Raw genomic sequence first — 221,303 nt, forward strand, 5'->3', positions numbered from 1 at the left:
CCATGGGTTTCTCGGCCCTGGTCGAAGGGCTCAACATGCTGACGCGGCGGAAGAAGAAATCCGGCGGCGGGCATTGAGGCTGGACTGCAGGGTTGAAGTCGGACTTGGTGGCTGGATAGCTGCGACGAACCGGTGCAGCCGATGTCGCAAGTTGCGGCGAACGCCGTGTCTGGACGAATTGAGCCGATTTATCTATAAGCCGGCCATTCCGACAAAGAGCGCCGTATGCCTTCGCAGGCATGCGAGAGACGTTCTGAGATTTAAATTCGAGCATGCAGAGGACGAGGCAGGAACGCGTCGCCTCGGAATGCTCTAGCCGAAGACGACAGGGGTGCCATGGCTGGCCATTCACAGTTCAAGAACATCATGCACCGCAAGGGCCGCCAGGACGCGGTGCGGTCGAAAATGTTTTCCAAGCTGGCGCGCGAAATCACCGTCGCCGCCAAGAGCGGGACGCCCGACCCGTCGATGAACCCGCGCCTGCGCCTGGCGATCCAGAACGCCAAGGCGGTGTCGATGCCGAAAGACAACATCCAGCGCGCCATCAACAAGGCGTCGATGGGCGATGCCGAGAATTACGAAGCGGTGCGCTATGAGGGCTATGGGCCTGGCGGCGTGGCGCTGATCGTCGAGGCGCTGACCGACAACCGCAACCGTTCGGCCTCGAACGTGCGCGCCGCCTTCACCAAGGCTGGCGGGGCGCTCGGCGAAACCGGCTCGGTGTCGTTCATGTGGAACCGCGCCGGCGAGATCTACTATCCAGCCTCCGCCGGCAGTGCCGACAAGGTCATGGACGCGGCGATCGAGGCCGGCGCCGATGACGTCGAGTCCGACGAGGAAGGCCACACCATCTACTGTGCCTTCGAGAGCATGGGCGAAGTGTCGAAGGCGCTGGAAGCCTCGCTTGGCGAGGCCGAATCGGTGAAGCCGATCTGGCAGCCGCAGAACAATGTCCCGGTCGACGAGGAGCGCGCGCAGTCGCTGATGAAGCTGGTCGCCACGCTCGAGGACGATGACGACGTGCAGAGCGTCTACGCCAACTTCGAAGTCGACGACGAGACCATGGCCAAGCTCAGCGCGGCATGATCGAATCTCGAAGATGAGCGAACTCCCCGCCATCCGCATCACCTATTGCACGCAGTGCCAGTGGCTGTTGCGTGCCGGCTGGATGGCGCAGGAACTGCTTTCCACTTTCGGCACGGATCTAGGCGAAGTGACGCTGGTGCCGGGCACCGGCGGCATCTTCACCATTTCCTGCAACGACGTGCTGGTCTGGGATCGCAAGCGCGACGGAGGTTTCCCGGAGGCAGCAAAACTCAAGCAGCTGGTTCGAGATGTGATCGATCCGGACCGCGACCTCGGCCACTCCGATCGCAAGGGTCACACCTCAAAAGACCACACGCAAAAAGACCCCGCCTGAGCGAGGTCCTTTGCATTTGCGAAGTGCCATCTTCAGAGCAACGCGAAGATGAAGCAGGCCATCGAAACGATGGCGGTGATGGTGCGGACGTGGTTCCACATCACCCATTGGTTCAGATGGTTCGCCCACACGGCGGCGCCGTTGGCGCTGGCCGGGTCGACGGCGGCGAGCGCATCGTTGAGCGGCACATTGAAGACCATGGTCACGATCGGGTTGCCGATCACGTAGATCACCGCACCGGCAAGCAACCAGTACGAGCCGGACTGGCTCCAGCCCATGATGGCGGCGGCGATAAGCACCAGACAGAGCAGGCCGGTGCCGAACAGCGCCGTCATGAAGGTCGGCGTGATCACCGTGATGTTGATCGAATTCATCGCCGCAATGCCTTGCGGGACGGGCAGTCGGGCAAGCGCCGCCATGACGAAGTTGGAGAAGGCGAAGAACACGCCGCCGACGACGCCCGAACCGATTGCGGCAATGATGGTGAGGGTGGGAAGAAGCTTGGTCATCTCAGTTGCTCCAGATGCCGGTTACGGCGGTTTCATTTGCGTAGGCGGAAAAGTCTTTCGGCGCGCGGCCGAGCACACGCTGGACGCCATCGGTCAAAGTCTCGTTGCGGCCGTCAAGCACTTCGGTGAACAGCTCGTTGAGCAGCCACGTGATTTCAGGCGGCAGTTCATATGCGGCCATCGCGGTGGTGAATTCGTCATGCGAGACCTTGACGAAACGGATGTCGCGCCCGGCCGCCTTGGCGATCTCGGCGACCGCGTCGGCGAAGGTCAGCAGCCGCGGCCCGGTCAGCTCGTAGAGCTGGCCGACATGGCCTTGTTCGGTCAGCGCGACAAAGGCAGCGTCGGCAATGTCGTCGGCATCGATGAAGGGCTCACCGACAGTGCCGACCGGGAGCGCAACTTCGCCCCCGAGCAAGGACTCGATGAGAAAGCCTTCGCTGAAGTTCTGCGAAAACCAGGCACAGCGCAGGATCGTCCAGTCGGCGCCAGAGGCCTTGACCATCTCTTCGGCGCGCTGGGCCTCCGTCTCGCCGCGTCCGGAGAGCAGCACCAGGCGGGTGATGCCGCTGGCTACGGCAAGCCTGGCGAAGGCGCCGACGGTATCGGCGGCACCCGGCACGGCGATGTCGGGATAGTAGCTGATGTAGATGGCGCTCACGCCTTGCATGGCGGGACCCCAGGTCGCCGGAACCTCCCAGTCGAAGCGTGGGCTGCCCGAGCGCGAGCCGATGCGCACGGGAACGCCCTGTGTGGTCAGGCGCTCGGCGAGGCGACGGCCGGTCTTGCCGGTGCCGCCGAGGATCAGGATTGGTTTCGATGTCGTGTCAGTCATTGTGGTCTTTCCTCTGTCTGAAAACATGAGCAATCCTCACATTTGCAAAACGTGATAAACCCTCGTATTTTGTGAGTCAAGCCGTTTGTCGGCATTTTTTCGAGACCGGAGACAGTCATGGAAGACACGGCAGCGCCCGCACCCGCCCAGGAACAGGTCGCATCGCCGCGGCGGGCGCCGACGCAGCAACGCAGCCGCGAGCGGGTCGAGCGGATGCTGGCCGCTGCCTCGGCGCTGATTGCCGAGCAGGGCAGCGACGCCATGCGCATGGGTGAGGTGGCGGAACGGGCCGAGGTGTCGATCGGCTCGCTCTACCAGTTCTTTCCCGACAAGCGAGCGATCGTCTGGGCGCTGGCCGAGCGCTATACCGCCGAAAGCCAGGCCTGCATCTCATCGGCACTCAAGGATGTCGGCGACGCCGAAGGCCTGCGGCAGGCGTTTTCGGAGCTGGTCGATATCTACTACCAGCTGTTCCTGGCCGAACCTGTGATGCGCGACATATGGTCGGGCACCCAGGCCGACAAGGCGCTGCGCCAGCTCGAGCTCGCAGACAGCCGGGCGAATGCGGAATTCCTGACCGCGGTCCTCAAGCGGCTGCAACCCGGCGCCGATCCGGTGGCGCTGGAGACGACGGCGTTTCTGGTCTGGCAGATGGGCGAAGCCGCGGTGCGACTGGCGATCTCGGTCGATCGGCAGGAGGGCGACAGGCTGGTCGAAGCCTATAAGCGCATGGCGCTGAGGGAGTTGCTGGAAGGGTAGGAGACAGCGCTCCTCTCCCCGTCTCTATACGGGGAGAGGATGCCGGCAGGCAGGTGAGGGGCAGAGCAAGCTTAGAAAATTTTACTTCGCTTTACCGTGGCAAGCCGCCGAATATCCCAAGCTGGCTATTTTGCTGATGGCCAATCTGCCGACGCTGGCGCTGCCCCTCATCCGCCTGCCGGCACCTTCTCTCCGTATAGTGACGGGGAGAAGGGAGCTGTCACGACAACAAAAAACCCGCCACAAGGGCGGGTTTTTGATGTGATAGCCGATAGGCTTAGAGGCCGAAACCTTCGAAGCGCTTCTTGAACTTCGACAGGCGGCCGCCGCGGTCGAGCAGGGTCTGCTGGCCGCCGGTCCAGGCCGGGTGCGTGGTCGGGTCGATATCGAGGTTCATCGTATCGCCTTCCTTGCCCCAGGTCGAACGGGTCATGTATTCGGTGCCATCGGTCATGACGACCTTGATGGTGTGGTAGTCGGGATGGATGTCGGCCTTCATTGTCGTGCTTCCTGGCTTGTGGCGCTGCCGACGGGCCCGTGGCCTGCGTCGATGCGCCCCTTTTTAAAACTCGAAGCCGCAGCTATTGAAAAGCCACGGCTTCTAAAACGGTCGGCGAGCCTATACATCAGCCGGAATTGAATCACAAGGCCGTGGAAGGCGCATATTGAAAGCGCTCACCTGGAAGCGGCCAGAGGAAACGGTCATGGCGGATATCAGCGGCGAGCAAGACGGGCGCAGACGCTCGCTCGGACCGCTCAGGCGCCTCTATCCCTACATCAGCCGCTACCGCAAGCTGGTCATCGGCGCCGTCATCTCGTTGGCCATCGCGGCGGCGACGACGCTCACCCTGCCGCTCGCCGTGCGGCGCATGATCGACCACGGGTTTTCCGCGTCCAGCACCACCTTCATCGCCGAGTATTTCGCCGCTTTGGTGGTGATGGCAGCCCTTTTGGCGGCGGCATCGGCCGGCCGCTACTATTTCGTCATCACGCTCGGCGAGCGGGTCGTTGCCGATATCCGCAGCGATGTGTTTTCGCATGTCACGACGCTGTCGCCTTCCTTTTTCGACACTGCCCAGTCGGGCGAGATCGTTTCGCGGCTCGCCGCCGACACGACGCAGGTCAAATCCGCTGTCGGCGCCACCGCCTCGGTGGCGCTGCGCAACGTCATCCTCGGCCTCGGCGCGGTGGCGATGATGGTCGTCACTAGTCCGAAACTGTCCAGCCTGGTCATCGCAGCCATTCCGGTGATCGTGCTGCCGCTGGTCGCCTTCGGCCGTTCGGTCCGGCGCCGGTCGCGCCAGGCGCAGGACACGCTGGCGCAAGCGACCGCCTATGCCAGCGAACAGATCGGCGCGGTACGCACGCTGCAGGCTTTCACCAACGAGACGCTGGTCACCGGTCGGTTTTCGGCCGCGGTGGAAGCCGCCTTCCAGGCGGCGCGCTCGTCGATTTTCGCGCGCTCTTTCCTCACCTTCTTTGCCATCTTCATGATCTTTTCCTCGGTCGTGGCGGTGCTGTGGTTCGGCTCGCGCGACGTGCTTGCCGGCACGATGTCGCCCGGCACGCTCGGCCAGTTCCTGCTCTATTCGGTGTTTGCCGCCGGCGCGCTGGGCGCGCTGTCGGAAGTCTGGGGCGAGCTTGCCCAGGCGGCGGGTGCGGCCGAAAGGCTGACCGAAATCCTGGACGAAACGCCGGCGATACTGGCGCCGGCCAATCCGCTGCCGCTGCCTGCCAAGGCGAAAGGCGCGATCAGCTTCGACGATGTCTCCTTCTCCTATCCGGCAAGGCCCGACCGCGCCGCGGTTCATGGCTTGAGTTTTCAGGTCAAGCCGGGCGAGACGGTGGCGATCGTCGGGCCCTCGGGCGCCGGAAAAAGCACGGTGTTTTCGCTGATCCTGCGTTTTTACGACCCCGAGACCGGCCGCATTGCCATTGACGGTGTCGATGTGCGCGAGGCCGATCCGGCCGATGTCAGGGAACGCATCGCCATCGTGCCGCAGGATGTCACCATTTTTGCGGCGAGTGCGCGCGACAATATCGGCTTTGGCCGGCCGGGCGCCACGAATGCCGAGATCGAGACGGCCGCCAGGGACGCGCTGGCCGACGAATTCATCCTCAAGCTCGACAAAGGCTATGACAGTCAGGTCGGCGAGCGCGGCGTGACCTTGTCCGGCGGCCAGCGCCAGCGCGTGGCGATCGCCCGCGCCATCCTGCGCGACGCGCCGATCCTGTTGCTCGACGAGGCGACCTCGGCGCTCGACGCCGAAAGCGAAACGCTGGTGCAGAAGGCGCTGGAACGGTTGATGCAGGGCCGCACCACCATCGTCATCGCCCACCGGCTGGCAACGGTGCTGAAGGCCGACCGCATCCTGGTCATGGATGGCGGCCGCATCGTCGAGGAAGGCACGCATCAGAGCCTGGTCGCCAAGGGCGGCATCTATGCGCGGCTGGCCAAGCTGCAGTTCGAAACCGGAGCAAGCGCGTTCAGGGGTGCGGCGGAGTAATTGTTGCTACACCGATGGTGATCTAGGTGCGGGCAGGCTGGCGCCGGCCGCGCCGGACGGCGATGAACACCGGGACACCGACGAACAAGGTCAACAGGAACATGCTGGCGATGACCTGTCGCTGTTGCGTGCCCGGATCGCTGACCTTCACTTCGGCGGGCGGCGGATCGACGTAGGTAAAGTCATACTCCCACTGAACGTCCTTGGAGATGTCCTCGACGGATTTCAGATAATCCGTAATCGCGTTGGCGGGAACTTCGCTTGCCAGCGTCTGCAAGTTCCATTCCACCCGGAATTCGGTCGGTGTGTTGCTCCACGACGTCTTCAGCGACACATAGGGCGTCACGATGTTCTTTATTTCCTCGCCGGAAAACCTGGCCTTGAGGTTGCGCACGGTTACGCTGTGACGACGGTAATACGGAGTGCCGAGCGATATCGGGCCGCGGCGGCCGACGATGGTCGGGGTCGGGAGGTAGTTGCCGAGATCCGCCGCCTGGATGGGAAAATTCTTGGCAAGATCGTTGGCGGCAAGCGCCTGCGCCGGCAGTGAGTAGCTCTCTTTCACGCTGACGATGTTGCCGTCGCGTCGATCCAGGATTTCCAGCTTTCCGGTGCTTTGAATGCCTGGATACTGCTTGCTGTAATATTTCAGGTAGTTGTCCGCCATCTCGGTCAGCGACTGGCCAGCCAGCCTGTTGCGCATCGAGTCGGCGTCGGCGCCTTCGTACATGGAAAAGACCGTCAGCGACAGCGGATCGCCCGGCTTCTCGGGAAAGTCGAATTCTTCGGCGACCTGGATCGATGGGCTGATCAACTCCGGGGTTGGCATCTTCTCCAATCCGCCGGTGCTGGAAAGCGGCAGCGCGAACCCATAATCGGCCTGCGCAAGATTGTATGCCTTGCCGCCCTGGAGGTCGTTGGTGGCATCCAGCCAGTATGTCTTGGTTCCGATCTTCGCCTTGACGATGGCATGGTCGAAATCGCGCAGCGCCGGCAGGTGCTGGTCCAGAGCTCGCCCATGGTCGAGATCGGCCAGGGCGACTTCGGCAGAAATGCCAAGTCGCACAAGCGACGAGGCAAGCAGCAATGCCTTGTCCTTGCAATCGCCAAACCCGCTTTGCAGCACAGTCGCCGGATCGCGCGGAATGTAGGATCCCGCACCGATCGACAGGCTGACATAACGGATCTGGTCCTGCACCAACCGTGTCGCCTGGATCATCCGGTCTTCGGCCACGGGATGCTTGACGGCGATGTCGTCGAGCTTGGCTGCGAAGTCGGTGGGAAAATCGGTCACCGGCCTGTAGTGGGGCGCAATGGCGTCGACGACGCTGTGCCAGTCTGCGGTCGAGGCCACGTCGACGGAGCCCCAGGCCGGATACTGCACCGGCAGGTTGTCCTCGACCTTGACCGGCTTCGGATTGCGGATCTCCCACACATAGACCGTGTCCGATCCCGATGACGAGATCGCCGGCTTGAGTTCCGTTCCCCTTGGCTTGATCTGAAGCGGCTGACTGGCGGGCCAGGTGATGTTTGCGCGGATAAGCGCCACCGGCTCTTCCCACTCGGTCGAAAAGCTGAAGAAGAAAAGATCCTTGCCGACGAGCGGCGTGATTTCGTAGGTCGTCGCATAGTCGACAATGTCACCGACACGTACATCTTCGACGTTGACATGGGCCGTCAGCCAGCCGTCGTACAGGCCTTTCTCGGCGTCCTTCTCCTGCCTGAAAATATCGAATTTCGTGCTTGCCAACCGGTCGATCACGGCGCCGTCGCGGATGATGCGCAAATGGTTCAAGGTGACTTTGTGCCGCGACGGATCGAACTGCAGGTTGATCCCGGCGCCCTGCTCAAGGCCGGGCCGGTCGACGATCTTGTAGACCGTGCGGGAGTACTGGTCGTAGCCGCCGGTGCGGTGGACGATCTGGTCGTCCGAGAGCAGCCACGAGATGCCGTTCCTGATCTGGTCGGATCGGGTGGCGTCAGCCGAGGGAACATCGATCAGCCTGGTCCAGGCCGGCGCCGGTCCGATAAGGACCACGTCGTCGGACAGGGCCGGAGAACTCAAGCTGACCAGAAACAGGGCGAAAGCAATGAGCCGCCAGCAAGACTTGATCACACGAAAATCAATACAGACCGACATTCCAGTTTCGCCAGCGCCCCAAAGAGCCCCTTTTGTCAGAGGCTTTCCGGCAGAAGTAAAGACCATGCCCTATGTTTTTGGATGCCGTGTCGGCCGAAATGGCTCAGGCCCCGTACCGCTGCTGCAGGTGACGGGTGAAATGCGCGGCATTCAGTTTTTCGCCGGTGGCGCGTTCGAGCAGTTGCGGCGTCGACCAGCGCGAGCCCTGCGACCAGATCTTGTCGCGGCGCCAGCCGTTGATGGCGGCGAAGTTTCCTTTTGCTAGGTCGTCGTCGGCGGAAGGATGCTCGCTGGTCAGCGCCGCCCATTGCTGCGCCGCCATCATGGCGCCCAGCGTGTAGGACGGGAAATAGCCGAAGGCCGCACCTGGCCAATGCACGTCCTGCATCGGCCCGTCGGCCGGATTGTCTATGGTCGACAGGCCAAGATACCCCCGCATCTTGGCGTCCCACGCCTCGGGCAGGTCGGCGGCCTGCAGCCGCCCCGAGACAAGCTCCTGCTCCAGCTCGTAGCGCAGGATGACATGCAGCGGATAGGTGACCTCGTCGGCGTCGACGCGGATCAGGCCGCGTTCGACCCGGTGCACATGCGGCAGGATGTCGTCGAGCGACCAGGCCTCGCCGAGATGCTTTTCAATGACCGGCAGCGCCCAGCGCCAGAATTCGGGGTTGCGGCCGATCTGCTTTTCGACGAACAGGCTCTGGCTTTCGTGCACGGCCATGCCGCGCGCCTTGCCCAGCGGCCAGTGCGCCCAAGCCTTCGGCAGGTTCTGCTCGTAGAGCGCGTGGCCGGTCTCGTGCAGCACGCCCATCAGCGCCGACAGGAAATCCGAGGTCTTGTAGCGGGTGGCGATGCGCACGTCGCTCGGCACGCCGCCGCAGAAGGGATGATGCGACACCGACAGCGAGCCATGGGTGAGGTCGAAGCCGACTGCCGCCATCATAGCGAGGCCAAGCTCGCGCTGCCGGTCGATCGCATAGCTGCCCGAAAGCGGCTTCAGCGGGCGTTTGGCCAGCCGCGTTTCCTGCACGGCCAGCGCCTCAGGCACGAAGCCTTTCAGGAACGTCTTCAGCTCGGTGAACACCGGCGTGATGTCGGCGGCGCGGTTGCCGGGATCGTATTGCTCCATCAGCGCGTCGTAGGGATCGAGGCCGAGCGCGTCGGCGCGCAGCGCAGCCTCCTCGCGCACCAGCGCCACCACGCCTTCCAGCGCCGGCAGGAAGCCTGCCCAGTCGTTCTTAGCACGCAGGTCACGCCAGAGCTGCTCGGAACGCATGCGCGCCACCGTCTGGCGCTCGACGAACTCGACCGGCAGGCAGGTCAGATTGGTGTATTGCCGGCGCAGTTCCCGGACCGCCGCCTGCTGCTCCTCGTTCAACGCCTCCTGGTCGGCGGCGGCGAGCCAGTCGGCGATATCCGGCGCCGTTGCCCTCGCATGCAGCATGCCGGCAAGCGAAGACATGGCCTCGGCGCGCTTCTCGCCGCCACCGACGGCCATGTGGGTCGCTTCGTCGGCGCCGAGGATGGCGAGCGCATGTTCCAGCGCTTCGAGCTTGTGGCCGAGATCATCAAGTTTCTGAAAGGACATGGCAGGTTCCGCGTTTTGGACGGCGGGAAAAGATACCAATGCGCCAGGCTTGGCAACCCTCAAAGGTTGCTCTCGCCGATGCAGCTTGCACAGGTCAGGGCGTGCATGGAATGCTGGCAAGCGGCGCAACACCGCCATGAGGGGAGAGCAAGATGATCGCCAACATACTGGTTGGGCTGGTGGCGCTGATCCACCTCTATATCGTCTATCTGGAGATGGTGGCGTGGGACACGCCGCGTGGCCACAAGGCGTTCAACCTCAAGCCGGACTTTGCCAGTGCCTCGAAGGTGCTGGCCGCCAATCAAGGGCTTTACAACGGCTTCCTTGCCGCCGGGCTGATCTGGGGACTATATCTCGGCGCGGCCGGATTCCAGATCAAGGTGTTCTTCCTGCTTTGCGTTGCCATCGCCGGCCTCTACGGCGCGGCGACTGCCAGCAGGAAGATCCTGTATATTCAAACCGTGCCGGCAGTGCTGGCGCTCGCGGCGCTGTGGCTTGGCTGGTGACAAAAAGGACGCCCTTGGGATCGGTCCCGAGGGCGTCCAGACAGCCCTTCCTCATTCTTGGAATATCAAGAGCGGACCTCAGCCGTTCGGATAATTCCCGCCGTCAGAGCCGTCACCCATCATGAAGCCGCTGCCGGTGTCGGACATCAACGCCTGGTCGACATTGTCGAGGCGGCGTAGCAGATCGCGGTATTTCGCAGCCGGGATCCTGCCATGATCCGCGGCGGCCGTCCGCTCGGCGGCCTGGCTGATATGGGCGGCCCGCATGTGCAGCCTCTGCGCCTCGGCCGCCGTGATCGTGTTGGCATGCCTTGCATCGGTGATGCCCTGTTCGACGCCCTGCACCTGCTCGATCAGGCCGGTCACGCGCGGGCCGGTCATGTCGGTTGGTTCGCTGGCGTCGAGGGCGCCCTTGTGATGTCCGGCGGCATAGGCGCCGGCGAGCGGAACGGCGATCAGAAGTGTCGTGAGGGCTGCAGTCCTGAGAGTCTTCAAAGAACGCATGATGTGCGTCTCCTCCTGCTTTGGAAGGGGCAAGCGCTTTCGCTCCGCCTTCCGGACGCGGGCCGTCGGGTTCCGTCGCGTCGCGATGGGAGGCATCGCCGGCGGTTCCCGGCCCTGCGCGGCAAATTAGGAGGCCTAAGATGCGAAGTGTAATTAAAAAAAGATAATGTTTTCAGGCCTTGCCGAGGCTGTCTTGCGCCCTAGAGTTGAGCCGGCGAACAAATTCGCGTGACTAAAAATCACCGTTCGGTGAGCTTCAGTTCAATGCGGCGGTTCTTGTTGCGGGCGTCTTCGGTGTCGGCGGGGTCGAGCGGCTGGAATTCGCCGAAGCCGGCGGCGACCAGCCGGTTGGCGGGCACGCCGTTCTCGATCAGGAATTTCACCACCGAGGTCGAGCGCGCTGTCGACAATTCCCAATTGTCGCGGTAGCGGCCGGCGCCGGATAGCGGCTTGTTGTCGGTGTGGCCATCGACGCGCAGCACCCAGTTGATCTCCGGCGGGATTTCCTTTTGCAATTCGATGATGGCATCGGCGAGCTTCTTCATCTCGACCTTGCCGGCGTCGTTGATCTCTTCGGATCCGGTCGGGAACAGCACTTCCGACTGGAAGACGAAACGGTCGCCGACGATACGGATGTTTTCGCGGTCAGCGAGGATTTCGCGCAGGCGGCCGAAGAAGTCGGAGCGGTAGCGGTTCAGCTCCTGCACGCGCTGCGCCAGCGCGACATTCAGCCGACGGCCGAGATCGGCGATCTTGGTGTTGGAATCGCGGTCGCGCGTTTCAGAGACGTTGAGGGCGTCCTCGAGCGCGCCGATCTGCTTGCGCAGTGCCGCGATCTGCTGGTTGAGGATCTCGACCTGGCTCAGCGCCTGCTGGCTGATCTGGCGCTGGTTATCGAGTTCGCCCCCCAGTTGAGCCGCACGCTGGTTGGCGGCGTCGCCGGCGCCCGCACCTTGCGCCAGCAATTGCTCCAGCCGGCTCTTTTCCGCCACCGCCGCCGACAGCGACGCCTGCAGATTGGCCAGCGAATCATCCTTGTCCTGGGCACTCGAACGCTCGAGCGCCAGAAGCTGCGTCAGTTCGTTGATCTGCGAGTTGAGGCGTGTGAGCGCCGTATCCTTGCCGGAGAGCTCGCGGCCGAGCAGGAACTGCGCCAGCACGAAGACGGTGAGCAGGAACATGATGGCGAGCAGTAGCGTCGACAGAGCGTCGACGAAGCCCGGCCAATAGTCGATGCGGCGGTCGGTGCGCCGGCCCCTGGCAAGCGCCATGCTAGTGGACCCCAGGCTTCTTCAGCGCGTCGGCGATCTTTTCCAGCGTGTTGCGCATCGCCTTCTGCTCGTCCGACTGGGCTTCGACCCAGTCGCGCATGATCTGCTGCTCGGAGCGCATGTTCTTGACCAGGCCGGAAATGCCGTCGGCGAGATTGGCCATCGCGGTGGCGACACGCGGATTGGAGCCGCCGCCGTTTTCCTGCATGCTGCGCAGCCGTTCCGACAGAAGGCGGATCTCGTCGGAAGGCTCGCTCTTGGCCGGATCGGCAACAACGATGTCGGACGAGAGATCAGTGACCGAGGACAACCAGTTTTCAAGTTCGGTGTAGAAGCGGGTCTGGGCGCGGCCAGCCTGCAGGTCGAGGAAGCCGAGCACCAGCGAACCGGAAAGGCCGAACAACGAGGACGAGAAGGCGGTGCCCATGCCGGCCAGCGGCGCCGAAAGACCCTGCTTCAGCGAATCGAGCACGGCGGCGGCGTCGCCGGTGCCGGGATCGAGCGATTCGATGGTTTCGCGGATCGAGCCGATGGTGTTGAGCAGGCCCCAGAAGGTGCCGAGCAGGCCGAGGAACACCAGCAGGCCGACGAGGTAGCGCGAGGTGTCGCGGCTTTCGTCAAGGCGGGTGGCGATCGAATCCAGCATGGTGCGCATCGAGGAGGTCGAGAAGGCGACCGTCGAGGAGCGGCCGATCATCGCCTTCATCGGCGCCAGCAGCACCGGTTCGGTGGTTTCGGAACCGGCGCGGAAGGAATTGACCCAGCGCACTTCGCGAAACAGCCGCCCTACCTGGGCGAAGGCAAGCAGGATGCCGACCACAAGCACGCCGATGATCAGGCCGTTGAGGCCCGGATTGCTGCCGAAGGCGGTGGAAATCTGGCGGGTGAGGATGGCGGCGATGAAGGCGACGATGACCAGGAAGATGACCATGGTCAGGAGGAAAACCTGCGGGCTGGACAGTTTGTGCGGATCGTACATCAGGACATCAGAACGCCTGCCCACGCCGAAGGATCTGAGAAAAGCCATCCGTGCCCCGTTTTCCGATGCTCTTTATCTACCTCGACGCAATTCCGAACGGGAAACCGCTCACGCTTTCCCTGGAATTGCTCCAGTGCCGCCGATCACGTAATTCGCGACTCTAAACGGAATTGTGACCAAATTGAATGGCGCTTGGCAATATTGCCCGACAGATCGGGCGGCGCTCCGCCTTTCAGAGGCGGTTGATGACCAGGCAGTCGACCATCGCGGCAAGATGCAGCCCGGCGCCGGTGATGACAAAGCCGTGCCAGACGGCATTGTGGAAGCGCAGCCCCTTCCAGGCGAAGAAGATGACGCCGCAGGAATAGACGATGCCGCCGGCGACGATCAGCGCGATCGACGTCGTTGGCAATGTCGCGACCAGCGGCTTGACCAGGACGATGCCGCTCCAGCCGATGGCGAGATAGAAGACGATGGCCAGCCGGTCGAAGCGGCCGGGCAGGAACACTTTGATGGCGATGCCGGTTACGGCCGCGGTCCAGACGAGAACGATCATCGACACAGCCAGCAGCGAGCCGTCGAGCTGGGCCAGAAAGGGCGTGTAGGTCGCGGCGATCAGGAGGTAGATCGCTGCATGGTCGAAGCGCCGCAAGATCCATTTCGCCGGCGACGTCACCGGCCACAGATTGTAGGTCAGCGATACCGACAGCACGGTGAGCAGCGACACCACAAAGAAAGCGGCGGCGATGTATTCGCCGGGACCGGCATGGAAGGCGGCAAGCGCCAGCAGTGCCGAGCCGGCCGCTATCGCCAGCACGATGCCGACCGCATGGACGATGCCATCGGCGATCATCTCCGCACGCGAATAGTGCCAGCGCCCGACAAAGGGGATCTCAATTGGCAATTCCGGCGGGGAAAGCGGTGGCATGCTCGTCATCGAAAATCCTGCGTCAGCCCTTATCTGGGCCGTCGCCGCGCAGTATTTCAAGCTTTGGTTGCGGTTTTACGACTGCGGCGCTTCAGCGCGCTGCCCCAGCATGCCCAGTGATCAGCGTGCAGAAATCGGCTTCTTCACAGCCTTGAGCAGCGCGCGCTGAATGACCTCGTTGCCGGCAACGACCGAGCCGTTGTCCAGCATGTCCTGGCCGCCATCCATGTCGGAGACGAAGCCGCCGGCTTCGCGGATCAGGAGCAGGCCGGCGGCGATGTCCCAGGCCGACAGGCCGGTTTCCCAGAAGCCGTCCATGCGCCCGGCGGCGACATAAGCGAGATCGAGCGCGGCGGAACCCAGGCGGCGCACGCCCGAGACCTCGGCCATCACATTGCGCAGCTCGACCAGAAAATTGCCGTGCTGGCCGCGGCCGAGATGCGGCATGCCGCAGCCGATAACGCAGTCGGTGAGCTTGCTGCGGCCGGCAACGCGCAGCCGGCGGTCGTTCATGAAGGCGCCGCCGCCGCGCTCGGCGGTGTAGAGCTCGTCCATTGCCGGATTGTAGACGACAGCGGCGACGAGCTGGCCCTGGCGCTCCAGAGCGATCGAGATGGAAAAGATCGGGATGCCGTGCAGGAAATTGGTGGTGCCGTCGAGCGGGTCGACGATCCAGCGGTGCTGGTCGTCGTCGCCTTCGACCGCGCCGCGCTCTTCCATCAGGAAGGCATAGCCCGGCCGCGCCTTCGACAGTTCGGCAAACAGGATGTCCTCGGCCTTGCGGTCGGCCTGGCTGACATAGTCGCCCGGTCCCTTCATCGACACCTGCAGGTTCTGCACCTCGCCGAAGTCGCGCGACAGCGAGCGGCCGGCCTTCATGGCGGCCTGGACCATGACATTGAGAAGTGCTGAGCGTGCCATAGTGTTTTTTCCCTGCTGCTGCGCCTTAGGTCAGTCTGCGCGGCGCATGTAGGTGAGTTCGTTGGTGTCGACGACGATACGTTCGCCGGCGCCGATGAACGGCGGCACCAGGACGCGGATGCCGTTTTCCAGCACCGCCGGCTTGTAGGAAGACGCCGCCGTCTGGCCCTTCACCACCGGGTCGGCCTCGGTGATGGTCAGCGTCACCTGGTCGGGCAGCGAAATGCCGATCGGCCTGTCCTCATAGAGCTGGACCGTCACCATCATGCCGTCCTGCAGGAAGGCGGCGCGGTCGCCGACGAAATCCTTCGCCAGTTCGAGCTGCTCGTAGCTCTGCGTGTCCATGAAGACCAGCGCGTCGTCCTGTGCATAGAGGAAGGAAAAATCCTTGAGGTCGAGCCGGATCTGCTCGACGGTCTCGGCCGAGCGGAAGCGCTCGTTGAGCTTGGTGCCGTTGATCAGGTTCTTCAGTTCGACCTGGTTGTAGGCGCCGCCCTTGCCAGGCTTTACGGTGTTGGTCTTGACCGCCACCCAGAGGCCGCCATCGTGCTCGATGACATAGCCGGGACGGATTTCGTTGCCATTGATCTTGGCCATGATGATGTTGATCCGGGAATGAGATGGTCGCTGGACAAGCGATTTCGGGCTCCCAAGACCACAAATCACCCGAAGAGGCAAGGGAGCGGGCAGGTTGGCGCCGACCGAAAGGCATCGATGCGCACGTCGGGTACTGGATACGGCGCCGACGCTGGCACGATCAGCCCGGCTGATTGACAACCGAACCGACCGCGTCGGCGATGGCCTGGGCGACCTTCGCCAGCCGATGGATATGCGGCGAGCGCAGGACGACAACCTGCATGGACAGGTCGAGGCTCTTCGTCTCGACAAGTGTAACGCCCTTCGGCAGCTGTTTGCCGAAAAGGCGCATCGGCATCAGGCCAACACCATGGCCGCGGCGCACCCATTCCAGCTGCATGGCCGGATCCTGGATTTCGGCGGCAATGGATAGTCTGCGGCCGTCATCGCCAAGAGCAGCAAGCAGACGCTGGCGCGCATCACAGGGCGCAGGGCTCAAAATCCAGGCTGCAATTTTGAGGTCGGGTATCTGCTCCGCCTGCTCGTTCGTCACGATGCCGAGACGTTCGGTGCCGATGCAGGCATCGTCGTGCTCGCCGCCGCCCGCGCGCAGCACGATGGCGAGGTCGAATTGTCCGCGATCGAACTGATCGACCAGTTCGGCGCTCCAGCCGGTCCTGAGCCGCAACGACACTTTCGGGAAGAGCGCCGCGGCGTCGGCGATGGCTTCCGCGACGTCGCGGTCGGAGAGGCCATGGGCGAGGCCAAGGCGAAGCAGTCCTTCCGGCTCGGCTTTGCCGGCCAAGGCTTTCAGCGCCTCCACCGAAGCGAGGATGTCGCGGCCGCGCGCCAGCACTTCTTGCCCCGCCGGGGTCAGTCGCGGCGGCTTCTGCCGGCGGTCGAGCAGCGTCGTGCCAAGCATGTCTTCCAGCCGCTGGATCTGCCTCGTCACAGCCGACTGCGTCAGCGGCAGGCGCCGGGCGACCTTCTGGATAGATCCCTCCTCGGCAAACAGGGCAAGCGTGCGCAGTTCCTCAAGCATCATCGAAACCATGTTTTGTAAGCATAATCATTGTTAAGATTATGAATTTGAAATCATGGCTCTGGCAAGCGATTTCCTTTGAAGAGCAAAGGAGAGCGACATGAAGGCAATCGAACTGCAGAGCCCGGGCGGCATCGACAATCTCAGACTGGTCGAACGGCCAATGCCCGAACCCGGCCGCCAGGAGATGATCATCAGGGTCAAGGCGACGGCGCTCAACTACCGCGACGTCGAGATCGCGCGCGGCAGCTATCACACAACATTCCCGCTGCCGCTGGTACCGCTTTCCGACGGCGTCGGCGAGGTCGTTGCGCTTGGCTCCGAGGTCAGCCGCTTCAAGGTCGGCGACCGGGTCTGCGGCACGTTCTGGCAGCGCTGGGTCGGCGGCAGCTTCGCCATGGCCGAAGCCTCGTACCAGCGCGGCGGTCCGATCGACGGCTTGCTCAGCGAATTCGCCCGGCTGGACGAACAGGCGGCTGTCATCGCCCCGGCGCACCTCAGCGATGTCGAGGCGGCGACATTGCCTTGCGCTGCCGTCACCGCCTGGCATGCGTTGTTCACCGAAGGCAAGCTCAAGCCGGGCGAAACCGTGCTCAGCCTCGGCACGGGCGGCGTGTCGCTGTTTGCCGTGCAGTTCGCGAGAGCCGCCGGAGCGCGCGTCATCGTTACCTCGAGCAGCGATGAGAAACTTGCGCGGGCGAAAGAGCTCGGCGCGCATGACGGCGTCAACTACCGCACCAATCCGGACTGGTCGTCGGCCGTGCTGGCGCTGACCGATGGCCGGGGCGCCGATCACATCATCGAAGTCGGCGGTCCGCAAAGTTTCGCGCAGTCGCTGAAGGCGTCGGCGCGCGGCGCCCAGATCAATGTCATAGGCTATCTCGGCGGCAGCGAAGGGGCGATCAATCCGCTCGACATCTTCCGCCGCCAGGTGAAAGCACGCGGCATACCGGTCGGCTCGCGCGAATCCTTCGAAGCGATGAACCGGGCGCTCGCGGTCAATCGGCTGCGGCCGGTGATCGACCGGGTCTTTCCCTGGGCGGAGGCGGCCGAGGCCTTTCGTCATCTCGAACATGGCTCGCCCTTCGGCAAGGTCGTGCTCGATCATCTTAGTTGAAGTCGCCCGTCAGGGCAGGCGGTTGGCCTTCTGCAAAGCCTGCTTGGTCTGGTCGTCGGTCAGCCCTTGCAGGAAATCGTCCATCTCCGGATCGATAAGGCCGGCGCGGCGGGCGACAACATACCAGGCCCCGGCCAGGATCAGGTCGGGATCGGTGCCGATGCCGCCCATGTAAAGCTTTGCCAGACGGTTCTGGGCGGCGACGTTGCCGCCTTCCGCTGCCTGCTTCATCCAGTTGAAGCCGGATTTCAGGTCGCGAACACCACCGCGGCCTTCGATCATCCAGGCGGCAAGATCGATCTGCGCGGTGTCGTAGTTCTGCCTTGCGGCCTGCGCCAGCAGGCGGCGTGCCTGGGCATCGTCGTGCGGCTTGCCGCCGACGCCATTGGCATAGACTTGCGCCATCGCATACTGGGCGTCGGCAAGGCCGGTCGCCGCGGCGCGCTCATAATACGGCACGGCTCTGGCAATGCCGGCATCACCCGGATCCTGCTGAACCAGCAGCTGCGCGAAGTTGAACTGCGCCAGGCGATTGCCGGCTTCGGCGGCGGCCTGCATCAGGGCGTAGGCTCCCTTCTCGTCCTTCTTGACGTAGCGGCCGTCGAGCAGCATCAGCGCGTACTGGAACTGCGATTCCGGGATGCCCTGTTCGGCGGCCTGCGCATACCATTTGGCGGCCTCCGCCGGGTTGAGCGGCACACCCAGCCCGCGCGACAGGATCTCGGCCACCAGCGTTTGTGCCGCCGGGTCGCCATTCTGCGCCCGTACCAACGCCAGATTGTAGGCGGTCTTGTAGAGGCCGCGCTGGAAAGCGCCATAGGCCGGGTCCGCCGGCTTGGTGCCGAAACGCTCGGGATTGATGGCGTCGGCCGACGGCAGCGGCGCGGTCGTCGCGGGCTGCGGCAGCGGGGTGTCGATCGGCTTGTCGACATGAACGCCGGAATTCGTGGTGCCGGCCTTTTGGGCATCTGCCTTTGCGGCGCCCGCATCAGCGGCGCCCGTAGCCGGCGCGCTGATGTCGGGTGTGCCGGTATCGGGTGCGCTGGCATCGGGCCTGGGCTGCGGCAGCGGAACGGGCTCCGCCGCCATCGCTGCCCCGCTCACCAAGGCCGCAACGAGAACCGCGATCGGAAGTCCGGGTCGGCGCACGTCAGTCCTCGAAGCGCGGCGCGGTTTGGTCGAGCAGCGCATTGGCGGCAGCGACCGCCGCCTTCGGATCGGCGCCATCGGCGAAGACGGCGCTGGACAGCGCCACGAATTCGGCGCCGGTGTCCGCCACCGCCTCGACCGAGGCGAGTTCCGACCCCGCCATGACGATGCAGGGGATCTGGATCATGTCGGCCCACCAGCGGCCGAGCGACAGATTGCGCGGATGCGGCTCCGGCTTGTTGTCGTAGCCGAAGCGGCCGAAGAAGATGTAATCGGGCCTGGTTTCACCGAGCTCCAGCGCGTCGTCGCGGGTCTTGGCGCCGCCGGCGCCGACCATCATCTTGCCCTGGAAGTGTTCGATGGTCTCGGCGAGTGCGTCCTTGGAGACCTCGACATGAATGCCGTCGGCCTGGACGCGGCCGGCAATGCGGGTGTCGCCGGCGATGATGACGGCGATGCCGGCCGCCTGCGCCACCGGCACGATCTGTTCGGCAAAGGCCTGGAAGGCAGCCTCGTCCATGCCGTTTTCAGGCAAGATCAGCGAAGCGACGTCGCCGCCCTCGAATGAGGCTGCAATGCGCCCGGCCGGCGCGTCCTTGGGCGCGATCAGCACGATGCGGCAGCGGTTGGGGGGTGTTGCGTCGTTCATTGGCTTTCGATCCGGGAATTCGCCTATGCCGGGCGAAGATGGTTGCATTGCGGCATAGAGCAAAGCGCCCGCCTTGAACAGGCGGGCGGGGATCGATGCGGCGGCTTGGTTTACGACCGCCGGCCAGCGGCCGGTTTGCGGCTCATTTGACGGCTTGGGGACTTTCGGCCGGCGATTTGGCCTTCCACAAAGTCCAGCCGAGATTCATCCCCGCGGCGGCGATCAGGATGGCGGCGGCGCCGACCAGCTGAGCCGGATGCAGCCGGTGGCCGAAAGCAACGACATCGACCAGGATCGCCACGACCGGATAGATGAAGGACAGCGACCCCTGCAGATGCGTCGGCAGTTTCTGGATAGCGCCATACATCAATATGTACACCAGGCCGGTGTGGACGACGCCAAGTGTGACCAGCATGGCCCAGCTCCAGCTATCGGCGGGCAAATGGGCGAGGTTGGCAAAGGGCGCCAGCATGACGACGCCGACGCAGACCTGGATCAGCGCGATCAGGTGCGGTGGAGTGCCCTTGAGCTTCTTGGCGACGATGGCCGCGACAGCCCAGAAGAAGGCAGCACCAAGCGCCATGCCGATGCCGGTGACATAATCGGTGCCGACGATGCCGGAACCTGCATCAGGCCCTGTCTGCACGATCAACAGCATGCCGGCGAAGGCGATGCCGAGCCAGGTCAGCTTGGTCAGGGTCAGCCGCTCGCCGAAGAACAACGCGCCGAAGCCGACCAGCATAAAGGGCTGGGTGTTGTAGACCGCCGTGGCGATCGAGATCGAGGCGCGGGAGAAGGCGCTGAACAGCAACAGCCAGTTGATGACGATGGCCGCGCCGCCGAGTGCGGCGATGGCAACAATGCGAAGCGTCAGCCTGCCGCGCAGCAGCCCGAGTGCTGCGCAAGTGACGAGCAGCGCCACCGCACCGAAGGCGCAGCGCCAGAACACCACGTCCATGACCGGCTGGCCCGACATGACGACGAACCAGCCGATCGTGCCGATGATGGTCATCGCCGCCGTCATTTCGATCGTGCCGCGCACCGTGCTGTCCATGACAATACCTCTGATATCTGTTGATGCTTGATAATCTCATGCGATCCTGAGGGTTTATATGATTTATGAAAGGTGATATGTAGGCGTGACCTAATTTATTAAGGCGATCTCTGCCTTTTGCGAGGAAACGAAAAATGCTGGACGAGCTGGACAGAAAGCTTCTCGATATACTGGTCAAGGATTCCCGGACCTCGTTGAAGGATCTGGCGCAGCAGGTCGGGCTGTCGTCGCCAAGCGTGTCCGAGCGGCTGCGGCGGCTCGAGGAGCGCGGGGTCATCCGCGCCTTCACCGTCGAGATCGATCCGGAGGCGCTGGGTTTTCCGCTGCAAGCGATCGTGCGGGTGCGGCCGCTGCCGGGCAAGCTGCATATCGTGCAGCAACTGATCGAAGAGATCCCCGAATTCGGCGAGTGCGACAAGGTCACAGGCGACGACTGTTTCGTGGCACGGCTTTATGTGCGTTCGATGAGCGAGCTCGACAAGCTTCTCGACCGCATCGCCGACAAGGCGGAAACCAGCACCGCCATCATCAAGGCGCAGCCGATCCGGCGCCGCCCACCGCCGCTCGGGTAAACGGCGCTTGGAGCAATTCCAGGAAAAGTGTGTAGCGGTTTTCCCGGGAAAAGCGCGAAGCGCTTTCCCTTGGGAATCGCGTCCAAACCAAGAGTCTAAAGCTCCAGCTTGTAGCCGATGTGGCTGGCCTTGAAGCCGAGCCGGTCATAGAAGCGGTGCGCGTCGTGGCGGCTCTTGTTGGTGGTCAGCTGGACAATTTTGCAGCCGCGTGCGCGGCATTGTTCGACGGCCCATTCCAGCAGGCGCTGCCCCAGCCGTTCGCCGCGCCGGTCGGCGGCGACGCGCACGGCCTCGATCTGGCCTCGCCAGGCGCCCTGCAGCGACAGCCCGGCAAGGTAGCTGATCTGCAGGGTGCCGATCACCTTGCCGTCGTCCGTCATCACGGCGAGAAACTGGTTGGGGTCGGCGGTCACAGCCGCAAAGGCATCGCGATAGGCTTTGGCCAGCGGCTCGCTGGCGTCTTCACGGCTGCGGCCGAGCGGATCATCGGCGAGCATGGCGACAATGGCCGGCAGGTCGGCTGCTTCGGCGCGGCGGATGTGGGGTTCGCTCATTGTCAAAAACCTGGGGTCAAAACCTGGTGCATCGGGAATGGCGCCCTTATGCATCGGCGGCGATCTTGCCGCAAATCCCGAACGGTCAAGTTACGGACAGTTGATGGCCGCTGCCGGAATTTTCGCTGTCGCGGCACACGGGTTTCTGGGCTATTGCAGGTCATCGTCTTCCCTCCAGCCTCCTTCATCCATTTCATGTCAGGTCTGCTCGCCGATCCGTGGTTCTATGCCGCCGCCATTCCGGCGGTCATCCTCGTCGGCCTGTCGAAAGGCGGCTTCGGCGGCGCCGTTGGCTTTGTCGGCGTGCCGCTGATGGCGCTGGCCATGCCGCCGGTGCAGGCGGCCGCCATCCTGCTGCCGATCCTGTGCCTGATGGACATCGTTTCGGTGTGGACATGGTGGGGCGTCTATGACCGCAAGATGCTGGTCGACATGATGCCGGGCGCTGTGATCGGCATCGGGCTAGGCTGGCTGACGGCGGCGCTGGTCACCGAAGAGATGGTGCGGCTCATCGTCGGCGCGGTCGCGCTGATCTTCGTGCTGCGCTGGCTTTATCAGCAGTTTCGCCACGGCTCCGACCATGCAGCAGCCCCCAACCGCATCGCCGCCGCCTTCTGGGGCACCGTCGCCGGCTTCACCAGCTTCGTCGCCCATGTCGGCGGACCGCCCTTCCAGGTCTATGCGCTGCCGATCCGGCTCGACCCGAAAGTGCTGTCAGGGACATCGGCGATCTTCTTTGCCGCCACCAATGCGCTCAAGCTGATCCCCTATTTCGCGCTCGGCCAGTTCGACACCGCCAATCTGACGGCGTCGGCCGTGCTGATGCCGCTGGCGCCGCTGGCCACCATTGCCGGCGCCTGGCTGGTGCGGCGCATGCGGCCGGAGATCTTTTATCCCTTCACCTACGCGACCGTGGCCGTGGTCGCGGTCAAGCTGCTGTGGGACGGGATCGCCGGCCTGCTGTAAAGCAGCGCGAGGCGGCCGTACGGTCGCCTACATAGTCTCGGGTGCTAGACAGCGCTCGGCACGAGGCGGCGACTGCCGCCAAAGGCCAGTGCGGCGCCGGCTATGACAACCAAAATCATGCCGGCGAGAATGCCGATGTCGTGCTCGGTCGGCTTGAGCACCATGTCCGCGACCACGACCAGCATCACTGCATAGTCGAAGCGTGCCACGCTCGTCATGCGCTGGCCCATGGCAAGGACAGCAGGTGACATGCCCTCCTTGGCGATCACGGCTCCCATGCGCTCGCCGATTGGTTTGAAGACGAACATACCGATCGAAAAGGTCGTGGCGTAGCCGACGAGGCCGATGACAATCCACAGATCTGCGAATCCCACCCAGAAGCTGCACATGATCAGGCCGAAGATCAGCGTCAGCATCGACATCGGTGCGAAAAACCTGCCGCCCAGCTGTCCGCTGGCACGGATCGCCTGCAACTTTTCCTCGATGTTGCCGGCACGCTCGGCAAGCATGCCGAGCAGGAACAGCACGAACCCGCCTCCGACCCACAAGGTGGCCGTAACGATGTGGAAGAACTTGACGATCGAATACCAGTCCATTGCCGCTCCTTTTGCGTCGTTCCAGGGCAAACGCTGGTTGCGCGTCTGCTTCCAAAAGAGGGCGGATTATCGCCGTACAGGTATCCAGGAGATGCCGCATGGATGCCGGTTTATTGCGGCGGCGCGATCACCGGATTTGCCGCCAGCCTGCAGAATACTAGGCATTTGCCGGATAGACGCCGTTTCAACATCGGCTGGTTTGGCGGCATGATTCTGAAACCTGCCGGGACTAAGCCGCTCGCGTCCGGCGTTTCATTCTGGCCGCGCGCGATCGGACCAAGTCTGCGGCAACCAACGAGGGTATCCTATGCAAGGCGTAGCACGAAACTTCTTCACCCTGGCCGTCATCTACGCGCTGTGCGGCATGGCCCTGGGCCTGCATATGGCGATCACCAATGACCACGGCCAGATGCCGACCCATGCGCACACCATGGTGGCGGGCTGGCTGATGTCGGCGGTGTTCGCCTTCTTCTACCATTTGTTCCCGGCCGTCGGACAAAAGACGATTGCCGTCGTGCATTTCTGGCTGACGGCAATCAGTGGCATCGCGCTGATGATCGGGCTTTATTTTGAACTTGCCGGCCATCCGGAAATCGAGCCGGTGCTGGCCTCTTCCTCGATGGGTTTTTATGCGGGAATGCTGCTCTTCGCCTTTATTTCCTTGCCGGCGATCTGGAAGAAGGCTTGAGCAAGCCGACGATCAGGTTCCCCAGGCCGTTGTGCTGATACGGCACAGAAGGGCAGCGGTCGATCAAGAAATATCCGCTCTGTTAAGGGTTCATTAAGCTTTACAGGTGTTTACTATGTCAATCCAGTTATCTGGATTCTTACCGAGTGGTTGGAGCCACTTCGTTTGACGCCTCCCTGTTAAACTCCTGAGAGCCGCCTTATCCGCGGCTCTTTTTTTGTCCGCATTTTGGGTCGTAAGTTTCAGGTCGATTCGACCTGAAATCATCCGACTCTAGCGCCCATACGCCGGCGTTAACCGTTTGTTAAACATGTGCTTGCCTTCACCGATGGCGAAGCGCATTTTCAAGCCTCAGTCATCTAGGGTGCCGGCGTGACGGCGAAGAAGCCGAATCAGCCGACGGGGCAGTGCAGGGGCGTATCGATGAACGAGCCTTCGAAGGGCATCGCGAAAACCATCAAGCTGGCGGAACGCCGGGTTTTCTCCCAATCCTTCAAACCGCTTTACCAGGAAGGCATGGGCCTGGTCGAGCAAGCGGCAGAATATCTCGACGGCAAGGGCCGGGCCGAGGCGAAGAAGCTGTCAAGGTTGGCGGCGACGCTCTATGCCGCCGAATCGATGCGGCTGACCACCAGGCTGATGCAGGTTGCCTCGTGGCTGCTTTTGCAGCGGGCGGCGAACTCCGGCGAGATGACCCGCGACCAGGTCGCTTCGGAAAAATCCAAGGTGCGCCTCGACACCGCGTCGGCGCATGACGAAGCGGCCGGCTGGAACGAACTGCCGAAGGATTTCCTCGACCTCGTCACCCGTTCGCTGCGCCTGCAGGCACTGGTGCGCCGCATGGATGAGGAGATCTACGGCGGTGCGTTCGCCGAGGCGCCGTCGGCCGTCCGCCGCGCCAATCCGGTCTCAGACCAGATCACGCTGCTCAACACGGCTTTCGCCCGGGGTTAAACGCCTCTCGTTTCCGGTTTGTTCACATTTCGCTGGCATCGCTGTCCGCCGGAGGTAGACTCGGGCGCATGGGGCAAGCGATTCGCATCATCGGTATTGATCCGGGGCTGAGGCGTACCGGCTGGGGCATCGTCGAAAGCCTCGGCAATTCGTTGCGCTTTATCGGCTCCGGCACCGTACGCTCCGACGACAAGGCGGCGCTGGCGACACGGCTTTGTCAGTTGCATGACGGGCTGGCCGAGATCCTGCACGCCGCTATGCCGCATGAGGCGGCCGTCGAACAGACCTTCGTCAACAAGGATGCGGTGGCGACGCTGAAGCTCGGCCAGGCGCGCGGCATTGCCATGCTGGTGCCGGCGCGCGCCGGCCTTGTCGTCGCCGAATACGCCCCCAATGCCGTCAAGAAGGCGGTGATCGGCGTCGGCCATGGCGACAAGAAGCAGATCCACATGATGGTCAAGGTGCTGTTGCCGAAAGCCACTTTCGACACCGAACATGCCGCCGACGCACTGGCCATCGCCATCTGCCACGCGCATCACCGGCAAAGCGTGGCCTACAGGATGGCGGCGTTGGCATCATGAAAGGCTATTGAGCATGATAGGCAAGCTCAAGGGCACGCTTGACGAGATCGACGAGGATTTCTGCCTCGTCGACGTGCATGGCGTCGGCTATGTCGCCTATTGCTCGGCGCGCACGCTGGCGTCGCTGCCGTCGCCCGGCGAGGCCGTGGTGCTATTCATCGAGACTTATGTCCGCGAAGACATGATCCGGCTCTACGGCTTCCAGTCGGTGCTTGAGCGCGAATGGTTTCGGCTGTTGATGAACAATGTGCAAGGCGTCGGCGCCAAGGTGGCGCTGGCCATCCTGTCGACACTGGCGCCGGCCGACCTCGCCAATGCGATCGCGCTGCGCGACATTGCCATGGTCAGCCGCGCCCCCGGCGTCGGCAAGAAGGTGGCCGAGCGCATCGTCACCGAATTGAAGAACAAGGCGCCGGCCTATGCCGGAACCGCCTCCGGCACGATCGGCCTGAAGCAGGAGCTCGGCGAAGGCGTGGCGCCCGCGCCCATCACCGACGCCGTCTCGGCGCTGGTCAATCTCGGCTATTCGCGCGACACGGCAGCCAATGCGGTGGCGGCGGCGCTGAAGACGGCAGGCGAGGATGCGGATGCCTCAAAGCTCATTCGTTTCGGGCTGAAGGAACTGGCACGGTGAGCAGTTGCTTGTCCCGTCCTTTGCCCTGCGCGAGGAAGGCGGCATGAGCCTTTCCCCCCGTCTCATTGCCCCGGAAAAGCGCGGCGAGGATGCCGAGCAGACCTTGCGGCCGCAGACGCTTGCCGATTTCGTCGGCCAGGCAGCGGTCAGGGCCAATCTCAAAGTGTTCATCGAGGCTGCCAAGGGTCGCAGCGAGGCGCTTGACCATGTGCTGTTCGTCGGGCCGCCGGGACTTGGCAAGACGACGCTGGCGCAGATCATGGCGCGCGAGCTCGGCGTCAATTTCCGCTCGACCTCAGGCCCGGTCATCGCCAAGGCCGGCGATCTCGCGGCACTTCTGACCAATCTCGAAGACCGCGACGTGCTGTTCATCGACGAGATCCACCGGCTCAATCCGGCAGTGGAGGAAATTCTCTATCCGGCGATGGAGGATTTCCAGCTCGACCTGATCATCGGCGAAGGTCCGGCGGCGCGCTCGGTCAAGATCGACCTTGCGCGCTTCACGCTGGTCGCCGCCACCACGCGGCTCGGCCTTTTGACCAATCCGTTGCGCGACCGTTTCGGCATTCCGGTGCGGCTCAATTTCTATTCGGTCGAGGAGCTGGAGCAGATCGTGCGCCGCGGCGCACGCATCCTGCAAATGCCGCTCGGCGACGATGGGGCGCAGGAGATCGCGCGTCGCGCCCGCGGCACGCCGCGCATCGCCGGCCGGCTGCTGCGCCGGGTGCGCGATTTCGCCTCCGTTGCCGGCGACGGTCATGTCGACAGGCAGATTGCCGACGAAGCCTTGACCCGGCTGGAGGTCGACGCGCTCGGCCTCGACGCGCTCGACCGCCGCTATCTCTCGATGATCGCCCGCAATTTCGGCGGCGGTCCGGTCGGCATCGAGACCATCGCCGCCGGCCTGTCCGAGCCGCGCGACGCCATCGAGGACATTATCGAGCCCTATCTGATCCAGCAGGGTTTCATCCAGCGCACRCCGCGCGGCCGCGTGCTGACTGCCAATGCCTGGCGCCATCTCGGCCTCGATGCGCCGAAGGACCTGGCGCAGCAGCAGATCAACCTGTTCCAGGAAGAGTAACGGAGATTTGTCCTCCGGAACGGCTTGTCTGCGCAGAATCTCCTCAAGCCTGCCAGCGTGAAGGCGCATTCCTGGATTTTATCGAGCGCAAATGTCGGCGCGAACTGCTCCGATCAAGCGCCGGAGCCAGGAAAGTGATCACCAGACGCGGGTTCCTGAAATTCGTCGGGGGTTCGTTCCTCTCGCTGGCTTCGCTCAGCGCCTATGCGGTCGGCATCGAGCCGATGCTGCTGACGCATGTGAAGCGCTACCAGCTGACGCCGCCGCATTGGCCTGCGGGATTGAAACTGCGCGTCGCGGTGCTTTCCGACATCCACGCCTGCCATCCCTGGATGACGCCGGAGCGGATCGCGTCGGTTGCCGCCGAGGCGAATGCGCTCGAGCCGGATGTGATCCTCATGCTTGGCGACTATCCGGCTGGCACTCGCATGGTGACGGGCTGGGTGGATGCGGCCGAATGGGCGCCGGCACTTTCCGGCCTCACGGCGCCGCTCGGCGTCTGGTCGATCCTCGGCAACCATGACTGGTGGGAAGACCGCACGGCCCAAAAGGCTGGCGCCGGGCCGACGATTTCACGCAAGGCGCTGGAGGCCGTCGGCATTCCGGTGCTTGAAAACGATGTCGTGCGCCTGGAAAAGGACGGGCACGGCTTCTGGCTTGCCGGTCTTGCCGATCAGTTGGCGTTGCTTCCCGGCCGGGCCTGGGGCCGGAGCCGTGGCAAGGGCCTGGACGATCTCGACGGCACGCTGGCGAAGGTCAGCGACCAGGCGCCGATCATTCTGCTCGCACACGAGCCCGACATTTTCCCGAAAGTGCCATGGCGGGTTTCGCTGACGCTGTCGGGCCACACCCATGGCGGGCAGGTCCGGCTGTTCGGCTATTCGCCGGTGGTACCGTCCCGCTTCGGCAATCGTTTCGCCTATGGCCATGTCGTCGAGAATGACCGCAATTTGATTGTGTCGGGCGGGCTTGGCTTCAGCATTGCGCCGGTTCGCTTCGGCATGCGGCCGGAGATTCTGCAGATCGATCTGGGTTCAGCCTAGCGCCCGCTCTGCTAGGGAAGCGACCGGATCGCATCCATCACGGCAGGCTCGGCTTTTTCGCCGTTGAAGGCATCGACGATGCCGAAGGCGCCGCCAAAACTCCACACCGACCATGAGAAGCCGTGCGCCTCGGCACGCGCGATCATGTCCTTGACGTAAGCCGCGCGGTACTGCGGCGGCATCACATAGGGGTTGCCGTATTCCTGGCGGATCATGCCGAACTCGCCCAGCGTGATGTTTTCCGGCTTGATGCTGTTGGCCTTGGCCCATGCCTCGACCTTTTCGAACGGCGCATCCATGACGCCGAGCAGCTTCTCGTCCGTGTCCATGCTGGCCACCTGCTCGTCGAGATAGGCGAGCAGGCCATTGCGCCTGGTCCACGGCGCCTCAGCCTTCATCTTGGCGCGGATCGCGTCCAGCTTTGCATCGAGTTCGGCACGCGGCAGGGCGGTCAGCGGGTAGGGCAGGCCGGTGACGTACGGAATAAAATCGCCGGCCCAGGTCGCGCCCTGATGGGTCAGCAGGAACGGGTCGTAGGAGTGGAACGTCCAGATGATGTTGTCGTCCGGGATCGTCTTCGGGTCGATCTTCACCAGCGAGGCCGCATTGGAATAGCAGGCGCCGGTGAGGATCAGCGTCAGCCTGGTGGCTGAGGCGCGCGCGGCGGCGAACAGCTTCTGCTGACGCTCCGGCCAGAGGCTGGTGCCATCGCTGTCGCAGTCGACGATCGGCTCGTTCATCGGCTCGAAGGCGACCTGCGTCGGGTCCTCGGTGGCAAGCGTATGCGCCATCTTGCGGATGACCTCGACATAGGCGTCGAAGGCGGCGGGATCTTCCATCACCTGGCCCATGCCGACCGTGCGGCCGCCGCCGGCGGGGATCAGATGCATGTCGACGATTACTTTCAGGCCGGCGCGGTTGATCATGCGGGCCGAGTCCCGCACGCTGGCATAAAGGTCGTCGCGCAACGCCAGCGTCTGGTCCGACATGAACGGCGAGGGGTCGACCGGCATGCGCAGGAAGTCGAAGCCGGCGGCTTTCAGCGCCTTGAGGTCATCTTCGTTGAGGAACTTGCGCCATTCCGGAAAGGGGAGGATGGCTTGTCGGTCATTCCATTTGTCTTCGCCGACCCAGGTCGTCCACTGGTCGAGGTTGAGGCCGCGTTTCATCGAAAAGCTCGCGGCGTGGCCGGGTAGTGCGGACGCCGCCAGCACCAGCAGCGCTGCCATCAAGGTCTTGATCATCGCCTTCAACAGTGCCATCCGATTCGCTGCGCTGGTGATTTTGGCAGGACAGGTGCCCCGCCGGGGGCAAAAAGGAAAGCGCGATGGACGATCATGGTGAATCGGCGGCACTCATTGCCGGGCTTTCCGGCGCGCTGACGGAATTCGGCCATCGGCTGATGGCGCGGGTCTATTATGCCGACACCGACTTCTCCGGCGTCGTCTACCACGCGCGCTATCTCGAATTCTTCGAGCGCGGCCGCTCGGACTATCTCAGGCTCGCCGGCGTCCACCACACCGAACTCCACCAAGGCAAGCATGGCGAGCGCATCGTCTGGGTGGTGCGGCGCATGGAGATCGACTTCCGCGCGCCCGCCCGCATGGACGACATCCTGACCATCGACACGTCAACGCAAGAGATTTCCGGCGCCCGCATCATAATGGCGCAGCAGCTGAAACGCCGGGCAGAGGTGCTGGTCGAGGCAAAGGTCGAGGCGGCGATCATCGGCGAGAGTGGCAGGCCGAAACGCTTCCCGAAAGAATGGATCGCAGCTTTTATGCCTAGGGCAAACGGGTAAGGATTGCCTGTCGCCGGCCGCCCGAGCCGCGTTTGAGTGCGCCTACCGGACAAGAAGCATGGCTGCCGGCGTCCCAAGGCGCGGCAATGCGCCGCGCCATATTTCCTAACCCATCCTTAACCATAACGGTTCATGAAGAGATTGGTGAAGATTGGAAGAATCCGCGCGCCTTCCTTTCACCAATATTTGCCCTGAAAAGGCCGCTAACGGTGCATTTTGGGGTAATCCGCAAGCCTAGCGCGAACGGACCACAAGGAATGCCCATGGGCCAGCCGCCAGCGATGCCCGGAAAATCTTAAGGACTTGAACGATGGAAAATATCGCACTCGCCGACCCGGCAGCGCATTTGTCGATTTGGGCGCTGTTCATGCAGGCCGGCTGGGTGGTCAAGCTGGTCATGATCGGTCTGCTCTGCGCTTCGATCTGGACCTGGGCGATCATCGTCGACAAGCTGGTCAGCTATGCCCGCATGCGGCTGTCGCTCAACCGCTTCGAACAGGTATTCTGGTCGGGTCAGTCGCTGGAGGAGCTTTACCGCACCCTCGCCGATCGCAAGACCACTGGCATGGGCGCGATTTTTGTTGCCGCCATGCGCGAATGGAAGAAGAGCTTCGAGAAGGGCGCCAAATCGCCGCTCGGCCTGCAGACCCGTATCGACAAGGCCATGGATCTGGCGCTGACGCGCGAGATGGAGCGGCTGGAGGGACGGCTTGGCTTCCTCGCCACCACGGGTTCGGCTGCACCCTTCATCGGCCTGTTCGGCACCGTCATCGGCATCATGACTTCTTTCCAGGCCATTGCCGCTTCCAAGAACACCAGCCTTTCGGTGGTTGCCCCCGGCATCGCCGAGGCGCTGCTGGCAACGGCCATCGGCCTGCTCGCCGCCATCCCGGCTGTTATCGCCTACAACAAGCTGTCATCGGACGCGAACAAGATCGCGGTGCGCATGGAAGGGTTCTCGGACGAGTTCTCCGCCATACTCTCGCGCCAAATCGATGAAAAAGTAGCGCCGAAGGCCTGAGGAGCAGCAAGATGGGTATGTCCGTAGGCATCTCGGGACGCGGCGGGCGCGGCCACAGGCGGCGCGGCCGCCATCACGCGCTGATATCGGAAATCAACGTCACGCCGATGGTCGACGTGATGCTGGTGCTGCTGATCATCTTCATGGTCGCCGCACCCTTGCTGACGGTCGGGGTGCCGATCGACCTGCCGGACACGCAGGCCAAGGCGATGAACGCCGACACGCAACCGATCACTGTCTCGATCAACGCCGCGGGCCAGATTTATCTGCAAGAGACCGAAATCCCGATCGAAGAACTGGTGGCCAAGCTGCAAGCGATCTCCAAGACGGGCTATGAGGAGCGCATTTTCATCCGCGGCGACAAGTCGACCGACTATGGCACCGCCATGAAGGTGATGGCTCGCATTTCGGCCGCTGGTTACAAGAACATCGGCCTCGTCTCGCTCCAGGAACAGGAACAGTAGCGCCAAGATGCGGACCGGCCTCACCACATCGGTGATCTTGCATACGGTAGCGTTGGCCTTTGGGCTGTTCACGCTGTCGTCGCCGCCTGCCATGCCCGCGTCCGATGCTGAATCGGTCTCGGTCGCTATCGTGCCGGTGGAGGCCGTCGCCCAGACGCTGCGGGGCGACAAGAAAGCAGTGATGCGCGAAAAGCCGGCGCCGACCCCGACCAAGCGGCCCGATATCATGCCAGCGGCACAAAAGATTGGCGAGAACAGCGTCGATACCGACAAACCGGTGACGGACGAGGCCAAGCCGAAGCCGGTGGACCTGGCGTCGGCCCCGCCGCCGGCGCCGACACCGACCGAGAAGCCGAAGACCGAGGACGTGCCGAAGCCGAAGGAAGAGCCGAAGCCGACACCGGCAACGGAAGTGGCTCCGGTGCCGCAGCCGAAGGAAGAGGTCAAGCCCGAGCCGGTCAAGCAGGCGGAACCGAAGCCGACCCCGGTCAAGGAGCCGGCGCCAGCGCCTCAACCGGACACGACCGCCGCCATCGCGACGAAGCCCGAGGTCAAGCCCGACGCGGTCGCCGACGCCATATCGGAACAGCAGCCTCCCGAGGAGGCGCAGCTCCCGAATTCCGCACCTGCGCCCGAAGCGCGGCCGAAGCCGCAGCCGGCGCAGGCTGAAAGCGCCAAGGCGCCTGACCGCAAGGATGCCGACAAACCGGTCAAGGAGGCCTCGTCCAAGCCGAAATCGGATGAAAAGCAGTTCAACGCCGACGAGATTGACAAGCTTCTCCGTGACAAACAGAAGCCGTCCGGCGGTGGCGCCAAGGGCTCGACCCAGCAGGCGTCGCTGGGCGCCGACAAGGACCAGGGCCAGAAGCTTTCGCAGAGCGAGATGGGCGTATTGTCCGATCAACTTGGCAATTGCTGGTCCATTCCTGCAGGTGTCGAGGGTTCGGAAAACTTCGTGGCCGTGATCGTGTTCAATCTGGATGCCTCCGGCAAGCTTGAAGGCCGTCCCACCGTTGAAAAGTCGAGCGGAAACCAACAGTTCGACGAGAGTGCGGTGCGTGCCGTCCAGAAAGCAAACATGGCCGGCCTGCAACTTCCAGCCGGCAAGCAGGATATCTGGGCCCAGGTTCGGGTCACTTTCGATCCCAGGGAGATGCTAGGGCTCTAGGCCCAGCGTCAACAGAAGTTAAGAGAAGCGAGAAGACATGAAATCCATCCTCAAGCCGCTCCTGACGATTGCAGCCATGGCGCTGGGCATGACTGCCGTTGCCACTTTGCCGGCGCGAGCACTCGTCGAGATCAACGTCAACAAGGGCAATGTCGAGCCGTTGCCGATCGCCATCACCGATTTTCAAGGTGAGATTGGCGCTCAGATTTCCGATATCGTCAGCGCAGATCTGAAACGCTCCGGCCTGTTCGCGCCGATAGACAAGAGCGCCTTCATCGAGAAAATCGCCAATCCGGATGCGCAGCCGCGCTTCGACGACTGGAAGGTCATCAACGCGCAGGCCCTGGTTACCGGCAGCGTCGGCAAGGAAGCGGATGGCCGTATCCGCGCCCAGTACCGGTTGTGGGATACCTTTGCCGGCCAGCAGATGTCGGGCGAACAGTTCTTCGCCAACGACGCCAACACCAGGCGCGTCGCCCACATCATCGCCGACGCGATCTATGAGCGGCTGACCGGAGAGAAAGGCTATTTCGACACACGCGTCGTCTTCATTGACGAATCCGGCGCCAAGAATGCGCGCAAGAAGCGGCTCGCCATCATGGACCAGGATGGCGCCAACGTCCGCTATCTCTCGGACGGCAAGTCGATCGTGCTGACGCCGCGTTTCTCGCCGAACCGGCAGGAAATCACCTATATGTCGTACGAAAGCGGCCAGCCGCGGGTCTATCTGCTGCAGATCGAGACCGGGCAGCGCGAACTGGTCGGCAACTTTCCCGGCATGACCTTTGCGCCGCGCTTCTCGCCTGATGGCCAGAAGGTGATCATGAGCCTGCTGCGCGATGACGGTAATTCCAACATCTTCGCCATGGATCTGCGCAGCCGCTCGACGACCCGGCTGACCAACTCAACGGCCATCGACACCTCGCCCTCCTATTCGCCGGACGGCAGCAAGGTGGTGTTCACCTCCGACCGTGGCGGTCGCGCGCAGATCTACGTGATGGGCGCCGACGGTTCGGGCCAGACCCGCATCTCGTTCGGCGACGGCGTCTATTCGACGCCGGTGTGGTCGCCACGCGGCGACCTCGTCGCCTTCACCAAGCAGACCGGCGGCGAATTCCAGATCGGCGTGATGAAGACCGACGGCTCGGGCGAGCGCATTCTGTCCTCCGGCTTCCAGCAGGAAGGACCGACCTGGGCGCCCAATGGCCGCGTGCTGATGTTCTTCCGCGACTCCGCCGGTGGCCCAAAACTGGTTTCGGTCGACCTCACCGGCCGCAACGAACAGTCGATCCCGACCGCAAATTTCGCTTCGGACCCGGCTTGGTCGCCGCTGCTGGAGTAACCACGTTTCAGCCGAGCCACCGCTCGCTTCGTTGCAACTTGGCAACAGTGCCCTAAAAGCCCCGTTTCGGGGCTTTTTTCACGCCAAAGTCGCCTTTTGGCCGCATTTCCGCCTACGGTCCGCGACCATTGTGGCATGAGGCTATTCGGCTGCGGACGGGCGGCTGAAACCAAATTTTAACCGTGTTTCTTGAATGCCGGTTAACCCAAACGTGGTTACTGGGTGATCAACGAAATCACTCGAAATACGAAGGAGAGGCGGCATGGGCCGTATCGCAGCACTTACCAGAAACCCGGCGATGATTGCGCTGATCGCGATGCTCGCCATCACCGGTTGCGCCTCGAAGAAGACCCCGAACAGCGCCGCCGACCTCGGTCTCAATGGCGCGGGTGCCGCAACGCCCGGCTCGGCGCAGGACTTCACCGTCAACATTGGCGACCGCATCTTCTTCGATACCGACTCGTCCTCGATCCGCGCCGATGCGCAGACGACGCTGTCGCGCCAGGCGCAGTGGCTCAACCAGTACAAGCAGTATGCCATCGTCGTCGAAGGCCACGCCGATGAGCGCGGCACGCGTGAATACAATTTGGCGCTCGGCGCCCGCCGCGCCGCCGCCACCCGCGACTTCCTGGTCGCCAGGGGCGTTTCGGCAAGCCGCCTGAAGACGATTTCCTACGGCAAGGAGCGCCCGGTCGCGGTCTGCGACGACATCTCCTGCTGGTCGCAGAATCGCCGCGCGGTCACCACGCTCTCCGGCGCCGGTTCCTGATGGCGACGCTTTAGTCGCATAATTGCAACACCTGCATGCGAAAGGCGGCCAATGGCCGCCTTTTTCAGTTCTGGTCCCGGAAACAAAATCCGGAAACAAAATTTGGCCGAAGTCTCGCCTCCTGCTAAGAGCCGAGGGCGCTTGGCTGGTCCCACAGTGATTGGAAGGCGCGAACAGACTCACGAATTACACGGCGAGAGGCACATGCATTTCAGATCGGTCTTGAGCGGCACGCTTGCGCTGCTGCTCGTATCAGGCTTCGCGGCTACTGCGAGCGGCACCGGACAACCCGCCGATAGCGGCTTTTCCTTCCATCTGCCGACGCTCGGCATTTTCGGCAAGAAGGAGAAGCCGGAGCAGCAACAGATCGCGCAGCAGCAGGACGGCACCACCGCTGCCAGCCTTGAGGAACAGCTGCGGCAGATGAACGGCAAGATCGAGGAACTCAATTTCCAGGTCCTGCAGATGCAGGAGCAGATGCGCAAGCAGCAGGAAGACAATGAGTTCCGCTTCCAGCAACTGGAAGGCGGCTCCAGCGGTCAGCCGCCGGCGCAGAAGAAATCAGAAGCTGCGCCGCAGGATGGCGATACCGGCAACAGCGTTGCCGAGGCCCCGGCAACGCAGGCGCCGGCCGACTCGGGTGCACAATCGGATGGCGGCCAGAGCGTCGGCGAAGTCATCGTCGAATCGCAGACCGGCGATCCCGGCAAGGTGATCACCGGCACTCCGCCAAAGACCTTCGGCACCATCACTGTCGACAAGAACGGCAATGTGGTCGACGCCGGCGGCAACACGCAGGCGATCGCGCCGGCGGAAGGTGCGGCGCCCGCCGCCGAGGCGCCGGCGACTGGCCCCAAGACCGGCAAGTCCAACGGCACGGTTGTGGCGGCGCTGCCTTCCACCAACGATCCGGAAGAAATCTACCGCAACTCCTACCAGTTCATCCTGTCGGGCGACTACAGCACCGCCGAGCAGGGTTTTCGCGACCACATCGCCCGCTTCCCGAAGGACGCCAAGGCGGCGGACGCGCATTACTGGCTGGGCGAATCCCTGCTCGGCCAGCAAAAGTATCATGACGCGGCCGAGGTTTTCCTCTCTGCCAGCAAGGACTATCCAAAGGCAAAGAAGGCGCCCGACATGCTTTTGAAGCTCGGGGTCTCGCTGGTCGGCCTCAAGCAGAAGGATGTCGCCTGCGCCACCTTCGGCGAGATCGGCAAGCGCTATCCCGATATTTCGGCCGCGCTCAAGGAACGCGTCAAACAGGAGAGGGCGCTGGCGGCGTGCTAGTCTTCCCCTTGCATGTCGGCGTCCGGGGACCAGTTTTGGGCGACATGCATTGATGCTCGATACTGAGCCTGACGTTTCGGACTTTTCAACGATCGACTTTTCCAACGGCGCTGTTGCGGCCGTGTCCGGCGGCAGCGACTCCACCGCCCTCCTTCTTCTCCTCAAAGCTCACCTCGACCGCAGCGCCCCGACAGCCAGGCTGCTGGCGGTGACGATCGACCACGGTCTGCGCCCGGAAGCGGCGACGGAAGCACGCGCCGTTGCAAAGCTCTGTGCCGAGCGCGGCATTGCGCACCGCACGCTCAACTGGTCCGGCGCCAAGCCGTCGACCGGCCTGCCCGCCGCGGCGCGCGAGGCACGCTACCGGCTGCTGGCCGAGGCCGCGCAGGCGCAAGGCATCGGTGTGATCGTGACCGGCCACACAGCGGACGATCAGGCCGAGACCGTGCTGATGCGAGCCGCGCGGAATGATGGCCACGAGCTTGGTGAAACGGCAGGCCGAGGCCTCGCCGGCATGGCGCCGGCAACCCTTTATGACTGGCGGATCTGGATCGCGCGGCCGCTGCTCGGTGTACGGCGCGCGGCATTGCGCGCCTTCCTGCGGCGCGAACATGTCGGCTGGGCGGAGGATCCGACCAACACGGATGCGCATTTCGAACGGCCGCGCATTCGCACCGTGCTTGGCGAAGACCCGAGCGGGCAGCGTTTTGCCGAGACGATCGGCCTGGCCAGGCGTGCAGCAGCCGAGCGCGAACAACTCGGCCGCCGCGCCGCCGCGCTGATCGGTGAATTTGCCAGCCGGCCGGCGAAGGGTCTCATCTGTCTCGATCCCGGATTGATCAAAGCCGACGATACGCGAGCGGCGGTCTATGCGCTGCGTGTTCTGCTGGCGGCGACCGGCGGCGTCGCCTTGTTGCCGGACCAGGCACGCAGCGAAGCGCTGTTCGAGCAAATGCGGGCCGGACCGCTTTGCGCCACATTGTCGCGGACGGTCGTCGATAGCAGGCGCACCGGCATCTTCCTGTACCGTGAATCGCGCGACCTGCCGCCCGCCGCACCGTTGGCGGCCGGACTCTGGGACGGTCGCAGGCGGGTCGCCGAACCAGAAGCGATCACATTGGGCGACAGGTCTGGGGCATTTTTGATCGCGCCGCTCGGCGCTGCCGCCGCCGCCAAAGCGATTGCCGGGAATGGCGCGCCGCCGAGCCTTGTCCGCGCCGCTTTGGCTGCGGAACCGGCGCTGTGGCGCGGCGGCGAATGCCTTGGTTTTGCAGGGGATGGAACAGCGGCGCCGGCAATCGCCCTCAGCCCGGCCGTGGCGCCTTTTGCACGCTTCCTGCCTTGCTTCGATCTGGTGCTGGCCGGGGCCGTCGCCGAACTGACCGGCGCGCCGCCCGTCCCGGCCTTGCCTTCCAGCCGCCACAGTGCCGGTTGATGGTGGCGTGAAAGCTTAACCCAGACGTGCTGTTATGCTTGGCAAGGGGAGGCGCTCTCCCTATGTTAGGCCCAAGTTTCCTCTCATACGCGTGCCCCACCAGGTACCAACGGGACAATTGATGAATCCGAATTATCGCAATCTCGCGCTCTGGGCGATCATAGCGGTCTTGCTCATTGCTCTCTTCAATCTGTTCCAGACGCCGCAGACGCGCGGAGCCTCGCAAGACGTTCCCTATTCGCAGTTCCTGCAGGAGGTCGCGGCCGGTCGGGTCAAGACTGTGGTCATCTCCGGCGCCCGCATCTCCGGCACCTACGCCGACAACGCCAACGGCTTCCAGACCTATTCGCCTGGCGATCCGCAGTTGGTCTCGCGACTGCAGGACAAGAACGTCACCATCAACGCACGTCCTGAATCGGACGGTTCCACGTCGCTGTTCAGCTATCTCATCTCCTACCTGCCGATGATCCTGATCCTCGGCGTGTGGATATTCTTCATGCGCCAGATGCAGTCCGGCTCCGGGCGCGCCATGGGCTTCGGCAAGTCGAAGGCCAAGCTTCTGACCGAGGCGCATGGCCGTGTCACCTTCCAGGATGTCGCCGGCGTCGACGAGGCCAAGGAAGATCTGGAGGAGATCGTCGAGTTCCTGCGCGATCCGCAGAAGTTCCAGCGCCTGGGCGGCAAGATTCCGCGCGGCGTGCTGCTCGTCGGCCCTCCCGGCACCGGCAAGACGCTGCTGGCCCGCTCGGTCGCCGGCGAAGCCAACGTGCCCTTCTTCACCATTTCGGGTTCGGACTTCGTCGAGATGTTCGTCGGCGTCGGCGCGTCCCGTGTCCGTGACATGTTCGACCAGGCCAAGAAGAACGCGCCCTGCATCATCTTCATCGACGAAATCGACGCCGTCGGCCGCCATCGCGGCGCCGGGCTCGGCGGCGGCAATGACGAGCGCGAGCAGACGCTGAACCAACTGCTGGTCGAGATGGACGGCTTCGAATCCAACGAGAGCATCATCCTGATCGCCGCCACCAACCGGCCGGACGTGCTCGATCCGGCGCTGTTGCGTCCGGGTCGTTTCGATCGCCAGGTGGTGGTGCCGAACCCTGACATTGTCGGCCGCGAGAAGATCCTCAAGGTGCATGTGCGCAACGTGCCGCTGGCGCCCAATGTCGACCTCAAGGTGGTCGCGCGCGGCACGCCCGGTTTCTCCGGCGCCGATCTGATGAACCTGGTCAACGAATCCGCTCTGATGGCGGCGCGCCGCAACAAGCGCCTCGTCACCATGGCCGAATTCGAGGACGCCAAGGACAAGATCATGATGGGCGCCGAGCGCCGCTCGTCAGCCATGACCCAGGCCGAGAAGGAGCTCACCGCCTACCACGAGGCCGGCCACGCCATCATGGCGCTCAACGTGCCGTCCGCCGATCCGCTGCACAAGGCGACCATCATCCCGCGCGGCCGTGCGCTCGGCATGGTCATGCAGCTGCCGGAAGGCGACCGCTATTCGATGAGCTACAAGTACATGGTCTCGCGGCTTGCCATCATGATGGGCGGCCGCGTCGCCGAGGAGTTCAAGTTCGGCAAGGAGAACATCACTTCGGGCGCTTCCTCCGACATCGAGCAGGCGACCAAGCTGGCTCGCGCAATGGTCACGCGCTGGGGCTTCTCCGACAAGCTCGGCCATGTCGCCTATGGCGACAACCAGGAAGAGGTCTTCCTCGGCCACTCGGTGGCGCGCACACAGAACATCTCGGAAGAGACCGCGCAGATCATCGACGCGGAAGTGCGCCGGCTGATCGACGAGGCCTATGTCTCGGCAAAGTCCATCCTGACCAAGAAGAAGAAGGAATGGATCGCCCTGGCGCAGGGCCTGCTCGAATACGAGACGCTTTCGGGCGAAGAGATCAAGCAGTTGATCGCCGGGCAGAAGCCGGCGCGCGATCTGGGGGATGATACCCCGACAAGCCGCGGCTCGGCCGTGCCGAAGTCCGGCCGCCGCAAGAAGGGGCCGGAGCCCGAAGGCGGCATGGAGCCTCAGCCTTCGAGCTGAGGTACGGCCCGGACACTGATCGAGAAAACGCCGCGGTCTGACCGCGGCGTTTTTGGTTTCTTGGCGCAAGAGTTCCCGGCCGGGCAGACGTCGCATCCATTCGCTTGACTCCTTTCACAGTCGGTATTGATTTAGCCGGCTGTCGTCGGGTCAACCGACGCGGGTGCGTGGGAGGTGATCATGGGCAAGAAGGACAAGCGGGCCAGAAATGCGCCGGTTGGAGGCGAGGTCCATCTCGACGCGGTTGAGGGCGAGGCAAAGGAAGCAGCCTGGAAATTGCCGAACGGCGATGCCGGCACGGGCGAGAAAAAGAAGAAGAAGGCCAAGCACGCCGACGCAAAAAAAACCTACCGCTACGTCGACGAACTTGTCCGGCTGCAATTCGAACTGATCAAGTTGCAGGACTGGGTCCAGAAGGAAGGGTTGAAGGTCGTCGTGATTTTTGAAGGCCGCGACGCGGCCGGCAAGGGCGGTGTCATCAAACGCATCACCGAAAGCCTCAATCCTCGCATCTGCCGCGTCGTGGCTTTGGGCACGCCGACCGAGCGCGAACGCAGCCAATGGTATTTCCAGCGCTATGTCCAGCACCTGCCCGGCAAGGGTGAGATCGTGCTGTTCGACCGCTCCTGGTACAACCGCGCCGGTGTCGAGCGCGTCATGGGCTTCTGCACCGACAACGAATACAGCGAGTTCCTGCGCTCCTGCCCCCTGTTCGAGGAAATGCTGATCAAGTCCGGTATCATTCTGATCAAATACTGGTTCTCGGTTGGGGACGACGAACAGGAACGCCGCTTCAAGGAGCGTATCGACAATCCGATCAAGCGCTGGAAGCTGTCGCCCATGGACCTCAAGTCGCGCGAACACTGGGTCGAATATTCGCGGGCCAAGGACATGATGCAGAAATTCACCGATACCGATCAGTCGCCGTGGAACATTGTCGATGCCGACAACAAGAAGAAGGCAAGGCTCAATTGCATCAGTCATCTGCTGACGCGGATTCCATATAAGGAGATCCGACCGGCAAAGATAAAGCTGAGCCCGCGTCAGAAAGACGACGGCTATATCCGTCCGCCCAAGACCAGCCAGCACTGGGTACCGACCGTCTACTGATCCTGCACAAAGAAAACCCCGCGAACCTGGACAGGGCCGCGGGGTCCTTTATTAGCTCGAAGCTTGGGAAATCAGCTCTTCAGCTTGGCGTTGCAGAGGCTGTAATAGCCGCCGCCCTTCTGGATCCAGCGAAGGCCGTTCAACGTACCTGCGTCCTTGTTGCCGTGGTAACCCTGCAGGCAGGTCTTCATCCGCGCCTTCGCGGGCTTTTCGGTCTTGAACTCGGCGGCGAGGGTGGTCGGGAATGTCACGCCCGCCGGTGCTACAGCGGGGGCGACCGCCGCGCTGGTTTCCTTCTTCGGCTGCGGCTCGGTTTTGACCGTATCCGCGCTGGCACTCTCCGCAGCTGACGTCGCGCACTTCTCTGTGCGGAAAGCGGTCCAATCCATGCCGTTCAGAGTGCCGCCTTCCTTGGCTGTGCGATAGGCCTCGCCGCATTCCTTCATCGTCAGTGCGCTTGCAGGGGCGACGCTCCAAGCAACCCATGCTGTCACAGCCAATGCCGCCAATTTCAATCTGGACATAAGACCCTCCTGGTTGACAAAAAGTTCGATGTCCTTTTGTATACTGTTTGTTCCGTATATGTTCAACTGGAATCTTTGCGAACCACCGATAAGTCTGGCGGTGGGCAGTGTGGGCGAATAGATGACGCCGACAGCTTCCGCCATATGTAGACGCGAGCGAAGCCGGGCGTCTTCGAGCGCAACAAAAAGGCCCGCGCATGTTGCGATGCGCGGGCCTTTGTCTCGAGAATATGGCTACGCGATCAGCTCTTCAGCTTGGCATTGCAGAGGCTGTAGAAGCCGCCGCCCTTCTGGATCCACTTCAGGCCTTTCAACGCATTGGCGTCCTTGAGAGCATAGTACTGCTCGAGGCAAGTATGCATGCGGGCCTTGCCGGGGGTTTCGCTGGCATATTTCTTGGAGATCGCGGTCGGGAACTTCACGCCCTTGGGAGCAACGATGGTCGGGGCTTCCGGATCGGCCTTGTAGCTCGCCTCGCTCGGAGCCGGCACGGTGTCGTCGTCATCTGCGCCTGCGCCGCATTCGGCCTTGCGGAAGTCGTTCCACTTCTTGCCGCCCAGCGTGTTGGCGGACTTGGCCGCCTGATACTTGGCGCTGCAATCGGCCATGCTCAGGCCCTTGCCGCTGCTGTCGGCAGCCGCCTTGGTCGTTGCCTTGGCCGGTTGTACTGCCGCGGATGCGCCGGCGGCGCATTCGGTCTTGCGGAAGTCGTTCCATTTCGCGCCGTTGAGCGTGCCGGCAGCTTTGGCGGCCTGGTATTTGGCGCTGCATTCCTTGGCCGTCAGGCCCTTGGCGCCATCGTCGGCCGCGGCTGCTGCCTTGGTCGTGGCCTTGGCCGGTTCTACCGCCGCGGATGCGCCGGCGGCGCATTCGGCTTTGCGGAAGTCATTCCACTTCGCGCCGTTGAGCGTGCCCGCGGCCTTTGCCGCCTGGTATTTGGCGCTGCATTCCTTGGCCGTCAGGCCCTTGGCGCCGTCGTCGGCGGCAGCGGCGGCCTTGGTCGTGTCCGCCTTGGCCGCGGCGGCCTTCTTGGCCGGCTTGGCGGTCTCGGTGGTGGCGGCCGCGTCAGTTCCACATTCGGCCTTGCGGAATTGGTTCCAGGTCTGTCCGTTCAGCGTGCCGCCGTCCTTGGCGGCATTATACTTGGTACTGCACTCGGCCATGGTCAGCGCGTTGGCAGGCGCCGCCATGAACAAGGTTGCGACGGCAAGACCCGTCAAGGTTGCAAGTTTATGGATGAGCATGGCGTTTCTCCCGTTGCTGCCGCCGATGGTGTCCCTTTGGTGAATCAATAGCTCTCAACGCTAGGCTGCGCCAGATGCTAACCCGCGCCGATACCCCCGGAAAGCGCGTGCTCTCGACAAGGTGATGAAATCATTGCGATCTGCGGCCTCCAACAGCAGGGGTTTGCCGGATCACTGCGCCGAGCGGCCCAGTGTGACTGCTATTTTGCGGCAAGACCGTGTCATCATGTTAGGTTGTGGAAACACTTGAACAGATCGGTACAATGATTTTCTAAGGATTGGTAACATACGATCATACATTGTGATGATTTGTGGTGCCCAAATTTGTGGCATTACGGGCAGCTGAAAAACCGACGGGGATTCTGGCTAGCATGGCAGGGCACTATTTCGGCACCGACGGCATTCGTGGGCGCGCAAACAAATTTCCGATGACGGCTGAGATCGCGATGCGGGTCGGCATGGCCGCCGGCCTGTCGTTCCAGCGCGGCAGCCACCGCCACCGCGTGGTGCTCGGCAAGGACACGCGGCTGTCCGGCTACATGATCGAGAATGCGATGGTGGCCGGCCTTTGTGCCGCCGGTATGGATGTGTTCCTGCTCGGCCCGATTCCGACGCCGGCGGTGGCCATGCTGGTGCGCTCGCTGCGCGCCGATATCGGCGTCATGATCTCGGCCTCGCACAATCCTTACTTCGACAACGGCATCAAGCTGTTTGGGCCTGACGGCTACAAGCTCTCCGACGAGATCGAGGAGCGCATCGAGAGCATGCTCGACAAGGACATCGAACTGGCGCTGGCCGATTCCGACGGGCTTGGCCGCGCCAAGCGTGTCGACGGCGTGCATGACCGCTACATCGAATTTGCCAAGCGCACGCTGCCACGCTCGATGTCGCTGTCGGGTCTCAGGATCGTCGTCGATTGCGCAAATGGTGCCGCCTACAAGGTGGCGCCGGCCGCCCTTTGGGAATTGGGCGCCGAGGTCATTGCCATCAATGTCGAGCCGAACGGCTTCAACATCAACAAGGAATGCGGCTCGACCCATCCGGCCGGCCTGCAGAAGAAGGTGCATGAAGTGCGCGCCGACATCGGCATCGCGCTGGACGGCGACGCCGACCGCGTCGTCATTGTCGACGAGAACGGAACGATCGTCGATGGCGACCAGATTATGGCGCTGATTGCCGAGTCCTGGCACCAGAGCGGGCGGCTCGCCGGCGGCGGCGTCGTCTCGACGGTGATGTCCAATCTCGGCCTCGAACGCTTCTTGAGCGACATCAAGCTGCAGTTGCACCGCACCAAGGTCGGCGACCGTTACGTCGTCGAGCATATGCGCGCGCATGGGTTGAATGTCGGCGGCGAGCAATCGGGCCACATCGTGCTGTCCGATTTCTCGACCACTGGCGACGGGCTTGTCTCGGCGCTGCAGGTTCTCGCCTGCATCAAGCGGCAGAACCGGCCGGTCAGCGAATTGTCGAAGAAGTTCGAGCCGGTGCCGCAGCTGCTGAAGAATGTCCGCATCGCCGGCGGCAAGCCGCTCGAGGAAGCCCCGGTCAAGGCGGCGATCGAAGATGCGCGCAACCGTCTCGGCAAGGCCGGGCGACTGGTCATCCGGCCCTCCGGCACCGAGCCGCTGATCCGCGTCATGGCCGAGGGCGACGATCCGCAACTGGTCGAAGCCGTGGTCAACGACATCGTCGACATCATTTCGGAAACGCGCAGCGCCGCCTGATCGCGCGCCACCTCCAGCGGCAGGTGCGAACTGCCGGCTCAAAGACTTTCAAGGCCCGCCTCCAGGCGGGCCTTTTGTTTCGGCCAGGTGGCGCGGCGTGATGCCGGCAGAGACTGTTTGCTAAAATATCGAGAATTCGTGGTTAATCGACAGGGTTAAATGCCTTTTAACTTTTGCAATTCATTATCCACAACTGAGGTCAATGATATTCGGGCGGGCTGGACTTTCCCGACGGTTCTCAGGGGTGACAAGCATGTTCAATACAGGAAAAAAGGCTCTCCTAGCCACACTGCTCGCAGGTGTGGCCGGGCCGGTATTCGCCGCTGATCTGGCGGAGCCGCAAGTCGAGGAAGCACCGCCGCAGGCAGTCTACGAGCAGCCGGCAGAGGTCGGTGGCTGGTACATCCGTGGCGATCTCGACTACCACAAGTCGGATCTGCGCGGCGTCAACTATACGACTTATACCATCGATCCCGTGACCAACCTTATCACGCCTGGCGAAAGAAGTTTTGATTCCGCCAAGCTCAAGGCCGGTTTCTCGCTCGGCGCCGGCGTCGGTTACAAGATCAACGAACACTTCCGTACCGATCTGACGGCCGACTACTGGTTCAAGTCGAAATTCAACGGCTCAACCTCGGATATCAACGGGACTTCGGTCGAGGTGTCGAGGATGAGCGCCTTGCTGCTGCTCGCCAACGCCTATGTCGATATCGGCACTTGGCACGGCGTGACGCCCTATGTCGGCGCCGGTATCGGCGGCGCGCATATCAAGTGGGATACGGTCCACGATCCGAATACCACCGAGACCAATCCCGGCTCGTCCAACTGGCGCTTCGCCTATGCGCTCATGGCCGGCGCTTCCTATTGCCTTACCGACAAAATCATCCTCGATGCGGGCTATCGCTTCTCCCATATCCAGGGCGGCCGCATGTTCGAATGGGATGCAAGCAGTTCCGGCCCAGGCCACGATCGTGGCTTCAATACGCACGAAGTGCGCGGTGGCTTGCGCTACCAGTTCGGCGGCACCAATGGGTGCGCCGCGCCCGTGGTGGCCTATCAGCCCGAGCCGGAGCCGATCTACACCAAGTAGTCGCTTCGAAATCCTGGAATTCGCGAACCGCCCGGCCATGCCGGGCGGTTTTCGTTTGCCGATTGCGGTGCATTTCAATCGGCCTGGTTGCTGAAGAAAGCCTATCGAAATCAATTCGGTAACGTGGCGTTATCCTTAACCCGCACTTAACCACTATGGTTAACAATGCCTACTGAAACGGCGCTTGCAATCAAATGACGTGCGCCAATTTCAGGAGCCGGGGACCCATGAATTTCAAATTGCTGACAGTGCCGGCGCTCGCCGCACTCATGCTTGCTCCGCTGACGCAGGCGCAGGCCGCCGACTACGATCCGCCGGTCTATGTCGACCAGGCGCCGGACTATCAACCGGTCGAGGTCGGCTCGGGCTGGTATCTGCGTGGCGACGTCTCCTATCTGGCGCAGAAGAGCTACCAGGATCAGGATTTCACCTTTGCGCCGGCGAGCTTCAGTGAAAAGCAGGATCCGGCCTTTGCCAGCATCGGCTTCGGCTATCATTTCAACGACTATCTGCGTGCCGACATCAATTTCGGCTATCTGCCGGGCAACAAGGTTGGCATCCACTACGACGATAGCGCGATCGTGGTAGTGCCGGCCACGGCAACGGTGGCGTCGGCATCCCTGGAGAATTATTCCCTGTCGGGGATGGTCAATGGCTATGTCGATCTTGGCACCTATGTCGGGATCACGCCCTATCTGGGCGCCGGCATCGGGCTGGTCCGCAGCAAATACAAGCTGTCGGCGAGCTACTTCACCGACAATCTCGACCCTACGGATGACTTCGAGCGGAGCGACAACAAGACTCAATATGCCTTGGCCTATACGCTGGATGCGGGCCTGGCCTATCAGGTGACCAAGAATGTTTCCGTCGATCTCGGCTATCAGTACTTTTCGGCGCCGGATGCCGAATATGTCACGGCCGCAAGCCTGAACTCCTATCCGGTCCGCAAGGGGATCAGCAATCATCAGGTCAAACTCGGGCTGCGCTACGACCTCTGGTAGGCTGGCCACAGACATCAAGCCCGACGGCGGATCTCTTCGATCCGCCGTTTGCGTTTGAGCTCACGACATCCTGATCGCGGATTTGCCAGTATCTTGTCAGCGACAAAAACTTTCCTCTTGACGCCTGATGGCTGAACGCATATCGCCGTCCGTGGGCCACCCCTCCCCAACGAGGGGCCACTATCTGGAAGGATAGACCACGATGACGACGCATACGAAGCCCGGACTCCGTCCGGCAAACCCCAATTTCTCCTCAGGTCCCTGCGCAAAGCGCCCCGGCTGGTCGGTCGAGGCGCTGAAGAATGCCGCGCTCGGCCGTTCCCACCGCGCCAAGATCGGCAAGACCAAGCTCGAACAGGCGATCGAGCTGACGCGGGAAATTCTCCAGGTTCCGGCGGACTACCGCATCGGCATTGTGCCGGCGTCGGACACCGGCGCCGTCGAGATGGCGCTGTGGTCGCTGCTTGGCGAGCGCGGCGTCGACATGGTCGCCTGGGAAAGCTTTGGCTCGGGCTGGGTGACCGATGTCGTCAAGCAGCTGAAGCTCGCCGATACCAGAAAGATCGAAGCGGGTTATGGCGAGTTGCCTGATCTGGCCAAGATCGATTTCGACCGCGACGTAGTCTTTACCTGGAACGGCACGACTTCAGGCGTGCGGGTGCCGAATGGCGATTTCATTCCGGCCGACCGCAAAGGCTTGACCATCTGCGACGCGACTTCGGCCGCCTTCGCCCAGAGGCTCGATTTCCAGAAGCTGGATGTCGTCACCTTCTCCTGGCAGAAAGTGCTGGGCGGCGAGGGCGCGCATGGCATGCTGATCCTCAGCCCGCGCGCCGTCGAGCGGCTGGAAACCTACAAGCCGGCGTGGCCGCTGCCGAAGATCTTCCGCCTGACCTCGGGCGGCAAGCTGATCGAAGGCATCTTCAAGGGCGAGACCATCAACACGCCGTCGATGCTGTGCGTCGAGGATTATCTCGATGCGCTTCATTGGGCGAAGTCGATCGGCGGCCTCGACGCGCTGATTGCCAGAGCGGATGCCAATGCCGCGGTGCTCGACGGCTTTGTCGACAAGTCCGCATGGCTAGGCCATCTCGCGGTCGATGCGGCGACACGGTCCAACACCTCCGTGTGTCTGTCCTTCACCGACCCAGATGTTGCGGCGCTCGATGCCGATGGACAGGCGGCTTTTGCGAAAGCGATCGTCTCTGTGCTCGACAAGGAAGGCGTCGCCTACGACATCGGCTCCTATCGCGACGCACTGCCCGGCCTGCGCATCTGGTGCGGCGCGACTGTCGAGACGTCCGATCTCGAAGCGCTGCTGCCCTGGCTCGACTGGGCCTTCGCCACGCAGAAGGCGTCGCTGAAGGCCGCGGCCTGAGATTGCATGGCGGCCTGCGGGCCGCCATTTCCCCGACAATCCATTTCAAGGAGGCCGCAATGGCGCCCCGCGTTCTCGTCTCAGACAAACTTTCCACCACCGCCGTGCAGATCTTTAGGGATCGCGGCATCGAGGTCGACTATTTGCCCGATCTCGGCAAGGACAAGGAAAAGCTGCTCGAAGTCATCGACCAGTATGATGGCCTTGCCATCCGTTCGGCTACCAAGGTCACGGAAAAGCTGATCAACGCCGCGACAAAGCTCAAGGTCGTCGGTCGCGCCGGCATCGGTGTCGACAATGTCGACATCCCGGCAGCAAGCCGCAAGGGCATCATCGTGATGAACACGCCCTTCGGCAATTCGATCACCACGGCCGAGCATGCTGTCGCGATGATCTTCGCGCTTGCCCGCCAGATCCCCGAAGCCAATGCCTCGACCCATGCCGGCAAGTGGGAAAAGAACCGCTTCATGGGCGTCGAGATCACAGGCAAAACGCTGGGCGTCGTCGGCTGCGGCAATATCGGTTCGATCGTCGCCACGCGCGGCGTCGGATTGAAGATGCATGTCGTCGCCTTCGACCCGTTCCTGTCGGACAGCCGCGCCGAGGAACTCGGTGTCGAGAAGGTCGAGCTCGACGAGCTGTTCGCTCGTGCTGACTTCATCACACTGCACACGCCGCTGACCGACAAGACGCGCAACATCATCGACGCGGCGGCGATCGCCAAGATGAAGAACGGCGTGCGCATCATCAACTGCGCCCGTGGCGGGCTGATCGTCGAGGCCGATCTGGTCGCGGCGCTGAAGAGCGGCAAGGTGGCCGGCGCCGGCGTCGACGTGTTCGAGGTCGAACCGGCGGAGAACAATGCGCTGTTCGGCATGGAGAATGTGGTGGCGACGCCGCATCTCGGCGCCTCGACGGCGGAAGCGCAGGAAAACGTCGCGCTGCAGGTGGCCGAGCAGATGGCCGACTATCTGATCAAGGGCGCGGTTTCGAACGCCATCAACATGCCCTCGATCACGGCCGAGGAAGCGCCGCGCCTCAAACCCTTCGTCAAGCTCGCCGAAGTGCTCGGCGCCTTCGTCGGCCAGGTCACCGAGGATCCGATCAAGGAGGTCGAGATCCTGTTCGACGGCTCGACCGCGACGATGAACACACGCGCGCTGATCAGTGCGACGCTCGCCGGACTGATCCGGCCGCAGGTCGCCGACGTCAACATGGTGTCGGCGCCGATCATGGTGAAGGAACGCGGCATCATCGTCGCCGAAGTCAAGCGCGACAAATCGGGCGTGTTCGACGGCTACATCAAGCTGACGGTGAAGACCGAGCACATGACGCGCTCGATCGCCGGCACCTGCTTCTCCGACGGTAAGCCGCGCTTCATCCAGATCAAGGGCATCAATCTCGACGCCGAGGTCGGCCAGCACATGCTCTACACAACCAATGCCGATGCGCCCGGCATTATCGGCCTGCTCGGCACGGTGTGCGGCGAGAATGGCGTCAACATCGCCAACTTCCAGCTTGGCCGCAACCGGCCAGGCGGCGACGCCATCGCGCTGCTCTATCTCGATGCGCCGTTCCCGGAGAATGTGCTGGAACAGGTCAAGGCGCACAAGTCGATCGACTCGGCCAAACGGCTGCAGTTCGACGTCAACGCGATGTGATCCTGACCTTGGGATTGAGGGGCGCGGCTTTGTCCGCGCCTTTTCGTTCAGACCGGCTGCAAGTCCGCTATTTTGCGCCCGCTATATTCGGCGAGCGAAATGCCGCCCAATACCAGGACGAGTGCCAGCGCCTGGTAGAGCTGGAATGTCTCGCCGACAATCAGCACTGAAAGCAGTGTGCCGAAGATCGGTACCAGGTTGATGAACAGGCCGGCGCGGTTGGCGCCGATAAGTTCGTTGCCCTTGATGTAGAGGATCTGCGAGATGACCGAGGCGCCGATCGCGGTATAGACGATGACCAGCCAGCCGCTGATATCGGGGACGATGACCTTGCCGGCCGCGACCTCCCACAGGAAGAAGGGCAGCGAGGTGATGAGTGCCGCGACCGCCAGAGACAACATCAGGCTCTGCCAGCGCATCACCGGCTTCAGCCGCAGCCCGACCGAATAACCGCTGTAGAGGATGACGGCGACCAGCATGATGGCGTCGCCGAAATTAAGCTCCAGCGTTAGCAGCCGGCGCGGGTCGCCATGGCAGGCGGTCAAGATCACACCCGCTATGGTTAGCACGACGCCGGCAATCTGCGCCCAGCTCACGCGCAGGCGGAAGAAGATGAAATTGGCTGTCATGATCAGGACCGGCATCGCCGCCTGTTCGATCGAGACATTGATCGCCGTCGTATAGTTGAGCGCCGTGTAGAAAATGGTGTTGAACAGGGTGAAGCCGCTGGCCCCCAGTGCAGCCAGGACGAACCAGTGTTTGCGCACCACCGGCCAGTCCTCCTTTATCGTGCGCCACCCGATCGGCAGCAGGATCGCAACCGCCAGCACCCAGCGCAGGAAGACCAGCGTCATCGGCGAGACATGTTCGACCGCCAGCTTGCCGGCGACGGAATTGCCGCCCCATAGCAAGGTGGTAACCAGCAGGAACAGATAGGCGCGTCGGTGCATTGCAGGATTCCGGCCGCCGGAGGTGCGGTGTTTGCCGGCCTATGGCCCCCGCCTGCCCAAGTAAATGATGTCAAAGCCGAAAATTGTTGTGCCTCAGGGCGTTTTCGGCGGCAAAGAAAGGTCGCGCTTGCGAGGTCTTGACGCTATAGAGGCCTGTCGTTTCGAACCATATCCAGGCCGCCAGGGCGGCATCTCAAGGGAAAAGAAACATGGCCAATGTGGTGGTCGTCGGCTCGCAATGGGGCGACGAAGGCAAGGGCAAGATCGTCGACTGGTTGTCGGAGCGCGCCGACGTGGTCGTGCGCTTCCAGGGTGGCCACAATGCCGGCCATACGCTGGTCGTCGATGGCAAGGTCTACAAACTGTCGCTGCTGCCGTCGGGCGTGGTGCGGCAAGGCAAGCTGTCGATCATCGGCAATGGCGTCGTCTTCGACCCGCACGCCTTTGTCGCGGAAGTGGCAAAACTCAAGGCGCAAGGCGTCGAGGTGACGCCGGACCGCCTGAAAATAGCCGAAAACACCGCGCTTATCCTGTCGTTGCACCGGGAGCTGGACGGATTCCGCGAGGACGCCGCCTCCAATTCCGGCACAAAAATTGGCACGACCCGTCGTGGCATCGGCCCCGCCTATGAGGACAAGGTGGGCCGGCGCGCGGTCAGGGTGATGGATCTGGCGGATTTGGAAACGCTTCCCCTCAAAGTCGACAGGCTGCTGACGCATCACAATGCGCTGCGTCGCGGGCTTGGCCATGGTGAAGTCACGCATGAAGCGATCATGACCGAGCTGACCTCGGTCGCCGACGAGATCCTGCCCTATATGGACCGCGTCTGGAAAATCCTCGACGACAAGCGCCGCGCCGGCGAGCGCATCCTGTTCGAGGGCGCGCAAGGCACGCTGCTCGACATCGACCACGGCACCTATCCGTTCGTCACTTCGTCCAACACCGTCGCCGGCCAGGCCGCCGCCGGCTCGGGCGTCGGCCCTGGCGCCATCGGCTATGTCCTGGGCATCACCAAAGCCTATACGACGCGTGTCGGCGAAGGCCCGTTTCCGACCGAACAGAAGAACGAGATCGGCGAATTCCTCGGCACGCGCGGACACGAATTCGGCGTCGTCACCGGGCGCAAGCGCCGCTGCGGCTGGTTCGACGCCGTGCTGGTGCGCCAGGCCGTCGCCGTCAACGGCATCAAGGGCATCGCGCTGACCAAGCTCGACGTGCTCGACGGGCTGGACGAGATCAAGGTCTGCACCGGTTACCGCCTCGATGGCGAGGCGATCGACTATCTGCCGGCCAGCCAGGGCGCGCAGGCGCGCGTCGAACCGGTCTACGAGACGCTCGAGGGCTGGAAAGGCACCACTGCCGGGGCGCGCAGCTGGAACGACCTTCCGGCGCAAGCCGTCAAATATGTCCGTTACATCGAGGAGCTCATCGGCGCACCCGTCGCGCTCCTTTCCACCAGCCCGGAACGGGACGACACAATACTTGTGACCGATCCGTTTCAAGACTAGTTTTCTGAAGCCTTTCCGGGCATCGCGGCCGATTTGCGGGGGCCGGCGCGGAAACAAACTACAGGTCGACTGAAGCATGGCAGATTTCGTTGCTGTTCTGAAAAAGGCGCTCGACAAATATGGCGAGCCGGCGCTCGACGTGCGCACGCGGACCTACGACGGCGCCCGTGCGGCGCTGGTCAAGAAGCTTGCGGATTTTTCGCCGCCGCTGTCCGCCGACGTCATCGCCAAGCAGAAACGCTCCCTGGAAGACGCCATCTCAAGTGTCGAGCGGGACTATGCCAAGGCGACGCCGGCATCCGATCCGCTGGCCGAGCTCGAGCACATCTTCTCCTCCATCGACCGCAACAAGAACCAGTCCAGCCATGTAAAGCCGCCCGCTACGCCTGCACCCGCGCCGGCATGGCAGCCAGCGAAACCTGCGCCGTCGGCGCCGGTTGCCCGGACGGAGCCGAGCTGGCAGCGGCCCGCGCCGACACCGCCGCCGCCCGCTGCGCGTGCCGAAACCGTCAACGATCCGGCTGCGGAGCTGGACGCCGACGACGACAGCGCCGATGTGTTTGCCAATGACGAGCAGCCGGCTGCGGACACCTTCCAGCGCCTGCGCCCGGCCGAGCGCAAGCGCAGCTATGGCGGGCTGATCGCCGCTGTCGTCGCGCTGCTGGTGGTCGCCGGCGGCGGCTATGGCATCTGGCTGAACAAGGATGCATTCGGCTCGATGCTCGGCTTTGGCGGCACCAAGACTGTCTCGACCGAACCGCTGGTCAAGCCGGCACCGGCAAAGCCCGCGGCCGAAGCGCCCGCACCGGCTGCCGCCGGCGAGGGAACGAAATTCACGCAGCGCCTGACGCCCGAAGGCGGCGAGACCGACCCCGGTCCCGCGGCCGGTCAAAGCGGCATTGGCGAGGGCGAGTCCGTCGCGGCGCTGACCACGCCGCCGCCTCCGGCTCCGGCCCCTGCTCCGGCGCCGGCGCCTGCAGCCCCGGCGCCCGGCGATACCGCAGCCACGGCGGCGCCCGCTACGCCGGCGCCTGACGCTTCGGCCACGCCACCGGCAACGCCGCCAGCCGATGGCGCCGCCCCGTCGGCCAATGCGGCGGCACCGGCTGATGCCGCGGCCACGCCGCCTGCGCCCGCAACCGGCACTCCGCCGGCGGCGCCGACGGCCGCAACGCCCGAGCCGACCGTTGCGGTCGGCCAGAAGGCGATCTTCTATGAAGAACGCACCTCGACCGCGCAGGGCTCGGCCGAACCCGGCAGCATCGTCTGGTCGCTGGTGCAGGAATCGCCCGGCGGCGACCTGCCGCCCGAACCGGCAATCCGCGCCGAGGCGACCATTCCCGGCAAGGACATCCAGCTGCGCATGACCATCCGCCGCAACACCGACCAGACGCTGCCGGCCAGCCACATCATCGAGATGATCTTCCTGACGCCCGAGGGCTTTGACGGCGGTGGCGTCGACAACATCCTGCGCGTTGCCATGAAGAGCTCGGAGCAGGACGCCGGCAGCCCGCTGATCGGCATCCCGGCCAAAATCGCCGACGGGTTCTTCCTGGTGGCGCTCAACGACACCAAAGCCGACGAGGATGCCAATCTGACCTTGCTCAGGGGCCAGGACTGGATCGACGTGCCGGTGGTCTACAAGACCGGGCGCCGGGCGCTGCTGACTATGGAAAAGGGCATCCCGGGCGAGAAGGTGTTCGACGAGGCGCTGAAGGCCTGGCAGGCGAAGACGGCTGGCTGATAGGCAACGTTAAAGCTGTCCTGCTCTTTCCCCGAGCGGCGAGCGGGCCTAGCTCAGAACGGGCGATGCTTGGCTAGCGGCAGCCCGTTTCGCCTGACGTAGTCGTTCCAGCTTTCGATGGCATCCTTGTTTTCTTCTTGCCATCGGCGTGTCTTTTCCGCAGCGATCGCCTTCGTAAGGCCGGTCTCGGCGGCGCGACCGATGTCGATCCCCAAGGCCCTCGCTTCTTCGATCAATCGGAGGTCAATGGAAAGTTTGAGCGATTTTCGCGACGACTGAGCATCAGCCATTTGAACAGCCCTATCCATACCTACGGACAAGAGCATGGCAACGCGCTTGCAAGGCTGCAAGCCTAGCCTTCCATCTCCTCGCGCAGCATCTCCAGTTCCAACCACTCTTCCTCCAACGCGGCCAGCGTGGCGCGCTCCTTGTCGAGGGCGGCGATGGTCTTCTGGAACGAGACCGGGTCGCGCTCGTAATAGGCGGGGTCGGCGATGTTGTTTTCCAGCCGCGAGATCGAGGCCGTCACCGCCTCGATCTTCTTGGGGAGCGATTCCAGTGCGAATTTCTGCTTGAACGACAGTTTCTTTGCAGGCCCTTTAGGTGCTGCCGTTTCGGCTTTGGGTGCAGCCGGCGTGTCGCCGGCTTCGGCCTTGGCGCGGGCCTTGCGGTCGTCGAGCCTTGTGCCGCCGCGCTGCGCCAGCATGTCGGAATAGCCGCCGGCATATTCGATCCAGCGGCCGCCGCCGTCGGGCGCAATCACGCTGGTCACCGTGCGGTCGAGGAAATCGCGGTCGTGGCTGACCAAGATGACGGTGCCGGCAAAGCCGGCAACCAATTCCTGCAGCAGTTCCAGCGTCTCCATGTCGAGATCATTGGTCGGCTCATCAAGCACCAGAAGGTTCGCCGGCCGCGCCAGCACGCGGGCCAGGATCAGCCGCGCCCGCTCGCCGCCGGACAGCTCACGCACGGGCGTGCGCGCCTGTTCGGGCTTGAACAGGAAATCCTTCATGTAGGAGACGACATGGCGCTGCTCGCCATTGATGACGAGGTTCTCGCCGCGTCCGTCGGTGAGATATTGCGCCAGCGTCTCCTGGGGATCGACCGCCTCGCGCTTCTGGTCGAGCGTGGCGATCTCCAGATTGGTGCCGAGCCGCACCGAGCCGGCATCGGGCTTCAACTCACCGGTCAGCATTTTCAACAGCGTCGTCTTGCCGGCGCCGTTCGGCCCGACCAGGCCGACGCGGTCGCCACGCTGGATGCGGGTCGAAAAGCCCTTGACGACGGTGAGGTCGCCGAAGCTCTTCTCGATGTTCTTGGCCTCGATCACCAGCTTGCCGGATTCGGCGGCGTCGCTGGCCACCATGGTGGCCGAGCCTTCGGCGCCGCGATGGCCGCGAAAACGCTGGCGCATGGTCTGCAATTCGCCGAGCCGGCGCATGTTGCGCTTGCGTCGCGCCGTCACGCCATAGCGCAGCCAGTGTTCCTCGCGCACGATCTGGCGGCCGAGCTTGTGCTGCTCGCGTTCTTCCTCTTCCAGCACCAGGTCGCGCCATTCCTCGAAATGGCCAAAGCCCTTGTCGAGGCGGCGGGTCTGGCCGCGGTCGAGCCAGACGGTGGCGCGCGACACGCGCTCGAGGAAGCGGCGGTCATGCGAGATGACGATCAGCGCCGACGAGGTGCGGACAAGCTCCTCTTCCAGCCATTCGATGACGGACAGATCGAGATGGTTGGTCGGCTCATCAAGCAGCAGAATATCAGGCTCCGGCGCCATGACGCGGGCAAGTGCTGCGCGCCGCGCCTCGCCGCCGGAGAGGTCGTTGGGGCTTTCCGTGCCGGCAAGGCCGAGATGCTCCATCAGATAGGTGGCGCGGTAGGGATCGTCGGCCGGCCCGAGCCCCGCCTCGACATAGGCGCGCACATTGGCAAAGCCCTCCATGTCGGGCATTTGCGGGAGATAACGCACCGTCGCCGAAGGCTGGCGGAAGACCTCGCCGTCCTGCGGCTCGATCAGCCCGGCGGCAATCTTGAGCAGCGTCGACTTGCCGGAACCGTTGCGACCAACGAGTGCAATCTTGTCGCCGGCTGATGCCGTGAGTTCGGCGCCGTCGAGCAACGGTGCGCCGCCGAAGGTCAGTCTTATCCCGTCGAGATTGAGAAGGGGCGGGGCCATATCAGCTTTCAGGCAAGGGGAAGGGGTGAGCGAGCAGCAGCGCGCGGCCGTGGCCGAGCGCGATTTCGAGCCGGCCTTTCACTTCGTTGGAGATGGTCAGCGACGAGCCGAAGGTGACCTCGACATGGTCGAGCGGCCATTTGGCGCCGGAAACGGTCAGGCCCGAGAGATCGGAGAAGCCGAGCACCGAAAACAGCGTGCCGTCGGCATAGTCGAAGCCGGCCTTGCCGGGCAGGAGGGGGACGCCTTCCTGCGCGCCGCTGGTCAACAGCACTTTTGTGCCGGCCTCGGCCAGACGCAGGCTGAGCGCCAGATGCAGGAAGGCGTGGTCGGCGCGTTTGCCGCCGAAAGCCCCGGCCAGAACCAGGCTGGTGGCGCCGCGGTCCAGTGCAGCGGCGATGGCCAGTTCGCCGTCGGTCTTGTCCTTTTCCGGCGGAAATATCTGGCGCGGCACGGCGGCGAGATCGGCGGGCAGGTCCGCCGGCACGGAATCGAAATCGCCCACCCATAGCTCCGGCATCAGGCCGAGCATCCGGGCATGACCGATGCCGGCGTCGGCGGCGATGATGCGCGAACCCTCGACCTGGCGGTCGAGCCGCGGCGTGCGGACGAGATCGCCGCCTAGCAGGATGGTGAATGTGCTCATATCCGGTGGCCCTTACCAGCCCCGCCGGCGAAACGGAAGGCCGAGAGCCACCACCGCCGGCAAAGTTCCGCTTGCGTGGCACCTTGGCCGGGCCTATGTGTCGAGGCGCTCTAACGGGGTGCCGGACGCGATCTTCGCGGACCGGCTGAGAGGCAGTCTCGCCAACCCGCTGAACCTGATCCGGTTTGTACCGGCGGAGGGATTAGACGCTTCGGACAGACCGACGCCTCAATTCCTTTCAACACGAACGAAGGAGGCGCCGATGCGCATGATTTTGTCCCGTCTTGTCCCAGCCCTGGGTGTTGCTGTTTCGCTTTTGGCAAGCCCTGCGTCCGCGCAGGACAAACTCACCGTCTATACCTATGAGAGTTTCACCGCCGACTGGGGCCCGGGTCCTGCGGTGAAGAAGGAGTTCGAGGCCGAATGCGGCTGCAGCGTCGACTTCGTCTCGGTTGCCGATGGCGTCGCGCTGCTCAACCGCGTCAAGCTCGAAGGGGCCTCGACCAAGGCCGATATCGTGCTTGGTCTCGACACCAACCTCACCGCCGAGGCCAAGGCCTCCGGCCTGTTTGTCCCGCATGGCGCGGTGGCTGAAAACAGCGTGCCGGGCGGCTGGAGCGACGATGTTTTCGTGCCCTTCGACTATGGCTATTTCGCCGTCGTCTACGACACTGAGAAGCTGAAGACCCCGCCGAAGAGCCTGAAGGAATTGGTCGAAGGCGCTGCTGCCGACAAGATCGTCATCCAGGATCCGCGCACGTCGACGCCGGGTCTTGGCCTGCTGCTGTGGGTCAAGTCGGTCTATGGCGACAAGGCGCCGGAGGCATGGGCGAAGCTCAAGCCTAAGGTACTGACCGTGACGCCGGGCTGGAGCGAGGCCTATGGCCTGTTCACCAAGGGTGAGGCGCCCATGGTGCTGTCCTACACGACGTCGCCGGCCTACCACATGGTGGCCGAGAACACCGAGCGCTATCAGGCGGCGTCCTTCGAGGAAGGCGAGTATCTGCAGATCGAGGTCGCCGGCATCACCACCACGGGCGCGAAAAACCCGCTGGCGGCAAGGTTCCTGGCCTTCATGACCGGGCCGAAATTCCAGGACGTCATTCCCGAGACCAACTGGATGTTCCCGGCAGGCAAGACCGACAAGCCGCTCAACCCGGCGTTTGATAAGCTGGTGAAGCCGGCGAAGACGCTGCTGTTTTCCCCGGAAGAAGTTGCGGCCAATCGCAAGGCCTGGGTGGATGAGTGGCTGGCGGTGATGAGCAAGTGAGCGCCCTCTTCACCCTCCCCCTTGTGGGGAGGGTCGATCCGCGAAGCGGAGCGGGGTGGGGGTAGCGACGTTGAACCCAGCCTCACCCCCACCCCGGCTCGCGGACACCGCTTCGCGGCATCCGCGCTCCGACCCTCCCCACAAGGGGGAGGGTGGAACGCGCGCATCCTCTGATCCCCGCGTCACCGCCAGCATTGTCGCGCTCGCGGCGATCGCGCTGCTGATCGGTGGCGCCTTTGCCGGGCTCGTCCGCGAAGGCGCGCACGATCTCGCCGGCGCCGTATCCGCCTTCGATCTCTATCTCCTGCGCGTCGTCCGCTTCACGCTCTGGCAGGCCGTGCTTTCGACGCTGCTTTCCGTCGTGCCGGCGCTCTTCGTCGCCCGCGCTTTGTCACGGCATCCGCGCTTCTTTGGCCGCGGTTTCATCCTGCAACTGTTTACCGTGCCGCTGGCACTGCCGGCCATTGTCGCGGCGCTGAGCATACTGGCGCTCTATGGCCGGGCCGGCTACTTCACCGCGGTCGGTGGCCAAAGCTGGCCCGATGTCTATGGCCTGTCGGGCATTCTCGTCGCGCATGTCTTCTTCAACCTGCCGCTGGCGACGCGGCTGTTCCTTGAGGCGCTCGGCACGGTGCCGGCCGATCAATGGCGGCTGGCAAGCCAGCTCGGCATGGGGGCCAGACCAGCCTTCCGGTTGATCGAATGGCCGGTGCTGCGGGCAGCACTGCCGGGCGTCGCCGGCCTTGTCTTCATGCTTTGCATCACCTCCTTCACCATTGTGCTGATCCTCGGCGGCGGGCCGGCGGCGACGACGCTGGAGGTCGCCATCTACCAAGCGCTGCGCTTCGATTTCGATCCCGCGCGGGCTGTCACACTGACATTGCTGCAGATTGCGCTGACCTTCGCCGTCGTGCTGGCGCTAACGCGGCTTGGCGCCAATGTGACCGGCGACGCCAACCTGCCGGTGGCGCCGCGCCGCTATCTCTCGGCCGGCCCGGTCGAAACGGCGTTCAATGCCATCCTGATCGTGCTCGCCTTGCTGTTCGTCGCCGGGCCGATGGCCGCCATCGTCACTTCGGGCCTTGGCGCCGATCTGAGCCGGCTGGCAGGCGAGAGCGCGGTGCGCCAGGCGACGCTGACCAGTGCCGTCCTGGGCCTGCTGGCGGCGCTGCTTTCGGTGGCGCTGTCGCTGTCGCTGATCATGGCGCGTCGGGCGCTGTCCCTGCGCCGCCATGGCGGCGCTCGCCCGCTTCTCGAGCACGCCATGGACACCGGCGCCGGTTTTGTACTCGTCGTGCCGCCCATCGTCATCGGTGCCGGCTGGTTTCTCTTGCTGCGCACCGTCAGCGATGTCTTTGCCATCGCGCCCATCATGGTCGTCACCGTCAACGCGGTGATGGCGATGCCCTTTGCCATCCGCGCCATGCGCCCCGCCTATGACGCGGCGAGCGAACGCCATGAAAAACTGTGCGCGCAGCTCGGCATTTCGGGCTGGAGCCGGCTGCGTCTGATCGACTGGCCGTCGCTGCGGCGGCCCCTGGCCACCGGCTTTGCCTTCGCCATGGCGTTGTCGCTCGGCGATCTCGGCGTCATCGCGCTGTTCGGCAGCGATTCGGTGCAGACATTGCCTTATCTCTTGCTGGCGCGCATGGGCAGCTACCGCACAGCCGACGCCGCCGGACTCGCTTTGCTGCTCGGGGCGGTCTGCCTCGCCCTGGTGGTCGCGGCGGACTGGTTGGGACGAGGAGAAAGATCGTGAATTCCGCCAACAAAGGCGCGGCCGTGCGGTTGGACAAGGTTGCGTTCAGCTATGGCGAGACGCCGTTCCTGTTCGATGTCGAATTCACTGCCTCGAAGATCACCGCCATCATGGGCGCCAGCGGTTCGGGAAAATCGACGCTCCTCAATCTGGTGGCCGGCTTCGAGACGCCGCAATCCGGCAGCGTGCTGATCGGCGGCGTCGATGTTGGCGCTTCCGCGCCTTCGGCGCGGCCGGTCTCGATGGTGTTCCAGGAGAACAACCTCTTTGCCCATCTCTCGGTGGAAAAGAACGTCGGGCTCGGCCGCTCACCGTCGCTTAGCCTGACGCAAACCGATCGCGCGGCAATCGCCGAGGCGCTCGAGCGTGTCGGCCTCGCCGGCAAGGAAAAGCGGCTGCCGCGCGAGCTCTCCGGCGGCGAAAGGCAGCGCGTGGCGCTCGCCCGCGTGCTGGTGCGCGACCGGCCGGTGCTGTTGCTCGACGAGCCGTTCGCTTCGCTCGGACCCGCGCTGCGCGACGACATGCTCGACCTGGTGGCCGGCGTCCATGCCGAGCGCGCGATGACGGTGCTGTTCGTCACCCATCAGCCGGAAGACGCGCGCCGCATCGGCGAGCAGATGGTTTTTCTGGACAATGGCAGGGTTGCCGCCACGGGATCTGCCGCCGATTTTTTCGAGGGCACTGGCCCTGAAGCGTTTCGGCGCTATATCGGCGCAAGTTCGGGCGGATCACGCGATATTGCCCGGAAGCGGACATAATTTACGACCAAACCGGCTACAGGTGATGTGGCGCTTGCTTGCCATGGTCCAGCTGATGTGGCTAGGTCCGCCCAGTACTGGTCCGGCACGAGCCGTGATTTGCCCCCTACAGCGCCGCATCCATCCGGATGCGCAAAAACGCTGTAGGTTTTTTGATTTGTGCAGGATTGCCACCGAAAATTCGATTTTCGCTGGCGCGGACCCCTGGGTCCAGGTCATGCGCCAAGAGCTGAAGGGACGCCGTGCTGTCGACCGGCACTGACACTTTGAGACGCAGACCGCTGGCGCGCTTCCTGGCGCTGGCCGGCCTTGCCGTGGCGCTGGCCAGTTGCCAGATGTTCACGCCTCCGGAAGTGCAGGAATCCGGCTTCCAGCCGTCCGACAAGCCGATCACGGTCGACAATGTCGCCGCCAACAGCAAGCTCGCCGAACTGGCGAAGGCGCAGCACCCGCGCATCCTTGCCACCTATGGCGGCGAATATTCCGATCCCAAGCTCGAGCGCATGGTGGCCAAGGTTGTCGGCAGCCTGACCGTGGTGTCGGCCAATCCGACCCAGACCTATCGCATCACCATCCTCAATTCGCCCAACGTCAACGCCTTCGCGCTGCCGGGCGGCTATCTTTACGTCACTCGCGGCCTCCTGGCGCTGGCCAATGATTCGGCCGAGCTCGCCGCCGTCATCGCGCATGAGATGGGCCACGTAACCGCCAACCATGGCCTGCAGCGCCAGCAGCTCGAGGCCGAGGAAGGCCTGGCGACCAAGGTGGTCTCCGATGTGCTCGGCGACAGCCCGACCGCCAAGGCGGCCTTGATCCGCGGCAAGCTCAGGCTGGCGCAGTTCTCGCGCAACCAGGAGCTGGAGGCCGACGCCATCGGCATCAAGTCGATCGGCGAAGCCGGCTACGATCCCTATGCCGCCGGCCGCTTCCTGCAGTCGATGTCTGCCTATACGGATTTCCGCTCGATATCAGGCGCCACCGATGCCAGCCTCGACTTCCTGGCCACGCACCCCAACACGCCGCAGCGCATCGACCTCGCGCAGCGCCACGCCCGCCAGTTCGGCGCGCCGGGCGTCGGCACGCGCGACCGTGACTCCTTCCTGGCCGGCATTGACGGCCTGCTGTACGGCGACACGCCGGAAGAAGGCTATGTGCGCGGCCAGACCTTCCTGCATCCGGGGCTCGGCGTATCGTTCACCGTGCCGGACGGTTTCATCATCGACAATACGGCTGCGGCGGTGACGGCGACCGGCCCGGGCGATATGGCGGTCCGCTTCGACGGCGTGTCGATCGACAAGGACCGTGCGCTGACCGACTATATCAAAAGCGGCTGGGTGGCCGGTCTCGACGACACCAGCGTGCGCCAGGAGACGATCAACGGCAATGAGGCGGCGACCGCGCATGCCGGCGCCGACGGCTGGCAGTTCGACATTGCGGTGATCCGTGCCGGTGGTCAGGTCTACCGGCTGCTAACGGCGGCGCCGTCGGCCAGCACGACACTCGACCCGGTGGCGCGCTCGGTCAGCGGCTCGTTCCGCATCCTGAGTGCGGCCGAAAAGGCGGCGCTGAAGCCGTTGCACATCCGCGTTGTCACAGTTCAGGCAGGCCAGACCATGGGCTCACTGTCGGCACAGATGGTCGGCGTCGACCGCAAGCTCGATCTGTTCAGGGTGCTCAACGCGATGTCGCCGGGCGCCTCGGTTTCGGCCGGCGACAAGGTCAAGATCGTCACCGACAAGTAAGAATCGGGCCGGCAGGCGGCGCTACAGCTCGCAGCCGGTCTGGTCGGCCACCGATGACCGCCGCCGTCAGCCAGGGCTGCCGCCGCCGCCTTGTCCGCCACTACCGCCGCCGCCGCCCCGCCAGGGCGCAATGAATGGACCGGTTTCGCTCGGCACCGGTCCGAGCAGTTTCGGGAGGGGCTCCCTTCTCGGCCTGGCGACCTTGGGCGGCTTCGTGCGAATGACCTTTGTTTTGATGATCGTTTGCGTTTCGGGCTTGCAGGCTGCGATCGCCAAGGCATTGCGCCCGGCAGGACCGAGAATGCTCATCGTATAGATGTTCTGGCGTTCGATACCGGCCCTGAGGAAGGCCACGGCACGGGCCGAGTCGGCGGGCACGCCATTGCGACCGTCCTTGAAGATCACGGCGAGATCGTTCATGGCATTGCTATGCCCCATCGCCGCCGCCTTGAGCAGCAGGTCCAATCCCTTGCCGGTATCGCGCTTCACGCCGAGGCCATTGAACAAGGCTCGTCCCCACGCCGTCATCGCGTAAGGGTCGCCCTTGGCGGACGCTTCTGAATAGAGGCCATTGGCTTTCGTGGAATCCGCAGTCGTTCCTATTCCGGACGAGGCGATGCGGCCGAGTTCGAAGACGGCCCTGACATGTCCCCTGTCGGCAGCCAACTGGATCGCCTTGCTGGCTTCGTCGACCTTGCCTGACGCCAGCAAGGCACGCCCCAACTCGTAGTGGAAGCGGGCGATGTCGGGGTAGGCCTTCACCGCCGCCTGGCAAAGCTCGACCGCGTTGCCGCCGATCTCGTTGGGCAGCAGTCCTGGGACCACGCCTTGCAGGTCGAGGGGTTCGCCTGCCGCCTGGTCGCAAGGGTCGACCTCTGGCGACAGCGTCATCGTCGCTCGCTTCGACGAATTGTTGGCTCGGATTTCGAAGCCGATCTTGATGGCAGCTGTCGAGCCGACCTGCGGCTCATAACGCAGATCACCGACTTCATTGGCCATCAGGCTCGATTGCGGCGACAGGATGCGGTCCGGCAGCGACAGCGTTCCCGTTGCCGGATAGCTGGCGAGCTTCAGGCTGATGCCTGGATCCTTTGCCGGCAGATCCAGCTTCAGCGGCACCGGGCCTATTCCGACCGGAACCTTGACATCGCGATCCCCGATCGCCTCGGCGGCGCCGGAAATATGGATGCCGCGCTCCAGCACCCGCTGCTTCTGCTCATCCTTGAGCGAGGCGATGATCTGCTTGCCGTCGGCGCCCTCATCGCTCTTGACCCGCAGCACCAGAACGCCTTTGGATTCGCCGCCCCAGTCGTCATGCGTGGCGTAGGCCAGCGTGTCCACTTGTTCCTGCGCGCCGACGCCCTTGGGGACTTCCATCTTCAGACGCGGCAGATCCTTGCTCTGGATCGGCTGCCCCACTTCGACAGCTTTGCCATCCAGCGTCAGCCGGCCGAGCGTCGGCGGGCTTTCAATGCTGACGGTAACCGCGCCGCCTTCCACGTCGACAGGCTGCGGCAGGTCCAGCGCGACAGGACCGACGCCGGACGGCACGATTTTCTCCAGCACTGGCGGCAGCGAGGGCCGGGTCACACGACGCATCAGCACGACGTCGTCGATCAGCGAGGAGTTTTCCCACGGAACCTGCTTGCCATCCGTGGCCTTGACGACATCACGGCGCACCGCGGCCATGACCGTCCGTATCTCCTGGTTCGGCGCCAGCGCCCGGCGCGAGAATGCCGACGAGAAGGGGCTGAGATCGCCGGACCCGTCATAGGCGATTGCTCCAGGTTCCGTGGCAAAGGCGATCAACGTGTTCTGCGAGCTTTTGACTTGCGCGAGGCCGGTGCCGCCGGTGGCGATCAATTGGTCGCGCAGCCAATAGTCCTTGCGTGGAAACGGATTGTTGCGGCAGGCATCGAGAATGATCACCTGGATCTTGGATTTCGAGCGCAGCTGCTCAAGCACATCATCCAGCTTCACGGCCTGGACCTCGATGTCGGCTGCATCCTTGAGCGAGGCATCGACCGGGATCAGAAAATTCTCGCCGCCGATCTGGAAGCCGTGGCCGGAGTAGTAGACGACGGCCAGATCGGCGTCGTTCGCGGCCGCGAGATAGTTGCGGAACTGCTCCTCGAACTGAAGTCTGGTGACGTCCTTGGCAAGGAATACATTGAAGCCAGCCTGCCGAAAAGTGTTCGACACATCGTCGACGTCGTTGTCAGGATTCTTGAGAGCGGGAATGTTCCGGTACTCGGAATTGCCGATGACAAAGGCAACCCGTCGATCGGCGCGAGCATCGAATGTCGTCAGGCCCACGAGGACCAAGGCCGCAAGGATCGCATAGCATCGCAACATGACAAACCTCCATCCGCTATGACCTGTTCGGTCGCAGGAACGCAGCGGCCGGTCTGTAAAACGGGTCACAATCTACAAATATATTGTAGAGGAATGCCGCCATGACGGCGATACATTATTACTTAATCAAATTCTTACTTATCACCTTTCAGGAACATCGCAGGTGCGTTCAGGCTGCCTGCGTCTGAAATTCCGGGTTCTGCTTGACCAGCGCGACCTTCAGCTTTTCCATCGCGCGGGCCTCGATCTGGCGGACACGCTCCTTGGAAATGCCGAGCGTCTCGCCGAGTGCTTCCAGTGTCGCGCCATCGTCGCTCAGCCGGCGTTCCTCGATGATCCTGAGTTCACGGGCATTGAGCGCGCCGAGCGCTGCCTTCAACCAGAGCAGACGGCGTTCGAAATCGATGGTGTCGCTGGCGACTTCGTCCGGCAGCGGATCGTCCGAGACCAGGAAGTCCATGCGCTCGGTGGTGCCGGTATCGTCGGCGAGTGGCGCGTTGAGCGAGGAGTCAGGCGCCGAAAGCCTGGAATCCATCATCGCCACATCGGCTTCGGAGACGCCGAGCGCTACCGACACTTCGCGGTAGAGCGTGGCATTGGAGATCGGCTCGGCGCCATTGGCCAGCCGGGCGCGCAAGCGCCGCAGATTGAAGAACAGCGCCTTTTGTGCCGAAGACGTGCCGCCGCGCACGATCGACCAGTTGCGCAGGATGTAGTCCTGCATCGAGGCACGGATCCACCAGGTCGCATAGGTCGAGAAGCGCACCTCGCGCTCCGGCTCGAAGCGCGCCGCCGCTTCCAGCAGCCCGACATGGCCCTCCTGGACCAGATCGCCGAGCGGCAGTCCGTAGTGGCGGAATTTCGAAGCCATCGAGATGACCAGCCGCATATGCGCGACGGTGATCTGGTGCAGCGCCTGCTGGTCCTGGTCTTCCTTCCAGCGCAAGGCGAGAACATGTTCCTCATCGCGCTCGAGATAAGGGGCTTTCATCGCCGCGCGGACCATGGTCCGTCCTGCCGTGTCTTCGATCATGCCGCGCTCCTGCTCTCGGACATTTTCGGCCGGCCTGGCGGCCGCAATCTCTGATTTGGCGCAGTCGGGGGTTCTTGAAATGGAAACGCCGCGCCCTACAACACGGCATGAACGTGCCACACCGGGGATTGGTTCCGCCGCCGATGGCGGTTGTTTTGTGCCGTCCGAAGGGGTGTGCCGACACCGCTGGGTGAGGCGATTGGCATGGATCAGATCTGCTTTGAGAATCTGATTTCTGGATTGCCGTATTTTTGAAATCTGGTTCCTTATTTTGCAGCGCTCTATCTGTCAGGTTCCGGCTCTCACAAGCGCCGGACATCGGCCAAGGACGGGATCACAGAAAAATGAAATGGCTCAATTCGCTCATCGTCGCCGGAACGTTGCAGGTTCTGGCTGTCACATCCGGCCATGCCGGCGCCAATTTCGACCAGATCAAGCCGGCCGGCACCATCAAGGTGGGCACGGAAGGAACCTATGCGCCCTTCACCTATCATGACGATTCCGGCGCATTGGTCGGCTTCGACGTCGAGATCGCCAAGGCGATCGGCGACAAGCTTGGTGTGAAAGTCGAGTTCCTCGAAGGCAAATGGGACGGGCTGATCGCCGGGCTCGACGCCAACCGCTACGACGCCGTCATCAACGAGGTCGGCATCACCGACGCACGCAAGGCCAAGTACGACTTCTCCGATCCTTACATCGCCTCCAAGGCGGTGCTGATCGTGCGCGGCGACGACACCGCCATCAAGACCTTCGCCGATCTCAAGGGCAAGAAGGCGGCGCAGTCGCTGACCTCCAATTTCGGCAAGCTCGCCGAAACCAATGGCGCCGAACTTGTCGGCACCGACGGCTTCGACCAGTCGATCCAGCTTTTGCTCACCGGCCGCGCCGACGCCACCATCAATGACAGCCTGTCCTTCCTCGACTTCAAGAAGCACAAGCCAGACGCCAATGTGAAGATCGCCGCGCAGGAAGAAAACGCCGACTATTCCGGCGTCATCGTGCGCAAGGGCGATCCGGAACTGGTGGCCGCGATCAACAAGGCGCTGGCCGACATCAAGGCCGACGGCACCTACAAGAAGATCGCCGACACCTATTTCGGCCAGGACGTTTCGCAGTAACGAAGGCCTCCCGGCGATCGCCGGCGGCAATGACACAACAGCGGCGGGCCGTCTTTGACGGCTCGCCGTTTTTCGCATGATATGAGAAGCACATGATCGCACTGCCGGTCCTGCCGGCGGTCTGTGAGCGAAGGAGCCGTTCGTGCCGCACTGGCTATACCTGATGCTGGACTCGTTGCCGACGCTGCTGTGGGCGGCGCTGATCTTCACCGTACCGCTGACGCTGCTGTCGTTCGCGCTCGGCCTGTTCGTCGGCCTGGTTGTTGCGCTGGTGCGGCTGTTCGGGCCGAAGCCGCTGGTCGCCGTCGTCCGCTTCTATGTCTGGATCTTTCGCGGCACGCCGCTTCTGGTGCAGCTGTTCTTGATCTTTTACGGCCTGCCGTCGGTCGGAATATTGCTCGATGCGTTTCCGGCGGCGCTGATCGGCTTCACCCTCAACATCGGCGCCTACAGTTCGGAAATCATCCGCGCCGTGATCGGCTCGGTGCCGAAGGGACAGTGGGAAGCCGCCTATTCGATCGGCATGACCTGGAGCCAGGCGATGCGGCGCACCATCCTGCCGCAAGCCGGCCGCGTCGCGGTGCCGCCGCTGTCCAACACCTTCATCTCGCTGGTCAAGGATACGTCGTTGGCCGCGGCCATCACCGTGCCGGAGATGTTCCAGGCGGCGCAGCGCATCGTCGCCACCACCTATGAGCCGCTGATCCTCTATGTCGAGGCGGCAATCCTCTATCTGGCGATGAGCTCGGTGCTGTCGGCATTGCAGACGCGGCTTGAAACGCGGCTCAACCGCTATGGCGGCTTCCTGGAGGCGCGCTCATGATCGGCCTCACCGACATCGAAAAGCGCTTCGGCGACAATCTCGTGCTGAAGGGTGTGACGGTCACCATCGCCGAGGGCAGCGTCACCGCGCTGGTCGGCCCGTCCGGCGGGGGAAAAAGCACGCTGCTGCGCTGTATCAACCTCCTGGAAATCCCGACCTCCGGCACGGTGCGCATCGGCGACGAGACGCTGGAATTCCGTCCCGGCATCAAGATCCCCAGCCGAGATATCCAGCGCTTGCGGCTGCAGACCGGCATGGTTTTCCAGAATTTCCAGCTGTTCCCGCACCGCACCGCCATCGAGAACGTCATGGAGGGGCTGGTGACGGTGCTGAAATGGCCAACGGCAAAGGCGCGCGAACGGGCGTTGGCGCTGCTCGAGAAGGTCGGCATGGCGCACAAGGCCGATGCCTGGCCGGCGACGCTGTCGGGCGGCCAGCAGCAGCGCGTGGCGATCGCCCGCGCGCTGGCGCCGTCGCCAAAGGTGCTGCTCTGCGACGAACCGACTTCGGCGCTCGATCCGGAACTGGCTCAGGAAGTGGTCGACGTGCTGGGAAAACTCGCCAGCGAAGGCACGACCATGGTGATGGCCACGCATGACCTCAGGCTCGCCTCCAAGATCGCGCAGGAGGTGGTATTCCTCGACGCCGGTGTCGTCGTCGAGAAGGGGCCGTCCGCTGTGGTGTTCTCCAACCCGGAGCGCGAACGGACGAAACGTTTTATCGCGACGCTGAAGCAGGAAGCTGAAAAAGAGGCCGGCGGCTGAGCTCTCTACCTCCCCCTTGTGGGGAGGTCGGACCGTAGGTCCGGGTGGGGGCCGGTGCGGCACCTCAGGCTCGAAAACAAAAAACCCGGCACAAGGCCGGGTTTTTCATGAATTCGACGGTGAAAGCGATCAGGCAGCTTCTTCCTGTTCGGCTTCCTCATTGTCGGCCTTGGCGCCGCGCTTAGGGCCCTTGTTGAGGTTGACCTCGATCAGGCGCACGGCTTCGGTTTCCGACATGCGGTTGACCGCGGCGATCTCACGAGCCATGCGATCGAGTGCCGCCTCATAGAGCTGACGCTCGGAATAGGACTGCTCCGGCTGGTTGTCGGCGCGGTAGAGGTCGCGCACGACTTCCGAGATCGAGATCAGGTCGCCCGAATTGATCTTGGCATCATATTCCTGGGCGCGGCGCGACCACATGGTGCGCTTGACGCGGGCGCGGCCCTGCACGACCTTCAGCGCGCGCTCGACATAATCCTCTTCCGACAGCTTGCGCATGCCGATGGAGGTCGCCTTGGCGACCGGCACTTTCAGCCGCATCTTGTCCTTCTGGAAGTCGATGACGAACAGTTCCAGCTTGTGGCCAGCTACTTCCTGCTCGTCGATCGAGACGATCTGGCCGACGCCGTGCGCCGGATAGACGATGTACTCGCCGGTCTTGAAACCGTGACGTGCCGCGCTGGACTTCTTCTGCGGGGTGATCGTTGCCATTACGCCCTGAACTCCTTGTTGTGGTACCGGCGGCCTGCCGGTCCGAACGCCTGCGACCGGGGACTCCGATCGTTAGCCGCACAACAGATGAACCCATCGGAAAAAGCCGGGACCGGCACACCGCCTGCATAGCGACTGCCTGGCCCAGATTGCTCTGGTCCGATTGGGGATTTCACCTTTCGATGATTTTGGGCGCTTGCGCCATAAATCGACGTTGTGTCACCGGCATGTTTCAGTCTGTGTAACACAAAAAGTCGGAAGAATCAAGGTTTTGCTGCAAACGCGAAGGTCGAGCGCCGTCGCCGCCTGTCAAGGCAGTTAATGTATCATCGGCGTTACGCAGCGTTATGACGGCCGATCGGCCCTCTCAGTCAGTCGCCTTCGCCGGGTTCGGCGGAGAAATACTTCTCGAACTTGCCGGCCTCGCCGTCGAAGGTCTTGGCGTCTGCCGGAGGCTCCTTCTTGGCGGTGATGTTGGGCCATTTCTCGGCGTATTCGGTGTTGACCTGCAGCCATTTGTCGAGACCCGGCTCAGTATCGGGCTTGATTGCATCGGCCGGGCATTCCGGTTCGCAGACGCCGCAGTCGATGCACTCGTCGGGATGTATGACGAGCATGTTCTCGCCTTCGTAGAAACAGTCGACCGGACAGACCTCGATGCAGTCCATGTACTTGCATTTGATGCAGTTGTCGGTCACGACATAGGTCATTGGTCGGCTCCGGGACGTCCCGTTCTTGTCAGGCTTTTTTGGTGAGGTAACGCCTTTGCCTGCCGCTTGCAAGGGCGGCCATGCCTGGCGGGACCGGCGCTTCCGAAATGGAATTCCGGAACGCCGGCGTGGCGAGGGCGGCAGATCTTCTCAGTCCTCGCCAAACAGCCGGTCGGTTTGCCTGCGTTCTTTCTTGGTCGGCCGGCCGCTGCCGGCCTCGCGCAACGCGGGAATGGCATCGGGAACAGCCTCGCCTTTCGGCGCCGGCGGCGGGGACATGTCCTCGTAGAGCGTGCGGGCTTCTTCGGCCGGCCCACGCCGCACGCCTGTAGCCAGCACCTTCCAGACAGAGATGCGGCGATCAAGTGTGATGGTCAAAACGTCGCCAGGCTTGACCAGATCCGAGGCCTGCGCTGCTTTGTCGCTGTTGATGCGGACGCGTCCGGCGACCACCAGCTTGGCGGCCAGCGAGCGCGATTTCACCGCGCGCGAAAAGAACAGCCATTTGTCGATGCGCTGACGACCTTCAGCAACCATCGCAGCGCGCCTGAGCCTACTTCTTCAGCTGATCGCGCAAGGCGGCGAGCTTGGCGAAGGGCGAATCCGGATCGAAGCGTACCGGACGCTCCTCGCGCGGCTTGGGCTGGAAGGCCGGCTTGCCGCCTTGCGGACCGCCCTTGCCTTCCGGCCTGCCGCCCTTCCAGTCGGGGCGACCTTCGCGGGGACGCTCGCCTTGCGGCTTGCCGTCGCGGCGCTGTTCGCCTTCGGCCTGCGGCTTGGGCTTGAACTTCGAGCGGTCGAAACGCGGCTTGGCGGCACCGTCGCGCTGCTCGCGCCGGCCCTGATAGGCCGGCCGCTCGCCCGTTGCGGGCTGTCCGCCGGCATCGGCAGGCGCGTCGGTGCGGGCAGCCTGGCCGTTGCGCGGGCGATTGCGGTTTTCGTGACGATGGCGTGGGCGCTGCTCGAAACGGCCCTGCCGCCACAACAATATCGGCTTCGGCTCCTCGGCCTCTGGCGCGGCTTCGCCGGCAGCAGGTTCCGCCACGGTGGCTGCTTCGGCTGGAGCCTCTTCGCCTGCAACTGAGGTTTCGGCGACTGGTTCTGGCGATGCGGCCTCGACGGCCTCGGCTTCCGCCTCGGCCGGTGCAGGCTGAACTTCGGCAGCTTCCGCGCCTTGCTCAGCTGCGGGTTCCGCGGGTGTTTCAGCCGCGGCTTCCGCCACCGGTGGTGTTTCTTCCGTAACTTCGGCAGGCGCCTCCGGCTGGGCGTCCGCAACAGCCTCCGCTGTGACTTCGGCGACGGGCTCCTCAGCCGTAGCCTCAGTGACGGCAGCCGCATCCGGCTCGTCGGTCGGCGCTTCGGCGACAGCATCCGTTGCGGCGGCTTCCGCCGCCTTGGCCTGCTCGGCTTTTGCAGCCGCGTCCGCAGCCAGCTTGGCCGCAGCGGCTTCCCGCGCGGCATTGTCCTGCGCTTCCAGCCGCGCCTTTACCTCTGCCGGCGGCTTCGGCTCGGCGCGGTAGCCGAGACCCTTCAGAATCTCTTCCATATCGTCCGCGGTGGCGCCGAGGATCGACATCATCGGCGGCGTCACCATGAAGGACTGGCCGTCATAGGCGCCATCCGGGCGCTGGCCGAGGCCGGGTTTCCAGTTGGTCGCCGGGCGGATCAGGTCGGCCAGCCGTTCCAGAATGTCGATGCGTACGGCACGGCGGCCGAGATTGCGGTAGCCGGCGAGCTTGTAGAAGGTCTTGTCGAAGGCCGGGTCGATGACCACCGAGGTGCGGCCAGAGGCCAGCGCGTGCACCACGTCGCCAAAGCCGGGCTTGTCCTTGCCGTCGTTCTTCAGCGCCCACAAAAGCGTGATCAGGCCGGCGGGCGCCGGCTTGATCAGCGCCGGCACGAAAACATGGTAGGCGCCGAAGCGCACGCCGAGCCGACGCAAGGCCGCGCGGCCCTCCTGGTCGAGCGACTTCATCTCCTCGGCGATGTCGCGGCGGTTGATGAGGCCGAAATGCTCAACGAGCTGGAAGGCGATGCCGCGGCCGATGCCGGTGATCTGCTCGGCATTCTTCAAGTCGACCAGCGGCTTCAGCAGCGACTCGATCTGGAAATTGACGAAGCGCTCGGCGCGCGCGGCGACCTTGTCGCGGGCGGGGCCGGTCAGTTGCTCGTCGGCCAGCAGCACGAGCCGAGGCTTCAGCGCATCCTCGCCTCCAACCAGCGTGCCGATCGGCGCGCCGATCCAGCGCAGCGTGCCGTCGGAGCCGAGCGCGAGGTCGCCATTGGCGCAGGCGCCGAAACGTTCGGCGCGCGCCTCGAACTCGGCGGCCAGTGCTTTTTGCGCCGCGGTGCGCACGGCCTTGGCGTCTTCGCCGCCGGCGCTCTGGTCGGCGGTAAAGCGGAACCCTTGCAACTCACCTACATGATGGCCTTCGACAAGGACGGTTCCGGTAGGACTGATTTCGGCTTCAGGCATTGTATTTTCTCTAAGGCGCCGCATGAGGACGGAAGTCCTGCGGTCTACAAACCGTTTCGTCAACCGCTCATGCAGCGCATCCGACAATCTGTCTTCGATTTCGCGCGTCTTTTCCTGCCAGTGTGCCTGATCGGCCAGCCATCCCGGCCGGTTGGACACGAATGTCCAGGTGCGGATCTGGGCAATGCGATGCGACAGCGTATCGATATCGCCTTCGGTGGTGTCGGCCCGGCGCACCTGCTCGGCCATGTAGTTCTCGTCGACATGGCCGTGTTTGGCGAGGTCGGTGTAGATCGAGGCGATCAGATCGGAATGCTGGGCCGGCGCGATCTTGCGGTAGTCGGGCAGCGCGCAAGCTTCCCACAGCAGCGCCACGCGTTTGGGGTTGGTGGCGAGAGCGCGGATGCCCTCGTCGCGGGAGAGATGTTCGAGCGCCTGCGCATCGACTGCCGGCAGCGCACGCGTCAGGCCTTCGACCGGCGCGTTGGTCTCGATCGAGCGTTTTAGCGCGTCGAGGCTGGCGAAGTCGAAATGCGCGGTGCGCCATTGCAGCACCTTCACCGGGTCGAATTCATGGCCTTCGATGCGCTTGACCAGTTCCTCGTCCAACGGATCGACCTGGCCGGTGACGCCAAAAGTGCCGTCGCGCAGATGGCGTCCGGCGCGGCCCGCGATCTGGCCGAGTTCGGCGGCCGTCAGATTGCGGTACTGGTAGCCGTCGAATTTGCGGTTCTGGGCGAAGGCGACATGGTCGAGGTCGAGATTGAGACCCATGCCGATGGCGTCGGTGGCGACGAGGTAATCGACATCGCCCGCCTGGAACATCGCCACCTGGGCATTGCGGGTGCGTGGGCTGAGCGCGCCGAGCACGACCGCGGCACCACCCTGCTGGCGGCGGATCAGTTCGCCGATGGCGTAGACCTCGTCGGCGGAGAAGGCGACGATGGCGGTGCGACGCGGCAAACGGGTCAGCTTCTTCGAACCGGCATAGGCGAGATGCGACAGCCGTGGCCGCGTCACCACCGAGACGCCCTTCAGCAGGCGCTGCAGAATGCCATGCATGGTGGCAGCGCCGAGCAGCAGCGTTTCCTGGCGGCCGCGCAGGTGCAGGATGCGGTCGGTGAAGATATGGCCGCGTTCGAGGTCGCCGGCGAGTTGCACCTCGTCGATGGCGACGAAGGCAGCATCCGTCTCGCGCGGCATCGCCTCGACGGTGCAGACCGAATATTTCGCGCCGGGCGGCTGGATCTTTTCCTCACCGGTGATCAGCGCCACCTTGTGGGCGCCGACCTTTTCGCAGACGCGGGCGTAGACTTCTCGCGCCAGAAGGCGGAGCGGCAGGCCGATGATGCCGCTCTCATGCGCGACCATGCGCTCGATGGCGAGATGGGTCTTGCCGGTGTTGGTCGGCCCAAGCACGGCGGTCACGTCGCGGCCCGACAGGATCAGCGGCTCGGTATGTTTCGGCTGGATGTTCATCGGCCTGGAAATGAGGCTTTCTGCATCGTGTTGTCGGGAGCGCACCTTAACTGGCGCGTATGACAGGCGACACATAGGGATTTCAGCCGCGAAGCGAAAGCGGAATGTTCCGGGCGTCAGTTGCGGAGTCTTCTTCGCAGACCGGATTCGCTCCCGATTAACAGTTGGAACGAGTCTGGAACGAATCGGAGACGAATCAGTGACTCCTGCAGATTCAGCTTTTGTTCACGGCTACATATGGGTTTTGCGACCGGGAGTCGCACCACATGCTGAATCGCTGAAACTGGCCCGATTCATGCAGGGCGAGCTTTGCCATTAACCTTTGCCGGCGAAGCCTCGTCGCGCTCCAATGGGTCTCTGCCAAGATTATGAAATTATTGACTTTTCTTAATCGGGCTTAACCATATGGCAGAGCTTTTCGGCCTTCGCCATTAACGTTCCGGTCAAAGCCGGAACAAATCGGCGACGAATCAGCGAAGTCGGGACTTTCCCGTTTTGTTCACCCCAACATGTTGTGTTATCCACAGCTTGTCCACCGACAATTCACAGCTTGTGAAGCGGGTTTCGCACAGACCGAGCGGAGGCCGTTAATCTTTGCGTGCCGGAATGGGGCAGCGCCTCACCCCCAGGCTCTCCGAGCATGCCGGCCGGCGATGGAAAAACGGGTCCGTTCAAGGGCCCGTTTTTCTCTCAGCCGAAATATTGGTCTCAAACGAAGTACTGGCCGCCATTGGCGGTGATGGTCGAGCCGGTGATGAAGCCGGCGTCTTCGGAAGCGAGGAAGACGACGCAGCGCGCGATCTCTTCCGGCTCGCCGAGTCGGCCGACCGGGATTTGCGGGATGATGCGTTCGTTGAGTACCTTCTCGTCGATCGCCTTGACCATCTCGGTGGCGATGTAGCCGGGGCAGATGACGTTGACGGTGATGCCCGCGCGTGCGCCTTCCTGGGCGAGCGCCTTGGAGAAGCCGATGTCGCCGGCCTTGGCGGCGGAATAATTGACCTGGCCGGCCTGGCCTTTCTGACCGTTGATCGAGGAGATGGTGATGACGCGGCCGAACTTGCGGTCGCGCATGCCGCCCCACAGCGGATGCGTCATGTTGAAGACGCCGGAGAGGTTGGTGTCGATGACCTCTTTCCACTGCTCGCGCGTCAGCTTGTGGAACATGGCGTCGCGGGTGATGCCGGCATTGTTGACCAGCACCGAGACGGGGCCGAGATCGGCCTCGACCTGTTTGATCCCGGCAGCACAGGCGTCGTAGTCGGCGACGGACCATTTGTAGGTCTTTATGCCGGTCTCGGCGCTGAATTTCGCCGCAGCCTCGTCATTGCCGGCATAGTTGGCGGCAACGGTGTAACCCGCATTCTTCAGGCCGATCGAAATCGCGGCGCCGATGCCGCGCGATCCACCGGTGACGAGCGCTACTTTGGTCATGAAAGTTCTTCCTCCCTTTGGTCGGAAGAGCGAATAGGGAGTAGCGAATAGCGAGTAGGGATTTGATGTCCCGCCGCGCTGCTCCGTTCTACCCTATTCGCTACTCCCTATTCGCTACTCACTTCTTTTTTAGAGCGCTTCCACGCACAAGGCGACGCCCATGCCGCCGCCGATGCAGAGCGTGGCGAGGCCCTTCTTGGCGCCGCGGCGGCGCATCTCGAAAACCAGCGTGTTGAAGACGCGCGCGCCCGACGCACCGATCGGATGGCCGATGGCGATGGCACCGCCATTGACGTTGACGATCGAGGTATCCCAGCCCATGCCTTTGTTGACGGCGCAGGCCTGCGCGGCGAAGGCTTCATTGGCCTCGACAAGGTCGAGGTCCTTGACCGACCAGCCGGCTTTTTCCAGAGCCCGCTTCGAAGCCGGGATAGGTCCGGTGCCCATGATTGCCGGATCGACGCCGGCGGTCGCCCAGGACGCGATGCGCACCAGCGGGGTGATGCCGCGCCGCGATGCCTCGGCCTCGGTCATCAGCAGCGCGCCTGCGGCGCCGTCATTGATGCCGGACGCGTTGGCGGCGGTCACCGTGCCGTCCTTGTCGAAGGCCGGCTTCAGCTTGGTCATGGCGTCGATTGTGGCGCCGTGGCGAATGTACTCGTCCTGGTCGACGACGGTGTCGCCCTTCCTGCCCTTGATGGTGAAGGCGACGATCTCGTCCTTGAACTTGCCGGCCTTCTGCGCGGCCTCGGCCTTGTTTTGCGAGGCCAGCGCGAACTGGTCCTGGTCGTCGCGGGTGATCTGGAACTGGCGGGCGACGTTCTCGGCGGTGTTGCCCATGTGGTAGCCGTTGAAGGCGTCCCACAGGCCGTCCTTGATCATGGTGTCGATCATCTTGTAGTCGCCCATCTTGACGCCAGCGCGCAGATGCTCGGCGTGCGGCGACAGCGACATCGATTCCTGGCCGCCGGCGATGATCACCTTGGCGTCGCCGGTGGCGATCTGCTGCATGCCGAGCGCGATGGCGCGCAGACCCGAGCCGCAAACCTGGTTGAGGCCCCAGGCGGTGGTCTCCTTGGGCAGGCCGGCGTTGATCGACGCCTGGCGGGCGGGGTTCTGGCCCTGGGCTGCCGTCAGGACCTGGCCGAGAATGACCTCGTCGACTTCGCCCGGTTCGACGCCGGCGCGCGACAAAAGCTCCTTGATGACGACGGCGCCAAGCTCATGCGCCGGGGTGGCGGCGAAGGCGCCGTTGAAGGAGCCGACAGCGGTGCGCGCGGCGCTGGCGACGACGATTGAATTGGCAGCGGACATTTTTCTCTCCAGACTTCGAGGTCGTATTCTTGGGTGTTTGTTGGGACTTTTCTTGCCCGTTCCACACCCCAAGTCAAACCGGAAATGGGCATGCCGGCCATGCGCCGCAAGCAGGGCACGCGCGCCCGGCGCGATCGCCCGGCCTTTGCTGCGCAGCATATTTGGCCCGCCATGCAGCAATAAATGATGCCGCACTGCACAAAGCGCTTGGAATTATGGAGCTTTTGCGCATATCCTTAAAAATGGCGCAATCGTTACCGGCGGCTTACTCAGGCGCGCCGGTGTCCCCGGGAGGATGCTGATGGCCGCGAAAGACGACCCAATCATTATCAAGAAATATGCCAACCGCCGTCTCTACAACACCGGCACCAGCACCTATGTGACGCTCGAGGATCTGGCCGAGATGGTCAAGAAGGGCGAGGAGTTCACGGTCCAGGACGCCAAGACGGGCGACGACATCACCCATCCGGTGCTGACCCAGATCATCTTCGAGCTGGAGAACAAGGACGGGCAGAACATGCTGCCGATCCCGTTCCTGCGCCAGCTGATCGCCTTCTATGGCGACCAGATGCAGATGATCGTGCCGAGCTTCCTCGAACAGTCGATGATCGCCTTCTCCAAGGAACAGGAGCGCTTCCGCGAGCAGATGAAGGGCGCGATCGGCAAGTCGCCGCTCGACGTGATGAAGATCGCCACGCCGATCAAGGCGCTGGAAGAACAGACACGGCGCAACATGGAAATGTTCCAGAACGCCATGCGCCTGTTCACGCCGTTCCCGTCAGCCACCTCGAATGGCGCTGCCGCCGCTGCGCCGGAGCCGGCCCGCAAGGAGGCGCCGGAAAAGAGCGGCGACGACCTTCAGGAATTGAAGGAACAGATCGCCGCCATGCAGCGCAAGCTCGACACCATGTCGTAAGCGACCGCCGCATGGTCGACCGCCTCGATTGGTTGAGGCGGTCTTGCCGTCACGGGTCAATTTTCAGCTGCCAGGGTTCCCAGATTTCGTCGGGCTGCCCGCCGAGCGAGCGGTAGAATGCCTTCGCCGGCAGGTTGGATTTCAGCACCGTCCACTTGATGGCGGAGGCGCTAATGTCGGCGGCGTATTGGCGAAGGTGTTCTACAAGCGCATGGCCGACCGCCATGCCTCGAGCCGCCTCGGCGACGTAGAGTTCCTTCAGCCAGACAACCGGCTTCAGATCGTAAGTCCAGGGGATGATGTAGTGGACGGCGATGCCGGCGATGACGTCCTCTCGCTCCGCCACGAGCACACCGAACCGGGGCGACGGCCCCAGCCCGTGCTCGATGAGGTCCGCTTCGGTGAGGCGGAACTTGTCGTCATAGCCCTCGAAGACGGCCAGCGCCCGCATAAGCGCGAGCACCGCGTCAACATCCTGCCGTCCGAACGGACGGACCATAATCGCCGCCATCTGCATGCTTTCGCTTGTCTGCAAGGTCGACCATATCGCGTACACGCTCCCGCGCCAGCCTGGTCTTGAATCAAGCGTCATGCCTGTAAAACACCGGGCTCCTTGCCCGACGCGAAGGGGCTGCCTTCGTCCTGCCAGCCGGTGATGCCGCCGATCATGATCTTCACGGGACGGCCGAGGCTGGCCAGCTTGAAGGCCGCCCGATCCGCGCCATTGCAATGGGGTCCCGCGCAATAGACGACGAACAGCGTCTCTGCCGGCCACTGCGCCATCCGCTCGGCCGATATCTCGCGGTGCGGCAGATGCAGCGCGCCCGGCACATGGCGGCGTTCATAGGCGTCCGGCGAACCGACCACATGCAGGAGGACAAAATCCTGCTCGCCGCTGCGCAGCGCCGCTGCGACGTCCGAGCAATCGGTCTCGACGGAAAGCCGGCGCAGGAAATGGTCCCGGGCGATGTCCGACGATGCCGTCGGAATGTCTGTCACGTAGCTCATGTCTGATCTCCATTGCTGATGCGACGGAGAGATAAAGCACCGGGCAGGGTGATTGCAGCTGGCAGCTTTGCCATATATCGTCAAGATCATGCCAAATATGCCTGCCGTCCATCCGCGTCCTGCCAACCCGCTCGTCGTTGCCGTTGCCTATGACGGCTTGTGCACGTTCGAGTTCGGCGTGGCGGTTGAAGTCTTTGCCTTGCCCCGGCCGGAAATGGGCGAGGATTGGTACCGCTTTGCCGTTGCCGGAATCGACGCGGGTGAAATGCGGGCCCTGGGTGGTGTGCGCATCGTCGCCGATGGTGGGGTCGAGCTGATCGGCCAGGCCGGCACGGTGATCGTGCCTGGATGGCGCGGCTCGGAGGCGCCGGTGCCGCCGGCGCTGATCGAGGCGCTTCTGAAAACGCACGAGAGAGGCGCCCGAATTCTTTCGATTTGCTCGGGCGTGTTCGTGCTTGCCGCCGCAGGCCTGCTTGCCGGCAAAAGGGCGACCACGCATTGGCGCTACAGCGAGAAGCTGACGGAGCTGTACCCCGACATCACCGTGGTTCCTGACGTCCTCTACATCGATGAGGGAAATGTGCTGACATCGGCTGGCAGTGCCGCGGGCATCGACCTTTGCCTGCATCTGGTCCGGCGCGATTTCGGCACCAAAGCCGCGAATATGGTGGCGCGACGTCTGGTCGTGCCGCCGCATCGCGACGGCGGCCAGGCGCAGTATGTCGAGAGTTCCGTTCCCGAGCCGCATGAGCGCAGCCGGCTTGGGCCGCTGATCGACAGAATGCGTGCCAATATTTCCGCCGACTATTCCGTCGCAACTCTGGCCGAACTGGCCGGGATGAGCGAGCGGACATTTCTGCGCCGGTTCGCCGCCGCGACCGGCGTCACGCCGGCACGCTGGCTGCTTTCGGAACGGCTGTCACGGGCGCGCACGCTGCTGGAAGACACCGCCATGCCGATCGAGCTGATCGCCGAGACCGCCGGCTTTGGCGCGGCCGGCACGTTGCGGCATCATTTCCGCCAGCAGTTTTCCACGACCCCCGTCGCGTATCGCGCGCGGTTCGGGACCAATGCCAAGTCGACCTGACGCCGGTCAAACCAATGCGCTATCAGGTCAACGACCCCTCATAGCGGCCGCGCGGCCTGATGATGCTGCCGCTCATGATCTGCTCGACCATATGCGCGGCCCAGCCGACGCTGCGGCCAAGCGCGAACAGCTGGAATGGTGCATCGCGCGGCAAGCCAAAACTGCGTGTCAGCGCAGCCAGGGCGAAGTCGATGTTCGGGTGCGTGCCGGTCGCGGCGATCGCGGCCTTTTCCAACTGTTGCAGCGTCTCGTCGACAGGGATGACTGCCAGAAGTGCTGCGGCTCGCGGGTCGCCTTCGGGATAGAGCGGGTGGCCGAATGCCGGCAAGGGCCGGTCATGGCCAAGCCAGCGCCGGACCGCCGCCTCGGCGCCGTGCCGTGCCGCATCCTCCGCCAGTTGCATCACCGCTTCGCCGGCGCCGCCGTGGCGCGGGCCGGTCAGCGTCGCCAGGCCCGCCAACAGGCAGGCGGCAGGCGAAGCCCCGGTCGAGGCCGCGACCCGGGCAGTGAAGGTCGACGCGTTGAGTTCATGATCGGCGAGCAGGACGAGGGCGCTGCGGATCGCCTCCGCGCCGGCATCACCCACCGACCAGCCCTGCGCCAGACGCCGATGGGCAGGTGCTGTGCCGCCCGCGGCGCCCAGTGCCTGCGCCAGCGCCCCTATTGTGTGCGCAGCCTCAGTGCACAGCGAGGCGGCGTTGCGTCCAAGCGAAGGCCGTCCCTGGCCCGCCAGCATGGAAAGCTGTGCAAAAGCGGCAGCGCGACCGGCTGAATGAGGTGGCTCAGACGACGGAGCCTTGAACGCCACCGGTTCAGCCGAAGCCCAGAGCACGGCGGCGGTTTCCTCCAACGTCGCCGATTTGGCGAGCGCAACGGCATCCTGACCGCGATAGATGAGGCGACCATGCAGAACGGTCGAAATCGCCGTTGCGATCGACGGTTCGCCCCAGGCGATCGCGCTCTCGGCGATGGCCGACGGACTGCGTCCGCGCGCCCGGCGCGTAGCCAAAGCTGCAATGTCGTCGGCGCGGTACTGGCTGCGGCGCGGATCGGTCTCGTCCGGCCGCATGCCGATGCGGCCACGGCTGACATAGGCGTAGAGGGTTTGTGGCCGGACTTTCAGCCTTTCCAACGCCTCTTCCCGCGACAACCATTCGGACATTTTGAGCCTGATATTGATTATATTGATCAAGATTGATTAGGGCGCGGTTCGACCCTTATCTCTTGTGGAGGAAAGCTGCAAGGAGATGAGACATGGCAAACGGGCTCGATGATGTGGTTGCGGCGGAGACCGTGCTCTCCGATGTCGATGGCCTTGGCGGCCGTCTGACGATCCGCGGTCATTCGCTACCGGAACTGGCGGGACGTTGGCGCTACGCGCAAGTGGTGCGCCTGCTGCTGGATGGCTTCTTCGATGACCTTCCCGGCGATGCCGAACTGGCGGCACGACTGGGCGAGGCGCGCGTCGAGGTGTTCGAGCGGCTCAAGCCTTCGCTGCCGCTTTTGGCGCCGCTCGAGATCTACAGCGCCATGCGCGCCGGCATGGCGCTGCTGCCGGACGGCGAGAGCCTGACGGACGCGTTGCGGCTGATCGCGGCGCCCGCGGTGCTGACGCCAGCCCTGCTGCGCTTCAAGCGCGGCGAGCAGCCGATCACGCCCGACGCCAAGGCCGATCATGCCGCCGACATGCTGCGGATGCTCAAGGGGTCGGTCCCGTCGCCGGCTTTGGCGAAAGCGCTCGACACCTACCTAGTCACCGTCTGCGACCACGGTCTCAACGCCTCGACCTTCGCTACCCGCGTCGTCGCTTCGACGCAGGCCGGGCTGACATCTTCTATCCTGGCCGGGCTCGGCGCGCTCAAGGGGCCGCTGCACGGCGGCGCGCCCGGTCCGGTGATTGAGATGCTCGATGCCATCCAGGCGCATGGCGATGCCGCCGCCTGGCTGCGCGATGAAATCCAGCAGGGCAGGCGCATCATGGGCTTTGGCCATCGCATCTACCGCGTGCGCGATCCGCGCGCCGATGTGCTGAAAACTGTCGTGCGGCAGCTCGGCAGCGAGGGCGAGACCGGCCAACGGCTGGCTTTCGCCGAGAAGGTCGAGCAGACGGCGCTCGAGGTGCTTCGCATCGCCAAGCCACAGCGCTCGCTGCAGACCAATGTCGAGTTCTACACCGCGCTGGTGCTGGAAGCGGCGGGTTTTCCGCCGCAGGCCTTCAGCAATGTCTTCGCCGCCGGGCGCGTCGCCGGCTGGATCGCGCATGCGCGCGAACAGCAGACGACAGGACGGCTGATCCGTCCGCAGTCGCGCTATGTCGGGCCAGTGCCGAAGCTTGTTGCCTGAGGTTCCAGGGCTGTTTCGGAAGAGCATGGCCTCTCCGCCTCACGGCGGAGGGGCTTTTTCTTCATGACCAAAATTTCATGTGATCACGCGACCGTGTTCGTGTTCTTGCCTCGGTCGTCACTTATATGCTGCACTGCAACATAAGCCGGCTGCAGTCGAACCCGCCCGATCCTCGCGCGGATGAGGCAGCAGCGACCAAACCGATACAGGAACGCCATGACGAAAAACGGCAAGGCGGAGGAAACCAAGAAGATCAACATCGCGCTGCAGGGCGGCGGCTCGCACGGGGCTTTCTCCTGGGGCGTGCTCGACCGGCTGCTGGAGGATGGCCGGCTCGACATTTCGGCGGTATCCGGCACCAGCGCCGGCGCCATGAATGCGGTGGCGCTGGCCGACGGCTTTGTGCGCGGTGGCGTCGAAGGAGCACGCAAGAAGCTCGACGATTTCTGGCGCGCGGTGGCGGCGAAGGGCCGCTTCAGTCCGGTGCAGCGCATGCCATGGGACGTCGCCTGGGGCAATTGGTCGATCGAAAACACGCCGGGCTATTTCTTCTTCGACACCATGTCGCGGGTGTTTTCGCCCTATGTCGCCAACCCGCTCGGCCTGAACCCGCTGCGCGACGTGGTCGAGCAGGAGATCGATTTCGCCAATGTCCACGCCTGCAAGTCGATGGAGCTGTTCATCTCGGCGACCAATGTCGAGACCGGACAGCTGCGGGTCTTTTCCGATGGCGAGATCGACCTCGACACGGTGATGGCCTCGGCCTGCCTGCCCCAACTGTTCCGCGCCGTCGAGATCAAGGGCGTGCCCTACTGGGATGGCGGCTATGGCGGCAATCCGGCGCTGTATCCGTTCTTCAAGACGGCGGCGACCGAGGACGTGCTGCTGGTGCAGATCAATCCGGTGGTGCGCGAAGGCACGCCGAAAAGCGCCAATGAAATCCAGAACCGCATCGACGAGATCACCTTCAATGCCGGGCTGCTCAACGAATTCCGCTCGATCGCCTTCGTCAAGGAACTGATCGCCGCCGGCCGCCTGCCGCGTGGCGAATACCGCGACATTCGCATGCACCGCATCGACGCCGACGAGGCGTTCAAGGATCTGTCGGCATCGTCGAAGGTCAATGCCGAATGGGCGTTCCTGAGCTATCTCAGAGACCTTGGCCGCACGGCCGCCAGCGACTGGCTGGAGGAGAATTACGACGCCGTCGCCAAGCGGCCGACGCTCGATCTTTCCGGCGAGCTCGACGACGGCTTCAAGCCGGTGCGCGGCCCGGCGCCGGGACGGCGGGTCAAGGAATTTCTCGCGGCGCGCAAGAAGCCGGAAGCGGAGCGCCGGCGGGCCTGAGCTTTTTCGCCGAAGACGGGGTGTGCTCGCACACCCTGTCTGATGCGGACATCAGGCGTCGGCAACGTCCCTCGGCTCAGCTCTCGGCGCCAGTCGCCAGTCGGTTTCCCGGTGTAGCGCAACCTTTGCGTGCGACGGTATACAAAATCATACTGACGCCTGCTGCCATCTGCTGGGCAGCGGCTGAGGGCGCGCCTACATCTGAGCGCGAAAAACTAGTGCTGACGCAGGATGGTGTCGGCGCTCAAAACGCCTTTGAAAACAGGCTGGCCTCTCGCATCCACGCAGCGCTGGACATTGTGTCGGCGTATCGCAAGGTAGCAGGCTGTTCGGTTCACATCCGTTGCAGAACCTGCCGGCGCTTTCGGCATTTGTTCTGTCCGGACGATCGACGCTTTGGCAATCCGGACTTGAGTCGCATGCCTTGCCACTTTGCAAGCAATTCCAAGGCATTACTTAAATTGAACGTAGCCGGAGGTGTTGGTCTTTCGCCAACAGGAATTGGTACGGCTTCTCGGCCGAGGCCTGTGTCCGGGTCAGAAATCTGGCGCAACTGTTGGCCAAGGCGCTGTGCCGCTTTCCGCCGGGGGATATGGCTCGCCGATAGGGCCATCAGGGAAGATCAGCCTATCACGGAAAGATCGTAAGCCGGCTGCGGTCCGACCGCGTGACAGGACGCTGACAAATCGTTTCCCGCTAGCCACACTCCGCAATGCTCCTGCAACTTTTCGACTGTATTGCGGTGCAACTTTGCTGTAGAAGCGCGGCTTCGCCGTTCACGGCAAATTGAAGACGGCCTAGCGCGCACCCATATCGGCGACGCGCCCGAGTTGGAAGACACGGAAGCTCCTACAAGACGGTTTGGCCGAATCCCACAGTGGAAAAACGATGATGCCGAAAATCAGGTTTCACAAGCTTGCCGCTATTGTCGTGCTCATCGGCTTTGCCGCCTGGATGGGAACGGGTGCGTTCTCGTCCGTCGGCAGCGCCGCTGTCGAAGGTGCAGCCAAGGCAGGCGATCCGGCCAAGCCCGGCGATCAGGCCAAGGCGCCGGATGCAGCCAAGCCTAAAACCGCAGAGGCAGAGCCCAAAGCGCCGCTGCGCACCGTTGCGGTGGTGACGCCGCCGCGCAAGACCTATGCTCGCGCCATCCGCATTTCCGGCCTGACCGAGGCCGACAAGCGCGCAGTGCTCGCCACGCGCGTCGCTGGTGTCATCGAAAAGCTGCCGGTGAAGCAGGGCGATCACGTCAAGACCGGCGACCTGGTGCTGATGCTGGCGGCGGAAGAAAAGATCTCGATGGTCGACAACGCCAAGCAGTTGGTCGTGCAGCGCCAGGCCGAACTGGAGGCCTCGCTGAAGCTGATGAAGACCGGCAACTTGCCCAAGCTGCAGCTCGACACCGCGCGCTCGAACCTGACCGCAGCGCAGTCGCAGTTGGAGACGGCGCAGGCCGAACTCGACCGCAATCTGGTCAAGGCGCCTTTCGATGGCGTCATTGACCGGGTGCCGGTGGAACTCGGCAGTTCCGTCATGCAGGGCGGCGAAGTCGCCACCATCCTCAAGCTCGATCCGGTCATTGCGCGCGGCGAAATCAGCGAGCGCGATCTTGGCTACCTCAAGCTCGGCGACAAGGCCGCCGTGCGCCTCGTCAGCGGCCAGACCGTCGAAGGCACCGTGCGCTACATCAGCCGCGACGCCTCGTCGGCAACCCGCACCTTCCGCATCGAGATCGCCATCCCGAATGGCGACGGCTCGGTACCGGCCGGCATGACGGCTGAGATTTCGCTCAGCGCGCAGCCGACCGACGCCGTCATGTTGCCGCGCTCGGTGGTGACGCTGAGCGACAAGGGCGACCTCGGCATCCGCGCCGTCGACAAGGATAACAAGGTGGTGTTCTTCCCGATCGACCTGGTCGACGACTCGCCGAGAGGCCTGGTGCTTGGCGGTATTCCCGCCGATGCCCGCGTCATCGTCGCCGGCCAGGAACTGGTCAAGGAAGGCGATGTGGTCAAGCCGGTCGAGGCCGACCAGGCGATCATCCAGAAATTGTTGGGCGAGGCCGGCACGCAGTAGCGCCGGAATGGCCCCGGGCGGGGACAACCGGCTGCAATGCGGCTCCTGAAATCTTGAGAACAGGCGTTAGCCATGGATATCGTCAAACTCGCGATCAACAATGCCCGGTTGACCATTTCGGCCCTGCTCTTCCTGCTGGTCGCCGGGTGGGTCGCGTATCAGTCGACACCGAAGGAAGCGGAACCCGACGTTCCGATTCCGATGATGTATGTCAGCCTGATCTATCAGGGCATTTCGCCTGAGGATTCCGAGCGCCTTCTGCTGCGGCCGATGGAAAGCAAGCTGAAGAGCCTGAAGGGCCTCAAGGAAATGCGCTCGGCCGCCTTCCAGGGCGGCGGCTATGTGCTGGTCGAGTTCCAGCCGCAGACCAATCTGGCGACCGCACTGCAGGACACGCGCTCCAAGGTGCAGGACGGCAAGGCCGACCTGCCGCAGGCGGCCGAAGAGCCTGTCGTCACCGAGGTCAACATCTCCGAATTCCCGGTGCTGGTGGTGACGCTGTCGGGCGAACTGCCCGAGCGCGTGCTGACGGCTGCGGCGCGCGAATTGCGCGACCGCATCGAAGAAGTGCCCGGCGTTCTCGAAGGCTCGCTGCAAGGTTCGCGCGACGACCTCGTCGAAGTCGTCATCGATCCGATGAAACTGTCGTCCTACGGCCTGCAGCTCGATCAGCTGATCGGCGCGGTAGGGGCTTCCAACAGCCTGGTCGCCGCCGGTAACATAGAGGGCTCGGAAGGCAAATACGCGGTCAAGGTGCCATCGCTGATCGAGACGCCCGAGGATGTGGCGTCGCTGCCGGTGGTCGCCGGACCCAATGCCGTGGTGCAGGCCAAGGACATCGCCACGGTGCGTTCGACCTTCGCCGATGCCACGACGATCACCCGCCTTAACGGCAAGCCGGCCATCGCCATCGAAGTCAAGAAGCGCATCGGCGCCAATCTGATCGACACGCTGGCCAAGGTGCGGGAGGTGTCCGACGCCTTCGTCAAGACGATGCCGGAAGGCATGAACGTCACCTACACGCAGGACAAGTCGGTCTTCGTCAACCAGCTTCTGGGTGACCTGCAGAACCATGTGATGATCGCCGTCATCCTGGTGTTCATCGTCATCCTCTATGCGCTGTCTGGCCGCGCCTCGCTGCTGATCGGACTTGCCATTCCGTCATCCTTCCTGATCGGCATCCTGCTGCTTGCGATGATGGGCTACACGATCAACATGATCGTGCTGTTCAGCCTCATCCTGGCGGTCGGCATGCTGGTGGACGACGCCATCATCGTCACCGAGTTCGCCGAACGGCGCATGGGCGAAGGCATGCCGAAGGCGGAAGCCTTCGCGCTGGCCGCCAAGCGAATGGCCGGTCCGGTCATCGCCGCGACCATGACCCGCATCGCGGCCTTCTCGCCGCTCTTGTTCTGGCCCGGCATTATCGGCGACTTCATGAAATACATGCCGATCACGCTGATCGTCACGCTGTCGGCCTCGATGCTCTATGCGCTGGTGTTCGCGCCGACGCTAGGCGCGCTCTTCGCCAAGGCGCCTGAGCATCATGAGGAAAACCGCGACGGCTGGTATATGGCGCTGGTCAAGCAAGCGGTGCGCTTCCCCGTCACCGTGCTGGTGCTCACCGCCGTGCTTTTGACCGGCATCGTCTTCGCCTATTCGAAATATGGCGCCGGCGTTGAGTTCTTCCCCAGCGTCGAGCCCGATTACGGCCTGCTCTATGTGCACGCCCGCGGCAATCTCTCGCTGGACGAAATGGACACCGCAACCAAGATCGCGGAAAACCGGCTGCTCGGCTGGCCCGGCGTGAAGTCGGTCTACACTCGCGTCGGCAAGACGCAAGGCGGCGGCCAGGATGTGCCGGAAGATGTCGTCGGCGTCATCCAGTATGAGTTCATCGACTGGCGCGAGCGCAAATCGGCGAACCAGATTCTGGATGAGTTGCGCGCCGTCATGGCCGGCATTCCCGGCGTCGATGTCGAGGTGCGCGTGCCGGAGGCCGGTCCGCCCACCGGCAAGGCGATCCAGCTTCGGCTTTCGGCCGTCGATCCCAAGGGGCTCGACGACCAGGCCCGCGCCGTTGCGGCCCGCATCGCCAAGGTGCCGGGCGTCATCGACATCTCCGACGGCCTGCCGCCGCCCGGCGTTGACTGGGCGCTCGAGGTCGACCGCGCCAAGGCGGCGCAGTACGGCATCAGCCCGACTGCTGTGGGCACGGTGGTGCAATTGGTGACCAACGGGTTGAAGCTGTCGGAATACCGGCCAGCCGGCGCCGACGATGCGGTTGACATCAGGCTGCGCCTGCCGGAGGACCGCCGTACGCTGTCGACGCTCGACGAGCTCAGGGTGCAGACCTCGCAAGGTTCCGTGCCGATCTCGAATTTCGTCGTGCGCAAGCCGGAGCCGACGGTCGGCATCCTCAACCGCATCGACGGCGCGCGTACGGTGGTGGTTCAGGCCAATGTCAGCGCCGGCGCCCAGGTCGCGGCGGTGCAAGCGGAGGTGACCAAGGCGGTCACCGACATGAAGCTCGACAACGGCATACGCTGGAAGCTCGCCGGCTCCAACGAGGACAGCGCCGAAGCCAGCGCCTTCCTCGGCAAGGCCTTCGGTGCGGCGATCTTCCTGATCTTCCTGGTGCTGTTGATGCAGTTCAACAAGTTCACCAGCGTGCTTCTGGTGCTGTCCTGCGTGGTCATGGCGACGATCGGCGTGTTCCTCGGCCTGCTTTTGACCGGCGAGGCCTTCGGCATCGTCATGTCGGGCATCGGCGTCATTGCGCTGGCCGGCGTGGTGGTGAACAACAACATCGTGTTGATCGACACCTATGACCGGTTGCGCGAGGAAGGCTGGGACAAGATGGAGGCGGTGCTGCAGACCTGTCGCGAGCGCGCCAGGCCGGTCGTGCTGACGGCGGTGTCGGCGATCCTCGGCGTGCTGCCGATCGCCTTCGGTCTTGGGTTGGAAATCTTCCATCACGAGACGACGATCAACGCGCCGTCGACGCAGTGGTGGATTTCGCTGTCCTCGGCCATCGTCTTCGGCCTTTCCTTCGCCACTTTGCTGACGCTGGTGGTGACGCCGTCCATGCTGATGATCTTCACCCGCAGCAAGAACAGCCGCTTCTACGCGTTCTTCCGCGGCCAATTCGGCGGCGACATGAGGAAAAAGGCTATGACCGCGCCTGACATGGATGCCGGCGACGAGCCGCCGATCGCCTTTCCGAAAGCCGCCGAATAGAGCAGTTTTCATCTCTCAGACAAAAGGCCGCCCGGAACAACCCGGCGGCCTTTTGCATTGTCCCCTCGTATCTGACGTGCAAGCCGAGGGATTCGGAATGACCGTCACCACCATCCTGATCATCGTTTTGATCCTGATCCTGATCGGCGCTGTGCCGGCATGGCCGCACTCGCGCTCCTGGGGCTACGGCCCCTCAGGCATCGCCGGCGTTGTTCTGGTGGTGCTGCTGATCCTGGTGCTGATGGGCAGGATTTGACCAGGCCCACCGCGGTATCGGGGCACACACACGCTATGGCCCTTGGCCGCGTCGCTCCCGTGCGTATACGCTGCCCGCACGACAATCACCGAGGGAACCATCAAGGTGAACGCAGACATCGCCAGCCCGCCAAGGCCGCTTGCCGAGATCGCCAGTTATCACGCCCATATCTATTATGACGGGCAGGCCGAGCGGCAGCATGCCGAATGGCTGCGCCTGCGCATCGGCGAACGTTTTCGCGTGCGCCTGGGCAATTGGCGCGACGAGCCGGTCGGCCCGCATGAGCAGGCCATGTACCAGGTCTCCTTCGCCACCGAGATTTTCGCCACGCTCGTTCCATGGCTGATGCTGAACCACGGCGGCCTCAGCATCCTCATCCACCCGAACACGACAAATCCCAAGCGCGACCACCTGGTCGATCCCCTCTGGATAGGCCGCCCGTTGGGGGTGCACGGCGAAGTGCTCGGCGAGGAGGATGAGGCGGAAGAGGCGCTGGAGGTGAATACGGAGCCGACGCTGGGGGCTTAGGGATAGGCGGCATCGGCGTGCACGGCTCGTGCTCGGACTGCTTTCGCCTACAATTTTAGCTCAAGAAAAGTATGACGGCCGCTTTGCGCGAGACGAACTCGCTGCGATCTGAAAGCAGACATAGAATCCGCGCGGCTGAACGGCCGTGAGCCGGCTTCGACGGCACAGGTTCCGCGCTGAACCGCGACCGAGAGGCTATAAGTCCCGACAGGTTTTAAAGGGTGGTAAAAATTTCGATCTATCACTCACTTGAATGAACCATTTGTCGTCTACACCCCATAGATTGTGAGAACGGGGCGATAAATGTGTTGCAGAAAGCTAGGGACTGCGCGGTGAATCTGAGTGAAGACGAAGCGAGGCTTGCTGAACGCTATCGCCTTCTTTGCAACCAGAACGATGGGTCTGCAGGTTATAACACGGTCGCCCTGATCGCCGTGCTTGCAGGCGGCGTGTTTATCGTCTCCGCGCTGTTTTTTGGTGGCGGAGAAGAAGGCGACCCTCTCTTCATACTCGGTGTTGGCTTGTGCTTTCTCTTCGGTGGCGGCGGCCTTTGGTTCCATCTGCGCCAAGCCGAGAAGCGTCGCTGGAGGGAAATCAGGTCAATCACTCACAGGTTTCGCAGCCGCGGGCTTGGCGTCCAGTTGAACGGCCAAGTGCATCGCCTGTTCGGATAACTTTGCAGCAGCACGGTGCAGAATCTGCGCCACGCCTTAGGCCGAATGGGTACGGCCGTGCCTACTGCGCCGTGTTATGTGCCTTGAACGCCGCGCGAAGGCTTAGTGCCTCTGGGCTGGTACTGCCAAGCTTGGTGTCCCCGTTCTGCTCTCCCCACGCATAGGCAAAATCAAACACGGGATTGGGTGCGTAAACGGCCCAGCGCGCGAATATCTGGTTCGCCTGATCCGCTGTCGGCAGGACATAAACGTCCATGGACGCGCCGGTATGGGTCTTCCAATTGCCGCCGCCGACGGCCTGGAACACAGGCACAATTCTGTCGGTCGGGATGCCGGCTGCAACGGCCGCCTCGACCGTCCGGTCGATGAAATCCAGATCGAACGCTTTGCCGCGTACGGGATATGGATCAAGACCGAAAAGATCGATCCCGGTGTTGGCCGGATTGAATGTGTTCATGAAACCGGGAGCTTCGAAAGCCCCCATGTCCATAAGGGTAACAAACGTCACCGCTCCTGGGACATTGGCCTTTATCCACTCGGCTTCGGCCTTGAGCGCCGCCGGGCTGACTGCCGGAGGATGATACTTGCCGGTGATGTCAGGCTCGTCACAGAGGCGAAAACCAAACAGCCTCGGGTTGCCGATGAAGGGCTTGACCTTCGCGATGAAGCGCGGCGTCACTCCGTCGGATTCGTCCAGCCATATCAGTCCCTTCATTCCCGCAGGCAGGGCATTGAGCTGCTCGACATATTGTACGTCAGCGAGGTTGAAGCCCGCGGCCGCGATTGCAGCACCTGAGCCGCCTGAGGTGTAATGAAGGGTCTTGCCGTGCTCTTCAGCGGACAGTGTGGATCGACCGTAAATCAATATGATCAGCAACATGATGAGCAATGCCGATACGCACAGCTTGCTCATGCGGGTGAGCTTTGGTTGCAGCGTTGTTGGCATGACACGTGTCCACCTGCTGGTCGCGCGAGTGGGGACGCTGAGGAATGCCTGCAGGTTGAACTCAGCGGCAGGCCTACTTATTCGTCCCGCGTCGTTCGCCTTATAGTCGGTATGAACGAACCCTGCTTCATCTGTTCGGCCGATGGCTCAACGTCGAGGCGCCTCGGCAATTGGCACGACAAAATAGGCGGCCGCGCATGACGAGTCACCTCGCGACCGGGACTGCAGTACGCTCAAGCCGTCGGTGCTGCGCTGCGCCGCTCGAGTGCGGTCTTGCGGATGATTTCCGCGATCTCCGGGCTGCTGCTGCATAGCATCTGGAAGTCCACCGCGTGCAGCGACAGGAGTGAGACCGCGGTTGCGGCGCTGACGGTCGCCATACGCGGTTCGCCGCTGATCAGCGCCATCTCGCCAAAGAAGGCGCCAGGTCCAAGCTCCACCGGGTTCGGCGTCGCGACGGTGACGCGCCCCTCCACGACGAAGAACATCTGATCACCGGGCTCGCCTCTGCGGCAGATCACGGCGCCGGCCGGCACCGTGCGAGGTCTTAACGCGCGTACGATCTCGACCAGCACGGCCGGGCCGAGCTTCTGAAACAACGGCACGCCGGCGACCAATTGCCAATTGCGGACGAATTCTCCGCGGCGAACTTCCTGAGAGAAGCCGGTGGCAAGAATGCCGGCCCAGAGCGCGAAGATGCCGATGCCGCTCATCATGACCGCCCCGGCAAGGACGCGGCCAGCGAAGCTTTGCGGAATTTCGTCGCCATAGCCGGTGGTGGACAGCGTGACCACAGCCCACCACATTGCCTGGGGGATGCTGCCGAACTTGTCCGGTTGGATGTCGCGCTCGATGACATAGCCCGCGAGCGCGACACCGAACAGAACGACGCCGAAGAGCGTGGTGACGCCGATCAGGTTGCGCGCTTCGTTGGCCAGCACCCTGCCCAGCACCGGGAAGAAGGTCGAGTCGCGCAGCGGTTTCAGCAGCCAGACGGCACAGTAAAGGCTCCAGTCGGGCGTGCCGACGAGCAGAAATGCCGCGAATGGAACCAGGACCGCGAGCACATCGATGGTGATTGCCGGCGTCCTGTCGTGAAGGTCTCCCGCACGGCGCTTGAGCAGCGTCGCGACCATCTGCACAAGATAGGCGCCCCAAATGACGGCGAGCAGGGCAACCAGAGCCAGCCTGCTTCGTCCCGAAATGCTCGGTGACGTGAGCGCAGCCACCGCCAGGAGACCGGGCGCAGCCAGCACCGCGTTCAGCGGCGCGTAAATTCTCAGGAAAGGCAGTACCGACATTCTATGCCCACAACCGCGACTACCCTGCAGAATAGGATGGCTTCAAGGCAAGCGCAAAGATGCTTGCCGTCGCCGCGATGCGCATCGCCGACGCTGTGATAAAATCCGCGCCGGAACCGTGCTAGGATGCCTGCCGCACGCGATCTGTCGTGCTTCAAATTGGCCAGGAACGATTGTCATGCTCAATCCGATTTCCATCATGGCCGACCGGCTCGGCGACCATCTGTCGGAACTCTATCTGCAGTATTTCTCGCATCGCAATTCGGAGTATGCGGCCTACATAGGCGGCGCGGCCCGCCTTGTGCTGGAGCGCATCGGCAATTCGAACGCGCTCTATCACAACATCGAGCACACGCTGATGGTCACGCTCGCCGGCCAGCAGATCATCCGCGGCCGGCTGCTTTCGGAATCGCTGACCCCCGATGACTGGCTGCATTATACCTGCGCGCTGCTTGTCCACGACATCGGCATGGTGCACGGCGTGTGCCCGGGCGACAGCGACGACAGCTTCGTCATCAACGAAGCCGGCGAGCGCCATACGCCACCGCGGGGCGCCTCCGACGCGGTGCTTGCGCCCTATCATATCGAGCGCGCCAAGATTTATGCGCGCCAACGCTTTGGGTCCTCGAAGTTCATCGACGAGGAGCGCATTATCGCGGCGATCGAGATGACGCGCTTTCCGGTACCGAGCGATCCGGCCTACCAGGCCACCAACACCGAGCCGGCGCTGGTCAGGGCCGCGGATCTGATCGGCCAGCTCGCCGATCCCTTCTACCACCGCAAGCTGCCGGCGCTGTTTGCCGAGTTCTCCGAGACCGGGATGGTTGAAAAGCTCGGCTGCAAGACCGCCGCCGATCTCGGCGCCTGCTTCGCCGATTTCTTCACGCTGAAGGTCGAGCCCTATATCGGCGACGCGATCCGCTATCTCGAGCTGACGACCGAAGGCAAGCAGTGGGTCGCCAACCTGCACAGCAACCTCTTCCAGTCCGGGCTGCGCCCGGCCAGGATCGGGCCGTTCCCCGGCGTGTTGCAGCCGGCGAGCCTTTCGGTGGTGACCTGAGAGCGGAGATTGTTTGCCGCCGGCGCCATCTTCGCTGACGGGTAGATTTTTGCCCACGTAGCCGGCGGTGGGTGCCGTTTCAAAAGGGGGGACGCATGGCCAGACTTGTCGCACTCTACAAGACGCCGAAGGACCTCGCCGCATTCGACAGATACTATTTTTCGACGCACATTCCGCTGGCCAAAACCATTCCCGGCTTGACGAAATACGAGGTCAGCGATGGCGGGGTTCATTCCCCGGACGGGCCCTCAAGCTATCATCTGATGGCTATCCTCCACTTCGATTCCCTCACCGACATTCAAGCCGCCTTTGCCTCGCCCGAGGGACAGGCCACGGCGGCCGATCTCGGCAATTTCGCAGATGGCGGCGTGGAGCTCTTGCTGTTCGAGATCAGGGAAGTCTGAGCCTCGCCCACCCCGGCGACCTGAGCATCCTCATCCCCCCAACACGACCAACCCCAAGCGCGACCATCTGGTCGACCCGATCTGGATCGGCCGCCCGCTAGCGGTGCTCGGCGAGGTTCTGGGCGAGGAGGATGAGGTGGACGAGGCACTGGAGGTGAATACTGAGCCGACGCTGGGGCTTAGGGGGAGCGTCATTATGAGGTTGGCCTCTGAATTCGCATCCGCCTACAGTTTAGCTCACTCATGCACGACCGGCCGCTTTGCGCCTCATCTCGGTCATTTCCATCGGCTATCGCCGCCCGCCAAAAGCCGACATCGCTCGTCCAAGCGCTAAAGGCTCCGCCGTCACTCGCAAGATTTCTACGCCACGCGTGGTTAAGCTGGCGTTGGTTTGATCACGGTCGCAAGTACGATGCCGGCGACGATGAAGACCGCACCGACCAGATCGTAACCGTGCAACTCCTCGGCGAGCAGCAGATAGGCGAGCACGGCGACGAACACCGTCTGCAGGCTTTCCTGACTCTTGCGGCGACCTTGGCGAAAATCGCGAGCCGACCTTTATCAACCGCTCCTCCGTTGAAATTCTACTCCGAACTTTGACTTGGAACGATCGGCAGTTGATCGGCGAAGTTTGGTAAACAGCCGAGGAACACGCGGCGCCCATTTCTCCGTGCTGTCGGCTTCACGATGCGCTACACTCCATTCAATGCCGCAGTGTCCGAGACGACGACGCTGCATACTGACGAGGTGATCCAACAACCGGTAGTCGCCCGCGTCAGGGAGTTCCGCCATGAAGCGCAAGATGGCCGCCCTCATGATCGGCGACGTGGTCGGCTACTCCGCGATGATGGAGCGTGCCGAAGAGCAAACGGCGGAACGCTTGGCGAGCTGTCAGGCGCTCATTTCGGAAAAGGTCAACCTGCTCGACGGCAGGGTTTTCAAGACAGCGGGCGATGCAGCACTCGCGGAGTTTCCAAGTGCTGTGAACGCAGTGCGTAGCGCGTTCGAGATTCGCACCGCGCTCGCCGGTGCGCAGGACGCCGCAAGTGACCCGCTTAGGATGCGATTCGGTCTCCATATTGCAGATGTGATGGTGCAAGGGGAGGACTTGATAGGCGACGGGGTGAACCTCGCGGCGCGCATACAGGCGGCAGCCGAACCAGACTCGATCTATGTGAGTGGTGCGCTCTTTGGTCATGTGCGCCGCAACTCCGCTTTCATATTCGACGATGTGGGTGAGCGATTACTGAAAAACATAACGGAGCCCGTGCACCTCTATCGCCTGCGAGGGGAGATGGGAGCGCATCGGCTACAGGCGGCGCCGACTCTACTTCCCGTCACAGATGAGCGACGACCGTCATCGATTGCGGTGCTTCCGTTCCGGGTTTCAGCCGACGATGAGGCCCAACGCTACCTCGCCGAGGGCCTCGCTGAGGAACTGATCGTCGAGTTGGGACGGTTTCGGCGTCTGTCGGTTAGTTCGCGGAGCGCGAGTTTCACCATAGCCGACTCCCACCCAGATCCCGTGAGGGTCGGCCAGGTGCTTGCCGTCCAGTATGTCCTTGAGGGGCAGGTGCGGAAGTTTCGAGAGCGGGTCACGATCAGCCTCACATTATCCGAAACCGATCATGGCGCGGTGGTTTGGAGCGACAGAATTCAGCAAGATTTCGAGCAGGTCCTGAGCTTAGTCGACGAGATTGCTGCACGGATCGCCGCGACCGTCTCCGGACGAATGGAGGACGCATCCATGGTCGCGGCGCGGCGAAAGTCCCCCCAAAACATGACCGCGTTCGATTGTCTTCTGCGCGGATTGGACAATCACCGGCTCGGTGGGGTGACCGACGAGAATGCACGCGAGGCTGTTAGGTGGTTCACAAAGTCGATCGAAGCCGACCCCAATTACGGTGCTGCGTACGCTTGGCGGGTCTGCGCAGCGTCATGGCTATCGGATTTCGACCATGAGAAAGGTTGGCATGACGTTCACCGGGCGCTCGAGCTTGATCCCTGCGATGCTGAAGCGAACCGAATTGCAGGCGTCCTCCATCTGATGAAGGGAAACTACGACGAGGCGCTCGCTCACAACTGCAAGGCGATCGAACTCAACCCGACAGACGCTTACATCAAAGCAAGATGCGCAGCGATTTTCACGTTCGTCGGAGAAGGAGAGCGATCGTTGCGGCTCCTCGACGAAGCCGAAATGCTTGACCCGTTCCTCCCGGTGTGGTGCGTCGAGGAACGCGGCGTAGCCCTTTTCGCACTGGGCCGATACCACGACGCACTTGCATCCCTTGGCAACCTCACCTTTCAAACCAATCGGTCGCGGCTTTACCGCGCCGCGGCGTTCATAAAACTCGATCGAGCCGACGAAGCTCATCGCATGGCCAGAGAGGCTTTAGGGGGCAAGCCCGATCTCACAGCCTCCGGCTTCGCGCGTGGCGAGCGATACCGAGATGCTGAGAGGGTTCGCGAACTCGAGCGTTTGCTGGTAGAAGCAGGTCTGCCTGCATGAGCCAAGTCCCCCCCTGTGGCTCTCAGCAGATCGCGCGGAAAGTAGGGAAATGGCTCGAATCGGTCCTTCCACGCTGTAGGCTCGAACGGCTCGAAGGGGTCACGTCACGACATCTGACCTTGGAGGCTGAAGGTCCGCTATCGCAGTTCCCTCCACCACAAGCTGACCTACTGCTTCCGGCCAATCCACGACGTTAGAGACCTTGGCTGCCAGGCAATGGCGGCGTCCCACTCACCCACCAGCCAGCCGCGGCAGCAGAAAAATCTCCGCCCCCTTCGGCAATTCCTTCGACCAGGTATCGCGGTAGATCGTCCCATCAATCGCGACGGCTATTCCCTTCTCGATCCAGGGCTCAATCCCGGGATACTGTTCAGCCAGCTTCCTGAACAGCTCCCTGATGTCCTTAGCCTCGACCTCGACCTTGCTCTTGCCGCCGGCGAGCTGGCCGAGAGCGCCCCAGAGGGTGACTTCGACCATTTGCCAGACCTCGCCCTAGCCTCCCCGTTCCGCCTCGATCGCGGCGAGGACCCGGGGCGGCGACATCGGGATGTGGGTCATGCGCACGCCGGCGGCGTTCGATCGCCGCCAGCGGCGGCACGATCGAGGTCTCGCCGACACCGCGCACGCCACAGGGGGTGGTTGGGGTTGGGGATCTCGAGGATCTGCGTGTCGATCATCGGCAGGTCCGAGCAGACCGGGATGCGGTAGTCGAGGAAGCCGGCGTTCTGCAGGCGCCCGTCCTTGCCGTAGATATACTCCTCGTTGAGCGCCCAGCCGATGCCTTGCGCGGCGCCGCCCTGGTACTGGCCCTCGACATAGGTCGGGTGCACCGCCTTGCCGGAATCCGTACCGCACGACGCGCGCAGCACCCGTTGTTACGACAAATCGGCTAGATGATCTTGCGAACATCCTGTTCAAAGCTGAGGACGTGATGCAGGGCGATGCGCTCGGCCGTTTCGCCATCTCCCCGGCAAACTGCCTCGAGCATAAGGGTTTGCTCCTGCAGGACCTTGTCGAGGCCAGACATCAGCTCCGGAAACCGCCGCGTCGCGACATGCAAGATCCTGAGTGACAGGTTGTGATAGTGGTCGAGCGTGTCGAACAGGTAGGGATTCTTGGCGGCGCGATAGATAAAGCGATGGATGCGTCGGTCGAGCGCCAGCAGAGGTTCGAGTTCTGGAGGATTCGCAAAGGCGGCGAGTTCGGCGATCAGGCCGTGGGCTTCGCGGCGTTCGGGCTCGCGCAGGCGTTCGGCGGCCAGTCGCGTCGCCCAGGATTCAATTCTCGCCCTGGCTTCATAGATCGCCGATAGATCGCTGATGTCGATCGTGCTGACCGAGGTGCCGCGGCGACCGTTGACATCGACGAAGCCATCGCGCTGCAGCCGCAACAGCGCCTCGCGCACCGGCGTGCGACCGACGTCCAGCCGCCGCATGAGATCGGTCTCGCGAAGCAGGGTGCCCGGCGCCAGCTTGACCGTGATGATGTCCTCCCTCAGCTGCAGATAGGTGCGCTCGGCCAATGTCGAGCCAGCCTCGTCGGCATCGTCTTGCGGCATCCGCTCGTCCATCCAACTCACCTCATAGGGATCGAATCCGATCGCCAAGGAATCACTTGACAACGGATTCATATAATATACTGGTCAATATATCACACATATATTGATCCGGTTACAGGGAGGTATCGGGGATGGAAAAGGGTGTTTTGACTCGCTCGCGATTCAAGGCCGGCGTTGCTGCCTTGCTGGGAATTGGATTGCTGGCCACGGTGGCGCATGCGGACGGGCTTGAGACGCTGAAGCCGGGCGTCCTGCAGGTCACGATCGAGCCCTACATGCCCTACACGGCGATGAAGGACGAGAAGCTCGTCGGGCTGGATAGCGATATCCTTGCCGCGGTCGCCGATAGATTGGGTCTCAAGATGGAAGTCAGCGTCACCGATTTTCCCGGTATGCTGGCATCGGTCCAGTCGCGGCGTGCCGACATCACGATCGGCGGCATCGCCTGGTCGGACGCGCGCCAGAAGGTCGGCCTCTTCACCGACCCGCCTTACTATTCGCCACCGGCGATGGCGGTGCAGGGCACTGCCGACTATCCGGACGTCAAGAGCCTGGAAGGCAAGGATCTCGGGACCGTCACCGGCTATGTCTGGGCGAAATCGATCGCGCAGGTGCCGAACGCTACCCCGCACACCTATCCGCAGGCCGACAGTGTCTTTCAGGACTTGTCATCAGGCCGCCTGGATGTCGGCTTTCTCGACCCGCTGCTGATCATCTATCAGCAGAAGGAACGGCCGGACATGAAATTCCGGGTCGCATATCTAGCGCCGCCAACCGCCGACGAGATCAAAGCCCATCCCGACTACCAGTATTTCCAGCCCTATATGACTGGCTTTTACCTGCCAAAAGAGGCGCCGAACCTCGCGAAGGCTGTCTCGGACCAGATCGATGCGATGTACAAGGACGGCTCGCTTTCAGCGCTCGTCACCAAATGGGGCGGCGACCCGAAGCAGTTCCTGGTTCCTTCGGCGGAGATGGCGGCTCAGCGACGGGGCGTGGACCGCCCCGCGGATTGGTCGCCGCCCTCAATCGCGCCTTGAGCGTCGGGGCAAGCACATGTCCCTTTTCCACGCTCTCGGCGGGTTTTTCCAGGTTCCCTGGAGCGACTACGCAAGCAATATCGGCTGGGGTCTGCTCAGGACCCTGACCTACACCATCGTCAGCTTTGTCGGTGCCGCTGTCCTCGGCCTCGTGCTGGCGCTGATGCGCCTCAATCGCTTGCGTCTGGTGCGTCTGCCGGCCGCCATCTACACGGAGATATTCAAGAACGTCCCGTTGCTCGCGATTATCTTCGTCACCTATTTCGGCCTGCCGTCGGTCGGCATCAAACTCAGCGTCTTCGTCGCTGGCGTGCTGAGCCTCATGTTGTTTTATGCCGCCTATCTCTCCGAGATCTTCCGCGCGGCCATCGCCGGCATCCATTCCGGTCAGAACGAGGCTGCCCAGGCGCTAGGTCTTGGCCGCGGCACCACCTTTGGCCACGTCATTCTACCCCAGGCGCTGAGGCTGGCGTTGCCCGGCACCAACACCATGTTCGTCGACCTTCTGAAATCGACGTCGCTTCTGGTGACGATCTCGGCCGTTGAACTGATGACCCAGGCGCAGCTGATCGCCTCCGAAACGTTTCGCGCGCTCGAAGTCTATCTGGTGATTGCGTCTGTCTATTTCGCCGTCTGCTACCCGATTTCGCAATGCCTGCTCTGGTTGGAGCGGACCATTCAGGCTGGCGTACCTCTTTCGCTGGGGCGCCGGCGGCGGCTGAGGCTGGCGAAGACGCTGCTCGCAAGCGGAGCCTAGGCCGATGGCAGAAGAGACACTCAACAGGGAGCTTGGCACGATGGCGTCCGGTGCCAGCCCGGCAGTCACTATCCGTGGCTTGCGGAAATCCTTCGACGGCAGGCAGGTGCTCGGCGGCATCGATCTCGACGTGCCGGCTGGTCGGATTGTCAGCATCATCGGCCAAAGCGGCGGCGGCAAGACGACGCTGATGCGCTGCGTCAACCTGCTCGAGCAGCCCGACGACGGCATCATCGAGGTCAATGGCGAGACGATCTGCGACAAGGGTGCGGTGACGTGCAGGAACCTCGCCAAGCTGCGCCAGCGCGTTGGCATGGTGTTTCAGCGCTTCAACCTGTTCCCGCATCTGACAGCGGTGGAAAATGTCGTTCTCGCCCAGATGCACGCCGCCGCAATCGGGGAGCGCGAAGCGGTCGAGCGCGCGGTGCGCCTGCTCACGCGCGTCGGCCTCGCGCATCGGGCAACAGCCTATCCGGAACGCATGTCTGGCGGCGAGCAGCAGCGCGTAGCGATCGCGCGCGCCCTGGCCCTCGGACCGACTGTGCTTCTGTTCGACGAGCCGACCTCCGCGCTCGATCCGGAATCGACCGGTGAGGTGCTGCGTGTGATGCGAGAACTGGCAAAGGACGGCATGACAATGATCCTCGTCACCCACGAACTGCCTTTCGCCCGCGAAGTCTCGGACTGGGTCGTCTTCATTGACGGCGGCCGCATCATCGAGCAGGGAACGGCGGCGGACGTGCTCGACAATCCGCGTGAAGCACGAACGGCTGCCTATGTCGCGCGCTACGCCGCGCCTGCCTGAACGCCAGCCAGCAAGCAGTCCTAACAGAACACATTGGCGCAGTGCGATCCGGGCACGGCACTGCCAACGCCGTTTCGCAAAGTCCCTGGCGCCAGCCACCGTCTTTCCCTCAACGCATGTGGACCAGATGAGCAGGATTTCGACCGACATCGCCGTGATCGGCGGTGGCGTCATAGGTTTGGCGATTGCGCTTCGGCTTCGCGCTGACGGACGCGATGTCGTCGTGATCGAACCGAACGAACCCGGCAGTGGCGCGTCATACGGCAACGCAGGGACCATCGCGGACTATGCGGTAATACCCGTCGGGACGCCGGCGGTTCTGAGGAACCTGCCCTCGCTTCTGCTTAACGCGCGCAGTCCTTTGTCGATCCGTGCTTCCGCCTTGCCGTCCCTGTTTCCTTGGCTGGCCCGGTTCGCATACGAATCATTGCCGCACAGATTCAGGGAAAACACCCGCCGGATCGCCGAACTCGTATCGGACGCATCGTCGGCGTGGACCGAGTTCGCAGCGGAAATAGGGGCATCGGACCTGCTCTCCGCGAAGGGCTGTCTCTATCTCTATGAAACGCCCAAGGCCTTCAAGGCGGCGGCCACCGACATCGATCTGCGCCGCTTCTATGGCGTTGGTCAGGAACTGCTTTCGGCCGACGAAGTGCATCGGCTCGAACCTCGGCTACCGCCCTTCGAAGGCGGCGGCCTGTTTTTTCCGGGTGCGATCAATCTCAGTGATCCGGGCGAAGCGATGGCTCGGTTGACCGCAACAGTCCGGCGGGCGGGTGTGCAATTCGTCAAGGCCTCTGCACAAACGATCGCCCGGGAAATGAACGGGATCCGGATCATCGCGGGCACCTTCGCCATCAGCGCCCGGACCGTTGTGATAGCCGCCGGCGCTCACTCGGCAAAGCTTGCCGCGCAGACCGGCGATCCCGTCAGGCTGGATACCGAACGCGGCTATCACATCGAATTCGACATGGCCCAGCCGCCGATCGAACGGCCGGTCTGCCCGACTGCGCTCGGCTTCTATCTCTGCCCGATGCGCGGCCGGTTGCGCGTTGCCGGCCTAGTCGAACTCGGTGGCCTCGGGGCTCCCGCCAACCCGCAGCGTGTCGCGGCCCTGGCGGCGAATGCGCGCCGGATCTTTCCGGACCTCGGCGAGCCCAGCCGCACATGGCTCGGCTTCCGGCCTTCGATGCCCAATTCCGTGCCCGTCATCAGGCCATCGCGAGGTGGGCGGGACGTGATCCTCGCCTTCGGCCATGGACACATAGGGCTGACGCTCGCGCCGCGCACCGCCCGACTGGTGAGTAAGATTCTCGACTCCTAGTCGCGTATCGATGGCAGAGGCAGCTCCCCCATTACCCCCCAGCCAGCCTCGGCAGCAGAAAAATCTCCGCGCCCTTTGGCAATTCCTTCGACCAGGTATCGCGATAGATCGTGCCGTCGATGGCCACCGCGATGCCCTTCTCGATCCAGGGCTCGATGCCGGGATACTGTTCAGCCAGTTTCCTGAACAGCTCCCTTATGTCCTTGGCTTCGATCTCGACCTTGCTCTGGCCGCCGGCGAGCTGGCCTAGCGCACCCCAGAGCGTGACTTCGACCATCAGCCTCCCCGTTCCGCCTCGATCGCGGCGAGAACCCGTGGCGGCGACATCGGGATGTGGGTCATGCGCACGCCGGCGGCGTTCGACATCGCATTGGCGATCGCTGCCAGCGGCGGCACGATCGAGGTCTCGCCGACGCCGCGCACGCCATAGGGGTGGTTGGGGTTGGGGATCTCGAGGATCTGCGTGTCGATCATCGGCAGGTCCGAGCAGACCGGGATGCGGTAGTCGAGGAAGCCGGCGTTCTGCAGGCGCCCGTCCTTGCCGTAGATATACTCCTCGTTGAGCGCCCAGCCGATGCCTTGCGCGGCACCGCCCTGGTACTGGCCCTCGACATAGGTCGGGTGCACCGCCTTGCCGGCATCCTGGATCACCGTGTAGCGGATCACGCGCGCGGCACCCGTCTCGGGGTCGACCTCGATGTCACAGATATGGGTGGCGAAGGACACGCCGGCACCGTCGGCGACGAGCTCGCTGTGGCCGGCGATCGGCCCGCCCGTGGTGCCGGACTTGGCGGCGATCTCCTTCAGCGACAGGGCTGCAAGGTTGCCGTATTTCTCGCCCTTGGCGATGGCGTGGCCGTTTTCCCAGATGACGTCGTCGACGGGGATGTCCCACATCTGCGCGGCGCGGTCGCGCAGGATTTTTATCGCGTTGCGGGCGGCCGAGATGGTCGCCATCGAGGACGAGAAGGTGCCGCGGCTGCCGTCGGTCATGTCGTTGTAACCGAGCGAGGAAGTGTCCGCGACCACCGCCTTGAGCTGGGCATAGTCGATGCCGAGCTCCTCCGCCGCCACCAGCGACAGCGAGGCGCGCGAACCACCGACGTCCACCGTGCCGACAGCGAGCGACACCGAGCCATCCATGCCGATGTTCAGGTCCACGCAGGTCTGGCCTCCAAAATTGAACCAGAAGCCGCAGGCCATGCCGCGGCCCTGGTTTTGCTTGAGCGGCGCCTTCATGTGCGGATGGGTCTTGGCCGCCTCCAGCGTCGGGCCGATGCCGATCGGGCCGTAGACCGGGCCATAAGACGACCTTGTGCCCTCCTGAGCGGCGTTCTTGATGCGGAACTCGACCGGATCCATGCCGAGCTCCTTGGCCAGCTCGTCGACAGCGCTTTCCACCGCGAACGCCGCCATCGGTGCGGAGGGCGCGCGATAGGCGGCGGTCTTCGGCCGGTTGACCAGCACTTCGAAGCCGACCGTCTTGACGTTATCGAGCTTGTAGCAGGCGAACGCCGTCATGGCGCCGATCTCGGCCCAGGTGCCGGCATAGGGGCCGCTGGAATAGCGCAGCGTCGCTTCGGCCGCCGTGATGGTGCCGTCCTTGCGGGCGCCGATCTTTACGTCGATCGAGGTCGCGCTGGTCGGACCCGAGGCGCGGAACACTTCATCGCGCGTCATCACGAGCTTGACCGGCCGGCCTGCCTTGCGCGACAGCGCCAGCGCCACCGGCTCGGCCCAGACATGGGTCTTGCCGCCAAAGCCGCCGCCGATCTCCGACGAGGTGACGCGCAGTTTCGAGGCTTCCAGCCCGAGCAGTTGCGCGCAGTGCTGGCGGTAGACGAAATGGCCTTGCGTGCAGACCCAGAGGTCGGCGGTGCCGTCGGACGAGACGCTCGCCACGCAGGCATGCGGCTCGATATAGCCCTGATGCGTCTGCTCGGTCTTGAAGGACCGCTCGACGATGAAGTCGGCATGGCCGAAACCCTGATGGACATCGCCATGGCCGAACTGGCTGCGCTTGGTGACGTTGGAGGGCTTTACCGGCTTTTCCTCGAGGCCCTCGGTGAAGATGGTGTCGTTGATCAAGGGGGCTGTGTGCTTCATCGCCTCGTCGACATCGGTGACATGCGGCAACAGCTCGTAGTCGACCACGATGAGCTTCAGAGCCTGGCGCGCCGTGCTGGCATCGACGGCGGCGACCGCGGCCACGGCGTGGCCGTCATAGAGCGCCTTGCTGCGCGCCATGCAATTGTCGAGGACGTCGTACATGCCGGCATCGCCATCGGTGAGATCCGGCAGGTCGGCGGCGGTGATCACCGCTTTCACACCGGCCAGCTTTTCCGCCTTCGAGGTGTCGATCTTGAGGATCTTCGCATGGGCATGCGGGCTGCGCAGAACACGCCCGACCAGCTGACCCGCCATGTTGAAGTCGGCGCCGTAGCGGGCGCGTCCCGTCACCTTGTCGATGCCGTCAGGGCGGAGGGGGCGGGTGCCGACGGATGCGAATTTGCGGCCTGAAAAGCGCGGATCGAAATTCATGGCTTAGGCTCCCTTCATCACGATTGCCGCGTCCTGGACGGCGCGCACGATCTTGTCGTAGCCGGTGCAGCGGCAGAGATTGCCGGCCAGCCCAAAGCGGATCTCTTCCTCGGTCGGATCGGGGTTTTTCGCCAACAGGTCCTTCGCCGCGATCAAAAAACCCGGCGTGCAGATGCCGCATTGCAGGGCGGCGTGTTCGAGGAATTTCTGCTGCAGCGTGTGCAGCTTCTCGCCATGCGCCATGCCCTCGACGGTCTCGACCTGCCGCCCTTCAGCCTCGGCGCCAAGCACCAGGCAGGAGCAGACCAGCCGGTTGTCGAGGATGATCGAGCAGGCGCCGCAGTCGCCAGTGCCGCAGCCTTCCTTGGCGCCGGTCAGCCCGAGCCGGTCGCGCAGGACGTCGAGCAACGTTTCGTCGGGCTGGCAAAGGTACTCGACGTGATCGCCGTTGATTGTCGTTGAAACCGCTATACCGGCCATCATTTGCCTCCTGCACGTGCATAGGCGGTCGTCGCTGCACGTCTGGCCAGCACGCCCGCAACTTTTCGTCTGAACTCGATGGTGCCGCGCTTGTCGTCGATGGGGCGGCAGGCGCCAGCGCAGACCTTGGCAAGCCGCTCAAGGGCTGCTTCGTCGAGCTTCCGGCCGATGAGAGCCTCGGCTGCCTCCTCGACCAGAAGCACCGTCGGTGCCGCGGCGCCCAGCGCGACGCGGGTGGCTGTGATGACGCCATGGTCATCGAGCGTCAGGTTCACGCCGGCGCTGACCACGGCGATGTCCATCTCGGTGCGCGGAATGAACCGGAGGTAGGCATCGCCCGAACGCGGCGCGCGCTTGTCGAGCAGGATCGCCTCGATGATCTCGCCCTTGGCGAGCGATGTCTTGCCCGGTGCGATCGGCACGGCCTCCACGGCAATGGTGCGCTTGCCGGAGGGACCGGCAATCACCGCCCTTGCGCCGGCGGCCACCAAAGCCGGGACGCTGTCGGCGGCCGGCGAGGCGTTGCACAGATTGCCTGTGATGGTGCAGCGTCCCTGGACCTGCTTCGAGCCGATCAGCTTCGCGGCTTCGACGACGCCGGGCCAGGCGCTCTTCAGAACCGAGCTCTCTCCGAGGACGGCGCAGGGGACGGTGGCTCCGATGCTGAAGCCGTCGGCCGTCTCCCTGATTTGGCTCAAGCCTTCGATTGCCTTGATGTCGACGATCAGGTCGGGTTCGACAAAACCGCCCTTCATCCTCACCAGAAGGTCGCTGCCTCCCGCCAGAATGGCTGATGTGCCGGAAGAGCCGGCCAGCAGGCCAACGGCATCTTCGATTGAAAGCGGACGTATGTAACGCATCGTCTCCCCTTGGTGTCAGTGTCTCGCCGACCGTTATAACCAGTCTCCTCATAATGACCATCCGGTTGCTGATTTCCGCGATTGGGCCAGGTGCGAGTTGGGTTCCATGCCAAGCGTGGCTGATGCCCTACACTGTATGCCTACGCTGCATCTTTTGCACGAGGGGTGGTGACGCCGACGTCCTTCAACGCCTCAGCCACAGCCTGATCCAGCGGGGTGTGCGGGACTTCGCCGATGATGGCTTCCAGCCGGTCGGACACGAGCCGGTGCGGTTCGAAGCGGAGATAAGACATCGAGACGATCTCGCGCCACATCGCCACGAACGGGCTGCCGGCGCGCAGCACCCACCAGGGCATGAAGGTCAGTTTCAGCGGATGGCCCAGCGCCTTCTCGGCCGCGGCCTTGATGTCCATGTCGGTGACGGCATGGCCGGGGAAGTTGAGCGCCTCGTAGAAGCCGAGCTTGTCGAGGTTGCGCGCCAGGCCGACGAAGCCGATGGCGAAGTCCGGTAGATAGGCCCATTCATGCACGAGGTTGGCCGGGCCGGGCGCGGTGTAGACACCCTTGTTCATCTTGGCGGCGACGACGAGGTCGAACCACGACCCGCTGCCGGTGCCGCCGAAGAAATCGCCGGCCCGCAAAATGATGGTGCGCACATGGCCGGCATCCGCCTCTGCGCGAAACAGGGCTTCCATGGCGCAGCGTATGCGGCCCTTCTCGGTGGTCGGGCGGAAGGGCGTCTCTTCGGTGACGACCTGCGGCATCGGCGAGCCGTAGTTATAGACGGTGCCAGGGAAGAGATGCAGCGCGCCATTGGCGTGGCAGGCGGCCATGACGTTTTCCGCCATCGGCAGGCATTTGCCCCAGTCGGTATAGATCGGGTTGAGGCCGTTGAAGACGATGTCGACGCCCTCGGTGGAGCGGATCAACGCCTCGCGATCGAGTGCATCGCCGGCAGTGGCGGTGGCGCCCTTCAGTTCGGACGGCACCTTGCCGGTGCGGGTGACGGCGCGGACGTCGAAGCCGGCGTCGATGAAGGCCTTGCCAACCACGCGACCGAGCCGGCCATTGGCACCGAGAATTGCGATCTTGGTCATTTTTCGTCTCCGTGTTTGTGTTTGCTGGCCCGAATATGATGGCTTCATCTTCGAATGAAAATTGACTGAGATTGGCGTTCTGATATTCATAAATGAATGACTGAAATCGACTGGAACCTGATCAAGAGCTTCGTCACCGTGGCGGAAACCGGCAGCCTGTCGGCCGCCGCGCGAAAGCTGTCGGCCAGCCAGCCGACGCTTGGGCGTTACATCGGCGAGCTTGAGCAGGCGCTGGGCGTCACCCTGTTCCGGCGCGGGCGACGCGGCTATGCGCTGACGGAAGCTGGCGCCACGCTGTTCGAGCGCGGCAGAGCCGTGAGCGAGCAGGCGAGTGCGTTTTCTCTGCTGGCGCTGGGCTCGGTCGAGGCGATCGAAGGCACGGTGCGCATTGCCGCCAGCGAAGTGGTGGCGGCCTATGTGCTGCCGAAGATGACGGCGCGGCTCGGCATCGAGGAACCCGGCATCGAGGTCGAGATCGTCGCCTCGAACCAGGTCGAGAACCTACTAAGGCGTGATGCCGACATCGCCATCCGCATGGTCAAGCCGGCGCAGAACGAGCTGATGGCGCGCAAGGTCTGCGATATTCCGCTCTGCTGCTGCGCGGCCGCATCCTATCTCGACCGGCACGGCCGGCCCACCAAACCCGCCGACCTTGTCGGCCATCCGCTGATCGGCTTCGATCGCAGCGACGAAATGATCCGCGGCTTTACCCAGTTCGGCATCCCGGTCACCCGCAGCAATTTTCGTTTCCGGACCGACAACCAGATCGTTCTGTGGGAGGCGCTGCGGGCGGGAAACGGCATCGGCCTCGGCCAGGAGCCGCTCGCCGACAGCGACCCGTTGCTGGAAAAACTGCTGCCCGGCCTGCCATTGCCCAGCCTGCCGGTGTGGCTGGCCATGCATCGCGACGTACGCACCAGCGTGCGCATCCGCCGCGTCGCGGATTTCCTCTACGAGGAGCTGAAACGTTATTCGGCCGGGGCGGCCGCGAATTCGGCGCGGTGAGCGAGCCCGGCCATCAACAGCACCACGATCAGCAGCCCCGACATGGCGACGAAGATCGGCCCGAAGCTGGAATGCTCGGCAACGAAGCCGATCGCCGACGGCGCCACCAATATGCCGGAGTAGCCCATGGTGGTGACGACGCTCATGCCGGTGCCGGACGACATGCCTTCCTGATTGCCGCCGGCCGAAAAGATGATCGGCACCATATTGGCAATGCCGAAGCCGCAAAGGGCAAAGGCTGCGATGGCGATCCAGGGCGAAGGCGAGAGGCCGGCGACCAGCATGCCGGCGGCGGCGACCACAGCCGAGCCGCGCAGCGTCGCCACCGCGCCGAAGCGGTTGCGCACGCCGTCGCCGAAGAAGCGCATGATCGCCATGACACCGGAGAAGGCGGCGTAGGCAAGACCGGCAATGGCAAGGTCGGCGCCAAGCTCCTGGCGGAGATAAAGCGCAGCCCAGTCGAGTACTGCGCCCTCTGAAATCATCGTCAGCAGCGCCATCAGCCCGACCAGATAGACCAGCGGATTGGAGGGCAGCGAAAATTTGTGATGCTCGGCGGCCTGTGGCTTGTCCTCGGCGATGAGGTAGCCGACCGCCACGGCAATGACGGCAAAAGCGATGACCGTGACGACAGCCGCATGGGCGAGGTGGCCGTAAGTCTGGATGGCGTAACCGCCCAAGCCGCCACCGGCAAAACCGCCAAGGCTCCAGAAGCCATGCGACGACGACATGATGGCGCGGGAAAGCCGGCGCTCGACCACCACCGCATTGGCGTTCATGGCGACATCCATGCCGCCGATCGAGCCGCCGAAGATGACCATGGCAATCGCCGCCAGCGGCACGTTGGGCGCCAGCGCCACGACCAGCAAGCCAAGGCTGCCGCACAGGCCGAACCAGCGCAGCACGGTGCGCGAGCCATATCTGGAGATCAGGTGGCCGCACCAGCTCATGGCCGCGACCGCGCCGACACCAAACAACAGGATGAGCAGGCCAAGCGTGAATTTCGAAATGTCGAGCCGGGTCAGGAACACCGGAATCTGCGGCGCCCAGCTGCCGGTCAGGAAGCCGTTGGCAAGGAAGATGGCGGCGACCGCCCATCGTCCACGAATGGCGCTCTGCATCGCGTTTTGCGCGCTCATGGTTAGAATCCGGTCAAAAATGGCTTTGCGCGGCAAATTAGATCGATTCAATTTTCAGTCAAGCGCCTGAGCTGCGAAAGCTTATGGGCCAAGTCGAGGGGGACGAAGTCGAGGACAGCGCTCCTTCGCGCCCCCCTCTGTCCTGCCGGACATCTCCCCCACAAGGGGGGAGATCAGCAGCTTCGGGCTCCGCAAAACTTCTGCGACGCTGGTGATTGGCGAAAGTCGTTGTGACGGCCAATCTCCCCCCAAGTGGCAGGGCAATCGCATATGGACTCTTTCGAGGAATCGAACGGCGAACAAATCGGAATCGCGTCGAGAACAAACGTCGCGAGATTCCATCTTTGTTCCGCATATGCGATTCCCCTGCCCCAAGTGGGGGAGATGTCCGGCAGGACAGAGGGGGGCGCTGTCCCGCGACGTCAAAAAGTCGCGGCGGGGACCTCAGTGATCCCTCGGCCGCCTCGCCTCGAACTCGGCCTTCTTGGCATCCGAAGCCTCGGTCTGGTTGAGCGCCTGCCATTCGGCATAGGGCATGCCGTAGACGATTTCGCGCGACTGATCCTTGGACAACGCAAGGCCCTCGGCTTCGGCCGCTTCGCGGTACCAGTTGGACAGGCAGTTGCGGCAGAAGCCGGCGAGGTTCATCAGGTCGATGTTCTGCACATCGCTGCGTTCGCGCAGATGGTCGACCAGCCTGCGGAAGGCGGCGGCTTCGAAATCGCGTTTCTGTTCGTCGCTGAGTTCGGTCATGTCTTGATCCTCACAGCGGCCCGGTGCGCGAGCCGAACATCTTCACCTGATGTATATCGGCACGACGATCGATGGCGTCAACGATTGGCGCCAGCCGTTCGGCCCAGGCCAGCGCGCCCTTGCTGTCCGCGATCAGGTCCTGGCGGATTTCGATCAGCGCATGGGCAAAGCCGTTGACGATGGCGTGCTTGAACATGGTGTCGCCGCGCAGCGCGCCGTCATAGGGTTCGTTGTCGCCGACGACGAGGTTTTTATCATGCGCCAGCATGTCGATCAGCGGCCGCGCCACGCGGTCGTCGAGGTCCCACAGAATGCCGACATGCCAGGGCCGCGCAACGCCTTGCATCACCGGGGTGAAGGAATGCACGGAGAAGATGAAAGGCGCCTTGCCCGAGGCCTGCGCCACCGAGGCGATCATGGCGCCGACCGCGTCATGATAGGGCCGATAGAAACCGTCGAGCCGCCTTTCGCGCTCTGAGGGTGCCATGGGGTAGTTTCCCGGCACGAGGGTGCCGTCATAGAGCTGGCGGATCAGCGTCGGGTCGTCCTCGCCGCGATTGGGGTCGATCAGCAGGCGCGAAAAATTGGCGATCACCGCCGGCACGTCGAGCGCTGCCGCCAGTTCGCGCGTCACCATCTCGACGCCGATGTCGTAAGCGATGTGGCGCTCGAGCTCCGCCGCCGGCAGGCCGAGGCTGCCATACTCCTCCGGCAGGTCACGGCGGGCATGGTCGGCGACAAGCACGATGCCCCGCTTGCGGTCGCCCTCGACAAGATCGAAAGGCGCGAAAACTGTGGATCGGGTCATTGGCTGAAAAGGTCTGTTCGCTGGCGTCCGGGGAGGGTGGTATCGTCATTCCACGAAGAGGACGCTGGCGCAATGCCGTTGTTTGGCCACGGTTTCTGCGAAAATCCGGTCACACGCGGCAGATTGCGTGTCGGGGGCCTTTCTAAATCGATTGGAATTGGACAGAACGGCGCGTTGACATGCGCCCGGACTTTTCCGAAAAGGGGCGTTGAGAGATGCAGATGACGTTGTTGAGGGGTTTCGGGATGGGTTCCGCCGGCAGGCCGCGTGCGCGCAGCGCCTTTGCCGTGCCGCTCCTGACCTTGACGGTGGGACTTGCCGCGCTGGTCGCGGCCTCGCCCGCCCGCGCCGATTTCCGCGTCTGCAACGCGACGCAGAACCTGGTCGGCGTCGGCATCGGCTACCGCGCCAAGGCCGGCTGGATCACCGAGGGCTGGTGGCACATCGAAGGATCGAGCTGCAAGACGCTGATCGAAGGGCCGCTGTCATCAAGGTTTTACTATCTTTATGCAGAAGACGCCGAGCGTGGCGGGCGCTGGGATGGCCCGATCAACATGTGCGTGGCCGAAAAAGAGTTCAAGATTGCCGGCGTTACCGATTGCGTCGCCCGGGGCTTCCAGCGCGCCGGATTCCAGGAATATGACACGGGCGAGCAGGCAAGCTGGATGGTCCAGCTGACCGATGAGTCCACAACGGGAGGCGCACCAGCCGCCCCGGGAACAAACAGTCAATGAGACGTAGCCGCAAGGTCAAGATCCTCGCCACCATCGGTCCAGCCTCCTCGTCCGAGGAGATGCTGCAGAAGCTTTTCGAAGCCGGTGCCGATGTCTTCCGCATCAATATGAGCCACACCGACCACGAGCTGATGCGCACGCTGGTCGCCCGCATCCGCGCCGTCGAGGAAAAGGTCGGCCGTCCGATCGGCATCCTGGCCGATCTGCAGGGGCCGAAGCTGCGCGTCGGCAAGTTCGCCAACGGCAAGGAGGTGCTGACCGCTGGCCAGACCTTCACGCTCGACAACAATCCCGAGCCCGGCAATTCGACCAGGGTCTACCTGCCGCATCCCGAAATCCTGAGCTCGGTCGAGGCCGGCCACCGTCTGTTGATCGACGACGGCAAGCTGGAGCTCAAGGCTCTGAAGAGCGACGGCAAGTCGATCACCTGCACGGTCGTCGCCGGCACGACGATCTCCGACAAGAAGGGCGTCAGCCTGCCCGACACCGACCTGCCGGTCGGTGCGCTGACCGAGAAGGACCGCAAGGACCTCGATGCGGTGTTGGCGGCAAGCGTCGACTGGGTGGCGCTGTCCTTCGTGCAGCGGCCGGAAGATCTGGCCGAAGCCCGCAAGATCGCGCGTGGCCGGGCGCTGATCATGGCCAAGATCGAAAAGCCGCAAGCCGTTGCCCGGCTGGCCGAAATCATCGAATTGTCCGACGCGCTGATGGTCGCCCGCGGCGATCTCGGCGTCGAAATGCCGCTGGAAGCCGTGCCTGGCATCCAGAAGCAGATCACGCGCGCCGCACGCCGCGCCGGCAAACCGGTTGTGGTCGCCACACAAATGCTGGAATCGATGATCACCGCGCCGGTGCCGACCCGCGCCGAAGTCTCCGACGTGTCGATTGCCGTGTTCGAAGGCGCCGACGCCATCATGCTGTCGGCTGAGTCGGCGGCCGGCGCCTATCCGGTCGAGGCGGTGGCGATGATGAACCGCATCGCCACCAAGGTCGAAACCGACCCGACCTATGCCGGCATCATCAACGCGCAGCGCTCGGAGCCGGAAGCGACCGGCGCCGACGCCATTTCGCTCGCCGCGCGCGAGATCGCCGAGACGCTGAAACTATCGGCGATCATCACCTATACGGCGTCGGGCACCACCGGCCTGCGCGCCGCGCGCGAGCGGCCGCAAGTGCCGATTATCGCGCTGTCGCCGATCCTCAACACGGCGCGGCGGCTGTCGCTGCTGTGGGGCACGCATTGCGTCGTCTCGCCCGATGCCGTTGATCTCGACGACATGGTCGACCGCGCCTGCCGTATCGCTTTCGAAGAGGGGTTTGGCCAGCCGGGCGACCGTGTCATCATCACGGCGGGCGTGCCGCTGCGGACGCCGGGTTCGACCAACATGCTGCGCATCGCCTATGTCGGATCTGACGTGCAAGCCACCCGCAACATAGGTTGAGGCTTCAACGCGTCACAGTCCGCAGCGCTCTTGCCGCGGCTTCGGCGTGATCGATGCGCCGAAGGAATCGGAGAGCCCGGGGAACGGGGTCGTGCAGATACTGGTCCGGACCCAGTATCTTCCGCCGGTTGAGTTCGACCGTGTCGAGCAGATCGAAATCGACTCTCTCTAGTGCGCAGTGCCATCCGGGGCCGCGTGAAGCCCAGCTCCTTCCATGGTGTTCCAGCAGCCGCTCACGGGCTGAATAGCCATGGTAGTCGAAAGCGATCACGCCGTTGGTCACATAGATATGGTTCCCGGAAAAGCCTTCGCCTGGAATGATCCGTTCGCCGTAAAATCCCTCCAGCGGGGGATGACCAAGAAAGACGCCGGCGAGAATGGCGCAGGCGCCGTGACCGAAGAAGATGCGGTCCGGCAAGGCCCATCGCTTCTCCGGGTTTTTCTTGATGCCGTGCTTCAGGACATACATGAGGCGATCAGGTCGGGGCGAGTTCCGCGTCGGGCACGGTGATGTCGGGGCATTGTGCGTCGTAATAGGCATCGCCGGCGATCCGCGCCTCCACGGTTTTCGCCATTGCCTGCAGGTCGATGTCCTTGCCGGCGACTTTCTCGATGGCGCCGACAACGAGGTCTGGCGCGATCCAGTCCGGCTTGTGGCCGAGATTGTGGACCCAGATCAGCTCAGCGCCGGGGATATCCCTGACAAGGCCGACCGAATGGATCGAGGCATAAACCACCTTGTCGCGATCGCCTGAGATGACGATCGTCGGCGCCTTGATGTCGCGGTAATGCGGCGCGGCCTTGAGCGCATAGTCGTAAAGGCCGGCGACATCGATGGCGTTGGCGCGGAAAGCGCCGGGACGCAGCACCAGCGGGATCGAGGCGTTGCCGACATAACCGTCCGGCACCTTGTTGGGTGAAAACACGCAGGCCGTGGCGCTGTTCATCTGCAGCGTGCCGGCCGGGTAGGTCAGTGTCTCCGAAAATAGCCAGCCGACCACCGGCATGGCCGTGAGCTTGTAGTACCAGGCGGTCGCGCCGCCCGGCCAGGGATGGCTGACCGGCGACAGGAAGACCAGGCCGAGCGTCTTGTCGGGATGCTCGCGGCCAAGGGCGGCGGTGACCACGCCGCCGAAGGAATGGCCGACGATGACCGCCTTTTGGATGCCGAGACGATCCATCAGCCTGGCGATGGTGCTGGCCTGCGCCGACGGGCTTTCATTGTTGCCGGGGCCGCGCCCCGACCAGCCGAAGCCTGGCCGGTCGAGAAAGACCATCTCGGCGCGGCCTTCAAGCAAAGGCCGGATCGGCAGCATCTGATCCCTGAGGTTGGCGCTGGCGCCATGGATAAAGACGATCGCCGGCAGCGCGGCATTTTGCGGCGCCGGCACATGGACATAGTGGATGCGGGCGCCGTCAATGTCGACAAATTCGCCGGCCGGCGGATTGCGCCACTCGGTCAGCCACGCCCCGGCGCGGGTGACACCGGCGAGGGCAAAGACGAGCGCGAGGAGGAAGGCACAGGTGGCGTAAATGAGGTTCATGCGCGGAGATACGGGGGTGGAGGGGGAATAGTTCTAGGCAGTAGGCATGGGTTTCAACCGCCGCGCTACTGCCCAAGCCCTATTCCCTACTGCCTAGTCAAATTCCTTCGCCAGCTAGCTCTTCCGACAGCGTCGCGACCTGGTCCTGGGCGCTGCGCATCATCGGATAGATGACCAGCACCTTCTGCCAGGCTTCGAGCGCCGATTGCTTGTGGCCGGTGGCGGCCATGATCTGGGCCAGGCCGGAAAGCGCGCCGAAATGGCGTGGTTCCAGCTGCAGCGTCTGGTCGATGTCGGACATCGATTTCCCGAAATTCTTCATCATGTAGTGGACGGTGGCGCGCCGGTTCCAGCCTTCGGCATATTTCGGCTGCAGGATGACGACCTGGTCGAGGAAGTCGAGAGCGACGTCGAACTTCTGGTCGTCCATCGCCTTTTGCGACCATTGCATCATCAGGTCGATCGACGCGCTCCCGGACTGGAACCACTCGCCCCAGATGCGCCCGGCGATGCGCTCGGCCGCCTTTTCGTTGCGCTCGCGCTTCAGGTCGGCAAACAGCTGGTCGAGCCGGGCTTCCTTGGTCACGGCAACCGGCGGCGTCGTGGCGGCCGGTGGATCGTCGGCGCGCGCTATAACGGTGCCGAACAGGAAAAACGCCGAGAAAAATGCAAAAAGAATCCGCATCGCCCGAATCTAACCCCGGACGGCGGATCGTCAAACTGAAATTAGCGTGAAAGTGCCGGAAGGCCGGCAATTAACATCATGTGGACGGAGGCAGCGTGCCTCCGGCCGAAAACTCAGCCCTGGCGCGCCTTGTAGCGCGGAGCGGTCTTGTTGATGATGTAAACGCGGCCCTTGCGGCGAACCAGCTGGTTGTCGCGGTGACGCGCCTTCAGCGCCTTGAGCGAATTCTTGATCTTCATGGTCTTGCCCGTCGGTCTGGGCCCGTTCGGGCCGAACTATTTAAGGCGCGCCAGAAGACGCGCCTTTGAACTTGCGGTGGCTCATAAACGAGGAGCCGCGTCCGTGTCAACCGCAGGCGTGCTGCATAGAGGCCAAGAACGGCTTTGGCCATCAAATATCCGCCATCTCCACTCCCCGCCATTGCGCCGCCGAAGGCGGGCTGGAATGGTGCGGCGCCTGCAAGCTGATTTGGAGAGGTCCATGCGCCTGTTGTTTGTGTCCGCCTGCCTTGCCGTTCTGGCAGCGGCCCCCACCGCGCAGGCGCAGGAATGCGATCGCAACGACGACAGCCAGCAGATGATGAACATTTGCGCCGGCGAGGACTACCAGGCGGCCGATGCCAAGCTCAACCAGGCCTACAAGGATCTCGTCGGCCGCAACGACGACAACAGCAGGAAGCTGCTGCAGGTGGCGCAGCGCGCCTGGATCGCCTTCCGGGACGCGGAATGCGCCTATACGACCGCGGGTAGCGAGGGCGGCTCCATCCATCCGATGGAGGTCTCTCAATGCCTGACCGAACTGACGCAGCAGCGCACCAAGCAGCTGACGTCCGGCGCCAAATGCCAGGAAGGTGATGCGAGCTGCGCCAACCCTGACGAGGACGGGGATCTGAACGACGAGCTGCAATAGGGGTCCACACCCCTCAGGCAAAGCGCTGCGCTCTTTCCCGGAATTGCTTAGCTGCGACGGCTGATGCGCGTGAAATGGCCCATCTTGCGGCCGGGCCGGGCTTCCGCCTTGCCGTAGAGATGCAGCATCAGATCGGGCTCGGCGAGCAGAGCGGGTACGCGCAGGACGTCGTCGCCGATCAGGTTCTCCATGACGCAGTTTGAATGCCGGCCGGGGTTGCCCAGCGGCAGGCCGGCAATGGCGCGGATATGCTGCTCGAACTGCGAAACGATGCAGGCGGCTTCCGTCCAGTGGCCGGAATTGTGCACCCGTGGCGCCATCTCGTTGGCCAGCAGCGTGCCGTCGGCAAGGGCGAAGAACTCGACGCCGATGACGCCGACATAGTCGAGGGCCGACAGGATTTTTGCCGCCGCCGCTTGTGCCGCGGCCGCCGTGTCCGGCCTGATTTGCGCCGGCAGGGTCGAGGTGTGCAGGATGCCGTCGCGGTGGACATTCTCGGCCGGATCGTAGGCGGCGACCGCGCCGTCCAGCCCGCGCGCGGCGATCACCGAAATCTCGCGCTCGAAAGTGACGAAGGATTCCAGAATCAGCGGCACATTGCCCATGGCCTCGCAGGTGCCGGCAAAGCCGCCGGTCTCCATGTTGCGGAAGACACGCTGGCCCTTGCCGTCATAGCCCATGCGGCGGGTCTTCAAGATGCCGCTGCCGCCGAACTCTCTCAGCGCCGCTGTCAGCTCGTCGTCATTGCCGACGGCGCGGAAATCCGCGGTCTGGATGCCGATGCCGTTGAGGAATTGCTTTTCCGCCATCCTGTCCTGCGCCACCTCCAGCGCCCTGGGCGGGGGATAGACCGGAACCTTGGCGGCAAGCGCGCTGGCGGCGGCCACCGGCACATTCTCGAACTCATAGGTGACAACGGCGCTGACCGCGGCCAATTCGGCAAGCGCGGCGGCATCGTCATAGGCGGCCGTGATCTGGCGGTTGGCGACCTGCGCCGCCGGGCAATCGGCCTGCGGCTCGAGGATCACGGTGCGGTAACCGAGGCGCGCGGTGGCAACAGCCAGCATGCGGCCGAGCTGGCCGCCCCCGATGATGCCGATGGTCGATCCCGCCGGCAGGCTCACGGCGCGTCCGTTGGTTCGGCGGCAACCTTTGCGGTCTGGGCGGCGCGCCAGGCATCGAGCCGGGCGGCGAGCCGCTCGTCGTTGAGTGCCAATACGGCGGCTGCAAGAAGGGCGGCGTTGGCGGCACCCGCCTTGCCGATGGCCAGCGTGCCGACGGGAATGCCGGCCGGCATCTGGACGATGGAGAGCAGCGAATCCTGGCCCGACAGCGCCTTCGATTCGACCGGAACGCCGAACACCGGCAGCGGCGTCATCGCCGCCGTCATGCCGGGCAGGTGGGCGGCGCCGCCGGCGCCGGCGATGATCACCTTGTAGCCGGCCGCCTTGGCGCCCTTGGCGAAATCATAGAGCCGGTCGGGGGTGCGGTGGGCCGAGACGATCAGCCGCTTGTGCGGGATGCCAAGCGCCTCAAGCGTTTCGGCGGCGTGGCGCATCGTCGCCCAGTCGGACTGGCTGCCCATGATGATGGCGACGTCGGCGCGGTGATCGGTCAAGCGCATGCTCCCGGCGGCAAAGGCGCGCCTTAGCGGAATTCGGGATCGACGGCAAGGATGCGCGGCGCCTGGTGTCTTTTGATGATATAAAAACCGGTCGTTAGATACCGGAACGTTCGGCCTGCGGCGTCGAGACCAGCAAGGCCGAAGCGGCGTTGGCGGCGGCGACGGCCGCCCGAATCGCCTGTCCCCTGGCAAGGGCTGCGGCCAGCGCACCGACGAATTCGTCGCCCGCGCCATGCGTGCTGACAACCTTGACCGGGACGGCCGGGAGCGCGAAGGCCTCACCGCCCCGATCACAACAGGCGACACCTTCGCCGCCCGCCGTGACAATTGCCGTGGGGCAGAGATCGACCAGCTGCCGCGCGGCTTGCGCCGCACCGTCGAGCGTTTCGACCACCGCCATGCCGGCCAGGTATTCGGCCTCGATGGCGTTGACGATGAGGATGTCGACCAACGCGATCAGATCATCGGAGAGTTTGCGGGCCGGAGCCGCGTTGAGCACGACCCGGCCGCCCCTCGCCTTTACGGCGCGCGCGGCGGCGATGTTGGCGGCCTCAGGCACTTCGTTCTGCAGCAGCAGCACCGCCGTTTGGGCCACCATTTCGGACGCCGAGCCAATGTCGGCCTCACCCAAAGTGAGGTTGCTGCCCGAGACGATCACTGCGCCGTAGTCGCCTTCTGCGTCGAAGATCGCGACGCTCATGCCGGAGCCTGTATTTCGCGCCACCCGCACACAGCTGCGGTCGATGCCTGCGCGATCGAGATTGGCCAGCAGAGCCGTGCCGAAATCATCGTCACCGACTGCTCCTATCATCGCCGCACGCACGCCGGCGCGCGCCGCCGCAATCGCCTGGTTGGCGCCCTTGCCGCCGCATTTCGGGTGCCAGGCGTGGCCGGTTACCGTCTCGCCCTTGCGTGGCCGGTCAGGTGCATCGACCATGATGTCGTAATGCAGGCTGCCAAACACGGTGACCAGGGGCGGATTGCTCATGAGCCGCGGTCTTTTCGTTTTGATTTCACCGCCGACATGGTGCGGCCAAGATTGCGCTCCGCCGCTTGGCAATCGCGCTGCGCCACCGCCACGAACAGCGCGTCGAGAATATTGAGCTGTGCAATGCGTGCCGCCGCATTCTCTCCCATCAATGGCGAGCCCTGCGCGGTCGAGCACAGCACGATGTCGGCCAGTTCAGCGAGTGGGGACCTGTCGTAATTGGTGATGGCCAGCGTGCGTGCGCCGTTGCTGCGGGCCAACTGGATGGCGTCGATGACAGCCGACGTGTTGCCGGAATGCGAGAAACCGACGGCGATATCGTCGGCGCCGAGCAGCGAGGCCGACATCAGCATCATATGCGAATCGTCATAGACGGACGCGCGAATGCCGATGCGCAGGAATTTGTGCGAGACGTCGCGCGCGATCTGCGCCGAACCGCCGACCCCATAGAAGTCACGATTCCTTGCCCTGTAGAGCAAATCAGCAGCGCGATCGAACTCTGCGATATCAAGGATCGCCAGCGTCTCCTCCAGAGCCTGGATCGAGGTGCGGAACACTTTTTGCACGATTTCCGCAGGGCCGTCGTCGAACGACAGCTCCCGGTGCATCTCCGCCGTCGGCAGGCGGCTGTATTCATAGACGGCGGTGCGGAACTCGCGATAACCGGAAAAGCCCAGCTTTTTGGCGATCTTGACCACCATCGCCTCGGACACGCCCGACTCCCCGGCAATCTCCTTCAGGGGAATGCTCTCGTCGAAGCGGCGCCGGCCGAAGACGGTCTCCACCACCTTCGCTTCCAGCGGAGTGAGGTTCGGCATCATCATGCGGATGCGCGGACCTACCGCTTTCAGGTCCAGCCCGCTCAGGCTCATGTTTCCGGTCCGAGCATGATTTCCTGGATGATGGCCTGCGATGTCACCGCGTCCTGGCTGCTTATCGTGGCGGACAGACGGTTGTCGCGGTCAATCCGGTCGACGATGCGCAGCATGCGTTTGACGGTGGCGATGTTGACTTCGCATTCGTGAACCGGATCGAGCCCTGTCATGTCGGGGAACGTGTCGAAATAGATTGCGCCGACGTAGCCGTCCCGGCGGATCTGCCTCAGCAGTTCGATGGTCTGCAGCGTATGCACGGCGCCAACCATCAGCCCATCGTCGCGCTTGGCGTAGCCGTCATTGAGATGCACGCCGAGCAGCTTGCTATGACGCGCCACCAGAGCGGCGGCAAAGGCCGGTTGCTCGTCGGCATAGAGCACATGGGCGAAGTCGAGCGTAACGCCGAGATTGGGAAGGCCGACATCGCGGATCGCCAGCAGTGTCGTCGCCGCATCCGGCATCAGGCTGTAGGAGCGGGGTTCATTGGGTTTGTATTCCAGGCTGATCTGGCAATCCGGATCGTGCGCGGCGACTTCACGAATTCCATCAATCTCGTGTTCCCACATCACCGCGTAGTCCGCCTGGAAGGCATAGTCGAAACCATCCTGGCCAAGCCACAGAGTCATCAGGCTGGCACCGGCCTCGCGCGCAGCATCGATGCCGGCCTTGGTCATGTCGATGGCCTCGCGGCGCACCGCCGGATCAGGATTGGTGAAGGCGCCGAGCTTGAAAGCCGGATTGGAGTAGTAGCGCATGGCAAAACCATTGATACCAAGGCCAAGCTCGCCAAGTCTGCTGGCAATTTCGGCAGGCTTTTCGCCGACGTGGTCGGGAAAATTCAGATCGACGTCGGTCAGCCCGGCAACCTTCGCGGCGCGCGCCGCCATCTGCATCAGGGATGGCTTTCCGGTGAGGCCGGGCCACTCCGCCTGTGGGCGCGAAGCAAAGGAATTCAGGCGCGTGGCGAAACGATTGGCTGTCATGGTCGACCCTTTTGGCAACCGTGACTTCACACAAACGAAGAATTTTGTAAAGTTCCGATTTGAGGGGCAGCACGGGCGTTACACCGCCGCCTTGCGGAAGCGGGCGACGAAATCGTCGAGCTCGGGTCGCTCCATGTCGGAGATCGCCCAGTAGGAGAAGGCGCCGTCGCTCCAGTGCACCATGGAGAAGCCGCCCGAGGAAACGTCTTTCGGCTCGGTGACAGGGCCGCCTTGCTGCGGTTCGGCGACCAGCGTGATCAGGTGCTCGCGGTGGCGGTAGACCAGCGCCGGCACGGGACGGCCCGAGACGACCTCGACCCGGCCGCCGATCAGCGCGAAGCCATCCGTGGCAAGATCGGGCGCCGGCGGCGACACGCCGATGCGGGCATCGAGCCATGGCTTCACCGTGTGGCGGTCGGACGAGACGATGTCGATCGGGCTGGCGGCAAGCAGGCTGCGGCGATGGTCGCCGGCGATCTCGGCAGCAATGCTGTCCGATGCGGCATTGAACATCACCCATTGCGTGGCGCCGCTGGCCAGCACGGCGGTCATGACGATCGACGCCGCCATGGCGCGCCAGTCGAACGAGCCGAGGCGACGCGCCGCTGGCCGCGCCTGGGAAGGCCGCGTATCGGTCGCTCGCCGCTGCTGGGCTGCAGCGGCGGTCAATCCCGGCAGCGCCGGCGGTGCGCTCCACTCCTCGTCTTGCGTCTTCTGTTCTGACGATGCCGTACCGATTGCCGCGATGCGGGCCCGAAAGGCATCGCTGACATCGGGGCGCGGCAAGCGGCCGACCGCGCCTTGCAAGGCAAGGATGCGGGCATGTTCGGCGGCAAGCGCGGGATCAGCAGCGATGCGCCGTTCAACGGCAAGCGCGGCCGCCGCGTCGAGTTCGCCATCAACCAGAGCGTGGATCATCAGTCTGATGCCTTCGGGGTCGTTGGGCAGTCCGTCGTCATGCACGGTCATGGCGCTCTCCCCAGTTCAGACGCTAGCAGCCCGCGGGCCCGCGCCAGCCGTGACATCACCGTGCCGATCGGCACGCTCAACATGGTCCCTATGTCGCGGTAGCTAAGGCCGTTGATGTCGCGCAGCACCAGCGTTTCGCGGAACGGCTGCGGCAGTGCGGCGATCGCGGCTTCCAGCGCCGCCGTATCGGCCTTGGCGATCAGGCTCGCCTCCGGGCCGTTCTCGTCCGGTACGCTCGTGCCGTGTGCCGCCGCCATTTCGTCGAGATCGCCGAGGTCGCCGACGGCCATCATGCCGCGCGGCCGGTTGCGCGACATCCAGGTGTAGGCGGTGTTGCGCACGATGGTCAGCAGCCACGCGCGTGGATTACCACCAACATAGCCAGCGATGCCGGCATGCGCCTTGATACAGGCATCCTGCACGACGTCCTCGGCATCGGCGGCATTGCCGGTCAGCCAGCGAGCAAGCGCAAGCGCGTCGCCGAGATGCGGCAGCACCACCTCGTTGAAGCGTTCGGCCAAGGCCCTCTCGCTCAAAGCAGCACCATGATCCGATACTCCGGGGCGGACAGGCCATGCGCTGTCAGGCAGCGACGGCGATCTCGCCCTGCGGGCGAACCCCGCGGGAACAGGCAAGGCCGCCTGCTGCGGCGAAAGTGAAGTCATCTGCGTCACCAGTGTCAAGCGCCAGACAGGAGACGCTGATGACGATCATACGGTCCAACTCATGACTACGGCTGATGCCGTGGCCCTGTTCGTTGTCCTCAAAATGATGCGGCATGCCATTCTCCTCAACGCCTGCAAAGGCGTATGTCGAGGAGACCGGTTGCGGCAGCGATTTATTCCCGCCGCCTGCAAATTCAGCTGTTCACGGTCACGTGATCAGCCCTGCATCCGAAATCAGTGGTCGGTTGGCGTCTAATCCGGCCAGCGCAAGGCGCCGGACGAATCCTTTCGCGGCTGTTTCATCGCATCCGCCGGCCGCTCGGCCGCGGTCAGCACGGCGCGCAGGCGCTCGGCGACGATCTCGGCCTCGCCGGAGTGCAGATTGCACGGGTCGAGGAAGAAATGGCCGCGTTCGACCTCATGGTTGCGCACAATGATCGGTGGCGAGCCGGCGGCAAGTGCCGAGGCGAGGCCGGCGGCGGTGAAGCGGCTTTCGGGCGAGACGAAGATCTGCAGCCGATCGAGCGGGTTGGCGGTCGGGTCGGGAATGATCTGCGCGGCGATGCCCGGAATGCCTTGCAGTGCGCCCTGCCACAGATTGAGCGCCGCTTCCTCGCGCCGGCGGATGCCGGCATGATCACGCTTTTCCCAGGCTTCGAGCGCCGCCATGGTGCCGGCAATGCTTTCCTTGCCGACCTTCATGGCCCTGGCGACGCCGCGGTTCTGCAAATAGGCGGCGCGGACGAGATCCTTGCGTCCGGTGACGATGCCGCTGGTCGGCCCCGAGAGGAATTTGTGGCCGCTGTAGACGACGATGTCGGCGCCGCGCGCCAGGAAACTGCGCAGATCGTATTCGGAAGCCGCGTCGACGATCACCGGCACGCCTTTGGCGTGACAGATTTCGCAGAACTCCTCCAGGGACAGCATGCCGTATTGCACGGTGTGGTGTGCCACGACGTAGAGCGCCGCCGCGGTGCGCTCGTTGATCGCCTCGCGCACGTGATAATCCTGGGTGAGGCTGACGGTGCCCGCTGGAATGACCTTGGCGCCGGCCACGCGGATCGACTGGTCGATCGGCGCGCCGTAATTGACGATGTGGCCAAGCTGGATGACGACTTCGGACTTCAGCCCTTCGGTGTCGTCGGGCAGCCGTTCGATCGCCAGCAAATTGGTGCCGGTCATCGCCCCGGCTATCGCCATGGTGATGCCTGAGGCGCAGCAGGCGGTGATGAAGCCGGCCTCGCCGCCGGTCAGGCGGGCGGTGATCACGCTTGCAGCCCGCTGCAGATCGTCCATCTCCACCCATTGCGAGGCGATCTCGGCCATGGCGCTGATCGCCTCGGGAACGATGATCGAGGCGCCGAGCGTCGTCATCGTGCCAGACACGTTGATGATCGGCCTCAGTCCCAGCCGTTCGCGGATCGTGGTGTTGGAGCCGGTGTCGGAATAGGTTTTCATGTTCAGCAATCCCTTGACTGTCAGGCGGCGATCTCGACGACCGCTTCGATTTCGACGGTGATGTTTCCCGGTAGCGACCCGACGCCGATCGCCGAGCGGGCATGGCCGCCGATCTTGTCGAAGACATTGGCGAACAGGTCCGAGCAGCCATTGACCACTTTCGGGTGGTCGCTGAAGGTCGGCGTCGCGTTGACGAAGCCGAGCAATTTGACGACGCGCACGATGCGGCCGAGATCGCCGGCAGCGGCATGCATGACGGCCAGCAGGTTGAGGCCCGTGAGTTGCGCATGCTCATAGGCCTGCTCGACGGTGACGTCGTCGCCGACCTTGCCGGTGCACAGCGTGCCGTCGGCGCGCAGCGGCCCCTGACCCGAGAGAAAGATCAACCGGCCGCTTTCGGCATGAGTGACGAAATTGGCGATCGGTGTCGGCGGCTCGGGCAGCGTCAGGCCGAGTTCGGCGAGCCGGATGTAAGGCGTCATGGAAGAATTCTCCTTGGGGCGGCTTGTTGTTTTAAGCAACTCCGGACGGGAAACCGCTTACACTTTTCCTGGAATTGCTTTGGGCCGCCCATGTCAGAAATGCGAGGCGCGGAACCGCGCCAGGAACGAGCGCAGGCGCTCGTTGGTGGTCTCTTGGGCGAGGATCTCCTTCGGCGGGCCGACAGCGCTGACGCCGCCATCGGCCATGAAGACGATGCGGCTTGAAGCGTCGCGGGCAAAGGCCATCTCGTGGGTGACCATCACCATGGTCATGCCGTCTTCGGCGAGGCTGCGCACAACGGCCAGCACCTCGCCGACCAGTTCGGGGTCGAGCGCGGAGGTGATCTCGTCGAGCAGGAGGATTTTTGGCTCCATGGCGACGGCCCGCGCTATGCCGACGCGCTGCTGCTGGCCGCCGGAGAGTTCCGCCGGCAAGCTGTCGGCCTTGTGGGCGAGACCGACGCGGCCCAGCCAGTGCGCGGCGATCTGGCGCGCCTCGGCCTTGCTCTTGCCGCGCACCTTGATGAGGCCGAGCATGATGTTGCCGGCGGCAGTGAGGTGCGGAAAGAGGTTGAAGCTCTGGAACACCATGCCGGTCTCGGCGCGCATGGCGGCCAGGTCGCGCTCGCTGCGCCGCTGGCGCGCGCCGGCCTCGCGAAAACCGACCTCCTTGCCGTCGATGCGGATCGAGCCGCTATCGTAGCTTTCGAGGAAGTTGACGCAGCGCAAAAGGGTCGTCTTGCCGCTGCCCGATGGCCCGATGACGGTGACCACCTCGCCCTTCTCCACCTTGAGGCTGACCGAGCGCAGCACCTCGACCGAACCGAAGGCTTTCGAGACCCCGGCAATATCGAGAAGCGCTGTAGTGTCGTTCGAGCTTGTGGCCATCGTGCTAGTCCCGGATGAAGGCGAAGCGCCGTTCCAGCCGCCGGCTGGCGTAGGAAAGCGCATAGTTGACGGCGAAATAGATCAAGGCGCCGAGGATATAGAGCGGCATCGCCTCATAGGTGCGGCCGATCACCTGGTTGATGGCCTGCATCAGGTCGGTGATGCCGAGCAGCGAAACCAGCGCGCTGCCCTTGACCGCATCGGTCACGCCGTTGATCCACGGCGGCAGGAAGCGGCGGAAGGCCTGGGGAAAGATGACGGAGGTGAGCCGCTGGCGAAAGGTCAGGCCGATCGCCATCGCCGCCTCGGACTGGCCTTTGGGAATGGAGCCGACGGCGCCACGTACATATTCGACGACCTGCGCCGTCTTGAACAAGGTGAGCGCCAGCACCGCTGCCCAGAAGGATTGCAGATGCAGACCGGCCGCGGGCAGGCCGTAATAGACGAAGAACATCAGCACCAGGATCGGGATGCCGCGGATGGTGTCCGAGAAGATGCGCACCGCCCAGCGCAGCGGCGCGGGGCCGTAGACCAGGCCGACGCCGAGCGCGACGCCGGCAATCAGCGACAGCACCACGACCAGCAGCGATACCCACAGGGTCACGGCGAAACCCTGGGCGAGGAACGGCAATGCGTAGAGGATCTGGCTAAGCATGTCAGCGTGCCGTCCTGAACCGTCGCTCGACCAGCCGCAGCCCGAAGAGCAGCGTGTAGCCGGTCACCAGATACATCGCCGTCGTCACCAGATAGACCTCGACGATGCGGAAGGTGTTGAAGTTGATCCACTGGGCGCCATAGGTCAGTTCGGGCACCGAGATGACTGAGGCGATGGACGTGTCCTTGAACAGCGAGATGAAGGTGTTGGACAGCGCCGGCAGCGTGATGCGCAGCATGGTCGGCAGGCGCACGTGGACCAGCCGCTGCCAGGGTGTCAGCCCGATCGCCTTGCCGGCATCGAGTTGCCCGCGCGGCACGGCTTCGAGGCCTGAGCGGAACACCTCGACCAGGTAGGCGCCGCTGTAGACCGACAGCGTCAGCACGAACGAGGTCGGCGCATCGTAGGCGAGATCAACCACGGTCGGCACGCCGTAGAAGACGAGATAGACCAGCAGGATCAGCGGTACGTTGCGGATGAACTCGACGTAAGCCGCGATGATGGCGCGCACCACGCGTCCGGCCGAGACGTACCAGACCGCCAGCACCAGGCCGATGACGATGCCGACGGCGATCGATATGACGGCGAGCTCAAGGCTGAGCAGCAGGCCGCCCCAGAGCTTGTCGAAATGCCGCCAGATCAGGTTGAAGTTGAGCGTATAGCCCATGCGTCTCCCGCAATGCCGAGGAACGTCAAAGAAGAGGGTGGAAGGGTGCCGGGCACCCTTCCACAGGCTGCGTCAGATGACCGGGAAACCAGGATGCCGCGCCGGCGGCTCCAATCCGAAATAATCCTTGAATGCCGCGTCGTAGAGCGCCGTTTCATGACCGAACATTGCGGTCGCGAAGGTCGTGTTGACGAAGGTCAGCCAGTCGAGATCGCCTTGCCGGAGCGCGGCGCCGTAAAGCATCGAGAACCAGCTCTTGCCGGCGTCGAAATACTTGTCGGGATTGCGCGAGGCGAGCCAGCGGACCGTCGAGAGATCGACGGCGGCCGCGTCGACGCGCTTGGATTCCAGCGCCTGGAGCACGTTGGCCTGGGTGTCGATCTGCATCACCTGCGACTGCGGCAGGACGAGATGGACATTCTGCTCGGCATCGACGTTCTGCAGGATGGAAATCCGTGTCGCCGAACCGCCGGCGAGCAGCTTGTCGAATGTCTTGTTCTCGGCTGTCGGAAGCGTCAGCAGCGCGACACCCTCGACGTAGTACGGCCTGGAGAAGTTGATCAACTGCGAGCGCTGAGCAGTCATGGTCATGAACTGGATGGTGATGTCGACCTTGTTGGTGGTGACATTGGGGATGCGCTGCGCCGGATCCTGCATGACGAACTCGACCTTGGTCGGGTCGTCGAAAAGACCCTTGGCCAGGATATGGCCCATGGTGATGTCCATGCCGACGAGTTCGCCGGCATCGTTCTCGAAATGCCAGGGCGCGTTGGTGCTGCCGGTGCCGACGATCAGCTTGCCACGCTCCAGAACGGTGCGCAGCAGACTGTCCGGTGCGGCCTGTGCCGCCGCCTTCTGAACGTCGACCGAGGCGGCTGCGCCTATCACTCCGGCCGTGGCGAGCCCGGCCATTCCTAATTTCAGAAAATCACGTCTCTTGGATGTGTCGTTCACTGCGACCTCCTTTTCGTGTGTACCCCTTTTTCAGGTCCATGCTCTTTTTTGCAATGTGTCTCTTACAAAAGACACATGTACCTTGTACAAGACAGATACTAACATCAGGAATCAGTAATGCAAGACGACATTGGCGTTAAAGATCGGCCCGACGTCAGCCCGACCGAGGACAAGACCCCCGGCTCTCGCGAGAAGGGTCTCAACCGGGTGCTCGAGATATTTGAGTTCCTGCACACCACGCAGCGTGCGATCGGCATTGGCGACCTCGCCAAGGGCGTCAACGCGCCGCGTTCGACGACCTATACGCTGGTGCGCTCGCTGGTCGATGCGGGTCTGCTGGAGATGGAGGGCGACGGCAACAGGGTCTATTTCGGCAAGAAGCTCTACCTCTACGGAATGGACTATGTCAGGGGCAACGACCTGCTCCGCAGAGGCCGGCAGGAGGTCGACAATCTGTCGCGCGAGACCGGCGAGACCTCCGAATTGTGCATGCTGCAAAGCGGCCGCTACACCATCGTCCATTCCAGCCCAGGCACCAGGCCGTTCCGCATCAGTTCGGCCACCGGCCTGCAGATCCCGCTGCCATGGACGGCATCAGGGCGGCTGCTGCTGGCCGGGTTGGAAAGGGACACGATCCAGGACATGGTGTCGGAAGACGACCTTCTGCTGCCCGATGGCCGCAGGCTGCAGCTCGACGATTTCATCGCCGATATCGCGACGGCCAGGACGACGGGTTATTGCATCACGTCGGGGCTGGTCGACGCCTACACCAAATGCCTGGCCGCCCCGGTGTTTTCCGTCACAGGCAAGGTTGAGGCAACGATGTGCCTGGTGGTTCCGATCGACACCGCGAAGGAAAAGACCGACGAGCTTGTTGCGCTATTACGTGAACGCGCCGCAAGGCTTTCGATCCCGGGATAAGGGTCAGGCTCTGAGGCTATCGCTCAGGCGATGATGTCCGGAATGATCTTGTCTTCCAGTGCCATCAGCCGGTCCTTGAGGAACAATTTTTTCTTCTTCATGCGTTGGATCTGCAAGGGATCACAACCCATGGCGATCATCGCATTGATGGCCGCGTCGAAATCGGCATGCTCTTGTTTCAGCCGAGAAAATTCGAGGCGGATATCAGCCTGTTCCTGTTCGGACATTATCTACCGTCTGCACGTCTGCGGCGCCCAATGATGGGCCTGATTGGGCGGGACCGGCGGGGTTTTGTAGCCGGCGCGCAGCCAATACCACATTTCACATTGTCGTGGAATGCTACCACGCAGCATTCGACATCGCCGCTGGATGGTGGCAGAGTGTCATGGTGCCGTCACAGAACGACCTGCGGTGGACGTGCCTTTGACGGCTGCAATCGAGGAAACCATGAAAGGGAGAACCAATCATGTCTCTTGCATCCCATCTTGATGAGTTGCAGCGGAAACACGGTGATATCGAACGCGAGATCGACGATGCCATGAACCATCCATCGGTCGACGACCTCGAAATCGTGAATCTCAAGCGACGCAAGCTGGCACTCAAGGACGAGATTGAAAAACTGAAGGCGAAACCGACGACACACTGACGCCCTTCCTGGATTAGACGCGCCGTTCAGGCGCATATCCATCGCTCCGGTGGCTACACGCCGCCGGAGGCTTGTTCTTGTTACTGATTCCGACACTGTTGGCCGGTCGACACCGTCTGTGACGGGTCGCCGCGCCACCGTGATTTGGCGACTCTGCCCGCCTGTCGCCATTGACAAGCCATCTTTGCTCCTCCACCTCATGCCCGGACCTCAGCGCAACGCGCTGACAACTGTTTGAGCGTACTTTGTGCGTCAAGACGGATGCACGTCGCTCCGGAGACAAGAGGCTGCCGGCATGACCGGATATTTTTCCTCCCCCTTTCCGCGCCGCACCTCGGTCGGCGTCGATGTCGGCGGCGTGATCGTCGGCGGTGGCGCACCGGTTGTCGTGCAGTCGATGACCAACACCGACACCGCCGATATCGACCAGACCGTGGCGCAGGTTGCGGCTTTGCATCGCGCCGGCTCGGAGATCGTGCGCATCACCGTCGACCGCGACGAGAGCGCTGCCGCCGTGCCGCGCATCCGCGAGCGGCTTGAGCGGCTTGGCATCAATGTGCCGCTGGTCGGCGATTTCCACTATATCGGCCACAAGCTGCTCGCCGATCATCCGGCCTGCGCCGAGGCATTGGCCAAATACCGCATCAATCCCGGCAATGTCGGCTTCAAGGACAAGAAGGACCGTCAGTTCGCGGCGATCGTCGAAATGGCGATCAAGCATGACAAGCCGGTGCGCATCGGCGTCAATTGGGGTTCGCTCGACCAGGAGCTGCTCACCCGGCTGATGGACGAAAACCAGCGCCAAGGTTTTCCGCTGACGGCGCAAGAGGTCACCCGCGAGGCGATTGTGCAGTCGGCCATTCTGTCGGCCGAAATGGCCGAAGAAATCGGCTTGGCCCGCGAAAAGATCATCCTGTCGGCCAAGGTCAGCGGCGTGCAGGATTTGATTGCCGTCTATACCGAGCTTGCCACGCGCTCCAACCATGCGCTGCATCTTGGCCTCACCGAGGCCGGCATGGGCTCGAAAGGCATCGTCGCCTCGTCGGCGGCGATGGGCATCCTGTTGCAGCAAGGCATCGGCGACACCATCCGCATCTCGCTGACGCCGGAGCCGAATGGCGACCGCACGCGCGAAGTTCAGGTGTCGCAGGAACTGTTGCAGACCATGGGCTTTCGCCAGTTCGTGCCGATCGTCGCCGCTTGCCCCGGCTGCGGCCGCACGACGTCCACCGTGTTCCAGGAGTTGGCGCAGAACATCCAGGCGGATCTGCGCAAGAACATGCCGGTGTGGCGCGAAAAATATCCCGGAGTCGAAAACCTCAAGGTCGCGGTGATGGGCTGCATCGTCAACGGCCCCGGCGAATCCAAGCATGCCGATATCGGCATTTCGCTGCCCGGCACCGGCGAGACTCCGACGGCGCCCGTCTTCGTCGACGGCAAGAAGGCGGCAACGTTGCGGGGGCCGTCGATTGCCGCCGATTTCGAGAAAATGGTCGCCGACTATATCGAGCAGCGGTTTGGACAGCACGGCAAGGCCGCGGCCGAATAGGCCGATGCGCGCGTTGCTCAAAGCCGGTGTGATCCTGCTCTGCGGGCTGGGCTCTGCCGGACAGGCACTCGCCGACCCACCGCAATCGCGCTCGGCGGCGAAGCGATTGATCGACCGCGTCTGCGACCTGATCGAGGCGCATGCTGAGCAGAATGGTCTGCCCAAAGACTACTTCGCCCGGTTGATCTGGAAGGAAAGCCGCTTCGATCCCAATGCGGTGAGCCCTGTCGGTGCTGAAGGCATCGCCCAGTTCATGCCGGGCACCGCCAAGATGCGCGGGCTGGCCAACCCCTTCGACATCGAGCAGGCGATCCCGGCCTCGGCGAAATATCTCGGCGAGATGAAGGTTAGCTACGGCAATCTCGGCCTGGCTGCGGCCGCCTACAACGCCGGCGAGAACCGTGTGTCGCGCTGGCTCGCATCCGGCGGTTTCTTGCCGATGGAGACGGAAAGCTATGTTTTCGATGTCATGGGCGAGCCGGTCGACAAGTTTTCCGACAGCGCCTACGCCGGAACGGTCGAGCCGCTCGATGCCAAGACGAGCTTTGCGGTGGCCTGCCGCAAGCTGCCGGTGATCATGTCGAGAACGGTCGCCATGGCGTCGATCAACGTGAAGCCATGGGGCGTGCAGGTGGCAGGCAATTTCCGCCGGGGTGCCGCGATCAATCAATGGCTGAGGGTCCGGAGCCGGTTTCCGGCCCTGCTCGCCAGCCGTGATCCGGTGGTCAGCCGGGTGCGCACGCCGATCGGCCGGCGCGGCATCTATGCCGTCAGGATCGGTGTCGACGACCGAGCCGCCGCCAATGTTATTTGCCAAAAACTGCAGAGCGTCGGCGGTGCCTGTATCGTCGTGCGCAACCGGTAGGCGCGAGGGGGCGACATGATGGCCAAAATCGTCCTGCTCAACGGCGTCGGCAGTGCCGGCAAGAGTTCGATCGCGAGAGCCCTGCAGACAATCACCGCCGAACCCTTTCTGCATGTCCAGATGGACGCCTTCCTCGATATGTTACCGGAGGCGCTGCAGAACCATGCCGATGGGTTTTCCTTTGAGACGGTGCTGGACGACGGCAAGCCATCGGTGGTGATCAGGAGCGGGCCGGTCGGCGCGCGCATCATGCGTGGCATGCGCCACGCCATCGCGGCCATGGCTGGGCAAGGCAACAATCTCATCGTCGACGACGTGGTCTTCAATGACGAGATAGCGGAGTACCGCAAGCTGCTGTCGGGCTTCGATCTGCATCTGGTCAGCGTGACGGCGCCGTTGGAGGTGCTGGAAGCGCGCGAAGCCGCGCGCGGCGACAGGATGCCCGGGCTGGCGCGCTGGCAATATCCGCGCGTCCACAACGGCACGGATTACGACCTCGAAATTGACACCAGCCAACTCACGCCGCTCGAATGCGCCCGTCGCATCCAGCAGGAATTTCGGCTATAGGCCGGCGCTGAAGCGGCCGGGCTTGCTCTGGCTCTGGTGAGCAACAAGGGTAGCGCATGTTAGACGGCTACATAATCTGCGGCACGCCGAGAACCGGAAGCACTTTGCTGTGCGGCCTGCTGGAATCGACGAAGATGGCAGGCGATCCACACTCGTTCTACCGCAGGCAGAACATAGCGGAATGGGCCGAAGAGTGGCATTTGCCGCACCCTGAGACGATGACCGCGCATGACTTCGATGTCGCCTATCTCAAAGCCGCAATCTGGGCCGGGAAGGGCGGAACAAGCGTTTTCGGCCTGCGCCTGATGCGGGAAAATCTGGATGAGCTTTCGGCGATCCTCGACCGGATTTTCCCCGCACTGCCATCGGACAAAGCGCGTTTTGAAACGGCCTTCGGCCGTGTCCTCTACATCCACCTGTCGCGCGAAAACAAGCTGGCGCAGGCGGTCTCGCTGATCAAGGCGGAGCAGACCGGGCTTTGGCATATCGCGCCTGACGGAACCGAGATCGAACGGGTCGCGCCGCCGCAGGAGCCTCGCTACGATTTCGAACGGATCCAGCATGAACTCGCGAAACTCGAAGCCTATGATGCAGCCTGGAACATCTGGTTCACAGAGCAGGGAATAACTCCGCTGCGCATCGGCTATGAAAGCCTGTCAGCCAATCCGGCCGCGACATTGGCGTTCATCTGCGTGGCCTTGGGCGTTCCATCGCCCAATGCCACTGAGGTAAAGCCGGGCGTCGCAAAGCTCTCGGACGCGATCAGCCTCGACTGGATGCGCCGCTATCGCCTGGACGCGGCGATTTGATCAAGCCGTCTTCGCCGCCACCGTCTCGCTGAGCCAGGTGCCGATCTTGCTGCCGAGCCGATCGGGCGAGACGGGCTTGGGCAAATAATCGTCCATGCCGGCCTCGATGCATTTGTCGCGGTCGCCCTTCAGCGCATGCGCGGTGACGCCGATGATCGGCGTGTGGTCGCCTGTCGCGGCCTCCGCCGCCCTGATGGCACGGGTCGCCTCGTAACCGTTCATCTCCGGCATGGAGACGTCCATCAGGATCAGCTTCGGCCGCAACGCCCGGTACATCTCGACGGCGGTGCGGCCATTGCCGGCTATGCGGTAGCTCAGCCCCAGCCCATTGAGGATCTGGCCGAAGACCAACTGGTTCACGTCATTGTCTTCGGCGATCAGAATATCGATCGGGCCGTTCGGCGTGGTCATCGATTCGGGAACCGTGGCCGCAGGCATCACTGGGCCGCGAATGACGGTGAAGGCCGGCGGCGCCACGGGTGCCGCCTGCGCAACAACCGGCTCGCGAACGAAGTGGGCCTTGCCGATCTGGGTACGGGCCTTCTGGATGACAGAGATGACTGTGCCGAGCAGGATGGCCGAGCGCGCCGGCTTGGTCAGATGCGCGGCAATGCCGAAATCGATGACCATCTTGCCGAAATCGACCTGATCGACCGACGTCAGCAGCACCATCGGGATGGCGGAGAGACGGCTGTCGGCGGAAATCGCCTTGGCGACATCGGCGCCGTTCATGCCGGGCATCTGGTAGTCGAGGATGATGCAATCGACCGCAGCGCCGAGCTGGCTGGCGCGGTCGAGGAAGGCGAGGCCGACAGCGCCGCTTTCGGCAGCCGCGCAGTCGAAGCTCCAACTTCTGAGCTGCTCCAGCAGGATCTCGCGGTTGACCGGGTTGTCGTCGATGACCAGCACGCGGGCGCCGGTGACGTCGACCGGCACGATCTCGTCGCGCGAGTCCTGCTGATGCGCCGGCAGCGGCACGGCGAACCAGAACACCGAGCCGCGGCCGATCTCGCTTTCGACGCCGATCTTGCCGCCCATCAGGTCGACGAGGCGGGCGGCGATCGCAAGGCCGAGGCCCGTGCCTTCATGGCGGCGCGTCGACGAGCCGTCGACCTGGGCGAATTTCTCGAACACGTTCTCCAGCTTCTCGGCCGGAATGCCGATGCCGGTGTCCTCGACACGAACCTTGAGCTGGACCAGACCGTCGACCACCTCGCCGCCGACATCGATCAGCACATGGCCCTTTTCGGTGAACTTCACCGCATTGCCGAGCAGATTGGTGACGATCTGGCGGAAGCGGCCGGCGTCACCGACGACATGGGCCGGCAAACGCGGGTCGACACGCACGATCAGCTCGAGGTTCTTTTCGGCGACGCGCGCCGACACCAGCGTCGCAACGTCCTCGACCGCTTCGGCAAGCCGGAAAGGTGCGGGATCGAGCGTCAGCTGGCCGGCATTGATTTTTGAGAAATCGAGAATGTCGTTGATGATGGTGAGCAGCGCATTGCCGGATTTGACGATGACGTCGGTGAAGGTCTTCTGGCGCGCGGTCAGGTCGGTCTTGGCCAGCAGTTCTGCCATGCCCAGCACGCCGTTCATCGGCGTGCGGATCTCGTGGCTCATATTGGCCAGGAACTCCGATTTGGCGCGATCGGCCGCTTCGGCCTTGAACAAGGATGCGGCGGATTCAGTGAAAGCGCGGCGGATCGCCTTTTCCATCGGCCGGAAGATCCACAAGGCGGCAATGGCAAGAACCGCAAACAAAAGGCCGCTCGCCCACAGAAGCAGGCGGTCGCTGGAGGCGTCGGCCAGATGGCGTTCGCCGTCCATGGCGGTGCGCACCCGCACCAGCATCGGCTGGACGAACAGATCGTTCTGGTTGCGGATTTCGCGCGAACTCCATTCGTCGGTCTTCTGCGCCGCCGACATCAGGTTGAAGTTCCGCACCATATCGCGCGACGACCAGAACAGGTCGCCGTTGACGGAAGCGGAGGAGAGTTCGTTGAGGGTCCTGGCCGACAGGCTCGCCTTGATCGCGGCAAGCTGGGCCGACAGCGTTTCGATCTCTCCGGTCAGGCGTTGCGAATGGCCGCGCGCGGCGGCAGCAAGTCCGTCACGGGTTTCCGTGCGCCAAGCTGTGCTGGCGGTTTCGGCAAAACTGGAGGCGTTGCGCAGATCGCGGGTGAAGACGACGAGATTGCTGCTCAGCGCGTCGATGTCGTGACGGAAGGAATTGACGCGATTGAGCGCAAACATCACGGCGGCGGAGGCCAGCGCGAAGATCAGCAATCCCGAGATATAGCGGATCCGGATCGAACGGATGAAGGAAGAGTATTCCGGCATGCGCAACCCCAACACATACGCATCATTTTAATCGTCGGGATTACGCTTGATTTACATTAAAATTTCGTTCGCGCCGGATCCATTGCATTCATATGTGCCAAGGCACGGACTGGATATCTCGAACTCAGACGTCCTTGGCCCGGTAGGCATCAGGTATGACGAAGACTTCGTCGGCGCGGCCGTAGCCTCCATCGGCAACTTCCTCGATCAGCACCATTGTGTAGGGGCGAACGCCTTCACCGAAATACTCGACGAACATTTGCGTGGTCTTGTGGACGAGTTCTTCCTTTTGTGCCTTCGTCAGAGCGGCCTGCGGTGTCTTGAAGTTGGCAAACGGCATTTTCAGTTTCCTTCCAGGTTGAATGCTGCAGGAGTGGATATAGCTTGCCACGTCATCCGAATAATGGGCCTCCTATTGACAGCAGTATTCGGGCAGAGCGAACAATAGAGCCATGGATCGACTCGACAGGATGCGGCTGTTCGTTCGCGTGGTGGAGCGGCGCAATTTCACGGCGGCGGCTGCCGACCTCGGCCTGCCGCGTTCGACCGCGACCGAAGCAATCAAGCAATTGGAGGACCATCTCGGGACGAGGCTGTTGGACAGGACCACGCGCCACGTCGCCACGACGCTTGACGGACAGGCCTACTACGAGCGTTGCCTCTCGATCCTGGGTGAAGTGGAGGATGCCGAGGCGGGATTCCGCAGCACTGAACCGCGCGGCTTGTTGCGCATCGACGCGCATCCGCTGCTCACGCAGAGATACTTGTTGCCGGAGTTGCCTGCATTCCTCGAACGCTATCCCCAGATCGATCTCCATATCGGCCAGGGCGACCGGCTGGTCGATCTGGTGCGCGAAGGTGTTGATTGCGTCATCCGTGCAGGCGAACCACAGGACAGCGGCATGATCATGCGACGGCTGGCGATGATCGGCGAAATCACCTGCGCCAGCCCGGCCTATCTGAAGCGCCAGGGGATGCCTGCATCGCCTGACGCCCTGGAAGGCCACCAGGCCATCGGCTTCGTTTCCTCGCGTACCGGCGAAGTCCTGCCGCTGGAGTTCACGATCGGCACAAGGGTGCATCGGGTCACGCTGCCCGGCCGGGTAAAGGTCAACAATTCGGACACCGCGGCCGCGTTGGCGCGCCTGGGCTTCGGGCTTCTCCAGGCACCACGCTACCGGCTCGAAAAAGATCTGGCGGACGGGACGCTGGTCGAGGTGCTGCAGGATTTTCCGCCGACGCCGACGCCATTATCGGCGCTCTATCCGCAGAACCGGCAGCTTGCTCCCCGGCTACGTGCTTTCCTGGAATGGGCGTCCCGCATCTTCGCCGAGGCAAGGCTGTGATGCCGGCGTCATCCCTGCGCCAATCCCAGCTGCTGGGCAAAAAAATCGGGCCTGATGTCACACCAGCCGATGTTGTCTCGTCATGAGAGCGTACCCAACAACAAGGACTGCAATCATGACTGCCAAAATTGACCTCTTCGCCGCCGCTCCTGCGCTGATCAAGCAATGGCAGCGCGCATCGACGGAACTCTCTGTCGCCGCCGGGCTCGAGCACAGCCTCAACGAGCTCGTCAAGCTTCGGGCGTCGCAAATCAATGGCTGCGCCAACTGCATCAACCTGCATGCCACCGAAGCCCGCGAGAATGGCGAGACCGAGCAGCGCATCTATCTGCTGCCGGCCTGGCGCGAGGCGCCCTGCTACAGCGATCGCGAGCGTGCCGCGCTCGGCTGGACCGATGCGCTCACGCGCCTCTCGGAAGGACAGGACCGCGAACGCGCTTATGCCGATCTGAAGGTGCACTTCACCGACGAAGAGCAGGTCAAGCTCACTGTGTTGATCAACATCATCAATAGCTGGAACCGCATCGCCGTCGGCTTCGGCCTCTACACCGACGCGGCAGCGATCCGATCCAGCGCCAAGGCGGCGGCCGCCTGATGACGGAGGCTGAAACCGGGGATGCGGCAGCGGGCTTCGGCCCGCTGCGGCCAAAGCTGATGCGGGTCGCCTACCGCATGCTGGGTTCGGTGAGCGACGCCGAGGATGTCGTGCAGGAGGCCTTCATCCGCTGGATGGGGACGGACCGGTCGCAGGTGCGCGAACCCGAAGCGTTTCTGCGCCGCACGGTGACGCGGCTTTGCCTCGACCAGCTCAAATCCGCGCGGCGCCAGCGCGAAACCTATATCGGCCCATGGCTGCCCGAGCCGATCGTCGAAGAGGACGATCTCGAAGACGTCACCTTGCCGCTGATGCTGGCTTTAGAACGGCTTTCGCCGCTCGAGCGGGCGGCCTTTCTGTTGCACGATGTGTTCGGGCTGGAATTCGAGGAGGTCGCCACTGCCATCGATCGCGACTCCGCCGCCTGCCGCCAGCTCGCGGCCCGTGCGCGCGGCCATGTCCGTGAGGCGCGGCCCCGCTTCAAGGTGGAGAAGCAGCGCGGCCTCGAGATCGCCGAAGCCTTCTTCGCGGCGTCGCGCAGCGGTGACATGCAGGCGCTCGGCGCGCTGTTGACGGAAGATGTCAGCGCCCATGCCGATGGCGGTGGCAAGCGTCCGGCGGCCATGCAGCCATTGCTCGGCTTCGATGCCGTCATGAAGCAGTACGAGCAGGTAGCGGTCTGGTTGCGCGAGAAGGGGTCGACACTGGTTCGCGTCGGTTTCATCAATGGATTGCCGGGGTTCATCACGCTTGAAGCCGATGGCGAACTGCAGACGACCGCCCTCGACATCGAGGACGGCAAGATCGCGGCCATCTATGTCATGCGCAATCCCGACAAGCTCAGACATCTGCACTAGGTCGTAGACTCACAAGCGCGCAGCCACAGGCAGTCGGCAAACGACCTCATCCCGGCTATTGGTCACCTGTGCCAACAGGCAACCAGAGGACATACAGTCACTGCATATGTGGTCAAACCAATCGGGAGTGGCAGCTCATGCATAGCGACCAGGTGCGCATCGAAATCGACCTCGCGCGAAACCTGATCCGCGATCAGTTCCCTCAGTATGGAGATCAGAAGATCGTGCCGCTGGTAACAGCAGGCACCGTCAATGCAATTTTCAGGATCGGCTCGAAATACGCCGCACGCTTCCCCTTGCGATTGATGGACCAAACCCAATGCACCCTCCTGCTGAGGGCGGAAGCGGCTGCGATGAACGAACTGAAGGAGTATTGCCCGTTTCCAACTCCTCAACCGATTGGGCTAGGCAGACCGAGCCCAGCCTACCCCATGCCCTGGCTCGTACAGAGTTGGATAGTGGGCGAAACGGCGACGCCCAACGGGCTGAGCGGCTCAACAGCCTTCTCACTCGATCTTGCCCGTCTCGTGACCTCGCTTCGCAGGGGAGATGTGAAGGGGCGACGTTTCGATGGGCGAGGGCGAGGCGGGAACCTCTCAGATCATGATGATTGGATGGAGGTCTGCTTCTCCAATAGTGAAGACCTTCTCGACGTCGCGCGTCTCCGGCACCTATGGGCTGTCCTACGCAAACTGCCTCCTGCAGGTTCCGAGGTAATGAGCCATAAGGACCTCATCCCGGCAAACCTCTTGGTACAAAGGGAAAGTCTGGTCGGAGTTCTTGACGGTGGCAGCTTCGGCCCAGCCGATCCGGCGCTCGATCTGGTCGTTGCATGGCACCTACTCGACCGTGCCCGTCGGGCAGCCTTTCGCGAAGCTATTCAGGCCGGTGAATTGGAATGGAGGCGCGGCGCCGCATGGGCTTTCCAGCAGGCGATGGGTCTCGTTTGGTACTATCGGGTGACCAATCCGACCATGAGTGCTCTGGGGCGAAGCACGATCTCGCGTCTGCTTGAGGATCTCGCGGTCTAGCCCGCAAAATTCGGTTTCAGTATGGCCGCATCCTGCCGGTTCGCTCGCCAGCTGACCGACCGCTGCCCGCCAATCTCAGTTGTTCGCGTTTATGGGTTCACGGCCTAGTCTAGGATGCCTCCCCACCCGCAGGTGTCTGGATCAGCCTCCGCGCCGCATCTGTTCCTGCGGCAAGGATGCGATCCGACAATTCCGTCCCTGCCACCGCGCGGGCCAGTTGAAGCGTGCCGATGAGGGTCGCAAAGACACCCAGCGCATCGCCTTCCGGATCTTTGGCCCGCGGAAATGCGGCAGACAACTGGCGCGCCAAAACCAGCAAGCGCTCGGTGTAGGCTTCGCGCGTTTCGAGTGGCTGACGTGCGAGTTCCGGCAACAGCGCGGCAGACGCGCAGCCCGTTCCCGGATTGTCCCGGTGCTCAGCTGACAGATACGCCGCTATGCCCATCTCCGGACCACCGGCGGCCAATGCCTCCCGCAGTTGCTGCGACTGGGTCTCCATAGCCGCTACCAGGCTTTCACGTACAAGCTCCGCCTTGGATCGGAAATGCGGATAGAACGCTCCGTTTGTCAGCCCGGCGTCGCCCATGATGGTTGCCAGTCCGGATGCGGCTATGCCGTCACCGCGAAAACGCTGGGCTGCGACCTCCACGATCCGATCGCGCGATGCATCCTTTCGGCCCTTTTCGTAACGCATGGCTGCTATTCCTTTCTGCTATTGCATTATGCTCGTAATGTGATATTACGATCATAATCCAAACGATAGCAAAAAGCTAGCCCTCATGTCTCCGGAGTATCAAATGAGTGCATTTTCAGGAAGAACCGCTGTTGTGACCGGAGCCTCCTCGGGCATCGGCCGTGCTAGTGCCGAAGCCTTGGCGCGAGCGGGATATACCGTCTTCGGGACAAGTCGCAGCAAGGCCCGCAACGGCCCGACGCAGGTGTCCATGCTGACGTGCGACGTTACCGATGGGGAGTCGGTCAGCGCGCTCGTTTCAACCGTGCTGGCTCAAACCGGCCGCATCGACCTGCTGGTCAACAATGCCGGTGTCGGCATGCTTGGCGGCGCCGAGGAATCCTCGGTCGCACAGGTGCAGGCCCTGTTCGACGTCAATCTGTTCGGTGTCATCCGCATGACCAATGCTGTGCTGCCGTCGATGCGGCGGCGCGGCCAAGGGCGCATCGTCAACATTGGCTCGATTCTGGGGTTGGTACCCGCGCCATACTCAGCACATTACTCGGCGGTCAAGCACGCACTCGAGGGCTATTCGGAATCGCTCGATCACGAGGTTCGTGCCTTCAATATTCGCGTCTCGGTTATCGAGCCGGCATTCGTGCGCACCGTCTTCGACCAGAATGGAATCGAGCCGGATTCCCTGTTGGGGGAATATGATCAGGCGCGAGCCGGGCTCAAGGCGCTGCTTGCTGATGTGATGCCCAAAGCCGATCGACCGGAAGTGGTGGCGGATGTGGTCGTCAAGGCGGCAACCCATGCCCGTCCGCGACGGCGCTACACCGCCGGCAAGGCAGCGCGCCAGGTCAGCATGCTGCGTCGCTTCGCCCCGGCAGAGATGTTCGACAAGACCTTGCGCAAGCAGTTCCGCCTACCGGTCTGAACCACAGCGAGGGAGTTCACGCACATGAGACTGGCACGCACAACACAATTGGTCAGGCGCCACAGCTCGGAGGTGTCCAACATGGCACATACATTCAATCAGTCGCACTATTCACGGCTATCGTTTCAAGATGCGCCAACGCGCTCTGTGGATGTCGGCGGCACGGCATTTGTTTACCGGGAACTCGGACCCAGGACCGGCGTGCCGGTGATCCTGCTCAATCATCTGGGGGCTCAGCTGGACAACTTTGATCCACGCATCGTCGATGGTCTCGCTGCGACCCGGCGGGTGATTGCCTTCGATAACAGAGGCATCGGTTCTTCGGCTGGCAAAACGCCGTCAACCATCTCCGGGATGGCGCGCGATGCCGTCGCCTTTATCAGGGCGTTGGGGTTCGAAGAAGTAGATCTCTTCGGCTTTTCACTCGGTGGCTTCGTGGCGCAGGAGATTGTGCTGACCGAGCCCAGGCTTGTGCGGAAACTCATCCTGTCCGGCACCGGGCCGGCCGGCGGCCAAGGCATCGACAAGGTGACGCCGCTGACGATCGTCGACATGATCAAGGGCGCGCTGACCTTTCGGGATGCGAAATACTATCTCTTCTTCACAAGGACGGCGAATGGCCGCCGTGCCGCAAACGCATTTCTGGAGCGGCTGAAAGAGCGCAAGAGCAACCGGGACAAGGCGATTTCGCTGCGCGCGTTCGGCGCGCAGCTGAAGGCGATCAAGGCCTATGGGCTGCAAACGCCGCAAGATTTGAGCACCATCCGCATTCCTACTTTTGTTGCGAATGGCGATCAGGACAGGATGGTGCCGAGCGCCAATACCTATGACCTCGCCAGGCGTATCCCGGGCGCACAACTGGTGATCTACCCGGATGCCGGGCATGGCGGGATCTTCCAGAATTACGCCGACTTCGTCCCGAAGGCCCTGTCCTTCCTCGAGGGCTGAGACCTTTCCCACAGGGCGGCTTTGCTGCCGAAAACGCCGGTTTGTTTCATTCAGGAACACCGATAAACACTTTCAGAAAGTCACTGCCATGAAAGCATTCGTTGTCGATAAATATAACAAGAAAGGCATTCTGCGGCTGGCCGAGATGCCGGAGCCGGAGCCGCTGGAAAATGATGTCCTGGTCGAGGTCCATGCTGCAGGAGTGAACCTGCTGGATTCCAAAATCAGAACCGGCGAATTCAAGCTCATCCTGCCCTATCGCCGGCCCTTCATCCTGGGTCACGACATGGCTGGGAGGGTTGTCAGGGTGGGCTCAAAAGTCCGCAAATTCAAGCCCGGCGACGCTGTCTATGCGCGGCCGCGCGACGGCCGGATCGGGACATTCGCCGAATTCATCGCGATTGATGAAGCCGACGTGGCCCTGAAGCCCGCGAACCTCAGTATGGAAGAAGCGGCTTCAATCCCACTGGTCGGTCTGACCGCCTGGCAGGCGCTCATCGAGAGGGCAGGCCTGAAGAAGGGCCAGAAGATATTCATCCAGGCCGGCTCCGGCGGCGTCGGGACATTCGCCATCCAACTCGCAAAGCATCTCGGCGCGACCGTTGCGACAACGGCGAGCGCGGCGAGCGCCGATCTGGTCAAGGGTCTCGGCGCCGACGTCGTCGTCGACTACAAGAAAGACGATTTCGAGAAAGTCTTGTCGGGCTATGACGTCGTGCTGAACAGCCAGGACGCCAAGACGCTTGAAAAATCGCTGAATGTGCTGAAGCCGGGCGGCAAGCTCATCTCCATTTCCGGTCCGCCGGATCCCGAATTTGCCAGGAAGCAGGAACTGAACGTGGTGCTAAGGCTGCTGCTGCGCCTGCTGAGCCGCGGTATTCGGAGCAAAGCCAAGCGCCGAGGCGTGGGATTTTCGTTCCTCTTCATGTGGGCGCAAGGTGAGCAGCTGAGCAAAATCACTTCCCTCATCGAAGATGGGGCAATCCGCCCGGTTGTCGACAGGGTCTTTCCATTCGAAGCGACCAATGAGGCTTTGGCTTACGTCGAAACAGGACGTGCCAAGGGCAAGGTCGTCGTCAAGGTCAGATAGCGAGCCCACGGAAGCGCCCATCTGCCAATAGCCAAAACCTCAGCTGTTGCGGATTGCCACGAAACTCGCCGCTGCCTTCAGCGGGGCTGCCTCTTCGCCGTAAGGCTCGAGCAATTCATGGGCCTGCTTGACCAGCCCATCCAGCTGGCTGCGCGCCCAATTCGTTCCATGCAGCGCCACCAGCGTCGCCTTGCCGGCGGCGGCGTCCTTGCCGGTCGCCTTGCCCATCTGGCTGGCATCGGCGGTCAGGTCGAGCAGATCGTCGGCAAGCTGGAAGGCAAGGCCGACTGCCGAGCCGAATTCGGCCAGCCGGTCGCGATCCTGCGGGGCGGCGCCGGCGATGATCGCGCCGGCTTCGCAGGCGAAGCGGATCAGCGCGCCGGTCTTCATCGCCTGCAGCCGGATGATGCCGGCCTCGTCAGGCCTGTTGCGCTCGGCGTCGAGGTCGAGCGTCTGGCCGCCGACCATGCCGCCGGCGCCGGCAGCACGGGCCAGCGCCAGCACCAGGGCTGCGCGCCGTTCCGCCGGCAAGGCCGTCGCCTCGTCGGCGAGGATATCGAAGGCAAGCGTCAACAGCGCGTCGCCGGCCAGGATGGCGGTGGCCTCGTCGAAAGCCTTGTGCACCGTCGGCTGGCCGCGGCGCAGATCGTCGTCGTCCATGGACGGCAGATCGTCATGGATCAGCGAATAGCAATGCACGCATTCGAGTGCGGCCGCCACGCGGAGTGCCGCCTCGCCAGCGGCGCCGAAAAGCGCGGCACTTTCCATGACCAGAAAGGGTCGCAGCCGCTTGCCGCCGTTCAGCACGCCATGGCGCATGGCAGCCATCAGGCGCTCCGGCCGGGCGATCTCGCCGGCAAGCGTGCGGCCGTCGAGCAACAGCCGGAGTTCGGTCTCGATTGCCGCCGCCCGCACCAAAAGTGCGGCTTCAAAGGCCATTTGCTCGTCTTTCGTCATGGCCGGGAGCGGTAGCCGACACTCAGACGTTGCGCAAGAAGCCTCACGCCATTATGCCGGAGGCGGGAGAATGGCGCGGGTGGGGCGGCTTGACGGAACCTATCGTCGATCATGAAACCGAAGGGCTGGACATGGCGCGACCGAGGCGCGTGAACCGCGCCGGTCTGAAGCGCCTGGGTCGGCGCTGCCTGGTCGTCGCCGCCGTGCTGGCGGCGATACCCATTGTGCTGACCTTCCTCTACCTGCCGTCCTTCGTACATCCGATATCGACCTTGATGGTCAAGGATCTGGCGACGTTTTCCGGCTACGATCGGCGCTGGGTTTCGATCGACGATGTTTCGCCGGTGCTGGCCAATTCCGTGATCATGTCGGAGGACGGGCAGTTCTGCTTCCATCGCGGCGTCGACCTCGGCGAATTGCGCGGCGTCGTCGACGATGCGCTGGCCGGCGAAGCAACGCGCGGCGCTTCGACCATCACCATGCAGACAGTGAAGAACCTTTTCCTGTGGTCGCGGCCGCTGGGCTCGGTGCGCAAGGTGGTCGAACTGCCGCTGGCCGTCTATTTCGACGCGGTGATGTCGAAACGACGGATCATGGAGATTTATCTCAATATCGCCGAGTGGGGGCCGGGCATTTACGGCATCGAGGCGGCGGCGCAGCATCATTTCGGCGTTTCGGCCAGGCAACTGTCGCGGCGGCAGGCGGCCCTGCTCGCCGTCTCGCTGCCCAACCCGATCGCCCGCAATCCGGCCAAGCCCGGTCCGGGTCTGCGGCGGCTGGCGTCGCTGATCGAACGCCGCGCCGGGCGCTCCGGCGCATATGTGGGGTGCTTAGACTAGCCAGCTCAAAAAAATTTGCCTCAACGCTGGCCAAAACGGCGTAGGGCGTGTATAGGCACCCGACTTTCTCAGATTATGGCCCTGACGCGGCCCTTTCACGAGGGCTATCGGGGCATTTTGACCATGTAGTGGAGCATATCCATGGCCGTTCCGAAACGAAAAACCTCTCCGTCCAAGCGCGGCATGCGCCGCTCGGCCGACGCTCTCAAGGCCCCGACCTATGTCGAGGACAAGAATTCCGGCGAAATGCGCCGCCCGCACCACATCGATCTGAAGACCGGCATGTATCGCGGCCGCCAGGTTTTGACGCCCAAGGAAAGCTGAGACCAGCTTTTCGACGGTTTGAATTAGCGAAAGACCGGCCAATGGCCGGTCTTTTTGCGTTTGGCGGCCTTTTGGCGTCAAGCCGAGCGCCCTCTATGCCAAAGGCCGGGGTGTCCGTGGCGATATTCGCTGCGTCGGCAGTGCTGTATTGGGTCCGCATGCCTTGTCGCGGCGCTTCCGCGCGGCGACCGACCGGTTTTGGAGGACAAGCATGACCAAGCTCACCACAGCACCGCGCGATGTCTTCCAGACCTTCATGAATTTCCCGCTGGTCGAGGATCTCGATGCGCTGAAGGCCGACGTCGCCATCATCGGCATGCCTTACGGCAGTCCCTATACGATCGACGAGCTGATCAACGACCAGACCAACGCGCCGACCGCGGTGCGGCGCGCCTCGCAACGCATCAGCCTTGGGCTCGACCGCTATGATTTCGATATTGGCGGCACCCTGTTCGACGGACAGGATGTCAGGATAGTCGATGTCGGCGATGTCCCCGGCGATGCCGCCGGTGGTCACTACGGGCTGGCCGAGGCGGCGATCCGCAAGATCCGCGCCGCCGGCGCCTTGCCGATCACCATTGGCGGCGATCACGGCATCCCGATCCCGATCTTCCGGGCGTTGGACGGCGAAGGTCCGATCACCCTGGTGCAGATCGACGCCCATCTCGACTGGCGCGACAACGTCAACGGCGTCAAGGAAGGCTATTCCAGTCCCATCCGCCGTGCCTCGGAGATGGCGCATATCGCCGAGATTTTCCAGCTCGGCATCCGCGGACAGGGCAGCGCCCGACTTGAGGAGGTGGAGGCGGCCCGCGCCTACGGCTCCAACATCGTCACCGCCAGTGAATGGCAGGACATCGGCACGGCGGCGCTGCTTGAGCGTATCCCGCCAGGCGGCCGCTACTACCTGACCATCGATGCCGACGGTCTCGACCCCGCGGTGATGCCGGCGGTCGAGGGACCGGCGCCTGGCGGCATCAGCTACCGGCAGACGATCGAGCTGATCAAAGGGCTGTTCGCCAAGGGCCGTGTGGTCGGCATGGACATCGTCGAGATCGCGCCGGCGCGCGACGTCAACGAAATCACATCGATGACCGCCGGCCTTCTCATCCTCAACGCCATTGGCGCTGCCGTGCGCGCCGGGCAGTTCAAGCGTTGAGCCACTGCTGACACGGATGTTGCACCCGGTCTTCGACCGTGTTCACCCGCGCTAGCGAAAAATCTTGACGGCGTGCCTGCGGGGCATTCTACAGAAGGTGCCCCCATCGTTTAAGCAATTCCCATGGGAAACCGTTTTCCTGGAATTGCCAGAGGAGACGCCTGATGTTCGGTGCTATCCCGCTGCTGATCGTGCCCTTCGTGGCCTACAATCTCGGACTCCTCGGAATATTCGGCAGCGGTGACGATCCGTGGGCGACCGAGATCTTCTCGTTCCACATGATGTCGGGCGGGGTGTTCTCGATGACGCTCGGCGACCTGATGGTCGTGATCGGACTGATCTTCCTGTTCCTCGAAATGGTGAAATCGGTGCGCACGACGAACGCCTCGATCATGGACCATCTGTTGTCGACGCTGGTCTTCGTGGCGTTTTTGGTCGAGTTCCTGCTGGTAAAGGGTGCGGCGCACTCCGTCTTCTTCACGCTGATGGTGATCGCCCTGTTCGACGTGCTGGCCGGCTTCTCGGTCTCGATGCGGTCGGCCAGCCGGGATATCAACCTCAACTAGCCGAAGGGTCGGTCAGCCCGGATCGGCGGTGAAGCCGGCGGCTTCGATGCCGGCGATGGCGGCGGCCTCGTCATTGTCCGACGTATCGCCCGAAATGCCGACGGCGCCGATGACGGCGCCTGACTGGTCGCGGATCAGCACGCCGCCAACAACCGGTAGGACGCGTCCGCCCGAGACGTCGGAAATGCCGGCGACGAGGTGCGGCCGTTCCTTGGCAAAGGCCTCGACGCGGCGCGAGCCCATGCCGACGGCGAGCGCGCCATAGGCCTTGCCGGCCGACATTTGCGGGCGCAGGAACGAGGCGCCGTCCTGACGCTGGAAGGCGACGAGATGGGCCCCGGCATCGAGCACGGAGACGCCGAGCGGCTTGAGGTTCAGCTCGGCGCCCTTGGCGAAAGCGGCGTCGATGATTTGCTTGGCCTTTTCGAGGGTCAAAGCGGTCATGGCAGTCTCCTGTTCAAAACGCGTCGATTATCGACCTGACACGCGAGATACGAAATCCCGGCTGCGGTTGAAATTGCTTCGCGTGGGAAAGCGGAATGGCGGGCGGCTCTGGCGGCGTGCCATTGACCAGCATCCGGCCGCCAGCCGCTCCAGTCTGCCATCGACTATGGGGATCGTCGACTTATGGGGTATTTAGGCGATTTTTTTCTTGGCCCGCGCGGGCTTCTTGATCGGGGCGGCAGGGGCGTTGGCGAGGTCTTCGGCTTCCTTGGCAAGGCGCAGAGCCCGCAGCTTGTTGGTCTTGGCCTGGCGGGCGTCGGCCTCGGCGACATACTCCGCCATCGCCTTTTGCCGCACCGTGGCTGCCTCTTCCTGCTTCTTGAAACGCATATCTGCCCGGGCGCGGGCAGTATCCTTAGAGTTCTCAACCAAGAGCGCTATCCAATCCCATAAATTATGTTTTTCAGCCCCTTGATAGCAGAGCCGCCCCATAAATGGGAAAATAAGTTGGTCAGGAGGCCGGGGGCTGGCCAGCGCTCGACGCCTTGCGAGCCACCACAGCCTCGTATCCGGCCTGCAATGTGGCGCGGACGGAAGGCCGCCCCGGCGCAATGGCAGGCGCACCCAGATGGTCGTGGCGCAGCTCGTCCATGAACTGCTCCCACATCGCCGGCCCGCCCTTTTCCAGGAGCTCGGCGCGGATCGATAGCTCCTCGCTGACCGGCAGCCAGACGCGGCCCCAGGCGCCGAGATGCGCCATGATCGGCACCAGCGTGATGGCCATCTCGGTCAGGCTGTAGATCGCCTTCTGCTTGTGCGAGGGGTCATCGGCCTTGGTCAGCATGCCAAGCTCCATCAGCCGCTTCAGCCGGTCGGCCAGGATGTTGGAAGCAATGCCCTCGATCGAGCCGTTGAGCAGCTCGCGAAAGTGGCGTTTGCCGCCAAAGATCATGTCGCGCAGGATGATCAGGCTCCAGCGGTCGCCAAACACTTCCAGCGACAGATTGATAGGGCATCCCGAGCGGTGTTCGGTTTTCATCCGACTCTCCCCATAAAAACCAGTTGCATTATCGTATCAGTTTTATTATCGTGCAACCGATTGCAAAACGCAATCAGTTTGAAGCATGAGCGAGGAGATTCCCATGACAAAGGCCGCAGCACCCGAAATCGTCTCCCAGACCTTTGGCGATCCCGCCGATCCCGCCATGCTGCTGATCATGGGCGCCATGGCCTCGATGCTGTGGTGGCCGGAGGCACTGTGCAAGAAACTCGCCGGCGAAGGCCGTTTCGTGATCCGCTACGACAATCGCGACACCGGCCTGTCGACCAAATATGCGCCGGGCGAGCCGCCCTACACATTCGATGACATGGCGGACGATGCCGTCGGCGTCCTCGACAGCCACGGCATCGGCAAGGCGCATGTGGTCGGGATGTCGATGGGCGGCATGATCGCGCAACGGTTGGTCCTGAAACACCCCTCGCGTGTCATCTCGCTGACAGTGATCAGCAGTTCGCCGGTGGGCATCGAGACATCGCATCTGCCGGGGACGACCGAGGCCTATATGGAGCACTCGGCCGACGGCGCAAAAGTCGACTGGTCGGACCGCGAACAGGTGGTCGGCTTCGTCGTCAAGGACGCGCACGCCATTGCAAGCACCGCGCATCCGTTCGACGAAAAGGCGATGAGGGCCTTCATCGAACGGGACTATGACCGGTCCGGCGGCTTTTTGAGCGCGACCAACCATTTCATGCTGAAAGGCGGCGAGGATGTGAAAGGGCGCCTGCACGAGATCGAGGCGCCGCTGCTCGTCATTCATGGGACATCGGATCCGATCTTTCCGGTCGAGCATGGCGCTGCCCTTGCCGACGCTGTTGCCGACGCACGGCTTGTCCGCATCGAAGGCGGTGGCCACGAACTGCATCCTCAGGATTGGCCGATCATTGTCGCCGCCCTCGTCGCGCATACCAAACCCTGACGGGCGGGCCGGAACCTTGACACAGTCGCCTCACGGCAATAGTTAAGTAAATGCTTCAGTGTTGGCGCTGACTGGCATCGCTCCAGCAGCGACGAACCACAAACAGACGAGCAAAAAATGTCCCTGACGTTCCATTTTCATCCGCTGGCATCGTTCTGCTGGAAACCGCTGATTGCGTTTTACGAAAACACCACGCCGTTCACGCCGGTCATCGTCGATCTCGGCGACGAGCAGTCGCGCGCGGCGTTCCTGAAGGTGTCGCCGACCGGCAAGATGCCGGCGCTGCACGACGACGCGCGCAACCGCACGGTGCTGGAATCCACCATCGTCATCGAATATCTGGCCGCGCATTATCCAGGGCCGGTCGAGCTCATCCCGGCAGAGGCCGACCTCGCTCTCCAGGTCCGTCAGGCCGATCGTTTCTACGACTTCTATGTGCAGGCGCCGATGCAGAAGATCGTCGGCGACAGGTTGCGGCCGCAGGACAAGACCGATCCGTTCGGAGTCGAGGAGGCGCGCGCGCAACTGCGCAACGCCTATGCGATTGTGGAAGAGGAGATGCGCTCGAAAATCTGGGCGGCCGGCCACACCTTCACCATGGCCGACTGCGCGGCCTCGCCGGCGCTGTTCTACGCCAACAAGGTCGAGCCGTTCGGCGACAAATATCCGGCCGTGAAACGCTATCACGACCGCCTGCTCAAGCGGCCGTCCTTCGCCAGGGTGATCGAGGAGGCGCAGCCCTATTTCAAGTTCTTCCCCTACAACAACGGCTGATCGCGATGCTGCACGATCCCGCCCAGCTCGACCTGATGTTCCAGGCGCTTGCCGATCCGGCCCGGCGCAGCATGGTCGAACGGCTGTCGCGCGGCCCGGCCTCGGTCAGCCAGCTGGCCGAACCGCTGGCGATGTCGCTGTCGGCCGTCGTCCAGCATCTGAACGTACTCGAGGCAAGCGGGCTGGTGCGCTCGGAAAAGCTCGGCCGCGTGCGCACTTGCCAGATCGCGCCGCAGGCGCTGCGCAGCGCCGAACACTGGATCAACGAACGGCGGCTGACATGGGAACGCCGGCTCGACCGGCTGGGCGATTTTCTTGCCGAAACCGAAGACTCAGAAAACTGAAGGAGGCCATTTTGACCGAACGATCCGTCGTCCATTCCACCTTCGTGCTTGAGCGCGTCTATCCGGCGGCGCCGGCGAAAGTCTATTTCGCGCTGAGCGATGCGGCCGCCAAGCGGCGCTGGTTTGCCGATCCGGACAGCCCACGACCCAGCCGCTACGAGATGGATTTCCGCATCGGCGGCAAGGAGATCAATGTCGGCGGGCCCAAGGAGGGACCGCTCTATACCTTCGTCGCCACCTATCTGGACATCGTGCCCAATGAGCGCATCGTCTACAGCTACGACATGCTGGCCGGCGATGTCAGAATCTCGGTTTCGCTGGCGACAATGGAGCTCCGCCCGGAGGGCACGGGCACGCGGCTGGTGCTGACCGAACAGGGCGCGTTTCTCGATGGCCACGACACGTCTTCGTCGCGCGAGCATGGAACCGGGTTTCTGCTCGATGCGCTGGGCAAGGCGCTTGCCGCGGACGCCTGAAGCGCAAATTGCGGCCTATGGCGCAATCACCTTCTCCCGGCCCTCTGGTTCCACCATCTTGAGCCGGGTTTCGGGTCCGTCGGCTTCGAGAATGACATAGCTCACATCGTCGCCGCCGACGAAGCTCAACCCGGCGCTGGCGGTCGAGGCGGCGATCTTGACCGAGGGCTGGCCGCTTGGCGTGATCAAGCCGAAACAGCACAGTCTCGGCCTCGCCTGCCGCCGCCGGCAGGATGGAAATGCTGGAGCGCAGCCGGCCCCCGCCATCGACGATCTCAAGCCCGCTGCCGCGCAAGATGCCGACGGCGTCCTGCGCTTTGGCCGGGAGGATCTGCATCAAAGCGGTCGCTGCAAACAGCACGAGGTTAACCGCAGTCACGGCACCAAGTATCGCTTCGCGTCGCATCGGCTGGTCCTCCTGTCATGAAACCAGGGGAGCTAGGACCGGCTGTATTTTCCGCGTCGCGCCGGCCTATGCTTCCCAGAACTGATCAAGCCAAATATTGAGCCTGAGGAAGCCGGCATTGCTGACCGTATAGACCCGCCTCGTGCCTTCGGCCTTGGCCTGAACCAGACCAGCGTCCAGCAACACTTTCAAGTGCTGGGACACGGCCGGGCGGGAGACTGGCAGGCCCGAAGCCAGTTCGTTGACGGTTTTCGGGCCGCGCCGGAGCTCTTCCAGGAGATAGCGCCGGTTGGGATCGGCAATCGCCATGAAGGCGTCAGAAAAGATCATGCCTATACTTGTGGGGCAAAGTTTTTCAAATCTCAACCGTCAGCTTCCGCTTTTCTGAGCCGCAATGCTTCAGGGGTGACCGAGCGGTCGGCCGGCTGGGTCTTGAAGGCATCGCGGTCTTCGATCGGCACCGGCGCGCGGCGGCTGATGCGCAGCAGCGTGTAGGCGGCAAGGCACAGATGCGCCAGCGCGGTGGCCAGGAAAAGGCCCTCGGGCCGGAACCAGCCCATCAGGGCGGCGGCCAGCAAAGGCCCGATCATGGTGCCGAACCCGTACAGAAGCAGCAGGCCGCCGGAGACCTTGACGAAGTCCTCCGACCGGGCGTGGTCGTTGGCATGCGCCACGGCGATCGAATAAAGCGTGTAGGCGAAGGCGCCATAGGCGGCCGTCAGCACGATGACGAGAACGGCGGAATGGGGTTCGAACAGGAAGATCAGGATGGCGAACAGTGCCGCGCCGAAAGCCGCACCCGCCAGCACGAAACGGCGGTCGGTCTTGTCGGAGAGGCGCCCGGCCGGAAGCTGCATGGCCGCGCCGGCAACGACGACCAGGCTCATCATCAGTGCGATCTCAGCCGTGGGAATGCCGATACGGGCGCCGTAGACCGCACCCAGCGTGCCCCAGGCGCCATTGGCGATGCCGATCAACAGACAGGCGATCGCCGACACCGGTGAGTTGGCATAAAGCCCTTTGACGTCGAGCTTGACGTCCTGCAACGGCTTGGGAGACGAAGCCGACGACACGGCGGTCGGGATCAGCGACAGGCAGAACAATATGCCGGTGATCATGAACAGCGATGCCGATCTGACGTCGCCGCCGGCAACGATCATCTGGCCGCCCATGATCGAGGCATAGGTGACCATCATGTAGAGGCCGAAGACGGTGCCGCGATTCTCGTTGGTGGCCTTCTCGTTCAGCCAGCTTTCAATGACCATGAAGGCGCCGGCCATGGTGAAGCCGGTGAAGGCGCGCAGCAGGATCCAGACATATTCATCGATGATCAGGCCGGTGAGCAGAGCGACGATGGCGCCCGACGCGGCAAAGGCACCGAACGCCCTGACGTGGCCGGCGCGGCGTACCAGGCGCGGTGCGAAGAAACAGCCGGTGACGAAGCCGCCGGCCCAGGCGGTGCCCATCAGACCGAGCGATGCGGTTGAAAATCCTTCGAGCTGGCCACGCAGCGGTAGCAGCAGGCCGTGCAACCCCGATGCCGCGAGCAGGAAAGCGGTGCCGCGAAGCAGCGAGAGGATCGGTCTGTAGCTTGCAAACATTTTTTGATCCGGCTGGAGGGGCTTGTCGGTTCTGAAGGCGGGGGCGACCCTGAAGACAGGCGCATTCGGGCTTTTCGGCGGCGAATGCTTCGGCGCCGAAAACTAGCTCGAAAACTAGCCGCGGCGAAACAGGGCTTCGGCAGCCGATTTGGTACTGTCCTTGGTCTGGAGTTCGGCTTCCAGCCGGGCGATCTCGTCGCGCAATATGCCGATCCGCTCGGTCAGGTCACCGACCGAAAGCAGCGACAGATCCTGCCCGATCTCATGCGGCCGGGCTTTCTTTTTTGGTTCGTCGTCGAAGATCGCCATCGTCGCTCCTTCGCTCATTCAGCATTTGCCTGATCCGGCAATCAGCATACATAGGGCAGGGGTGCTGATGCAAACAGCCGGCGACAGACCGGCAGGACCGAGACGGTAAATTTCATGGCAAGCGGACATAAAATTCCGGCCAGGATGACGGCCATTGCAATTTCGCAGCCCGGAGGGCCGCGGGTGCTGAAACCGGAAACGCGCGACGTGCCGGTGCCCGGTCCCGGCGAAATCCTGATCCGGGTGCGTGCTGCCGGCGTCAACCGGCCCGACGTGCAGCAGCGCAAGGGCGCCTATCCGCCGCCGCCCGGCGCCTCGGACCTGCCGGGCCTCGAGGCGTCAGGCGAAGTGGCAGCCCTTGGCGACGAGATTTCGCGCTGGCGCATCGGCGACCGGGTCTGCGCGCTCACCCCCGGCGGCGGCTATGCCGAATATGTCAAGGTTCATGCGGGCAGCGTGTTGCCGCTGCCCGCCGGCTTCACCCATACCGAAGCGGCCGCCGTGCCGGAGAACTATTTCACCGTCTGGCACAATGTGTTCGAGCGCGGCGGCCTGAAGAAGGGCGAGACGCTGCTGGTCCATGGCGGCTCGTCGGGCATCGGCACCACGGCGATCCAGTTGGCGTCGGCCTTCGGCGCCTATGTCGTCACCACCGCCGGCTCCAAGGAGAAATGCGACGCCTGCCTGAAGCTCGGCGCCGACCGGGCGATCAACTACCGCGAGGAGGATTTCGTCGCCGCGGTCAAGGACGCCACAGGCGGCAAGGGCGCCGACGTCATCCTCGACATGGTCGGCGGCGACTATATCGCGCGCAACTACGAGGCGGCGGCGGTCGAGGGCAGGATCGTCCAGATCGCGGTCCAGGCCGGCGCGGTGGCGAGCGCCGATTTTTCAAAAATCATGGTCAAGCGGCTGACCCATACCGGCTCGACGCTGCGGCCACGTAAGGTCGAGTTCAAGGCAGCGATCGCCGCGGCGTTGGAAGCGCAAGTGTGGCCGCTGCTCGGCACCCGAAAGGTGTCGCCGGTCATGGACATGATCTTCCCGCTGGCCGATGCCTGGCGGGCGCATGAGCGCATGGAAGAGGGCGAGCATATCGGCAAGATCGTTCTCGACGTCGGCTAGGGCATATCGAGGTTCAGGAGAGGCCGGTCTGCAAATGATGGCGTCCTGCGCTTCCGGTGCTCACGTACGAAAAGTACGCTCCGCTCCGGTTCTCGGACGCCAGCATTTTCGACTCGGCCTGACCTGAATCTCGACACGCCCTGGGCGTGTGTCGCCTGCCGGCAAGATGAACAGAACCTTAATGCTGCAATGCAGCATTTGCATTGCGGCTATGCAAAGACGTCTGTTCAATTCGTGGGCAGCACTGCCTATCTAAGCGTCATCGAAACGAATTGATCCAACAAATGGAGGAATACCATGAACCCGATCCGCGCTTTCCGTAACTGGCGTATGTACAACGAAACCGTGCGCGAGTTGAACAAGCTCAACGCACGTCAGCTCAGCGACCTCGGCATCAGCCGCGGCGACATCGAGCGGATCGCCCGCAAGGCCATCTAACTCGAAGCATGGCCGGCCGTAAGGCCTGGCCATGTGCTAGAAGCAAGAGCCGCAGCAGACGTTTACCGTCGCCGGTTCCGAGCCCGCTGGACCCCGTCCGGCGGGTTTTGTCGTTTTGGACCGCCTTTTACGACTTGGCATCAACGATTGCCGAGGCCGGGGCCTTTCGGCCTCCACGCGGTCTGGCGCTCGGCGGCTGCGCCCTCCTCCCAAAAACATTGCGAAACGGCAGCGGAGCGGTTATACAGGCCGCGAATTTCCCATTTTGGTGGCTCTAAACCACCGCCCGCGCGGGAACGCGGGCGAACGAGAAGGATTTTTGAAATGGCCAATACGCTGCTGATGCCCAAGGCGACTGCCGTCTGGCTGGTCGACAACACCGCGCTCTCCTTCGAGCAGATCGCGCAGTTCTGCGGGTTGCATCCACTCGAGGTCAAGGCGATCGCCGACGGCGAATCGGCGCAAGGCATCAAGGGCATGGACCCGATCATGACGGGACAGCTGACCCGCGACGAGATCGCGCGCGCCGAGAAGGATCCGAACCAGCGCCTGAAGCTTTCCGACCCCAAGGTGCGGGTGCCGGAATCCAAGCGCAAAGGCCCGCGTTACACGCCGCTGTCGAAGCGTCAGGACCGGCCTAACGCCATCCTGTGGCTGGTGCGCAACCACCCGGAATTGAAAGACGCGCAGATTTCGCGCCTGGTCGGCACCACCAAGTCGACGATCGAACAGATCCGCGAGCGCAAGCACTGGAACTCGGCCAATCTGCAGCCGATGGATCCGGTGACGCTGGGTCTCGCCTCGCAGATCGACCTCGACATGGAAGTCAACCGCGCCTCGCGCGGCCGCGAACAGGCGCAGCCTGTCGGCGACACGCTGCTGCCGGCAGCCTTGACCGAGCGGCTGGTGCCGGCGCCGGAGAAGCCGAAGGACGAGGATGCCGAGCTCGACGCCAACGCCGTGTTCGCCAAGCTCTCGGCGCTCAAGTCCAAGAACGAAGATGCCGACGACGAGTAGGCTTCGCCACATCAACAAAAAAGCCCGCTTCGTGCGGGCTTTTTTTGTTGGAGGTAGGTCTCAGCTGCGGGCTGCACGGTCCGGCGTCATGCCGTAATCCTCCGAGCGTTCGACCGCGCGGTAGAAATCGGCGAGCTGTTTGCCGCGCTCCGGCTTGAAGATGCGGCCGGCGATGACCACCGAGGCGATGCGGTCGATGCGGAAGGCGCGGAAATCTTCGCGCATCTCGCACCAGGCGATCAACGTCCACACCTTGCCCCAGAACCACAGGCCGAGCGGGCGGATATCGCGCCCGGTGCTGCGGCCGGCCTCGTCGCGATAGTCGATGGTCAGCACCTGGCGCTTCTCGACGGCGCGCTCGATCAGGTCGATCGCCTCGCGGGCAGCGTCGCTCACCACCCACATCGGCGTATGGATCTCGGTGCGGGCGATGCGGTCCTTTTCGGCGTCGGGCAGCACGGCGCCGATCTTGACCAGCGCCTCGTCGGCGGCGCGCGCCATGGCAGCGCCGCCAAAGGCGCGCACCATGCGGGCGCCGGCGACCAGCGCCACGATCTCGTCACGCGTGAACATCAGCGGCGGAAGGTCGAAACCCTCCCTCATCATGTAGCCAACGCCCGCCTCGCCATCGATCGGCACCCCGGTCGACTGCAAATCGGCAATATCGCGGTAGATGGTTCGTTCGGAAACCTCGAGCCAGGTGCCGAGCTTCTGGGCGGTGACCAATCTGCCGCCGCGCAGATGCTGCACGATCTGGAAGAGCCTGTCGGCACGGCGCATCGTATGGTCCCTCGGCTGCGTTTCTATGAATGTCGTGGTCCCTGAACCGGGTCCGGGCGACATCCACTATGGTTTCAATCCTTCGCGCTTACGCTGCGCGGCGACGAATTCCGCGCCGAAGGACAGTTTCCTCGTCGTCGGCGCGTTGGTGTCGAGCACGCGCCAGAACGGTGCGATATCGCTCAACGTCATGCCGCGCTCGAGATCCTCGTTGGCGGCCTCTGCAACAGTGCGCAGATGATAGCCGATGGTGACCGGACATGTCACTTGTGCCCCGTGCTCGATGGCGAGCGCGGTGCGCAAGGCGCGGACGTCCATCTCGACGCCTTTGGGTATGGAGCGGATGAAATCATCGACCTGGCGGGCCGTCGGCACCAGCATCGGCTGGCCCTCGATGACGTCACCCATCGTGCGCGGCGTCGGTTTCACGCCATTGATGCCCGGCGTGTTCAGCCTGTCGTTCCAGCTTTTCACCATTCATGTCTCCTGACACGTTTATGGCATGGTGCTCCTGACAGCATTCTGTCAGGAGCCTTCAGCATTGTGCGTGGCGACCGTCGAAAGGTTTTTCGCCAGCCACCAGGCATCGCTGCCCGAGCTTCATGTCAATGATCTGGGCGTGCCGGGGGCCGTATCCAAGCATTGCCATGAAAAAAAGCCTCAGATCTCACGCATGCGGCGGTGACCTTCATACATATCGGGCCAGCCAATGTCCTTGCGGATGTCCGCCGGCAAGGAGTTCATGAAGCGCTGGGTACGGACTTCATTGCGCATCGTGCGGATCTTGCCGACATAGTGCTGTACGCTGTTCAAAATACCAAAGCTGTTCATGACCGTCTCCTCTTCTCTGATGGAGACACTATCGCACACCCCTCCTGACAGCAGTCTGTCAGGAGCCTGTCAGGTCGCTGAAGAAAGCTGCGAGGTGCCTTGCGACCCGCCCGGAAACGAGCCGATTGTCAGGAATGGCCGGATTGGCAAAGACCATGCAAGAAGCGCTTTGACAGCCGTCCGCGATGCTGGTCAAAGGCAGCATGTCGAAGCTTCTCGCCCTTGTCTTCATCGGCATCATGCTCATCCAGATCATCAAGCCGCTCGGCTGGCCTGGCTTGAGGCGGCGCGGCGATTTCTGGAAGCTGGCGCTGCTCGCCATGGCTGCCATCTCGCTGGCCGGCGTGCTCGGGCACTGGACATAGCACGGCGCTTGTCGCGCCGCTGCCGAAGCAGGCAGGTCGGCTTGTGTCAGGTCGGATCGACCGTGCCCATGGCGATCATGCGAATTGCGGTGAGGCTGGGCACGAAGAAGTAGTCGCCACCGCGCGTCGTCACGAATTCAGGCAGGTTCGCCGCGATGAAGGGTGTGGCATTGGCCGACCCGGCCGGAATGACGTGCTTGCTGGATTCGGCCCGGTTGCCGGTCAGCGGGCAAGTGTCGTTGCCGGCTTCGAAATCCAGGCCGTAGCTCATCCATTGCTGCTGGATGAATTCGAACTGCCGGAAAATGCTCGAACAGATCGCCATCATGATCACGCCCTGTTCGCCGTCGGGATCGGCATAGGGCAGCCCGCGGCGCAGGATGCGGCGGCGGTTGGTGAGCGTGCTTGCCCCATGCGTGTCGCTCAGCAAGGGGTCGAGCATGTCGCGCGGATTGGCGCGGCGTATGTGCGCGCCGAACGGGCATTTGGCGCCGTTGGGATCATCGCCGTAACGGAAGCCGGTGAGCAGCCGGGCAAAGGCGGCGAGCCGCTCCTGGTGTTTGACGTCGTCGCGCGGCTTGCGCAGCGCGGGGTCGATGCAATCCTTCCATTCGGCCATCAGGCGCTGGTGTTCGGCCCAGTTCGGTGCAGCCAGCAGCGGAATGCCGGACCGCCAGCGGCCGACCAGCTTGGCCGAGACGGTCTCATAGGCCTCCACGTCGTCGGCAATGCCGGTGACCTGCTTCCACAGGGCCGCCTGCCGCTGCATCTCGGCCTCGAACCCCGGCACGTCCTGGCGCAGCTTGCGCCAGACCATGAAGGTGCCGTTGCGGGCAAAACCGGGCGGCTGCGTGGCGACCGGAAACTCCTGGCCCTCGTCGACCTGACCGAGGATAAACTCGCCGGTCTCCAGCGCTTTCCAACTGGTCTTGGGATCGTAGGGGCCTTCGGCGATCTTGCCGGCGCCAATCACGGCGCGGGCCTCTGCGTCGGCCTGGAACTGGCCGCGAAAGACCGGGTCGCTGATGCCGTCGGTGAAGCCGAAGGGCTCCTTCGGCTGCGGGACCATCGTGCCGTCAGGACCGGGGCACATCAGCGCCGCGGAATCCTGCCAAAGGCCTTGTCCGTCAGCGCCATGCCCTGCGAGCAGAGCCACGCCGCCGTTGGACTTTGCCGCAAGCTCCTGCAGCCATGTCGTCCACTGGGCAAGCTCAGGCAGCGGTGTGCCGTCGGGATTGGCGCCGACATTGAGTGACACCCAGACATGAACCGGGCGAACGGTCCCGTCGAGATGCGAGCGCCACACCGGGTCCCACCGCTGCGGCGCGCTGCCTTCGACATCGCCGAGGATGTAGGCGCGGCAGCCCATGCCGTCGATGAACTCGTCGGGCAACAGTCGCAGCGTGCGGGTCGGCAGATCGAGCGCGCGCAGGCCGAGAAACGTAAAGCCGATGTTGAGCGTGATCGGCGGCTTGCGCAGCAATGTGGGTCCGGCGCCGCCAGCCTCCGACTTGCCCCATGGCTCGGCCGTGGTGATGCGCGGCCGGATGCCTTGCACGAACAGCCGGCCGGCAGCAGCGTCAGCGATGGTGAAAAACAGATGCCGGCTGTGCGGAAAGCCAAAACGGCCGTAGGGGCGGTGGATGTTGCCCTGGATGTCGGGAAGGTCGAGCTCGATCATCGCGCCCACTCCGCCGCCGGCGCCCGGATTTCACCGGCCTGCTGTGTGGGTCCCGTCGGATCCTCCGGTTTTATGGCGCCGAGAAAGGCACCGAAGCGGGCGTGAAGCGTTGTGTCGTCAAGGCCCTGCGCCTCGATGGCGAAACGGGTGAAATGCTGCTGGATGAACAACGACTTCAGGACCGAAGGCAGGTCGGCGCCGGGTGCGGTTGGAAACGGCGTCATGCCCTGTTGGAAGACCTTGCGATACAGGCTCCAGGCCATGAGCAACGTCACGATGACCAGCAGCGAAACCACGGCGACGCCCCATGTGGCTGCCGTCGCGATCCATTGCGCAAAAGCATTGTGAACGCCGAAGACGGCGAAGATGCCGTGCAGGAGGAGGATCGCCAGCCAGATTGCGATCGCGCCTGGCGTGGCGATGCCGATCGGCTTGAGCGCGCCGATCTCCAGCTTCTTGTCTTTGACGTCGAGGCCGTCCGGCCAGTAGTCGTTGAACGGCATCGTCGTCTCGATCTGGCAGCGTTTGATATAGGCGTGAAAATCCTCGGCCGTTTTGACGCCGTCAAAGCCGACGCAATGGCCGAAGATGATCACTAGGTCGCGCTGCATTGTCGCCCACAGTGCATCGGTGTAGGCGCGCAGTGCATCGCCCTCGGCCTGTGCGTCGATATCGGCCGCGAACAGCAGAAAAGGTGTACCCAGCTGATCTACGGGCTGTGGCGCCAGCGGATTGACGCTGCGTATGGCGCCGACCAGCGCATCGCTCGACATGCGCCCGTTGAAGGCTGGTCCATGGATGATGACGAAGCGCGCGAGGTGGTTCAAAGTGTTGTGCGAGAACGGCGAGGGCCGCGCATCCGGCGGCGATTCCGCCGTCTGTTTGCCGCTGGCCAACAACGCCAGCTTCTGCGCCAGCAGTTGCCGGTGCGAGCGCGAACGGCCGATCTCGTCGGGGTCGATCATGATGTCGACGCGGATAGGGGCCAGGACCGTCAGGAAATAGTGGCCGCCGTCAAGGTTTGGCATTGGCCGCCCCATGCTTCTTGTTCAGCATGTCGATGAATTCGTGCCGCGCCTTGTCGGCCTTTCGCGTCGCCACCGAGGCGATCGGGGCAAAGCCCGGCGAGGCCAGCGAATTGGCCACCTTCACAAGCGCCTGCCTGTAAGCCTGCGCGAAGGCCTTCGGGTCGCCACTGGCATGAAGCCTGGCAAGCGTCAGCACTTCGTTGCGCACCCGCAGCGCTGCCTTGATGTCGCGCTGCGCCGCACCCGGCGTGGCGTTGTAATAGTAGTTGGTATGGATCTGGTTGGCGCCGATATAGTCCTTGAAGCTCGAGATCGGGATCGAGTGGGGATATTTGGTGCTGGCGTACCAGAACATATCCAGGCCGCTCGGAATGCCGTCGGCGAAGGCGTCGATATACTGGTCCCAGGTGCCGTTGAAGTTGGACAGGAACAGCATGTAGTCGTTCTGGATGGCCTGCTTGCCTTGGCCGAGATCAGGCCATTGGTCGCGCCGGATGATCACCCAACGCGCGAAATGAATGAGCTTCAGTCCAAGCAAACCTGACAGCTGCGCAGGCCCGGCGCGCGCCACCATGAAAATCAGGTGCTGGATCCAAGTCCACCGAGGCCGCATCGGCGTCAGCACATTCATGGCATATGCTTTGCCGGCAATGTTCGACATGCCACCCAACCCCCTTGCCCAATGGCAGAATGACCCAGCAGTAGTGAATCCGCAAGGCAGTGTCGCAGAAGTAACGCCTGTTTGGCGCATCCCTGTTGTTTTGACTTGAAATATTCTGCTGCCAATCCATTGGAGGCAGCCTGCAATCAACAGTATTTCGAAAATAATCGACCCAGTTCTCCGAACCGGCTAGCCTGAGCCGGTGCGCACTCTGGTCAATCGGCGAGGATCTGCCCAACCAGATGTTCGGCCCAGGCCCGGTAGCCTGCTTCCGAGGCATGAAAACCATCGGAGGCAAAACCGGCCTCCGGATTGGTGATCGGCAGTCGCGGGGCGGGTACGGCGCCACGCTCGAAACACAGGCACTCGCCCATGCGGTTCATTGCGGTGGCGCGGATCTCGAGGATTTGGCCCAGCAGCGGCGGCATGGCAGGCGCGCGGGTGAATTCCAGCACCGGCGACCAGACGACGCGCGCCTCCGGCCATTTGGCCCGAAGTGCGTAGAGCAGGCCACCGAACTCTTTCTTGAAGCGCGGCACCGAATGGAAATTCTTGGTGTCGTTGGTGCCGATGGCGAGCACGATATGCGTCCACGGATCGGCCGACAGATTGGGCAGTACATGGTCGCGGATCTGGCCCGACGTTGCCGAGTTGAAACCGGCGGCGCGCCAGCGCACGGCGTTGCCGGTACGCTGGGCGATCATCACGGCAAGCTGCGCGGCCAGCCCATCCTCGGAATTGCCGATGCCGACCGACGCTGCCGAGGAATCGCCCAGCACCAGCAGCGAGATTGCCGGCGCCTTGCCCGATATCTCGTGCATCACCGGCCCTTGTGCCGGCAGCATGCGGGTGGTGCGGCGGCGCACGCCGAGCCCCTGCCAGACATAGACGGGGTAGGCGAGCCAGGTGAGAAGAGCCGGAAAGCGCATGGCGATACCGTTATAGATTGGCGGCAGGCTTAGCGCATGTTCGAGCTGAGGTGAACGCCTTCAATCGTCGCAGCAGCTGGGCTTGTCGGCCTGCCTGTCCTGATACTCGTCATGCAGCCGTACCCAGTCCATCAGGCTTTGATAGGGGCCATTTTCGTCACGGCCTTTCGGCGTCATGTCGAGATAGTCGTACGTGCCGATCTGTGCCTCGCCGCCGCGGCCGCGCGACGTGAAGGTGAGGAAGATGTCGCCGTTCTCGTCCTTGAAGAAAACACTTGTGCCGGCAAGGTCCTTCGACGTGCGCGGACGCGTCTCGAAATTGTAGGGGGTGTCGCCGGCCGCGATCTGCTTGTCGGTGAAGGAGACCTGCATGTCGAAGTTGAAATCGGAGGCATAGGACGACACCCAGTCGAACTTCCAGCCCATGCGCTGCTTGTAGGGCAGCAACTCGGCCAGCGGCGCGCGCGCAATCACCACCAGCGACACGTCGTGGTGCCGCAGGTGCTGGTTGGCGCTGTCAATGTGGTCGGCAAGGAACGAGCAACCTTCGCAGCGATGATCCGACCCTGGCGTCATCATGAAATGGTAGACGATGAGCTGGCTGTTGGCGCCGAACAGTCCGGCCAGGTTCTTTGGGCCTTGCTCGGACTCGAAGACATAGTCCTTGCGGATTTTCAGCCAGGGCAATTCGCGTCGTTCGGCCGCGATGCGCTCGCGAAACCGCGTCAATTCCTTCTCCCGCGCCAGATGCGCCTTGTGCGCCTCAAACCAGTCTTCGCGCGAAACCACCTTGTTGCGAGGCATGAACTTCTCCCTGTTTGTTCACCCCAAGGACGTTCGGGATAGGCGCAAACCGACATCGCCTGCGGGTTTTGCCGAAAGGGAGATAAGGATGGACAGGCTTTGCCCCAAGCCCGTGGACGTCACAAACAAAAACCCGGGCGCTTCGGCCCGGGTTTGAACTAAGACGGAAGCACCGCGCTCAGGCGGCCTGTTCGAGGTTCGCCTTCCATTTTCCCAGCGCCGCCAGATGGTTCATGTGGGCGCGATGGGTGAAGGCAGCCTGGCCGGCGGCGACGTTGGATGCCTTGCCGCTCCAGGCCTTTTGCGGGGCGGCCTGCAGGGCGCGGCCGTAGGAGAAGGTCAGCTTCCACGGATGCGGGCCGATGGCGTTGATGGCGTTGAGGTTGGCGGTCGCTTCCTCGTCCGACTGTCCACCGGAGAGGAAAGCGATGCCCGGTACCGCCGCGGGCACCACTTCCCGGAACAGTTTGATGGTCTTCTCAGCGATTTCCTCGGGGCTGTTGGTCTTGCCGGATTTCTTGCCTGCAATGACCATGTTGGGCTTCAGGATCGAGCCTTCCAGCACCACGCCGGCCGCGTAGAGTTCGTCATAGAGCTTCACCAGCGTCGCCTTCGAGACAGCGTAGCAGGTGTCGATGTCGTGGGCGCCGTCCATCAGCACTTCCGGTTCGACGATCGGCACGATGCCGGCTTCCTGGCAAAGGGCGGCATAGCGGGCGAGCGCATGGGTGTTTGAGGCGATCGAATTGGTCGAGGGCACGCCCTTGCCGGTATCCATGTCGATCACCGCGCGCCATTTGGCGAAGCGGGCGCCGAGCTTGTAGTAGTCGGCAAGCCGCTCACGCAGGCCGTCGAGGCCTTCGGTGATGGTGTCGCCGGGAAAGCCGGCCAGCGGCTTGGCGCCGGCGTCGACCTTGATGCCGGGAATGGCGCCCGCAGCCTTGATGATGTCGACCAGCGGCGTGCCGTCGGCGGCCTTCTGGCGGATGGTCTCGTCATAGAGGATGACGCCGGAGATGTATTTCGTCATCGCGTCCTTGGCGCGGAACATCATCTCGCGGTAGTCGCGGCGGCTGTCGGCGGTCGATTCGACGCCGATGACGTCGAAGCGCTTCTTGATGGTGCCGGAGCTTTCATCGGCGGCCAGCAGGCCCTTGCCGCCAGCCACGATCGCGGCGGCAATGTCTTCGAGACGTTCGCTCATTCTAGCTTCTCCTTGACGGTGTTGTTCCGCGCTTAACGGAAGTCTAGCGCCAAAGGAATGGCATCGGAAAGCTCGAATCGATTGAAAGTCTCAGGTGCCTCCTGAAGGCCCTCTCTATGTTGATCGCTTCAGTGCTTCAGCACGTCGACGCCGGGCAGCGGCTTGCCTTCCATCCATTCCAGAAAAGCGCCGCCGGCGGTCGAGACATAGGTGAAATCGTCGGCGACGCCGGCATGGTTGAGTGCGGCCACCGTATCGCCGCCACCGGCGACCGAGACCAGCTTGCCGGCGTTGGTGCGAGCTGCCGCATGCCTGGCCGCTGCTACCGTCGCATGGTCGAAAGGCTCGATCTCGAAGGCGCCGAGCGGACCGTTCCAGACCAGCGTCGCGGCGCGGTCGATCCATTCGCCGATCGCCTTCACGGTCTTTTCGCCGACATCGAGGATCATGCCGTCGGCCGGCACATCCGAGATGGCGACGGTCTCGCAGGCCGCACCCGCCTTGAACTCCTTGGCGACAACACCGTCGACCGGCAGGATGATGGCGCAGCCGGCTTCGGCCGCCTCGATCATGATCTGTTTGGCGGTCGGGGCAAGGTCGTGCTCGCATAGCGACTTGCCGACAGCAGTTCCGCGCGCGGCAAGGAAGGTGTTGGCCATGCCGCCGCCGATCACCAGCGCGTCGACCTTCTTCACCAGGTTCATCAACAGGTCGATCTTGGTCGACACCTTGGCGCCGCCGACAATGGCAACGACCGGACGGACCGGGTTGCCGAGACCTTTCTCCAGCGCCTCGAGCTCGGCTTGCATGGTGCGGCCGGCATAGGCCGGCAGCAGCCGCGCCAGGCCTTCGGTCGAGGAATGGGCGCGATGGGCGGCGGAAAAGGCGTCGTTGACGAAAATGTCGCCATTGGCGGCAAGCCGCTCGGTAAAGGCCGGGTCGTTCTTTTCTTCGGTCTTGTAGAAGCGGGTGTTTTCCAACAGCAGCACGTCGCCCTTGTTCATGGCGGCGACAGCGCTTCCGGCCGTGTCGCCGACGCAATCCGAGGCAAAGCCGACGGGGCGGCCAAGCACTTGCGCCGTGGCCTTGGCGATCGGCTCCAGCGAGAATTCCGGCGTGGGGCCGGCCTTCGGCCGGCCGAAATGGGCGAGCAGGATGACCTTGGCGCCCTTGCCCGACAGCTCGGCGATGGTCGGCGCGATGCGTTCGATGCGGGTAGCGTCGGTGACCTTGCCGTCGGCGACGGGCACGTTGAGGTCGACGCGCACCAGCACGCGCTTGCCGCTGATATTGCCGATATCGTCGAGTGTCTTGAACGCGGCCATGCTGGTTCCTTTCCCTGAGAAATCGCCGGGACCATACCTCGCATCGATGACGATGCAAGGCTTGAGCCGCGGTGCGCGTTAAATTTTGAAGTCAGGGCGATGGTAGCGGTGATGCTTGCGACGAACTTGCTTTGGTTGGCGGCACGGACAGATCGTGTTCAGCTCTCGGTCGCTGCCTTTTCCGCGGCAGGCTCCGAGGATGGCTTCTCCTCAGCCGGAGCCTCGGCGATCTGCGTGTCCGTCGGCTTGCGCCAGTTACGGATGAAGGCGGAGAGACGATCGCCCATCTCGCCGGCGCTCAGGAAAACCGGCACCCGCGCCACCGGCGCGGTTGGTTCGAAGGACAGGCCGAGCCCTGTGATCTTGCCCTTGTCGTCGACGTCGCGGACGATCAGCTCGATCGGGCCGATCAGCACACGGTCGGCATATTCGGCATGGCCGCCGAGGCGGGCCGCCACCAGCGCGCCGACGGTGAGCTTCTGCTCCGCTTCGTTGAGGCCCGGTGCATAGGCGGCTTCCAGTTCCCCGGCCGAACGCGCCGGATCGACGGCGAAGGCGCCGAAGAAATCGGCATCCTCGGGGTCGACCACTGCACGGCTGGCGAACAGCTTGTCGAGCAGGCGCGGATAGCGGTCGGGCACGAAGATGTAGACCTGGTCGCCGGCGGCGAGCCGGCCCATATCCTGGAAGCGCATCGAGCGGCCGTCGCGCAGCACCAGCGAGGGCCTGGCCCAGCGCGGGATGCGCTCGCCGCGTGCCACCGGGCTGCCGGGCGCGACGCGGTAGGCGAGAAGCTCGTGATGGGCCGAGCCCGGCAGTTCGAGCTCGACCTTGTCGAGCGGCCCGAGCCTCGCCGGCACGATCAGGCCGAGCCGGCGCGCCAGCGGCCCGACCGTCCAGCCCTGCACCACCAGCGACACCAGCACGATGATGAAGGCGGTGTTGAAGATGACGCGGCCATTCTCCAGTCCGCCGAGCAGCGGCGTGATGGCAAGCAGGATGGAGACGGCGCCGCGCAGGCCGACCCAGGACACGAAAGCGACCTCGGGGCGCGGCAGGCGGAACGGGATCAGGCAGAGCCAGACGGCGACCGGACGGGCGACAAACATCAGGAATAGGCCAAGCAGCACCGCCGGCACCATGATGGCCGGAAACTGCGAGGGCGTCGCGAACAGGCCGAGGATCAGGAACATGATGATCTGCGCCAGCCACGACATACCGTCCTGGAAGCGCTTGAGGATTGTGACGGCACGGATGTCGGAATTGCCGGCAATCAGCCCGGCGAGATAGACCGCCAGGAAGCCGGAGCCGCCGATGGCGCCGGCGGCGGCAAACACCATCAGCGACAAGGTCAGCACGAAGATCGGCAGCAGGCCGTGGTCGAGATTGAGCCGGTCGACGAGGCGTACGATGGCAAGGCCGCCAAGCGCGCCGACAATGGCGCCGAGGCCCATATTGAGCACGAAGCCGAGGACCAGATTGGTGACCAGCACATGGGTCTCGGGATTGGCGTGGGCGGCGATGACCTCGACCAGGGTGATGGTCAGGAAGATGGCGATCGGGTCGTTGGTGCCGGATTCGACTTCGAGCGTCGCGCGTACGCGCTCGCGCAAATTGATTTCGCCGGCACGCAGCAGGAAGAACACCGCAGCCGCGTCAGTCGAGGCGACGGCGGCGCCCAGCAGGAAGGATTCCAGCCAGCTGAGGTCGAGCAGATAATAGGCGGCGGCGCCGAACAGGCCGGTGGTCAAAAGCACGCCGAAGGTCGCCAGCGACAGCGCCGGTCCGGCCGCCTGGCGCAGCGCATTGAGCGGCGTGCCAAACCCGGAATCGAACAGGATGACCGCCAGAGCTAGTGAGCCGGCAAAATAGGCCAAACGCGCATTGTCGAATTCGATGCCGAGACCGTCGGTGCCGGTGGCCAGACCAATGCAGAGGAACAAGAGCAGCAGGGGAGCGCCGAAGCGGAAGGCGATCAGGCTCGAAAACGCGGCGGCGACGACGAGCGCTGTGCCGACCAGCGTGACGAGATAGATCGCATGCTCCATCCGTAACTTGCCCCTCGAATTCCTCTTTCTCCCGATTTACGGGAGAGTGGGGCGAAGGCATGGCCAGTGCAAGGCGGGAGGGTGGTTTTTTGCCCTATGCCGCTGATTTTCCGGCATTTGGCGGCTCAGGGCGCATTACAGGGCGATCCAACGAAAAACGCCCGGACGAAGCCGGGCGTTTGAGCTGCGAGAAGAGCGCGCTTCAGATCAGGCGATGGTCTTGCCGAAGGCGACCGAGGTGTCGGCCATGCGGTTGGAGAAGCCCCACTCATTGTCGTACCAGGACAGTACCGAAACGAAGTTGCCGTCCATGACCTTGGTCTGGTCGAGCGCCATGATCGAGGAGCGCGGATCGTGGTTGAAGTCGATCGAGACATTCGGGTGATGGGTGACGCCCAAAATGCCCTTGAGCTTGCCGTTGGAGGCGGCGATCACCGCTTCGTTGATCTCCTGCACGGTGGTGGCGCGCTTGGCGATGAACTTGAAGTCGACGACCGAGACATTCGGCGTCGGCACGCGGATCGAGATGCCGTCGAGCTTGCCCTTGAGGTCGGGAAGCACCAAGCCGATCGCCTTGGCGGCGCCGGTCGAGGTCGGGATCTGCGAGAGCGCTGCGGCGCGGGCGCGGTAGAGATCCTTGTGCATGGTGTCCAGCGTCGGCTGGTCGCCGGTGTAGGAGTGGATCGTCGTCATCATGCCCTTTTCGATGCCGACGGCGTCGTGCAGCACGGCGGCCAGCGGCGCCAGGCAATTGGTGGTGCAGGACGCGTTCGAGATGACGATGTGGTCCTTGGTCAGCTTGTCGTGGTTGATGCCGTAGACGACGGTGAGGTCAGCGCCCTCGGCCGGCGCCGAGACGACGACGCGCTTGGCGCCGGCGGTCAGGTGCGCGGCGGCCTTGTCGCGGGCGGTGAAGATGCCGGTGCATTCGAGCGCGATGTCGACGCCCAGTTCCTTCCACGGCAACTGCGCCGGGTCCTTGATGGCGGTGACCTTGAAAGTCTCCTTGCCGACGGTGATCTGGTCGCCGGACACGGAGACTTCATGCGGAAAGCGGCCGTGGACGCTGTCATAGCGCAGCAGGTGCGCGTTGGTCTCGACCGGGCCGAGATCGTTGACGGCGACGACGTCGATGTCCTTGCGGCCGGATTCATGGATGGCGCGCAGGATGTTGCGGCCGATGCGGCCAAATCCGTTGATGGCAACTCTGACGGTCATTTTACTCTCCCTGGGAGCTCGAAAGGCGGCAGATGGGTCCGCAGCTTCATAGCTGCGGATGGGACAAGAATCCAGCCGCAGAAGGCTGAATTTAAATCGATTAGGTTGGTCCAGTCCCGCGAAACCGCCTTGAACGGCTCGCGGGAGCGGACACTGCTTACTTAGCGTGCAGGCGGGCTTCAGCCGCCTTGGCCGCGGCTTCGGCGGTGATGCCGAAATGCGGGTAGAGCTGCTCGATGGTGCCGGAAGCGCCAAAGCCATGCATGCCGACGAAGATGCCGTCCGAGCCGATCAGGTGATCCCAGCCCTGGCGGATGCCGGCTTCGATCGCCATCTTGATCGGCGCGTCGCCGATGGTCTTCTTGCGGTAGGCGTCGCTCTGCTGGTCGAACAGTTCGAAGCAAGGCACCGACACGACGCGCGTCGGGTGGCCGTGCTTTTCCAGGAGGTCACGGGCGCCGAGCGCAATCTCGACCTCGGAGCCGGTGGCGAAGATCGTCACCGCGGCGTCACCGCTGGCCGCGGCCAGTTCATAGGCGCCCTGGCTGCTCAGGTTCTTGGCCGAGTATTCGGTGCGCACCGTCGGCAGGTTCTGGCGGGTCAGCGCCAGGGTCGACGGCGTCTTTTCCGTCTCAATGGCGATCTGCCAGCATTCGGCGGTTTCCACCGCGTCGGCCGGACGGAAGACATTGTGGTTGGGGATGGCACGCAGCGCGGCCAGATGTTCGACCGGCTGGTGGGTCGGGCCGTCTTCGCCCAGACCAATGGAATCATGGGTCATGACGAAGATCGAGCGGATGCCCATCAGCGACGCCAGCCGCATCGACGGGCGGGCATAGTCGGAGAAGCACATGAAGGTGCCGCCATAGGCAATGAGGCCGCCATGCAGCGTCAGGCCGTTAAGCGCGGCCGCCATGCCATGCTCGCGAATGCCGTAGTGGACATAGCGCTGGCCATAATCGTCGGGCGTGATGTTCTTGGTCTGGCTGGTCTTGGTGTTGTTGGAGCCGGTGAGGTCGGCGGAGCCGCCGATGGTTTCCGGCACCGCGCCATTGATGACTTCCAGCGCCATTTCCGAGGATTTGCGGGTGGCGACCTTCGGCTTGTCGGCCGACAGCTTCTTCTTGTAGTCGGCGATGACAGCGTCGAAATTCGACGGCAGCTTGCCGGCGAGGCGGCGCTCGAACTCGGCCTTCAGCTTGGGCTCGGCCTTGGCCAGACGGCCTTCCCAGTCGGTGCGCGGCTTGGCGCCGGCCTTGCCGGCGGTGCGCCAGGCGTCGAGGATGTCGGCCGGAATCTCGAAAGGCGGCGAGTCCCAGTTGAAGAACTTGCGCGCGCCGGCGATCTCGTCGGCGCCGAGCGGCGAGCCATGCGCCTTGTTGGTGCCAGCCTTGGTCGGCGCGCCGAAGCCGATGGTGGTCTTGCAGGCGATCATCGCCGGCTTGTCGGAATGGCGGGCGGCTTCGATGGCATAGGCGATCGCCTCGGGATCGGTGCCGTCAATGTGGCTGGCGTTCCAACCGCTAGCCTGGAAGCGGGCAACCTGGTCGGTGTTGTCGGCGAGCGAGACCGGGCCGTCGATCGAGATGTTGTTGTTGTCCCAGAAGACGATCAACTTGTTCAGCTTGAGGTGGCCGGCAAGCGCGATGGCTTCCTGCGACACGCCTTCCATCAGGCAGCCGTCACCGGCCAGAACGTAAGTGTAGTGGCTGACGAGGTCGTTGCCGAAGGCGGCGTTCATGATGCGCTCGCCGAGCGCGAAGCCGACCGAATTGGCGAGGCCCTGGCCGAGCGGGCCGGTCGTCGTCTCGATGCCGGTGGCGTGGCCGTATTCGGGATGGCCGGCGGTCTTGGAGCCGAGCTGGCGGAAATGCTTGATCTGGTCGATCGTCATGTCCTCGTAGCCGGTCAGGTGCAGCAGCGAATAGAGCAGCATCGAGCCGTGGCCGGCCGACAGGATGAAGCGGTCGCGGTCCGGCCAATGGGGGTTCGTCGGATCGTATTTCAGGAACTTCGTGAACAGCACGGTGGCGATGTCGGCGCAGCCCATGGGCAGGCCTGGATGGCCGGACTGGGCCTTTTCGACCGCGTCCATGGCGAGAAAACGGATCGCATTGGCCATCCGGTCATGTTGTTCACGCGACGTCATGGTACCTCCGGGGTGGGGATTTGCGGGCTTGGCAGAGCCCTGGAAAGGGTGCGCGACACATAGCAGGCGCGGGCTTTTAGTCAACAAATCGGCTGCACATTTGCCGGTCTTGTGATGCCGGCGGCAGGCCTACGTTAGCGTTAGCGGGGGACAGTCGCGAGAGCTTTGTTGACGTTGCCTTCACCCGGTGCCTAATGTTTCCGGGATAACGCGTTCTGAACGCGAGCGATTCGGTGATGGGCAGGGCACAGGACGAAGGCCATGACCGGGGAAACCACACTCAAGGAAGTCATCCACAGGCTGGGCAAGGCCATCGAGGGCCTGGAAAATGCCGTCGCGGCCAAGCTCGAGCATGAGCGCGACTATTCCGAAGCCGAGGCTGAAGTGCAGCGCATGAACGCCGACCGTTCCCGGCTGGCGCAGGAACTCGACAATTCCGAAGCCCGCGCCGAACGGCTGGAAGATGCCAACAAGGAAGTGTCGCGCCGCCTGGTGACCGCCATGGAAACCATCCGCGCGGTGCTGGACAGATAGGAGCTGCAGGCCATGGCACAGGTCACGGTTTCCATCGACGGCAAGCAGTACCGCATGGCTTGCGACGAGGGCCAGGAAGAGCACCTGATCGATCTCGCCGAGCGCTTCGACCGTTATGTCTCGCATCTGAAGGATTCGTTCGGCGAGATCGGCGACCAGCGGCTGACGGTGATGGCCGGCATCATGGTGATGGACGAGTTGTCGGAGTTGCAGAAGCGCGTCAAGGGCATGGAGACCGAGGTGCAGACGCTGCGCAAGACGCGCGACGAAGCGCTGACCAAGGCCGACAAGAACGACACCGTGCTGACCAGCGCGCTCGGCGCGCTCGCCCAGCGTATGGAGGACCTGGCGACGTCGCTGGCGGTCAACAAGGCCTGAGCCCAGGCTTTTCTCGCAGAAGCGAAAGATTGTCGGCCTCAACGTCGGGTGCGTAGCACGAAAGTGCTCGTTCCGCCGCCGACAAGAGTTTCCTATTGTCTCCCAGCCGCGATTTATGCGCTAAGATGCGGCAATGCCGGAGCGTGAGCGCCACCTTGGTGCCGCTCCTAACGAAATCTGTTGCAGGGGAAATGTGCCATGAGCCTTCGTATCAACGACATCGCGCCGGACTTCACCGCCGAAACCACACAAGGGACGGTCAATTTCCATGACTGGATCGGCGACGGCTGGGCGATCCTGTTCAGCCACCCGAAGAATTTTACCCCGGTGTGCACGACCGAGCTCGGCACGATGGCGGGTCTGGCGGGCGAGTTCAAAAAGCGCAACGTCAAGGTCATCGGCATCTCCGTCGATCCCGTTGCGAGCCACGACAAGTGGCAGGCCGACATCAAGACCGCGACCGGGCAGACGGTGAACTACCCGCTGATCGGCGACAAGGACCTCAAGGTCGCCAAGCTCTACGAGATGCTGCCGGCGGGCGCCGGCGAGACGTCGGAAGGGCGCACGCCGGCCGACAATGCCACGGTGCGCTCGGTCTATGTCATCGGGCCGGACAAGAAGATCAAGCTGGTGCTGACCTATCCGATGACCACCGGCCGCAACTTCGACGAGATCCTGCGCGCCGTCGATTCCATGCAGCTGACCGCCAAGCACCAGGTCGCAACGCCGGCCAACTGGAAGCAGGGCGAGGATGTCATCATCACCGCTGCCGTGAGCAACGAGGATGCGATCAAGCGCTTCGGCTCGTTCGACACGATCCTGCCCTATCTCAGGAAGACCAAACAGCCGTCCGCCTAGGTTTTCTCGACCCGGGTCGGTTTCGATTTTTGTCCTGTTTCTGGCAGGGTGTGCTTGACGGGTGCGCCTTGCTGGATGACCATGCTCCTGGTTCATTCCGGCAGAGAAAATCATTCCTGCCGGAGCGAGGGCAGGGGGCCGGACATTGGACGCAGCTTTGGCCAAGCCGCTGGTCAGCGGCTTCTACGACAAGCCGACCGGAGCCATACAGTATGTCGTCGCCGATCCGGCGACGAAAAGCTGCGCCATCATCGACCCGATCCTCGATTTCGACGAAAGGTCCGGCGCCACGGCGACGAAAAGCGCCGATGCCTTGCTGGATTTCATCCGGGCAAACGGATTGGAACTCGAGTGGATCCTCGATACCCATCCGCATGCGGACCATTTCTCGGCGGCACATTATCTCAGGGAGAAGACCGGCGCGCCGACGGCGATCGGCAACAGGGTCGTCGAGGTCCAGAAGCTGTGGAAGGCGATCTACAACTGGCCGGATTTTCCCGCCGACGGGTCGCAGTGGGACAGGCTGTTCGTGGAAGGCGAGACGTTCCTGATCGGTAGCCTTCCGGTCAAGGTGCTGTTCTCGCCCGGGCATACGCTTGCCTCGATCACCTATGTGGTTGGTGATGCCGCCTTCATCCACGATACGCTGTTCATGCCCGACAGCGGCACGGCGAGGGCCGATTTTCCCGGTGGCAGCGCGGCGCGGCTGTGGCGTTCGATCCAGGGTATCCTGGCATTGCCCGACGACACGCGCTTATTCGTTGGCCACGACTACCAGGAGGGCGGCCGCGAGCCGCGTTGGGACAGTACGGTGGCGGAGCAGAAGGCCAAGAATATCCACCTGGCTGCGGCGCGTACCGAGGCCGAGTTCGTCGCCTTGCGCGAGGCGCGCGACAAGACATTGCCGATGCCGCGGCTGATCCTGCATGCGCTGCAGGTCAACATGAATGGCGGCCGGCTGCCGGAGCCGGAAGCCAATGGCAGGCGCTATCTGAAGTTTCCGCTGGATGGGCTGTGAGGGCGCGGCGCTTGAACTGCTGATCTCCCCCCTTGCGGGGGAGATGCCCGGCAGGGCAGAGGGGGGTGCCGTCCCTCCGGCCTGTCAGCCAGATGTAGCTGTGCCCTGAAATTTCCAATCGGGATGACTAAAATCTGAGGGTTGGCGTTCCTTCACACCCCCCTCTGTCGTGCCGGACATCTCCCCCGCAAGGGGGGAGATTGGATCTCACGAATGCTTTCGCCAGCAAACACAAAAAAAGCGGCGCCAGTTTCCTGACGCCGCCTTTTGTTCCTTGCCGAACCCGGCTTAAGCCGCCGGCTGCGCTTCAATCGTGCGCAGGGCTTGCATCTGGCGCTTAGCGGCGGCCTTGACGGCGTCCTGCACCTTCTCGAAGGCGCGCACCTCGATCTGGCGCACGCGCTCGCGGCTGATGTCGAACTCGGCCGACAGCTCTTCCAGGGTCAGCGGCTCTTCGGCGAGGCGACGGGCCTCGAAGATGCGCCGCTCGCGATCGTTGAGCACCGCAAGGGCGCCCGACAGCATGCCGCGCCGGTTTTCCAGCTCGTCCTGCTCGATCAGCATGTCTTCCTGGCTTTCGTGGTCGTCGACCAGCCAGTCCTGCCATTCGCCTGATTCGCCTTCGCTGGCGCGGATCGGCGCGTTGAGCGAGGCATCGCCCGATAGGCGACGGTTCATCGACACGACTTCAGCTTCGGAGACGTTCAGCCTGGTGGCGATCTCGGTGATCTGGTCGGGCTTCAAGTCGCCATCGTCCAGCGCCTGGATCTTGCCCTTCACCTTGCGCAGGTTGAAGAACAGGCGCTTCTGGTTGGCGGTCGTGCCCATCTTGACCAGGCTCCACGAGCGCAGGATGTACTCCTGGATCGAGGCCTTGATCCACCACATGGCGTATGTCGCGAGGCGGAAGCCACGCTCGGGTTCGAATTTCTTGACGGCCTGCATCAGGCCGACATTGCCTTCCGAGATCACTTCGCCGATCGGCAGGCCGTAGCCGCGATAGCCCATGGCGATCTTGGCGACGAGCCGGAGGTGGCTGGTGACGAGCTTGTGCGCAGCGGAAGTGTCTTCATGCTCGGCGTAGCGCTTGGCGAGCATGTACTCTTCCTGCGGCTGAAGCATGGGAAAGCGGCGGATTTCTTCCAGGTAGCGGCTGAGGCCGCCTTCGCCGGAAACGATACTTGGTAACGACTGGGCCATGATAGCGCCCCCTCTCTATTGGAGTGATGCCCCCGAAACGCGGCGGGCATGTGACGCGAGCACCAAAAGGCTCGCCCGCGACAACCGGTTTATATAGGAACAAAACCAGAAAAGACAGGCATTTGTTCAACACGAAACAGTGTGTCACGCCAAAGTGAACAATGCCGCTCAGGTTTTAGATGGCGGGTTCAGAGCTTGCGAAAGCCGCCGACGAGTTCCTCCATGTCCCCCGGTATCGGCGCCTCGAACCTCATCGATAAATGGGTAGTCGGGTGTCGAAATGCAAGGAGCCAGGCATGCAAAGCTTGCCTGGAAAATGCCTTCACTTGGCCTTTCAACGGTTCGGGCAACCGGTTGGCCTTGGTGCGGAAGGCCTGGCCGTAATCGGGATCACCGATGACGGGATGGCCGATATGAGCCATGTGGACGCGGATCTGGTGGGTGCGGCCGGTTTCGAGCCGGCATTCGACCAGGCTGGCGGTGGCGAACTCCTGCTGGTCCTCGCCGAAACGCTCCTTGACCGTGAAATGGGTGACGGCGTGGCGGGCGTCGTCGCGGCCTTCCGGCACCACGGCGCGGCGCACGCGGTCGGCGGCGCGTCCGAGCGGCGCGTCGACGGTCCCTGTCGGCCGCGGCGGGATGCCCCAGACCAGCGCCAGATAGGCGCGTTCGAGGTCGCCGGTGCGGCCATGGTCGGCAAAGGCTTCCGACAGCGCCTTGTGGGCGCGGTCGGTCTTGGCCACCACCATGACGCCGCTGGTCTCCTTGTCGAGGCGATGGACGATGCCCGGCCGCCTGACGCCGCCAATGCCTGAAAGACTGTCGCCGCAATGGTGGATCAGGGCGTTGACCAGCGTGCCGGTCCAGTTGCCGGCGCCGGGATGAACGACGAGGCCGGCCGGCTTGTTGATGACGATCAGCTCGTCGTCCTCATAAAGCACGTCGAGCGCGATGGCCTCGCCCTGCGGTTCGGCCGGCTCGGGCTCGGGCATGACGATCGATACGCGCTCGCCGACGCTCATCTTGCGCTTGGTCTCGTCGACCGGTTTGCCGTCGATCGTGACAGCGCCCTGTTTGATCAGCATCTGCACGCGGCTGCGCGACATGTCGGGGCCGAGGCTCGCCGCAAGCCACTGGTCGAGGCGCTGTCCGGCAGCATTGGTGCCGGCCTCGAGCACGGTTGGCTCCGCCTCTATGAATTGTCTGGTCTCTTCGTTATGAGCGCTCATCGAAACCGTTCCGGAATGTTCTGCCATGGCCCGGCCCGCCGACGACGAAGATCAGGAAAAGCCGCTCGACCCCGAGATCGAAAAGGTGCGGGGCAGGCTCATCCGCTTCATGGCCATCAATCTCGGCCTGCTTTTGCTGGCCCTTATGGTGGTGATCGCGGCCGTTGTCTACAAATCGCGCAAAGCGCCGCCTGCGAACCCGCCGCTAGCCAGCGACATCCAGGTGCCGGGTGGTGAGCCGCTGGCAGAGGACATCGTGCTGCCCGTCGGGGCCAAGGTGATCAGCCAGTCGCTGTCGGGCAACCGTATCTCGATCGACACCGAGCTTGCCGACGGCAGCCGCACCATCTTCGTCTACGACATGGCAGAGCGCCGCATGATCGGGCGCTTTGCCATCCGCAACAAATAACTGGCTGCAAATGCAGCAGACAAGTTTGCAGCCGATATGACCGGGTTTGCCGAAAGCCGCCGCATCGCCACCGTCACGCTCGTCGTCGCCGATTATGACGATGCGATTGCGTGGTATGTCGGCAAGCTTGGCTTTGCGCTCATCGACGACATCGATCTCGGCGACGGCAAGCGCTGGGTGACGGTGACGCCGGCCACTGGGCTAGGTCCGCGGCTGCTTCTGGCCGAAGCCTCGGACGAAATGCAGAAAAGCCGCATCGGCGACCAGACCGGCGGCCGGGTGGCCTTCTTCCTCGAAACCGATGATTTTGCCAGGGACCACACTGCGATGCTCGAAAACGGCGTCGACTTCCACGAAACGCCACGCCATGAGCCCTACGGCACGGTGGCGGTGTTCGCTGATCTCTACGGCAATCTGTGGGACCTGATCGAGCCGAAACGCTAGGTCGGCAAACCGACATTCCACAGAAGCGGTCCGGCGGTTCGAAGCCCAGTTGCTTTTTCCAAACCGTCAGCCTATATCGCCGGTTCTTGAACGCGCCCATCGTCTAGCGGTCAGGACACCGCCCTCTCACGGCGGGAACAGGGGTTCGATTCCCCTTGGGCGTACCAAGGATTTCAATCATCCAGTTGCGGCTCAGCCAAACCGTCAAATAACGGTCGAATAAATCCGCGCGACCCAATGAATGGGACGGGAGAACAAAAGAGCCCGCCACCGTCAATGGACTCGGCGCTGGGCCTATGGCTCGCTACAGGGCCAATCTTCAGGCCTCGTCAAGCCAGAAGGCAACTCAGTCTGGGCGTCTCCGCAAGCCATGTTGAGCTGCCACTGGGACAGACCCGCCGACTTGGAAAGATCGAGGCCCTCGATACGGGTCTGAAAGAAAAAAGCGCGGTCAAAGTCTATCGGCGCGGTGAACGTCGCTCCTCGGAAGTCCGCCCGCGCGAGATTGGCAAACGAAAAGCGGCTGCCGCTGATATCGGCGCCATGGAACTGCGCTCGCCCCAATTCCGCCTTTGTGAAATCAACATTGGTCAGATTGGCGTCCTGGAAATTCGAGCGCTGCACTTCCGCGCCCGTAAACACAGCGCCCTGCGCGTCCATATGGCTGAAGTCGGTCCTGTAGGCCTCGATTTTGTCGAACCGGACGCCTTTGGCGGTCGAGTCGGCCAGGGAAGCACGCACAAGCGTTGCCTTCTCAAAATTTGCCGCAAGGAGATTGCTGTTCCTGAGGTCGGTCGACGTGAAATCAACACTGATCAGGTTCGCCCCGCTCAGGTCCTGTCCTTCTAGGATGAGAAGCTTTTTGTCACAGTCCTGCCAATTGACGCCAGGCGCCGCGGCTGCGTCGCAATTTTGAGCGGCAGCAGCGTTCTGCCAGGCAAATACAATGCAAGCCGCTAGAACCAAGCCGGATGCGCCGTGAGCTATGGTTCGTCTCAAAGTCATTGTTGCTGCACCTCTGCTACTCGCCGACAATCGACCTTAACACATCTGCCGACACTCGAAAGCGACGGCGTTTTGCCCGCTCGGATACACCCAATTTAAGTCAGGCGATGACGCTTGAAAGCGTAGCAATCTCTGTTACTTAACGTGTGGGGATAGCATCTGCGGCAACGCGGATTTGGGTTGGGTAGAGCGGCTATGAGTTCGGTAAAAATGACATGTCCGCGCTGTCACGGCAGCGGCAAAGTTTTCGAGTGCTCCAGATGGCGCGCGTCAAAAGGGCATTGCTGCCCGCAAGGCACGCATCGGGCCGGCTGCCCCGGGCAGACCATGGCGTGCGCCGAATGCGCGGGTCTCGGCGCGCCGGCGGAGGCCGAGTTCAGAGCTGTCGCTTAAGCCAAAATCCTGCAGCCTTAAGCCTTTTTTACCATCGAGCGCCCGCAGGCTCTGCGAGCTTCTGGCGTGGTGCTGACAATTGCACTAGCATCAAGACCGAAGCCTTGCAGCAAAGGCTCGTTGGCGGCGCGCAGACCGCCGGGGAACGGATCGGGAAAGCCGCCAGGCATGCACATCCGCTGCGCGCATGGCGTGCGGCGATGGCTGAATCCAAGCTCGCCCCACAAGGCGAGAGGCCGGCGAGGAGGAGACCGATGCAGAAACTGCAATCGCAGGGCGTCCATCACATCACGCTGGTCGGCGCCGGGCGACAGACCTCGATCGATTTCTGGGAGGGCGTGCTCGGCATGCCTTTCATCTTCGAGCAGCCGAATCTCGACAAGCCCAGGGAAAGCCACCTCTATTTCGATCCGGGCGACGGCAGGCTGATCACCATCTTCACCGACGAGAGCCGCACGGCGGTGGCGCGGCGCACGCCGACCGAGCCGGGCTGCGTCCACCACATCGCTTTCTCGGTATCGCGCGTCACCTTCCTGCAGGCGGTCGCCCGGCTCGACGAGCGCGCCATCAAGCACAGCGGCGTCAAGGATCGCGGCTTCATGGATTCGATCTATTTCGAGGATCCGCTCGGCCTTTTGATCGAACTTGCATCCTACCGCTTCGAGCCGCCGACGGGCTTCACCCATGCCGACGTCTTGATGCAGGCACACAAGCTGCGCGTCGCGCGCGGCGACTATAACATTGCTGAAGTGCATCTCGCCGACGCGATCCAGACGCTGGTCGAATGGTCGCGCGCGACCTTGTCGGACGACCGGACGCCGAAAAATCCATACTGACGGCCAACAAAAGGGGAGGACCACAATGGCAAAGACAGTGACCAAGAGCGCTGGGAAATCTGGGGCCAAGGCAGCGCCGAAAGCCGCCGCCAAGCCAACGGCAAAAGCGGCTGCCAAGCCTGCGGCAAAGGCATCGGCAAAGTCGGCTGCGAAAGCCGCGGCGAAGCCGGCAGCCAAGAAGTCGGCGCCGAAGACGGCCAAGTCGAAGAAGCCGGCATTGAAGATCAGCATGTTGAAGCCCAGCGTCAACAACATGACGGTCCGGGTGTTTGCGCGTGCGGCCGGGTTCGACGCCGCCGAAACCGACGCCTGGGGCCACACGCGCTCGCCCGAATATATGGCGCGCAACCCGGCGCATCTGACGCCGATGATCGAGGACAAGGGGCTGCCGCGCGGCGTGCTCTGGGAAAGCTGCGCCATCATGCAGTATCTCGCCAACAAGCACGGGCTGGAGAAATTTTATCCCAAGGCGCCGGCGAAGCGGGCGATGGTCGACAGCGCCATGTTCTACCTGATCGGCACGCTCTACCCCTATGTGGCGCGCGCCACCTATCCGGCACTCAACTTCCCGCAGTATGCCGGCGAGGTCGGCCACAGCGACGCCGATCCAGACAAGAAGTCCGAAGCGCAGAAGGCCGCGATGGCGGCGATTGCCGAGCCGCTGGAGGTGTTTCATTCCTTCTTCCGGGACGGCAAGCCGTTCATCGGCGGCAAGCACCCGTCGATCGCCGACATTCGCCTGGCATCGACGCTCGAGTTCCTGGCCGTCATCGACTACGCGCTGCCCAAATGGGCGAAAGAGTATGTCGCGGCGATCGAGAAGAAACTCGGCAAGGCCTATGCCGAGCCGGCCGGCGACGTCAGAGGCTATATCGCCTATGTGAAATCACAGGCCAGCGCGCAAAGCTAAGGATTCGTTAACCAAAGCCCTGTCTAGTGAGGGCAATCCACCCCGCGACCACGGATGTACTGGCGCCGAAGTGGAAGGAAAGGTCGGCGCAATGCCGGCCTTTTTGCTTTTCGCCGATGCGCCGTCAGACACGTTCCCGCGCTCTGCCACAAAGTCTGACATCAGCCATATTGCCATTGCTGGCGTCGACCCTACCATCATCCATGGCGGCCGAGGTACGAGGAGCTTTGCAATGAAAGGCGTGGCGAGATTGTTTGCGGTGGTTGGTGTTGTGTTGGTCGGAGGCTACCCGTCAAATGCCGCGCCGCTCGATACGATGGGCGATGTCGGCGACGCAATTCAGGCGTGCTGGACGCCGCCGGCCGATGCAGGAAGTGCCAGCGTCACCTTGAGTTTCAGCTTCAAGCGCGACGGCACGCTGATCGGCCCGCCGCGACCGACGGCGATCAAGGTCGATGGCGACGCGCAAGCCAAGAAGTCCTTTGTCGACGCCGCAGTGGCTGCGCTGCAAAAATGCCTGCCGCTGAGCTTCTCGCAGAAGCTGGCGCAAGGCGTCGCCGGCAATGTCTTCACCTTGCGGTTCGACTCGCCCAAGAAATAGCTGCGCCAATCAGTGGTGCCGGAGCCGGAGGTCCACGTGACGCTGAAGCTCCGGCATCTCGAAGACGTAGTCGGCCCAGGCGGATTCCGGAATCTGCCCGGCCAGATAGCACTCCAGCAACAGGTTCTGTTCGGCATCGAGCGGTCTCAGCGCCCATTGATGATCCAGTCCCAGCGAGTGGAACAGGTTCCTGGTCAGGCCAGAGACAGTGAAGTGAATAGACATCTTCGGTCTCCTTTGACCGACACAACGCGAGACGTCGGGGAAAGGTTTCAACCGCAAGGGCCGATAACGCGAGATTGATCGCGGCGGCGCCCGGCCATCGCCGACGCCTGGCTTCGTCTCAATCTTGAAACAAAAGTGTAATAGCGAATTTACACGAGCCGGCATAATACAGGAGATGTAAAATACCTGGCCGTTGCTGGCTTTCTCTTAATTAGACTTGCCTCATACATTGAAGCTCAATCGGCCGGAGCGCTGTCGGCTCCACGGGGACAAGGATCAGGATCGCCGATGATGCGTTTGTGGCTGGTCGTGATCTTCGCACTGGTGTCGATGACGGCGACCGTCCTCGGAAGCTCGACTTCCCTGGCCGATCCATGCGCGGCACTCAGGGGCCAGATGGCCTCGTCCGGCCGTGGCAGTGGGATCAGCCCCGAGCTTGCACAGCTGCGCCGCCAGCTTGCGGCGATCCAGGGGCTGGAGAGGCAGCGCCGCTGCACGGCGCAAAGCGCTTCGGGCGGCTTCTTCAACGCTTGCGCCGATCTCGCCAGAAGCCGCGCGCAGGTGCAGCGCCAGATCGCCGGCGCCGCGATGTCGGGCAGGGATACGTCGGGGCTGCAGGCCAGGCTCGTCGCGCTCGGCTGCGCGCCCGTTGCCGGGCAACAGAAACAGCGTCCGGCGGGCGCCACGATCGGCAGGAATTCGATGTTGTTTTGCGTTCGCCTGTCCGACGGCTATTTTTTCCCGGCGCCGAAATCGCAGTTCGTGCAAGGCGACGATGTCAAGCAGATGGTCGATCAGTGCCGCTACATCTGCGACGATGCCGGCGTCGACCTGTACACGCTCAGTGATCCAAGCCTTGAAACCGAAGAGATGGTCGCGCTCGATACACGCAAACCGTACAAGGACCTCCCGGCGGCCTTCAAATACCGCGACGACGCGACGTTCCGGGCATGCGACGTCAAGCGCTACTCGAGGCGGGTGGCCGAGTTGAGGGCGCGCACGGTTACGCCAGCCAATATGAGCAACGCCGTCATTCCCTTGCCGTCGGCCAAGCCCGATCTCGGCACCGTTGCGCAAATCCCCCCGACCGAAGCCGATGCCCCGGAGGCCATCGGCGCTGCCCAGCAGCAGCAATCGGTCGAAGCTTTCTCGCGGCCGGTCAGGATGGTCGGGCCGGCATTCTTCCCGGCGGACTGACGCGCGGCGCCAAAATTCCCTGTTTTATGCATGTCGTGATCCCAAAAACCGGGTCACTTCAGGCGACATGCATCGGGAGCCTATTCGCAGACCATTCTGTAGCGCTTGCCGGGCTCGCTGACATTCTTGCAGGTGAGCGGGTCGGCCGGTTCGGAAGCCATCGCGGGCGCGTTGGATCTGACGTGCCGCCTTGGCGAAGCAATCGTTGTCGTGTGCCGGCGTGCCGCCGGCCGGTACGGCTCCTGCGGCGGCGGCGTCGGAAACACGCCTGCTTGTGCCTGCATCTTGCTGGCCTCGGTCTGCGACGGGTCGCGATCCCAGACCCGCCTGATATCGAGCGGCCTCGGGATCACCACCGTGCCGTCATAGCTGCGCGCGCAGCCGCTGCTCGCAAGCAGCGCCAGCCCCAGGAAACAAGGCACGATCCAACCAGTCATCCGCAATACCCCTGCCGACTTATAGCCCGGCCGGGGTTCCGCCGACAACCGGCGGAATACCGCAGGGCAATGTGGGCTCTGGCCGCAGTCTGGATGCATTATGGTTAGCGGATCATTAATGCTTCTCGGGCACATTCCGCCGGCGAACCGCTGAGGGGGTTCGGCCTTGGCTTTCGGGGTGGGAACGGGATGGCTGACGGGACTATTGGAACACGCGGCGGACGCGGTTCCCCAAAGGGGGCAGTGGACGGCGAGGATACGTCCGTTGGGGCTTCGCCCGAGGCGCCGCATGAGCTGGTCGAGGCCGGTTTGCATGGCGAGGACGATTCCGCCGGGGGGTCGCCCGAGGCGCTGGTCGACCTGTTCGAGGCCGCTTTGCGTGGCGAGGACACTCCCGACGAGGGTCCGCCCGAAGGGCTGCGCCGGTCGGTCATGGTTGCTTTGTGTGGCGAGAACGCGTCCGCCGGGGCTTCACCCGAAGCGCTGCGCCAACAGGTCGAGGCGGACGCCGACTGGATCTGGGAGACCGACGCCGAACTGCGCTTTTCCTGGCTATCAGAGAATTACCAGGCCGCTACCGGCATCGATCCCGCCAGCATTCTTGGTCGTTTCCGCTTCGATTTCCTCAAGCAGATGTCGCATGGCAATCGACAGGCCGCCGCGCATCTGGAGGATCTGCAGGCGCATCGGCCGTTTCGCGATTTCGTCTATGAATTGAAGGGCGGCCGCCCCGGCTGCCGCTGGGTTTCGATCAGCGGCTCCCCACGCTTCGACGGAGAGGGCGAATTTACCGGCTATCGCGGCATTGGCCGCAACGTCACGGCGCTGGCCAGTGCATTGGACGACCTTCGGCAGGAACAGAGTGGTCAGCCCGCGGCAGACGAAAGCACGCAGCATCTTGCCGATCTCGAGCGGACGATGGATGCCATGCATATGGGCGTCGTGCTGCTCGACGCCAAGCTCGACACGCTCATCGTCAACAAGGCCTATCGCGACCTCTCCAGGATTCCCGACGGCGCCGTCACCGTCGGCGCGCCGTTCAGCCTGCTGATGGAGCTCAACCGCCGCAACGGCATCTATGGCGATCTCGATGAACAGCAGTGGCAGCATTACCTCGCCACCCGCATCGAGGAGATCCGCGCCGGCTCGGTTGCGCCGCGCGAATTTCTCCATGCCAATGGCAGGACGATGATGTTCTCGGTGACGGCATTGTCCGGCGGCAAGCGGCTATTGACCTACTACGATGTCTCCGAGCTCAAGCGTCGCGACGCCGAGATCGAGAGTGCCAACGCCAAAATCACCGAGACCTTCGCCAATCTTCGCACGATGGTCGACCAGATGCCGATCGGCGTGCTTGTGCTTGATGCGGACATGCGCGCCGAGGTGATCAACCGCGCCTTCTATGATTTCTGGGAAATCGATCCCCGACGCGCCGGGATCGGCTGCGACTTCCGCGAGCTGATGCAGGCCAGCCGCGATATGGACCCCTACGGCGCGGACGACGCCGAATGGCAGGGCCACATCGCCGAGCGCGAAGCAGAAATCACGGCCGGTGTGGTGGGCTCCAGGCAATTGCCGCGCAATGACGGCCGTACGCTGATTGCATCGCTGGCGCCGCTCGCCGGCGGCAAAAGGCTGATCTCCTATGTCGACGTCACCGACATGAAGGATCGCCAGGCCGAACTCGCCGAGGCGCTGGAAAAATCGCGCCTGGCCGAGGCGGTGATCAACGCCGTCGAGGACCCGATTTTCGTCAAGGACGACAATCTGCGATTCGTCTTCGTCAACGAGGCGTTCTCGGCGCTGTTCGGACAGACGCCGCAAGCGATGCTGGGCAGGCCTGGCGGTGACTTCATGCCCGGCAAGGATGCCGCGCTGTTCGAAGACAGCGAACGCGCCGTGCTGGCGACCGGCATGCCTTACGAGATCGAGGAGAATTTCGAGGTCGAGGGCGCCAGGCGCTCGCGCATCGTGCGCAAGAACCGCGTCGGCATGCCAAGTGGCCGCAACTATGTCGCCGGTTTCCTGTTCGACATCTCCGACATGAAGCGCCGCGAGACGGAAGCCGAAGACGCGCGCAAGACCCTCGCCACGGTGCTGGAATCGCTCCCCGCGGCCGTCATCATCTACGACCGCGACGACAAGTTTGTCTTCGCCAACCGCAAGCTGCAGGACACGCTGCCGGCGCTGGTGCCGGCATGGCAGCCCGGCAGCAGCTTCCGCGACGCGCTGGAACTCGGACATTCGGTTGGCTATTTCAGACTGAGCGGCGATCCAGAGATCGACAGGCTCTATGACGGCGACCGCGAGGTCTGGCTCAATGCCATCCTCGCCCGCTACCACTTGCCGAACACCTCCTACGAGCGCCTCAATCCGGACGGCCGCTGGTATCAGGTCTACGATATGCGCACCGACGACGGCACCTTCATCGGCGTGCGTGTCGACATTTCCGACATCAAGAGCCGCGAAAAGGCGCTGCAGGATTCGATGCGCCAGATCGACTTGTTCCGCCATGTCATGGACGAACTGCCGGTCGCTGCGTTCATCAAGGCGCAGGACCTCAGCATCGAATTCGTCAACAAGGCATGGTGCGCCATGACCGGCATCGCCAAGGAAGATGTCATCGGCCGCACCGATCGCCAGCTGTTCGGCGCCGACGATGCCGAAAGCTACAGCCATGACGACACCGAAGTGGTCGTCACCGGGGCAGTGCGCGAGGTCGAGGAGCCCGTCACCCATCGCGACGGCACGGTGCGGCAGTTGATGACGCGCAAGAGCCGCCTAGTGGCGCTCGACGGCTCGGTGCATCTGGTCGGCTCCAGCACCGACATAACCGACGTCAAGGCGCGCGAGCAGGCGCTGGAAGAGAGCATGCGCGAGAACGAGGTGTTTCGCAATCTCATCGACAACGTGCCGGTGTCGATCTACGCCAAGCGCTCGGACTTGCGCCAATTCTACGTCAACAAGGGCTGGTGCGACCTGACCGGCCTCAGCAAGGAGGAGGCGATCGGCAAGACCGACGTCGAGATCTTCGGCGCGGACGGCGAAGCCTTCGTCGCCGGCGATATGGCAGTGCTGCGCACCGGCGAGACGCAGGAGATCGAGGAAACGGTGACGCTTGCCGACGGCAATGTGCGTCACCAGTTCGCGCGCAAGGGCGCGATGATCGCGTCGGACGGTTCGCTCTATCTGATCGGATCGACCACCGACATCACCGAGTTAAAAATGCGCGAGGCCGAGCTGCGCGAGGCGCGCCAGCGCGCCGTGCTCGCCGACCGCGCCAAGTCGGAATTTTTGGCCAATATGAGCCACGAAATCCGCACGCCGATGAACGGCGTGCTCGGCATGGCCGAGCTGCTCGCCAAATCCGACCTCGACCCCAAGCAGAAGACGTTCACCGACATCATCGTCAAGTCGGGCAACGCGCTGCTGACGATCATCAACGACATATTGGACTTCTCCAAGATCGATGCCGGCCAGCTGGTGCTCGACCCGGCGCCGTTCAACCTGCCCGAGGCGATCGAGGATGTGGCGACGCTGGTATCGACACGCGCCAAGGAGAAGGACCTCGAACTGATCGTGCGCATCGAGCCGGGCCTGGAAAGCCTGTTCATCGGCGATGTCGGCCGCTTCAGGCAGATCGTCACCAATCTGCTAGGCAATGCGGTAAAATTCACCGACGAAGGCCATGTGCTGGTCGATGTCACCGGCGAGAGGGTTGTGGCCGGAACCAGGCTCACCATCTCGGTCACCGATACCGGCATCGGCATTCCGGAGGACAAGCTGAGGGCCGTCTTCGAAAAGTTCAATCAGGTCGATACCTCGTCGACCAGGCGCCATGAAGGCACCGGGCTCGGCCTTGCCATCACCTCGCGGCTGGTCGAGCTGATGGGCGGCGAGATCGGCGTCGAGAGCGCCGAGGGCAAGGGCTCGACCTTCTGGTTCACCGTCACGCTGCCAAGGGCCGGCCAGCAGACGGGGCAGCGCATCATGCCCGTCGACGTCACCGGCGCAAGGGTGCTGATCGTCGACGACAACGCCGTCAACCGCTCGATCCTGACCGAGCAGATGGTGTCGTGGACGTTCGATTCCTGCGCTGCCGAAAGCGGCGCCGAAGGGCTGAAGGTGCTGGTCGCCGCGGCCGCCTATGGCGTGCCGGTCGACTGCGTCGTGCTCGACTACCAGATGCCGGGGATGAGCGGCGCCGAAATGGCGCGCATCGTGCGCAACACCGCGGGGCTCGCCGACACGCCGATCATCATGCTGACTTCGGTCGACCAGTCGCTCGCCAACACCAGCTATCGCGATCTCGGCATCGATGCGCAGCTGATCAAGCCGGCGCGCTCCTCGGTGCTGCTGGAGACGCTGGTCGCGACCATCCAGCGCCATCGCCACGGCACGACAGGTCAGGCACCGGAGGCCGCAAGCGGCGGTTCCGGCGAAGCGATGGTACAGCCGACGTCGACAACGACGGCACGGGGCGCGTCCGAGCGATCGCAACTGCACCCGCCGCCGCTGCGCGCCCGCGCCCGGGCAGGCGGCAACGAACGCGGGCTCGATATCCTCGTTGCCGAGGACAATGAGGTGAACCAGATGGTGTTCACCCAGATCCTCGGTGAAACCGGCTTCAGCTTCGAGATCGTCGGCAACGGCCGCAAGGCGCTCGATGCTTTCGGCCGGCTCAATCCGCGCATGATCCTGATGGATGTCTCGATGCCGGAGATGAACGGGCTCGAAGCCACGGCCGCGATTCGCCGGCTGGAGGAAGAGAGCGGCACGCATATCCCGATCGTCGGTGTCACCGCGCATGCCTTGAAGGGCGACCGCGAGCGCTGCCTGGAAGCCGGCATGGACGACTATCTGCCCAAGCCGATCAGTCCCAAGGCGCTGCTCGAAAAGGTCGAACGCTGGGCCGGCATCGCGAGCGAAGCCCAACGCGACGCCGGCTAACTGGTATCAGTACCGGGATTCGGCAGCTCAGCGGCGTCCAGCGGTATGGTGCGATCGCACCATATCAAAGCTTGCGCCCATTCGGGAAAATGGCGGCAACAAAACCGCTCATTCAGTTACGGGCGGGAGCAAGCGACCGCCGACAAGAAACAGCGTCGAAATCTACCCCAACGGACCTGTTTTTGGCGATGGCTCGGCCAAGATGCGCTCTGGCCACGGGCAACGCGCTTCCGTCCGGTTTTTCTTTCTCGGCATCGCGGCCTGCGATCCGCCGGGACAAATGCCGGCGCAAAATCCCGCAAGCTTATGATTCCAGCGGCAAACTGCGGCTCTCCCGGCGAGGCCGGCCGGCTGCGGCTTTCTGTGCGTCCATCCGACGTTACCGGGCTGACACGAAACTGTCATGCGACTGTAATAATCGAAGGCTATTGGCCTCAGCGGGCGCCGGCTGAAGAGGGCGCCGAGAGACCATCTTCCGAACAGGAGCAGGCCACATGAAGAAATTCCTCGTTACGGCATCGGCCGTGGCGGTAGCGTTCGCCGCATCGTCCGGCGTCGCCGCTGCGCGTGACCAGATCCAGGTCGCCGGTTCGTCGACCGTGCTACCTTACGCCAAGATCGTCGCCGAGCAGTTCGGCGAAACCTTCACCAACTTCAAGACCCCGGTTGTCGAGTCCGGCGGCAGCGGCGCCGGCATCAAGGAATTCTGCAAGGGCGTCGGCGAAGACACCATCGACATCGCCAACTCCTCGCGTCCGATCAAGAAGGACGAGCTGAAGTCCTGCGCCGACGCGGGCGTGAAGGACGTTCAGGAAGTCCGCATCGGCTATGACGGCATCGTTTTCGCCACCGACATCAAGGGCCCGGATTGGGCGCTGGTTCCTGCCGACGTCTACAAGGCGCTGGCCGCCAAGCTGGTCGTTGACGGCAAGCTCGTCGACAATCCGAACACCAAGTGGAACCAGGTCAACCCGAAGCTGCCCGACTGGGATATCGCTGCCTACATCCCCGGTGAAAAGCACGGCACCCGCGAAGTGTTCGAGACCAAGCTGCTCGACGCCGGCTGCGACAAGGCTGCTATCAAGGCCACCGGCATTGCCGACGACAAGGAAATCGGCAAGACCTGCATCGCCATCCGCAAGGACGGCAAGGCTGTCGACATCGACGGCGACTACACCGAGACGCTCGCCCGCATCGACTCCAACAAGACCGGCGTCGGCGTGTTCGGCCTCGCCTTCTACGAGAACAATGCCGACAAGCTAAAGGTCGCCACCGTGGAAGGCATCGTGCCTTCGACCGAGACGATCGCAACCGGCAAGTATCCGGTTTCGCGCCCGCTGTTCTTCTACGTCAAGAAGGCGCATCTCGGTGTCGTTCCCGGCCTCAAGGAATATGTCGAGTTCTTCCTTGACGACCAGATGATCGGCCCGGAAAGCCCGCTCGCCCAGTACGGCCTGGTGTCGGCTCCCGACGCCGAGCGTCAGAGCCAGCGTGACGCCTTCGCCGCCGGAAAGACGATGTAATCAGTCTATCGGATCAGGGCGCGGACCAATCCGCGCCCTGATTTCGCCGCTTGCCGCAACGGCGGCGGCGATCTGAACTTTCCCTGGGGTGGGTGATGTCGTCCTTGCTCGTACTCGCCATAGTCATTGCCATCGGTGTGGTCGCCTTCGTGATCGGCCGCCAGCGCGCCGCGGCGCAGGATACCGGCAAGGTCAAGCCGCATTCGCGCGCCCACTATCACGGCTGGTGGGCCTTTCTGCTCGCTGTCCTGCCTGCCGTCCTGCTGCTCGCCGTCTGGGACATAGGCTCGTCCTTCTATCTCGACCGGCACATCCACGCCGCCTTGCCCGAACGCACTGTCGACTCCAAGGTCGCCAGCGAAGCGCTCGACGCCAGCCTGGTGAAGAGCCTCGCCAAGGGCCTGCGCCGACTCGATGCCGCTACGCCGCTTCCCGCCACCTTCGCTGAATTGCAGCCGTTGCTCATCGCCAAGGGCGTGGCGCTGGCCAGCGACACGCAGGACTACATGATCCCGATCGCCGTCGAGGCCAACAAGGTCCAGGACAGGCTCGGCTGGTTTGGCGCGGTGATCACCCTTGCACTGTCGATCGCCGGCGCCTTCTATGCGCTGCGGCAGATCGCGCCCCGCGCCAGGGCGCGCAACAATGTCGAGAGGCTGATGCTGTGGGGCCTGCTTGCGGCCTCGACCATCGCCATCCTGACCACGGTCGGCATCGTGCTGTCGATGCTGTTCCAGACCATCACCTTCTTCGAAAGCGTGTCGCCGATGAGCTTCTTCTTCGGTACGGTGTGGGACCCGCGTTTCGCAGCTGCCGGTTCGGGCGGCAGCCAGGGCCAGTTCGGCCTGATCCCGCTTCTCGCCGGCACGCTCTACATTGCCGCCGTCGCACTGCTGGTGGCTGTGCCGGTCGGGTTGATGTCGGCGGTCTACATGTCCGAGTATGCCTCGCGCAGCGTGCGCTCGGTGGTCAAGCCGGCGCTCGAATTGCTGGCCGGCATCCCGACCATCGTCTACGGCATCTTCGCCGTGGTCACGCTCGGACCGTTCCTGCGCGACCTGTCGGCGGCACTCACCGGCGGCTCGCCCTTCATCCAGGGCCAGAGCATCTTCACCGCCGGCCTGGTCATGGGCGTCATGCTGATCCCGGTCGTGTCGTCGCTGTCCGACGACATCATCACCGCGGTGCCTCGCGCCATGCGTGACGGCTCGCTCGGCCTGGGCGCCACGCGCTCCGAGACGATCAAGCGGGTGATCCTGCCGGCGGCACTGCCCGGCATCGTCGGTGCCATCCTGCTAACTGCGTCGCGCGCCATCGGCGAGACGATGATCGTCGTGCTGGCGGCCGGCGTTGCCGCCAATCTCACCGCCAACCCATTCGAGGCGATGACGACCATCACCGTCAAGATCGTCAATCAGCTGACCGGCGACCTCGAGTTCAATTCGCCGCAGACGCTGGTCGCCTTCGCGCTCGGTCTGACGCTGTTCGCGCTGACGCTGGTGATGAACATCGTCGCCCTCTACATCGTGCGCAAGTACCGGGAGCAGTACGAATGACCGACATTCCCCTTGACACGATGGCGGGTGCTGTCGCCCGTCCGCGCCGCGACATCGGGCTGAAGGCGCGCTATGCCGCCGAGCGTCGATTCCGCATCTATGGTGTGATTGCGATCTCGGTTGGCCTGGCTTTCCTGGCCATCATGCTGATCACCATCGTCTCGAAAGGCTACACCGCCTTCTGGCAGACGACGGTGACGTTGCCGATCACTTTCGACGAGAAGGTTATCGATCCCTCGAACAAGCGCGCCACCGATCCGAACGTGCTGATCAAGGCGAACTATCCCAAACTCGCCGAAAACGCACTGGTCGCCAAGCTCGGCATCGATCCCGCCAACAAGCCGATGATGCTGAAGCTCAAGGGCTTCCTGTCGGAGGGCGCTCGCGTCCAGCTGCGCGACATCGTCGCCGCCGATCCGTCGGTGATCGGCACGACGCGTGACGTCAACATCCTGGCCGCCGCCAATCTCGACTCCGCCTTCAAGGGCCAGATCGACCTCAGTGTCGATGAAGCCCGCCGCAAGGTGTCCAACCAGCAGATCGACTGGATGAACAAGCTCAGGGCGGATGGCGTGATGGCCGAGCATTTCAACACCGGCCTGTTCACCTATGGCGCCTCCAGCCGCCCGGAAACGTCGGGCATGGGTGTGGCCATCATCGGCTCGTTCTACATGATGGTGATCGTGCTGCTTTTGGCGCTGCCGATCGGCGTCGCCGCCTCCATCTATCTCGAGGAATTCGCCAAGAAGAACCGCTTCACCGACCTGATCGAAGTCAACATCAACAATCTGGCGGCGGTGCCGTCGATCGTCTTCGGCCTGCTCGGGCTTGCCGTGTTCATCAACTTCCTCGGCATGCCGCGCTCGGCCGCCTTCGTCGGCGGCCTGGTGCTGACGCTGATGACGCTGCCGACCATCATCATCGCGACGCGCGCCGCCCTTGCCGCGGTGCCGCCGTCGATCCGCTCGGCAGCGCTTGGGCTTGGCGCCTCGAAGATGCAGATGGTGTTCCAGCACATCCTGCCGCTGGCCGCTCCCGGCATCCTGACCGGCACCATTATCGGCCTGGCGCGTGCGCTGGGTGAGACCGCACCGCTGCTCCTGATCGGCATGGTCGCCTTCGTCGCCGACTATCCGAAGACGCCTTTCGATCCGGCAACCGCGCTGCCGGTGCAGATCTACATGTGGGCAAACGAGGCCGAACGCGCTTTTGTCGAGCGCATGTCCGGCGCCATCATCATCCTGCTGGTCTTCCTCATGGCCATGAACATCACCGCGATCGTGCTTCGGCGCCGGTTCGAGCGGCGCTGGTAGAAAAAGGGCAATTTGGTATGAACATCATGACCGAACAGTCCCTTGAAAACGCAGTGGGCGACAAAATGAACGCCAAGTCGAACGAAGTGATCAAGATGCGCGGCGACAAGGTCGGCGTGTTCTACGGCGAGAAGCAGGCGCTGTTCGACGTCAATCTCGACGTCCGCCAAAACCAGGTGACCGCGCTGATCGGCCCGTCCGGCTGCGGCAAGTCGACCTTCCTGCGCTGCCTCAACCGCATGAACGACACCATCGATTCGGCGCGGGTGACCGGCAAGATCACGCTGGACGAAGACGACATCTACGACAAGAACATCGACGTCGTGGAACTCCGCGCCCGCGTCGGCATGGTGTTCCAGAAGCCCAATCCGTTTCCGAAGTCGATCTACGAGAACGTCGCCTACGGCCCGCGCATCCATGGGCTGGCCAAGCGCAAGTCCGACATGGACCAGATCGTCGAGTCGAGCCTCAAGAAGGCGGCGATCTGGAACGAGGTCAAGGACCGCCTGCAGGAACCCGGCACCGGCCTGTCCGGCGGCCAGCAGCAGCGCCTGTGCATCGCGCGCGCCATCGCGGTGTCGCCGGAAGTCATCCTGATGGACGAACCGTGCTCGGCGCTCGACCCGATCGCCACCGCCCGCGTCGAAGAGCTGATCGACGAACTGCGCCAGAACTACACGATCGTCATCGTCACGCACTCGATGCAGCAGGCGGCGCGCGTGTCGCAGCGCACGGCGATGTTCCACCTCGGCTACCTGGTCGAGGAGGGCGCCACCGACAAGATGTTCACCAACCCCGACGACAAGCGCACCCAGGACTATATTACCGGCCGCTTCGGCTGAGCCGTCCAGCGGTTGAATTTTCAGGCACGAGGACCAGGATCATGGGTGAACATACCGTCGCTTCCTTCGATGAAGAACTGGGGCAGATCAGCAAGCTGATCCGCGACATGGGCGATCTGGCCGGGTCGATGGTCAGCGGCTCGACCAAAGCGCTGCTCAATTCCGACAATGCGCTGGCGCAGCGTGTCGTTTCCGATGACGCCATCATGGACGCGCGCCAGCGTGAACTCGACGACCGCGCCATCACGCTCATCGCCAAGCGCCAGCCTATGGCCAACGATCTGCGCGCCGTGGTCGGCTCGATCCGCATGGCCGGCGACCTCGAGCGCATCGGCGACCTCGCCAAGAACATCGCCAAGCGCGTCGGCACCGTCGGCCTCAGCGTCACGCCGCGCGACCTCTCGCACTCCATCGATGCGATGGCGCAACTGGTGCTGATCCAGGTGCAGGGCGTTGTCGAGGAGTATGCTGCCGCCGATGCCGCAGCGCTGGCGAAACTCCGGAATGAGGACGAACGCATCGATGTCAAATACACGTCGGTGTTTCGTGAGCTCTTGACCTACATGATGGAAGACCCGCGCAACATCACAGCCTGCACGCATCTCCTGTTCTGCGCCAAGAATCTCGAGCGCATCGGCGATCATGTCACCAACATCGCCGAAAATGCCTATTATGTGCTGACCGGCCAGCAATTGCCCGCCAATCGCCCGAAGCAGGACGAGACGGCGATGGCCACATCGCCCTGATAAAGGTGAACCGCTGATGATTGCGCCACGCATCATGGTCGTGGAGGATGAGGAGCCGCTGGGCGTGCTGCTCCGCTACAACCTCGAATCCGAAGGCTACCAGGTCGAGGTGGTGACACGCGGCGACGAGGCCGAAATCCGGCTGCAGGAAAATGTTCCAGACCTGCTGGTGCTCGACTGGATGGTGCCGGCGGTATCCGGCATCGAGCTCTGCCGGCGTCTACGCATGCGGCCCGAGACCGAGCGGCTGCCGATCATCATGCTGACCGCGCGCGGCGAGGAGAGCGACCGGGTGCGTGGCCTGTCGACCGGCGCCGACGATTATCTGGTCAAGCCGTTCTCGACACCGGAATTCATGGCGCGCGTGAAGGCGCTGCTGCGCCGTGCCAAGCCGGAAGTGCTGTCCAGCGTGCTCAAGGTTGGCGACATCGTGCTCGAYCGTGAATCGCATCGCGTCTATCGCAAGAAGAGCGAGATCAGGCTCGGGCCAACCGAGTTCCGGCTGCTTGAATTCATGATGCGCCACCCCGGCCGAGTGTTCTCCCGCAGCCAGCTGCTCGACAATGTCTGGGGCGAAACGATCTACATCGACGAGCGCACGGTCGACGTGCATGTCGGTCGCTTGCGCAAGGCGGTCAACAATGGCCGCATGCCGGACGTGATCCGCACCATCCGCGGCGCCGGCTACGCCATCCGCGAAGACTAGAGCCCGGCGCGCCGGGCCGTCGCCGGCCTCTCAGGCGACGTGCTTGCCGGTCTTCGCTTGAATGCCGGGCGCGAAAATCTCCTGGTCGACGAAGCCGAGCGCGCGCATGGCGCAGCCTTCGCGGATCAGCGGCAGTTCGTTGGGCTCGGTGTCGAAGGAAATCGATTTCGAGTGCTGGCCGCCGGCGGTCTGGGCAATCGCCTCGCGCAATGCCGGCTCGATCAGGTCGAAGGCGGCGGCGCTGACACCGACCATGGCGACAGGAGCGGGGTCGATCAGCGCGAACAGGCTGCCGAGGCCGAAGCCGAGCGCCTCGCCCGCCTTTCGATAGGCTTCGCGCTCGGGGCCATCGGTCTCGCGGGCGCGTGCGGCAAGCGCCCGCATGTCGGCGTCGCCGACATCGACCGGTTCGGCATCCTCGCTCATCATTCTGGCGCTGCGCCAGATGGCGTAGTTGCCGGCATAGGCCTCGACGCAGCCGCGCCGCCCGCAACGGCACAGCGCGCCGCCGGGACGGTGGATCATGTGGCCGAACTCGCCGCCGGACGAATGGGTGCCGGTGAACAGTTCGCCCTTCAGCACCAGCCCCATGCCGATGCCGTGCGAGAGCAGGATTGCGATGAAATCGTCGCGGTACCGCTCAGGCTGGCGCCATTGCAGCGCCACCGCCATCATGTTGCAATCATTTTCCATGGTGGCCGGAATGCCGAATTCCGCTTCCAGTATGTCGGCGAAGGCAATGTCGGTCAGCGGCGTGATCGGCGACCACAGCATGGCACGCGCCTGCGAATCGGTGATGCCCTGGATGCCCATGGCAATGCGGGCGACGCTCCGGACATCGAGGTCGGGGTCTTCGAGCCGGCGCCGGACAATCGCTACGCATTCGCCGATCAGCTCGTCGCGCGGCATGGTCAGCGTGTCCAGCCGGCGCTGCTCCTCGGCGACCACCTGGCCGGCATAGTCGATGACGGTGACGGAGAGGAAATTCAGCGACAGCACCACGGTCATCACCGCCGCCGCTTCCGGGTTGAGGCCAAGGCCGACCTGCGGCCGACCGCGTTTCAGCGCGCCGGTCTCGCCGGGCTTGCTTTCGACCAGGATGCCTTCCTGGATCAAATCGGAAGAGATTGCCGATATGGTCGAATGGCTGAGGCCGGTGGTCGCCGCAATCTCGGTCCGCGACGGCTGGCCGGCCCGGCGCACGGCCGAGATCACCATCGCACGGTTGCGACGGCGCAGATCGTCGTGGCGGATTCCAATCGACATCTTTTCGTTTCCTCCCGGTCCCCTCGCGCCATGATAGTGGAGGCGGTCAGGGACGCCACGCAAATATTGGCAGAAGCCGGCTGCGCTGTCATTGTTTATTGCGGGCCTCGAAAAAAATCGGCCGGGCCATCAGAATCCATCAGAATCGATGTTGACAGCGCCTCGCCGTTGGACCAGTATTTTTTCGAGGCTCGAAAAAATAGAGCCTCTGTGTGCCGGCCTTCGGGCCAGTTTTGTCGCGCCGCGCGCGGCGCAGGGAGGATTAACATGAACAGATTTGCAGCCGCCATGCTGGCGGGTGTCGCCATGTCGCTGACGCTGGTGTCGGTCGCGCAGGCGAAGGACAAGGTCATCGGCGTCTCGTGGTCGAACTTCCAGGAAGAGCGCTGGAAGACCGACGAAGCGGCGATGAAGGCCGCGATCGAAGCTGCCGGCGACAAGTACATTTCCGCCGACGCGCAGTCCAATCCCGGCAAGCAGCTGACCGACGTCGAAAGCCTGATCTCGCAGGGCGCCAATTCGCTGATCATCCTGGCGCAGGATGCCTCGGCCATTGGCCCGGCGGTGCAGAAGGCGCTGGACGAAGGCATTCCGGTCGTCGGCTATGACCGCCTGATCGAGAACAAGGACGTCTTCTACCTGACCTTCGACAACAAGGAAGTCGGCCGCATGCAGGCCCGCGAAGTGTTCAAGGCAAAGCCGGAAGGCAACTACGTCTTCATCAAGGGCTCGGGCTCCGACCCGAACGCCGATTTCCTGTTCTCGGGCTCGATGGAAGTGCTCAAGGAAGCCATCGACTCGGGCAAGATCAAAAATGTCGGCGAGGCCTATACCGATGGCTGGCTGCCGGCCAATGCGCAGAAGAACATGGAACAGTTCCTGACTGCCAATGACAACAAGGTCGATGCCGTGGTCGCGGCCAATGACGGCACCGCCGGCGGCGTTGTCGCCGCGCTGACGGCGCAGGGCCTTGCCGGAACGGTTCCGGTCTCCGGCCAGGACGGCGACCATGCCGCTCTGAACCGCATCGCGCTCGGCACGCAGACCGTGTCGGTGTGGAAGGATGCGCGCGAACTCGGCAAGAACGCCGCCGAGATCGCCTCGCAGCTCGCCGACGGCAAGAAGACGAGCGACATTGCCGGCGCCAAGGACTTCACCACGCCTGGCGGCAACACCGTCAAGTCGCTGTTCCTGACCCCCGTCGCGATCACCAAGGACAACCTCAACGTCGTCATCGACGCCGGCTGGATCAAGAAGGACGAAGTCTGCACCGGCGTCGCCGCCGGTAGCGTCGCGGCCTGCAACTAAGCTTGGTCTGTTTCCATTCGATATCGACGCCGCGGCCCAAAGCCGCGGCGTTTTCTCAACAAGATTTGTGTTTCCGCCAGAGGCGGCTAACTTCTAGGCTGTGGTCCGGCATCCGCGTCAGACGGCAAGCCGCTGGGAGGACATCATGACCGACACAACCTCGCCTTCGCAGGCCGACACAGCGCGTGCGTCGGAACTCGGCCCGGTCGCCCGGTTCCTGAAGGCGACCGAGATCGACACCCGCATGCTCGGCATGATCGGCGCGCTGGTGATCATCTGGATCGGCCTGCATATCCTGTCGGGTGGTCTCTTTCTGACGCCGCGCAATTTGTGGAACCTGTCGGTGCAGACATCAGCCGTCGCCATCATGGCCTGCGGCATGGTGCTGGTCATCGTCATGCGCAACATCGATCTATCCATTGGCTCGGCCGAAGGGGTGATCGGCATGGTGATGGGTTTTGCCCAGGTGCACTTTCTGGTGCGCTTCATTGGGCTGGAACTCGGCAATCCGTGGATCTGGGTTCTGGCTTTGGTAATCGGCCTGGCGCTCGGTCTTCTGATCGGTGCCTTCCAGGGCTTCATAATCGCCTATCTCGAAGTGCCGGCCTTCATCGTCACGCTGGGCGGCCTGCTGGTCTGGCGCGGCGCAGCGTGGTGGGTGACCAGCGGCCAGACCGTGGCGCCGCTCGACGCCACTTTCCAGCTGATGGGCGGTGGTCCCGCCGGGTCAATCGGCGCGACCTGGAGCTGGGTTGTCGGCGTCGTCGCCTGCCTTGCCGTGGTGTTTGCGTTGTTCAACGGGCGCGTGCAGCGCAAGCGCTTCCGCTTCCCGCTGCGCCCGGTCTGGGCCGAAACTCTGATGGGCACCGTTACCTGCGCAATCATCCTGGGCGCGGTGTGGGTGGCCAATTCCTATCCATGGCCGGTCGGCATCGTGAACCGCTATGCGGCCGCCCACAACATCACCGTGCCCGATGGCGGACTGTTCATTGCCCATGGCATCGCCATTCCTGTGCTCATGGCAATCGCGGTCGGCGTTGTCATGACGTTCATCACCAACCGGACACGCTTCGGCCGCTACGTCTTTGCCATAGGAGGTAATCCGGAAGCCGCCAATCTGGCGGGCATCAACACGCGCTGGATCACCATGAAGGTGTTCATGATCATGGGCGTGCTGGCAACGATCGCCGCAGCGATCTCATCGGCCCGGCTGAATTCGGCCACCAATGCGCTTGGCACGCTGGACGAGCTGCTGGTGATTGCCGCCGCCGTCATCGGCGGTACCTCGCTCGCCGGCGGCTCGGGAACGGTTATCGGCGCCATGCTCGGCGCGCTTTTGATGCAGTCGCTACAGTCCGGCATGGTGCTGCTCGGTGTCGACTCGCCGCTGCAGAGCATCGTCGTCGGCGCCGTGCTGGTCATCGCGGTGTTTCTCGACACAGTCTACCGCAAGCGGGTTTAGGGAGAACGATCATGACTGAGAAAACCGCTCCCTCCGCTGCTCCCGCGGGCACGCCGCTGGTCGACATGCGCAACGTCTCGATCGCTTTCGGCGGCATCCGCGCTGTCGACGATGCCTCGGTCGATCTGTTCCCCGGCGAAGTGATGGCGCTGCTCGGCCACAACGGAGCCGGCAAGTCGACGCTGATCAAGATCCTGTCGGGCGCCTACAGGCGCGATGCCGGCCAGATTTTCGTCAACGGCCAGGAGGCTTCGATTTCCAACCCGCGCGATGCCAAGAAATACGGCATCGAAACCATCTACCAGACGCTGGCGCTGGCCGACAATGTCGACGCCGCCGCCAATCTGTTTCTCGGCCGCGAAATCATGACGGCCTGGGGCACGCTCGACGATGTCGCCATGGAGGCCGAAGCGCGCAAGGTGATGGGCCGGCTCAATCCGCGCTTCCAGCGCTTCAAGGACCCGGTGATCAAGCTGTCGGGCGGCCAGCGCCAGTCAGTGGCGATTGCCCGCGCCATCCTGTTCAACGCGCGCATCCTGATCATGGACGAACCGACGGCGGCTCTTGGTCCGCAGGAAACGGCGCAGGTCGGCGAGCTGGTCAAGCAACTCAAGGCCGACGGCATCGGCATCTTCCTGATCAGCCATGACATCCACGACGTGTTCGAACTTGCCGACCGCGTCTGCGTGATGAAGAACGGCCAGGTCGTTGGTACCGCGCGCACCACCGACGTCACCCAGGACGAGGTGCTCGGCATGATCATCCTCGGCAAGTGTCCGCCCGGCGCCATTCCGGGTCCGGGCGCGCTGAAGATCGCCGCCTGAGACAAACACTACTATCGGCTGACGGTCATCTTCTCCGATGCGCGATCGATAAGCCGGCTAACATCTGGAGCGTGATGTGCCAGCTGTCACGATGGTTTGGCCTCGCCATTGTGTTGGCGCGGTGACGTGCCATAAAGGTCCCAGAGACATGGGCCGCAGCATCCTTTGAAGAAGTTTTTCCCGATCGTCGCCTTCATTGCCGTCGCGCTGATCAGCCTGACGATGGCAGGCTTCGCCTACTTCGCCACCCAGGAGGCGGCACGGATCAAATTCGAGGCGACGGCCGACGATGCGCTCAACCGCATCGAAAGCCGCATCGACCTGCATCTGTCGCTGCTGCGCTCGACGCAGGCGCTGTTCGACGCCCGCAATGGCGAGATTTCGCGAAGCGAATTCGAGGCCTTCTTCAGTGCGCTCGATGTCGACAGCAATTTTGCCGGCCTGCGCGGCATCGGCTATCTTAGGCTGGCCAAAGCCGGCGACGAAGCGGCGGTCGAGCGCGACATGTTGCGCGACCGTGGCATGCCACACGCTGTCTACCCGGACTCGTCACAGTCCTGGCGCACGCCTATCGTGCTGTTCGAACCGCTCGACCCTTCCAACGAGTCGACCATCGGCTACGACATGTTCACCGAACCGGTGCGGCGCGAAGCGATCGAAAAAGCGATGACCGATGACGCGCAGCATGCAAGCGGTCTGGTTCAACTCGGCCAGGGCACGGGTGCGGCGCAGACCTTTACCGGCTTCCTGGTCTTCGTCAGGCTCAATGTCGAAACCGCGCCGGATGGCATCAACGCGTCCAGATCGTCGACTTCAGGCTTTCTATACGCCGCTTTCCGCGCCCGCGATCTGTTCCAGACCGCGCTCAGCCGCTCACCGCTGCTGCCGGTCAACACTGAGGTCTATGACGGCAAGGTCGACGCCGGCAATCTTCTGTTCCAGTCGGAAACGCCGCCGGTTTCGAGCTTTGGCGACAGGCTGCTGGTGACGCGCAAGATCATCGTCGCCGGCCGGCCGTGGACGGTGCTGTTTCGGCCGACCAGCGCTTTCTCGCAGCCGTCGTCGCGCGCCATTCCGGTGATGCTCGGCCTGTTCGGGCTGCTCCTGGCCGGCGCCATAGCGCTGGTGGCCCGCTACCAGGAGCGCGCCTATGACGCCAAGTCGCTGTTGCACGAGACGACGGAAAAGAGCCTACTCGAAAAGGATCTGATGCTGCAGGAGATGAAGCATCGGATCAAGAATTCGATCACCCGGGTGCTGGCGATCGCGCGCCAGACGGCAGCGCACGCCACCGACGTAAAGGAGTTCTCGTCTTCCTTCTCGGCCCGCCTGCAGGCAATGGCGGCGTCCCAGGACATGCTGACCCGCTCGCGCTGGCAGAAGGCCGACCTTGGCGATCTGTTGCGCATCGAGCTTGGCCAGGTGTTCGGCAAGGAGCTTCCGGACGGGATATTGTCAGGGCCTCAGGTGCTGCTCGACGAGACGACGACGCAGGCGCTTGGCCTGACCTTCCACGAACTGGCGACGAATGCGCTGAAATACGGCGAGGCCGGCAATTCGGTCGGTGCACTGAAAGTGGATTGGTCGTTCGAGGGGCGCGGATCCGACAGGATGCTGGTTCTTAATTGGCGCGAGGCCGGGCAGAAACAACTCGAAGCGCCGGCCAAGACCGGCTTCGGCACCAAGCTGATCGATCTCAATGTCACGCGCGAATTGCGCGGCACGATCGCCAGAGATTTTCGTGCCGACGGGCTTACAGTGAAAATCAGGATTCCGCCGCCCGATACAGGCAAAAAAACGGAGACCGGCTGACCGGTCTCCGTCTCGATTGTTTGACGCTTTTAAAAGCGGATCAGCAGCGAGCGGTGTAAAGCCGGCCGCGATTGTCGCGATACTGGCAATAGCCATTGCGCAGGTTGCGTACCAGCAGACCGGAACCGGCACCAACGGCTGCGCCGATGAGCGCACCCTTGCCGCCGCCAACCAGGCCGCCGACGCCGGCGCCAACCAACGTACCGACACCTACGTCCTGTTCGGTCGTGCTGCAGCCGCTGACGGCGACCACGGCAACCATGGCAATAATCAATTTCCGCATTGAGTCTCTCCTCACTTTCGTCCTCACTTTAATAAGCTCCAGCCGCCATTTAGCATGAAATGGCGGCTTTTGCCCGCTCGATTTTATTGTTGGCGAAGATAGTCTTTTTCGGGGCGCGTCAAATCCGACGCAACCATGACGTTGGAAATCTGCAAGGATGCGTCGAGCGAACCGTCAGGGCGCACGTTCCATACGATCTGGTCGTAGTCGTCCTCCAAGGCAGGGTCGACGGCAAGACATTTGGCAACGACGTGCTCAGCCTGACCCTGCACGTCACCCATGGCGAAAGGCCGCTCGGCCGTGCATGCCTGCGCGGTCTCGAAGACGCTAACGGGCACCGGCAGTTCGCGGCATTCCGTCATGCTGTTTGAACAGCCGATAACCAGAAGCAAAGCGGCGATGTGTTCCACGGCGAAGATCCTCTCGCCATAAGAACGGTCTGCAGCCGTCAAAGTTCCTGTGATGAAAGCTGGGGACGTTAATAATTGGCTGGCTAGGGAGCCAGACCGGACTCTCAGCTCAGCCTGACTTGGAGCAGTGTGAACTTGAGCGACCCTGGCTCAGCCCAGTTGCGACGCCAAGATCAGCACGATGGCGGCGACGAACGCGACAGCGGCGAAGCGAAGCAAGGGATGCCAGGGGTGCGGCACAGGCGTGGCGGCAGCGTCCGGATCCTGAAAGCCGCTCATCGAGACGCGGGCGGCCTGTTCCAGCCTGTTCATGTCGGCAACCGTCAAGATCATTCCTCCCATCGTTGCGTTGCAGGCCGCGGCCGAAGCGTCGGTTGAATCGGCCAGTATCCAGCAATCTCTGGGAGCCACAGCATCGAACTTTATGGTGAACAGCCGGTTAAGGAATCCGGCCTGACCTAGAGCGTTTCACCGTTTCATGGAAACGGCGATCCGCTCTATCTCTTTGTTTTGACGCAATTTTGAACGGAAAAACCGGTTTCGGCCCATCACTCGGTTTCGAAATTGCCGTGCGGAACGACAAGCCGGTATTCGAGACGGTCGCCGGTGATTTCGAGCGTCGCCGTGCCGTTCAGCGATGCCGGCACGACACGTTCGAGGGCAACGCTGCCGAAGCGTTTCTCGGTGCGCCTGTTATCATTGGCGACGATGGCCTCGACCCAGGTCAGCGACAAAGCCGGCTTATCAACGGCCTCCGTGAGGCTCGACAGATTGGCGGTAACCTCGACAAAGCCATCCGGCCGCGCGAGGGCACCGTAGCTGAATGAATTGACGGCGAGCTCGTGCATGGCCAGGCCGATATGAAGCGCGGCGTTGGGATTGAGGTATGGGTTGACGCCGTTGAAGCGCAGGCTGTGTGCGGGATCGGCGCCGTAGCGCACGACCTGGCCACGGACAAGCTCGCGTAGTGCAGCACCCCGCCAGTTCGACGACGTCACCAGATCCTGGGAGGAGGCCAGTGACTGCAGCCGGCCGCGAAAGCGCGTCAGGAAATCGTCCGATGTCTCGGAATAGCGGCCGGTCTGGGTGGCAATGCTCTGGATGATGGCCAACAGATTCTTGGAGCGATGGCTGACCTCGCGCAGCAGCGTCTTCAGCGTCTGTTCGCGGCGTTTCTGCTCGGTTGTCTCCACCATTGTGGTGACAACACCCTGAACGTCGCCGCCATCGCCGCGATCGGCATCGACCCACACCTGGAACCAGCGGATGCCTTCAGCAGTGGGAACGCTGAGCTCGAGGCGTTCGGGATTGCCGGAAGCGATGACGTGGCGTTTGGCGGCACCGATGTACTCGGCCTGCGCCGGCGGCAGTATGCCGTTGCCGTCGGCAGTGTCGGAAGCCCATGGCTCACGCATGTTGCGGGCCCACACGGTCTTCATCTCACGGTCCTGGTACAGAACGGAAATGCCGGCATTGTGCAGAGCGTGGAGCAAGGCACGGCCGAGTTGCATCCCGCTTTCAGCGGGATGCAGGGCTATGACTTCGTCACTCCGCCCGCTTTCGCCTGTCTCGCCTCTGGAACGCATCAGTCACCTGTCCACCCACTCAAGCTGAACGATCCACGCAGAAATCAGTTCCTGAAATAAGCCCTGAAACAGGTCCGCCGGACGGTGTCCCTTTGGGAGGACACCGCCCGGCGGTGGCTGGAAACCGTTTGAGGGGTGCGGCTTCCAGTGTTGGCTCGCTGCCGGTCTTACGACGCCCGCCTGAACAGGCCGGCCAGAAGCGAGATGACGAGGAAGGCGAGGAAGATGAAGAACAGGATTTGCGCGATGCCGGCGGAGGTACCGGCGATACCGCCGAAACCAAGCGCGCCGGCGATGATCGCCACAACCAGAAATACGAGCGCCCAGTAGAGCATGATCTGTCTCCTTCCGATGCTGAGATAAGAACGTGGGTGGTTGGTGTTTGTTCCACCCTTTGCCGAAAAAGGCAGCCTTTGGAAGGGCCCCGGACGCGAATTGATTCAGGCACGCGAGCGCAACCATGCAAGCGCGGCATGGAGCAAACGACAACTGGCGATCGCCGGGTGGACGATCGCCAGTGCCTGGCAACGCCGCGGGATGCGGCAAACATTGGAGATTGTGTTAGGCGGCGGCCTTGGCCTGCCGGTCGAAGAACAACGCTTGACTGATCAGCGCCTTGACCATGTCCGGATTGAACGGCTTGGTGACGAGGAAAGCGGGTTCGGGCCGCTCGCCGGTCAGCAGACGCTCGGGGAAGGCGGTGATGAAGATCACCGGAACCGAGGTCGACGACAGGATCTCGTTGACGGCATCGATGCCCGAGCTGCCGTCGGCAAGCTGGATGTCGGCCAGCACCATCTTGGGCCTTGTCTTGCCGAACATCTCCACCGCCTCGGCATGGGTGCGGGCGGTGCCGACCACACGGTGACCGAGGCTCTCGACCATCTCCTCGATGTCCATGGCGATCAGCGGCTCGTCCTCGATGATCAGCACGTCGGTCGCCACCTGGCGGGAAATCTCGTTGCTTGCCTGAGCAAGCAGTTCGGAGAATTCCTTGCTGTCGACATCGAGAACCTCGGCTGCCTCGTCCTCGCTGAATCCTTCGACGGCGACCAGCAGGAACGCCTGGCGTGGGCGTGGCGCAATGGCGTTCAGATTGGCGGCGGCGCGCTGTTCCCATGCCGATTGCGCCTGCTCCTGCGGAACGCGGATCGCAATGGAGGTGAACAGTTTTGCGAAAACCTTGTAGATCGCGATGCGGTCGTTCGACGCTTCGGGGAAGATGTCGGTATCGGCGATGATGGCTTCGAGCATCGCGGCGACCAGCGCATCGCCACTCTCCTGCGATCCCGAAACGGCGCGCGAGAAGCGGCGCAGGAACGGCAGGTGCGGAGCAATGGTTGCGGAAAGGCTCATGATAGACGTCTCCCTCAGATGACGTGATTGCATAGATTCCAGGTCAAGCTGATTGCAAGCCCCGGCAAACAAACGCGGGTTTTGCGAAAAAGTTCCGCGGCTTGTGGAACGAATCTGTGTGGGCGACGTTTGTGGTGCGATGGGCAACCAGACGAGGGGGCCGCTTTGCGTTGTGTAATTGGGCGGCTCGGGGCGCTGGAATTTAAGGGCGAAATGAAGGACATGAATAAAGAAACACTGGCTGGCGCCGCTGACAGGCGCCGGGCCAATTCCGGCGACCCGCTCGGGGCGAATTCGGAAATCGGCCGCAAACTCAAACAGTATTATGACGAGCTGGTCTCCGACAATGTGCCGGATCGCTTCGCCCAGTTGCTCAGCCAGCTGGAACAGGCCGAACCCGCACAGAAGAAGGACTGAGGCATGGCAGCTGTCTCACAAGGGTTCAAGACCGATTTGCTCGGCTCGATCCCGAGCCTGCGGGCCTTTGCCGTGTCGCTGACGCAGAATGCCGACAAGGCCGACGACCTGGTGCAGGAGACGCTGGTCAAGGCCTGGGACAAGCATGAGAGCTTCCAGCCGGGTACCAATCTCAAGGCATGGCTGTTCACCATCCTGCGCAATGAGTTCTATTCGCAGATGCGCAAGCGCGGGCGCGAAGTGCAGGACAGCGATGGCATCATGACCGCCAGGCTTGCCGTTCACCCAGCCCAGCACGGCCAGCTCGACCTCAAGGATTTTCGCGGCGCGCTCGAGCAATTGCCCGAGGACCAGCGCGAAGCCATTATCCTCATCGGCGCTTCCGGCTTCTCCTATGAGGAAGCGGCCGAGATTTGCGGTTGCGCGGTCGGAACGATCAAGAGCCGGGTCAGCCGGGCTCGCACGCGGTTGCAGGAGATCCTGAAAATCTCCGGCGAAGACGAATACGGGCCGGATGCCATCTCGTCCCAGGTCACCGGCTCGAACGCCGCCTGACAACGGAGCCCGTTTGCCGGTTCCTAAGTCCCCATCGACGGCATTTCAGACTGGCGCGCGGCCGCAGGCCACGGCCAGCGCCTCGACGAGATCGTCTCCCGAATATGGCTTGGTTACCAGTCGGACGCCAGGGAAAGACGCCTTGATCTCGTCAGCGTCCGAATAGCCGGAGGCAAAGACGAAGGGTGTGCCCGCCTCTTGCAGTTGCGCGGCGAAGTCGAGCGTCGACGTCCCTCCCAGCATCAGGTCGACGATAACGCCATCAAACTTGTCGGCGACCGTCTGCTCGTCGATCTCTGCCAGGTCGCGAGCAATCACCACGTCGCCGGCGCCATGGTCGCGGCAAAGCTGCTCGACATCCATGGCGATCAGGAACTCATCCTCCAGGACAAGAATTCGCAATCCCTCAAGCAATGGGGGCACCTGGCAATCTCTCCTTAATTCTTGCGGCATCGGGCTCAGTGACTCCAGTCAACCGCATCGCGGACCTTGGGGGGAATGGCCAGTGGGCCTTAATCCGAAAAATTCGCTCGCCGGGTCTGCTCCAACGCCAGGCGAGCTTCGAATTCGCCTCACTGGAGTGCAGTGAGTCATGATCGCTATTTGCCATCCTGTCATTTAAAAAAGACATGCCATCGCAGCGGAACCGCGGCCTTGCAAAGGCGTTGCAGTCCGTCTCTGTCAAAGAGGCGTTCGAGGAGGGGTCGAAATGTCTGGCCAGAACGGTCGTTCCTTTTCCAGTCGCCAATATCCGTGCGAGAAGTGCCCGCTCCGGCCGTTGCAGGTGTTCCGGGACTTCGAGAAGCAGGAGCTTGCCTTCGTCAGCACGTTCAAGAAGGGCGAACTTGCCGTCGACAAAGGTGCGACCGTCCTCGTCGAAGGCAGCCACAGCGCTCATCTCTACACGGTGCTGTCGGGCTGGGCTTTCCGCTACAAATTGCTGTCGGACGGGCGCCGCCAGATTCTGAACTATTCGATGCCCGGCGATCTCATCGGCCTGCAGGGCAGCCTGCTTGGTGAGATGCAGCACTCGATCGAGGCGCTGTCGCCGATGCTGTTATGCGTCTTCGAGCGCGAAAACCTGCACGAGCTCTACCGCAACCATCCGGGCCTTGCCTACGACATTACCTGGATGGCATCGCGCGAGGAGCGCATGCTGGACGAGAATTTGCTCAGCATCGGCAGGCGCACGGCGATTGAGCGCGCGGCCTATCTCATCGCCTTTATCGCCAGCCGCGCGGCGGTAGTCGGGCTCAACGGCAAGGCGCCGGTGCAAATCCCGATCACCCAGCAGCACATCGCCGATACGCTCGGCCTGTCGCTGGTCCACACCAACAAGACGATCCGCAAGCTGATCGACCGCAAGCTCATCGCCTGGCGCGACGGCGGTTGCGAAGTGATCGACAGGGACGCGCTGAAGGACCTCGCGCGCTGGGAAGGGCTGGGCGAAGGTCGCCGGCCGTTGATCTGACCTGGGATCAGCTGGGCTGGACTCACAGAAGCAAACGCCCTTTCATAGATAGGGTCTCCGACTTCGGAACCTTGACGTGTGTGGGGCGTTTGAAACCAAGCAAACGCAAGGAGTTATGGGAATGGCAACTGCTGCAGGAAAAACCGCTGGCGAAAGCCAGACGAATGCCGACCTCGAAGCCGATATCAGGCAGTTGAAGGCCGATATCGAAAAGCTGACCAAGCAATTGGCCAAGACCGGCGAGCACGGTTACGGGACAGCCCGGCGCGCTGCCGCCGAAGGCGTCGAGCAGTTGCGCGCCCAGGGCGAAGCCGCCTTCGACAGCCTGCGCGGCAACGCCAAGGATCTGGAGGCCCAGATCACCGCCAATGTGCGCGAAAAGCCGGTGACCTCGCTGGCCATTGCAGCCGGCGTCGGCTTCCTGTTTGCGCTTCTCGCCCGGCGCTAGTTTTCGCTAGACATGGGGACGCTGGCATCGCTGATTTCGGCTTTGGCCTCGGGTGAGGCCATTGCCGCCATGCGCCGCGCGCGCACGGCGGCAGTCGTCTATGGGCTCGCCGCGGTTGCGGCTCTGTGCGGTCTCGGGTTTCTCTTGGGGGCGGCCTATATCTGGGCCGCCGACCGTTATGGGCCGATGGCGGCATGTCTGGGATTCGCGGCCGGCTTCCTGGTGCTGGCCGGGCTCATCCTGATCATCCATCAACTGGCGGCCGGCACGCGCGCCCGTCGCCGTGCACGAAGGCGCAATGCCGACCTGAAGGCGCTCGGCATCACGGCGGCCCTTGCCTTACTGCCGTCGCTGCTCAAGAGGAAAGGCGGCAAGGAACTTGTCCTAGGACCGATCATCGCGCTGGTGGCCTATGCCATCTACAAGGAAAACGTCAAACCGCGACCGGGCGATCCGGACGACGAGGCCGAGTAGGCCTGAACTCCCCCGACGCTTCAGCTCGGCAGATCTTCCAGCGGCATCGATATTTCTGCGAATACGCCTTCCCGACGGAATTCGTGCACCACCTCGCTGGACAAAACCTTGGCGAGGCTACGGCGGATCAGGATCGAGCCGAAGCCTTGGCGTTCGGGCTGATCGACCTTGGGCCCACCGCTTTCGCGCCAGGTCAGCACAAGGCGGCGTGCGCCTTTCTTGCCCAGCGCTTTCCAGTCGACGTCGACCTTTCCCGAGCCCACCGACAGCGATCCGTATTGCAGCGCGTTGCTGGCCAGTTCGTGCATGATCAGGCCGAGCCCCACCGCCTGGTCGGGCGACAGCAGCAGATCGGGGCCGGAGATCGCGATGCGCGGCTGTTCGGCCGAATCGAACGGCTTGACCTCGATCTGCATCAGTTCGCGGATGCCGATGCCGCGCCATTCGCGATCGGACAAGAGGTTATGGGCAGCGCCCAGCGCCTGCAGTCTGGCTCCGAAGGCTTCGAGGAATTCGCTTGGGCGGCGGGCGTGGCGAACGGTCTGCGTCGCCAGCGCCTGCACCGTCGCCAGCGTGTTCTTGACCCGGTGGTTCAGCTCGCGCAGCAACAGCCTTTGCCGCTCCTCACCGAGCTTGCGTTCCGAGATGTCGTAATTGACGCCGAAGATCAGCGTCGGCTTGCCCTCGCCGTCGCGCTCGATGACGCGGCCGCGGGTGGCTATCCAGCGCGGCGGATCGAAGCCCTTGACCCGGTATTCTCCAAAATAATCGTCGCTGCCGGTCAAGGCGTCGCGAAAGCGCGTCTCGGTCTGGTAGACGTCGCGCGGGTCGATGGCGCCCAGTATGTCGCGCGCCCGCAACCGGTTCGAGCGTGGCAGGTTGAACAGCTCCGACAGGCGCACATCGCATTCGATCATGTCGGTGCGGATATCCCAGGCCCAGCTGGCCAGCGAGGCGGCATCGAGCGCAATGGCGCGGCGCTTTTCCTCCTGCGCCAAAGCCGCGGCGGCAATGGCGCCGCTACGGGTGGCGTCCTTGAGCGTAAACAGGCTGGCGGCCAGCCCAGCCAGTGCCTTCAACTGATCGAGTGCGGCCGTGGAGGGAAAGTCGTGCGGGTCCCGGTCGAGAACGCATACGGTGCCGATGCGCGCACCGGCCACCACCATGGGCGCGCCGACATAAAAGCGCAGATGATGCTTGCCGGTCACGAGCGGATTGGCGGCGAAGCGGGGGTCGATGCTGGCATCGGTCACCACCATAGGCTCGTCGCCGGCGGCAATGGCGTGGGCGCAGAACGAGATGTCGGTGGCTGTCTCGGTCTCGTCCAGACCGACACAGGACTTGAACCACTGGCGTTCGGTATCGAGCAACGTGACCATGGCGATGGGCGCCTGCATCACGGCGCCGGCAAGACCGCTGATGCGATCGAAGTCGGGGTCCGAGGCGGTGTCGATCGCGTCAAGCCCGTGCAGCACGGCAAGCCGCTCCGGCGCCGCCACGGCGCGGCGGACCTCGACCGGCAGACCCTTCTCCACCTTCTTATCCACCAAGTCCCCTCGCTTGCAGGTCCCCGCCGCCGTGCCGCGCGGCGTGCCCAGCGGTCGGGACCCGGAACTTTTGTAGCAAGCAATCGTTACCCGACCATGTTTCGCCAGCCATGGTTTTGTCCGCCACGCTTGCAGCCGCATCACGGGAACGCCGCCAATGACCAAGATCATCCCTGAGAACAAAGCCCGTCAGGGGCGCTGGGGTTGGCATGGGCTGCGCATCCTGATCGCCGCGCTGCTGCTGGCCTTCATCGCCTGGGGCGCTGCCGAGATTTATGGCCAGAAGATCAACAACGGCGCTCCCGCGACCCAGAGCGCGCCCGCCGGCCAAGGTCAGCCGGCCGGCGGCTAGAGCGTGCGATATCGTCGGCCTTCGCATCAGGCGGCCTTCGCTTGGGCGGCGCTTGCCGGCACCAGGACGTTCAAAGCGCCGGCATGGATTCGAACTTCCGTTTCGCGCTCCAGCTTGACCAGTTCACCGTCGATGACGGCGCCGAATTTTTTGCTTCCGGTGTGGATTTTCACGACTGCCTTGTCGGCCTGATGGATTTCGACATGGTCGCTGTCTCGCCACCTGCCGCGCACCATGTCGAAAAGGGCCCTGGCCAGTTCGCCGCGATGTCGCGCCACGGTGACATAGATGCCGAGCACGCCGCCGGCAGGGTTGTCGGCATAAGGCAGGTGGCCCTCGCCGAACAGATTGTTGGAGATGCCGATGCCGCTGATGCGGGTCACGATCTCCGCGTCGCCGACCGTCAATGTCACCTTCATGGCAGGTGGATTGTTGATCGTCGTCCAGGCGGCCTTTGCCGAAGCACGGATCTTTCCCAGGCGCGAAGCAAACTCCATGGTGTCGCGCAGCCTCACCATCCTGGCGTGCAGGCCGATCGAGAACTGATGCACGAAAGGCCGGCCATTGGCGCTGGCGATATCGATCGCGATCACTTCGCCGTCGGCGAAGGACTTCAGCGCCGCATCGAGGGTCTGCGGTATGCCCAGGCCGCGGGCGAAAAGGTTCATCGTCCCGGCTGGCAGGACAGCCAGCGCCTTCTTGGTGTTCATCAGCCGCGCCGCAGCGGCCGAAATGGTACCGTCGCCGCCGCCGGCCAGCACCACCTCGATGCCGCGTCGGGCGGCGACCTTGTCGAGCGCCGCGACAATGTCCTTGCCTTCGACGATGTCGATATCAATGGTATGGCCGGCCGCCTCAAGCGTCTGGCGCATCCGGTCCGAAAACGCGGATAAATCGGTCGTCCGCAAGGTGCCGCCGTCCCGGTTCAGCACCGCCGCAAATCGCATGCCCGCTCCGTATTCTTCTTAGGGCCGGAATGCCCAGCCACAGGCTGGAACGGGCAAGCCTTACAAAGGTTCCATAGGTCGGTCCGAAATGTCGGGCGATTCCACGGACTTGTCCGAGGTGCGGCAACAACCCCGTTTTTTCGGAACAAGCGCCTTGTCACAACGTTGTGAACGCATACGAGGCGCCGCTTTCGGTCTCCCGGCAATGGCTGCCGGTTGCGGCGCGCACGAGATCACGCAAGAGGAGACTTAATCATGATCCGCACTTTGTTCGCGACGACCGCGCTTGCAACGCTAATCGCCACCGGTGCTTTTGCGCAGTCAACGACAGCGCCGGCGACAACCCCGGCACCGGCTGAAGCCCCTGCCACCATCGCGCCGGCAGCGCAGCAGGCGGAGGGCGCCCTGATGACCAATATCATCGGCGAATCCGTTTATAACGGCACCGCCGACGATGCGCAGAAGATCGGTGATATCAGCGATGTCGTCTTCGATGAAAACGGCCAGGTCAAATCCGCTATCATCGGCGTAGGCGGCTTCCTCGGCATCGGCAGCAAGAACGTCGCCTTCGACTACGGCAAGCTGCAATGGGTCGAGAAGAACGGCGATCGCTGGCTGGTTGCCGAGACGACGAAGGAAGCGCTGACTGCGCTGCCGGACTTCGACCGCAAACCTTATGATCCGGTGCCGTCAGCGCCCGCCGCTACCGACAGCGCTCAGAATGACCCTCAGAAGCCCGTCGACTTGAACGCGGCGCCGTCGGAACCCGTGGTGAAGCGCGCTGATGGCAATCTCGCCACCAACATTATCGGCGAGACCGTCTACAACGGCACCGCCGACGATGCCGAGAAGATCGGTGACGTCAACGACATCGTGCTGACCAAGGACGGCAAGGCCCAGTCGCTGGTCATCGGTGTCGGCGGCTTCCTCGGCATGGGCGCCAAGAACGTCACCTATGATTTCGCCAAGGCCGCATGGGCCGAGAAGAATGGCGATCGCTGGCTGGTGGCCCAGACGACCAAGGAAGAGCTGCAGGCGCAGCCGGATTTCGACCGCAAGGTCTATGATCCGGTGCCGGTGACGACGATGTCCGACGCCGGGGCGCCGGCTGCTCCGGCAGCCATGGCCCCTGCGGCGACCGCTCCGGCTGAGACGGCTGGGCCAATGGACAAGACGGCCGGCGCTCCGGCGGCCGAGTCGCCTGACATGAAGGCCACCGACCCGACGCAGACCGCGGCCATCGACAAGTCGACGCTGACCGAAATGCCGGTCGGTGAGATCAGGGGCGACGATCTGAAAGGCACGACCGTCTATGGCGCCAACGACGAAAAGGTTGGTGAGATCGGCGACGTCGTGCTGGCGCCCGACAGCAAGCCGGATGCCGTCATCGTCGATGTCGGCGGCTTCCTCGGCATCGGCGCCAAGGAGGTCGCGGTCGGCATGGACAAGCTCAAATTCATGACCGACAAGGACGGCAAGAAGTACCTCTACACCAACTTCACCAAGGACCAGCTGAAAGCGCAGGCTGCCTACGACAAGGGCAGCTATGCCGAGAAGCGGGATCAGCAGCGGTTGATGGTGCAGTGAAGGAAGGGAATAGGGCAGTACGGCAGTAAGGCAGTAGGGATAAAAATTAGGGAGCGTGACAGCACTGCCTATCCATACTTTTCCTACTGCCCTACTGCCCTACTGCCCTACTGCCCTACCCACATACCCAGCGACCCCATCCTCAGTCAGCTCCGCCAGCGCCAGCGACTGGTCGAGATGTTCGGCGCGCCAGGCGAGCAGCCGCTCCGCAAATTCAATCCGCACGCTGAGATACGCTGCGTCGGTGGCGACATTGGCTAGCTCGCCCGGATCCTTCTCCAAATCGAACAGCAAGGATGGCAAGCCGCCGCCGAAGTGCACGTATTTGAATTTTTCCGTGCGGATGACGGCGAGGCTGCACTGGCGCGAGGCGATGCCGAAATGCCGTTCGGCTTCACCACTGGCAATCGAGCGGAAATCGAACTCCCAATGCGCCGCGTCACGCCAGTTTTTGGGCGGTTCGCTATCCAGAAACGGTTTTAGTGAATGGCCGTCGAGATGCGGCTGGGCGTCGGCATCCAGCAGATCGAGCAAGGTCGGGAAGATGTCGACGGCCTCGGTGAAGCGATCGACAACCGATCCGGCTGTCTTGCCGCGACGCGGGTCGCGCACGATCAGCGGGATGTGATAGCTGCCGTCGAAGAAGCCGCCCTTGCCCAGCATGAAATGGTCGCCCATCATCTCGGCATGGTCCGAGGTCAGCACGATGATCGTGTTGTCCCAGGCATTCGCAGCCTGGACCGCTTGCCAGATGCGGCCGAGTTGCGCGTCGACCTCCGAGATCATGCCATAATAGATAGCGCGGATGGCGCGGAGATTGTCGTCGCCCCAATCGCACACCTTGCCGTCAACGGCGGGGCGGAAACTTCTCCGCTTTTGCCGGCCGAGATCGTAGGCCAGATAGGGGTGGCTTTCCGCTTCCGCCTGCCAGTTTTCTTGGCGACGGAAGGTAGGGCCGTCCGCAGGATCATACTGCGTGTTGTACGGCTCGGGCACGATGAAGGGCGGGTGCGGGCTGATGAAGGAGACATGCGCGAACCATGGCGCATCCTGCTCGCCCAGCCAGCGGATGAACTCACCGGCGAGGAAGGCCGTTGGCGTCTCGTCCCTGGAATAGACAGGTGGCGCGTTGGTCACGGCGTCGCCCGCTTTCTCGCCCACGGGGCGATGAATGCCGGGAGAGCCGGCGCTGGTGTCGACGCCGCGCGCCTTCAGCCATGACAGCCACGGTTTCTGATGCTCGGGCAGGAACTGGCGCACGCTGAAGCCGGGCAGCACGCCCTCGTAGCTTTTCAGCCGGGGATCGCTCGGCGCTATTGTGCGTGGATCGGACGAAACGTCGGTGTAGCCGAACAACGTCGGATCGTAGCCGAGCGCGCGGGCCGACAGCGCGATGTTGCCGTGGCGGGCGTCAAGCGGCGTGCCGTTGCGGCAGACGCGGTTGTTCATCTGGTAGAGGCCGGTGTAGAGGCACGCACGGGCCGGAGAGCAGGGCGCCGCACCGCCGTAGTGTCGCTTGAAAAGGACGCCCTCGGCGGCGAGCGCATCGGCATTCGGCGTCTTCACCGTGGGATGGCCGCCAGCCGAAAGACAGTCGCCGCGCCATTGGTCGCAGGAGATCAGGAGGATGTTCGGACGTCTGCTTTCCGCGGCCAAATTGCGCTATCCTTCATGCTGGGAAGAGGCTCCAGTGAGCCGAATTTTGGCGGTGGCGCAAGCCCGTTGACATTGCTGAAATGGTGAACGTAAATTTTCTGCTGTTCACTATTAGGATACAGTCCATTCTGAGTTTGCCGCCTTTGCCGCTGCCGGGCGACCCCTCATATAGGCGTGGACAGCGGCAAGGGCCGCAAAACGCCAAGGGAAGGAGCAAGACAATGCTCGACCAGATCAAGGGCCTGCATCACGTGACCTCAATGGCCGGCGATGCGCGCCAGAACAATGATTTCTTCACCCACAAGCTCGGCCTGCGCCGGGTCAAAAAGACCGTCAATTTCGACGCGCCCGATGTCTATCACCTCTATTATGGCGACGAGCACGGCACGCCGGGTTCGGTGATGACGTATTTTCCGTTCCCGGACATTGCCAGGGGCCGCCACGGCGTCGGCGAGGTCGGCACCACGGCCTATTCGGTGCCGGCGGGTACGCTCGGCTATTGGGAAAAGCGCTTCGCCGATGAAGGCGTTACTGGTCTCTCCCGCGACGATTCGTTCGGCGAGAAAAGGCTCGCCTTCGCCGGTCCCGACGGTGACGGCTTCGCGCTGGTCGAAGACAAGGCCGACTGCCGCGCGCCGTGGCTGAAGGGCGGTGTTCCCGCCGATGAGGCGATCCGCGGCTTCCACTCGGTGTCGCTGCGCCTCAAGGATGGCGGTGCCACCGAGGAGCTGTTGAAGTTCATGGGCTATGAGCAGGTCGACAAGTCAGGCAATGTCAGCCGTCTCGCCATCAAGAACGGCAATGGCGCCGATGTCGTCGACATCGAATCGCTGCCGACGGCTGGCTTCGCCAATCTCGGCGCCGGCTCGGTGCACCATGTCGCCTTCGCGGTGGAGAACCGCGCCAAACAGCTCGAAGTGCGCAAGGCGCTGATCGATACGGGCTATGGCGTGACCCCGGTGATCGACCGCGATTACTTCTGGGCGATCTACTTCCGCACGCCGGGCGGCGTGTTGTTCGAAGTCGCCACCAACGAGCCGGGCTTCGACCGTGACGAGGACACCGCCCATCTCGGCGAGGCGCTGAAACTGCCGACGCAGCATCAGCATCTGCGGCCCTATCTCGAAGAGCATCTTCAGAAGCTGGAAGGCTGAGACGATGAGCAAGGACGCCTACATCCACAAGACGCTGCCGGGTTCGCCCGGCGGTCCTCTGCTCTTCGTCTTCCACGGCACCGGAGCTGACGAAAACCAGCTGCTGTCTCTGGGGCGCGACCTCGCGCCCCAGGCGACTATCATCTCGCCGCGCGGCGATGTTTCCGAGCACGGTGCGGCGCGCTTCTTCCGCCGCACCGGCGAGGGCGTCTACGACATGGACGACCTCGCGCGGGCGACCGGCAAGATGGCCGGTTTCATCAAGGCGCAGGTGGAAGCGGCAAAGCCGTCATCGGTGCTGGGCCTCGGCTACTCCAACGGCGCCAACATACTGGCTTCCGTGATGTTCGCTGCGCCTGACCTGCTCGATGCGGCGGTGCTGATGCATCCGCTGATTCCTTTCGAACCTGAGGTGAAGGGCAGCCTCGCCGGCCGCCGCATCCTGGTGACCGCCGGCAAGCGCGACCCGATCTGCCCGCCCAATCTGACATCGCGGCTGGAGGCCTATTTGCGCGCCGATGGCGCCGATGTCACAGTGGAATGGCACGATGGCGGCCACGAGGTGCAGCCAAACGAGATCGAAGCGGCAAGGCGGCTCTTCGCCAATGCGCCGGTTGAAGGAGCAAGCAATGCCTGACCAACTGCCTGAAATCGAACTCGAGGACCGCGGCTCGAAGGGCCGTTATGTCCTGCGCGGGCCGGGCGGCGCCGAGGCCGAGATGACCTTCACCAAGGTCGGCGAGCACCAGATCATCATCGATCACACCGAAGTGCCGGACGCGTTTCGCGGCCAGGGCGCCGGGCTTCGGCTCGTCACCCGTGCCGTCGAGGATGCGCGGGCTGCGGGTAAGAAGATCATCCCGCTCTGCCCGTTCGCCAACGCCCAGTTCCGCCGCCATCCGGAATGGGCCGATGTGCTGAAGCAATAGACCTCTTCCCCTTCTCCCCTTGTGGGAGAAGGTGTCGCCGAAGGCGACGGATGAGGGGTGCTCCAGGGAACGCCTACGTCTCACTCCGCTGGAACACCCCTCATCCGTCTCGGCGCTGTCGCGCCGATCCACCTTCTCCCACAAGGGGAGAAGGAGAAGCCGCCCCCGCTCAGCCACAAGAGCGAACACGTCTCTGGCATTTGCGCAGTTCGGCCTTCTTGCCTAAGTACACAGTTCGCTGCGGTTCGTCCGCTCCTGCCAACTGACCGAATGGCTTCCTGATGACCGAATCCGATCTCGTCCCCGTCTTCGACGGCCACAACGACACGCTGCTGCGACTGTACCAGTCGAAGGACACCGACGTCGAAAAGCTGTTCATCGAGGGGACGCAGGGCGGCCATATCGATCTGCCGCGCGCCAAGAAGGGCGGCTTTGCCGGCGGCATGTTCGCGATCTTTCCGCCGCCGGTCGAGAAGGCCAAGCGTAGCGCTGTGCCGCCGGCGCCGAGCGACAATGAGCCGCTGCCACCGGAGCTGCCGCGCACGGACGCGCTGACGTCCACCATCGGAATGGCCTCGATCCTGTTCCGGCTGGAACGGGCTGGCGCGCTGACGGTCTGCCGCAGCGCCGGCGACATTCGTGCGGCGATGGCAAAGGATTCGATCGCCGCCGTGTTCCACATTGAAGGCGTCGAGGCGATCGACCCCGAGCTTACGTTGCTCGATGTGCTCTATGAAGCCGGCCTGCGCTCGCTCGGCATTGTCTGGAGCCGGCCCAACGCTTTCGGCCATGGCGTGCCGTTCCGCTTCCCCTCATCGCCCGACACTGGTCCGGGACTGACCGATGCAGGCAAGGCACTGATCAAGGCCTGCAACCAGCTGAAGATCATGATCGACCTCTCGCATCTCAACGAGAAAGGCTTTCGCGATGTCGCAGCACTCAGCGACGCGCCGCTGGTCGCCACCCATTCGAATGTGCATGCACTCTGCACCCATTCGCGCAACCTGACCGACTGGCAGCTCGGCGCCATCCGCGAGACCGGCGGCATGGTCGGGCTGAATTTCGCCACCGGCTTCCTGCGCGACGACGGCAGGATGAACTCGGACACCAGCCTCGACATCATGGTTCGCCATGTCGATTCGCTGCTGCAGGCGCTGGGTGAGGACGGTGTCGGTCTTGGCTCGGATTTCGACGGCGCCATGATCCCGGCGGTCATCGGCGACGTCGCCGGCCTGCCGAAGCTGATCGATGCGCTGGCCGCACGCGGTTTCGGCCGGGCGCTGATCGAGAAGATCGCTTACAAGAACTGGCTGAACGTTCTGGAGAGGACGATCGGCTAGGCGCCCATGCGCTTCAGCCAGTCCTGGCCGGTGCCACGATCCCTGATGATGGGCAGCGGGTTTTCCGAATCCAGCCGCGCGCAGATTCGGTAGACCTCGAGCGTCTCGGCGCTCATCTCGCCGCGCTTGTAGAAGTACATGGCGGCGGCGTAGCGCGTGCGGCCGGACCATTTTTCACCGAGCGGCGTGTTGACCAATTGCCACTGTTCGGCGGCTTCCGCCGCATCATCCGGTTCGTTGGCCATGATCAGAAATCCGCCGGCGGATTGGCGGTGCGCCGGTCGAGCTTGATGAAGGGCCGCGCCACCACCTTGGCTCGCTTCATCAGCTTCTGATATTGCAACTCGCGCATGGCGTAGATCTCGACCCAGAGGTCTTCCACCATCGTATCACCGTAGGGCCGCGCCAGCGAGGCGATGGCGATGTTGCGCTTGGCCATCGGCGACCACATGGCGGCGCTGACCAGGCCGACCTCCTGGCTTTTCTTGTAGTAGACGATGGCATGTTCGGCCGGGATATTGCCCTCGATCTCCAACCCGACCAGCACATGGCGCAGTTTGCGCTTGGCGCGGGCTTCGAGGATGGCGCGGCGGCCGTTGAAATGGCCTTTTTCCAGGTCGATCATGAAGCCGAGACCGATCTCGTCCGGCATGCGCAGGCGGTCGGCGCGGATGGCATGCTCGGCGGTGGTGAAGTCGGCGTTGGCGACGATCAGCCCGGCCTCGAGCCGGGCGCGGTTGAGCGCGTTGTAGCCGATGGCGCGGATGCCGCGCAGTTCGCCTGCTACCATCAGCCGGTCCCAGAGGCTCAGCGCTTTTTCCGCTGGCACGAACAGTTCGTAGCCGAGATCGCCGGTGAAGCCGGTGCGCGAGATGGTCACCGTGCCGCCATCATGCGGGAACTCGGCGAGGTCGAATATCTTGAGTTTCTCGACACCGGCGAAACCGGCATCGCGCAGCACGGCGAAGGAGGTTGGTCCCTGCAGTGCGAGACCCGCGACGGCTTCGGTCTCTTCCTCGACTGCGACATTGAACCCAATCGCGCTGTCGAGCAGCCAGGGCAGATGCCGCTCCTGCGAGCACAGGCGGAAACGCGTCGGCGACAGGCGAAACAGCGTGCCGTCATCGAGCACAAAACCTTCATCGTCACACCAAGCCGTGTAATGCACGCGGCCGGGTTTCAGCTTCGTCACATCGCGTAGCGTGACGCGATCGAGGAAGGCTTCGGCGTCCGGCCCCTCGACGCGGTATTTCGTCATTGGCGAGATGTCGAACAAAGCCGCCTGGCTGCGGATGGCGAAATATTCGAGCTCCTCGTCCCACAGCGAATGCGGCGCGCGGTAGCCGGCCCAGTTGTACCAGTCCTGGGTCTTCGCCAGCGCATCGATGCGCGCCTGGAACGGCGTACCGAGACGCAAGGTGCGGAAATGGCCCTGCGCGGCTGTGCGGGCAGCAGCGGCTGCATCGGCGATTTTTGCGATGGGCTTCTTCCTGATTGCTTGCGCCATGATCTAGCCCTTCATCGCAATGATGCGTTTGGCGGCGTTGAATCCCGGAGCACCCGAAACGCCGCCGCCGGGATGTGAGCCGGCGCCGGCGAGGAACAGCCCTTCGACCGGCGTGTCATAACCCGACCAGCCGGAGACGGGTCGTGACATCAGCATCTGGTCCGCCTGCAATTCGCCATGGTGCCAGTGGCCGCCAGGCATGCGGTAGCGCGCCTCGATGTCGGCCGGTGTCAAAAGCTCTGTATGCAACACTGATTTCCCGATGCCCGGGGCGTAGGTCTCAAGCTGCGTCATGATCGCCTTCAGGAATTTCGGCCGGCCTGCGTCCCAGCCCTCTTTCAGCGCATAGGGCGCATATTGCACCACCGCCGACAACACGCAGGCGCCGTTTGGCGCGAGCGACGGATCGGCAAGCGAGGGCAGCGTGATCTCCATCACCGGCTCGGCTGAGAACTCGCCATATTTGGACGGGTTGAAGGCGCGTTCGACATGGTCGGGCGAGGGCGCGATGACCAGACGGCCCCTATGGCTGGCGGCGTCGACGCCGGAAAATTGCGGCGGCCGGTCGAGCGCCAGATGGAGCTTGGCCGCATCGCCCTTCATGCGGATGTTTTTCACCTTTCGCACAAAGCCGGTGTCGATCTCGCGTGGCCCGACGAGGTCAATCATGGTGGCCGCCGGATTGATGGCGGAGACGATGGTTCTGGCGCGCAGCACTTCGCCGTTGTCGAGGGCGACGCCGACGGCGCGGCCTTTCTCGACGATGATCCTGGCCACCGGGGCCGCTGTACGGATGGTGACGCCGGCTTTTTCCGCCGCCGCGCGGATGGCGGTGACGACCGCGCCCATGCCGCCTTTCGGCAGCATCTGCGCGCCGGCCGCGCCGCCGGTCTCGCCAGCCAGCCGGTAGTAGAGGCCGAGCAGCGAGGTTGGCGAACGCGGGCCGAGATGGCTGCCCAGCGTCGCGTCAAAGGCAAGCAGACCTTTCAGCCTGATATCGGCAAGCTGCTCGTCGAGCAGGTCGGCGACGTTCATCAGGAGAACGCGCAGGAAATCGCGCATGTCTTCCTTGCCGAGCTTTTTCAACGCCAGCGCCGTCTGGCCGAGCGCCGCTGCCTCAAGCAACGACATGCCGCCGAGATCGGGCGGGCGTCGCGACAGGAAAGGTTTCAAGATGCCGGCATAGCGCAACAGCTGCGCGCGCAATTCTTTCCAGGCCGACTGTTCGGAGGGAGTGGAGCCGGTCAGCACTTCGCCATAGGCGCCATGCAGGACCAGCGGCGGGCCGTCCTTCGACAAGGCGACCGACGGTATGAAGTCGGTGCGCGCGATTTGCAGCCCGTGCTTGTCCAACTCCAGCGTCTTCACCACATCGGGATGCAGGCGGTTGAGCACATGGGCGATCGAGGAGACGCGAAAGCCCTGCGCGAAGTCTTCGGTGCGCGCGGCGCCGCCGACGTCGACTGCCGATTCCAGCACCAGCACCTTGCGACCGGCCTTCGCCAGCGTGGCGGCAGCGACAAGGCCATTGTGGCCGCCGCCGATGACGATGCTATCAAATGACGTCATGGGCCGGGCTCATATGGGAGGTTGATTTGGCAAGGTCGCGCAGGATTTCAGCCGCGGCATTGCGGCCCGGTGCGCCCATGACGCCGCCGCCGGGATGGGTCGAGGAGCCGCACATATACAGCCCGCCGACCGGCGAGCGGTATTGCGCGTAGCCCGGCACGGGCCGGTTGAACAGCAACTGGTCGAAGGTCAGCTCGCCCTGAAAAATATTGCCTTCGGTGAGGCCGACCTCGGCCTCGATCTCGCGTGGCGTGCGCACCTCCATGTGAACGATGCGGTCGCGAAAACCCGGCGAATATTCTGCGATCTGCGCGACCACGCTTTCGGCGAAACCGTCGCGGTCGGCAGCGGTCCAGTCGTGGCCGTTCACCTTGGGCGGCGCGTATTGCACGAAGCAACTCATGAAGTGTTTGCCCGGCGGCGCCATGGTCGGGTCGAGCGTCGTCGGGATGACCATGTCGAGGAACGGGTCGGCCGACCAGTGCCCGGCCTTCCAGTCGTCATAGGCGCGTTCCATGCGCTCCATCGAATCGGTGAAATGCATATCGCCGCGATAGACCGGCGAGTCCTTCGGCAAAGCCGGGAACTCAGGTAGGGAGTCCAGCGCGATGTTGACCTTGCCGGAGGAGCCGCGAATCTTGAAGTTCTTGACCCGGCGCAGGAAAATGTCGGGCAGTTCCTTTTCCTCGACCAGTTTCAGGAAGGTGCGTTTGACGTCGGCGTTGGAGACGACGAGCTTGCCGTAAATCTCCTCGCCGCCGGCCAGAACCACGCCTTTCGCCTTGCCCCTGCCAACCAGCACATGGTCGACCTCGGCGCCGGTGCGGATAGTGCCACCGCTGGCCCTAAAGGAAGCGGCGAGCGCCTTGGTGACGGCGCCCATGCCGCCGCGCGCATAGCCCCAGGCGCCGACGGAACCATCGACCTCGCCCATATAGTGGTGCAGCAGCACATAGGCGGTGCCGGGCGACATCGGCCCGAGCGCGGTACCGATGATGCCGGACAGAGCGAAGTTCGCCTTGATGACGTCGGTCTCGAAATATTCGTCGAGGAATTCCGAGATCGACATGGTCCAGAAGCGCAGGGTCAGCGCCATTTCCTCGGCAGAAAGGCCGGCAAATTTCTTGCCGAGATAGAGCAGTTCGCCGAGGTCGCGTGGCCGAAAACTGGTCGGGTCGGGGGCGGTGCGCATCAACAGCGGCTGGATGAAGCGGCACTGTCGCGTCACGTCGCGCGAATAGCGGTCATAGGCTTCGGCGTCGCGCCTGGAGAAGCGAGCGAATTCCCGCCGGTGCGCATCGTGGTCGCGGTAGTTGGCGAGGTAGTCTCCGTCGCGCGTAAACACCGCGCCGCCTTCATAGGAGATGACCTGCAGGCCGAAGCGCGGCAGTTCGAGGTCGCGCATGATTTCGGGGCGAAACAGCGAGCAGACATAGGAGCAGTTGGAGTAGAGGAAACCTGGCGTCAGTTCGCGGCTGGTTGCGGCGCCGCCGACCCAGTCGTTCTTCTCGACCACCAGCACGTCGAGCCCGGCGCGCTGCAGGTAGCAGGCGTTGACCAGGCCGTTGTGTCCGCCGCCGATGATGATCGCATCCCAAGCTTTCATTCTGGTCCGTTTTCCCTAGGCGATCCGCGGTTCATTTTTGCGTGATCTGTTCCCGAATGCGCGGAATTTGGCATGGCAGCCGCCATTTTGTCCAGCCATATTGAATGAATGTTCAACAAATGGTGTTGCGTTTTCTCTGATATGCGCTACGTTTTGCCGGCAATCGAACGTGTTGAATTCGGCGGACGGGACCGAGGTTCGATGATCGAAACGGCAGATGCCGAGCCGGAATATGACGACACCGCCATCCGCTTCCTCGAGGCGCTGTGGGGCGAGGGTTATCTGTCGCCGGGCGGGCCGGACGAAGTCGACCGGGTGATCGAAGGGCTCTCGTTGAAGGGCAAGACCATCCTCGACATAGGCTGCGGCTCCGGCGGCATCACCCTGCATCTGGTTGAGCGCCATGGCGTCGTCCATGCCACCGGCTTCGACATCGAGCGCCCGGTGATCGAGGCGGCCAGGAAGCGCGCCGCCGCGCGTGGGCTTTCGGACCGCGCCAGTTTTGTCCAGGCGCCGCCAGGGCCGCTGCCTTTCGCCGACGCTTCATTCGATGTCGTCTTCTCCAAGGATGCGCTGCTGCATGTGCCCGACAAGGATGCGCTATTTGCCGAGATTTTTCGCGTGCTGAAACCGGGCGGCGTCTTTGCCGCTTCCGACTGGTTGATTGGCCACGACGGCGAGCCATCATCGGAGATGAAGGCCTATGTCGCGGCCGAAGGCCTGTCTTTCGCCATGGCGTCGCCGGCGCGCTATGCGCAGGCGATGCGCCGCGCCGGCTTTGCCGATGTCGCGGTCAAGGACCGCAATCCCTGGTATCGCGAGGTCGCGC

General features: G+C 63.3%; 228 protein-coding genes, 1 tRNA gene, 2 pseudogenes and 1 riboswitch (2 of these 232 running past the window's edge). Of the genes and pseudogenes, 119 read left to right on the forward strand and 112 right to left on the reverse strand.

All coding sequences use genetic code 11. The annotated features are described in order from the left end of the window. The 3 genes from AC1DZ8_RS07185 to AC1DZ8_RS07195 all read left to right on the forward strand — a co-directional run. Window positions 1–77, forward strand: the 3' end of a protein-coding gene (locus tag AC1DZ8_RS07185) for a TerC family protein (RefSeq protein ID WP_477307196.1). It extends 685 nt beyond the left edge of the window; only the last 77 of its 762 coding nucleotides appear in the window; the start codon falls outside the window, past its left edge; it ends in the stop codon at window positions 75–77. Between the two features lie 259 nt (window positions 78–336). Continuing rightward, complete coding sequence (locus tag AC1DZ8_RS07190) at window positions 337–1,086, forward strand: YebC/PmpR family DNA-binding transcriptional regulator (RefSeq protein ID WP_023668740.1); 750 nt, start codon at window positions 337–339, stop codon at window positions 1,084–1,086. Between the two features lie 13 nt (window positions 1,087–1,099). Continuing rightward, window positions 1,100–1,420, forward strand: coding sequence for an Rdx family protein (locus AC1DZ8_RS07195; protein WP_477307194.1), 321 nt, complete (start codon window positions 1,100–1,102; stop codon window positions 1,418–1,420). A 32-nt stretch (window positions 1,421–1,452) separates the two neighbouring features. On the opposite strand, the gene AC1DZ8_RS07200 is transcribed toward AC1DZ8_RS07195, so the two are convergent. Further along, window positions 1,453–1,929, reverse strand: a complete 477-nt coding sequence (locus AC1DZ8_RS07200) for an anthrone oxygenase family protein (protein ID WP_477307192.1) — start codon at window positions 1,927–1,929, stop codon at window positions 1,453–1,455. A 1-nt stretch (window position 1,930) separates the two neighbouring features. Beyond that, window positions 1,931–2,764 carry an NAD(P)H-binding protein gene (locus tag AC1DZ8_RS07205; RefSeq protein WP_477400594.1) on the reverse strand — a complete coding sequence of 278 codons (834 nt, stop codon included), beginning with the start codon at window positions 2,762–2,764 and terminating at the stop codon, window positions 1,931–1,933. A 117-nt stretch (window positions 2,765–2,881) separates the two neighbouring features. Between AC1DZ8_RS07205 and AC1DZ8_RS07210 the strand changes: the two genes are divergently transcribed. Further along, window positions 2,882–3,523 carry a TetR/AcrR family transcriptional regulator gene (locus AC1DZ8_RS07210; RefSeq protein ID WP_477307188.1) on the forward strand — a complete coding sequence of 214 codons (642 nt, stop codon included), beginning with the start codon at window positions 2,882–2,884 and terminating at the stop codon, window positions 3,521–3,523. A gap of 277 nt (window positions 3,524–3,800) precedes the next feature. On the opposite strand, the gene rpmE is transcribed toward AC1DZ8_RS07210, so the two are convergent. Beyond that, window positions 3,801–4,022, reverse strand: coding sequence for a 50S ribosomal protein L31 (rpmE, locus tag AC1DZ8_RS07215; protein WP_112559687.1), 222 nt, complete (start codon window positions 4,020–4,022; stop codon window positions 3,801–3,803). Window positions 4,023–4,227: 205 nt separating this feature from the next. Between rpmE and AC1DZ8_RS07220 the strand changes: the two genes are divergently transcribed. Next, window positions 4,228–6,030, forward strand: a complete 1,803-nt coding sequence (locus tag AC1DZ8_RS07220) for an ABC transporter transmembrane domain-containing protein (protein ID WP_477307186.1) — start codon at window positions 4,228–4,230, stop codon at window positions 6,028–6,030. A 22-nt stretch (window positions 6,031–6,052) separates the two neighbouring features. Here the strand turns inward: AC1DZ8_RS07220 and AC1DZ8_RS07225 are convergent, their stop codons facing one another. After that, window positions 6,053–8,170, reverse strand: coding sequence for a DUF3857 domain-containing protein (locus AC1DZ8_RS07225; protein ID WP_477307184.1), 2,118 nt, complete (start codon window positions 8,168–8,170; stop codon window positions 6,053–6,055). A 103-nt stretch (window positions 8,171–8,273) separates the two neighbouring features. After that, a complete protein-coding gene (locus AC1DZ8_RS07230; protein ID WP_477307182.1) occupies window positions 8,274–9,758 on the reverse strand; it encodes a carboxypeptidase M32 in 1,485 nt (494 codons plus the stop codon). Window positions 9,759–9,910: 152 nt separating this feature from the next. On the opposite strand from AC1DZ8_RS07230, the gene AC1DZ8_RS07235 reads away from it, so the two are divergent. Next, window positions 9,911–10,264 carry a DUF1304 domain-containing protein gene (locus tag AC1DZ8_RS07235; RefSeq protein ID WP_477307180.1) on the forward strand — a complete coding sequence of 118 codons (354 nt, stop codon included), beginning with the start codon at window positions 9,911–9,913 and terminating at the stop codon, window positions 10,262–10,264. Window positions 10,265–10,342: 78 nt separating this feature from the next. Here the strand turns inward: AC1DZ8_RS07235 and AC1DZ8_RS07240 are convergent, their stop codons facing one another. The 7 genes from AC1DZ8_RS07240 to AC1DZ8_RS07270 all read right to left on the reverse strand — a co-directional run bounded on the left by AC1DZ8_RS07240 (window position 10,343) and on the right by AC1DZ8_RS07270 (window position 16,485). Continuing rightward, complete coding sequence (locus AC1DZ8_RS07240; RefSeq protein ID WP_477307179.1) at window positions 10,343–10,768, reverse strand: hypothetical protein; 426 nt, start codon at window positions 10,766–10,768, stop codon at window positions 10,343–10,345. Between the two features lie 239 nt (window positions 10,769–11,007). Continuing rightward, complete coding sequence (locus AC1DZ8_RS07245; protein WP_477307177.1) at window positions 11,008–12,039, reverse strand: peptidoglycan -binding protein; 1,032 nt, start codon at window positions 12,037–12,039, stop codon at window positions 11,008–11,010. Between the two features lies 1 nt (window position 12,040). Beyond that, the gene (locus AC1DZ8_RS07250) at window positions 12,041–13,066 is read right to left on the reverse strand and encodes a MotA/TolQ/ExbB proton channel family protein (RefSeq protein ID WP_477400597.1); all 1,026 of its coding nucleotides are present in this window, start codon (window positions 13,064–13,066) and stop codon (window positions 12,041–12,043) included. 184 nt (window positions 13,067–13,250) lie between these two features. Next, complete coding sequence (gene trhA, locus AC1DZ8_RS07255; protein WP_477307173.1) at window positions 13,251–13,946, reverse strand: PAQR family membrane homeostasis protein TrhA; 696 nt, start codon at window positions 13,944–13,946, stop codon at window positions 13,251–13,253. 120 nt (window positions 13,947–14,066) lie between these two features. Next, entirely contained in the window at window positions 14,067–14,867 is an 801-nt protein-coding gene (locus AC1DZ8_RS07260; protein WP_477307171.1) for an inositol monophosphatase family protein, read from the reverse strand. A 30-nt stretch (window positions 14,868–14,897) separates the two neighbouring features. Further along, window positions 14,898–15,464, reverse strand: coding sequence for an elongation factor P (gene efp, locus AC1DZ8_RS07265; protein WP_112559678.1), 567 nt, complete (start codon window positions 15,462–15,464; stop codon window positions 14,898–14,900). A gap of 160 nt (window positions 15,465–15,624) precedes the next feature. Continuing rightward, a complete protein-coding gene (locus AC1DZ8_RS07270; protein ID WP_477307168.1) occupies window positions 15,625–16,485 on the reverse strand; it encodes a LysR family transcriptional regulator in 861 nt (286 codons plus the stop codon). A gap of 100 nt (window positions 16,486–16,585) precedes the next feature. On the opposite strand from AC1DZ8_RS07270, the gene AC1DZ8_RS07275 reads away from it, so the two are divergent. Next, window positions 16,586–17,602 (forward strand): zinc-dependent alcohol dehydrogenase family protein, encoded by a 1,017-nt coding sequence (locus AC1DZ8_RS07275; RefSeq protein ID WP_477307166.1) that lies wholly within the window; start codon window positions 16,586–16,588, stop codon window positions 17,600–17,602. A 9-nt stretch (window positions 17,603–17,611) separates the two neighbouring features. Here AC1DZ8_RS07275 and AC1DZ8_RS07280 read toward each other — a convergent pair whose 3' ends face one another. The 3 genes from AC1DZ8_RS07280 to AC1DZ8_RS07290 all read right to left on the reverse strand — a co-directional run bounded on the left by AC1DZ8_RS07280 (window position 17,612) and on the right by AC1DZ8_RS07290 (window position 20,454). Further along, the gene (locus AC1DZ8_RS07280; protein WP_477307164.1) at window positions 17,612–18,691 is read right to left on the reverse strand and encodes a tetratricopeptide repeat protein; all 1,080 of its coding nucleotides are present in this window, start codon (window positions 18,689–18,691) and stop codon (window positions 17,612–17,614) included. Between the two features lie 61 nt (window positions 18,692–18,752). Further along, window positions 18,753–19,400 (reverse strand): thiamine phosphate synthase, encoded by a 648-nt coding sequence (locus AC1DZ8_RS07285; RefSeq protein ID WP_477400601.1) that lies wholly within the window; start codon window positions 19,398–19,400, stop codon window positions 18,753–18,755. A gap of 142 nt (window positions 19,401–19,542) precedes the next feature. Beyond that, the gene (locus tag AC1DZ8_RS07290) at window positions 19,543–20,454 is read right to left on the reverse strand and encodes a DMT family transporter (protein WP_477307160.1); all 912 of its coding nucleotides are present in this window, start codon (window positions 20,452–20,454) and stop codon (window positions 19,543–19,545) included. A gap of 134 nt (window positions 20,455–20,588) precedes the next feature. Here AC1DZ8_RS07290 and AC1DZ8_RS07295 point away from each other — a divergent pair, with 134 nt between their 5' ends. Continuing rightward, the gene (locus AC1DZ8_RS07295) at window positions 20,589–21,026 is read left to right on the forward strand and encodes an Lrp/AsnC family transcriptional regulator (RefSeq protein WP_477307158.1); all 438 of its coding nucleotides are present in this window, start codon (window positions 20,589–20,591) and stop codon (window positions 21,024–21,026) included. A 95-nt stretch (window positions 21,027–21,121) separates the two neighbouring features. Here the strand turns inward: AC1DZ8_RS07295 and AC1DZ8_RS07300 are convergent, their stop codons facing one another. Next, entirely contained in the window at window positions 21,122–21,580 is a 459-nt protein-coding gene (locus AC1DZ8_RS07300; RefSeq protein WP_477307156.1) for an N-acetyltransferase family protein, read from the reverse strand. A 195-nt stretch (window positions 21,581–21,775) separates the two neighbouring features. Here AC1DZ8_RS07300 and AC1DZ8_RS07305 point away from each other — a divergent pair, with 195 nt between their 5' ends. Then, window positions 21,776–22,546, forward strand: coding sequence for a sulfite exporter TauE/SafE family protein (locus AC1DZ8_RS07305; RefSeq protein ID WP_477307154.1), 771 nt, complete (start codon window positions 21,776–21,778; stop codon window positions 22,544–22,546). Between the two features lie 44 nt (window positions 22,547–22,590). Here the strand turns inward: AC1DZ8_RS07305 and AC1DZ8_RS07310 are convergent, their stop codons facing one another. Next, window positions 22,591–23,142 (reverse strand): DUF2269 family protein, encoded by a 552-nt coding sequence (locus tag AC1DZ8_RS07310; protein WP_477307152.1) that lies wholly within the window; start codon window positions 23,140–23,142, stop codon window positions 22,591–22,593. Between the two features lie 307 nt (window positions 23,143–23,449). Here AC1DZ8_RS07310 and AC1DZ8_RS07315 point away from each other — a divergent pair, with 307 nt between their 5' ends. The 6 genes from AC1DZ8_RS07315 to AC1DZ8_RS07340 all read left to right on the forward strand — a co-directional run bounded on the left by AC1DZ8_RS07315 (window position 23,450) and on the right by AC1DZ8_RS07340 (window position 28,123). After that, entirely contained in the window at window positions 23,450–23,830 is a 381-nt protein-coding gene (locus tag AC1DZ8_RS07315) for a hypothetical protein (protein ID WP_477307150.1), read from the forward strand. Between the two features lie 423 nt (window positions 23,831–24,253). Next, the gene (rcdA, locus tag AC1DZ8_RS07320; protein ID WP_477307148.1) at window positions 24,254–24,784 is read left to right on the forward strand and encodes a protease adaptor protein RcdA; all 531 of its coding nucleotides are present in this window, start codon (window positions 24,254–24,256) and stop codon (window positions 24,782–24,784) included. 68 nt (window positions 24,785–24,852) lie between these two features. Then, complete coding sequence (gene ruvC / locus AC1DZ8_RS07325) at window positions 24,853–25,365, forward strand: crossover junction endodeoxyribonuclease RuvC (RefSeq protein WP_477307146.1); 513 nt, start codon at window positions 24,853–24,855, stop codon at window positions 25,363–25,365. Window positions 25,366–25,378: 13 nt separating this feature from the next. Then, window positions 25,379–25,999, forward strand: coding sequence for a Holliday junction branch migration protein RuvA (gene ruvA / locus AC1DZ8_RS07330; RefSeq protein ID WP_477307144.1), 621 nt, complete (start codon window positions 25,379–25,381; stop codon window positions 25,997–25,999). Between the two features lie 43 nt (window positions 26,000–26,042). Beyond that, a complete protein-coding gene (gene ruvB, locus AC1DZ8_RS07335; protein WP_477307142.1) occupies window positions 26,043–27,080 on the forward strand; it encodes a Holliday junction branch migration DNA helicase RuvB in 1,038 nt (345 codons plus the stop codon). A gap of 134 nt (window positions 27,081–27,214) precedes the next feature. Next, window positions 27,215–28,123: a metallophosphoesterase gene (locus AC1DZ8_RS07340; protein ID WP_477307140.1), complete on the forward strand. Its 909-nt coding sequence runs from the start codon at window positions 27,215–27,217 to the stop codon at window positions 28,121–28,123. Window positions 28,124–28,134: 11 nt separating this feature from the next. On the opposite strand, the gene AC1DZ8_RS07345 is transcribed toward AC1DZ8_RS07340, so the two are convergent. Next, the gene (locus tag AC1DZ8_RS07345; protein ID WP_477400605.1) at window positions 28,135–29,385 is read right to left on the reverse strand and encodes a glycoside hydrolase family 5 protein; all 1,251 of its coding nucleotides are present in this window, start codon (window positions 29,383–29,385) and stop codon (window positions 28,135–28,137) included. Between the two features lie 65 nt (window positions 29,386–29,450). Between AC1DZ8_RS07345 and ybgC the strand changes: the two genes are divergently transcribed. From ybgC to ppk2, 10 genes are all read left to right on the forward strand, one after another. Beyond that, a complete protein-coding gene (gene ybgC / locus AC1DZ8_RS07350; protein ID WP_477307137.1) occupies window positions 29,451–29,924 on the forward strand; it encodes a tol-pal system-associated acyl-CoA thioesterase in 474 nt (157 codons plus the stop codon). A gap of 310 nt (window positions 29,925–30,234) precedes the next feature. Continuing rightward, window positions 30,235–30,945 carry a protein TolQ gene (gene tolQ, locus AC1DZ8_RS07355; protein ID WP_142869706.1) on the forward strand — a complete coding sequence of 237 codons (711 nt, stop codon included), beginning with the start codon at window positions 30,235–30,237 and terminating at the stop codon, window positions 30,943–30,945. A gap of 11 nt (window positions 30,946–30,956) precedes the next feature. Continuing rightward, window positions 30,957–31,409, forward strand: coding sequence for a protein TolR (gene tolR, locus AC1DZ8_RS07360; RefSeq protein ID WP_181057782.1), 453 nt, complete (start codon window positions 30,957–30,959; stop codon window positions 31,407–31,409). Between the two features lie 7 nt (window positions 31,410–31,416). Then, entirely contained in the window at window positions 31,417–32,577 is a 1,161-nt protein-coding gene (locus tag AC1DZ8_RS07365) for a TonB family protein (RefSeq protein WP_477307134.1), read from the forward strand. A 37-nt stretch (window positions 32,578–32,614) separates the two neighbouring features. Beyond that, window positions 32,615–33,919, forward strand: a complete 1,305-nt coding sequence (gene tolB, locus AC1DZ8_RS07370; protein ID WP_112559662.1) for a Tol-Pal system beta propeller repeat protein TolB — start codon at window positions 32,615–32,617, stop codon at window positions 33,917–33,919. A 262-nt stretch (window positions 33,920–34,181) separates the two neighbouring features. After that, a complete protein-coding gene (gene pal / locus AC1DZ8_RS07375) occupies window positions 34,182–34,688 on the forward strand; it encodes a peptidoglycan-associated lipoprotein Pal (RefSeq protein WP_112559660.1) in 507 nt (168 codons plus the stop codon). 204 nt (window positions 34,689–34,892) lie between these two features. Next, entirely contained in the window at window positions 34,893–35,975 is a 1,083-nt protein-coding gene (ybgF, locus tag AC1DZ8_RS07380; protein ID WP_477400607.1) for a tol-pal system protein YbgF, read from the forward strand. 52 nt (window positions 35,976–36,027) lie between these two features. Beyond that, the gene (gene tilS / locus AC1DZ8_RS07385) at window positions 36,028–37,410 is read left to right on the forward strand and encodes a tRNA lysidine(34) synthetase TilS (RefSeq protein WP_477307126.1); all 1,383 of its coding nucleotides are present in this window, start codon (window positions 36,028–36,030) and stop codon (window positions 37,408–37,410) included. Between the two features lie 121 nt (window positions 37,411–37,531). Beyond that, window positions 37,532–39,457: an ATP-dependent zinc metalloprotease FtsH gene (gene ftsH / locus AC1DZ8_RS07390; protein ID WP_477307124.1), complete on the forward strand. Its 1,926-nt coding sequence runs from the start codon at window positions 37,532–37,534 to the stop codon at window positions 39,455–39,457. A 180-nt stretch (window positions 39,458–39,637) separates the two neighbouring features. After that, entirely contained in the window at window positions 39,638–40,567 is a 930-nt protein-coding gene (ppk2, locus tag AC1DZ8_RS07395) for a polyphosphate kinase 2 (protein ID WP_477400610.1), read from the forward strand. 71 nt (window positions 40,568–40,638) lie between these two features. Here the strand turns inward: ppk2 and AC1DZ8_RS07400 are convergent, their stop codons facing one another. Beyond that, a complete protein-coding gene (locus tag AC1DZ8_RS07400) occupies window positions 40,639–41,091 on the reverse strand; it encodes a hypothetical protein (RefSeq protein WP_477235077.1) in 453 nt (150 codons plus the stop codon). A gap of 242 nt (window positions 41,092–41,333) precedes the next feature. Then, a complete protein-coding gene (locus AC1DZ8_RS07405; protein WP_477308946.1) occupies window positions 41,334–42,335 on the reverse strand; it encodes a hypothetical protein in 1,002 nt (333 codons plus the stop codon). 371 nt (window positions 42,336–42,706) lie between these two features. Between AC1DZ8_RS07405 and glmM the strand changes: the two genes are divergently transcribed. The 5 genes from glmM (at window position 42,707) to serA (ending at window position 49,189) form a co-directional block, all read left to right on the forward strand. Beyond that, window positions 42,707–44,059, forward strand: a complete 1,353-nt coding sequence (gene glmM / locus AC1DZ8_RS07410; RefSeq protein WP_477308944.1) for a phosphoglucosamine mutase — start codon at window positions 42,707–42,709, stop codon at window positions 44,057–44,059. Window positions 44,060–44,312: 253 nt separating this feature from the next. Continuing rightward, complete coding sequence (locus AC1DZ8_RS07415) at window positions 44,313–45,149, forward strand: outer membrane protein (protein ID WP_477400612.1); 837 nt, start codon at window positions 44,313–44,315, stop codon at window positions 45,147–45,149. Window positions 45,150–45,376: 227 nt separating this feature from the next. After that, on the forward strand, window positions 45,377–46,150 hold the full coding sequence (locus AC1DZ8_RS07420; RefSeq protein WP_477308940.1) for an outer membrane protein: 774 nt from the start codon (window positions 45,377–45,379) through the stop codon (window positions 46,148–46,150). Window positions 46,151–46,352: 202 nt separating this feature from the next. Beyond that, a complete protein-coding gene (locus AC1DZ8_RS07425; RefSeq protein WP_477308938.1) occupies window positions 46,353–47,528 on the forward strand; it encodes a phosphoserine transaminase in 1,176 nt (391 codons plus the stop codon). A 59-nt stretch (window positions 47,529–47,587) separates the two neighbouring features. Further along, window positions 47,588–49,189, forward strand: coding sequence for a phosphoglycerate dehydrogenase (gene serA / locus AC1DZ8_RS07430; RefSeq protein ID WP_477308936.1), 1,602 nt, complete (start codon window positions 47,588–47,590; stop codon window positions 49,187–49,189). A gap of 47 nt (window positions 49,190–49,236) precedes the next feature. Here the strand turns inward: serA and AC1DZ8_RS07435 are convergent, their stop codons facing one another. After that, a complete protein-coding gene (locus AC1DZ8_RS07435; protein WP_477308934.1) occupies window positions 49,237–50,139 on the reverse strand; it encodes a DMT family transporter in 903 nt (300 codons plus the stop codon). A 209-nt stretch (window positions 50,140–50,348) separates the two neighbouring features. Here AC1DZ8_RS07435 and AC1DZ8_RS07440 point away from each other — a divergent pair, with 209 nt between their 5' ends. Together AC1DZ8_RS07440 and AC1DZ8_RS07445 are read left to right on the forward strand one after the other, a co-directional pair. Then, a complete protein-coding gene (locus AC1DZ8_RS07440) occupies window positions 50,349–51,647 on the forward strand; it encodes an adenylosuccinate synthase (RefSeq protein WP_477308932.1) in 1,299 nt (432 codons plus the stop codon). Between the two features lie 76 nt (window positions 51,648–51,723). Next, window positions 51,724–53,391, forward strand: a complete 1,668-nt coding sequence (locus AC1DZ8_RS07445) for a hypothetical protein (protein WP_477400615.1) — start codon at window positions 51,724–51,726, stop codon at window positions 53,389–53,391. Between the two features lie 53 nt (window positions 53,392–53,444). Here the strand turns inward: AC1DZ8_RS07445 and AC1DZ8_RS07450 are convergent, their stop codons facing one another. The 3 genes from AC1DZ8_RS07450 to AC1DZ8_RS07460 form a co-directional block, all read right to left on the reverse strand. Next, window positions 53,445–53,681, reverse strand: coding sequence for a type II toxin-antitoxin system CcdA family antitoxin (locus AC1DZ8_RS07450; RefSeq protein ID WP_477308928.1), 237 nt, complete (start codon window positions 53,679–53,681; stop codon window positions 53,445–53,447). Between the two features lie 62 nt (window positions 53,682–53,743). Further along, window positions 53,744–55,564 carry an ABC-F family ATP-binding cassette domain-containing protein gene (locus AC1DZ8_RS07455; protein WP_477308926.1) on the reverse strand — a complete coding sequence of 607 codons (1,821 nt, stop codon included), beginning with the start codon at window positions 55,562–55,564 and terminating at the stop codon, window positions 53,744–53,746. Window position 55,565: 1 nt separating this feature from the next. Beyond that, window positions 55,566–56,210, reverse strand: coding sequence for a thiamine diphosphokinase (locus AC1DZ8_RS07460; RefSeq protein ID WP_477308924.1), 645 nt, complete (start codon window positions 56,208–56,210; stop codon window positions 55,566–55,568). Window positions 56,211–56,314: 104 nt separating this feature from the next. Next, window positions 56,315–56,429: riboswitch (TPP riboswitch) on the forward strand. 43 nt (window positions 56,430–56,472) lie between these two features. Here AC1DZ8_RS07460 and thiB point away from each other — a divergent pair. The 4 genes from thiB (at window position 56,473) to AC1DZ8_RS07480 (ending at window position 61,739) form a co-directional block, all read left to right on the forward strand. Beyond that, complete coding sequence (gene thiB / locus AC1DZ8_RS07465; protein WP_477308922.1) at window positions 56,473–57,480, forward strand: thiamine ABC transporter substrate binding subunit; 1,008 nt, start codon at window positions 56,473–56,475, stop codon at window positions 57,478–57,480. Window positions 57,481–57,673: 193 nt separating this feature from the next. Next, entirely contained in the window at window positions 57,674–59,239 is a 1,566-nt protein-coding gene (thiP, locus tag AC1DZ8_RS07470) for a thiamine/thiamine pyrophosphate ABC transporter permease (protein WP_477308953.1), read from the forward strand. Next, window positions 59,236–59,997, forward strand: a complete 762-nt coding sequence (gene thiQ / locus AC1DZ8_RS07475; RefSeq protein WP_477308920.1) for a thiamine ABC transporter ATP-binding protein — start codon at window positions 59,236–59,238, stop codon at window positions 59,995–59,997. The genes thiP and thiQ overlap by 4 nt, the downstream gene beginning before the upstream one ends. 335 nt (window positions 59,998–60,332) lie before the next feature. After that, on the forward strand, window positions 60,333–61,739 hold the full coding sequence (locus tag AC1DZ8_RS07480) for a M48 family metalloprotease (RefSeq protein ID WP_477308952.1): 1,407 nt from the start codon (window positions 60,333–60,335) through the stop codon (window positions 61,737–61,739). Window positions 61,740–61,805: 66 nt separating this feature from the next. Here the strand turns inward: AC1DZ8_RS07480 and AC1DZ8_RS07485 are convergent, their stop codons facing one another. Together AC1DZ8_RS07485 and AC1DZ8_RS07490 are read right to left on the reverse strand one after the other, a co-directional pair. Continuing rightward, window positions 61,806–64,094 (reverse strand): caspase family protein, encoded by a 2,289-nt coding sequence (locus AC1DZ8_RS07485; RefSeq protein ID WP_477308918.1) that lies wholly within the window; start codon window positions 64,092–64,094, stop codon window positions 61,806–61,808. 169 nt (window positions 64,095–64,263) lie between these two features. Further along, window positions 64,264–65,127: an RNA polymerase factor sigma-32 gene (locus tag AC1DZ8_RS07490; protein ID WP_477308916.1), complete on the reverse strand. Its 864-nt coding sequence runs from the start codon at window positions 65,125–65,127 to the stop codon at window positions 64,264–64,266. Between the two features lie 344 nt (window positions 65,128–65,471). Between AC1DZ8_RS07490 and AC1DZ8_RS07495 the strand changes: the two genes are divergently transcribed. From AC1DZ8_RS07495 to AC1DZ8_RS07505, 3 genes are all read left to right on the forward strand, one after another. Further along, window positions 65,472–66,245 (forward strand): amino acid ABC transporter substrate-binding protein, encoded by a 774-nt coding sequence (locus AC1DZ8_RS07495; protein ID WP_477308914.1) that lies wholly within the window; start codon window positions 65,472–65,474, stop codon window positions 66,243–66,245. A 142-nt stretch (window positions 66,246–66,387) separates the two neighbouring features. Beyond that, a complete protein-coding gene (locus AC1DZ8_RS07500) occupies window positions 66,388–67,068 on the forward strand; it encodes an amino acid ABC transporter permease (RefSeq protein WP_477308912.1) in 681 nt (226 codons plus the stop codon). Further along, window positions 67,065–67,832 carry an amino acid ABC transporter ATP-binding protein gene (locus tag AC1DZ8_RS07505; RefSeq protein WP_477308910.1) on the forward strand — a complete coding sequence of 256 codons (768 nt, stop codon included), beginning with the start codon at window positions 67,065–67,067 and terminating at the stop codon, window positions 67,830–67,832. Before AC1DZ8_RS07500 ends, AC1DZ8_RS07505 begins: the two co-directional genes overlap by 4 nt. A 129-nt stretch (window positions 67,833–67,961) precedes the next feature. Here the strand turns inward: AC1DZ8_RS07505 and AC1DZ8_RS07510 are convergent, their stop codons facing one another. The 6 genes from AC1DZ8_RS07510 to AC1DZ8_RS07535 all read right to left on the reverse strand — a co-directional run bounded on the left by AC1DZ8_RS07510 (window position 67,962) and on the right by AC1DZ8_RS07535 (window position 75,956). Then, window positions 67,962–68,543: a CarD family transcriptional regulator gene (locus tag AC1DZ8_RS07510; protein WP_111544498.1), complete on the reverse strand. Its 582-nt coding sequence runs from the start codon at window positions 68,541–68,543 to the stop codon at window positions 67,962–67,964. A gap of 371 nt (window positions 68,544–68,914) precedes the next feature. Beyond that, complete coding sequence (gene fdxA, locus AC1DZ8_RS07515; protein WP_027031582.1) at window positions 68,915–69,253, reverse strand: ferredoxin FdxA; 339 nt, start codon at window positions 69,251–69,253, stop codon at window positions 68,915–68,917. Between the two features lie 150 nt (window positions 69,254–69,403). Further along, window positions 69,404–69,790, reverse strand: a complete 387-nt coding sequence (locus AC1DZ8_RS07520) for an RNA-binding S4 domain-containing protein (protein WP_477308908.1) — start codon at window positions 69,788–69,790, stop codon at window positions 69,404–69,406. Between the two features lie 16 nt (window positions 69,791–69,806). Next, a complete protein-coding gene (locus tag AC1DZ8_RS07525; RefSeq protein ID WP_477308906.1) occupies window positions 69,807–73,208 on the reverse strand; it encodes a helicase-related protein in 3,402 nt (1,133 codons plus the stop codon). Window positions 73,209–73,916: 708 nt separating this feature from the next. Beyond that, window positions 73,917–74,642 carry an acetoacetyl-CoA reductase gene (gene phbB, locus AC1DZ8_RS07530; RefSeq protein WP_477308904.1) on the reverse strand — a complete coding sequence of 242 codons (726 nt, stop codon included), beginning with the start codon at window positions 74,640–74,642 and terminating at the stop codon, window positions 73,917–73,919. 129 nt (window positions 74,643–74,771) lie between these two features. Continuing rightward, window positions 74,772–75,956, reverse strand: a complete 1,185-nt coding sequence (locus AC1DZ8_RS07535; RefSeq protein ID WP_477308902.1) for an acetyl-CoA C-acetyltransferase — start codon at window positions 75,954–75,956, stop codon at window positions 74,772–74,774. A gap of 301 nt (window positions 75,957–76,257) precedes the next feature. On the opposite strand from AC1DZ8_RS07535, the gene phaR reads away from it, so the two are divergent. Next, window positions 76,258–76,872, forward strand: coding sequence for a polyhydroxyalkanoate synthesis repressor PhaR (gene phaR / locus AC1DZ8_RS07540; RefSeq protein WP_477308900.1), 615 nt, complete (start codon window positions 76,258–76,260; stop codon window positions 76,870–76,872). Window positions 76,873–76,921: 49 nt separating this feature from the next. On the opposite strand, the gene AC1DZ8_RS07545 is transcribed toward phaR, so the two are convergent. Together AC1DZ8_RS07545 and AC1DZ8_RS07550 are read right to left on the reverse strand one after the other, a co-directional pair. Continuing rightward, on the reverse strand, window positions 76,922–77,428 hold the full coding sequence (locus AC1DZ8_RS07545; RefSeq protein WP_477308898.1) for an N-acetyltransferase family protein: 507 nt from the start codon (window positions 77,426–77,428) through the stop codon (window positions 76,922–76,924). Between the two features lie 32 nt (window positions 77,429–77,460). Next, a complete protein-coding gene (locus AC1DZ8_RS07550) occupies window positions 77,461–77,880 on the reverse strand; it encodes a rhodanese-like domain-containing protein (RefSeq protein WP_477308897.1) in 420 nt (139 codons plus the stop codon). Between the two features lie 88 nt (window positions 77,881–77,968). On the opposite strand from AC1DZ8_RS07550, the gene ftrA reads away from it, so the two are divergent. Then, window positions 77,969–78,967 (forward strand): transcriptional regulator FtrA, encoded by a 999-nt coding sequence (ftrA, locus tag AC1DZ8_RS07555; protein WP_477308895.1) that lies wholly within the window; start codon window positions 77,969–77,971, stop codon window positions 78,965–78,967. A 22-nt stretch (window positions 78,968–78,989) separates the two neighbouring features. Here the strand turns inward: ftrA and AC1DZ8_RS07560 are convergent, their stop codons facing one another. Further along, window positions 78,990–80,129: a citrate/2-methylcitrate synthase gene (locus tag AC1DZ8_RS07560; RefSeq protein ID WP_477308893.1), complete on the reverse strand. Its 1,140-nt coding sequence runs from the start codon at window positions 80,127–80,129 to the stop codon at window positions 78,990–78,992. A gap of 92 nt (window positions 80,130–80,221) precedes the next feature. Here AC1DZ8_RS07560 and AC1DZ8_RS07565 point away from each other — a divergent pair, with 92 nt between their 5' ends. The 7 genes from AC1DZ8_RS07565 to AC1DZ8_RS07595 all read left to right on the forward strand — a co-directional run bounded on the left by AC1DZ8_RS07565 (window position 80,222) and on the right by AC1DZ8_RS07595 (window position 89,431). After that, complete coding sequence (locus AC1DZ8_RS07565) at window positions 80,222–81,310, forward strand: citrate synthase/methylcitrate synthase (RefSeq protein ID WP_477308892.1); 1,089 nt, start codon at window positions 80,222–80,224, stop codon at window positions 81,308–81,310. A gap of 216 nt (window positions 81,311–81,526) precedes the next feature. Then, the gene (locus AC1DZ8_RS07570) at window positions 81,527–82,657 is read left to right on the forward strand and encodes a patatin-like phospholipase family protein (protein ID WP_477308890.1); all 1,131 of its coding nucleotides are present in this window, start codon (window positions 81,527–81,529) and stop codon (window positions 82,655–82,657) included. Window positions 82,658–83,548: 891 nt separating this feature from the next. Next, complete coding sequence (locus AC1DZ8_RS07575) at window positions 83,549–84,733, forward strand: efflux RND transporter periplasmic adaptor subunit (protein ID WP_477308950.1); 1,185 nt, start codon at window positions 83,549–83,551, stop codon at window positions 84,731–84,733. 72 nt (window positions 84,734–84,805) lie between these two features. Next, window positions 84,806–87,973, forward strand: coding sequence for an efflux RND transporter permease subunit (locus AC1DZ8_RS07580; RefSeq protein ID WP_477400621.1), 3,168 nt, complete (start codon window positions 84,806–84,808; stop codon window positions 87,971–87,973). A gap of 97 nt (window positions 87,974–88,070) precedes the next feature. Next, window positions 88,071–88,229, forward strand: coding sequence for a DUF3309 family protein (locus tag AC1DZ8_RS07585; RefSeq protein WP_477283885.1), 159 nt, complete (start codon window positions 88,071–88,073; stop codon window positions 88,227–88,229). Window positions 88,230–88,334: 105 nt separating this feature from the next. Further along, the gene (locus AC1DZ8_RS07590) at window positions 88,335–88,757 is read left to right on the forward strand and encodes a DOPA 4,5-dioxygenase family protein (protein ID WP_477310987.1); all 423 of its coding nucleotides are present in this window, start codon (window positions 88,335–88,337) and stop codon (window positions 88,755–88,757) included. A gap of 332 nt (window positions 88,758–89,089) precedes the next feature. Further along, complete coding sequence (locus AC1DZ8_RS07595) at window positions 89,090–89,431, forward strand: hypothetical protein (RefSeq protein ID WP_477310985.1); 342 nt, start codon at window positions 89,090–89,092, stop codon at window positions 89,429–89,431. Window positions 89,432–89,492: 61 nt separating this feature from the next. Here the strand turns inward: AC1DZ8_RS07595 and AC1DZ8_RS07600 are convergent, their stop codons facing one another. Continuing rightward, on the reverse strand, window positions 89,493–90,377 hold the full coding sequence (locus tag AC1DZ8_RS07600) for a hypothetical protein (protein ID WP_477310983.1): 885 nt from the start codon (window positions 90,375–90,377) through the stop codon (window positions 89,493–89,495). Window positions 90,378–90,610: 233 nt separating this feature from the next. Further along, complete coding sequence (locus tag AC1DZ8_RS07605) at window positions 90,611–91,678, reverse strand: cyclic nucleotide-gated potassium channel (RefSeq protein ID WP_477310981.1); 1,068 nt, start codon at window positions 91,676–91,678, stop codon at window positions 90,611–90,613. A 178-nt stretch (window positions 91,679–91,856) separates the two neighbouring features. Between AC1DZ8_RS07605 and AC1DZ8_RS07610 the strand changes: the two genes are divergently transcribed. Both AC1DZ8_RS07610 and AC1DZ8_RS07615 read left to right on the forward strand, forming a co-directional pair. Then, entirely contained in the window at window positions 91,857–92,738 is an 882-nt protein-coding gene (locus tag AC1DZ8_RS07610; protein WP_477310979.1) for a metal-dependent phosphohydrolase, read from the forward strand. 95 nt (window positions 92,739–92,833) lie between these two features. Then, entirely contained in the window at window positions 92,834–93,142 is a 309-nt protein-coding gene (locus AC1DZ8_RS07615) for an EthD family reductase (RefSeq protein ID WP_477310977.1), read from the forward strand. A gap of 375 nt (window positions 93,143–93,517) precedes the next feature. Here AC1DZ8_RS07615 and AC1DZ8_RS07620 read toward each other — a convergent pair whose 3' ends face one another. Then, a complete protein-coding gene (locus tag AC1DZ8_RS07620; protein WP_477310975.1) occupies window positions 93,518–93,643 on the reverse strand; it encodes a hypothetical protein in 126 nt (41 codons plus the stop codon). 289 nt (window positions 93,644–93,932) lie between these two features. Between AC1DZ8_RS07620 and AC1DZ8_RS07625 the strand changes: the two genes are divergently transcribed. Further along, window positions 93,933–95,651: an adenylate/guanylate cyclase domain-containing protein gene (locus AC1DZ8_RS07625; protein ID WP_477400624.1), complete on the forward strand. Its 1,719-nt coding sequence runs from the start codon at window positions 93,933–93,935 to the stop codon at window positions 95,649–95,651. 231 nt (window positions 95,652–95,882) lie between these two features. Here AC1DZ8_RS07625 and AC1DZ8_RS07630 read toward each other — a convergent pair whose 3' ends face one another. From AC1DZ8_RS07630 to AC1DZ8_RS07640, 3 genes and pseudogenes are all read right to left on the reverse strand, one after another. Further along, window positions 95,883–96,128 (reverse strand): MoaD/ThiS family protein, encoded by a 246-nt coding sequence (locus AC1DZ8_RS07630; protein WP_192259254.1) that lies wholly within the window; start codon window positions 96,126–96,128, stop codon window positions 95,883–95,885. 15 nt (window positions 96,129–96,143) lie between these two features. Then, window positions 96,144–96,496, reverse strand: a pseudogene (locus tag AC1DZ8_RS07635) (molybdopterin cofactor-binding domain-containing protein); the annotation flags it as partial. 44 nt (window positions 96,497–96,540) lie between these two features. Continuing rightward, entirely contained in the window at window positions 96,541–97,221 is a 681-nt protein-coding gene (locus AC1DZ8_RS07640; RefSeq protein ID WP_477311123.1) for a GntR family transcriptional regulator, read from the reverse strand. A 119-nt stretch (window positions 97,222–97,340) separates the two neighbouring features. Between AC1DZ8_RS07640 and AC1DZ8_RS07645 the strand changes: the two genes are divergently transcribed. The 4 genes from AC1DZ8_RS07645 to AC1DZ8_RS07660 all read left to right on the forward strand — a co-directional run bounded on the left by AC1DZ8_RS07645 (window position 97,341) and on the right by AC1DZ8_RS07660 (window position 101,135). Next, window positions 97,341–98,249 carry a substrate-binding periplasmic protein gene (locus AC1DZ8_RS07645; RefSeq protein WP_477311125.1) on the forward strand — a complete coding sequence of 303 codons (909 nt, stop codon included), beginning with the start codon at window positions 97,341–97,343 and terminating at the stop codon, window positions 98,247–98,249. Window positions 98,250–98,265: 16 nt separating this feature from the next. Then, complete coding sequence (locus AC1DZ8_RS07650) at window positions 98,266–99,006, forward strand: amino acid ABC transporter permease (RefSeq protein WP_477311127.1); 741 nt, start codon at window positions 98,266–98,268, stop codon at window positions 99,004–99,006. 4 nt (window positions 99,007–99,010) lie between these two features. Continuing rightward, a complete protein-coding gene (locus AC1DZ8_RS07655; RefSeq protein WP_477311129.1) occupies window positions 99,011–99,811 on the forward strand; it encodes an amino acid ABC transporter ATP-binding protein in 801 nt (266 codons plus the stop codon). Window positions 99,812–99,938: 127 nt separating this feature from the next. Continuing rightward, complete coding sequence (locus tag AC1DZ8_RS07660) at window positions 99,939–101,135, forward strand: NAD(P)/FAD-dependent oxidoreductase (protein WP_477311133.1); 1,197 nt, start codon at window positions 99,939–99,941, stop codon at window positions 101,133–101,135. Between the two features lie 31 nt (window positions 101,136–101,166). On the opposite strand, the gene AC1DZ8_RS07665 is transcribed toward AC1DZ8_RS07660, so the two are convergent. From AC1DZ8_RS07665 to AC1DZ8_RS07685, 5 genes are all read right to left on the reverse strand, one after another. After that, window positions 101,167–101,412: a MoaD/ThiS family protein gene (locus AC1DZ8_RS07665; protein WP_477311131.1), complete on the reverse strand. Its 246-nt coding sequence runs from the start codon at window positions 101,410–101,412 to the stop codon at window positions 101,167–101,169. Further along, a complete protein-coding gene (locus AC1DZ8_RS07670; protein WP_477400627.1) occupies window positions 101,412–103,676 on the reverse strand; it encodes a xanthine dehydrogenase family protein molybdopterin-binding subunit in 2,265 nt (754 codons plus the stop codon). The genes AC1DZ8_RS07665 and AC1DZ8_RS07670 overlap by 1 nt, the downstream gene beginning before the upstream one ends. A gap of 3 nt (window positions 103,677–103,679) precedes the next feature. Continuing rightward, a complete protein-coding gene (locus tag AC1DZ8_RS07675) occupies window positions 103,680–104,156 on the reverse strand; it encodes a (2Fe-2S)-binding protein (protein WP_477308615.1) in 477 nt (158 codons plus the stop codon). Then, complete coding sequence (locus AC1DZ8_RS07680; RefSeq protein WP_477308618.1) at window positions 104,156–105,016, reverse strand: FAD binding domain-containing protein; 861 nt, start codon at window positions 105,014–105,016, stop codon at window positions 104,156–104,158. Before AC1DZ8_RS07680 ends, AC1DZ8_RS07675 begins: the two co-directional genes overlap by 1 nt. A 140-nt stretch (window positions 105,017–105,156) precedes the next feature. Further along, the gene (locus AC1DZ8_RS07685) at window positions 105,157–106,113 is read right to left on the reverse strand and encodes an SDR family oxidoreductase (protein WP_477308620.1); all 957 of its coding nucleotides are present in this window, start codon (window positions 106,111–106,113) and stop codon (window positions 105,157–105,159) included. Between the two features lie 96 nt (window positions 106,114–106,209). Here AC1DZ8_RS07685 and AC1DZ8_RS07690 point away from each other — a divergent pair, with 96 nt between their 5' ends. Further along, complete coding sequence (locus AC1DZ8_RS07690; protein WP_477308622.1) at window positions 106,210–107,118, forward strand: LysR family transcriptional regulator; 909 nt, start codon at window positions 106,210–106,212, stop codon at window positions 107,116–107,118. On the opposite strand, the gene AC1DZ8_RS07695 is transcribed toward AC1DZ8_RS07690, so the two are convergent. The 3 genes from AC1DZ8_RS07695 to AC1DZ8_RS07705 form a co-directional block, all read right to left on the reverse strand. Further along, the gene (locus AC1DZ8_RS07695; protein WP_477308624.1) at window positions 107,082–108,257 is read right to left on the reverse strand and encodes an MFS transporter; all 1,176 of its coding nucleotides are present in this window, start codon (window positions 108,255–108,257) and stop codon (window positions 107,082–107,084) included. The two genes, AC1DZ8_RS07690 and AC1DZ8_RS07695, sit on opposite strands and share 37 nt — an antisense overlap. Before the next feature lie 444 nt (window positions 108,258–108,701). Beyond that, complete coding sequence (locus tag AC1DZ8_RS07700) at window positions 108,702–109,010, reverse strand: DUF1244 domain-containing protein (RefSeq protein ID WP_477308626.1); 309 nt, start codon at window positions 109,008–109,010, stop codon at window positions 108,702–108,704. A gap of 10 nt (window positions 109,011–109,020) precedes the next feature. Continuing rightward, window positions 109,021–109,818, reverse strand: a complete 798-nt coding sequence (locus tag AC1DZ8_RS07705; RefSeq protein WP_477308628.1) for an N-formylglutamate amidohydrolase — start codon at window positions 109,816–109,818, stop codon at window positions 109,021–109,023. 245 nt (window positions 109,819–110,063) lie between these two features. Here AC1DZ8_RS07705 and AC1DZ8_RS07710 point away from each other — a divergent pair, with 245 nt between their 5' ends. After that, a complete protein-coding gene (locus AC1DZ8_RS07710; protein ID WP_477236131.1) occupies window positions 110,064–110,552 on the forward strand; it encodes a DUF1036 domain-containing protein in 489 nt (162 codons plus the stop codon). Then, window positions 110,549–111,994: a pyruvate kinase gene (gene pyk, locus AC1DZ8_RS07715; RefSeq protein ID WP_477283847.1), complete on the forward strand. Its 1,446-nt coding sequence runs from the start codon at window positions 110,549–110,551 to the stop codon at window positions 111,992–111,994. Before AC1DZ8_RS07710 ends, pyk begins: the two co-directional genes overlap by 4 nt. Before the next feature lie 4 nt (window positions 111,995–111,998). Here pyk and AC1DZ8_RS07720 read toward each other — a convergent pair whose 3' ends face one another. The 4 genes from AC1DZ8_RS07720 to ykgO all read right to left on the reverse strand — a co-directional run bounded on the left by AC1DZ8_RS07720 (window position 111,999) and on the right by ykgO (window position 114,462). Beyond that, a complete protein-coding gene (locus tag AC1DZ8_RS07720) occupies window positions 111,999–112,463 on the reverse strand; it encodes a hypothetical protein (protein WP_477400630.1) in 465 nt (154 codons plus the stop codon). Window positions 112,464–112,470: 7 nt separating this feature from the next. Then, the gene (locus tag AC1DZ8_RS07725; protein ID WP_477308632.1) at window positions 112,471–113,538 is read right to left on the reverse strand and encodes an alpha/beta fold hydrolase; all 1,068 of its coding nucleotides are present in this window, start codon (window positions 113,536–113,538) and stop codon (window positions 112,471–112,473) included. A 97-nt stretch (window positions 113,539–113,635) separates the two neighbouring features. Then, window positions 113,636–114,223, reverse strand: a complete 588-nt coding sequence (locus AC1DZ8_RS07730; RefSeq protein ID WP_477308634.1) for a tetratricopeptide repeat protein — start codon at window positions 114,221–114,223, stop codon at window positions 113,636–113,638. 113 nt (window positions 114,224–114,336) lie between these two features. Further along, the gene (ykgO, locus tag AC1DZ8_RS07735; protein ID WP_006327841.1) at window positions 114,337–114,462 is read right to left on the reverse strand and encodes a type B 50S ribosomal protein L36; all 126 of its coding nucleotides are present in this window, start codon (window positions 114,460–114,462) and stop codon (window positions 114,337–114,339) included. Between the two features lie 241 nt (window positions 114,463–114,703). Here ykgO and AC1DZ8_RS07740 point away from each other — a divergent pair, with 241 nt between their 5' ends. Further along, window positions 114,704–115,132, forward strand: coding sequence for a lysozyme inhibitor LprI family protein (locus AC1DZ8_RS07740; RefSeq protein ID WP_477308700.1), 429 nt, complete (start codon window positions 114,704–114,706; stop codon window positions 115,130–115,132). A 47-nt stretch (window positions 115,133–115,179) separates the two neighbouring features. Here AC1DZ8_RS07740 and AC1DZ8_RS07745 read toward each other — a convergent pair whose 3' ends face one another. From AC1DZ8_RS07745 to AC1DZ8_RS07810, 14 genes are all read right to left on the reverse strand, one after another. Then, the gene (locus AC1DZ8_RS07745) at window positions 115,180–116,256 is read right to left on the reverse strand and encodes a 5-(carboxyamino)imidazole ribonucleotide synthase (RefSeq protein WP_477308636.1); all 1,077 of its coding nucleotides are present in this window, start codon (window positions 116,254–116,256) and stop codon (window positions 115,180–115,182) included. Next, on the reverse strand, window positions 116,253–116,750 hold the full coding sequence (gene purE / locus AC1DZ8_RS07750; RefSeq protein ID WP_181057916.1) for a 5-(carboxyamino)imidazole ribonucleotide mutase: 498 nt from the start codon (window positions 116,748–116,750) through the stop codon (window positions 116,253–116,255). The genes AC1DZ8_RS07745 and purE overlap by 4 nt, the downstream gene beginning before the upstream one ends. A 100-nt stretch (window positions 116,751–116,850) precedes the next feature. Further along, window positions 116,851–117,744 carry a PfkB family carbohydrate kinase gene (locus AC1DZ8_RS07755; RefSeq protein ID WP_477308638.1) on the reverse strand — a complete coding sequence of 298 codons (894 nt, stop codon included), beginning with the start codon at window positions 117,742–117,744 and terminating at the stop codon, window positions 116,851–116,853. Next, complete coding sequence (locus AC1DZ8_RS07760) at window positions 117,741–118,616, reverse strand: MurR/RpiR family transcriptional regulator (RefSeq protein ID WP_477308640.1); 876 nt, start codon at window positions 118,614–118,616, stop codon at window positions 117,741–117,743. The genes AC1DZ8_RS07755 and AC1DZ8_RS07760 overlap by 4 nt, the downstream gene beginning before the upstream one ends. Beyond that, entirely contained in the window at window positions 118,613–119,602 is a 990-nt protein-coding gene (locus AC1DZ8_RS07765) for a sugar phosphate isomerase/epimerase family protein (protein WP_477308642.1), read from the reverse strand. Before AC1DZ8_RS07765 ends, AC1DZ8_RS07760 begins: the two co-directional genes overlap by 4 nt. A 78-nt stretch (window positions 119,603–119,680) precedes the next feature. Continuing rightward, the gene (locus tag AC1DZ8_RS07770; protein WP_477308644.1) at window positions 119,681–120,571 is read right to left on the reverse strand and encodes an anti-sigma factor family protein; all 891 of its coding nucleotides are present in this window, start codon (window positions 120,569–120,571) and stop codon (window positions 119,681–119,683) included. Continuing rightward, window positions 120,568–121,107: a sigma-70 family RNA polymerase sigma factor gene (locus AC1DZ8_RS07775; RefSeq protein ID WP_477308646.1), complete on the reverse strand. Its 540-nt coding sequence runs from the start codon at window positions 121,105–121,107 to the stop codon at window positions 120,568–120,570. Before AC1DZ8_RS07775 ends, AC1DZ8_RS07770 begins: the two co-directional genes overlap by 4 nt. Window positions 121,108–121,153: 46 nt before the next feature. Then, window positions 121,154–121,351: a hypothetical protein gene (locus AC1DZ8_RS07780; RefSeq protein ID WP_477308648.1), complete on the reverse strand. Its 198-nt coding sequence runs from the start codon at window positions 121,349–121,351 to the stop codon at window positions 121,154–121,156. Window positions 121,352–121,488: 137 nt separating this feature from the next. Then, the gene (locus tag AC1DZ8_RS07785; protein WP_477308650.1) at window positions 121,489–122,694 is read right to left on the reverse strand and encodes an aminotransferase class V-fold PLP-dependent enzyme; all 1,206 of its coding nucleotides are present in this window, start codon (window positions 122,692–122,694) and stop codon (window positions 121,489–121,491) included. A gap of 20 nt (window positions 122,695–122,714) precedes the next feature. Then, the gene (locus AC1DZ8_RS07790) at window positions 122,715–123,176 is read right to left on the reverse strand and encodes a RidA family protein (RefSeq protein ID WP_436261724.1); all 462 of its coding nucleotides are present in this window, start codon (window positions 123,174–123,176) and stop codon (window positions 122,715–122,717) included. A 93-nt stretch (window positions 123,177–123,269) separates the two neighbouring features. Then, complete coding sequence (locus AC1DZ8_RS07795; protein WP_477308653.1) at window positions 123,270–124,064, reverse strand: amino acid ABC transporter ATP-binding protein; 795 nt, start codon at window positions 124,062–124,064, stop codon at window positions 123,270–123,272. Between the two features lie 4 nt (window positions 124,065–124,068). After that, window positions 124,069–124,719, reverse strand: coding sequence for an amino acid ABC transporter permease (locus AC1DZ8_RS07800; protein WP_477308655.1), 651 nt, complete (start codon window positions 124,717–124,719; stop codon window positions 124,069–124,071). A 1-nt stretch (window position 124,720) separates the two neighbouring features. After that, window positions 124,721–125,386 carry an amino acid ABC transporter permease gene (locus tag AC1DZ8_RS07805; RefSeq protein ID WP_477308657.1) on the reverse strand — a complete coding sequence of 222 codons (666 nt, stop codon included), beginning with the start codon at window positions 125,384–125,386 and terminating at the stop codon, window positions 124,721–124,723. A gap of 72 nt (window positions 125,387–125,458) precedes the next feature. Continuing rightward, window positions 125,459–126,340 carry a transporter substrate-binding domain-containing protein gene (locus tag AC1DZ8_RS07810; protein ID WP_112559570.1) on the reverse strand — a complete coding sequence of 294 codons (882 nt, stop codon included), beginning with the start codon at window positions 126,338–126,340 and terminating at the stop codon, window positions 125,459–125,461. Between the two features lie 117 nt (window positions 126,341–126,457). On the opposite strand from AC1DZ8_RS07810, the gene AC1DZ8_RS07815 reads away from it, so the two are divergent. Beyond that, entirely contained in the window at window positions 126,458–127,261 is an 804-nt protein-coding gene (locus AC1DZ8_RS07815) for an IclR family transcriptional regulator (RefSeq protein ID WP_477308661.1), read from the forward strand. 23 nt (window positions 127,262–127,284) lie between these two features. Here the strand turns inward: AC1DZ8_RS07815 and AC1DZ8_RS07820 are convergent, their stop codons facing one another. Beyond that, on the reverse strand, window positions 127,285–127,488 hold the full coding sequence (locus AC1DZ8_RS07820; protein WP_112559568.1) for a YdcH family protein: 204 nt from the start codon (window positions 127,486–127,488) through the stop codon (window positions 127,285–127,287). A 239-nt stretch (window positions 127,489–127,727) separates the two neighbouring features. On the opposite strand from AC1DZ8_RS07820, the gene AC1DZ8_RS07825 reads away from it, so the two are divergent. The 5 genes from AC1DZ8_RS07825 to AC1DZ8_RS07845 all read left to right on the forward strand — a co-directional run bounded on the left by AC1DZ8_RS07825 (window position 127,728) and on the right by AC1DZ8_RS07845 (window position 131,697). Further along, on the forward strand, window positions 127,728–127,907 hold the full coding sequence (locus AC1DZ8_RS07825) for a YdcH family protein (protein WP_095487303.1): 180 nt from the start codon (window positions 127,728–127,730) through the stop codon (window positions 127,905–127,907). 295 nt (window positions 127,908–128,202) lie between these two features. Next, a complete protein-coding gene (ispG, locus tag AC1DZ8_RS07830) occupies window positions 128,203–129,456 on the forward strand; it encodes a flavodoxin-dependent (E)-4-hydroxy-3-methylbut-2-enyl-diphosphate synthase (RefSeq protein ID WP_477308664.1) in 1,254 nt (417 codons plus the stop codon). 4 nt (window positions 129,457–129,460) lie between these two features. After that, a complete protein-coding gene (locus AC1DZ8_RS07835; RefSeq protein WP_477308666.1) occupies window positions 129,461–130,321 on the forward strand; it encodes a transglycosylase SLT domain-containing protein in 861 nt (286 codons plus the stop codon). Between the two features lie 15 nt (window positions 130,322–130,336). Then, the gene (locus tag AC1DZ8_RS07840) at window positions 130,337–130,888 is read left to right on the forward strand and encodes a chloramphenicol phosphotransferase CPT family protein (protein ID WP_477308667.1); all 552 of its coding nucleotides are present in this window, start codon (window positions 130,337–130,339) and stop codon (window positions 130,886–130,888) included. Window positions 130,889–130,944: 56 nt separating this feature from the next. Continuing rightward, complete coding sequence (locus AC1DZ8_RS07845) at window positions 130,945–131,697, forward strand: Stf0 family sulfotransferase (RefSeq protein ID WP_477308669.1); 753 nt, start codon at window positions 130,945–130,947, stop codon at window positions 131,695–131,697. On the opposite strand, the gene AC1DZ8_RS07850 is transcribed toward AC1DZ8_RS07845, so the two are convergent. Continuing rightward, window positions 131,698–134,040 (reverse strand): response regulator, encoded by a 2,343-nt coding sequence (locus AC1DZ8_RS07850; RefSeq protein ID WP_477400637.1) that lies wholly within the window; start codon window positions 134,038–134,040, stop codon window positions 131,698–131,700. A 124-nt stretch (window positions 134,041–134,164) separates the two neighbouring features. Further along, window positions 134,165–134,380 (reverse strand): tautomerase family protein, encoded by a 216-nt coding sequence (locus AC1DZ8_RS07855; protein ID WP_477308673.1) that lies wholly within the window; start codon window positions 134,378–134,380, stop codon window positions 134,165–134,167. Window positions 134,381–134,492: 112 nt separating this feature from the next. On the opposite strand from AC1DZ8_RS07855, the gene AC1DZ8_RS07860 reads away from it, so the two are divergent. From AC1DZ8_RS07860 to AC1DZ8_RS07875, 4 genes are all read left to right on the forward strand, one after another. Beyond that, a complete protein-coding gene (locus tag AC1DZ8_RS07860; protein ID WP_477308675.1) occupies window positions 134,493–135,386 on the forward strand; it encodes a LysR family transcriptional regulator in 894 nt (297 codons plus the stop codon). A gap of 115 nt (window positions 135,387–135,501) precedes the next feature. After that, window positions 135,502–135,981, forward strand: coding sequence for a carboxymuconolactone decarboxylase family protein (locus tag AC1DZ8_RS07865; protein ID WP_477308677.1), 480 nt, complete (start codon window positions 135,502–135,504; stop codon window positions 135,979–135,981). After that, window positions 135,981–136,838 (forward strand): sigma-70 family RNA polymerase sigma factor, encoded by an 858-nt coding sequence (locus tag AC1DZ8_RS07870; protein WP_477308679.1) that lies wholly within the window; start codon window positions 135,981–135,983, stop codon window positions 136,836–136,838. The genes AC1DZ8_RS07865 and AC1DZ8_RS07870 overlap by 1 nt, the downstream gene beginning before the upstream one ends. Window positions 136,839–136,975: 137 nt before the next feature. Further along, window positions 136,976–137,869: an aminoglycoside phosphotransferase family protein gene (locus AC1DZ8_RS07875; RefSeq protein WP_477308680.1), complete on the forward strand. Its 894-nt coding sequence runs from the start codon at window positions 136,976–136,978 to the stop codon at window positions 137,867–137,869. Window positions 137,870–137,978: 109 nt separating this feature from the next. On the opposite strand, the gene AC1DZ8_RS07880 is transcribed toward AC1DZ8_RS07875, so the two are convergent. Next, window positions 137,979–138,563, reverse strand: coding sequence for a TetR/AcrR family transcriptional regulator (locus AC1DZ8_RS07880; RefSeq protein ID WP_477308682.1), 585 nt, complete (start codon window positions 138,561–138,563; stop codon window positions 137,979–137,981). Window positions 138,564–138,666: 103 nt separating this feature from the next. Here AC1DZ8_RS07880 and AC1DZ8_RS07885 point away from each other — a divergent pair, with 103 nt between their 5' ends. The 3 genes from AC1DZ8_RS07885 (at window position 138,667) to AC1DZ8_RS07895 (ending at window position 141,520) form a co-directional block, all read left to right on the forward strand. Continuing rightward, window positions 138,667–139,482 carry an oxidoreductase gene (locus AC1DZ8_RS07885; protein ID WP_477308702.1) on the forward strand — a complete coding sequence of 272 codons (816 nt, stop codon included), beginning with the start codon at window positions 138,667–138,669 and terminating at the stop codon, window positions 139,480–139,482. An 81-nt stretch (window positions 139,483–139,563) separates the two neighbouring features. Continuing rightward, window positions 139,564–140,430 (forward strand): alpha/beta fold hydrolase, encoded by an 867-nt coding sequence (locus AC1DZ8_RS07890; protein WP_477308684.1) that lies wholly within the window; start codon window positions 139,564–139,566, stop codon window positions 140,428–140,430. 88 nt (window positions 140,431–140,518) lie between these two features. Continuing rightward, complete coding sequence (locus tag AC1DZ8_RS07895; protein WP_477308704.1) at window positions 140,519–141,520, forward strand: NADP-dependent oxidoreductase; 1,002 nt, start codon at window positions 140,519–140,521, stop codon at window positions 141,518–141,520. Window positions 141,521–141,559: 39 nt separating this feature from the next. Here the strand turns inward: AC1DZ8_RS07895 and AC1DZ8_RS07900 are convergent, their stop codons facing one another. Beyond that, window positions 141,560–142,477, reverse strand: a complete 918-nt coding sequence (locus AC1DZ8_RS07900) for a polyprenyl synthetase family protein (protein WP_477308686.1) — start codon at window positions 142,475–142,477, stop codon at window positions 141,560–141,562. A 131-nt stretch (window positions 142,478–142,608) separates the two neighbouring features. Here AC1DZ8_RS07900 and AC1DZ8_RS07905 point away from each other — a divergent pair, with 131 nt between their 5' ends. The 4 genes from AC1DZ8_RS07905 (at window position 142,609) to AC1DZ8_RS07920 (ending at window position 145,365) form a co-directional block, all read left to right on the forward strand. Further along, window positions 142,609–143,316, forward strand: a complete 708-nt coding sequence (locus AC1DZ8_RS07905; RefSeq protein ID WP_477308706.1) for a biosynthetic peptidoglycan transglycosylase — start codon at window positions 142,609–142,611, stop codon at window positions 143,314–143,316. 141 nt (window positions 143,317–143,457) lie between these two features. Then, window positions 143,458–143,640, forward strand: coding sequence for a 50S ribosomal protein L32 (rpmF, locus tag AC1DZ8_RS07910; protein ID WP_008834724.1), 183 nt, complete (start codon window positions 143,458–143,460; stop codon window positions 143,638–143,640). Window positions 143,641–143,851: 211 nt separating this feature from the next. Next, window positions 143,852–144,799 (forward strand): agmatinase, encoded by a 948-nt coding sequence (locus tag AC1DZ8_RS07915; protein WP_477308688.1) that lies wholly within the window; start codon window positions 143,852–143,854, stop codon window positions 144,797–144,799. A 164-nt stretch (window positions 144,800–144,963) separates the two neighbouring features. Then, entirely contained in the window at window positions 144,964–145,365 is a 402-nt protein-coding gene (locus tag AC1DZ8_RS07920; RefSeq protein ID WP_477308690.1) for a hypothetical protein, read from the forward strand. 12 nt (window positions 145,366–145,377) lie between these two features. Here the strand turns inward: AC1DZ8_RS07920 and AC1DZ8_RS07925 are convergent, their stop codons facing one another. The 3 genes from AC1DZ8_RS07925 to AC1DZ8_RS07935 all read right to left on the reverse strand — a co-directional run bounded on the left by AC1DZ8_RS07925 (window position 145,378) and on the right by AC1DZ8_RS07935 (window position 146,848). After that, window positions 145,378–145,809 (reverse strand): GlcG/HbpS family heme-binding protein, encoded by a 432-nt coding sequence (locus AC1DZ8_RS07925; RefSeq protein WP_477308692.1) that lies wholly within the window; start codon window positions 145,807–145,809, stop codon window positions 145,378–145,380. 192 nt (window positions 145,810–146,001) lie between these two features. After that, complete coding sequence (locus AC1DZ8_RS07930) at window positions 146,002–146,241, reverse strand: hypothetical protein (protein ID WP_477308694.1); 240 nt, start codon at window positions 146,239–146,241, stop codon at window positions 146,002–146,004. A gap of 79 nt (window positions 146,242–146,320) precedes the next feature. Beyond that, complete coding sequence (locus AC1DZ8_RS07935; RefSeq protein WP_477308696.1) at window positions 146,321–146,848, reverse strand: winged helix-turn-helix transcriptional regulator; 528 nt, start codon at window positions 146,846–146,848, stop codon at window positions 146,321–146,323. A gap of 103 nt (window positions 146,849–146,951) precedes the next feature. Between AC1DZ8_RS07935 and AC1DZ8_RS07940 the strand changes: the two genes are divergently transcribed. The 4 genes from AC1DZ8_RS07940 (at window position 146,952) to AC1DZ8_RS07955 (ending at window position 149,379) form a co-directional block, all read left to right on the forward strand. Further along, window positions 146,952–147,785, forward strand: a complete 834-nt coding sequence (locus tag AC1DZ8_RS07940; RefSeq protein WP_477400642.1) for an alpha/beta fold hydrolase — start codon at window positions 146,952–146,954, stop codon at window positions 147,783–147,785. 117 nt (window positions 147,786–147,902) lie between these two features. Next, the gene (locus AC1DZ8_RS07945) at window positions 147,903–148,559 is read left to right on the forward strand and encodes a glutathione S-transferase family protein (RefSeq protein ID WP_477305942.1); all 657 of its coding nucleotides are present in this window, start codon (window positions 147,903–147,905) and stop codon (window positions 148,557–148,559) included. 5 nt (window positions 148,560–148,564) lie between these two features. Then, window positions 148,565–148,903: an ArsR/SmtB family transcription factor gene (locus AC1DZ8_RS07950; RefSeq protein WP_477305940.1), complete on the forward strand. Its 339-nt coding sequence runs from the start codon at window positions 148,565–148,567 to the stop codon at window positions 148,901–148,903. Window positions 148,904–148,914: 11 nt separating this feature from the next. After that, window positions 148,915–149,379, forward strand: a complete 465-nt coding sequence (locus AC1DZ8_RS07955) for an SRPBCC family protein (RefSeq protein ID WP_477305938.1) — start codon at window positions 148,915–148,917, stop codon at window positions 149,377–149,379. A gap of 15 nt (window positions 149,380–149,394) precedes the next feature. On the opposite strand, the gene AC1DZ8_RS07960 is transcribed toward AC1DZ8_RS07955, so the two are convergent. Then, a complete protein-coding gene (locus AC1DZ8_RS07960; protein WP_477305937.1) occupies window positions 149,395–149,568 on the reverse strand; it encodes a hypothetical protein in 174 nt (57 codons plus the stop codon). Here AC1DZ8_RS07960 and AC1DZ8_RS07965 point away from each other — a divergent pair. Continuing rightward, the gene (locus AC1DZ8_RS07965) at window positions 149,561–149,806 is read left to right on the forward strand and encodes a hypothetical protein (protein WP_477305935.1); all 246 of its coding nucleotides are present in this window, start codon (window positions 149,561–149,563) and stop codon (window positions 149,804–149,806) included. The two genes, AC1DZ8_RS07960 and AC1DZ8_RS07965, sit on opposite strands and share 8 nt — an antisense overlap. A gap of 45 nt (window positions 149,807–149,851) precedes the next feature. Here AC1DZ8_RS07965 and AC1DZ8_RS07970 read toward each other — a convergent pair whose 3' ends face one another. From AC1DZ8_RS07970 to AC1DZ8_RS07980, 3 genes and pseudogenes are all read right to left on the reverse strand, one after another. Continuing rightward, a complete protein-coding gene (locus tag AC1DZ8_RS07970; protein WP_477305933.1) occupies window positions 149,852–150,115 on the reverse strand; it encodes an ArsR/SmtB family transcription factor in 264 nt (87 codons plus the stop codon). Between the two features lie 32 nt (window positions 150,116–150,147). Continuing rightward, a pseudogene (locus AC1DZ8_RS07975) lies at window positions 150,148–151,425 on the reverse strand (MFS transporter); the annotation flags it as partial. Between the two features lie 75 nt (window positions 151,426–151,500). Next, the gene (locus tag AC1DZ8_RS07980; RefSeq protein WP_477305955.1) at window positions 151,501–151,695 is read right to left on the reverse strand and encodes a DUF1192 domain-containing protein; all 195 of its coding nucleotides are present in this window, start codon (window positions 151,693–151,695) and stop codon (window positions 151,501–151,503) included. Window positions 151,696–151,809: 114 nt separating this feature from the next. On the opposite strand from AC1DZ8_RS07980, the gene AC1DZ8_RS07985 reads away from it, so the two are divergent. The 3 genes from AC1DZ8_RS07985 to AC1DZ8_RS07995 all read left to right on the forward strand — a co-directional run bounded on the left by AC1DZ8_RS07985 (window position 151,810) and on the right by AC1DZ8_RS07995 (window position 154,275). Further along, window positions 151,810–152,820 (forward strand): NAD(P)H-quinone oxidoreductase, encoded by a 1,011-nt coding sequence (locus AC1DZ8_RS07985; RefSeq protein ID WP_477305931.1) that lies wholly within the window; start codon window positions 151,810–151,812, stop codon window positions 152,818–152,820. Window positions 152,821–153,117: 297 nt separating this feature from the next. Then, window positions 153,118–153,258, forward strand: coding sequence for a DUF1127 domain-containing protein (locus AC1DZ8_RS07990; protein ID WP_023670143.1), 141 nt, complete (start codon window positions 153,118–153,120; stop codon window positions 153,256–153,258). A gap of 324 nt (window positions 153,259–153,582) precedes the next feature. Continuing rightward, window positions 153,583–154,275, forward strand: coding sequence for a DUF1013 domain-containing protein (locus AC1DZ8_RS07995; protein ID WP_044548374.1), 693 nt, complete (start codon window positions 153,583–153,585; stop codon window positions 154,273–154,275). A gap of 60 nt (window positions 154,276–154,335) precedes the next feature. On the opposite strand, the gene AC1DZ8_RS08000 is transcribed toward AC1DZ8_RS07995, so the two are convergent. The 3 genes from AC1DZ8_RS08000 to AC1DZ8_RS08010 form a co-directional block, all read right to left on the reverse strand. Then, complete coding sequence (locus AC1DZ8_RS08000) at window positions 154,336–155,055, reverse strand: helix-turn-helix transcriptional regulator (RefSeq protein WP_477283761.1); 720 nt, start codon at window positions 155,053–155,055, stop codon at window positions 154,336–154,338. Window positions 155,056–155,121: 66 nt separating this feature from the next. Then, complete coding sequence (locus AC1DZ8_RS08005) at window positions 155,122–155,532, reverse strand: hypothetical protein (RefSeq protein ID WP_477305929.1); 411 nt, start codon at window positions 155,530–155,532, stop codon at window positions 155,122–155,124. A 183-nt stretch (window positions 155,533–155,715) separates the two neighbouring features. After that, the gene (locus AC1DZ8_RS08010; protein WP_477283758.1) at window positions 155,716–155,886 is read right to left on the reverse strand and encodes a hypothetical protein; all 171 of its coding nucleotides are present in this window, start codon (window positions 155,884–155,886) and stop codon (window positions 155,716–155,718) included. Window positions 155,887–156,089: 203 nt separating this feature from the next. On the opposite strand from AC1DZ8_RS08010, the gene AC1DZ8_RS08015 reads away from it, so the two are divergent. Next, window positions 156,090–156,251 carry a hypothetical protein gene (locus AC1DZ8_RS08015; protein ID WP_181057993.1) on the forward strand — a complete coding sequence of 54 codons (162 nt, stop codon included), beginning with the start codon at window positions 156,090–156,092 and terminating at the stop codon, window positions 156,249–156,251. A gap of 46 nt (window positions 156,252–156,297) precedes the next feature. Here the strand turns inward: AC1DZ8_RS08015 and AC1DZ8_RS08020 are convergent, their stop codons facing one another. The 10 genes from AC1DZ8_RS08020 to tkt all read right to left on the reverse strand — a co-directional run bounded on the left by AC1DZ8_RS08020 (window position 156,298) and on the right by tkt (window position 169,298). Further along, window positions 156,298–157,932, reverse strand: a complete 1,635-nt coding sequence (locus AC1DZ8_RS08020; protein WP_477400646.1) for a Dyp-type peroxidase — start codon at window positions 157,930–157,932, stop codon at window positions 156,298–156,300. Then, complete coding sequence (locus AC1DZ8_RS08025) at window positions 157,929–158,960, reverse strand: hypothetical protein (RefSeq protein ID WP_477305924.1); 1,032 nt, start codon at window positions 158,958–158,960, stop codon at window positions 157,929–157,931. The genes AC1DZ8_RS08020 and AC1DZ8_RS08025 overlap by 4 nt, the downstream gene beginning before the upstream one ends. Next, window positions 158,947–159,621, reverse strand: coding sequence for a hypothetical protein (locus tag AC1DZ8_RS08030; RefSeq protein WP_477305922.1), 675 nt, complete (start codon window positions 159,619–159,621; stop codon window positions 158,947–158,949). The genes AC1DZ8_RS08025 and AC1DZ8_RS08030 overlap by 14 nt, the downstream gene beginning before the upstream one ends. Before the next feature lie 215 nt (window positions 159,622–159,836). Then, window positions 159,837–160,550 carry an SGNH/GDSL hydrolase family protein gene (locus AC1DZ8_RS08035; protein ID WP_477305920.1) on the reverse strand — a complete coding sequence of 238 codons (714 nt, stop codon included), beginning with the start codon at window positions 160,548–160,550 and terminating at the stop codon, window positions 159,837–159,839. A 60-nt stretch (window positions 160,551–160,610) separates the two neighbouring features. Then, window positions 160,611–161,354 (reverse strand): DUF899 domain-containing protein, encoded by a 744-nt coding sequence (locus AC1DZ8_RS08040; RefSeq protein ID WP_477305918.1) that lies wholly within the window; start codon window positions 161,352–161,354, stop codon window positions 160,611–160,613. 178 nt (window positions 161,355–161,532) lie between these two features. Beyond that, entirely contained in the window at window positions 161,533–162,558 is a 1,026-nt protein-coding gene (locus AC1DZ8_RS08045; RefSeq protein ID WP_477400649.1) for a class I fructose-bisphosphate aldolase, read from the reverse strand. 128 nt (window positions 162,559–162,686) lie between these two features. After that, window positions 162,687–163,883: a phosphoglycerate kinase gene (locus AC1DZ8_RS08050; RefSeq protein WP_477305914.1), complete on the reverse strand. Its 1,197-nt coding sequence runs from the start codon at window positions 163,881–163,883 to the stop codon at window positions 162,687–162,689. Between the two features lie 158 nt (window positions 163,884–164,041). Then, window positions 164,042–165,931, reverse strand: a complete 1,890-nt coding sequence (locus AC1DZ8_RS08055; RefSeq protein WP_477305912.1) for a potassium/proton antiporter — start codon at window positions 165,929–165,931, stop codon at window positions 164,042–164,044. Between the two features lie 207 nt (window positions 165,932–166,138). Continuing rightward, complete coding sequence (gap, locus tag AC1DZ8_RS08060) at window positions 166,139–167,149, reverse strand: type I glyceraldehyde-3-phosphate dehydrogenase (RefSeq protein WP_477305910.1); 1,011 nt, start codon at window positions 167,147–167,149, stop codon at window positions 166,139–166,141. Between the two features lie 157 nt (window positions 167,150–167,306). Next, a complete protein-coding gene (gene tkt / locus AC1DZ8_RS08065; RefSeq protein WP_477305908.1) occupies window positions 167,307–169,298 on the reverse strand; it encodes a transketolase in 1,992 nt (663 codons plus the stop codon). Between the two features lie 261 nt (window positions 169,299–169,559). Here tkt and AC1DZ8_RS08070 point away from each other — a divergent pair, with 261 nt between their 5' ends. The 4 genes from AC1DZ8_RS08070 (at window position 169,560) to AC1DZ8_RS08085 (ending at window position 172,086) form a co-directional block, all read left to right on the forward strand. Next, window positions 169,560–169,832, forward strand: coding sequence for a DUF4164 domain-containing protein (locus AC1DZ8_RS08070; RefSeq protein WP_023670128.1), 273 nt, complete (start codon window positions 169,560–169,562; stop codon window positions 169,830–169,832). 12 nt (window positions 169,833–169,844) lie between these two features. Next, complete coding sequence (locus AC1DZ8_RS08075; protein WP_023670127.1) at window positions 169,845–170,210, forward strand: cell division protein ZapA; 366 nt, start codon at window positions 169,845–169,847, stop codon at window positions 170,208–170,210. A 198-nt stretch (window positions 170,211–170,408) separates the two neighbouring features. Beyond that, window positions 170,409–171,068, forward strand: a complete 660-nt coding sequence (locus tag AC1DZ8_RS08080; RefSeq protein ID WP_477305905.1) for a peroxiredoxin — start codon at window positions 170,409–170,411, stop codon at window positions 171,066–171,068. A 145-nt stretch (window positions 171,069–171,213) separates the two neighbouring features. Continuing rightward, the gene (locus AC1DZ8_RS08085; RefSeq protein WP_477305903.1) at window positions 171,214–172,086 is read left to right on the forward strand and encodes an MBL fold metallo-hydrolase; all 873 of its coding nucleotides are present in this window, start codon (window positions 171,214–171,216) and stop codon (window positions 172,084–172,086) included. A gap of 288 nt (window positions 172,087–172,374) precedes the next feature. Here AC1DZ8_RS08085 and rpoH read toward each other — a convergent pair whose 3' ends face one another. Both rpoH and AC1DZ8_RS08095 read right to left on the reverse strand, forming a co-directional pair. Next, window positions 172,375–173,286, reverse strand: a complete 912-nt coding sequence (gene rpoH / locus AC1DZ8_RS08090; RefSeq protein WP_142869964.1) for an RNA polymerase sigma factor RpoH — start codon at window positions 173,284–173,286, stop codon at window positions 172,375–172,377. Between the two features lie 188 nt (window positions 173,287–173,474). Further along, window positions 173,475–174,515: an RluA family pseudouridine synthase gene (locus AC1DZ8_RS08095; protein ID WP_477305901.1), complete on the reverse strand. Its 1,041-nt coding sequence runs from the start codon at window positions 174,513–174,515 to the stop codon at window positions 173,475–173,477. Between the two features lie 25 nt (window positions 174,516–174,540). On the opposite strand from AC1DZ8_RS08095, the gene AC1DZ8_RS08100 reads away from it, so the two are divergent. From AC1DZ8_RS08100 to AC1DZ8_RS08110, 3 genes are all read left to right on the forward strand, one after another. Then, window positions 174,541–174,924: a fimbrial protein gene (locus AC1DZ8_RS08100; RefSeq protein WP_477305899.1), complete on the forward strand. Its 384-nt coding sequence runs from the start codon at window positions 174,541–174,543 to the stop codon at window positions 174,922–174,924. 36 nt (window positions 174,925–174,960) lie between these two features. Next, window positions 174,961–175,368 (forward strand): VOC family protein, encoded by a 408-nt coding sequence (locus AC1DZ8_RS08105; RefSeq protein WP_477305897.1) that lies wholly within the window; start codon window positions 174,961–174,963, stop codon window positions 175,366–175,368. Window positions 175,369–175,460: 92 nt separating this feature from the next. After that, window positions 175,461–175,535: transfer RNA gene (locus AC1DZ8_RS08110), tRNA-Glu, on the forward strand. Between the two features lie 127 nt (window positions 175,536–175,662). Here the strand turns inward: AC1DZ8_RS08110 and AC1DZ8_RS08115 are convergent. Further along, window positions 175,663–176,373, reverse strand: a complete 711-nt coding sequence (locus AC1DZ8_RS08115; RefSeq protein WP_477305895.1) for a pentapeptide repeat-containing protein — start codon at window positions 176,371–176,373, stop codon at window positions 175,663–175,665. A 647-nt stretch (window positions 176,374–177,020) separates the two neighbouring features. Between AC1DZ8_RS08115 and AC1DZ8_RS08120 the strand changes: the two genes are divergently transcribed. The 3 genes from AC1DZ8_RS08120 (at window position 177,021) to AC1DZ8_RS08130 (ending at window position 179,113) form a co-directional block, all read left to right on the forward strand. Next, complete coding sequence (locus AC1DZ8_RS08120) at window positions 177,021–177,602, forward strand: VOC family protein (protein WP_477305893.1); 582 nt, start codon at window positions 177,021–177,023, stop codon at window positions 177,600–177,602. Between the two features lie 25 nt (window positions 177,603–177,627). After that, window positions 177,628–178,512, forward strand: a complete 885-nt coding sequence (locus tag AC1DZ8_RS08125) for a glutathione S-transferase family protein (RefSeq protein ID WP_477305891.1) — start codon at window positions 177,628–177,630, stop codon at window positions 178,510–178,512. A 232-nt stretch (window positions 178,513–178,744) separates the two neighbouring features. Then, window positions 178,745–179,113 (forward strand): hypothetical protein, encoded by a 369-nt coding sequence (locus AC1DZ8_RS08130; RefSeq protein WP_477305889.1) that lies wholly within the window; start codon window positions 178,745–178,747, stop codon window positions 179,111–179,113. A 9-nt stretch (window positions 179,114–179,122) separates the two neighbouring features. Here AC1DZ8_RS08130 and AC1DZ8_RS08135 read toward each other — a convergent pair whose 3' ends face one another. Further along, window positions 179,123–179,338 carry a hypothetical protein gene (locus tag AC1DZ8_RS08135; protein WP_477305887.1) on the reverse strand — a complete coding sequence of 72 codons (216 nt, stop codon included), beginning with the start codon at window positions 179,336–179,338 and terminating at the stop codon, window positions 179,123–179,125. 288 nt (window positions 179,339–179,626) lie between these two features. Between AC1DZ8_RS08135 and AC1DZ8_RS08140 the strand changes: the two genes are divergently transcribed. Continuing rightward, a complete protein-coding gene (locus AC1DZ8_RS08140) occupies window positions 179,627–180,535 on the forward strand; it encodes a DUF2865 domain-containing protein (protein ID WP_477400654.1) in 909 nt (302 codons plus the stop codon). 80 nt (window positions 180,536–180,615) lie between these two features. On the opposite strand, the gene AC1DZ8_RS08145 is transcribed toward AC1DZ8_RS08140, so the two are convergent. Next, entirely contained in the window at window positions 180,616–180,972 is a 357-nt protein-coding gene (locus AC1DZ8_RS08145; RefSeq protein ID WP_477305883.1) for a hypothetical protein, read from the reverse strand. A gap of 432 nt (window positions 180,973–181,404) precedes the next feature. Here AC1DZ8_RS08145 and AC1DZ8_RS08150 point away from each other — a divergent pair, with 432 nt between their 5' ends. The 7 genes from AC1DZ8_RS08150 (at window position 181,405) to phoB (ending at window position 192,608) form a co-directional block, all read left to right on the forward strand. Continuing rightward, window positions 181,405–185,922, forward strand: coding sequence for a PAS domain-containing hybrid sensor histidine kinase/response regulator (locus AC1DZ8_RS08150; RefSeq protein WP_477305953.1), 4,518 nt, complete (start codon window positions 181,405–181,407; stop codon window positions 185,920–185,922). Between the two features lie 494 nt (window positions 185,923–186,416). Next, window positions 186,417–187,445 (forward strand): substrate-binding domain-containing protein, encoded by a 1,029-nt coding sequence (locus AC1DZ8_RS08155; protein WP_477305881.1) that lies wholly within the window; start codon window positions 186,417–186,419, stop codon window positions 187,443–187,445. Window positions 187,446–187,540: 95 nt separating this feature from the next. Continuing rightward, window positions 187,541–189,001 (forward strand): phosphate ABC transporter permease subunit PstC, encoded by a 1,461-nt coding sequence (gene pstC, locus AC1DZ8_RS08160; protein ID WP_477305879.1) that lies wholly within the window; start codon window positions 187,541–187,543, stop codon window positions 188,999–189,001. Further along, the gene (pstA, locus tag AC1DZ8_RS08165; RefSeq protein WP_477400657.1) at window positions 188,998–190,314 is read left to right on the forward strand and encodes a phosphate ABC transporter permease PstA; all 1,317 of its coding nucleotides are present in this window, start codon (window positions 188,998–189,000) and stop codon (window positions 190,312–190,314) included. The genes pstC and pstA overlap by 4 nt, the downstream gene beginning before the upstream one ends. Before the next feature lie 17 nt (window positions 190,315–190,331). After that, a complete protein-coding gene (pstB, locus tag AC1DZ8_RS08170; protein ID WP_112559514.1) occupies window positions 190,332–191,156 on the forward strand; it encodes a phosphate ABC transporter ATP-binding protein PstB in 825 nt (274 codons plus the stop codon). Window positions 191,157–191,197: 41 nt separating this feature from the next. Further along, entirely contained in the window at window positions 191,198–191,902 is a 705-nt protein-coding gene (gene phoU / locus AC1DZ8_RS08175) for a phosphate signaling complex protein PhoU (RefSeq protein ID WP_477400659.1), read from the forward strand. Window positions 191,903–191,918: 16 nt separating this feature from the next. After that, window positions 191,919–192,608 carry a phosphate regulon transcriptional regulator PhoB gene (gene phoB, locus AC1DZ8_RS08180; protein WP_010911896.1) on the forward strand — a complete coding sequence of 230 codons (690 nt, stop codon included), beginning with the start codon at window positions 191,919–191,921 and terminating at the stop codon, window positions 192,606–192,608. A gap of 30 nt (window positions 192,609–192,638) precedes the next feature. Here phoB and AC1DZ8_RS08185 read toward each other — a convergent pair whose 3' ends face one another. Continuing rightward, window positions 192,639–193,874: an ROK family transcriptional regulator gene (locus tag AC1DZ8_RS08185; protein WP_477305873.1), complete on the reverse strand. Its 1,236-nt coding sequence runs from the start codon at window positions 193,872–193,874 to the stop codon at window positions 192,639–192,641. A 267-nt stretch (window positions 193,875–194,141) separates the two neighbouring features. Here AC1DZ8_RS08185 and xylF point away from each other — a divergent pair, with 267 nt between their 5' ends. The 4 genes from xylF to AC1DZ8_RS08205 all read left to right on the forward strand — a co-directional run bounded on the left by xylF (window position 194,142) and on the right by AC1DZ8_RS08205 (window position 199,280). Next, entirely contained in the window at window positions 194,142–195,182 is a 1,041-nt protein-coding gene (gene xylF, locus AC1DZ8_RS08190; RefSeq protein WP_181058051.1) for a D-xylose ABC transporter substrate-binding protein, read from the forward strand. Between the two features lie 145 nt (window positions 195,183–195,327). Continuing rightward, complete coding sequence (locus tag AC1DZ8_RS08195) at window positions 195,328–196,644, forward strand: sugar ABC transporter permease (protein WP_477400661.1); 1,317 nt, start codon at window positions 195,328–195,330, stop codon at window positions 196,642–196,644. An 11-nt stretch (window positions 196,645–196,655) separates the two neighbouring features. Beyond that, window positions 196,656–197,468, forward strand: coding sequence for an ATP-binding cassette domain-containing protein (locus AC1DZ8_RS08200; protein WP_477305868.1), 813 nt, complete (start codon window positions 196,656–196,658; stop codon window positions 197,466–197,468). 165 nt (window positions 197,469–197,633) lie between these two features. Then, on the forward strand, window positions 197,634–199,280 hold the full coding sequence (locus tag AC1DZ8_RS08205) for a CHASE domain-containing protein (protein WP_477305866.1): 1,647 nt from the start codon (window positions 197,634–197,636) through the stop codon (window positions 199,278–199,280). Window positions 199,281–199,320: 40 nt separating this feature from the next. Here AC1DZ8_RS08205 and AC1DZ8_RS08210 read toward each other — a convergent pair whose 3' ends face one another. The 6 genes from AC1DZ8_RS08210 to AC1DZ8_RS08235 form a co-directional block, all read right to left on the reverse strand. Beyond that, window positions 199,321–199,563: a YMGG-like glycine zipper-containing protein gene (locus AC1DZ8_RS08210; protein ID WP_112559509.1), complete on the reverse strand. Its 243-nt coding sequence runs from the start codon at window positions 199,561–199,563 to the stop codon at window positions 199,321–199,323. A gap of 83 nt (window positions 199,564–199,646) precedes the next feature. After that, a complete protein-coding gene (locus AC1DZ8_RS08215; protein WP_477305864.1) occupies window positions 199,647–199,973 on the reverse strand; it encodes a hypothetical protein in 327 nt (108 codons plus the stop codon). Between the two features lie 150 nt (window positions 199,974–200,123). Continuing rightward, window positions 200,124–200,306, reverse strand: coding sequence for a hypothetical protein (locus AC1DZ8_RS08220; protein WP_477305862.1), 183 nt, complete (start codon window positions 200,304–200,306; stop codon window positions 200,124–200,126). A 215-nt stretch (window positions 200,307–200,521) separates the two neighbouring features. Beyond that, a complete protein-coding gene (locus AC1DZ8_RS08225) occupies window positions 200,522–201,559 on the reverse strand; it encodes a sensor histidine kinase (protein ID WP_477305860.1) in 1,038 nt (345 codons plus the stop codon). 167 nt (window positions 201,560–201,726) lie between these two features. Further along, window positions 201,727–201,894: a DUF1328 domain-containing protein gene (locus AC1DZ8_RS08230; RefSeq protein WP_023670098.1), complete on the reverse strand. Its 168-nt coding sequence runs from the start codon at window positions 201,892–201,894 to the stop codon at window positions 201,727–201,729. Window positions 201,895–202,120: 226 nt separating this feature from the next. Continuing rightward, window positions 202,121–202,915 (reverse strand): response regulator, encoded by a 795-nt coding sequence (locus tag AC1DZ8_RS08235; protein ID WP_477305858.1) that lies wholly within the window; start codon window positions 202,913–202,915, stop codon window positions 202,121–202,123. A 213-nt stretch (window positions 202,916–203,128) separates the two neighbouring features. Between AC1DZ8_RS08235 and AC1DZ8_RS08240 the strand changes: the two genes are divergently transcribed. Then, entirely contained in the window at window positions 203,129–203,332 is a 204-nt protein-coding gene (locus AC1DZ8_RS08240; RefSeq protein ID WP_352759402.1) for a NepR family anti-sigma factor, read from the forward strand. Between the two features lie 3 nt (window positions 203,333–203,335). Then, window positions 203,336–203,887, forward strand: coding sequence for a sigma-70 family RNA polymerase sigma factor (locus AC1DZ8_RS08245; protein ID WP_023670095.1), 552 nt, complete (start codon window positions 203,336–203,338; stop codon window positions 203,885–203,887). A 45-nt stretch (window positions 203,888–203,932) separates the two neighbouring features. Here AC1DZ8_RS08245 and AC1DZ8_RS08250 read toward each other — a convergent pair whose 3' ends face one another. Further along, a complete protein-coding gene (locus AC1DZ8_RS08250; RefSeq protein ID WP_477305951.1) occupies window positions 203,933–204,250 on the reverse strand; it encodes a response regulator in 318 nt (105 codons plus the stop codon). A 346-nt stretch (window positions 204,251–204,596) separates the two neighbouring features. Here AC1DZ8_RS08250 and AC1DZ8_RS08255 point away from each other — a divergent pair, with 346 nt between their 5' ends. The 3 genes from AC1DZ8_RS08255 to AC1DZ8_RS08265 all read left to right on the forward strand — a co-directional run bounded on the left by AC1DZ8_RS08255 (window position 204,597) and on the right by AC1DZ8_RS08265 (window position 206,280). After that, window positions 204,597–205,358 (forward strand): Crp/Fnr family transcriptional regulator, encoded by a 762-nt coding sequence (locus AC1DZ8_RS08255; protein WP_477305855.1) that lies wholly within the window; start codon window positions 204,597–204,599, stop codon window positions 205,356–205,358. 121 nt (window positions 205,359–205,479) lie between these two features. Continuing rightward, entirely contained in the window at window positions 205,480–205,806 is a 327-nt protein-coding gene (locus tag AC1DZ8_RS08260) for an ElaB/YgaM/YqjD family protein (RefSeq protein ID WP_181058073.1), read from the forward strand. Between the two features lie 12 nt (window positions 205,807–205,818). Continuing rightward, window positions 205,819–206,280, forward strand: coding sequence for a hypothetical protein (locus tag AC1DZ8_RS08265; RefSeq protein ID WP_477305853.1), 462 nt, complete (start codon window positions 205,819–205,821; stop codon window positions 206,278–206,280). 20 nt (window positions 206,281–206,300) lie between these two features. Here AC1DZ8_RS08265 and AC1DZ8_RS08270 read toward each other — a convergent pair whose 3' ends face one another. Next, entirely contained in the window at window positions 206,301–207,827 is a 1,527-nt protein-coding gene (locus AC1DZ8_RS08270) for a sensor histidine kinase (protein WP_477305851.1), read from the reverse strand. Window positions 207,828–207,984: 157 nt separating this feature from the next. On the opposite strand from AC1DZ8_RS08270, the gene AC1DZ8_RS08275 reads away from it, so the two are divergent. Continuing rightward, window positions 207,985–208,179, forward strand: coding sequence for a hypothetical protein (locus tag AC1DZ8_RS08275; RefSeq protein ID WP_477305849.1), 195 nt, complete (start codon window positions 207,985–207,987; stop codon window positions 208,177–208,179). A 26-nt stretch (window positions 208,180–208,205) separates the two neighbouring features. On the opposite strand, the gene AC1DZ8_RS08280 is transcribed toward AC1DZ8_RS08275, so the two are convergent. Further along, complete coding sequence (locus AC1DZ8_RS08280; RefSeq protein WP_477305847.1) at window positions 208,206–209,126, reverse strand: diacylglycerol/lipid kinase family protein; 921 nt, start codon at window positions 209,124–209,126, stop codon at window positions 208,206–208,208. 255 nt (window positions 209,127–209,381) lie between these two features. Between AC1DZ8_RS08280 and AC1DZ8_RS08285 the strand changes: the two genes are divergently transcribed. After that, on the forward strand, window positions 209,382–210,713 hold the full coding sequence (locus tag AC1DZ8_RS08285; RefSeq protein WP_477400666.1) for a PRC-barrel domain-containing protein: 1,332 nt from the start codon (window positions 209,382–209,384) through the stop codon (window positions 210,711–210,713). A 99-nt stretch (window positions 210,714–210,812) separates the two neighbouring features. On the opposite strand, the gene AC1DZ8_RS08290 is transcribed toward AC1DZ8_RS08285, so the two are convergent. Next, window positions 210,813–212,369: an alkaline phosphatase family protein gene (locus AC1DZ8_RS08290; protein WP_477305843.1), complete on the reverse strand. Its 1,557-nt coding sequence runs from the start codon at window positions 212,367–212,369 to the stop codon at window positions 210,813–210,815. Between the two features lie 221 nt (window positions 212,370–212,590). On the opposite strand from AC1DZ8_RS08290, the gene AC1DZ8_RS08295 reads away from it, so the two are divergent. The 4 genes from AC1DZ8_RS08295 to AC1DZ8_RS08310 all read left to right on the forward strand — a co-directional run bounded on the left by AC1DZ8_RS08295 (window position 212,591) and on the right by AC1DZ8_RS08310 (window position 215,792). Then, complete coding sequence (locus AC1DZ8_RS08295) at window positions 212,591–213,523, forward strand: VOC family protein (protein ID WP_477305841.1); 933 nt, start codon at window positions 212,591–212,593, stop codon at window positions 213,521–213,523. Between the two features lie 4 nt (window positions 213,524–213,527). Next, on the forward strand, window positions 213,528–214,160 hold the full coding sequence (locus AC1DZ8_RS08300; protein WP_477305839.1) for an alpha/beta hydrolase: 633 nt from the start codon (window positions 213,528–213,530) through the stop codon (window positions 214,158–214,160). After that, window positions 214,153–214,452: a GNAT family N-acetyltransferase gene (locus AC1DZ8_RS08305; RefSeq protein ID WP_477305837.1), complete on the forward strand. Its 300-nt coding sequence runs from the start codon at window positions 214,153–214,155 to the stop codon at window positions 214,450–214,452. Before AC1DZ8_RS08300 ends, AC1DZ8_RS08305 begins: the two co-directional genes overlap by 8 nt. Window positions 214,453–214,733: 281 nt before the next feature. Continuing rightward, window positions 214,734–215,792: a dipeptidase gene (locus AC1DZ8_RS08310; RefSeq protein ID WP_477400669.1), complete on the forward strand. Its 1,059-nt coding sequence runs from the start codon at window positions 214,734–214,736 to the stop codon at window positions 215,790–215,792. Here the strand turns inward: AC1DZ8_RS08310 and AC1DZ8_RS08315 are convergent. From AC1DZ8_RS08315 to AC1DZ8_RS08330, 4 genes are read right to left on the reverse strand one after another with little or no spacing between them, the layout of a single operon-like run. Next, window positions 215,789–216,037, reverse strand: a complete 249-nt coding sequence (locus AC1DZ8_RS08315; RefSeq protein ID WP_477305833.1) for a hypothetical protein — start codon at window positions 216,035–216,037, stop codon at window positions 215,789–215,791. The genes AC1DZ8_RS08310 and AC1DZ8_RS08315 overlap by 4 nt on opposite strands. A 2-nt stretch (window positions 216,038–216,039) precedes the next feature. Continuing rightward, on the reverse strand, window positions 216,040–217,299 hold the full coding sequence (locus AC1DZ8_RS08320; protein ID WP_477305831.1) for an aminomethyl transferase family protein: 1,260 nt from the start codon (window positions 217,297–217,299) through the stop codon (window positions 216,040–216,042). Window positions 217,300–217,302: 3 nt separating this feature from the next. After that, on the reverse strand, window positions 217,303–218,868 hold the full coding sequence (locus AC1DZ8_RS08325; RefSeq protein ID WP_477400671.1) for a phytoene desaturase family protein: 1,566 nt from the start codon (window positions 218,866–218,868) through the stop codon (window positions 217,303–217,305). Beyond that, window positions 218,855–220,474 (reverse strand): phytoene desaturase family protein, encoded by a 1,620-nt coding sequence (locus tag AC1DZ8_RS08330; RefSeq protein WP_477305827.1) that lies wholly within the window; start codon window positions 220,472–220,474, stop codon window positions 218,855–218,857. Before AC1DZ8_RS08330 ends, AC1DZ8_RS08325 begins: the two co-directional genes overlap by 14 nt. A 201-nt stretch (window positions 220,475–220,675) precedes the next feature. On the opposite strand from AC1DZ8_RS08330, the gene AC1DZ8_RS08335 reads away from it, so the two are divergent. Beyond that, on the forward strand, window positions 220,676–221,303 hold the 5' portion of the coding sequence (locus AC1DZ8_RS08335) for a class I SAM-dependent methyltransferase (RefSeq protein WP_477305825.1). The gene runs 173 nt beyond the window's last position; the window shows 628 of its 801 coding nt (coding positions 1–628); the start codon lies at window positions 220,676–220,678; its stop codon lies beyond the right edge, outside the window.

Source organism: Mesorhizobium sp. P2_F7 (assembly GCF_056403695.1).

Coding starts and splice junctions, on each gene's coding strand:
- AC1DZ8_RS07740 (WP_477308700.1), top strand. CDS start 114,704: ATGCGCCTGTTGTTTGTGTCCGCCTGCCTTGCCGTTCTGGCAGCGGCC.
- AC1DZ8_RS08235 (WP_477305858.1), bottom strand. CDS start 202,915: ATGAGCCTTTCCGCAACCATTGCTCCGCACCTGCCGTTCCTGCGCCGC.
- AC1DZ8_RS08030 (WP_477305922.1), bottom strand. CDS start 159,621: ATGTCGAACATTGCCGGCAAAGCATATGCCATGAATGTGCTGACGCCG.
- AC1DZ8_RS07800 (WP_477308655.1), bottom strand. CDS start 124,719: ATGCTTAGCCAGATCCTCTACGCATTGCCGTTCCTCGCCCAGGGTTTC.
- AC1DZ8_RS07300 (WP_477307156.1), bottom strand. CDS start 21,580: ATGAGCGAACCCCACATCCGCCGCGCCGAAGCAGCCGACCTGCCGGCC.
- AC1DZ8_RS07970 (WP_477305933.1), bottom strand. CDS start 150,115: ATGATCTTTTCTGACGCCTTCATGGCGATTGCCGATCCCAACCGGCGC.
- AC1DZ8_RS07915 (WP_477308688.1), top strand. CDS start 143,852: ATGACCAAGCTCACCACAGCACCGCGCGATGTCTTCCAGACCTTCATG.
- ybgC (WP_477307137.1), top strand. CDS start 29,451: ATGGACGATCATGGTGAATCGGCGGCACTCATTGCCGGGCTTTCCGGC.
- AC1DZ8_RS08105 (WP_477305897.1), top strand. CDS start 174,961: ATGACCGGGTTTGCCGAAAGCCGCCGCATCGCCACCGTCACGCTCGTC.
- AC1DZ8_RS07275 (WP_477307166.1), top strand. CDS start 16,586: ATGAAGGCAATCGAACTGCAGAGCCCGGGCGGCATCGACAATCTCAGA.
- AC1DZ8_RS07835 (WP_477308666.1), top strand. CDS start 129,461: ATGCGCGCGTTGCTCAAAGCCGGTGTGATCCTGCTCTGCGGGCTGGGC.
- AC1DZ8_RS08275 (WP_477305849.1), top strand. CDS start 207,985: ATGACCAAGATCATCCCTGAGAACAAAGCCCGTCAGGGGCGCTGGGGT.
- AC1DZ8_RS08000 (WP_477283761.1), bottom strand. CDS start 155,055: ATGCGCCGTGCCGACAGGCTCTTCCAGATCGTGCAGCATCTGCGCGGC.
- AC1DZ8_RS07895 (WP_477308704.1), top strand. CDS start 140,519: ATGAAAGCATTCGTTGTCGATAAATATAACAAGAAAGGCATTCTGCGG.
- AC1DZ8_RS08155 (WP_477305881.1), top strand. CDS start 186,417: ATGAAGAAATTCCTCGTTACGGCATCGGCCGTGGCGGTAGCGTTCGCC.
- AC1DZ8_RS07535 (WP_477308902.1), bottom strand. CDS start 75,956: ATGTCCGCTGCCAATTCAATCGTCGTCGCCAGCGCCGCGCGCACCGCT.
- AC1DZ8_RS08020 (WP_477400646.1), bottom strand. CDS start 157,932: ATGATCGAGCTCGACCTTCCCGACATCCAGGGCAACATCCACCGCCCC.
- tolB (WP_112559662.1), top strand. CDS start 32,615: ATGAAATCCATCCTCAAGCCGCTCCTGACGATTGCAGCCATGGCGCTG.
- AC1DZ8_RS07675 (WP_477308615.1), bottom strand. CDS start 104,156: ATGGCCGGTATAGCGGTTTCAACGACAATCAACGGCGATCACGTCGAG.
- AC1DZ8_RS08230 (WP_023670098.1), bottom strand. CDS start 201,894: ATGCTCTACTGGGCGCTCGTATTTCTGGTTGTGGCGATCATCGCCGGC.
- ruvA (WP_477307144.1), top strand. CDS start 25,379: ATGATAGGCAAGCTCAAGGGCACGCTTGACGAGATCGACGAGGATTTC.
- AC1DZ8_RS07655 (WP_477311129.1), top strand. CDS start 99,011: ATGGCAGAAGAGACACTCAACAGGGAGCTTGGCACGATGGCGTCCGGT.
- AC1DZ8_RS07720 (WP_477400630.1), bottom strand. CDS start 112,463: ATGTATGTCCTGAAGCACGGCATCAAGAAAAACCCGGAGAAGCGATGG.
- AC1DZ8_RS07670 (WP_477400627.1), bottom strand. CDS start 103,676: ATGAATTTCGATCCGCGCTTTTCAGGCCGCAAATTCGCATCCGTCGGC.
- AC1DZ8_RS08320 (WP_477305831.1), bottom strand. CDS start 217,299: ATGGCGCAAGCAATCAGGAAGAAGCCCATCGCAAAAATCGCCGATGCA.
- AC1DZ8_RS07770 (WP_477308644.1), bottom strand. CDS start 120,571: ATGACCGTGCATGACGACGGACTGCCCAACGACCCCGAAGGCATCAGA.
- AC1DZ8_RS07805 (WP_477308657.1), bottom strand. CDS start 125,386: ATGGGCTATACGCTCAACTTCAACCTGATCTGGCGGCATTTCGACAAG.
- AC1DZ8_RS07505 (WP_477308910.1), top strand. CDS start 67,065: ATGATCGGCCTCACCGACATCGAAAAGCGCTTCGGCGACAATCTCGTG.
- AC1DZ8_RS08280 (WP_477305847.1), bottom strand. CDS start 209,126: ATGCGATTTGCGGCGGTGCTGAACCGGGACGGCGGCACCTTGCGGACG.
- ftsH (WP_477307124.1), top strand. CDS start 37,532: ATGAATCCGAATTATCGCAATCTCGCGCTCTGGGCGATCATAGCGGTC.
- AC1DZ8_RS07625 (WP_477400624.1), top strand. CDS start 93,933: ATGAAGCGCAAGATGGCCGCCCTCATGATCGGCGACGTGGTCGGCTAC.
- AC1DZ8_RS07205 (WP_477400594.1), bottom strand. CDS start 2,764: ATGACTGACACGACATCGAAACCAATCCTGATCCTCGGCGGCACCGGC.
- AC1DZ8_RS07730 (WP_477308634.1), bottom strand. CDS start 114,223: ATGCGGATTCTTTTTGCATTTTTCTCGGCGTTTTTCCTGTTCGGCACC.
- AC1DZ8_RS08185 (WP_477305873.1), bottom strand. CDS start 193,874: ATGTCGATTGGAATCCGCCACGACGATCTGCGCCGTCGCAACCGTGCG.
- AC1DZ8_RS07855 (WP_477308673.1), bottom strand. CDS start 134,380: ATGCCGTTTGCCAACTTCAAGACACCGCAGGCCGCTCTGACGAAGGCA.
- AC1DZ8_RS08310 (WP_477400669.1), top strand. CDS start 214,734: ATGACCGAATCCGATCTCGTCCCCGTCTTCGACGGCCACAACGACACG.
- AC1DZ8_RS08150 (WP_477305953.1), top strand. CDS start 181,405: ATGGTTGCTTTGTGTGGCGAGAACGCGTCCGCCGGGGCTTCACCCGAA.
- AC1DZ8_RS07305 (WP_477307154.1), top strand. CDS start 21,776: ATGTCAGGTCTGCTCGCCGATCCGTGGTTCTATGCCGCCGCCATTCCG.
- AC1DZ8_RS08245 (WP_023670095.1), top strand. CDS start 203,336: ATGGCAGCTGTCTCACAAGGGTTCAAGACCGATTTGCTCGGCTCGATC.
- rcdA (WP_477307148.1), top strand. CDS start 24,254: ATGAACGAGCCTTCGAAGGGCATCGCGAAAACCATCAAGCTGGCGGAA.
- AC1DZ8_RS07550 (WP_477308897.1), bottom strand. CDS start 77,880: ATGAGCTACGTGACAGACATTCCGACGGCATCGTCGGACATCGCCCGG.
- ybgF (WP_477400607.1), top strand. CDS start 34,893: ATGCATTTCAGATCGGTCTTGAGCGGCACGCTTGCGCTGCTGCTCGTA.
- AC1DZ8_RS08070 (WP_023670128.1), top strand. CDS start 169,560: ATGACCGGGGAAACCACACTCAAGGAAGTCATCCACAGGCTGGGCAAG.
- AC1DZ8_RS07990 (WP_023670143.1), top strand. CDS start 153,118: ATGAACCCGATCCGCGCTTTCCGTAACTGGCGTATGTACAACGAAACC.
- phoU (WP_477400659.1), top strand. CDS start 191,198: ATGGGTGAACATACCGTCGCTTCCTTCGATGAAGAACTGGGGCAGATC.
- AC1DZ8_RS07690 (WP_477308622.1), top strand. CDS start 106,210: ATGACTGAAATCGACTGGAACCTGATCAAGAGCTTCGTCACCGTGGCG.
- AC1DZ8_RS07310 (WP_477307152.1), bottom strand. CDS start 23,142: ATGGACTGGTATTCGATCGTCAAGTTCTTCCACATCGTTACGGCCACC.
- AC1DZ8_RS08330 (WP_477305827.1), bottom strand. CDS start 220,474: ATGAAAGCTTGGGATGCGATCATCATCGGCGGCGGACACAACGGCCTG.
- AC1DZ8_RS08295 (WP_477305841.1), top strand. CDS start 212,591: ATGCTCGACCAGATCAAGGGCCTGCATCACGTGACCTCAATGGCCGGC.
- AC1DZ8_RS08325 (WP_477400671.1), bottom strand. CDS start 218,868: ATGACGTCATTTGATAGCATCGTCATCGGCGGCGGCCACAATGGCCTT.
- AC1DZ8_RS07190 (WP_023668740.1), top strand. CDS start 337: ATGGCTGGCCATTCACAGTTCAAGAACATCATGCACCGCAAGGGCCGC.
- AC1DZ8_RS07235 (WP_477307180.1), top strand. CDS start 9,911: ATGATCGCCAACATACTGGTTGGGCTGGTGGCGCTGATCCACCTCTAT.
- AC1DZ8_RS07405 (WP_477308946.1), bottom strand. CDS start 42,335: ATGCTCATCCATAAACTTGCAACCTTGACGGGTCTTGCCGTCGCAACC.
- AC1DZ8_RS07755 (WP_477308638.1), bottom strand. CDS start 117,744: ATGAGCAATCCGCCCCTGGTCACCGTGTTTGGCAGCCTGCATTACGAC.
- AC1DZ8_RS08125 (WP_477305891.1), top strand. CDS start 177,628: ATGGCAAAGACAGTGACCAAGAGCGCTGGGAAATCTGGGGCCAAGGCA.
- AC1DZ8_RS07615 (WP_477310977.1), top strand. CDS start 92,834: ATGGCCAGACTTGTCGCACTCTACAAGACGCCGAAGGACCTCGCCGCA.
- AC1DZ8_RS07290 (WP_477307160.1), bottom strand. CDS start 20,454: ATGGACAGCACGGTGCGCGGCACGATCGAAATGACGGCGGCGATGACC.
- AC1DZ8_RS07920 (WP_477308690.1), top strand. CDS start 144,964: ATGTTCGGTGCTATCCCGCTGCTGATCGTGCCCTTCGTGGCCTACAAT.
- AC1DZ8_RS07650 (WP_477311127.1), top strand. CDS start 98,266: ATGTCCCTTTTCCACGCTCTCGGCGGGTTTTTCCAGGTTCCCTGGAGC.
- AC1DZ8_RS08100 (WP_477305899.1), top strand. CDS start 174,541: ATGGCCCGGCCCGCCGACGACGAAGATCAGGAAAAGCCGCTCGACCCC.
- pal (WP_112559660.1), top strand. CDS start 34,182: ATGGGCCGTATCGCAGCACTTACCAGAAACCCGGCGATGATTGCGCTG.
- glmM (WP_477308944.1), top strand. CDS start 42,707: ATGGCAGGGCACTATTTCGGCACCGACGGCATTCGTGGGCGCGCAAAC.
- thiB (WP_477308922.1), top strand. CDS start 56,473: ATGCGCATGATTTTGTCCCGTCTTGTCCCAGCCCTGGGTGTTGCTGTT.
- AC1DZ8_RS07660 (WP_477311133.1), top strand. CDS start 99,939: ATGAGCAGGATTTCGACCGACATCGCCGTGATCGGCGGTGGCGTCATA.
- AC1DZ8_RS08120 (WP_477305893.1), top strand. CDS start 177,021: ATGCAGAAACTGCAATCGCAGGGCGTCCATCACATCACGCTGGTCGGC.
- phaR (WP_477308900.1), top strand. CDS start 76,258: ATGGCCGCGAAAGACGACCCAATCATTATCAAGAAATATGCCAACCGC.
- AC1DZ8_RS08145 (WP_477305883.1), bottom strand. CDS start 180,972: ATGACTGGTTGGATCGTGCCTTGTTTCCTGGGGCTGGCGCTGCTTGCG.
- AC1DZ8_RS08015 (WP_181057993.1), top strand. CDS start 156,090: ATGTCGAAGCTTCTCGCCCTTGTCTTCATCGGCATCATGCTCATCCAG.
- rpmE (WP_112559687.1), bottom strand. CDS start 4,022: ATGAAGGCCGACATCCATCCCGACTACCACACCATCAAGGTCGTCATG.
- ispG (WP_477308664.1), top strand. CDS start 128,203: ATGACCGGATATTTTTCCTCCCCCTTTCCGCGCCGCACCTCGGTCGGC.
- AC1DZ8_RS07945 (WP_477305942.1), top strand. CDS start 147,903: ATGTCCCTGACGTTCCATTTTCATCCGCTGGCATCGTTCTGCTGGAAA.
- AC1DZ8_RS07610 (WP_477310979.1), top strand. CDS start 91,857: ATGCTCAATCCGATTTCCATCATGGCCGACCGGCTCGGCGACCATCTG.
- AC1DZ8_RS07415 (WP_477400612.1), top strand. CDS start 44,313: ATGTTCAATACAGGAAAAAAGGCTCTCCTAGCCACACTGCTCGCAGGT.
- AC1DZ8_RS08260 (WP_181058073.1), top strand. CDS start 205,480: ATGGCAACTGCTGCAGGAAAAACCGCTGGCGAAAGCCAGACGAATGCC.
- AC1DZ8_RS08300 (WP_477305839.1), top strand. CDS start 213,528: ATGAGCAAGGACGCCTACATCCACAAGACGCTGCCGGGTTCGCCCGGC.
- AC1DZ8_RS07580 (WP_477400621.1), top strand. CDS start 84,806: ATGGATATCGTCAAACTCGCGATCAACAATGCCCGGTTGACCATTTCG.
- AC1DZ8_RS07815 (WP_477308661.1), top strand. CDS start 126,458: ATGCAAGACGACATTGGCGTTAAAGATCGGCCCGACGTCAGCCCGACC.
- AC1DZ8_RS07220 (WP_477307186.1), top strand. CDS start 4,228: ATGGCGGATATCAGCGGCGAGCAAGACGGGCGCAGACGCTCGCTCGGA.
- AC1DZ8_RS07795 (WP_477308653.1), bottom strand. CDS start 124,064: ATGGCCACAAGCTCGAACGACACTACAGCGCTTCTCGATATTGCCGGG.
- AC1DZ8_RS08140 (WP_477400654.1), top strand. CDS start 179,627: ATGATGCGTTTGTGGCTGGTCGTGATCTTCGCACTGGTGTCGATGACG.
- AC1DZ8_RS07510 (WP_111544498.1), bottom strand. CDS start 68,543: ATGGCAACGATCACCCCGCAGAAGAAGTCCAGCGCGGCACGTCACGGT.
- AC1DZ8_RS07645 (WP_477311125.1), top strand. CDS start 97,341: ATGGAAAAGGGTGTTTTGACTCGCTCGCGATTCAAGGCCGGCGTTGCT.
- AC1DZ8_RS07900 (WP_477308686.1), bottom strand. CDS start 142,477: ATGACGAAAGACGAGCAAATGGCCTTTGAAGCCGCACTTTTGGTGCGG.
- AC1DZ8_RS07230 (WP_477307182.1), bottom strand. CDS start 9,758: ATGTCCTTTCAGAAACTTGATGATCTCGGCCACAAGCTCGAAGCGCTG.
- AC1DZ8_RS07270 (WP_477307168.1), bottom strand. CDS start 16,485: ATGCTTGAGGAACTGCGCACGCTTGCCCTGTTTGCCGAGGAGGGATCT.
- AC1DZ8_RS08195 (WP_477400661.1), top strand. CDS start 195,328: ATGACCGACACAACCTCGCCTTCGCAGGCCGACACAGCGCGTGCGTCG.
- AC1DZ8_RS07885 (WP_477308702.1), top strand. CDS start 138,667: ATGAGTGCATTTTCAGGAAGAACCGCTGTTGTGACCGGAGCCTCCTCG.
- AC1DZ8_RS07460 (WP_477308924.1), bottom strand. CDS start 56,210: ATGAGCACATTCACCATCCTGCTAGGCGGCGATCTCGTCCGCACGCCG.
- AC1DZ8_RS07695 (WP_477308624.1), bottom strand. CDS start 108,257: ATGAGCGCGCAAAACGCGATGCAGAGCGCCATTCGTGGACGATGGGCG.
- AC1DZ8_RS07765 (WP_477308642.1), bottom strand. CDS start 119,602: ATGACAGCCAATCGTTTCGCCACGCGCCTGAATTCCTTTGCTTCGCGC.
- ftrA (WP_477308895.1), top strand. CDS start 77,969: ATGCCAAATATGCCTGCCGTCCATCCGCGTCCTGCCAACCCGCTCGTC.
- ppk2 (WP_477400610.1), top strand. CDS start 39,638: ATGGGCAAGAAGGACAAGCGGGCCAGAAATGCGCCGGTTGGAGGCGAG.
- AC1DZ8_RS07680 (WP_477308618.1), bottom strand. CDS start 105,016: ATGCGTTACATACGTCCGCTTTCAATCGAAGATGCCGTTGGCCTGCTG.
- AC1DZ8_RS08075 (WP_023670127.1), top strand. CDS start 169,845: ATGGCACAGGTCACGGTTTCCATCGACGGCAAGCAGTACCGCATGGCT.
- AC1DZ8_RS08210 (WP_112559509.1), bottom strand. CDS start 199,563: ATGCGGAAATTGATTATTGCCATGGTTGCCGTGGTCGCCGTCAGCGGC.
- tilS (WP_477307126.1), top strand. CDS start 36,028: ATGCTCGATACTGAGCCTGACGTTTCGGACTTTTCAACGATCGACTTT.
- AC1DZ8_RS07565 (WP_477308892.1), top strand. CDS start 80,222: ATGGCAAACGGGCTCGATGATGTGGTTGCGGCGGAGACCGTGCTCTCC.
- AC1DZ8_RS07850 (WP_477400637.1), bottom strand. CDS start 134,040: ATGCCGGAATACTCTTCCTTCATCCGTTCGATCCGGATCCGCTATATC.
- ruvC (WP_477307146.1), top strand. CDS start 24,853: ATGGGGCAAGCGATTCGCATCATCGGTATTGATCCGGGGCTGAGGCGT.
- AC1DZ8_RS08095 (WP_477305901.1), bottom strand. CDS start 174,515: ATGAGCGCTCATAACGAAGAGACCAGACAATTCATAGAGGCGGAGCCA.
- AC1DZ8_RS07890 (WP_477308684.1), top strand. CDS start 139,564: ATGGCACATACATTCAATCAGTCGCACTATTCACGGCTATCGTTTCAA.
- AC1DZ8_RS07495 (WP_477308914.1), top strand. CDS start 65,472: ATGAAATGGCTCAATTCGCTCATCGTCGCCGGAACGTTGCAGGTTCTG.
- AC1DZ8_RS07365 (WP_477307134.1), top strand. CDS start 31,417: ATGCGGACCGGCCTCACCACATCGGTGATCTTGCATACGGTAGCGTTG.
- AC1DZ8_RS07245 (WP_477307177.1), bottom strand. CDS start 12,039: ATGGCGCTTGCCAGGGGCCGGCGCACCGACCGCCGCATCGACTATTGG.
- gap (WP_477305910.1), bottom strand. CDS start 167,149: ATGACCGTCAGAGTTGCCATCAACGGATTTGGCCGCATCGGCCGCAAC.
- AC1DZ8_RS08080 (WP_477305905.1), top strand. CDS start 170,409: ATGAGCCTTCGTATCAACGACATCGCGCCGGACTTCACCGCCGAAACC.
- AC1DZ8_RS08025 (WP_477305924.1), bottom strand. CDS start 158,960: ATGCCAAACCTTGACGGCGGCCACTATTTCCTGACGGTCCTGGCCCCT.
- AC1DZ8_RS07880 (WP_477308682.1), bottom strand. CDS start 138,563: ATGCGTTACGAAAAGGGCCGAAAGGATGCATCGCGCGATCGGATCGTG.
- AC1DZ8_RS07280 (WP_477307164.1), bottom strand. CDS start 18,691: ATGGCGGCGGAGCCCGTTCCGCTGCCGCAGCCCAGGCCCGATGCCAGC.
- AC1DZ8_RS07790 (WP_436261724.1), bottom strand. CDS start 123,176: ATGACGCCTTACATCCGGCTCGCCGAACTCGGCCTGACGCTGCCCGAG.
- AC1DZ8_RS07315 (WP_477307150.1), top strand. CDS start 23,450: ATGCAAGGCGTAGCACGAAACTTCTTCACCCTGGCCGTCATCTACGCG.
- tolR (WP_181057782.1), top strand. CDS start 30,957: ATGGGTATGTCCGTAGGCATCTCGGGACGCGGCGGGCGCGGCCACAGG.
- AC1DZ8_RS07520 (WP_477308908.1), bottom strand. CDS start 69,790: ATGGTTGCTGAAGGTCGTCAGCGCATCGACAAATGGCTGTTCTTTTCG.
- AC1DZ8_RS08200 (WP_477305868.1), top strand. CDS start 196,656: ATGACTGAGAAAACCGCTCCCTCCGCTGCTCCCGCGGGCACGCCGCTG.
- AC1DZ8_RS07825 (WP_095487303.1), top strand. CDS start 127,728: ATGTCTCTTGCATCCCATCTTGATGAGTTGCAGCGGAAACACGGTGAT.
- AC1DZ8_RS08135 (WP_477305887.1), bottom strand. CDS start 179,338: ATGTCTATTCACTTCACTGTCTCTGGCCTGACCAGGAACCTGTTCCAC.
- AC1DZ8_RS07705 (WP_477308628.1), bottom strand. CDS start 109,818: ATGACCCGATCCACAGTTTTCGCGCCTTTCGATCTTGTCGAGGGCGAC.
- AC1DZ8_RS07455 (WP_477308926.1), bottom strand. CDS start 55,564: ATGGCCCCGCCCCTTCTCAATCTCGACGGGATAAGACTGACCTTCGGC.
- xylF (WP_181058051.1), top strand. CDS start 194,142: ATGAACAGATTTGCAGCCGCCATGCTGGCGGGTGTCGCCATGTCGCTG.
- AC1DZ8_RS07665 (WP_477311131.1), bottom strand. CDS start 101,412: ATGGTCGAAGTCACGCTCTGGGGTGCGCTAGGCCAGCTCGCCGGCGGC.
- AC1DZ8_RS07195 (WP_477307194.1), top strand. CDS start 1,100: ATGAGCGAACTCCCCGCCATCCGCATCACCTATTGCACGCAGTGCCAG.
- AC1DZ8_RS08250 (WP_477305951.1), bottom strand. CDS start 204,250: ATGGATGTCGAGCAGCTTTGCCGCGACCATGGCGCCGGCGACGTGGTG.
- AC1DZ8_RS07285 (WP_477400601.1), bottom strand. CDS start 19,400: ATGAACGACGCAACACCCCCCAACCGCTGCCGCATCGTGCTGATCGCG.
- AC1DZ8_RS07725 (WP_477308632.1), bottom strand. CDS start 113,538: ATGAACCTCATTTACGCCACCTGTGCCTTCCTCCTCGCGCTCGTCTTT.
- AC1DZ8_RS07295 (WP_477307158.1), top strand. CDS start 20,589: ATGCTGGACGAGCTGGACAGAAAGCTTCTCGATATACTGGTCAAGGAT.
- AC1DZ8_RS07400 (WP_477235077.1), bottom strand. CDS start 41,091: ATGTCCAGATTGAAATTGGCGGCATTGGCTGTGACAGCATGGGTTGCT.
- pstA (WP_477400657.1), top strand. CDS start 188,998: ATGACCGACATTCCCCTTGACACGATGGCGGGTGCTGTCGCCCGTCCG.
- AC1DZ8_RS08005 (WP_477305929.1), bottom strand. CDS start 155,532: ATGGTGAAAAGCTGGAACGACAGGCTGAACACGCCGGGCATCAATGGC.
- AC1DZ8_RS07870 (WP_477308679.1), top strand. CDS start 135,981: ATGACGGAGGCTGAAACCGGGGATGCGGCAGCGGGCTTCGGCCCGCTG.
- tkt (WP_477305908.1), bottom strand. CDS start 169,298: ATGACGTCGCGTGAACAACATGACCGGATGGCCAATGCGATCCGTTTT.
- AC1DZ8_RS07570 (WP_477308890.1), top strand. CDS start 81,527: ATGACGAAAAACGGCAAGGCGGAGGAAACCAAGAAGATCAACATCGCG.
- rpoH (WP_142869964.1), bottom strand. CDS start 173,286: ATGGCCCAGTCGTTACCAAGTATCGTTTCCGGCGAAGGCGGCCTCAGC.
- pstC (WP_477305879.1), top strand. CDS start 187,541: ATGTCGTCCTTGCTCGTACTCGCCATAGTCATTGCCATCGGTGTGGTC.
- AC1DZ8_RS08040 (WP_477305918.1), bottom strand. CDS start 161,354: ATGCCTCGCAACAAGGTGGTTTCGCGCGAAGACTGGTTTGAGGCGCAC.
- AC1DZ8_RS08315 (WP_477305833.1), bottom strand. CDS start 216,037: ATGGCCAACGAACCGGATGATGCGGCGGAAGCCGCCGAACAGTGGCAA.
- AC1DZ8_RS07940 (WP_477400642.1), top strand. CDS start 146,952: ATGACAAAGGCCGCAGCACCCGAAATCGTCTCCCAGACCTTTGGCGAT.
- AC1DZ8_RS07935 (WP_477308696.1), bottom strand. CDS start 146,848: ATGAAAACCGAACACCGCTCGGGATGCCCTATCAATCTGTCGCTGGAA.
- AC1DZ8_RS07685 (WP_477308620.1), bottom strand. CDS start 106,113: ATGACCAAGATCGCAATTCTCGGTGCCAATGGCCGGCTCGGTCGCGTG.
- AC1DZ8_RS07700 (WP_477308626.1), bottom strand. CDS start 109,010: ATGACCGAACTCAGCGACGAACAGAAACGCGATTTCGAAGCCGCCGCC.
- AC1DZ8_RS07605 (WP_477310981.1), bottom strand. CDS start 91,678: ATGTCGGTACTGCCTTTCCTGAGAATTTACGCGCCGCTGAACGCGGTG.
- AC1DZ8_RS07905 (WP_477308706.1), top strand. CDS start 142,609: ATGGCGCGACCGAGGCGCGTGAACCGCGCCGGTCTGAAGCGCCTGGGT.
- AC1DZ8_RS07240 (WP_477307179.1), bottom strand. CDS start 10,768: ATGCGTTCTTTGAAGACTCTCAGGACTGCAGCCCTCACGACACTTCTG.
- AC1DZ8_RS07435 (WP_477308934.1), bottom strand. CDS start 50,139: ATGCACCGACGCGCCTATCTGTTCCTGCTGGTTACCACCTTGCTATGG.
- AC1DZ8_RS07820 (WP_112559568.1), bottom strand. CDS start 127,488: ATGTCCGAACAGGAACAGGCTGATATCCGCCTCGAATTTTCTCGGCTG.
- AC1DZ8_RS07860 (WP_477308675.1), top strand. CDS start 134,493: ATGGATCGACTCGACAGGATGCGGCTGTTCGTTCGCGTGGTGGAGCGG.
- AC1DZ8_RS07950 (WP_477305940.1), top strand. CDS start 148,565: ATGCTGCACGATCCCGCCCAGCTCGACCTGATGTTCCAGGCGCTTGCC.
- AC1DZ8_RS07250 (WP_477400597.1), bottom strand. CDS start 13,066: ATGGCTTTTCTCAGATCCTTCGGCGTGGGCAGGCGTTCTGATGTCCTG.
- AC1DZ8_RS08285 (WP_477400666.1), top strand. CDS start 209,382: ATGATCCGCACTTTGTTCGCGACGACCGCGCTTGCAACGCTAATCGCC.
- phbB (WP_477308904.1), bottom strand. CDS start 74,642: ATGACCAAAGTAGCGCTCGTCACCGGTGGATCGCGCGGCATCGGCGCC.
- serA (WP_477308936.1), top strand. CDS start 47,588: ATGGCGCCCCGCGTTCTCGTCTCAGACAAACTTTCCACCACCGCCGTG.
- AC1DZ8_RS07345 (WP_477400605.1), bottom strand. CDS start 29,385: ATGGCACTGTTGAAGGCGATGATCAAGACCTTGATGGCAGCGCTGCTG.
- fdxA (WP_027031582.1), bottom strand. CDS start 69,253: ATGACCTATGTCGTGACCGACAACTGCATCAAATGCAAGTACATGGAC.
- AC1DZ8_RS07925 (WP_477308692.1), bottom strand. CDS start 145,809: ATGACCGCTTTGACCCTCGAAAAGGCCAAGCAAATCATCGACGCCGCT.
- AC1DZ8_RS07865 (WP_477308677.1), top strand. CDS start 135,502: ATGACTGCCAAAATTGACCTCTTCGCCGCCGCTCCTGCGCTGATCAAG.
- tolQ (WP_142869706.1), top strand. CDS start 30,235: ATGGAAAATATCGCACTCGCCGACCCGGCAGCGCATTTGTCGATTTGG.
- AC1DZ8_RS07600 (WP_477310983.1), bottom strand. CDS start 90,377: ATGCCAACAACGCTGCAACCAAAGCTCACCCGCATGAGCAAGCTGTGC.
- AC1DZ8_RS07995 (WP_044548374.1), top strand. CDS start 153,583: ATGGCCAATACGCTGCTGATGCCCAAGGCGACTGCCGTCTGGCTGGTC.
- AC1DZ8_RS07425 (WP_477308938.1), top strand. CDS start 46,353: ATGACGACGCATACGAAGCCCGGACTCCGTCCGGCAAACCCCAATTTC.
- pstB (WP_112559514.1), top strand. CDS start 190,332: ATGAACATCATGACCGAACAGTCCCTTGAAAACGCAGTGGGCGACAAA.
- AC1DZ8_RS07260 (WP_477307171.1), bottom strand. CDS start 14,867: ATGGCACGCTCAGCACTTCTCAATGTCATGGTCCAGGCCGCCATGAAG.
- AC1DZ8_RS07440 (WP_477308932.1), top strand. CDS start 50,349: ATGGCCAATGTGGTGGTCGTCGGCTCGCAATGGGGCGACGAAGGCAAG.
- AC1DZ8_RS07560 (WP_477308893.1), bottom strand. CDS start 80,129: ATGTCCGAATGGTTGTCGCGGGAAGAGGCGTTGGAAAGGCTGAAAGTC.
- AC1DZ8_RS07875 (WP_477308680.1), top strand. CDS start 136,976: ATGCATAGCGACCAGGTGCGCATCGAAATCGACCTCGCGCGAAACCTG.
- AC1DZ8_RS07450 (WP_477308928.1), bottom strand. CDS start 53,681: ATGGCTGATGCTCAGTCGTCGCGAAAATCGCTCAAACTTTCCATTGAC.
- AC1DZ8_RS08220 (WP_477305862.1), bottom strand. CDS start 200,306: ATGATCTTGACGGTTGCCGACATGAACAGGCTGGAACAGGCCGCCCGC.
- AC1DZ8_RS08115 (WP_477305895.1), bottom strand. CDS start 176,373: ATGACTTTGAGACGAACCATAGCTCACGGCGCATCCGGCTTGGTTCTA.
- trhA (WP_477307173.1), bottom strand. CDS start 13,946: ATGCCACCGCTTTCCCCGCCGGAATTGCCAATTGAGATCCCCTTTGTC.
- AC1DZ8_RS08050 (WP_477305914.1), bottom strand. CDS start 163,883: ATGGCCGCGTTCAAGACACTCGACGATATCGGCAATATCAGCGGCAAG.
- AC1DZ8_RS07210 (WP_477307188.1), top strand. CDS start 2,882: ATGGAAGACACGGCAGCGCCCGCACCCGCCCAGGAACAGGTCGCATCG.
- AC1DZ8_RS07490 (WP_477308916.1), bottom strand. CDS start 65,127: ATGATCGAAGACACGGCAGGACGGACCATGGTCCGCGCGGCGATGAAA.
- AC1DZ8_RS08010 (WP_477283758.1), bottom strand. CDS start 155,886: ATGAACAGCTTTGGTATTTTGAACAGCGTACAGCACTATGTCGGCAAG.
- AC1DZ8_RS08045 (WP_477400649.1), bottom strand. CDS start 162,558: ATGAGCGAACGTCTCGAAGACATTGCCGCCGCGATCGTGGCTGGCGGC.
- AC1DZ8_RS07420 (WP_477308940.1), top strand. CDS start 45,377: ATGAATTTCAAATTGCTGACAGTGCCGGCGCTCGCCGCACTCATGCTT.
- AC1DZ8_RS07710 (WP_477236131.1), top strand. CDS start 110,064: ATGGGTTCCGCCGGCAGGCCGCGTGCGCGCAGCGCCTTTGCCGTGCCG.
- AC1DZ8_RS07225 (WP_477307184.1), bottom strand. CDS start 8,170: ATGTCGGTCTGTATTGATTTTCGTGTGATCAAGTCTTGCTGGCGGCTC.
- AC1DZ8_RS07780 (WP_477308648.1), bottom strand. CDS start 121,351: ATGCCGCATCATTTTGAGGACAACGAACAGGGCCACGGCATCAGCCGT.
- AC1DZ8_RS08225 (WP_477305860.1), bottom strand. CDS start 201,559: ATGCGTTCCAGAGGCGAGACAGGCGAAAGCGGGCGGAGTGACGAAGTC.
- AC1DZ8_RS08130 (WP_477305889.1), top strand. CDS start 178,745: ATGAAAGGCGTGGCGAGATTGTTTGCGGTGGTTGGTGTTGTGTTGGTC.
- AC1DZ8_RS07445 (WP_477400615.1), top strand. CDS start 51,724: ATGGCAGATTTCGTTGCTGTTCTGAAAAAGGCGCTCGACAAATATGGC.
- AC1DZ8_RS07985 (WP_477305931.1), top strand. CDS start 151,810: ATGGCAAGCGGACATAAAATTCCGGCCAGGATGACGGCCATTGCAATT.
- AC1DZ8_RS07785 (WP_477308650.1), bottom strand. CDS start 122,694: ATGAAAACCTATTCCGACACCGGCTCCAACACCACGATCCGCGAACGG.
- AC1DZ8_RS07200 (WP_477307192.1), bottom strand. CDS start 1,929: ATGACCAAGCTTCTTCCCACCCTCACCATCATTGCCGCAATCGGTTCG.
- AC1DZ8_RS08305 (WP_477305837.1), top strand. CDS start 214,153: ATGCCTGACCAACTGCCTGAAATCGAACTCGAGGACCGCGGCTCGAAG.
- rpmF (WP_008834724.1), top strand. CDS start 143,458: ATGGCCGTTCCGAAACGAAAAACCTCTCCGTCCAAGCGCGGCATGCGC.
- ykgO (WP_006327841.1), bottom strand. CDS start 114,462: ATGAAGATCAAGAATTCGCTCAAGGCGCTGAAGGCGCGTCACCGCGAC.
- AC1DZ8_RS07485 (WP_477308918.1), bottom strand. CDS start 64,094: ATGTTGCGATGCTATGCGATCCTTGCGGCCTTGGTCCTCGTGGGCCTG.
- AC1DZ8_RS07840 (WP_477308667.1), top strand. CDS start 130,337: ATGATGGCCAAAATCGTCCTGCTCAACGGCGTCGGCAGTGCCGGCAAG.
- AC1DZ8_RS08265 (WP_477305853.1), top strand. CDS start 205,819: ATGGGGACGCTGGCATCGCTGATTTCGGCTTTGGCCTCGGGTGAGGCC.
- efp (WP_112559678.1), bottom strand. CDS start 15,464: ATGGCCAAGATCAATGGCAACGAAATCCGTCCCGGCTATGTCATCGAG.
- pyk (WP_477283847.1), top strand. CDS start 110,549: ATGAGACGTAGCCGCAAGGTCAAGATCCTCGCCACCATCGGTCCAGCC.
- AC1DZ8_RS07525 (WP_477308906.1), bottom strand. CDS start 73,208: ATGAACATCCAGCCGAAACATACCGAGCCGCTGATCCTGTCGGGCCGC.
- AC1DZ8_RS07630 (WP_192259254.1), bottom strand. CDS start 96,128: ATGGTCGAAGTCACCCTCTGGGGCGCTCTCGGCCAGCTCGCCGGCGGC.
- AC1DZ8_RS07640 (WP_477311123.1), bottom strand. CDS start 97,221: ATGGACGAGCGGATGCCGCAAGACGATGCCGACGAGGCTGGCTCGACA.
- AC1DZ8_RS08255 (WP_477305855.1), top strand. CDS start 204,597: ATGTCTGGCCAGAACGGTCGTTCCTTTTCCAGTCGCCAATATCCGTGC.
- AC1DZ8_RS07585 (WP_477283885.1), top strand. CDS start 88,071: ATGACCGTCACCACCATCCTGATCATCGTTTTGATCCTGATCCTGATC.
- AC1DZ8_RS08240 (WP_352759402.1), top strand. CDS start 203,129: ATGAAGGACATGAATAAAGAAACACTGGCTGGCGCCGCTGACAGGCGC.
- AC1DZ8_RS07760 (WP_477308640.1), bottom strand. CDS start 118,616: ATGAGCCTGAGCGGGCTGGACCTGAAAGCGGTAGGTCCGCGCATCCGC.
- AC1DZ8_RS08035 (WP_477305920.1), bottom strand. CDS start 160,550: ATGCGCTTTCCGGCTCTTCTCACCTGGCTCGCCTACCCCGTCTATGTC.
- AC1DZ8_RS07980 (WP_477305955.1), bottom strand. CDS start 151,695: ATGGCGATCTTCGACGACGAACCAAAAAAGAAAGCCCGGCCGCATGAG.
- AC1DZ8_RS07480 (WP_477308952.1), top strand. CDS start 60,333: ATGTTCACGCCTCCGGAAGTGCAGGAATCCGGCTTCCAGCCGTCCGAC.
- AC1DZ8_RS08055 (WP_477305912.1), bottom strand. CDS start 165,931: ATGGAGCATGCGATCTATCTCGTCACGCTGGTCGGCACAGCGCTCGTC.
- AC1DZ8_RS07575 (WP_477308950.1), top strand. CDS start 83,549: ATGCCGAAAATCAGGTTTCACAAGCTTGCCGCTATTGTCGTGCTCATC.
- AC1DZ8_RS07845 (WP_477308669.1), top strand. CDS start 130,945: ATGTTAGACGGCTACATAATCTGCGGCACGCCGAGAACCGGAAGCACT.